The 230,686-nt window shown below is 44.2% G+C and carries 207 protein-coding genes, 14 tRNA genes and 1 other RNA gene (1 of these 222 cut by a window edge); 167 read left to right on the forward strand and 55 right to left on the reverse strand.

Translation table 11 applies throughout. From position 1 onward, the window contains the following. Positions 1–94 precede the first annotated feature (94 nt). Positions 95–1,423, reverse strand: coding sequence for a chromosomal replication initiator protein DnaA (gene dnaA / locus AC4JOV_RS00005; RefSeq protein WP_229937159.1), 1,329 nt, complete (start codon positions 1,421–1,423; stop codon positions 95–97). A 112-nt stretch (positions 1,424–1,535) separates the two neighbouring features. On the opposite strand from dnaA, the gene ruvC reads away from it, so the two are divergent. Then, positions 1,536–2,027 (forward strand): crossover junction endodeoxyribonuclease RuvC, encoded by a 492-nt coding sequence (ruvC, locus tag AC4JOV_RS00010; protein ID WP_229937158.1) that lies wholly within the window; start codon positions 1,536–1,538, stop codon positions 2,025–2,027. A 694-nt stretch (positions 2,028–2,721) separates the two neighbouring features. Here ruvC and AC4JOV_RS00015 read toward each other — a convergent pair. Beyond that, complete coding sequence (locus tag AC4JOV_RS00015; protein WP_229937157.1) at positions 2,722–4,428, reverse strand: L,D-transpeptidase family protein; 1,707 nt, start codon at positions 4,426–4,428, stop codon at positions 2,722–2,724. Then, a complete protein-coding gene (locus tag AC4JOV_RS00020) occupies positions 4,429–5,259 on the reverse strand; it encodes an FAD-dependent thymidylate synthase (protein ID WP_229937156.1) in 831 nt (276 codons plus the stop codon). Positions 5,260–5,320: 61 nt separating this feature from the next. Here AC4JOV_RS00020 and AC4JOV_RS00025 point away from each other — a divergent pair, with 61 nt between their 5' ends. Further along, positions 5,321–6,424 carry a deoxyguanosinetriphosphate triphosphohydrolase gene (locus AC4JOV_RS00025; protein WP_229937155.1) on the forward strand — a complete coding sequence of 368 codons (1,104 nt, stop codon included), beginning with the start codon at positions 5,321–5,323 and terminating at the stop codon, positions 6,422–6,424. A gap of 70 nt (positions 6,425–6,494) precedes the next feature. Next, positions 6,495–8,315, forward strand: coding sequence for a translational GTPase TypA (gene typA / locus AC4JOV_RS00030; RefSeq protein WP_229937154.1), 1,821 nt, complete (start codon positions 6,495–6,497; stop codon positions 8,313–8,315). A 255-nt stretch (positions 8,316–8,570) separates the two neighbouring features. On the opposite strand, the gene AC4JOV_RS00035 is transcribed toward typA, so the two are convergent. Then, positions 8,571–8,882 (reverse strand): hypothetical protein, encoded by a 312-nt coding sequence (locus AC4JOV_RS00035; protein ID WP_229937153.1) that lies wholly within the window; start codon positions 8,880–8,882, stop codon positions 8,571–8,573. After that, positions 8,876–10,099 (reverse strand): BaiN/RdsA family NAD(P)/FAD-dependent oxidoreductase, encoded by a 1,224-nt coding sequence (locus AC4JOV_RS00040; protein ID WP_491522163.1) that lies wholly within the window; start codon positions 10,097–10,099, stop codon positions 8,876–8,878. The genes AC4JOV_RS00035 and AC4JOV_RS00040 overlap by 7 nt, the downstream gene beginning before the upstream one ends. Before the next feature lie 112 nt (positions 10,100–10,211). Between AC4JOV_RS00040 and AC4JOV_RS00045 the strand changes: the two genes are divergently transcribed. Genes AC4JOV_RS00045 through purM form a run of 3 tightly spaced genes read left to right on the forward strand, consistent with a single transcriptional unit; the run spans position 10,212 to position 11,798 of the window. Further along, entirely contained in the window at positions 10,212–10,526 is a 315-nt protein-coding gene (locus AC4JOV_RS00045; protein ID WP_229937151.1) for an MTH1187 family thiamine-binding protein, read from the forward strand. Positions 10,527–10,566: 40 nt separating this feature from the next. Continuing rightward, on the forward strand, positions 10,567–10,800 hold the full coding sequence (locus AC4JOV_RS00050) for a hypothetical protein (RefSeq protein WP_229937150.1): 234 nt from the start codon (positions 10,567–10,569) through the stop codon (positions 10,798–10,800). A gap of 2 nt (positions 10,801–10,802) precedes the next feature. Next, on the forward strand, positions 10,803–11,798 hold the full coding sequence (gene purM, locus AC4JOV_RS00055) for a phosphoribosylformylglycinamidine cyclo-ligase (protein WP_229937149.1): 996 nt from the start codon (positions 10,803–10,805) through the stop codon (positions 11,796–11,798). Positions 11,799–11,846: 48 nt separating this feature from the next. Here purM and AC4JOV_RS00060 read toward each other — a convergent pair whose 3' ends face one another. Continuing rightward, positions 11,847–13,313, reverse strand: coding sequence for an alanine/glycine:cation symporter family protein (locus AC4JOV_RS00060; protein WP_229937148.1), 1,467 nt, complete (start codon positions 13,311–13,313; stop codon positions 11,847–11,849). Between the two features lie 203 nt (positions 13,314–13,516). Here AC4JOV_RS00060 and AC4JOV_RS00065 point away from each other — a divergent pair. The 6 genes from AC4JOV_RS00065 (at position 13,517) to AC4JOV_RS00090 (ending at position 14,616) form a co-directional block, all read left to right on the forward strand. Then, positions 13,517–13,593: transfer RNA gene (locus AC4JOV_RS00065), tRNA-Pro, on the forward strand. Between the two features lie 41 nt (positions 13,594–13,634). Beyond that, positions 13,635–13,710: transfer RNA gene (locus AC4JOV_RS00070), tRNA-His, on the forward strand. Between the two features lie 26 nt (positions 13,711–13,736). Beyond that, a tRNA-Arg gene (locus tag AC4JOV_RS00075) sits at positions 13,737–13,813 on the forward strand. A 47-nt stretch (positions 13,814–13,860) separates the two neighbouring features. Beyond that, positions 13,861–13,937: transfer RNA gene (locus AC4JOV_RS00080), tRNA-Arg, on the forward strand. Between the two features lie 12 nt (positions 13,938–13,949). After that, positions 13,950–14,034: transfer RNA gene (locus tag AC4JOV_RS00085), tRNA-Leu, on the forward strand. A gap of 168 nt (positions 14,035–14,202) precedes the next feature. Further along, positions 14,203–14,616, forward strand: coding sequence for a hypothetical protein (locus AC4JOV_RS00090; RefSeq protein ID WP_229937147.1), 414 nt, complete (start codon positions 14,203–14,205; stop codon positions 14,614–14,616). An 11-nt stretch (positions 14,617–14,627) separates the two neighbouring features. On the opposite strand, the gene AC4JOV_RS00095 is transcribed toward AC4JOV_RS00090, so the two are convergent. The 7 genes from AC4JOV_RS00095 to rsmA all read right to left on the reverse strand — a co-directional run bounded on the left by AC4JOV_RS00095 (position 14,628) and on the right by rsmA (position 21,893). After that, positions 14,628–15,338, reverse strand: coding sequence for an OmpA family protein (locus AC4JOV_RS00095; protein WP_229937146.1), 711 nt, complete (start codon positions 15,336–15,338; stop codon positions 14,628–14,630). Between the two features lie 20 nt (positions 15,339–15,358). After that, the gene (locus tag AC4JOV_RS00100) at positions 15,359–15,637 is read right to left on the reverse strand and encodes a YMGG-like glycine zipper-containing protein (protein ID WP_229937145.1); all 279 of its coding nucleotides are present in this window, start codon (positions 15,635–15,637) and stop codon (positions 15,359–15,361) included. A gap of 128 nt (positions 15,638–15,765) precedes the next feature. After that, positions 15,766–16,959, reverse strand: a complete 1,194-nt coding sequence (locus AC4JOV_RS00105) for a replication-associated recombination protein A (RefSeq protein WP_229938390.1) — start codon at positions 16,957–16,959, stop codon at positions 15,766–15,768. Next, positions 16,959–17,855: a pseudouridine synthase gene (locus AC4JOV_RS00110; RefSeq protein ID WP_229937144.1), complete on the reverse strand. Its 897-nt coding sequence runs from the start codon at positions 17,853–17,855 to the stop codon at positions 16,959–16,961. Before AC4JOV_RS00110 ends, AC4JOV_RS00105 begins: the two co-directional genes overlap by 1 nt. Positions 17,856–17,961: 106 nt before the next feature. After that, entirely contained in the window at positions 17,962–18,930 is a 969-nt protein-coding gene (locus AC4JOV_RS00115; protein ID WP_229937143.1) for a KpsF/GutQ family sugar-phosphate isomerase, read from the reverse strand. Between the two features lie 67 nt (positions 18,931–18,997). Continuing rightward, positions 18,998–21,100, reverse strand: a complete 2,103-nt coding sequence (locus AC4JOV_RS00120; RefSeq protein WP_229937142.1) for a ribonuclease J — start codon at positions 21,098–21,100, stop codon at positions 18,998–19,000. After that, a complete protein-coding gene (gene rsmA, locus AC4JOV_RS00125) occupies positions 21,027–21,893 on the reverse strand; it encodes a 16S rRNA (adenine(1518)-N(6)/adenine(1519)-N(6))-dimethyltransferase RsmA (RefSeq protein WP_229937141.1) in 867 nt (288 codons plus the stop codon). Before rsmA ends, AC4JOV_RS00120 begins: the two co-directional genes overlap by 74 nt. Before the next feature lie 364 nt (positions 21,894–22,257). On the opposite strand from rsmA, the gene hisF reads away from it, so the two are divergent. The 3 genes from hisF to rlmN are packed head-to-tail and all read left to right on the forward strand — an operon-like array spanning position 22,258 to position 24,751. Further along, entirely contained in the window at positions 22,258–23,022 is a 765-nt protein-coding gene (hisF, locus tag AC4JOV_RS00130) for an imidazole glycerol phosphate synthase subunit HisF (RefSeq protein ID WP_229937140.1), read from the forward strand. Continuing rightward, positions 23,022–23,675: a phosphorylase family protein gene (locus AC4JOV_RS00135; protein ID WP_229937139.1), complete on the forward strand. Its 654-nt coding sequence runs from the start codon at positions 23,022–23,024 to the stop codon at positions 23,673–23,675. The genes hisF and AC4JOV_RS00135 overlap by 1 nt, the downstream gene beginning before the upstream one ends. 2 nt (positions 23,676–23,677) lie before the next feature. After that, positions 23,678–24,751: a dual-specificity RNA methyltransferase RlmN gene (gene rlmN / locus AC4JOV_RS00140; protein WP_229937138.1), complete on the forward strand. Its 1,074-nt coding sequence runs from the start codon at positions 23,678–23,680 to the stop codon at positions 24,749–24,751. Positions 24,752–25,455: 704 nt separating this feature from the next. Here rlmN and AC4JOV_RS00145 read toward each other — a convergent pair. Beyond that, positions 25,456–26,388 carry an RluA family pseudouridine synthase gene (locus AC4JOV_RS00145; protein ID WP_229937137.1) on the reverse strand — a complete coding sequence of 311 codons (933 nt, stop codon included), beginning with the start codon at positions 26,386–26,388 and terminating at the stop codon, positions 25,456–25,458. A 71-nt stretch (positions 26,389–26,459) separates the two neighbouring features. Between AC4JOV_RS00145 and purB the strand changes: the two genes are divergently transcribed. Together purB and AC4JOV_RS00155 are read left to right on the forward strand one after the other, a co-directional pair. Beyond that, positions 26,460–27,791, forward strand: coding sequence for an adenylosuccinate lyase (gene purB, locus AC4JOV_RS00150; protein WP_229937136.1), 1,332 nt, complete (start codon positions 26,460–26,462; stop codon positions 27,789–27,791). A 396-nt stretch (positions 27,792–28,187) separates the two neighbouring features. Then, positions 28,188–30,557: a ribonucleoside-diphosphate reductase subunit alpha gene (locus tag AC4JOV_RS00155; protein WP_229937135.1), complete on the forward strand. Its 2,370-nt coding sequence runs from the start codon at positions 28,188–28,190 to the stop codon at positions 30,555–30,557. Positions 30,558–32,479: 1,922 nt separating this feature from the next. On the opposite strand, the gene AC4JOV_RS00160 is transcribed toward AC4JOV_RS00155, so the two are convergent. Together AC4JOV_RS00160 and AC4JOV_RS00165 are read right to left on the reverse strand one after the other, a co-directional pair. Beyond that, the gene (locus AC4JOV_RS00160; protein ID WP_229937134.1) at positions 32,480–33,763 is read right to left on the reverse strand and encodes a citrate synthase; all 1,284 of its coding nucleotides are present in this window, start codon (positions 33,761–33,763) and stop codon (positions 32,480–32,482) included. A 296-nt stretch (positions 33,764–34,059) separates the two neighbouring features. After that, on the reverse strand, positions 34,060–34,581 hold the full coding sequence (locus AC4JOV_RS00165; RefSeq protein WP_229937133.1) for a hypothetical protein: 522 nt from the start codon (positions 34,579–34,581) through the stop codon (positions 34,060–34,062). Between the two features lie 165 nt (positions 34,582–34,746). On the opposite strand from AC4JOV_RS00165, the gene AC4JOV_RS00170 reads away from it, so the two are divergent. The 26 genes from AC4JOV_RS00170 (at position 34,747) to AC4JOV_RS00295 (ending at position 64,075) form a co-directional block, all read left to right on the forward strand. Then, complete coding sequence (locus AC4JOV_RS00170) at positions 34,747–35,766, forward strand: ribonucleotide-diphosphate reductase subunit beta (protein WP_229937132.1); 1,020 nt, start codon at positions 34,747–34,749, stop codon at positions 35,764–35,766. Positions 35,767–35,795: 29 nt separating this feature from the next. Further along, positions 35,796–36,506, forward strand: a complete 711-nt coding sequence (locus tag AC4JOV_RS00175) for a carbon-nitrogen hydrolase family protein (protein WP_229937131.1) — start codon at positions 35,796–35,798, stop codon at positions 36,504–36,506. 650 nt (positions 36,507–37,156) lie between these two features. Further along, complete coding sequence (locus tag AC4JOV_RS00180; protein WP_229937130.1) at positions 37,157–37,792, forward strand: protein-L-isoaspartate(D-aspartate) O-methyltransferase; 636 nt, start codon at positions 37,157–37,159, stop codon at positions 37,790–37,792. Positions 37,793–38,263: 471 nt separating this feature from the next. Further along, entirely contained in the window at positions 38,264–38,932 is a 669-nt protein-coding gene (locus AC4JOV_RS00185; protein ID WP_229937129.1) for a DUF3972 domain-containing protein, read from the forward strand. A 96-nt stretch (positions 38,933–39,028) separates the two neighbouring features. Next, the gene (locus AC4JOV_RS00190; protein WP_229937128.1) at positions 39,029–40,699 is read left to right on the forward strand and encodes a L,D-transpeptidase family protein; all 1,671 of its coding nucleotides are present in this window, start codon (positions 39,029–39,031) and stop codon (positions 40,697–40,699) included. An 8-nt stretch (positions 40,700–40,707) separates the two neighbouring features. After that, positions 40,708–41,301 carry a dephospho-CoA kinase gene (coaE, locus tag AC4JOV_RS00195; RefSeq protein WP_229937127.1) on the forward strand — a complete coding sequence of 198 codons (594 nt, stop codon included), beginning with the start codon at positions 40,708–40,710 and terminating at the stop codon, positions 41,299–41,301. A gap of 887 nt (positions 41,302–42,188) precedes the next feature. After that, a complete protein-coding gene (gene dapF, locus AC4JOV_RS00200; protein WP_229937126.1) occupies positions 42,189–42,938 on the forward strand; it encodes a diaminopimelate epimerase in 750 nt (249 codons plus the stop codon). A 1,178-nt stretch (positions 42,939–44,116) separates the two neighbouring features. Then, positions 44,117–44,192: transfer RNA gene (locus AC4JOV_RS00205), tRNA-Val, on the forward strand. Between the two features lie 135 nt (positions 44,193–44,327). Further along, positions 44,328–44,403, forward strand: a tRNA-Arg gene (locus AC4JOV_RS00210). Between the two features lie 241 nt (positions 44,404–44,644). Next, positions 44,645–45,538, forward strand: a complete 894-nt coding sequence (gene galU / locus AC4JOV_RS00215; RefSeq protein ID WP_229937125.1) for a UTP--glucose-1-phosphate uridylyltransferase GalU — start codon at positions 44,645–44,647, stop codon at positions 45,536–45,538. Then, a complete protein-coding gene (gene wecB / locus AC4JOV_RS00220) occupies positions 45,539–46,735 on the forward strand; it encodes a non-hydrolyzing UDP-N-acetylglucosamine 2-epimerase (RefSeq protein WP_229937124.1) in 1,197 nt (398 codons plus the stop codon). Beyond that, complete coding sequence (gene wecC / locus AC4JOV_RS00225; RefSeq protein WP_491522164.1) at positions 46,735–47,961, forward strand: UDP-N-acetyl-D-mannosamine dehydrogenase; 1,227 nt, start codon at positions 46,735–46,737, stop codon at positions 47,959–47,961. Before wecB ends, wecC begins: the two co-directional genes overlap by 1 nt. 77 nt (positions 47,962–48,038) lie before the next feature. Then, entirely contained in the window at positions 48,039–49,571 is a 1,533-nt protein-coding gene (locus tag AC4JOV_RS00230) for an oligosaccharide flippase family protein (RefSeq protein WP_404820152.1), read from the forward strand. After that, positions 49,568–50,866 carry a Coenzyme F420 hydrogenase/dehydrogenase, beta subunit C-terminal domain gene (locus AC4JOV_RS00235; RefSeq protein WP_229937121.1) on the forward strand — a complete coding sequence of 433 codons (1,299 nt, stop codon included), beginning with the start codon at positions 49,568–49,570 and terminating at the stop codon, positions 50,864–50,866. Before AC4JOV_RS00230 ends, AC4JOV_RS00235 begins: the two co-directional genes overlap by 4 nt. After that, positions 50,863–51,984: a polysaccharide pyruvyl transferase family protein gene (locus AC4JOV_RS00240; RefSeq protein ID WP_229937120.1), complete on the forward strand. Its 1,122-nt coding sequence runs from the start codon at positions 50,863–50,865 to the stop codon at positions 51,982–51,984. Before AC4JOV_RS00235 ends, AC4JOV_RS00240 begins: the two co-directional genes overlap by 4 nt. Beyond that, on the forward strand, positions 51,974–52,963 hold the full coding sequence (locus AC4JOV_RS00245; RefSeq protein WP_229937119.1) for a glycosyltransferase family 2 protein: 990 nt from the start codon (positions 51,974–51,976) through the stop codon (positions 52,961–52,963). Before AC4JOV_RS00240 ends, AC4JOV_RS00245 begins: the two co-directional genes overlap by 11 nt. A 217-nt stretch (positions 52,964–53,180) precedes the next feature. After that, positions 53,181–54,422: a glycosyltransferase family protein gene (locus AC4JOV_RS00250; RefSeq protein WP_229937118.1), complete on the forward strand. Its 1,242-nt coding sequence runs from the start codon at positions 53,181–53,183 to the stop codon at positions 54,420–54,422. Next, positions 54,419–55,588 (forward strand): O-antigen ligase family protein, encoded by a 1,170-nt coding sequence (locus AC4JOV_RS00255; RefSeq protein ID WP_229937117.1) that lies wholly within the window; start codon positions 54,419–54,421, stop codon positions 55,586–55,588. The genes AC4JOV_RS00250 and AC4JOV_RS00255 overlap by 4 nt, the downstream gene beginning before the upstream one ends. Next, entirely contained in the window at positions 55,578–56,657 is a 1,080-nt protein-coding gene (locus tag AC4JOV_RS00260; RefSeq protein WP_229937116.1) for an acyltransferase family protein, read from the forward strand. Before AC4JOV_RS00255 ends, AC4JOV_RS00260 begins: the two co-directional genes overlap by 11 nt. Further along, positions 56,654–57,232, forward strand: coding sequence for an acyltransferase (locus AC4JOV_RS00265; protein WP_229937115.1), 579 nt, complete (start codon positions 56,654–56,656; stop codon positions 57,230–57,232). The genes AC4JOV_RS00260 and AC4JOV_RS00265 overlap by 4 nt, the downstream gene beginning before the upstream one ends. Next, positions 57,222–58,325 carry a glycosyltransferase family 4 protein gene (locus AC4JOV_RS00270; protein ID WP_229937114.1) on the forward strand — a complete coding sequence of 368 codons (1,104 nt, stop codon included), beginning with the start codon at positions 57,222–57,224 and terminating at the stop codon, positions 58,323–58,325. Before AC4JOV_RS00265 ends, AC4JOV_RS00270 begins: the two co-directional genes overlap by 11 nt. After that, entirely contained in the window at positions 58,322–59,662 is a 1,341-nt protein-coding gene (locus AC4JOV_RS00275; protein WP_229937113.1) for a phenylacetate--CoA ligase family protein, read from the forward strand. The genes AC4JOV_RS00270 and AC4JOV_RS00275 overlap by 4 nt, the downstream gene beginning before the upstream one ends. A 2-nt stretch (positions 59,663–59,664) precedes the next feature. After that, the gene (locus AC4JOV_RS00280; protein WP_229937112.1) at positions 59,665–61,806 is read left to right on the forward strand and encodes a bi-domain-containing oxidoreductase; all 2,142 of its coding nucleotides are present in this window, start codon (positions 59,665–59,667) and stop codon (positions 61,804–61,806) included. A 2-nt stretch (positions 61,807–61,808) separates the two neighbouring features. Next, complete coding sequence (locus AC4JOV_RS00285) at positions 61,809–62,975, forward strand: glycoside hydrolase family 88 protein (RefSeq protein ID WP_229937111.1); 1,167 nt, start codon at positions 61,809–61,811, stop codon at positions 62,973–62,975. Further along, a complete protein-coding gene (locus AC4JOV_RS00290; RefSeq protein WP_229937110.1) occupies positions 62,972–63,664 on the forward strand; it encodes a WecB/TagA/CpsF family glycosyltransferase in 693 nt (230 codons plus the stop codon). The genes AC4JOV_RS00285 and AC4JOV_RS00290 overlap by 4 nt, the downstream gene beginning before the upstream one ends. A gap of 69 nt (positions 63,665–63,733) precedes the next feature. After that, a complete protein-coding gene (locus tag AC4JOV_RS00295; RefSeq protein WP_229937109.1) occupies positions 63,734–64,075 on the forward strand; it encodes a VanZ family protein in 342 nt (113 codons plus the stop codon). Between the two features lie 145 nt (positions 64,076–64,220). Here AC4JOV_RS00295 and AC4JOV_RS00300 read toward each other — a convergent pair whose 3' ends face one another. Together AC4JOV_RS00300 and AC4JOV_RS00305 are read right to left on the reverse strand one after the other, a co-directional pair. Next, entirely contained in the window at positions 64,221–65,660 is a 1,440-nt protein-coding gene (locus tag AC4JOV_RS00300; RefSeq protein ID WP_229937108.1) for a nucleotidyltransferase domain-containing protein, read from the reverse strand. 183 nt (positions 65,661–65,843) lie between these two features. Then, positions 65,844–66,209 (reverse strand): four helix bundle protein, encoded by a 366-nt coding sequence (locus AC4JOV_RS00305; protein ID WP_229937107.1) that lies wholly within the window; start codon positions 66,207–66,209, stop codon positions 65,844–65,846. Positions 66,210–66,557: 348 nt separating this feature from the next. Between AC4JOV_RS00305 and AC4JOV_RS00310 the strand changes: the two genes are divergently transcribed. The 9 genes from AC4JOV_RS00310 to infC all read left to right on the forward strand — a co-directional run bounded on the left by AC4JOV_RS00310 (position 66,558) and on the right by infC (position 75,283). Next, positions 66,558–68,063, forward strand: a complete 1,506-nt coding sequence (locus tag AC4JOV_RS00310; protein WP_229937106.1) for a hypothetical protein — start codon at positions 66,558–66,560, stop codon at positions 68,061–68,063. Positions 68,064–68,739: 676 nt separating this feature from the next. Further along, the gene (locus AC4JOV_RS00315) at positions 68,740–68,991 is read left to right on the forward strand and encodes a type II toxin-antitoxin system Phd/YefM family antitoxin (RefSeq protein WP_229937105.1); all 252 of its coding nucleotides are present in this window, start codon (positions 68,740–68,742) and stop codon (positions 68,989–68,991) included. Next, positions 68,988–69,248 (forward strand): Txe/YoeB family addiction module toxin, encoded by a 261-nt coding sequence (locus AC4JOV_RS00320; protein WP_229937104.1) that lies wholly within the window; start codon positions 68,988–68,990, stop codon positions 69,246–69,248. The genes AC4JOV_RS00315 and AC4JOV_RS00320 overlap by 4 nt, the downstream gene beginning before the upstream one ends. Before the next feature lie 974 nt (positions 69,249–70,222). Beyond that, the gene (locus AC4JOV_RS00325) at positions 70,223–70,384 is read left to right on the forward strand and encodes a hypothetical protein (RefSeq protein ID WP_229937103.1); all 162 of its coding nucleotides are present in this window, start codon (positions 70,223–70,225) and stop codon (positions 70,382–70,384) included. A 303-nt stretch (positions 70,385–70,687) separates the two neighbouring features. Then, positions 70,688–70,954, forward strand: a complete 267-nt coding sequence (locus AC4JOV_RS00330; RefSeq protein WP_229937102.1) for a type II toxin-antitoxin system Phd/YefM family antitoxin — start codon at positions 70,688–70,690, stop codon at positions 70,952–70,954. Further along, positions 70,944–71,219, forward strand: coding sequence for a type II toxin-antitoxin system RelE/ParE family toxin (locus AC4JOV_RS00335; RefSeq protein ID WP_229937101.1), 276 nt, complete (start codon positions 70,944–70,946; stop codon positions 71,217–71,219). The genes AC4JOV_RS00330 and AC4JOV_RS00335 overlap by 11 nt, the downstream gene beginning before the upstream one ends. A gap of 558 nt (positions 71,220–71,777) precedes the next feature. After that, positions 71,778–72,848, forward strand: coding sequence for a GGDEF domain-containing protein (locus AC4JOV_RS00340; RefSeq protein WP_229937100.1), 1,071 nt, complete (start codon positions 71,778–71,780; stop codon positions 72,846–72,848). A gap of 75 nt (positions 72,849–72,923) precedes the next feature. Continuing rightward, positions 72,924–74,738 carry a threonine--tRNA ligase gene (thrS, locus tag AC4JOV_RS00345; protein ID WP_229937099.1) on the forward strand — a complete coding sequence of 605 codons (1,815 nt, stop codon included), beginning with the start codon at positions 72,924–72,926 and terminating at the stop codon, positions 74,736–74,738. A gap of 50 nt (positions 74,739–74,788) precedes the next feature. After that, entirely contained in the window at positions 74,789–75,283 is a 495-nt protein-coding gene (infC, locus tag AC4JOV_RS00350) for a translation initiation factor IF-3 (protein ID WP_404820167.1), read from the forward strand. 888 nt (positions 75,284–76,171) lie between these two features. Here the strand turns inward: infC and AC4JOV_RS00355 are convergent. After that, a complete protein-coding gene (locus AC4JOV_RS00355; RefSeq protein WP_229937097.1) occupies positions 76,172–79,102 on the reverse strand; it encodes a MutS-related protein in 2,931 nt (976 codons plus the stop codon). 1,235 nt (positions 79,103–80,337) lie between these two features. Further along, positions 80,338–80,481 (reverse strand): hypothetical protein, encoded by a 144-nt coding sequence (locus tag AC4JOV_RS00360; RefSeq protein WP_229937096.1) that lies wholly within the window; start codon positions 80,479–80,481, stop codon positions 80,338–80,340. 220 nt (positions 80,482–80,701) lie between these two features. Between AC4JOV_RS00360 and rpmI the strand changes: the two genes are divergently transcribed. Together rpmI and rplT are read left to right on the forward strand one after the other, a co-directional pair. Next, positions 80,702–80,893: a 50S ribosomal protein L35 gene (rpmI, locus tag AC4JOV_RS00365; RefSeq protein WP_229937095.1), complete on the forward strand. Its 192-nt coding sequence runs from the start codon at positions 80,702–80,704 to the stop codon at positions 80,891–80,893. A gap of 149 nt (positions 80,894–81,042) precedes the next feature. After that, complete coding sequence (gene rplT / locus AC4JOV_RS00370) at positions 81,043–81,399, forward strand: 50S ribosomal protein L20 (RefSeq protein ID WP_229937094.1); 357 nt, start codon at positions 81,043–81,045, stop codon at positions 81,397–81,399. Positions 81,400–82,201: 802 nt separating this feature from the next. Here rplT and AC4JOV_RS00375 read toward each other — a convergent pair. The 5 genes from AC4JOV_RS00375 to AC4JOV_RS00395 form a co-directional block, all read right to left on the reverse strand. Further along, positions 82,202–82,942, reverse strand: a complete 741-nt coding sequence (locus AC4JOV_RS00375; protein WP_229937093.1) for a ferredoxin-thioredoxin reductase catalytic domain-containing protein — start codon at positions 82,940–82,942, stop codon at positions 82,202–82,204. 9 nt (positions 82,943–82,951) lie between these two features. Then, the gene (locus AC4JOV_RS00380) at positions 82,952–83,431 is read right to left on the reverse strand and encodes a hypothetical protein (RefSeq protein WP_229937092.1); all 480 of its coding nucleotides are present in this window, start codon (positions 83,429–83,431) and stop codon (positions 82,952–82,954) included. A 96-nt stretch (positions 83,432–83,527) separates the two neighbouring features. Next, positions 83,528–83,653, reverse strand: a complete 126-nt coding sequence (locus AC4JOV_RS00385; RefSeq protein WP_256444100.1) for a hypothetical protein — start codon at positions 83,651–83,653, stop codon at positions 83,528–83,530. Positions 83,654–83,671: 18 nt separating this feature from the next. Continuing rightward, positions 83,672–84,109: an HvfX family Cu-binding RiPP maturation protein gene (locus AC4JOV_RS00390; protein WP_229937091.1), complete on the reverse strand. Its 438-nt coding sequence runs from the start codon at positions 84,107–84,109 to the stop codon at positions 83,672–83,674. Positions 84,110–84,153: 44 nt separating this feature from the next. Next, on the reverse strand, positions 84,154–84,348 hold the full coding sequence (locus AC4JOV_RS00395) for a hypothetical protein (RefSeq protein WP_229937090.1): 195 nt from the start codon (positions 84,346–84,348) through the stop codon (positions 84,154–84,156). A 135-nt stretch (positions 84,349–84,483) separates the two neighbouring features. Between AC4JOV_RS00395 and AC4JOV_RS00400 the strand changes: the two genes are divergently transcribed. The 3 genes from AC4JOV_RS00400 (at position 84,484) to AC4JOV_RS00410 (ending at position 87,649) form a co-directional block, all read left to right on the forward strand. Continuing rightward, entirely contained in the window at positions 84,484–84,984 is a 501-nt protein-coding gene (locus tag AC4JOV_RS00400; protein ID WP_229937089.1) for a gluconate 2-dehydrogenase subunit 3 family protein, read from the forward strand. Beyond that, entirely contained in the window at positions 84,981–86,657 is a 1,677-nt protein-coding gene (locus tag AC4JOV_RS00405) for a GMC family oxidoreductase (RefSeq protein ID WP_229937088.1), read from the forward strand. The genes AC4JOV_RS00400 and AC4JOV_RS00405 overlap by 4 nt, the downstream gene beginning before the upstream one ends. Positions 86,658–86,749: 92 nt before the next feature. Further along, entirely contained in the window at positions 86,750–87,649 is a 900-nt protein-coding gene (locus tag AC4JOV_RS00410; protein WP_229937087.1) for a C40 family peptidase, read from the forward strand. Between the two features lie 729 nt (positions 87,650–88,378). Here the strand turns inward: AC4JOV_RS00410 and ilvD are convergent. Beyond that, positions 88,379–90,067: a dihydroxy-acid dehydratase gene (gene ilvD / locus AC4JOV_RS00415; RefSeq protein ID WP_229937086.1), complete on the reverse strand. Its 1,689-nt coding sequence runs from the start codon at positions 90,065–90,067 to the stop codon at positions 88,379–88,381. Positions 90,068–90,244: 177 nt separating this feature from the next. Here ilvD and AC4JOV_RS00420 point away from each other — a divergent pair. The 4 genes from AC4JOV_RS00420 (at position 90,245) to AC4JOV_RS00435 (ending at position 90,809) form a co-directional block, all read left to right on the forward strand. Continuing rightward, positions 90,245–90,319, forward strand: a tRNA-Gly gene (locus AC4JOV_RS00420). Between the two features lie 129 nt (positions 90,320–90,448). Then, a tRNA-Leu gene (locus AC4JOV_RS00425) sits at positions 90,449–90,536 on the forward strand. A 27-nt stretch (positions 90,537–90,563) separates the two neighbouring features. Continuing rightward, positions 90,564–90,637, forward strand: a tRNA-Cys gene (locus tag AC4JOV_RS00430). Between the two features lie 84 nt (positions 90,638–90,721). Next, positions 90,722–90,809: transfer RNA gene (locus tag AC4JOV_RS00435), tRNA-Ser, on the forward strand. Between the two features lie 291 nt (positions 90,810–91,100). Here AC4JOV_RS00435 and AC4JOV_RS00440 read toward each other — a convergent pair. Beyond that, positions 91,101–91,358, reverse strand: coding sequence for a hypothetical protein (locus AC4JOV_RS00440; protein ID WP_229937085.1), 258 nt, complete (start codon positions 91,356–91,358; stop codon positions 91,101–91,103). 201 nt (positions 91,359–91,559) lie between these two features. Here AC4JOV_RS00440 and AC4JOV_RS00445 point away from each other — a divergent pair, with 201 nt between their 5' ends. The 5 genes from AC4JOV_RS00445 to AC4JOV_RS00465 all read left to right on the forward strand — a co-directional run bounded on the left by AC4JOV_RS00445 (position 91,560) and on the right by AC4JOV_RS00465 (position 99,549). Continuing rightward, the gene (locus tag AC4JOV_RS00445) at positions 91,560–92,027 is read left to right on the forward strand and encodes an MOSC domain-containing protein (protein WP_229937084.1); all 468 of its coding nucleotides are present in this window, start codon (positions 91,560–91,562) and stop codon (positions 92,025–92,027) included. 403 nt (positions 92,028–92,430) lie between these two features. Beyond that, complete coding sequence (locus AC4JOV_RS00450) at positions 92,431–97,353, forward strand: DUF7507 domain-containing protein (protein ID WP_229937083.1); 4,923 nt, start codon at positions 92,431–92,433, stop codon at positions 97,351–97,353. 14 nt (positions 97,354–97,367) lie between these two features. Continuing rightward, positions 97,368–98,069, forward strand: a complete 702-nt coding sequence (locus tag AC4JOV_RS00455; protein ID WP_229937082.1) for a porin family protein — start codon at positions 97,368–97,370, stop codon at positions 98,067–98,069. A 95-nt stretch (positions 98,070–98,164) separates the two neighbouring features. Continuing rightward, positions 98,165–98,548: a DoxX family protein gene (locus AC4JOV_RS00460; RefSeq protein ID WP_229937081.1), complete on the forward strand. Its 384-nt coding sequence runs from the start codon at positions 98,165–98,167 to the stop codon at positions 98,546–98,548. 128 nt (positions 98,549–98,676) lie between these two features. After that, entirely contained in the window at positions 98,677–99,549 is an 873-nt protein-coding gene (locus AC4JOV_RS00465; RefSeq protein ID WP_404820166.1) for a bifunctional methionine sulfoxide reductase B/A protein, read from the forward strand. Positions 99,550–99,746: 197 nt separating this feature from the next. On the opposite strand, the gene AC4JOV_RS00470 is transcribed toward AC4JOV_RS00465, so the two are convergent. From AC4JOV_RS00470 to AC4JOV_RS00480, 3 genes are read right to left on the reverse strand one after another with little or no spacing between them, the layout of a single operon-like run. After that, positions 99,747–100,007, reverse strand: a complete 261-nt coding sequence (locus tag AC4JOV_RS00470) for a hypothetical protein (RefSeq protein ID WP_229937080.1) — start codon at positions 100,005–100,007, stop codon at positions 99,747–99,749. Between the two features lie 10 nt (positions 100,008–100,017). Then, complete coding sequence (locus AC4JOV_RS00475) at positions 100,018–100,689, reverse strand: M48 family metallopeptidase (RefSeq protein WP_229937079.1); 672 nt, start codon at positions 100,687–100,689, stop codon at positions 100,018–100,020. A gap of 6 nt (positions 100,690–100,695) precedes the next feature. Continuing rightward, positions 100,696–101,166, reverse strand: coding sequence for a toxin-antitoxin system YwqK family antitoxin (locus AC4JOV_RS00480; protein ID WP_229937078.1), 471 nt, complete (start codon positions 101,164–101,166; stop codon positions 100,696–100,698). A gap of 164 nt (positions 101,167–101,330) precedes the next feature. Between AC4JOV_RS00480 and AC4JOV_RS00485 the strand changes: the two genes are divergently transcribed. From AC4JOV_RS00485 to AC4JOV_RS00500, 4 genes are read left to right on the forward strand one after another with little or no spacing between them, the layout of a single operon-like run. After that, a complete protein-coding gene (locus tag AC4JOV_RS00485; RefSeq protein WP_229937077.1) occupies positions 101,331–104,423 on the forward strand; it encodes an efflux RND transporter permease subunit in 3,093 nt (1,030 codons plus the stop codon). 26 nt (positions 104,424–104,449) lie between these two features. Next, positions 104,450–106,459 carry an AsmA family protein gene (locus AC4JOV_RS00490; RefSeq protein ID WP_229937076.1) on the forward strand — a complete coding sequence of 670 codons (2,010 nt, stop codon included), beginning with the start codon at positions 104,450–104,452 and terminating at the stop codon, positions 106,457–106,459. Positions 106,460–106,508: 49 nt separating this feature from the next. Then, complete coding sequence (locus AC4JOV_RS00495) at positions 106,509–107,633, forward strand: metallophosphoesterase (protein ID WP_229937075.1); 1,125 nt, start codon at positions 106,509–106,511, stop codon at positions 107,631–107,633. Next, complete coding sequence (locus AC4JOV_RS00500; protein ID WP_229937074.1) at positions 107,630–107,905, forward strand: DUF503 family protein; 276 nt, start codon at positions 107,630–107,632, stop codon at positions 107,903–107,905. Before AC4JOV_RS00495 ends, AC4JOV_RS00500 begins: the two co-directional genes overlap by 4 nt. A 379-nt stretch (positions 107,906–108,284) precedes the next feature. Here AC4JOV_RS00500 and AC4JOV_RS00505 read toward each other — a convergent pair whose 3' ends face one another. Then, positions 108,285–109,013: a hypothetical protein gene (locus AC4JOV_RS00505; protein ID WP_229937073.1), complete on the reverse strand. Its 729-nt coding sequence runs from the start codon at positions 109,011–109,013 to the stop codon at positions 108,285–108,287. 211 nt (positions 109,014–109,224) lie between these two features. Between AC4JOV_RS00505 and AC4JOV_RS00510 the strand changes: the two genes are divergently transcribed. The 3 genes from AC4JOV_RS00510 (at position 109,225) to AC4JOV_RS00520 (ending at position 121,196) form a co-directional block, all read left to right on the forward strand. Further along, positions 109,225–110,328, forward strand: a complete 1,104-nt coding sequence (locus AC4JOV_RS00510) for a DUF5011 domain-containing protein (protein WP_229937072.1) — start codon at positions 109,225–109,227, stop codon at positions 110,326–110,328. A 3-nt stretch (positions 110,329–110,331) separates the two neighbouring features. Further along, positions 110,332–120,534 carry a cadherin domain-containing protein gene (locus tag AC4JOV_RS00515; protein ID WP_229937071.1) on the forward strand — a complete coding sequence of 3,401 codons (10,203 nt, stop codon included), beginning with the start codon at positions 110,332–110,334 and terminating at the stop codon, positions 120,532–120,534. Between the two features lie 203 nt (positions 120,535–120,737). Beyond that, positions 120,738–121,196, forward strand: coding sequence for a hypothetical protein (locus AC4JOV_RS00520; protein ID WP_229937070.1), 459 nt, complete (start codon positions 120,738–120,740; stop codon positions 121,194–121,196). 42 nt (positions 121,197–121,238) lie between these two features. Here the strand turns inward: AC4JOV_RS00520 and AC4JOV_RS00525 are convergent, their stop codons facing one another. The 4 genes from AC4JOV_RS00525 to AC4JOV_RS00540 all read right to left on the reverse strand — a co-directional run bounded on the left by AC4JOV_RS00525 (position 121,239) and on the right by AC4JOV_RS00540 (position 125,403). After that, on the reverse strand, positions 121,239–122,786 hold the full coding sequence (locus AC4JOV_RS00525) for a SulP family inorganic anion transporter (RefSeq protein ID WP_229937069.1): 1,548 nt from the start codon (positions 122,784–122,786) through the stop codon (positions 121,239–121,241). Position 122,787: 1 nt separating this feature from the next. Beyond that, a complete protein-coding gene (locus tag AC4JOV_RS00530; RefSeq protein WP_229937068.1) occupies positions 122,788–123,441 on the reverse strand; it encodes a carbonic anhydrase in 654 nt (217 codons plus the stop codon). Between the two features lie 63 nt (positions 123,442–123,504). Beyond that, entirely contained in the window at positions 123,505–123,789 is a 285-nt protein-coding gene (locus AC4JOV_RS00535) for a hypothetical protein (protein WP_229937067.1), read from the reverse strand. A gap of 219 nt (positions 123,790–124,008) precedes the next feature. After that, complete coding sequence (locus AC4JOV_RS00540; protein ID WP_229937066.1) at positions 124,009–125,403, reverse strand: SEL1-like repeat protein; 1,395 nt, start codon at positions 125,401–125,403, stop codon at positions 124,009–124,011. Positions 125,404–125,979: 576 nt separating this feature from the next. Here AC4JOV_RS00540 and AC4JOV_RS00545 point away from each other — a divergent pair. The 4 genes from AC4JOV_RS00545 to AC4JOV_RS00560 all read left to right on the forward strand — a co-directional run bounded on the left by AC4JOV_RS00545 (position 125,980) and on the right by AC4JOV_RS00560 (position 129,449). Beyond that, complete coding sequence (locus AC4JOV_RS00545; protein ID WP_229937065.1) at positions 125,980–126,198, forward strand: hypothetical protein; 219 nt, start codon at positions 125,980–125,982, stop codon at positions 126,196–126,198. Positions 126,199–126,328: 130 nt separating this feature from the next. Then, positions 126,329–126,985 carry a hypothetical protein gene (locus AC4JOV_RS00550; RefSeq protein WP_229937064.1) on the forward strand — a complete coding sequence of 219 codons (657 nt, stop codon included), beginning with the start codon at positions 126,329–126,331 and terminating at the stop codon, positions 126,983–126,985. A 12-nt stretch (positions 126,986–126,997) separates the two neighbouring features. Continuing rightward, positions 126,998–128,191, forward strand: coding sequence for a calcium-binding protein (locus tag AC4JOV_RS00555; protein WP_229937063.1), 1,194 nt, complete (start codon positions 126,998–127,000; stop codon positions 128,189–128,191). A gap of 295 nt (positions 128,192–128,486) precedes the next feature. Then, positions 128,487–129,449, forward strand: coding sequence for an IS30 family transposase (locus tag AC4JOV_RS00560; protein ID WP_229935945.1), 963 nt, complete (start codon positions 128,487–128,489; stop codon positions 129,447–129,449). Between the two features lie 276 nt (positions 129,450–129,725). Here the strand turns inward: AC4JOV_RS00560 and AC4JOV_RS00565 are convergent. The 3 genes from AC4JOV_RS00565 to AC4JOV_RS00575 all read right to left on the reverse strand — a co-directional run bounded on the left by AC4JOV_RS00565 (position 129,726) and on the right by AC4JOV_RS00575 (position 131,367). Next, positions 129,726–129,813 (reverse strand) — tRNA-Ser (locus AC4JOV_RS00565). 147 nt (positions 129,814–129,960) lie between these two features. After that, positions 129,961–130,058, reverse strand: an RNA gene (gene ffs / locus AC4JOV_RS00570) — signal recognition particle sRNA small type. A gap of 223 nt (positions 130,059–130,281) precedes the next feature. Next, positions 130,282–131,367: a P-loop NTPase family protein gene (locus tag AC4JOV_RS00575; protein WP_229937062.1), complete on the reverse strand. Its 1,086-nt coding sequence runs from the start codon at positions 131,365–131,367 to the stop codon at positions 130,282–130,284. A 195-nt stretch (positions 131,368–131,562) separates the two neighbouring features. On the opposite strand from AC4JOV_RS00575, the gene rpsJ reads away from it, so the two are divergent. From rpsJ to AC4JOV_RS00740, 33 genes are all read left to right on the forward strand, one after another. Beyond that, on the forward strand, positions 131,563–131,874 hold the full coding sequence (rpsJ, locus tag AC4JOV_RS00580) for a 30S ribosomal protein S10 (protein ID WP_229937061.1): 312 nt from the start codon (positions 131,563–131,565) through the stop codon (positions 131,872–131,874). 12 nt (positions 131,875–131,886) lie between these two features. Next, entirely contained in the window at positions 131,887–132,468 is a 582-nt protein-coding gene (gene rplC / locus AC4JOV_RS00585; RefSeq protein WP_229937060.1) for a 50S ribosomal protein L3, read from the forward strand. Next, positions 132,468–133,058, forward strand: coding sequence for a 50S ribosomal protein L4 (gene rplD, locus AC4JOV_RS00590; protein WP_229937059.1), 591 nt, complete (start codon positions 132,468–132,470; stop codon positions 133,056–133,058). The genes rplC and rplD overlap by 1 nt, the downstream gene beginning before the upstream one ends. A gap of 1 nt (position 133,059) precedes the next feature. After that, complete coding sequence (locus AC4JOV_RS00595) at positions 133,060–133,341, forward strand: 50S ribosomal protein L23 (protein ID WP_229937058.1); 282 nt, start codon at positions 133,060–133,062, stop codon at positions 133,339–133,341. A 10-nt stretch (positions 133,342–133,351) separates the two neighbouring features. Further along, positions 133,352–134,179, forward strand: a complete 828-nt coding sequence (gene rplB / locus AC4JOV_RS00600) for a 50S ribosomal protein L2 (RefSeq protein ID WP_229937057.1) — start codon at positions 133,352–133,354, stop codon at positions 134,177–134,179. An 11-nt stretch (positions 134,180–134,190) separates the two neighbouring features. Beyond that, positions 134,191–134,469 (forward strand): 30S ribosomal protein S19, encoded by a 279-nt coding sequence (gene rpsS, locus AC4JOV_RS00605; RefSeq protein ID WP_008244855.1) that lies wholly within the window; start codon positions 134,191–134,193, stop codon positions 134,467–134,469. A gap of 1 nt (position 134,470) precedes the next feature. Beyond that, positions 134,471–134,806 (forward strand): 50S ribosomal protein L22, encoded by a 336-nt coding sequence (rplV, locus tag AC4JOV_RS00610; protein WP_229937056.1) that lies wholly within the window; start codon positions 134,471–134,473, stop codon positions 134,804–134,806. 1 nt (position 134,807) lies between these two features. Continuing rightward, a complete protein-coding gene (rpsC, locus tag AC4JOV_RS00615; protein WP_229937055.1) occupies positions 134,808–135,506 on the forward strand; it encodes a 30S ribosomal protein S3 in 699 nt (232 codons plus the stop codon). A 2-nt stretch (positions 135,507–135,508) separates the two neighbouring features. Then, on the forward strand, positions 135,509–135,934 hold the full coding sequence (gene rplP, locus AC4JOV_RS00620) for a 50S ribosomal protein L16 (RefSeq protein ID WP_229937054.1): 426 nt from the start codon (positions 135,509–135,511) through the stop codon (positions 135,932–135,934). Further along, positions 135,921–136,112 carry a 50S ribosomal protein L29 gene (gene rpmC / locus AC4JOV_RS00625; RefSeq protein ID WP_229937053.1) on the forward strand — a complete coding sequence of 64 codons (192 nt, stop codon included), beginning with the start codon at positions 135,921–135,923 and terminating at the stop codon, positions 136,110–136,112. The genes rplP and rpmC overlap by 14 nt, the downstream gene beginning before the upstream one ends. A gap of 9 nt (positions 136,113–136,121) precedes the next feature. Next, on the forward strand, positions 136,122–136,373 hold the full coding sequence (gene rpsQ / locus AC4JOV_RS00630) for a 30S ribosomal protein S17 (RefSeq protein ID WP_229937052.1): 252 nt from the start codon (positions 136,122–136,124) through the stop codon (positions 136,371–136,373). Further along, positions 136,370–136,738 carry a 50S ribosomal protein L14 gene (gene rplN / locus AC4JOV_RS00635; protein WP_229937051.1) on the forward strand — a complete coding sequence of 123 codons (369 nt, stop codon included), beginning with the start codon at positions 136,370–136,372 and terminating at the stop codon, positions 136,736–136,738. The genes rpsQ and rplN overlap by 4 nt, the downstream gene beginning before the upstream one ends. Continuing rightward, positions 136,738–136,971: a 50S ribosomal protein L24 gene (rplX, locus tag AC4JOV_RS00640; RefSeq protein ID WP_229937050.1), complete on the forward strand. Its 234-nt coding sequence runs from the start codon at positions 136,738–136,740 to the stop codon at positions 136,969–136,971. The genes rplN and rplX overlap by 1 nt, the downstream gene beginning before the upstream one ends. A gap of 4 nt (positions 136,972–136,975) precedes the next feature. After that, on the forward strand, positions 136,976–137,521 hold the full coding sequence (gene rplE, locus AC4JOV_RS00645) for a 50S ribosomal protein L5 (protein WP_229937049.1): 546 nt from the start codon (positions 136,976–136,978) through the stop codon (positions 137,519–137,521). Then, positions 137,521–137,706: a type Z 30S ribosomal protein S14 gene (locus tag AC4JOV_RS00650; RefSeq protein ID WP_229937048.1), complete on the forward strand. Its 186-nt coding sequence runs from the start codon at positions 137,521–137,523 to the stop codon at positions 137,704–137,706. Before rplE ends, AC4JOV_RS00650 begins: the two co-directional genes overlap by 1 nt. Before the next feature lie 12 nt (positions 137,707–137,718). Then, positions 137,719–138,114: a 30S ribosomal protein S8 gene (gene rpsH / locus AC4JOV_RS00655; RefSeq protein WP_229937047.1), complete on the forward strand. Its 396-nt coding sequence runs from the start codon at positions 137,719–137,721 to the stop codon at positions 138,112–138,114. A 9-nt stretch (positions 138,115–138,123) separates the two neighbouring features. Then, positions 138,124–138,660: a 50S ribosomal protein L6 gene (rplF, locus tag AC4JOV_RS00660; RefSeq protein WP_229937046.1), complete on the forward strand. Its 537-nt coding sequence runs from the start codon at positions 138,124–138,126 to the stop codon at positions 138,658–138,660. 10 nt (positions 138,661–138,670) lie between these two features. Beyond that, complete coding sequence (gene rplR, locus AC4JOV_RS00665) at positions 138,671–139,027, forward strand: 50S ribosomal protein L18 (RefSeq protein ID WP_229937045.1); 357 nt, start codon at positions 138,671–138,673, stop codon at positions 139,025–139,027. Positions 139,028–139,036: 9 nt separating this feature from the next. Continuing rightward, complete coding sequence (gene rpsE / locus AC4JOV_RS00670; protein WP_229937044.1) at positions 139,037–139,483, forward strand: 30S ribosomal protein S5; 447 nt, start codon at positions 139,037–139,039, stop codon at positions 139,481–139,483. A 10-nt stretch (positions 139,484–139,493) separates the two neighbouring features. Continuing rightward, a complete protein-coding gene (gene rplO / locus AC4JOV_RS00675; protein ID WP_229937043.1) occupies positions 139,494–139,892 on the forward strand; it encodes a 50S ribosomal protein L15 in 399 nt (132 codons plus the stop codon). A gap of 2 nt (positions 139,893–139,894) precedes the next feature. Next, positions 139,895–141,157 (forward strand): preprotein translocase subunit SecY, encoded by a 1,263-nt coding sequence (secY, locus tag AC4JOV_RS00680; protein WP_229937042.1) that lies wholly within the window; start codon positions 139,895–139,897, stop codon positions 141,155–141,157. Beyond that, on the forward strand, positions 141,157–141,912 hold the full coding sequence (gene map, locus AC4JOV_RS00685; RefSeq protein ID WP_229937041.1) for a type I methionyl aminopeptidase: 756 nt from the start codon (positions 141,157–141,159) through the stop codon (positions 141,910–141,912). The genes secY and map overlap by 1 nt, the downstream gene beginning before the upstream one ends. A gap of 39 nt (positions 141,913–141,951) precedes the next feature. After that, entirely contained in the window at positions 141,952–142,170 is a 219-nt protein-coding gene (infA, locus tag AC4JOV_RS00690; RefSeq protein WP_229937040.1) for a translation initiation factor IF-1, read from the forward strand. An 86-nt stretch (positions 142,171–142,256) separates the two neighbouring features. Continuing rightward, positions 142,257–143,777, forward strand: coding sequence for a sensor domain-containing diguanylate cyclase (locus AC4JOV_RS00695; protein ID WP_229937039.1), 1,521 nt, complete (start codon positions 142,257–142,259; stop codon positions 143,775–143,777). Positions 143,778–144,056: 279 nt separating this feature from the next. Further along, a complete protein-coding gene (gene rpmJ, locus AC4JOV_RS00700; protein ID WP_008244830.1) occupies positions 144,057–144,170 on the forward strand; it encodes a 50S ribosomal protein L36 in 114 nt (37 codons plus the stop codon). Between the two features lie 2 nt (positions 144,171–144,172). Beyond that, entirely contained in the window at positions 144,173–144,535 is a 363-nt protein-coding gene (gene rpsM, locus AC4JOV_RS00705; RefSeq protein ID WP_229937038.1) for a 30S ribosomal protein S13, read from the forward strand. A 13-nt stretch (positions 144,536–144,548) separates the two neighbouring features. Next, entirely contained in the window at positions 144,549–144,923 is a 375-nt protein-coding gene (rpsK, locus tag AC4JOV_RS00710) for a 30S ribosomal protein S11 (protein ID WP_229937037.1), read from the forward strand. An 11-nt stretch (positions 144,924–144,934) separates the two neighbouring features. Further along, positions 144,935–145,561 (forward strand): 30S ribosomal protein S4, encoded by a 627-nt coding sequence (rpsD, locus tag AC4JOV_RS00715; protein ID WP_229937036.1) that lies wholly within the window; start codon positions 144,935–144,937, stop codon positions 145,559–145,561. 19 nt (positions 145,562–145,580) lie between these two features. After that, positions 145,581–146,582 (forward strand): DNA-directed RNA polymerase subunit alpha, encoded by a 1,002-nt coding sequence (locus AC4JOV_RS00720; protein ID WP_229937035.1) that lies wholly within the window; start codon positions 145,581–145,583, stop codon positions 146,580–146,582. A 9-nt stretch (positions 146,583–146,591) separates the two neighbouring features. Beyond that, positions 146,592–146,942, forward strand: coding sequence for a 50S ribosomal protein L17 (gene rplQ, locus AC4JOV_RS00725; protein ID WP_229937034.1), 351 nt, complete (start codon positions 146,592–146,594; stop codon positions 146,940–146,942). Positions 146,943–147,136: 194 nt separating this feature from the next. After that, entirely contained in the window at positions 147,137–147,415 is a 279-nt protein-coding gene (locus tag AC4JOV_RS00730) for a NifU family protein (RefSeq protein ID WP_229937033.1), read from the forward strand. A 1-nt stretch (position 147,416) separates the two neighbouring features. Continuing rightward, positions 147,417–147,995 carry a hypothetical protein gene (locus AC4JOV_RS00735; RefSeq protein ID WP_229937032.1) on the forward strand — a complete coding sequence of 193 codons (579 nt, stop codon included), beginning with the start codon at positions 147,417–147,419 and terminating at the stop codon, positions 147,993–147,995. After that, positions 147,995–149,290 (forward strand): UDP-N-acetylmuramoyl-L-alanyl-D-glutamate--2,6-diaminopimelate ligase, encoded by a 1,296-nt coding sequence (locus AC4JOV_RS00740; protein ID WP_229937031.1) that lies wholly within the window; start codon positions 147,995–147,997, stop codon positions 149,288–149,290. Before AC4JOV_RS00735 ends, AC4JOV_RS00740 begins: the two co-directional genes overlap by 1 nt. A gap of 195 nt (positions 149,291–149,485) precedes the next feature. Here AC4JOV_RS00740 and AC4JOV_RS00745 read toward each other — a convergent pair whose 3' ends face one another. Then, positions 149,486–150,007, reverse strand: coding sequence for a nitrous oxide reductase accessory protein NosL (locus AC4JOV_RS00745; protein ID WP_229937030.1), 522 nt, complete (start codon positions 150,005–150,007; stop codon positions 149,486–149,488). A 335-nt stretch (positions 150,008–150,342) separates the two neighbouring features. On the opposite strand from AC4JOV_RS00745, the gene AC4JOV_RS00750 reads away from it, so the two are divergent. From AC4JOV_RS00750 to AC4JOV_RS00760, 3 genes are all read left to right on the forward strand, one after another. Beyond that, complete coding sequence (locus AC4JOV_RS00750) at positions 150,343–150,720, forward strand: (2Fe-2S) ferredoxin domain-containing protein (protein WP_229937029.1); 378 nt, start codon at positions 150,343–150,345, stop codon at positions 150,718–150,720. Between the two features lie 131 nt (positions 150,721–150,851). Continuing rightward, positions 150,852–151,220, forward strand: coding sequence for an aspartate 1-decarboxylase (gene panD / locus AC4JOV_RS00755; RefSeq protein WP_229937028.1), 369 nt, complete (start codon positions 150,852–150,854; stop codon positions 151,218–151,220). Further along, on the forward strand, positions 151,220–151,534 hold the full coding sequence (locus tag AC4JOV_RS00760; protein WP_229937027.1) for a YbaB/EbfC family nucleoid-associated protein: 315 nt from the start codon (positions 151,220–151,222) through the stop codon (positions 151,532–151,534). Before panD ends, AC4JOV_RS00760 begins: the two co-directional genes overlap by 1 nt. A 5-nt stretch (positions 151,535–151,539) precedes the next feature. Here the strand turns inward: AC4JOV_RS00760 and AC4JOV_RS00765 are convergent, their stop codons facing one another. Next, entirely contained in the window at positions 151,540–151,668 is a 129-nt protein-coding gene (locus tag AC4JOV_RS00765) for a hypothetical protein (RefSeq protein ID WP_256444098.1), read from the reverse strand. 92 nt (positions 151,669–151,760) lie between these two features. On the opposite strand from AC4JOV_RS00765, the gene AC4JOV_RS00770 reads away from it, so the two are divergent. The 19 genes from AC4JOV_RS00770 (at position 151,761) to AC4JOV_RS00860 (ending at position 174,832) form a co-directional block, all read left to right on the forward strand. Continuing rightward, positions 151,761–152,294, forward strand: a complete 534-nt coding sequence (locus tag AC4JOV_RS00770) for an ankyrin repeat domain-containing protein (RefSeq protein ID WP_229937026.1) — start codon at positions 151,761–151,763, stop codon at positions 152,292–152,294. A gap of 213 nt (positions 152,295–152,507) precedes the next feature. Further along, the gene (locus AC4JOV_RS00775) at positions 152,508–154,661 is read left to right on the forward strand and encodes a DUF5011 domain-containing protein (RefSeq protein ID WP_229937025.1); all 2,154 of its coding nucleotides are present in this window, start codon (positions 152,508–152,510) and stop codon (positions 154,659–154,661) included. A gap of 26 nt (positions 154,662–154,687) precedes the next feature. After that, positions 154,688–157,210: a beta-helix domain-containing protein gene (locus tag AC4JOV_RS00780; RefSeq protein ID WP_229937024.1), complete on the forward strand. Its 2,523-nt coding sequence runs from the start codon at positions 154,688–154,690 to the stop codon at positions 157,208–157,210. Positions 157,211–157,360: 150 nt separating this feature from the next. Then, positions 157,361–158,125 carry a DUF3450 family protein gene (locus tag AC4JOV_RS00785; RefSeq protein ID WP_229937023.1) on the forward strand — a complete coding sequence of 255 codons (765 nt, stop codon included), beginning with the start codon at positions 157,361–157,363 and terminating at the stop codon, positions 158,123–158,125. Continuing rightward, entirely contained in the window at positions 158,125–159,456 is a 1,332-nt protein-coding gene (locus tag AC4JOV_RS00790) for a MotA/TolQ/ExbB proton channel family protein (RefSeq protein WP_229937022.1), read from the forward strand. Before AC4JOV_RS00785 ends, AC4JOV_RS00790 begins: the two co-directional genes overlap by 1 nt. A 1-nt stretch (position 159,457) precedes the next feature. Next, the gene (locus AC4JOV_RS00795; protein ID WP_229937021.1) at positions 159,458–160,072 is read left to right on the forward strand and encodes a MotA/TolQ/ExbB proton channel family protein; all 615 of its coding nucleotides are present in this window, start codon (positions 159,458–159,460) and stop codon (positions 160,070–160,072) included. Then, positions 160,069–160,473, forward strand: a complete 405-nt coding sequence (locus AC4JOV_RS00800) for an ExbD/TolR family protein (RefSeq protein WP_229937020.1) — start codon at positions 160,069–160,071, stop codon at positions 160,471–160,473. The genes AC4JOV_RS00795 and AC4JOV_RS00800 overlap by 4 nt, the downstream gene beginning before the upstream one ends. Before the next feature lie 6 nt (positions 160,474–160,479). Then, positions 160,480–161,118: an energy transducer TonB gene (locus AC4JOV_RS00805; RefSeq protein ID WP_229937019.1), complete on the forward strand. Its 639-nt coding sequence runs from the start codon at positions 160,480–160,482 to the stop codon at positions 161,116–161,118. Positions 161,119–161,127: 9 nt separating this feature from the next. Continuing rightward, positions 161,128–162,411, forward strand: a complete 1,284-nt coding sequence (locus AC4JOV_RS00810; protein ID WP_229937018.1) for a tetratricopeptide repeat protein — start codon at positions 161,128–161,130, stop codon at positions 162,409–162,411. After that, positions 162,412–165,666: a carboxypeptidase-like regulatory domain-containing protein gene (locus tag AC4JOV_RS00815; protein ID WP_229937017.1), complete on the forward strand. Its 3,255-nt coding sequence runs from the start codon at positions 162,412–162,414 to the stop codon at positions 165,664–165,666. Positions 165,667–165,775: 109 nt separating this feature from the next. Next, positions 165,776–166,945, forward strand: a complete 1,170-nt coding sequence (locus tag AC4JOV_RS00820; RefSeq protein ID WP_229937016.1) for a putative porin — start codon at positions 165,776–165,778, stop codon at positions 166,943–166,945. Positions 166,946–167,099: 154 nt separating this feature from the next. Next, positions 167,100–168,638, forward strand: coding sequence for an inorganic phosphate transporter (locus tag AC4JOV_RS00825; RefSeq protein WP_229937015.1), 1,539 nt, complete (start codon positions 167,100–167,102; stop codon positions 168,636–168,638). A gap of 120 nt (positions 168,639–168,758) precedes the next feature. Next, positions 168,759–169,442: a response regulator transcription factor gene (locus tag AC4JOV_RS00830; RefSeq protein WP_229937014.1), complete on the forward strand. Its 684-nt coding sequence runs from the start codon at positions 168,759–168,761 to the stop codon at positions 169,440–169,442. 97 nt (positions 169,443–169,539) lie between these two features. Next, complete coding sequence (gene pstS, locus AC4JOV_RS00835) at positions 169,540–170,541, forward strand: phosphate ABC transporter substrate-binding protein PstS (protein WP_229937013.1); 1,002 nt, start codon at positions 169,540–169,542, stop codon at positions 170,539–170,541. Between the two features lie 298 nt (positions 170,542–170,839). After that, the gene (gene pstC / locus AC4JOV_RS00840; RefSeq protein WP_229937012.1) at positions 170,840–171,691 is read left to right on the forward strand and encodes a phosphate ABC transporter permease subunit PstC; all 852 of its coding nucleotides are present in this window, start codon (positions 170,840–170,842) and stop codon (positions 171,689–171,691) included. Positions 171,692–171,703: 12 nt separating this feature from the next. Continuing rightward, the gene (pstA, locus tag AC4JOV_RS00845) at positions 171,704–172,513 is read left to right on the forward strand and encodes a phosphate ABC transporter permease PstA (protein WP_229937011.1); all 810 of its coding nucleotides are present in this window, start codon (positions 171,704–171,706) and stop codon (positions 172,511–172,513) included. A gap of 13 nt (positions 172,514–172,526) precedes the next feature. After that, positions 172,527–173,318 (forward strand): phosphate ABC transporter ATP-binding protein PstB, encoded by a 792-nt coding sequence (gene pstB, locus AC4JOV_RS00850; RefSeq protein ID WP_229937010.1) that lies wholly within the window; start codon positions 172,527–172,529, stop codon positions 173,316–173,318. Between the two features lie 71 nt (positions 173,319–173,389). After that, the gene (locus tag AC4JOV_RS00855; protein ID WP_229937009.1) at positions 173,390–174,058 is read left to right on the forward strand and encodes a PhoU domain-containing protein; all 669 of its coding nucleotides are present in this window, start codon (positions 173,390–173,392) and stop codon (positions 174,056–174,058) included. Between the two features lie 90 nt (positions 174,059–174,148). Next, the gene (locus AC4JOV_RS00860) at positions 174,149–174,832 is read left to right on the forward strand and encodes a response regulator transcription factor (protein ID WP_229937008.1); all 684 of its coding nucleotides are present in this window, start codon (positions 174,149–174,151) and stop codon (positions 174,830–174,832) included. A gap of 7 nt (positions 174,833–174,839) precedes the next feature. Here the strand turns inward: AC4JOV_RS00860 and AC4JOV_RS00865 are convergent, their stop codons facing one another. Next, the gene (locus AC4JOV_RS00865; protein WP_229937007.1) at positions 174,840–175,073 is read right to left on the reverse strand and encodes a hypothetical protein; all 234 of its coding nucleotides are present in this window, start codon (positions 175,071–175,073) and stop codon (positions 174,840–174,842) included. A gap of 147 nt (positions 175,074–175,220) precedes the next feature. Here AC4JOV_RS00865 and AC4JOV_RS00870 point away from each other — a divergent pair, with 147 nt between their 5' ends. From AC4JOV_RS00870 to rnhB, 8 genes are all read left to right on the forward strand, one after another. Continuing rightward, positions 175,221–176,945, forward strand: coding sequence for a PhoX family protein (locus AC4JOV_RS00870; RefSeq protein WP_491522165.1), 1,725 nt, complete (start codon positions 175,221–175,223; stop codon positions 176,943–176,945). A 254-nt stretch (positions 176,946–177,199) separates the two neighbouring features. Further along, complete coding sequence (locus AC4JOV_RS00875) at positions 177,200–177,946, forward strand: UDP-2,3-diacylglucosamine diphosphatase (protein ID WP_229937005.1); 747 nt, start codon at positions 177,200–177,202, stop codon at positions 177,944–177,946. Further along, the gene (locus AC4JOV_RS00880; protein WP_491522166.1) at positions 177,930–179,090 is read left to right on the forward strand and encodes a glycosyltransferase family 4 protein; all 1,161 of its coding nucleotides are present in this window, start codon (positions 177,930–177,932) and stop codon (positions 179,088–179,090) included. The genes AC4JOV_RS00875 and AC4JOV_RS00880 overlap by 17 nt, the downstream gene beginning before the upstream one ends. 50 nt (positions 179,091–179,140) lie before the next feature. Beyond that, positions 179,141–179,380 (forward strand): hypothetical protein, encoded by a 240-nt coding sequence (locus AC4JOV_RS00885; RefSeq protein ID WP_229937003.1) that lies wholly within the window; start codon positions 179,141–179,143, stop codon positions 179,378–179,380. Continuing rightward, positions 179,368–181,083 (forward strand): bifunctional ornithine lipid synthase OlsF, encoded by a 1,716-nt coding sequence (olsF, locus tag AC4JOV_RS00890; protein WP_229937002.1) that lies wholly within the window; start codon positions 179,368–179,370, stop codon positions 181,081–181,083. The genes AC4JOV_RS00885 and olsF overlap by 13 nt, the downstream gene beginning before the upstream one ends. Positions 181,084–181,120: 37 nt before the next feature. Further along, on the forward strand, positions 181,121–181,297 hold the full coding sequence (locus tag AC4JOV_RS00895; protein ID WP_229937001.1) for a hypothetical protein: 177 nt from the start codon (positions 181,121–181,123) through the stop codon (positions 181,295–181,297). A gap of 220 nt (positions 181,298–181,517) precedes the next feature. Continuing rightward, on the forward strand, positions 181,518–183,299 hold the full coding sequence (gene recQ, locus AC4JOV_RS00900) for a DNA helicase RecQ (RefSeq protein WP_229937000.1): 1,782 nt from the start codon (positions 181,518–181,520) through the stop codon (positions 183,297–183,299). A 36-nt stretch (positions 183,300–183,335) separates the two neighbouring features. Continuing rightward, positions 183,336–183,905, forward strand: coding sequence for a ribonuclease HII (gene rnhB, locus AC4JOV_RS00905; RefSeq protein ID WP_229936999.1), 570 nt, complete (start codon positions 183,336–183,338; stop codon positions 183,903–183,905). Here the strand turns inward: rnhB and AC4JOV_RS00910 are convergent, their stop codons facing one another. From AC4JOV_RS00910 to AC4JOV_RS00930, 5 genes are all read right to left on the reverse strand, one after another. After that, the gene (locus tag AC4JOV_RS00910; protein WP_229936998.1) at positions 183,906–185,255 is read right to left on the reverse strand and encodes a YdgA family protein; all 1,350 of its coding nucleotides are present in this window, start codon (positions 185,253–185,255) and stop codon (positions 183,906–183,908) included. Positions 185,256–185,260: 5 nt separating this feature from the next. Further along, on the reverse strand, positions 185,261–186,337 hold the full coding sequence (aroC, locus tag AC4JOV_RS00915; protein ID WP_229936997.1) for a chorismate synthase: 1,077 nt from the start codon (positions 186,335–186,337) through the stop codon (positions 185,261–185,263). A gap of 141 nt (positions 186,338–186,478) precedes the next feature. Further along, entirely contained in the window at positions 186,479–187,150 is a 672-nt protein-coding gene (gene rnc / locus AC4JOV_RS00920; protein ID WP_229936996.1) for a ribonuclease III, read from the reverse strand. An 8-nt stretch (positions 187,151–187,158) separates the two neighbouring features. Beyond that, complete coding sequence (rnhA, locus tag AC4JOV_RS00925) at positions 187,159–187,605, reverse strand: ribonuclease HI (RefSeq protein WP_229936995.1); 447 nt, start codon at positions 187,603–187,605, stop codon at positions 187,159–187,161. Then, positions 187,565–188,608 (reverse strand): tetratricopeptide repeat protein, encoded by a 1,044-nt coding sequence (locus AC4JOV_RS00930; protein WP_229936994.1) that lies wholly within the window; start codon positions 188,606–188,608, stop codon positions 187,565–187,567. The genes rnhA and AC4JOV_RS00930 overlap by 41 nt, the downstream gene beginning before the upstream one ends. A gap of 75 nt (positions 188,609–188,683) precedes the next feature. Here AC4JOV_RS00930 and dnaG point away from each other — a divergent pair, with 75 nt between their 5' ends. Further along, positions 188,684–190,345, forward strand: a complete 1,662-nt coding sequence (dnaG, locus tag AC4JOV_RS00935; protein WP_229936993.1) for a DNA primase — start codon at positions 188,684–188,686, stop codon at positions 190,343–190,345. A gap of 12 nt (positions 190,346–190,357) precedes the next feature. Here dnaG and AC4JOV_RS00940 read toward each other — a convergent pair whose 3' ends face one another. From AC4JOV_RS00940 to AC4JOV_RS00950, 3 genes are all read right to left on the reverse strand, one after another. Then, the gene (locus AC4JOV_RS00940) at positions 190,358–190,639 is read right to left on the reverse strand and encodes a hypothetical protein (protein WP_229936992.1); all 282 of its coding nucleotides are present in this window, start codon (positions 190,637–190,639) and stop codon (positions 190,358–190,360) included. 86 nt (positions 190,640–190,725) lie between these two features. Next, positions 190,726–190,800 (reverse strand) — tRNA-Glu (locus tag AC4JOV_RS00945). A gap of 29 nt (positions 190,801–190,829) precedes the next feature. Beyond that, a tRNA-Glu gene (locus tag AC4JOV_RS00950) sits at positions 190,830–190,904 on the reverse strand. Positions 190,905–190,991: 87 nt separating this feature from the next. Between AC4JOV_RS00950 and AC4JOV_RS00955 the strand changes: the two genes are divergently transcribed. From AC4JOV_RS00955 to AC4JOV_RS01010, 12 genes are all read left to right on the forward strand, one after another. Then, a complete protein-coding gene (locus tag AC4JOV_RS00955; RefSeq protein WP_229936991.1) occupies positions 190,992–191,480 on the forward strand; it encodes a hypothetical protein in 489 nt (162 codons plus the stop codon). Positions 191,481–191,486: 6 nt separating this feature from the next. After that, positions 191,487–192,377 carry a deoxyribonuclease IV gene (nfo, locus tag AC4JOV_RS00960; RefSeq protein WP_229936990.1) on the forward strand — a complete coding sequence of 297 codons (891 nt, stop codon included), beginning with the start codon at positions 191,487–191,489 and terminating at the stop codon, positions 192,375–192,377. 78 nt (positions 192,378–192,455) lie between these two features. Continuing rightward, on the forward strand, positions 192,456–193,670 hold the full coding sequence (locus AC4JOV_RS00965; protein WP_229936989.1) for an OmpP1/FadL family transporter: 1,215 nt from the start codon (positions 192,456–192,458) through the stop codon (positions 193,668–193,670). 1 nt (position 193,671) lies between these two features. Continuing rightward, a complete protein-coding gene (locus tag AC4JOV_RS00970; RefSeq protein WP_229936988.1) occupies positions 193,672–195,222 on the forward strand; it encodes a fatty acid--CoA ligase in 1,551 nt (516 codons plus the stop codon). A 2-nt stretch (positions 195,223–195,224) separates the two neighbouring features. Continuing rightward, positions 195,225–196,346 carry an N-acetylglucosamine-6-phosphate deacetylase gene (gene nagA, locus AC4JOV_RS00975; protein ID WP_229936987.1) on the forward strand — a complete coding sequence of 374 codons (1,122 nt, stop codon included), beginning with the start codon at positions 195,225–195,227 and terminating at the stop codon, positions 196,344–196,346. Between the two features lie 4 nt (positions 196,347–196,350). Beyond that, a complete protein-coding gene (locus AC4JOV_RS00980) occupies positions 196,351–196,821 on the forward strand; it encodes a PTS sugar transporter subunit IIA (RefSeq protein WP_229936986.1) in 471 nt (156 codons plus the stop codon). After that, a complete protein-coding gene (locus tag AC4JOV_RS00985) occupies positions 196,821–197,003 on the forward strand; it encodes a hypothetical protein (RefSeq protein ID WP_229936985.1) in 183 nt (60 codons plus the stop codon). The genes AC4JOV_RS00980 and AC4JOV_RS00985 overlap by 1 nt, the downstream gene beginning before the upstream one ends. Next, on the forward strand, positions 197,003–197,362 hold the full coding sequence (locus AC4JOV_RS00990; protein WP_229936984.1) for a methionine-R-sulfoxide reductase: 360 nt from the start codon (positions 197,003–197,005) through the stop codon (positions 197,360–197,362). Before AC4JOV_RS00985 ends, AC4JOV_RS00990 begins: the two co-directional genes overlap by 1 nt. Next, positions 197,325–197,951 carry a DsbA family protein gene (locus AC4JOV_RS00995; RefSeq protein WP_491522167.1) on the forward strand — a complete coding sequence of 209 codons (627 nt, stop codon included), beginning with the start codon at positions 197,325–197,327 and terminating at the stop codon, positions 197,949–197,951. The genes AC4JOV_RS00990 and AC4JOV_RS00995 overlap by 38 nt, the downstream gene beginning before the upstream one ends. A 55-nt stretch (positions 197,952–198,006) precedes the next feature. Next, positions 198,007–198,972: an NAD(P)-binding domain-containing protein gene (locus AC4JOV_RS01000; RefSeq protein WP_229936983.1), complete on the forward strand. Its 966-nt coding sequence runs from the start codon at positions 198,007–198,009 to the stop codon at positions 198,970–198,972. A gap of 308 nt (positions 198,973–199,280) precedes the next feature. Then, on the forward strand, positions 199,281–200,096 hold the full coding sequence (locus AC4JOV_RS01005; RefSeq protein ID WP_229936982.1) for an OmpA family protein: 816 nt from the start codon (positions 199,281–199,283) through the stop codon (positions 200,094–200,096). Between the two features lie 31 nt (positions 200,097–200,127). Continuing rightward, on the forward strand, positions 200,128–205,884 hold the full coding sequence (locus AC4JOV_RS01010) for an Ig-like domain-containing protein (RefSeq protein WP_229936981.1): 5,757 nt from the start codon (positions 200,128–200,130) through the stop codon (positions 205,882–205,884). Positions 205,885–206,131: 247 nt separating this feature from the next. Here the strand turns inward: AC4JOV_RS01010 and AC4JOV_RS01015 are convergent, their stop codons facing one another. From AC4JOV_RS01015 to AC4JOV_RS01035, 5 genes are all read right to left on the reverse strand, one after another. Beyond that, a complete protein-coding gene (locus tag AC4JOV_RS01015) occupies positions 206,132–208,624 on the reverse strand; it encodes an efflux RND transporter permease subunit (RefSeq protein WP_229936980.1) in 2,493 nt (830 codons plus the stop codon). A 51-nt stretch (positions 208,625–208,675) separates the two neighbouring features. Continuing rightward, on the reverse strand, positions 208,676–209,239 hold the full coding sequence (locus tag AC4JOV_RS01020; RefSeq protein WP_229936979.1) for an MlaC/ttg2D family ABC transporter substrate-binding protein: 564 nt from the start codon (positions 209,237–209,239) through the stop codon (positions 208,676–208,678). Positions 209,240–209,259: 20 nt separating this feature from the next. Next, entirely contained in the window at positions 209,260–210,096 is an 837-nt protein-coding gene (locus tag AC4JOV_RS01025) for an MlaA family lipoprotein (RefSeq protein ID WP_229936978.1), read from the reverse strand. A 327-nt stretch (positions 210,097–210,423) separates the two neighbouring features. Next, on the reverse strand, positions 210,424–211,800 hold the full coding sequence (locus AC4JOV_RS01030; RefSeq protein WP_229936977.1) for a PTS transporter subunit EIIC: 1,377 nt from the start codon (positions 211,798–211,800) through the stop codon (positions 210,424–210,426). Next, complete coding sequence (locus AC4JOV_RS01035; RefSeq protein WP_229936976.1) at positions 211,793–213,619, reverse strand: HPr family phosphocarrier protein; 1,827 nt, start codon at positions 213,617–213,619, stop codon at positions 211,793–211,795. Before AC4JOV_RS01035 ends, AC4JOV_RS01030 begins: the two co-directional genes overlap by 8 nt. Positions 213,620–213,799: 180 nt before the next feature. On the opposite strand from AC4JOV_RS01035, the gene AC4JOV_RS01040 reads away from it, so the two are divergent. Beyond that, positions 213,800–215,533 (forward strand): ATP-binding protein, encoded by a 1,734-nt coding sequence (locus AC4JOV_RS01040; RefSeq protein WP_229936975.1) that lies wholly within the window; start codon positions 213,800–213,802, stop codon positions 215,531–215,533. Positions 215,534–215,843: 310 nt separating this feature from the next. On the opposite strand, the gene AC4JOV_RS01045 is transcribed toward AC4JOV_RS01040, so the two are convergent. Continuing rightward, positions 215,844–216,260 carry a rhodanese-like domain-containing protein gene (locus AC4JOV_RS01045; RefSeq protein WP_229936974.1) on the reverse strand — a complete coding sequence of 139 codons (417 nt, stop codon included), beginning with the start codon at positions 216,258–216,260 and terminating at the stop codon, positions 215,844–215,846. A gap of 241 nt (positions 216,261–216,501) precedes the next feature. Between AC4JOV_RS01045 and AC4JOV_RS01050 the strand changes: the two genes are divergently transcribed. The 13 genes from AC4JOV_RS01050 to nuoL all read left to right on the forward strand — a co-directional run. Continuing rightward, positions 216,502–216,891 (forward strand): NAD(P)H-quinone oxidoreductase subunit 3, encoded by a 390-nt coding sequence (locus AC4JOV_RS01050; RefSeq protein WP_229936973.1) that lies wholly within the window; start codon positions 216,502–216,504, stop codon positions 216,889–216,891. Beyond that, positions 216,873–217,391: a NuoB/complex I 20 kDa subunit family protein gene (locus AC4JOV_RS01055; RefSeq protein WP_229936972.1), complete on the forward strand. Its 519-nt coding sequence runs from the start codon at positions 216,873–216,875 to the stop codon at positions 217,389–217,391. Before AC4JOV_RS01050 ends, AC4JOV_RS01055 begins: the two co-directional genes overlap by 19 nt. Beyond that, on the forward strand, positions 217,391–218,173 hold the full coding sequence (locus AC4JOV_RS01060) for an NADH-quinone oxidoreductase subunit C (RefSeq protein WP_229936971.1): 783 nt from the start codon (positions 217,391–217,393) through the stop codon (positions 218,171–218,173). Before AC4JOV_RS01055 ends, AC4JOV_RS01060 begins: the two co-directional genes overlap by 1 nt. Positions 218,174–218,181: 8 nt before the next feature. Beyond that, entirely contained in the window at positions 218,182–219,414 is a 1,233-nt protein-coding gene (gene nuoD, locus AC4JOV_RS01065; RefSeq protein WP_229936970.1) for an NADH dehydrogenase (quinone) subunit D, read from the forward strand. Between the two features lie 90 nt (positions 219,415–219,504). Continuing rightward, on the forward strand, positions 219,505–219,894 hold the full coding sequence (locus AC4JOV_RS01070; RefSeq protein ID WP_229936969.1) for an NADH-ubiquinone oxidoreductase subunit E family protein: 390 nt from the start codon (positions 219,505–219,507) through the stop codon (positions 219,892–219,894). Between the two features lie 2 nt (positions 219,895–219,896). Continuing rightward, on the forward strand, positions 219,897–221,906 hold the full coding sequence (locus tag AC4JOV_RS01075; RefSeq protein ID WP_229936968.1) for an FAD-dependent oxidoreductase: 2,010 nt from the start codon (positions 219,897–219,899) through the stop codon (positions 221,904–221,906). A 1-nt stretch (position 221,907) separates the two neighbouring features. Beyond that, entirely contained in the window at positions 221,908–224,181 is a 2,274-nt protein-coding gene (locus tag AC4JOV_RS01080; RefSeq protein WP_229936967.1) for a 2Fe-2S iron-sulfur cluster-binding protein, read from the forward strand. A gap of 1 nt (position 224,182) precedes the next feature. Beyond that, positions 224,183–226,663: an NADH-quinone oxidoreductase subunit G gene (locus tag AC4JOV_RS01085; RefSeq protein ID WP_229936966.1), complete on the forward strand. Its 2,481-nt coding sequence runs from the start codon at positions 224,183–224,185 to the stop codon at positions 226,661–226,663. Between the two features lie 3 nt (positions 226,664–226,666). Further along, on the forward strand, positions 226,667–227,707 hold the full coding sequence (gene nuoH / locus AC4JOV_RS01090; RefSeq protein ID WP_229936965.1) for an NADH-quinone oxidoreductase subunit NuoH: 1,041 nt from the start codon (positions 226,667–226,669) through the stop codon (positions 227,705–227,707). A 10-nt stretch (positions 227,708–227,717) separates the two neighbouring features. Next, positions 227,718–228,341: an NADH-quinone oxidoreductase subunit NuoI gene (nuoI, locus tag AC4JOV_RS01095; RefSeq protein ID WP_229936964.1), complete on the forward strand. Its 624-nt coding sequence runs from the start codon at positions 227,718–227,720 to the stop codon at positions 228,339–228,341. A gap of 13 nt (positions 228,342–228,354) precedes the next feature. Continuing rightward, on the forward strand, positions 228,355–228,954 hold the full coding sequence (locus AC4JOV_RS01100) for an NADH-quinone oxidoreductase subunit J (RefSeq protein WP_229936963.1): 600 nt from the start codon (positions 228,355–228,357) through the stop codon (positions 228,952–228,954). After that, positions 228,951–229,253 carry an NADH-quinone oxidoreductase subunit NuoK gene (nuoK, locus tag AC4JOV_RS01105; RefSeq protein WP_229936962.1) on the forward strand — a complete coding sequence of 101 codons (303 nt, stop codon included), beginning with the start codon at positions 228,951–228,953 and terminating at the stop codon, positions 229,251–229,253. Before AC4JOV_RS01100 ends, nuoK begins: the two co-directional genes overlap by 4 nt. A 2-nt stretch (positions 229,254–229,255) precedes the next feature. Next, positions 229,256–230,686, forward strand: the 5' portion of a protein-coding gene (gene nuoL / locus AC4JOV_RS01110; protein ID WP_229936961.1) for an NADH-quinone oxidoreductase subunit L. 465 nt of this gene lie beyond the right edge of the window; only the first 1,431 of its 1,896 coding nucleotides appear in the window; it begins with the start codon at positions 229,256–229,258; its stop codon lies beyond the right edge, outside the window.

A 230,686-nucleotide genomic window follows, 5' to 3' on the forward strand; every position in this document is an offset into this window, starting at 1 on the left:
ATGTTGATACTTTTGTAAAGTTTCACATCTATTCACTTTTAAAATTATATCTTTTTTTTATTATAGTAGTATAACGCACTAAATGGGAGGGGTTTTAGATGTTCAGTGCGTTGGTTTTGATTTTGTTTGAGAGTTCTTCTAAAAGGATTTTAAAGTTCTCATCACTCTCTATGATCTCATTGATCTTTTTCATTGCATGAGAAATCGCTGTATGGTCTTTCATCCCAAAATACATGGCGATCTGCGGCATAGAACTCGGTGTAAGTTCTCTGGCAAGATAGATCGCTGTTCTTCGGGCACTGACGACGTTTTTGGTACGTTTTTTTGATTTGATATCGGAAGGTTTCACGTTAAGCTCGGTTGAGACGGTTTTCACGATATCATCGATAGTGATATTCTCTTTCTCTTCTTTCAGCTGGTCTTTGATCGCACTTTGTGCAAAATCCAGGGTGATCTCCTGGTTGAGCATTGAGGAGAGGGCGTTGAGCTTGATGATCGTTCCTTCGATCTCACGTATGTTGTCTCCCATATGGGTTGCAATAAAGTTGATGATCTCATTATCGAGGCTGATCCCGTCGAGTTCACATTTTTTCTGTATGATGGCGATCTTTGTTTCAAGCCCCGGTGGTTGGACATCAGCCATCAACCCCCACTCAAAACGGCTTTTAAGTCTGTCGACCAGCCCTGTGATCTTGTTGGGTTGTCTATCTGATGTGATGACGATCTGTTTGTTGGCACCGTGAAGTTCATTAAAGGTGTGAAAAAACTCATCCTGCGTTTTCTCTTTGTCCGAGATGAACTGTATATCATCGATCAGCAGCGTATCACACTCCCTGAACTTGTCTCTGAACCGGTCCATGGTTTGTGAGCGCAGATGTGTCAAAAAGGAGTTGAGGAACTGTTCTGCCGTGGTGTAGATAACGGTTTTTCCCAGTGAGATATGGTAATTACCGATCGCCTGGAGCAGGTGGGTTTTTCCCAGTCCTACGCCACCGTAGAGGAAAAGCGGGTTGTATTGTCTTCCCGGTTTTTCCGCTACCGATTTTGCCGTAGTATAGGCAAACTGGTTGGAGTCCCCTACGATAAAACTGTCAAATGTGAGAGAGGGGTTGAGATAGGTACTTTTCCCACTGCTTTTTTCGGAAGGTACAGCGGATTTACTGTGCGATGTCGTACTCTTCTGTTTGCCTACCTGTATCTCTACTTTTGGTTTGACTTCATTATAGAGTTCAAAGAGATGTTCCAGTTTGTCTTTATACTTCGTCTTGATCCATTTTGAGATGATCATATTCGGGGCATAAAAGTAGACGATATTACTTCTTGAACGTTTTGTATCATAGACAAGATTTTTGATATAGCGTTCATATTCTGTTTGAGAGATCTCTTTCTTGAGTTCAAGAATGACTTTTTGACCTATGTTCATCTGCTGGAAGTTCCTTATGTGAATAACTTCTCGTATTTTAACCAAACTTGGCTAAAATAGCGTCATTAAACAGTAGTGAATAAAGATTTTCACATTGTGAATAAAGGTGTGAATGAATATACTAGGTATTGACCCCGGAAGCCGTAATTTAGGGTATTGCATACTAAATTGGGATGGAAAAAAGTTTTCACTTCTTGAAGCCGGTTTATTGAAAATAAAGTCCAGTGAACTCCAGGAGCAGATCATCGAGCTGGTAGAGGGGTTTGATGTGATTTTAAAGTCGCATCATATCGACGAAGTGGCGATAGAGGATATCTTCTTTGCCTATAACCCGAAAACAGTCTTGAAGCTGGCACAGTTCAGAGGTGCACTCTCACTGAAGATCCTTCAGGAAGTCGGCTACTTCTATGAGTACACACCCCTGCAGGTGAAAAAGGCGGTGACTGGTAACGGAAAGGCAGCAAAAGAGCAGGTCGCCTTTATGGTGAAAAGATTGTTCGGTATTAAAAAAGAGATCAAACCCCTCGATATCACCGATGCCATGGCCATAGCCTGGACCCACCTCCAACGCGTTAAGATGAGAAGCGTAAGCAAACGACAATAGTTTGTCGTTTGTAGCTTCGGAACCGGAGTGGTCGTAACGAAGTGAAGCCATGCAGGCGGACCCGTTAAGCAAACAACAACTGCTTGTTGTTTGTAGCTTCGGAACCGGAAGCGATGTGCACATAGTGCACCACTGAAGGCAGGGTGGAGCAAAGCGACCCACGCAGGCGGACCCGTTAAAAAAATGACAAACTGTTGTCATTTTTAGACTCGGAACCGTAAGCGACGTGCACTTGTACACCGCTGAAGGCCAGATCGAAATGTGAATGAATCCATGTAAATATATCTACATCATGTTTCTTTACTGAAGGCAGGGGCATGGAAACAAATGTGAATAGTGAAACTCCTCGTTTTGATATCCCAGAAAGTGATCTCTATCATCTACTATCCAAGGAAAAAGCAAGAAAAGAAATCATACATAATGTCGGGTTGCCCTCAACCCGACATTATGTATGATTTCTTCATAAGAAGTGAAGTCGGGATAAGGGTATCCCGACCTACGGATAGAGGCGAGGATAATTTATCGCGTAGGGTGCGTAAACACGCACCAAGAATCCTCTCTATGACTTTTGAAGCGTTTAAAATTGCTATTTGTAATTGATATGGAAGTATGCGTTATGACGGATACCGTCGTAACGAGAAACCCGCACACTCAATGTGAATAGCGGGAAGCGTTTTGAAAAGAGCGTTTAGCTTTAGTTTGAAACCCCACGGGATTGTTTCTTGATCGAGATGACACGTTTTTGAGGAACCGTGAATGTCTCTTTGGATCTGCCGATAATCGATTCACTGATAATCTGATCATAGAGATAGATATCATTTTTGAAGTGTGCCTTTCCATCTTCTTCAAACACAGTGAAGTAGATGATATGCACAGGGATATGTGAAGAGAGCATGATCGTGGTCGGTTCGTTGCTTTCAAGTATTTCGTCAATCTTCTCTTGTGTATAACGTCCTCTTGTATGTGCTAAGAGTGTATTCATCAGTTCAAAAGGTTTTTGTACACGCATACATCCGGAACTGTAGATTTTATAACGTCTTGAAAGCAGGGATTTGTTGTCGGTATCATGGAGATAGACCGAGTATTTGTTCGGGAACATAAACTTGACACGTCCCAGAGCATTGGAAGGACCGGGCTGCTGAACAAAACGGTATGGTACTCTCACGGTACTGTTTTTATACGGTGCGATCATCTCATAGGTCACATCAACCTCTTGACGGCCGCTGTATGCTTTGATGTTGTTGTCAATAAGATAGGAAGGGTTCTCTCTGAGTACAGGGATCAGGTCACGTTTGACGAGATTGTCTGTGATGGTCCAGGTAGGGTTGAGTACCATATACTCTATTTTATCATCAAAAAGCGGTGTCGGGCGGTCGATACGTCCTACCACCGCCCCCATTTTCATCATTAAGCGTTGGTTTTTATAGTAACGTAATTGAAAATCAGGGATATTCACCTCTACATATTCATTTTCAAATGTTTTGGGGTAGAGTTTGGTCTTATCCAGGTTGGTAATAATACTTTGGATATGTGTTTTTACAGGCTGATTGAGATAGTAGGTCATCACCTTATCCACCTCACCGCTTACTTTCAGGTTATAACGTTTTTGATAGGAGATCACTGCTTGTTGGAGTGTTTTGTCAAAGGTTGTGTTTATCGGTGCATTTTTCGGATAATCCCCTGTGATCTGCAGACGTTTTTTGATCTCTTCTATACTTTTGTTTCTGCGGTTTCCCATTTTACGTGGTTCGTTGGTATAAGGGATTTTGGGAAATTTTTCCATGGTGCGGTAGTCTTTGAGTAACCGTACCAATCTCCTGTAACGTCTCTCCATCGGAATCAGTGAGGAGAGATAGCCATAGATATTGCCGCTCTGAACTGCAGCAATCAGTTTGTTTTCCTCAGGGAAGGGTTTGATCTGCATCTCCCATACCGCATGGATGTCATCACTCTCTTTGAGGGCTGCGAGTTTTTTTTGTACCAGGTTCCAGTCTACGTCACCCTGTACGATGAAACGGACAAGCCGGACAAAGGAGTTGGTCAACATGAGATCCAGTCGTGCATAGACTTGTGCTTTTTGGGCAGGGGAAACGGTATTGTTATCAAGCATATAGTAGAGTCTGGCAATGGAGGGCTGATCAAAGGGTTTATCTTTATAGTTGAACAACGGGTTTTTAAGTGCCCGGATCAGTGCGTTTCTCTTTTTTTCATTTTTATCTCCAAGCCATAACGGTTGATTTCCGGAACGCGCATAAAGCGCTTCAATGATCTCTTTATTTTGACCTTTGATATGCGTCTGTATTGTTGTTTTCAAGTGTGATTGGATCTCACCAAGACTTATCTGCCCATAAGCCAATGTATGGATGAAGAGTCCAACCCATAGTAGTTTTTTCAGTTTCACCTAACTCTCTTTATATTTTTTATCAATCAATTTAAGATATTTTCTGGGAGTCACTTCTTTCATCGCCTGAGCCAGCCATTGTATCTGGAACCATGCAGCACCGCTGTCACGCAGGTCAAAATAGTTTTTGAGACTTCGGATGTTAAAAGTAACGACCATATCTACCTTCCAGTTATCTGAGACGATATGTTTGAAGGCATCTCCTACATTTCTTTTCTTTTTTCCACACTCGAGTGCAGTGTAGAGTGCTTCTGCATCCCCTTTATGGGTTTCGATAAACGGGAGTGAAGATTTCGCCACGGCATTCTGGATAAATGCTTCATCTCTTTGGTGTTGAAAGTTGAGCTTCTCATAGATCGCACGTATCTCTATTTTCAAGTAGGCTTCATCGCTGATCACAAAGAGCTTGAGTGCAAGCAGTTTTTCAAAGAAGAATGCAAATCCCTCTTCTGCCTGCAGTGAGGCTACGTAAGCATTGATCACAGAGGACATTGTATAGCGTGTACTCCGTACCGATATCGCCTGGAGTCTGTGTCTGGCATGTTCCTGAAGTACACCTCTGCTGGTTCCCTGTACCAGGAAACTGAGTGTTGCATGTTCGATGATAGAGTGATGATGGTGTACCCATGCGAGATTGCTTAGAAGATCAGAGTTCTCGATCTCGTTTATCGCTTCGGTATCAAGATGCTGCATTGCGTTTTTCACACATTCGTTTTCAGAGTTCTCAAAACTGTCATAGCAGGTACGTGCAGCGATCTCTGCAACTCCCAGGCCTGACTCTTGTAGTAGTGTGACGGTAGGCTTCTCATACTCTATCTGATACATCTGCATAGCAATACCCTATTATTGATTTTTGGCTACAATTATATCTAATTTATTTTAGGAGAGTAGCGTGCATCCTAGTCAGCGTTTTTACAGCTTTGAAGAAGATTTTAGAGATCCCTACTCGAGGGATCGGGACAGAGTGATACATTGTAGCTCTTTCAGGCGCCTGGAGTATAAAACACAGGTTTTTTTGAACCATGAGGGGGACTATTTTCGAACCCGCTTGACCCATTCTCTTGAAGTGAGCCAGATCGCACGTACGCTCTCCCGTATGCTTGGTTTGAATGAAACACTGGCTGAAGTGATCGCACTTTCCCATGACTTGGGGCATACCCCCTTCGGGCATGTGGGGGGTGATGAGCTGGACAGGCTGCTGAAGGCTGACGGCAGACCTCTGGGGTTTGAACACAACTTTCAATCCTTCAGGGTGTTGACAAAACTGGAAAAACGCTACAAAGATTTTGACGGGCTCAATCTTACCTTTGCGACACTCGAAGGGGTACTGAAACACTCCTACCCCTATAAAAAACCGTTTCTGGAGGGGCTGGACAGGCGGTTTGATCTGGACAAACACCCTTCACTTGAAGCGATGGTTGTCGATCATGCCGATGAGATCGCTTATACCTCACATGACATTGATGACGGAGTGAAATACGGATTGATCAGTTTTGAGGATCTTTTGGACAATAGACTCTGCCAAAGCGTCGATCAAATGGTACAGAAGGAGGGGGTAGAGAGGGGTGAAAAACTCTACCGCAACCGTTTTGTCGCAGGTCTGATCAAGATACTGGTAGAAGACTTCATCGAAAACTCCAAAGAGGGGGTGAACAGATATCGGGCGGAGACTCCGCTTTCTGCTGCATTGGATGCTTCGCTTCCGCTTCCTGTCGGTTTTTCCAAAGAGGTTGGAAGAGGGCTTAAAGAACTGAAAAAAGTGATGTATCAGAAACTTTACCGGCATGAGAAGATCATAGGCAAAATGTATGCAGGGAAGCAGTGTATCCAGGCACTCTACAGGGCATTTACAGAAGATGAAGGCTTGCTTCCTCCGCATCATAGAGAACTTCTGGAAGTCCGTCTGAAACAGCGGGTTGTAGCAGACTATATCGCCTCTATGACGGACAGATCTGCGATGAAGCGCTATCATGATCTGTACGGTTTGACACTATAAAGTATGTGACTGTAATAATTTTTAGATATAATTCGCGAAAAATATAGGCTTTTTGCCTTCAGGAAAATCCATGCAAAAAATTAAAAACATCGCCGTGATCGCTCACGTTGACCACGGTAAGACAACACTTGTAGACCAGCTACTGCAGCAGTCAGGTACCTTTGCAGCGCACCAAGAGGTGCAAGAGCGTGCAATGGACAGCAACGATATCGAAAAAGAGAGAGGGATCACGATCCTTTCTAAAAACACTGCGATCACATACGGTGATCACAAGATCAACATCATTGACACTCCGGGCCACGCCGACTTCGGTGGTGAGGTAGAGCGTGTATTGAAGATGGTAGACGGTGTTTTGATGCTCGTTGATGCACAGGAAGGTGCCATGCCACAGACGAAATTCGTACTTAAAAAAGCGATCGAAATCGGTCTGATCCCGGTTGTGGTGATCAATAAGATCGATAAAGACGGTGCGGACGCTGAGCGTGTACTTGATGAGATGTTCGACCTTCTTGTGGCACTCGATGCGAACGAAGAGCAGCTTGAGTTCCCTGTACTCTACGCAGCGGCAAGAGACGGGTATGCTAAGTGGGAACTTGAAGATGAGAACAAGGATATGACACCGCTTTTTGAAGCGATCCTGGAGAAAGTACCTTATCCGACAGGTTCTGCGGACAATGATCTTCAGGCACAGGTCTTTACCCTTGCAAGTGACAACTTTGTAGGACGTATCGGTATCTCCCGTATCTTCAACGGTAGATTGAAGAAGGGTGACGAGTGTGTACTTGTAAAAGCAAGTGGCGAAAAATCAAAAAGCCGTATCTCTAAACTGATCGGTTTCAAAGGTCTTGAGCAGATCGAGATTACTGAGGCTGAAGCAGGTGACATCGTAGCGGTTGCAGGATTCTCTGATATCGATGTAGGGGACAGCCTTTGTGATACTCAGAACCCTGTGGCACTTGACCCGCTTCACATCGAAGAGCCTACGCTTTCAGTTGTGATGTCTGTCAATGACGGTCCTCTTGCAGGTCAGGAAGGGAAACACGTGACTTCTAACAAGATCAGAGAGAGACTTGAAAAAGAGATGGAGACGAACATCGCAATGCGTATGGAGCCGATGGGTGAAGCATCATTCAAGGTTTCAGGTCGTGGTGAACTTCAGATCGGTGTACTTGCTGAAAATATGAGAAGAGAAGGGTTTGAGTTCCTTCTCGCGCGTCCGGAAGTTGTGGTTAAAGAAGAGAACGGTGTGAAGATGGAACCGTTTGAACACCTTGTAGTGGATGTACCTGAAGAGTTCCAGGGTGCGGCGATCGAGAAACTGGGTAAGAGAAAAGCAGAGATGACCTCTATGACTCCAATGCCTGACGGTACAGTAAGAATCGAGTTTGAGATCCCTGCACGTGGGCTTATCGGGTTCCGTTCGGAGTTCCTGACTGAGACAAAAGGTGAGGGGATCATGAACCACTCATTCATCGAGTACAGACCGTACAGCGGTGTGGTACAAAGCCGTACTCCGGGTGCACTTGTTTCCATGGATGACGGTGAAGCGGTAGCATTCTCTATCTTTAACCTTCAGGCAAGAGGAATCATGTTCATCAAGCCTCAGGACAAGGTATACAACGGTATGGTTATCGGTGAGAGTGCAAGACCGGGAGACCTTGAAGTGAACCCGCTTAAAGGAAAGCAGCTTACCAACATGAGAACCAGTGGTGCAGATGATGCGATCAAACTCGTGACACCAAGAGCAATCTCATTGGAGACTGCAATGGAGTGGATCGAAGATGATGAACTTATCGAGGTAACACCGGAGAATGTACGTATCCGTAAGAGATATCTTGATCCGACTATGAGAAAGAGAGTTCAGAGAGATAAAAAGAACGCAGGAAAATAATCCTTCTCTTTTATCATTTGTTAGGACGCTTAGAGAGCAAAGCTCCCTAAGCTGCGCTAACGCTGAGTTTGCTTCAGCAGCAGGCTCACGAAACTAGTTTCGTTTCATAACATCTTTGATTAAATGGACGTGTTCCATTCTCACTTACTTCACTAACACCCCTTCAGCCCTTGTGCTTGCACTCTCTGTGAGAAATCTAAAACAAAATAGAAGATTATTTATTATCAAATTTAATTGTTTTTCTTTACAATTGTTTTAGCCATGGTATCCAGAAAAAGTAAATATCATTGCCATTGGTCCTGCAAAAATGACAACTATAAATAAAATAAAGAGGATTATAGAAGCGATGAGTCTAAGAAGTAGATTTGAAGTATTTTTTATGATGCCATTCCATGAGATAAAAGCAAAAATGGTAATTAACCAAATGATGGATAGAGCTATTTTGTCACTAAAAATTCTCAAATTTTCAATTAAGACAATAATTAACAAAGGGGGAATACCATAAAACAATAACATTTTTTTTAGTGGTATTTGTCCATAATAAAGGGCTTTTATAAAATTTAACATTTTAAATTTTCCCCAACTCTCATCCCGCTCACCCATGCAAAGTGGAAGTTAAATCCACCTCTGTCCCCGTCCACATCGAGTATCTCTCCGGCGAAGTAGAGGTTGGGTATCAGTTTTGACTCCATCGTTATTGGGTCTACCTCTCGTGTATCTATGCCGCCTGTAGCCACTTCCGCACCTTTGAAGCCTTTGGTATCGCTGATGGAGAGTTTGAGGTTTTTGATGGCATAGACGAGTTTTCCTATCTCTTTGCGGTTCAGTTCACTCTCGACTTTGGCTTTGCATCTGGACTGTTCGAGGATGATGTGAATAAGTTTTTTGTTCATGACGCCTTGCAGCCAGAGGGTAATCGGCTTTTGGCTTTCAGGGTTGATCCTCTCCAGAAGCAACTTCGTGAGCTTCTCTTTTGTGAGCTCAGGCATCAGATCTAGGCTCAGTTCACAGTAGGCATACTCTGCCAGTCTCAGGCTCACTTCACGGCTGATATCGAGGATTGCCAGTCCGCTGATACCGTAGTTGGCAAAGAGAAGGTCACCTTTTTTCTCGGTGATATATTCACCGTTGGCATAGAGTTTGGCCACTCCGGCCACTTTGACACCGGAGGCCTGTTTGACCCACTTCTGATCGCTGACCAGCTGGGTAAGGGCAGGGTGGCTTGGGATCAGGGTATGTCTCATCGACTCGGCAAACTTTAGCCCGCTCTCATTCCCTCCAAGCTGCGGTGCGGCCGGAGAGCCTGAAGCAAGCAGGAGTTTTTCACACTGCATGGTACCCTGGCTGGTTTCCAGCAGAAAGTGGTTCTTCTCTTTGTCGATTTTGAGTACTTCACACGCGGTGATGATCTCCACCCCCAAACGATTTGCTTCATATTCGAGGATTTCCGTGACGCTACCGGCCTGCATGCTCATCGGGAACATTTTCCCCTCTTTGCCTTCTATGATCGGCAGCCCTACAGAGTCAAAAAAGTTTTTCACACGCTCAACGCCATACCCTTGAAGTACTTTTTCTATAAATTCAGGGTTTTGGGAGTGAAAGCGGGCAGGGGTGATGGATGCATTGGTGATATTACACTTTCCGTTACCGCTCACCAGTATTTTTTTACCGGGTTTGCTGTTTTGTTCCAGCAGCGTGACTTTTGTACCGTTTCTTGCCGCTGTAATGGCTGCAGAGAGTCCCGCAGCGCCTGCTCCGACTATTATCATGGGTTTAATCTTCATAAGGTATTATAGCTATTCAAAAGTAAACTCTCACCAAAGGTGTAGCTTTAGTGAGATGAATTGTACAGGAGCTTTGCTTCTGTACAAGAAGAAATAAATAGAAGGATAGAGCATGTCAGCATTAGTAGAATTCAGTATGTTTCCCACGGAGCAGACACAGAGTAAGAGTGCCTTTGTAGCAAGGGTACTGGATATCGTAGACAGGAGCGGACTGGAGTATCAGCTTACCCCTATGGGGACGATCATAGAGGGTGAGACGGTAGAAGAGGTCCTGGCCGTGATCAATAAAGCTTATGAAGAGCTGCAAATCGATTGTGAGCGAGTCTACAGCTCCATCAAGATAGATTACCGTAAGGGCCCGGTAGGAAGACTCAACAAAAAGGTCGGTTCGGTCGAAGCAAAACTGGGACGTAAACTCAACAGCTAAAACTCGATATAATACGCCAAAACAACAAGAGGATAGATTCATGTGTGCAGAGAAGATGCAACGTCTTATTCAGGCGATCATTCTTGGTATGGTCATGGGAATGGCAGCGATGGGGATTGCCGGTGAGCAGGGAATGCTTCAGCTGGCATTTGTGGTACAGCTTGCGATGATGATCATGTTGATCATCGCCGGGTTAACCGGATGGTGCCCGGGTCTTATGATACTGAAAAAGATCTTTCCTCCGTGTAAAGAGAAAGAGAACGTAGAAGGGTAATCATGGCAAATATTTCATATAAAGATGCCGGTGTTGATATCGATGCCGGAAACGAGTTTGTAGAAGCGATAAAATCGGATGTAAAATCAACGTTTGATAGTAATGTGATCGGTGGGATCGGATCATTTGCAGGAGCATATGCGCTGCCTGCAGGATATAAAGAGCCGGTACTGCTCTCTGCGACAGATGGTGTAGGAACAAAACTTAAGATTGCTATTGAAAGCGGTAAGCTCGATACGGTAGGGATCGACCTTGTCGCGATGTGTGTGAATGACCTGATCTGTAACAACGGTGTACCGATGTTCTTCCTTGACTACTATGCGACAGGAAAGCTTCTTCCTGAAAATGCCAAAGATGTGGTCGCGGGTATCGCTGAAGGGTGTAGACGTGCTGAGTGTGCACTTGTCGGCGGAGAGACGGCTGAGATGCCGGGTATGTACTCTGAAGACGATTTTGACTTGGCTGGATTTGCCGTAGGTATCGCAGAGCGGAGTGAGATGGATACGGTAGCCAATGTCAAAGCCGGACAGACACTGATCGCACTTCCAAGCTCAGGTGTACACTCAAACGGTTACTCACTGGTGAGAAAATTGATGTTTGATAAACTCGGTATGAGTTTGGATACAGAATTTGAAGGAAAACCGCTTCTAGAGACACTCCTTGAGCCGACACGTATCTATGTGAAAGAGTACAAGGCCAACAAACAACATGTGAAGGCACTTGCACACATCACGGGCGGGGGTATCGTAGAGAACCTTCCTAGAGTACTTCCTGAGGGGATTAAAGCGGTTGTGAAAAAAGAGGATATCAGAGTCCTTCCTATCTTTAAGTTCATCGGACAACATGTAGATGAAGAGGAGATGTTCAGAGCCTTCAATATGGGTGTAGGTATGGTCTGGTGTGTCGAACCTGAAGATGTAGATGCTGTACTTGCAAATACAGACGGTTATGTGATCGGTCACCTGGAAGAGGGTGAGCGTAAAGTAGAGATGGTATAAATCATCTCTCTTTTTGACATGTACTGTGAAAAGTTCATGTCACCTTTTTTATTCGGGTTCGCAAACCCCTTTTTCTATACACTCTCTATCAAGTTCCCCACTTTTCCATTTTGAAAGATATTCTTTGAGGTTACGGTGTACATCACCTTGCAGTATATAGAGCCCCAGAAGATTGGGCAGGGCCATGCCGAGTATAAGTAGATCGGAGAACTCCAGCAGGGTTGATGCACTGGTAATGGATGCAACGACAGTAAATAGAACAAAAATAATTTTATAGACCAATGTATACTTCTCTCCGAAGAGATACGTCCAGGAACGTTCACCATAGTAAGACCAAGAGATCATTGTTGAAAAGGCAAAAAGTACGATAGAAAAAGAGAGGATGACAGGGAACCATGAAATGACCGTTCCATAGGCAGCGGCGGTTAGTGCCGCACCCTGTTTTGATGCGACCAGATTTGCAAACTCCCCGCTTGGATCATAAACACCTGTTGTGACAATGACGAGTGCAGTCATAGAGCAGATAACGATCGTATCGATAAAAGGCTCATAGAGAGCCACCATCCCTTGCCTTACAGGGTATTTTACCGAGGCCGTGGAGTGTACGATAGCGGCAGAACCTATTCCTGCTTCACTTGAGAAGGCGGCACGCTTAAAGCCTTGTACAAGCACACCTATAAGGCCTCCTGCTACTGCAGTCGGTGCAAAAGCCTCATGGATGATCGTTGAAATGGCTTCCGGTACGGCCGAAGCATTGGTAAGAAGTATCCATAAAGAGGCAAGCAGGTAAACAAATACCATTAAAGGGACGATCTTCTCTGCTGTGCTGGCAATACGTTTTATCCCGCCGATAATGACAAAACCTACTATAGAGGCCATAATCAGACCGAATGCGATAGGATAACTCTCAAAGAATGGTATACGTTCAGTCAGTGCACCTAATGCCTGGGAGGTTTGAAAAGCATTTCCAGCACCCAAACTCCCTCCAATCGCAAGAAAGGCAAAGAGTACAGCAAGGACTTTCCCCAACCTTGTATACCCTTTTGTTTCAAGTCCTTTTGAGAGGTATTGCATAGCACCACCCATAATACGCCCATCAGGTCTTTTTTCACGATAGATTTGAGCCAATGTGACTTCAGTGAACTTAAGGGTCATTCCAAAGAATCCGGCCAAAATCATCCAAAAAGTTGCTCCTGGCCCTCCGACTGCAATCGCGATCGCCACACCGGCAATATTTCCCAATCCAACGGTAGCAGAGAGTGCAGTAGTGAGAGATTGAAATGGAGTTATCTCTCCTACATCATCGGCTGTTTTGTATTGCCCCGTAATAATCTTATAGGAGTGGGAGAACATACGTACATTGATAAATCCAAAACGAAAAGTAAGGACAACACCTCCAATGATAAGCCATGCAACAATAAAGGGCATACTTGCACCCTCGATTGTGCCAAAAAATACATCATAGAAAAATATTGAGCCTAAAAATTCGTTAATGGAGGTGAAAATTTCATTCATACGTTATTGCCTTATATGTCAGGATATTCTTTTATTGTATAGGATACTGTTTGTAATATGGCTTAGTAAAAACCCCCGTTTTAGGGGGATTATAAGAAAAAATCAATAATTTTTCAAAAAAATTCAAAATACTCTTGACAAAGCAAAATCTTTAGACTATAATTGCGGTCCTTATTCAGAGAGATTGAATGAATAAGACGGAACGGAGTGTAGCGCAGTCTGGTAGCGCACCTGGTTTGGGACCAGGGGGTCGAAGGTTCGAGTCCTTTCACTCCGACCATTTGTTCTTTAAGATAGTAATAGTAAAATCATCAAGTTATGGTGGATGTAGTTCAGTTGGTAGAGCACCAGTTTGTGGCACTGGGTGTCGCGGGTTCGAGCCCCGTCATCCACCCCATGTTGATAGTAGAACCACCTCATGAAGCGCTAGTGGCTCAATTGGATAGAGCATCAGACTTCGGATCTGAGGGTTAGGGGTTCGAGTCCTCTCTGGCGTACCACTTTGGACGATGATAGTGACTCTATTGTGATGATTTTATTATTATGTGCGTTCGTAGCTCAGCTGGATAGAGCACTCGCCTTCTAAGCGAGCGGTCTCAGGTTCGAATCCTGACGGACGTACCACTTTATATTTATGCGGATGTGGTGAAATTGGTAGACACGCCAGACTTAGGATCTGGTGCCTAACGGTGTGAAGGTTCGAGTCCTTTCATCCGCACCATTACTTTTTACTTTCTTCAAATTTTCAAACAAAATCATTTAATTTATAAAAGAACTTAAGTATTTTTTATCATATAGATAAAAACAGATAAAACATCTCTTCTTATTTTTCCCAAATTGTTGTATAATAATTAAAAACGTGTTGCCTATCAGAGCGAAGGATAGAATTATGGATAAAAATTTACTGATATTCATTGCTGTGGGTATTGTATTTATGTATGTTGTATCAAACTTTGTGACTGAGCTTCAAAAAGAGGATGAACAGCTTCAGAGCAGTACCTTTCATCAAAAGCATAGTATCGATAAATTTATCAAGAAAGACAGTATAGGACAGACTATTCTGGATGTAGAGGGTGAACCGTTAGAACTACAGGTTTCTGCATGGAATCATTCTGCACTGAGAAGCGAATTGGTAGAGTATTTCCCGGACTTTGATACAATGAAACTTTTTGCAAAAGACAGAGTGAGGGGAGAGGAGCTCAAAACAAAGCTCATTAAATACATCGATACGATAGAAAAAAGATTTTTTGCCGGTGAGATAGATGCCGAAAAGGCGAAAAAGGAATTAGCAACCCTTAAGTAGGAAAAACCTACTTAGTAGCAAGGGTTGCTCATATTGTTTCTATCTGCATAAAGATAGACTTCAACACGTCTGTTTAGTGCTCTGTTTGCAGCACTGTTATTTGCTACAAGTGCCTTGTCAAATGAACACCCTTTGATTTTCGGGTAACCATTGACAGCAAGGATATTGGCTACACTTGTTGCCCGTTTTTCCGAGAGGCGTTGGTTATACTCATAACTTCCGCGGTTATCTGTAAATCCTGCAACACCTACTACTGTCTGAGGATATCTTTCTAAGAGCTGTGCTATTTTTTGCACTTTGTATCTTGCATTCGGCTGCAGTTTAGCGGAATCTGTGGCAAACATCATTTTATCTCTGAACATGATATGTACATAGGTAGAGGTTTTAGATACGATGATGTCTCTGTTTGGATCCAGTTTTGCGAGTGGATCGTTCTCTACACCTGTACCGAGTGCACGTGCTACCTCATTGGCCTGCTGATCCATACTGTATCCTATCGCACCGCCTGCAAGGGCTCCTAGTGCTGCACCAATGGCTGCCCTCTGGCCTTTGTTGTGCCCTTTGGTATTGTATCCTATGAGAGCGCCTGTCGCTGCACCTGCGAGTGCTCCGGTTTTTGTACGGTCATAACTATTGTCTTGTACCAGTCCGGGTTCTTTATAACATCCCGTCAGTAAAAATGCTGCCAATGCAGAAGCGAGTAAAGGTTTCGCTAGTTTCATAATTTTCTCCTTATCTTGTTTTATTGCCATCCGCCGTCATTGACCGGCTCTGGATTTTGTTCATCTACGGCATTACCTATCGCACCGCCTGCCAATGCACCTGCTGCAGCACCCAGAACGGCATTTCTGCCTTTATGACGGCCTGATGCATTGTATCCTATGACCGCACCTGCCACGGCACCTGTAGCTACCCCTGTCTGTGTTGCATTTCTTGGCGTAGCTTCCGTACCGGTACACCCACTCATCATCCATACTGTTGCGATGGAGAAGAGAGCGGTTTTTGTGATGTTCCTCTTCATGATTGATTTACTCCAATTCTTTTTTGAACAATTATAGCATAAGAGTGTGATGCAATTGTGTTATCCAATCTTTAAAATTGGATATTTGGAGTAATGATTGAAGCTTATGATTTTTTCTATTTATGCATTTAGCTCTTATTGGGAAGAGGAGTTACAATTTTTTGATGCCACTCAAAAAGTGTCTTTTCGAAGCCTATCTGTTGGGTATGGTAGAAGGATTTCGGACGGATAAGATACTTTTGATCCACCCATCCTCCGTAACTATGGGGATAGAGATAGCTCTTTGCATGGGTTTTGATATGGTCAGGGATAGGATCTATATCTCCCTCTTTCACCGCCTGTTGTGCTCGGTTGATCGCTTCATAGGCACTGTTCGATTTAGGTGAAGAGGCAAGATAGATCGCCAGTTGACCCAGGCTGATACGTGCTTCGGGGTATCCTATGTGTTTTACGATATTGAGGGTAGAGCTTGCCAGGTTGAGTGCATGGGGATTGGCATTGCCGATATCTTCAGAAGCAAGTATCGCAAGGCGTCTGGCGATAAATTCCGCAGGTTCTCCTCCTTCAATGAGTCGTGCGAGGTAGTAGAGTGCCGCATCGATATCGGATCCCCTGATACTTTTGATCATTGCCGAGGTTAACTCATAGTGGCTTTCACTCTCGCTGCTTCCTCCCTGCATGGCATGAGGACGGATCTGTTTGAGTATATCCAGTGTGACCTTCCCGCCGATCTGTGCACTCTCGAGAAGATTCAGTGCGGCTCTCAAGTCTCCGCTGGATGAAAAGACAGTGTACTCGAGTGCATCCGCATCTATAGAGATATTCTCTTTTTGGATCACTTGCTGGAGGTAGGCTTTCATGTCGGATGCATCAATCGCACTCAGTTCAAAAAGATGCGAACGTGAACGCATCGCTGCGGTGAGTGAATAGTAAGGGTTCTCCGTAGATGCACCGATGATCAGTGCTGCCTGAGACTCCATAAAGGGCAGAAGTACCTCTTGCTGGTTCTTGCTCAGTCTATGTACCTCGTCGATAAATATCAGAGGTTTCTGCAGGGCATTGGCATAGTTTTTAAAGATTTTTCGAAGCTCTTCGATCTTTAGGGTTGTGGCATTCAGCTCATAGAAAGGTCTGTCCAGTGTAGAGGCGATCACCCTTGCCAATGTGGTTTTCCCGCATCCCGGAGGTCCATAGAGAAAAATATGCGGGAGCGCATCTTTTTCGATCATTCTGCGCAGTATGGCATCGCTGCCGAGCAGAGACTCCTGTCCGATGATCTCATCCAACGTTTTGGGACGGTAGTGCAGTGCCAGATTCAACATCATTTAAAGCGTTTAAATGCCTCTTTGATCTCTTTTTTGAACTCTGACAGGGGATCATCCTCATCCGGACGTTTTTGACTCTTTTTAGCCTGCTGCTCTGCATTGCGTTCGTTCTTCTCGGCAATTATCGCATTTTTCTTTTTACGTTTCATAAACTGGTGAAGGTCATCATACTCTTTGCGCGAGAAGTATCGTGTTTTGTTCTCCGGAAGATTGTTAAGCTCCACCCCTCCGTATCCGACGCGTTTGAGATCCAGTATCTTTGCATCAAAGTGTCCGAAAAAACGTCTCAGTTCACGGTTTTTACCCTCTGTGATCGTCACACGCAGTTTGGTAAAGTTCTTCCCTTGGCTGCGTACTTCATAGTAGGCAAAAGGTGCAAACTCCATAGAGGTGATCTTACTCTTTTCATGGGCACCGGCACGTGCATCATCAAGGACCAGCCCCTCCTGCATCGCCTGCATCATCTCTTCCGTGATCGGTTTGTCTATCTTGATGTTGTAGGTACGGTCCAGAGGACTCTCCATCAAAGCCTGTGCCACTTCCGGAGCGTCGGTAAGCAGCAAAAGCCCCTCAGAGGCATAGTCCAGCCTTCCCACAGGAATGAAGTGTCTGAATTTGCCCGGAAGTTTATGGTAGATCGTTGTTCTTCCTCTATCATCTTTTTTGGTGACCAGTACGCCTTTTGGCTTGTTATAGATAACCATCGTCACGTCACCTGTCTGTCGTTCCTTGATCAGTTTTCCCTTGATGTAGATTCTGTCATTCTCTTTGACCTCATAAGCGAACTCTTTGATGACTTTTTTATCTAAAGTGACTTCGCCTGCTTCGATCAGCCTGTCGGCCTCTCTTCTTGAGTATTTGGTGTTGTGTGATATATATTTGTTCAGTCTCATAATGTATTTCCTTAGAACGTATAGAGCGCTTTGCTTTCTATACGATGCTGATACTTAGGCCTCTTCAGCAACTGAGTGATACGACTATGCGTATGGATCACTCTTCTCATTTGCTTTTGATTCCCGCATTGACAAGATCATGGATGTGCAGTACACCGATGATCTTCTGTGCATTATCCGTGATCGGAAGCAGCTGGATACGTTTGGTCTCGATGATCTCAAGTGCATCGCTTGCAAGTAGTTCCGTATCCTGGTAGCTTGTCGGATGCAGTGTTGCATAGGTGATGGCAGGATAGTTCAGATCAAAGTCTTTTTTCATCAAAGCACGTCTCAGGTCCCCGTCGCTCAAGAGGGCTTTAAATACACCCTCCTTATCGACGATCAGCACGGTTCCCATTTTCCCTTCGCTCATCGCCACCACTGCCTCTTTGAGTGAGGTATCTTCATGAATGACCGGCAGATTTTCTGTACGCATCAGATCTTTGATCTTCACAAAGAGTCTTTTCCCCAGGCTTCCACCGGGGTGAAAAGAGGCAAAATCTTCATGTCTGAAGCCTCTTTTGCTCATAAGTGCTACGGCCAGTGCATCACCGATGGCCATGGTGAGGGTAGTGGAGGTGGTTGGTGCCACACCTAAAGGACAGGCCTCTTTTTCTACCGAGATATCCAAAAATACATCGCTGTAACGTCCCAAAGAGGAGTCAGGATTGCCGGTAAGTCCGATCAGAGGGATATCAAAACGCTTGATATGCGGAAGTATCTTTGTAAGTTCTTCACTCTCACCGCTGTTACTGATCGCAAGCAGAGCGTCTCCCTGGCTGATCATCCCAAGATCACCGTGAAGTGCTTCTGTAGGGTGGAGAAAGAAGCTGGAAGTCCCGGTACTGGCAAACGTGGCAGCCATCTTTGCACCTACCAGTCCTGATTTACCTACACCGGTGATAATGAGTTTACCTTTGGTGTTATAGATCAGCTCTACGGCGTCTAAAAAGTGATGATCCAGACGCTGGGATGCCTTGATCAGTGCATCTGCTTCGATATGAAAAGTTTCTTGTGCGATTTTGATAAGATCCATACTACTACTTTTGAAGATTTTGATAAATGATTATAGCATATTTAGACCTCCCGAAGAGGTCTTTGTTTTATACGATGAAGATCGTTGGAATGATGAGCGGATAACGTTTTTTCGTGCGGATCACGTGTTTTCTGATCACATTTCTGATGTTGTTCTCCACATCTTTGTGGTTCTTGAGTGATTCAGGTTTGAGATTGACGAGTACCGTTTCGATAAGGTTTTCGATCTCTTTTTGGAACTTTCTATCTTCTTTATCCGGTACCAAACCATGTGTCGTAATCACCGGTTTTCCGACGACCTTTTGAGTTTGCTGGGAGATCTGTGCTGCGATATTGATGATACCGTCTTCAGCCAGTTTTTGTCTATCCAGTACAACATCATCTTCGATCTGCATATTGTTTTGGTTATCGATATAGGTTTTACCGCTTTTGACCGTTTTTACCTTTTTGAGGTATTTCGGTGTGATCTCTACCTGGTCACCATCGCTCATAAGAAGGATATTTCTCTCATCTACGCCACATGCCACTGCTGTCTTGGCATGTTTTGCGATATGGTTGTACTCACCGTGTACCGGAAGGAAGAACTTCGGTTGAACCAGTCTGAGCATCAGTTTCTGTTCTTCCTGTGAAGCGTGACCGGAAACGTGAATATCTCCAAACTCTTTATAGCGTACGGTACAACCCGCTTTCATCAGCTTGTTCATCAGGCTTGATACCGAAGCTTCGTTACCAGGGATCGCTGAAGCCGAGATGATCACAGTGTCACTCGGTTTGAGCTTGATATGGCGGTGTTCATCTGTTGCCATACGGTTGAGTGCCGCCATCGTCTCTCCCTGTGAACCGGTAGTGACGATAAGGATCTCATCATCAGGGTACTTCGGTACTTCGTGTACTTCGATAAAATGTTTGTCGTCGATATCCACATATCCCAGGGCACGGTTCGTCTCTACGTTGCGTTCCATTGATCTTCCGATCACACAGATCTTTCTTCCATACTCTACACCGCGCTGCATCGCCTGGTAGATACGGTGCACATTGGAGGAGAAGGTAGACATGATCACTCTTCCTTTTGCCAGATCGAAGAGGGTATCAAAAGTTTTTCCTACGACAGTTTCACTCTTGGTAAATCCAGGATTATGTGAGTTGGTAGAGTCTGAAAAGAGACAGAGCACTCCTTTTTGTCCATAGTAGGCAAAACGCTGCAGGTCGGTGGTGAATCCATCTACCGGTGTATGGTCGATCTTGAAGTCAGCCGTGTGTACCAGGATACCTGCCGGTGTTTCGATCGCAAGTGAACATGCATCGATGATAGAGTGTGTCACGTGCATCCACTCAACTTTCATATCCCCGATCTCATACTGTTTTCGCTTGGTGATAAATCTGAAATAGGATGTATCGGCTTTCAGTCCATGTTCATTGAACTTGTTTTCGATCATTGCCAGTGCCAGCGGTGTCGCATAGATAGGGAACTTCAACTCTTTGAAAAGGTAGGGTACTGCACCGATATGGTCTTCGTGACCATGTGTGATAATGATCCCTTTGATCTTGTCCTTGATCGCATGCAGGTAGCTGAAATCAGGTACCAGGATATCTACACCATGCATACTCTCGTCAGGGAAGCTCATACCTACATCGATGATAATCGCAGTGGTTTCAGTCTCAAGGACCGCCATGTTCCCACCGATCTCACCGAGACCTCCAAGCGGGGTAAATCTTACTTTGCTTTTATTGCCGAGATCCATTCTTTTCCATGGCTGCATTCTCTGTTGTTGCAGTTTCATGTTTTCATCGATGGATGCACGCATCTCAGGACTGACGGTAGTCGTGTTTCTTCTTTTACCTCTGCTCTTTGCACTGCTTTGGCGGTTTTTGCTAGGTCTGGTCTTGTTCTGTCCCTCTTTTTTCGGCGCATTGTTTTGTTGCGGTCTATTGGCCCCGGGCTTTCTATTGGGGTTGTTTCTCTGTTGCGGTTTTCTATTTTGGTTTTTGTTTGAAGGCTGATCAGCTTTGTTGCCATCGACCTCTTTAGGCGCCTCTTTTCTGTTTGGATGAGGCTTCTGTTGGGTTTTTTGTTGCGGCTTTTGCTGTCTGTGCGGGTTAGGTCTTCTGTTTCTCTGTGTTGGCTGACCTTGCTTTTGACCTTCGTTGTTTTGGTTCTCGTTCTCGTTCATCTAAATTATCCTTCATTGCATTATATAAGTGATGATAGATAGATGTCTCAACTTCATGAGGCCGTAGATTGGAGTCTAGTTCCTGTTGACTAAAAGCTTCTGCTACTAATGCCTTGGGAAAACGGGCCATAAGGTTTTTTGAAAGTTTTTTACGGGGTTGTGCAAAGGCTACCCGTAAAAAACTTTCAAATTTTTCATCATTCATGGTTTCGTTTTTTTCTATTAAAAGTACTGCCGAGGTTACTTTCGGCGGAGGAATGAATGCTTCGGGCTCAACCTCGAAACATACGCTTGCTTTCCCCACACTGTCGGCCAGCACAGAGAGTGCAGAAAATGCTTTCTCTCCGGCATTTGCTGCAAACTTGTCTGCTACCTCTTTTTGAACCATAACCAAAATAGATCGGCAATGTTCATCTTTCAGTGCTTTTAATATGATATTAGTGGCAATATAGTAAGGCAGGTTTGCTACAAGATGATAAGGCTCATCCAGAAGCTTCCCCGACTCCCAACGCTCAAGCACATCACCGCAGCGAAGTTCAAAGTGGCTGTCGTGAGTAGCCTCTTTGAATTCATTGCTTAGATGCTCGCATAATCTTTTATCAACCTCAAATGCTGTGACATTGCGAACTTTTACAAGTTCTTTGGTTAAATCACCTAACCCAGGCCCGATTTCTGCGACTTTCAGGTCGTCATGGGGCATCGATTGGATGATTTTGTGAATGTAGGTATTGTTCTTTAGAAAGTTTTGTCCAAACTTCTTATCTGCAAAACTAGCTAAATCTTCATGAATCATACTATAATCTACCTTTATATTTCCCTATTACTCTTTGAGAACTTTATCTCTTTTTGATAAAAGGTGAGAAAGGAATTCCCACTTTGAGATAATTTTTGTATAATTCTACCATAATAAAGGACGATATGATGGATCATTTCATCATTTATGGAAGAAAGTCCATCAGTTCCGAGAGGAAACGTGCCAACCAGGCACCTTTTAGTTTTGAGTAAAAAAGGAAAAATGAGTGGATTATTTTGCAAAACGTATTATTATTATTATGATAGAACGCCTGATGAACAAAGTCCATCAGACTACGTTGACACTATGTCCACTTCAGCAGTGGGCTCATGCGACTAGTCGCATTTAATTTAAAGGATATTTAGTGGATTATTTTGCAAAACGTATTATTCCCTGTCTTGATGTGGACGGTGGTCGTGTCGTAAAGGGTGTGAACTTTGTAGGTCTGCGTGATGCAGGTGACCCTGTTGAAGTGGCAAGACGATACAACCAGGAGGGTGCAGACGAGATCACCTTTTTGGATATCGGTGCAAGTCATGAAGGCCGGGATACGATCGTAGATGTAGTGAAAAAAGTTGCTCAGGAGGTTTTTATCCCGTTGACAGTCGGAGGAGGGATCCGGGAACTTCAGGATATCTATAACCTTTTGAATGTGGGATGTGACAAAGTGAGTGTCAACTCTGCAGCGATCAAGCGTCCTGCTTTTATCGAAGAGGGTGCCAAGCGTTTTGGTGCCCAGTGTATCGTCGTGGCGATCGATGCCAAACAGGTCGCTAAAGACAAATGGCATATCTTTACGCACGGCGGACGTAATGATACAGGTATTGATGCACTCGAATGGGCGAAAGAGGCCTATAACAGGGGTGCAGGTGAGTTGCTGGTCACTTCGATGGATGCGGATGGTACCAAAGCAGGATTTGACAACAACCTCAATGCAAGGATATCCGATGCAGTGAATATCCCTGTGATCGCTTCAGGCGGGGCAGGGACGATGAAGCACATAGAAGAGGCTTTCACGATCGGCCATGCAGATGCAGCATTGGCTGCTTCGATCTTCCACTTCAGGGAGATCGATATCATGGATCTCAAACGCTATCTTAAATCACACAATATTCCGGTGAGACTCTAGTGATCGTCTGTGCCGGAAAGATAGAGACCTTTAATTTCGCTACCCCGGTAGGGATAGGGCTGACGGATGTCTCTATCAACCTTACAAAGCTCTGTATGGAGAAGAAGCCGGAGTTTCTGCTCTTCGTAGGAAGTGCAGGGAGTTACGGTGAAAAGCAGATCTTCGAGATCATCGAGTCAAAAACAGCGTGCAATATTGAAAACAGTTTTTTGGAAGGTCACTCCTATACCCCTATCGACAACGTCATTACAGCGGCTGATCCTTCACAGGTAAATCTCCCCAACATCCCTGATGTTTCACGTGAAACACGTCAAGCAGACGACAACAGTTTGTCGTCTGTAGGGTTGAAACCGGAACGGTGGAGCAACGCGACCCGTGGAGGCAGGGAAACATTAGTGAACTGTTCTAACTATGTGACATCAAACAGCCACTATGCAAAACAGTATCTGAAAAAAAATATCCATCTGGAAAATATGGAGTTCTATGCCGTCCTGAAGGTGGCAGAAAAATTCGGTATTCCAGCAGGCGGGGTCTTTATCGTGACCAATTTCTGTGATGAGAATGCACATGAAGATTTTAAAAAGAACCATAAAATAGCGATGCAGAAACTTGCTGCCTATATGAATGAAAAGAATAGAGAGTTGAGAATATAACCATGCAAGAAAAAAAGATCATTCAGGACTATACCAAAGAGGAGATGGCTGAATTTATCAAGCCGGCATTTCGTGTCAAACAGATCTACTCCTGGATCTACCATAAGTATGTCGACTCCTTTGAGCAGATGAAGAATCTTCCAAAAGAGATGAGAGAGAAGCTGGAAGAGGAGTATACGCTTACCCCCCTTAAGACGGTAATGGTACAAAACTCCAAAGACGGAAGCCGTAAATATCTCTTTGAACTCCATGACGGACATACGGTTGAAGCAGTACTTCTTCTGATGAGAGAAAAGGAGTATCATGAAGACGGGACAGTGAAGCATCAGGAGCGCTATACCGTCTGTATCTCATCCCAGGTAGGGTGTAAGGTAGGGTGTGCCTTCTGTTTGACTGCCAAAGGCGGTTTTATGCGTGATCTGACACCCGGAGAGATTGTCGAGCAGGTGAGACTGATCAAAAAAGATAATGACATCGATGCCAACCGTCGTGTCAACCTTGTCTATATGGGAATGGGGGAACCGCTTGACAACCTTCCGGCCGTTGCCAAGGCTGTCAAGATATTTGCCGATCCGGAGGGTATGGCAATCGCCCCTCACAGACAGACGATCTCCACATCAGGGCTCAGCTCAAAGATAGAAAAGCTTGGGAAGATGGACCTCGGTATCAACCTCGCGATCTCCCTGCATGCGGTAGATGATGCCTTGCGTCAACAGTTGATGCCGATTAACAAGGCTTACAATATCAAGTCTATTATCGATGCGGTCAAGAACTTCCCTGTCAATGCAAGAAAGAGGGTGATGTTCGAGTATCTTGTGATAAAGGATGTCAACGATGACATTGACTCAGCGAAGAAACTTATCAACCTGCTAGAGGGGATCAAGGCCAAAGTGAATCTGATCTACTTTAACCCGTATGGCGGTACGGAGTTTAAGAGACCCGAGGAGAAAGATATGATCGCTTTTCAGGAGTATCTGACTAAACGCGGACTGCTCTGTACGATCAGAGAGTCCAAAGGACTGGATATCTCCGCTGCCTGTGGTCAGCTGAGAGAACAAGAGTCAGAAAACAGATAGGGGAGGAGAGAAGATGGGCGTTTTGGATCTGGCATTATTGGGATTGATTATTGCCGTGGCTGCGGTAGGTGTAGGCTGGTTTGTTTATGAATCACGAAATGATAAGAAATAAGTAGCAGGGAGCAGCTTTACTGCTAGTGAGGAGTGAGGAGTGAGTCATTTGTTATTCGTGTACTCAAGGGCATTTCCTGCGGGCATTCGTGATTCGTGTAGGTCGGGGTGTCCCCACCCCGACATCAATGGTGATCTCTTATTCTCAGCTTGTATTGTGAAATAGATTGTGGATTCCCGACTGGAGTAGGGAATGACATGAGAGAGAAGTAGTACGGTGGATTTTGTCATCCTCGCGAAGGCGGGGATCTATAGGTTTGGATTCAAATTCAAGTTTACTATGTGAAAAAGAGCTTGTAGATTCCGGATCGGAGTCCTGAATGACAAATTTCCGATTTCCCATCCGTTCCGGGCGGACACGACGATCCGCCCCTACCGGGTCACCAATCATCTTTTATTTCCTATTTGGTGCGTGATTACGCACCCTACGCGATAGAGGAATGACAAAAAACACTTGACACACGCTCATGACTCTGTCACGATACTTATCACTTATCACTTATCACTTATCACTTATCACTTATCACTTATCACTTATCACTTATCACTTATCACTTATCACTTATCACTTATCACTTATCACTTATCACTTATCACTTTCTGTTAAACCGTCTCTCTTCTTTCGGATAGATACAGTGTTTCATCGCTTCAAAATCCACTCTGCTCTCGATATAAAATCTTGAGCCGTACTCAAATGTCAAGCTCTGTGCATGCAGAAGCAGTCTCGGTGCACCATGTTCTATGAGTCGTTCTTCAGGCGTCTGGATAAGGTCAAGATAGTTACTGGTCGCTTCAAAAGTGGCACCGTAGATCGGATCACCCAGGATCGGATGTTTCACGTGAAACAAATGGACACGTATCTGGTGGGTTCTTCCCGTATGGGGGTAGCAGGCTACGAGTGTGGCATCAAGCTTTTCATCATATTTGAGAGGCACAAAATCGGTATGCGATGCTTTGCCTTCTTCCTCATCGATAAAGACTTTGTGTTTTGTAATACAGTAGTCATCGTTGATCTTGATCGGGGCCGTGACACTGAAGGGCTCCGTCAGTTTCCCGTCGGCCCAGGCAAGATAGGATTTCTTGATCGTTTTAAGTTCGAATGAACTCTTTAAAAAGTTCTCCGCCTTTTTATGTTTGCTGGCAAGAAGCAGTCCCGAAGTCTCCATGTCGATACGGTGTGTAGCGTTGGCTTTGTCCCCGGCGATATTTCTGATCTCATCGAGCATAGAGTAGGGGGTAACCATGGCATTGGGGTGAACGAGTACACCAGAGGGTTTTTCAAAGACCATAAAATCTTTGTTTGCAAAAATCGGTTTTTTACCCTTGGGTTTAGGCCGGAAGAAGACCATCTCTATCTCTCCGCTGATCATATTCCCAGGACGGTACATGGACTCACCGTTGATCAGGATACGTCCTTTGGAGATATGTCTCTGTGCTTCACCCTGCGTATAGCCCAGGGTACGCATCACATAGACAAAGGCTTTGATCGGTTCGTTGATATGGAATGTTTCTTTTACAAATGGCATGGATAGGTTTACCTCGATATAACTGCAATTTTGATAGAATAATACCAAAATTTTAGAGCAGGATATTTGTAATGGTAGAAAGATATGCAAGACCGGAAATGTCAGAGAAGTGGACACAGCATGCAAGATATGCAGCGTGGCTTGAGGTAGAAAAAGCAGCTGTAAAAGCTTGGAACAGACTTGGATTGATCCCTGATGAAGATTGTGAAAAGATCGTAAAGAATGCTACGTTTTCAGTAGAAAGAATCGAAGAGATCGAAGCAGTGACAAAACATGACCTGATCGCATTCAACACAAGTGTCTCAGAATCACTCGGTGAAGAGTCAAGATGGTTCCACTACGGTATGACCTCTTCAGATGCAGTCGATACCGGTGTGGCTCTTCAGATGAAAGACTCTTTGGAGATCATCATCGAAGATGTGAAGATGCTCATGGAGTCCATCAAGAAAAGAGCGATGGAACATAAAATGACTTTGATGGTAGGAAGATCTCACGGTATCCATGGTGAGCCTATTACGTTTGGTCTGACTCTGGCTGTCTGGTATGATGAAGTGGCACGTCACCTGAAGAACCTTGAAGAGACGATGGAAGTGATCTCAGTAGGGCAGATCTCGGGAGCGATGGGTAACTTTGCTCACGCACCGCTTGAACTGGAAGAGTATGCCATGGCTGAACTTGGATTGAAGCCCGAGCCTTGTTCAAACCAGGTAGTTCAGAGAGACAGATATGCAAGACTTGCTACGGCTTTGGCACTGCTTGCTTCTTCGGTTGAAAAGTTCGCAGTTCAGGTAAGACACCTGCAGAGAACAGAAGTGTATGAAGCAGAGGAGTATTTTGCAAAAGGTCAGAAGGGATCTTCTGCGATGCCGCATAAACGTAATCCGATCCTCACAGAGAATATCACGGGTCTGGCTAGAATGATCAGAGCCTATGCGGCACCTGCTATGGAGAACGTGGCACTCTGGCATGAGAGAGATATCTCTCACTCATCAACAGAGAGATTCTGGCTGCCTGACGCATTTATCACGACAGATTTTATGCTTCACAGAATGAACAATGTGATCGCAAACTTGACAGTCATGCCTGAGAATATGATGAAGAACCTGAACCTTACAGGTGGATTGGTATTCTCTCAAAGAGTACTGCTTGAGCTTCCAAAAGCAGGTGTGAGCAGAGAAGATGCCTACAGGATCGTACAGAGAAATGCAATGAAAGTATGGGAAGAGATCCAGCATGGTAAACCGACAACCAATGAAAACGGTGAGTCACTCTACCTTGGTCACCTCCTGGCAGATGAGGAGCTTAGAAGCAAACTGAGCGAAGCGCAGATCAGAGAGTGTTTCAACTACGATTACTATACGAAAAACGTGGATGCGATCTTCAACAGAGTATTTAACAAGTAGTTAAGCTGTAGAGTATCTCTCTTCCACTATTTCAACGCTGAACTATAGGTACAGCGTTGAATCTTTTTTATCTTATCGTTTCTCCTGAATGACATCACAAAATCTTTGAAAGTGTCACCCCTTTGCCTCTTTAATTTTAAACATTTTTCGTCAATACATATCCTAAGTCCCGTCTTCAGGGGAACTCCAAATGTATCATGAAATCTTATAAAAAAAATGCCCAAAAATGATACATATTTTCATACTTCTTCAAGCACAAATTGAGTAAAATCGAATTTTATATTACTACACGACAGAGAGCTTTTTTTTAGAAGAAATATGAGCAGATCAAGCATTTTCAATTGCTCTGTCGTACTACGGTCATAGTAAACAAAGTTTAATTTTTCAGGAGTCAAAATGGTCAGAGTTGTAAAGCGAAACGGAAGAGTAGAAACACTGGATGTATCTAAGATCCAGAAGTATACATCTGCAGCGATCGAAGGACTGGACGGTGTAAGCCAAAGTGAGCTGGAGGTTGATGCCAAGTTACAGTTTCGTGATATGATCCATACAGAAGAGATCCAGAAGACACTGATCAAAACAGCGGTTGACAAGATTGACATTGACAGACCGAACTGGACCTTTGTCGCATCGAGACTGTTCCTTTATGATATCTACCACAAGGCGACAGGATTTACAGGGTATAACCATCTTCGCGAATATTTTGAACGCGGAGAGAAAGAGGGTCGTATCGTACTGGGATTGAAAGAGAAGTACGACCTTGATGACCTTAACGACTATATCAAACCTGAGCGTGACCTGCAGTTTACCTATCTTGGGATCAGAACACTCTATGACAGATACCTGATCAAAAACAGAGAAGGGAGTCCTATCGAGCTTCCGCAACAGCTCTTTATGGGTGTTGCGATGTTCCTGGCTCAAAATGAATTTGACTGCCAGACATGGGCGAAAAAGTTCTATGATATCATGAGTAAATTTGAAGTGATGGCTGCGACTCCGACACTCTCAAATGCACGTACACCGAGACACCAGCTCAGCTCATGTTATATCGGATCGACGCCGGATAACATTGAGGGGATCTTTGACGGATACAAAGAGATGGCACTCTTGTCAAAATTCGGCGGCGGTATCGGTTGGGACTGGTCACTGGTTCGCGGTATGGGATCGTATATCGACGGACACAAACATGCAGCGGGCGGTATCGTGCCGTTCCTGAAGATTGCCAACGATGTAGCGATCGCAGTGGATCAGCTGGGTACACGTAAAGGTGCCATCGCAGTCTATGTAGAGCCTTGGCATGTGGATATCAAGGACTTCATTGATCTGAAGAAAAACTCCGGAGAGGAGCGCCGTAGGGCACATGACCTCTTCCCTGCGGTATGGCTCAATGACCTCTTTATGCAGCGTGTTGCAGAGGATGCAATGTGGACACTCTTTGATCCGTATGAGGTACCGGAGTTGACAGAGCTTTACGGAGAGGCGTTTGAAGCACGTTATGTCGAACTGGAGAACTCCGATGACAAGATCACCAGAGAAGTGATCTCGGCAAAAGGGCTCTGGAAAGAGATACTCAGAAGTTACTTTGAGACAGGTAACCCGTTCCTGACCTTTAAAGATGCGGCCAACAGGGCAAACCCGAACAGACATGACGGTGTCATCCGAAGTTCAAACCTCTGTACAGAGATCTTCCAGAATACGGCACCTAACCACTATAGGATCAGGTTGACGTTTGATGACGGCAGTGTTGAGACCTACGAAGAGCATGAGATGTTGACAGTTGACAACGGTATGACCAAACCTGCGAAGAAAGTGACGGCAATGGACAGTCTGAACGGAAAGCAGGTATGGATCACAGATAAAGAGAAGATCGATGGAGATACGGCAGTCTGTAATCTTGCATCCGTCAACCTTGGACGTGTCAATACACCTGAAGATATCGCAAGGGTTGTACCGACAGCGATGCGTATGCTTGACAATGTCATCGACCTGAACTTCTATCCGCTTGCAAAAGTGAAGAAGACGAACAACAAGACAAGAGCCGTAGGGCTTGGTGTGATGGGTGAAGCACAGATGCTTGCTGAGAGCGGAGTGCACTGGGGAAGTTCTGAACACTTTGAGAGGATCGATGAGATCATGGAAGCTGTCTCTTACCATGCGATCCGTACTTCATCAGACCTTGCACTGGAGAAAGGAAAGTATCCGCTCTACGAAGGTTCAGACTGGTCCAAGGGGATACTCCCGATTGACAAGGCCAATGAAGAGGCATGTAAACTGGTAGACAGAGGCGGGCTCTTCGGGTACAGCTTTGACTGGCAGGCATTGAAAGAGAAGGTCAAAACCGACGGTATGAGAAACGGTTACCTGATGGCTGTCGCACCGACCAGCTCTATCTCTATCCTGACAGGTACGACACAGGCGATCGAGCCGGTCTATAAACGTAAATGGTTTGAAGAGAACCTCTCAGGACTTATTCCGGTAGTCGTACCGAACCTTTCACCGGAGACATGGGAGTACTACACGCCTGCCTATGACCTGGATCAGAGAGTACTCATCAGAGCTGCAGCGATCCGTCAAAAGTGGATCGACCAGGGACAGTCGCTCAACATCTTTATTACGCTTGACAAAGCAAGCGGTAAATATCTCAATGATATCTATATGGATGCATGGAAGTTCGGCCTGAAGTCGACGTACTATCTGAGATCTCAGTCGCCTGAGTCTTCTAATGATGTTGAAGATAGATCTATGGAATGTGTAGGTTGTCAATAATGAGAGCTGTTAAGCAAAAGCAAACTGCTTTGCTTTTGTAAGCTCGGAACCGAAGCGGTGGAGCAAAGCGATCCGCGAAGGCTTGAACTATTTTAGTCTATCTTTGGATGAGTTGGTTCAGTCACTTACTATACGTAAGCTCTTTCTCAACAACATCCAAATCTACAGCAACCTCAAAGGCTATTTGCTTGTAAAAAAGGTTGACATTAAGTTACAAAATTCTTTCATCGAACGGCTTCGCGCCGATCGCTCACTTCTGGTACTTGCCCTGACCGGAGGGAGGAAATGCCCTTGGGGTGAAATACCGATACCCCTGTCGCTAAAGCGTAAGTGGGGTGTACTCGAAGTAAGCTCCCTCTCTCTACTCACACCGTGCGAGAAAATCTACAGCAAACTAAGAGACTATTTCTTTTTTCATTTATAACAATACTTATTATATTTCTTTTATTCCTTTTCTTTTTTTTCGTGCGCAACAGAAGGAGAGTGTAGGTCGGGGTGTTCTCACCCCGACATCAAGTGTAATTTATCCATAAGAGGTGAAGTCGGGATACCGGTGTAGTGAAATGAGGTTAAATTTTCGCGTAGGGTGCGTAATCACGCACCAACAATTATACAGATAAATAAACGCTTCTTAGCTTTCGACTCTGCTCAGGGTGAAGAGAGGAAAAATTAAAAGTTTATTGTTCACTCCTAATGCCTAGTTCCTCACTCCTAACTAGCAGCACTCGACACCTTCTTATAACTCTGTCATGATGCTCACTGCTCCTCATTGTTTATTCATATCTTTTCTTTTTTTGTCACTGAGCACTGGGCGTACAGATGCGAAGGTGAGAGTCGTAAAAAAATGACAAACTGTTGTCATTTTTAGACTCGGAACCGGAAGAGTTGTGCAGAATGTACCTCTGAAGGAAGATCTACAACACACCGAGAGCATCGTCCGTACGCTTGTGAAGTGAAAACCGTTAAGAAAACAACAACTGCTTGTTGTTTATAGGTTTGAAACCGAAATGGTCGTAACGCAGTGTAGCCATGTAGGCAAACTTTTTGCTTCGTTTTTTCTCCTAGTGAAGCGTAGCGGTGACGAAGTCATCACTCTCTTTGAGAAAAAAATGAAGAGAGAAACACCACTTAACATTGTCAAATAAGAAGACTGTGCAAAAATAGTTATCGGATTGTAGATTCCCGATGCCCGTAGGAAATACTCTTGGGGTGCGGAGTCGGGAATGACAGGAAAAAACGATTACTTTTATTGCAGACCATCTTACTTGCCATCCCCGGGCGGACACAACGATCCGCCCCTACAAATGAATCATGACTTAACAATCACGAAAAACACTTGACACGCTCTGATGACTCTGTCATGCTGCTCCCTGCTCCCTGCTCCCTGCTCCCTGCTCCCTGCTCCCTGCTCCCTGCTCCCTGCTCCCTGCTCCTTGCTCCTTGCTCCTTGCTCCTTGCTCCTCACTGTTTATTCATTCCTTTTCTTTTTTTTCGTGCGCAAAAAAAGAAAACGAACCCAAAAGAATGAGAAGCGTTAAGTAAACGTGAATTTCTTCATGTTTATAGTTTGGAACACAAAGGGCTATCGCTAAAATATTGTTCCTCTCTATATTGAAAATCTCCAGTGGTAAAAGATATTTTTTGTTCTCGAAGTCTTGATTGGGAATGCCTCTTGAGTGAAGCAAGAAAAACGAAGCGAAAAGAAAAGCACAAAATTTTGATGCTTAAAATAGATATTTATTCGTCTAGCGATACTTTCAATGAAAAATTTATCCACCTTTTATGTGAAAAACCACAGAAACCCTCATAAACCTATCTAAAATCCAAAATAAGCGGTTTTGATACCTTTTTTAACCTTTGGTATTAAAAAATAAAAAAAGAGGCTTATTTTTAGACTGTTTTGATGCACAAATGATGGGATTTTAGTCACCGGTATAGAGCTGTCTCGGTCGGGCGATCTTTGAAGCTCTGTCTTTTTTGAACTCGATCCACTGTGTGATCCATCCGACGGTTCTTCCTATCACAAAGATAGGGGTGAACATCGATTTCGGGATCTTCAGTGCGGTGAGGATGATCCCGCTGTAAAAATCGATATTGGGGTAGAGGTTCCTTGAGATGAAGTATTCGTCGTTCAGTGCGATCTCTTCGATCCTGCTTGCGACTGCCATCAGTTCAGAGTCAAGGTCAAGTTCCTCTTTTAGCTGGTCCTGGAGTTTTTTAAGGATCTTTGCCCTCGGGTCGAAATTTTTGTAGACCCTGTGTCCAAAGCCCATCAGCCTGAAGTCATCGTTGGGATCTTTGACTCTTTTGATAAAGTCATCCACCCTGTCGACACTGCCGATATACTCAAGCTGTGCGATCACCGATTCGTTGGCACCGCCGTGTGCCCGTCCCCAGAGTGCGGAGATACCCGCAGAGATCGCCACGTAAGGGTGTGCCCCGGTAGAGGCGACGCCTCTGACAACGGTAGTGGAGGCATTTTGCTCATGGTCGGCATGAAGGGTGAAGATCGTATCGAGGGCTTTGATCTCTATCTCTTTGATCTTCTCTTCGCCATAAGGTCCGATACGCATCTTCCCTCCGGGATAGGCACGCAGCATTGTCAGAAAGTTTTCCGTGAAACCCAGTGCGATATCGGGCTGGATGAAAGGGATACCCAAAGAGTGCCTGTAGGCAAAGGCTGCAATGGTCGGGATCTTGGAGATGATACGGTGCGCCATCTCCAGGTACTCCTCCTCTCTGTTCATCTCGATATGATCATTATAAAAAGTGGAGAGTGCCGTTACTGCTGCGGAGAGGGTAGCCATAGGGTGGGCATTGTCAGGAAAGGCATCATAGAGTTGGCACAAGCCTGTATGCAGATAGGCACGGTGTCTGATCTCAAGATCAAAATCTCTAAGCTCCCTGTCTTTGGGGAGTCTGCTATTAAGAAGGAGATAGCATGTTTCCATATAACTGTGTTCCAGGGCAAGTTTTTCGATGGGGATGCCTCGGTAGCGCAACTCACCCTTCGCTCCGTCGATAAAGGTGATCTTTGATTCACAGCTGGCCGTGGAGGTATATCCCGGATCGAAGGTAAACATGCCGGTATCCCTGAAAAAAGTGCGCAGGTCGACTACCGACGGACCGCGCGTACTTTGGAGGATATCATACGTATAGGAGTCTCCTGTGATGTTATTGGTTAGTGTCATTGTCTGCTTTCCCATCTGCTGCTCCTGTGAGATAAACTATAGTGTGAGTATAGATCGTATCTGTAGAGTCTCTGTGTAGTCGAAAAGAGAGATTTATCACAGAGGGGGTGAATAGTGTAAAGAGGAAAAATATTGGACTACACAATCGTTACACATAAGTAGAGTATACTTCGAAGCAGAAGGGTAGAGTTATTCCGGATCTATTCTCCCCTGCCGGAGACTTCTGCACCTTTCTGACAGCTTCTCATGCCAACTATGCATATTCCCCTTATGCGTCCTCCTTAAACTAGATACGTATTTGAGAAGCTGTCTTATTTATCACCCCAGCCATGCATTTTTTTCGAGATGATGACATCATACGCTTCAAAGAGATCATCGATGGTATTCGTAGCCACATAGTAGTTCTCCTCCAGCAGTTTTTCCCACTGATGACGTTCCTGAGTATCTCCATGTGGTACAAAGAGCAGGATATTCCCCGAGTTTCTGATGATCTCATGGGATTTACGGAGGAAATCGCCTCTCTGCGCTTCGGGAAGGTCGATCGTGACAAAGAGGAACTCATAGCTTTTACCCTGTATCAGGTATTTGGGCCTCTTCAAAGAGAAATCTATGATCCTTATCCCCTCTTTGCCTTCAAATCTCTTCTGCACTCTTTCATAAAATGTTTTCTCCGTGGCATTGATCTGATAGTGATACGATTTCGCATGACAAAAGTCATAGATGGTCTCTGAAAGTTCCAGGTTCTCATCACTAAAATGTACGATGGAGGTAGAGGGGTAGGGGCCCACGATCTCCAACAGTTTTTGCAGTTTGTCCAGTTCTATATGCTTCATGGCAACAAGTCTATTCAATTTACGATAAAACGGGCCTAAAATAAGAACAATAAGAGGAAGAATAGCGATGAAACAGGCGGGATTTTCACACCTTTTCAGACTAAGCAAATTTGAGGTTAAAAGAGTATATTATTTTAAAAAGTAATGGCAATAAAAGGTAGTGAAATGATTCGAAAAAAGATCTATAACCCTGAATCAAAAGAGAAGACAAGCGAGCGTCGTATATTTGGTGGAAACCCGACAGGAATCTTTGAACTGAACGATCTTAAATACCAGTGGGCATACAATCTCTGGGAGATGATGCTCAACAATACCTGGTTCCCCAAAGAGGTGGATATGACCAAAGATGTGAGTGACTATAAGAACCTTACATCCGATGAGAAATCGGCCTATGACAAGGTACTGGCACAGCTGATCTTTATGGACTCTTTGCAGACCAACAATATCATTGACAATATCAACCCTTTTATCACGGCACCGGAGGTGAACCTGATCCTGGTCAGACAGGCCTTTGAAGAGGCTCTGCATTCCCAAAGTTATGCGGTCATGGTAGACTCTATCTCTACCAATACCGATGAGATCTATGAGCTTTGGCGTAAGGATATGATGCTTAAGACCAAAAACGATGCGATTGCACAGGTCTATGAAGAGCTTGCTCAGAACCCGACCGACCGCAATATCGTCAAAGCGATGTTCGCCAACCAGATCCTGGAGGGTATCTACTTCTACAGCGGTTTCACCTACCTCTATACCCTTGCGCGCTCGGACAAGATGCTGGGGACTGCACAGATGATCCGCTTTATCCAGAGAGATGAGGTCACGCACCTGCTGCTCTTCCAAAACATGATCAACTCTACCAAAAGAGACAGACCGGAGCTCTTTACGCCTGATCTTATCGATGAGGTCTATGAGATGTTCCGTTCAGCGGTGAAGCTTGAGTCCGAGTGGGGTGCCTATATTACCCAGGGGCAGATCCTCGGGCTTACCGATGATATCATCGCACAGTATATTCAGTATCTTGCTGACCAGAGACTGCATGCTGTGGGACTTGAGAAGCTCTACAATGTCGAGCATCCGATCAAATGGGTGGATAACTTCTCCAAGTTCAACGACCAGAAAACCAATTTCTTTGAAGGGAATGTGACCAACTACTCAAAAGGAAGTCTGGACTTTGACGACTTTTAGGAAAGGGCTGCATGCGTAGGAGGCAGAAGATGGAAGTTGTCACACTGCAGCTTCCGACCCATCAGCGGTATCAGGAGAATCTGGAGGCATTGATCTCTCTGGTAGAGTTCCATAAGGAGAAGGATCTGATCCTCGCTCCGGAGGTCTGCCTGACAGGGTTTGACTATGCCCATATGGATACGGTGGCCAAGTTTTCCATCCTGGCTCTGAAAAGTCTCAAAAAGCTTGTCGGCGAACAGACCGTGGTATTGACACTGATCCTCAAAGAGAAGGAGCAGTTTGTCAACCAGGCCGTTGTGATCCACAGGCATAAAGTGATCCACAAACAGAACAAGGCCAAGCTCTTTACCCTCGGGGAGGAGCAGAAGCACTTCAAAGCAGGGCTTCCCCGTTCCGTCAAGCCCTTTGAGATAGAGGGTGTGAAGTATGCCGTCCTGATATGCTTCGAGCTTCGCTTCAAGGAGCTCTGGAAGCGCGTAGAAGGGGTGGATGTGATTCTTATCCCGGCACGGTGGGGACTACCGCGCAAAGCACATCTTGAGGCCCTCTCCCGTGCGTTGGCCGTGATGAACCAGTGCTATGTCATCGTCAGCAACAGCAGCGATGCCGATATGGCAAAATCCTCCAGCATCATTTCCCCGGACGGCAGCGTGATACAAGACGACACTGCTCTTGCCATCTCTGGAGAGATAGACTTCCAGGAGATCAAAAAGATGAGACGCTATATTGATATGCAATAGTTACATTAACGCAACCAGTTGCGTGAGCTTCCTGCTGAAGGAAACAGAGCGTTAGCGTTAGTATATGAGGCTTTGCCTTATATTCGGTCAATCAAATAAGAAAAAAGATGAGACGCTATATCAATATGCAACAGGAAATAGGTAGCAGGTAGTAGGGAGCAGGGAGAAATTAGAAATTTGTGTACCCCAGGGGTATTTCCTTCGGGCATTTGTGATTCGCGTAGGTCGGGGTGTCCTCACCCCGACATTAATAGTGATCTCTCCATAAGGGGTGAATGTCGGGATAAGGGTATCCCGACCTACAGATACTTCTATATGCTTTCTTAACATCGAGTACGTCATTCGTCATCCCATTCAATAAAAGATGCATTCACTGCATCCTACAATAACTCCTAATTCCTCACTCCTAATTCCTAGCTCCTCATTAGCAGCATAACTGCTCAGCACTTGACACACGCTAACGACTCTGTCATGCTGCTACCTGTGCCTACACGGCTTCGCTTCGCTACGACCGTTCTGGTTCCGTCGCTACAAACGTGAAACAGTTCACGTTTGCTTCACGCTTCTCATCTGCTACCTGCTCACTGCGCTCTAATACGATTTTGGATAAAATGCGATTAAAATAATCTAATCCCGATGGGTATCAAGTGATGACAATAGAGAGAAATCTGCATAAACTTGTAGATGAGATAGAAAAAAAATTCCCCCTGGAACCGCATGTCAGAGAGGCACTTTTATCGGTAGAGAGAGAAGCCTTTGTCCCAAACGGTTTCAAACAGCTGGCTTATACCCTGGATGCTCTGCCGATGGCAGCATCCCAGTGGATATCTTCACCCCTGACTGTTGCCAAGATGACACAGCACCTGGAGCTTAAGGGTGTGGATTCGGTACTTGAGATCGGCTGCGGATCGGGCTACCAGGCTGCGGTCCTCAGCAAGATCTGCCGCAGGGTCTTTACCATAGAGCGTATCGATGAGCTCCTCAAAGAGGCGAAAAAACGCTTCTCTGCTTTGGAGATGCACAATATCTTTACCCGTTTTGATGACGGACAGAGAGGCTGGAAACAGTATGCCCCTTTCGAGCGTATCCTCTTCTCTGCTACGGCGAAGGAGATCCCCGAAGTGCTTTTCGATCAGCTTGCCGAAGGAGGGATCCTCCTTGCACCGGTAGAAGAGGCTGAGAACTACCACATCATCACCCGCTACTACAAAAAAAACGGACGCATCACCTCCGAGACCATCGAGCAGTCACTCTTTGTACCGATACTGGACGGTACACAGAAGTAGAGAACAGGGAGCAAGTAGCAGTGAGAAATTAGAAATTTGTGTACCCCAGGGGTATTTCCTTCGGGCATTTGTGATTCGCGTAGGTCGGGGTGTCCTCACCCCGACATTAATGGTGATCTCTCCATAAGGGGTGAATGTCGGGATAAGGGTATCCCGACCTACAGATACTTCTATATGCTTTCTTAACATCGAGTACGTCATTCGTCATCCTATTCAATAAAAGATGCATTCACTGCATCCTACAATAACTCCTAATTCCTAATTCCTCACTCCTAATTCCTAGCTCCTCATTAGCAGCACAACTGCTCAGCACTTGACACACACTCATGACTCTGTCATGATACTCAACGCTCAACGCTCAACGCTCAACGCTCAACGCTCAACGCTGCCCGTTTACGCCTTTCATTAAACTTATGCTATGATTGACAAAACTGTAAAATCAAGGGTAACTTGCCCTAACGAGGAGAGTGGATGGAAACGTTGATGAAGCCTGCAGAGTATGCCAAGGAGCTGGGTATCTCCAGACAAGCGGTCTATGCGAAGATCAAAAAGGGGATATTGACAGCCAAAGAGGTGGAAGGTAAACTTTACATCGTGGTTGACAGTGAAACCACCCCGCAGTCCGCTCCAAAAACCTCAGCTTCTCCAAACCCCCAACGCAAACCTTCACCTGCTGCTTCTACCAGGCCTGCAGAGGTGCCTCCGGAGTACCAGAAGCTCCTGGCAGCCAAGGATGAGACGATCTCCGTGCTCAAAGAGACGGTAGAGGACCTCAAAGAGAGCAACAGGCAGATCTCCACCACGCTCAAAGGGGAGATAGATCTTCTCAAATCGGCCTTTTCAGAGATGCGCTCTTTGTATGTGCACCGTATCGAGCAGATGAAAGCAGCGGAGCCTGTTTCTGCAGCCGAGGATATCCTGGAGGCTGATGTGAAACAGCAGGATCAGGCCGAAACGCTGCAGGAGTGGATCGGGACCAAACGTTTTTTAAGACAGCAGGATATCATCAAAGAGAAACAGAAAGAGAAGATCCTCAAAAAGCTCAAAAAGGCCTACAAGAAGGGAGATGAGCGTCTCTGTAAGATCGATGGAAAGCTGAAGGTCGATGCGACGAAGAGTTATGAGGATATTCTCAGCTAGCGCTTTTCTCTTTTTTATAGAATTTTTTTATTTATTCTTATGCTGGGATGTGTTACGCTGATACAAACGCAACTTCGGAAATAGCAAAGGGGAAAGATGAAAACGATACGACCCAACCGTCTCTTGGCACTACGCATGACTCTTACTATACTGCTTAGTACGCTCTTTTCTACAACAGCGACTGCCTCCACGGTCAGCTATCAGGAGTCCGTATCGGAGGTGATGCTCGATACGTTTGCGTCCCGCCAGAGTGAACGCTTCCTGCAGGAGCTCTATACCCAGCTCTACTTTGTACCGGTATGGACGACAGAAGATACGCTCTCTTCACTCTCCAGATCCCTTTTTGAAAAGATCAGAAGTGACCGGACCCTTGACCCCTCCAGTGTACTTAGAGAGGAGAGCCTTGGTGCAGAAGAGGAGGCGGAGGCACTTTATAGGGGCGGTGCCACCCTGAAAGAAAAGGTGGCGCTTGAGTTCAGGATCTCCCGTCTCTACAGACGTTATGCGGAGTATGCGCTCTACGGGAGCATTAACTGGGGTGCTTTTCAGGCACAGCTCTACAATCTCAAATCAGAGGGTATCAGTGCAGGCTGGGTTCCCTATAAGCCTCAGACAGACCCGGTCACACTCCTGCAGGAGGCGATACTAGAGGGGAGTCTGGAGAGTGCCTTTGAGGGTGCCGAACCCAAAAGCTATCACTACAGTGCATTGAAGCAGAAACTGATAGAGCACCTGGAGCTCCGGGAAGCGGGGGAGTGGGAACCGATCCCCTACAGGGAGGTGATCAAAAGGGGCAAGAGTGATGAGAGCGTACCTCTGATCCGGGAGCGGCTGCAGCTGCTTGGAGACTACACGGGGTGTGAAGAGGAGAGTGCGCTCTATGATGCGTGCCTGGAAGCCTCGGTCATCGCCTTCCAGGAGCGTCACGGCCTGGAGAATGACGGGGTGGTAGGGAAGCAGACGATAGCGGCTCTCAATATCCCACTGCAGGAGCGTATCGACACGATCCGTCTCAACCTTGACCGTATCAAATGGCTGATCCCCCGCTGTACGACCCGCCATATCATTATCAATATCCCGGCATTCAAGCTCTCTATCGAGGATAGCGGTGTATTGGACCGCCAGATGAAGGTGGTCATCGGTAAACGCAGGAATCCCACACCGGTCTTTTCGGACACGGTAGAGACGGTCGTGCTCAACCCCAACTGGAATGTCCCGAAGAGTATTATCCAGAAGGAGATGATCCCAAAACTGCTGAGAAATCCCGGTGCGATGCAAAGAGAGGGGATCCATATCTATACCGGGTGGGGCAGGGATGCCAAAAGGATAAGCGGAGGTTCGGTGAACTGGGCCAACTACCGCTATACGAAGAACCTGCCGTTCCGTTTTGTACAGCCGCCGGGCTATGACAATGCACTGGGAAAGGTGAAGTTCCTCTTCCCCAACCGTTTTACGGTCTATATGCACGATACCCCTGCCAAGTCACTCTTCACCAGGACTTCACGGGCTTTCAGCCACGGGTGTATCCGTCTGGAGCAGCCCATGGAGATGCTGAGGTTCTTTTCGGAGCTCAATGCCAATATCGACTACGAGAAGGCATTGAAAAAGCTGGAGGGCAACCGTAACGAACATATCCCGCTGCAACTGCAGGTCCCTGTAGATATCGTCTATCTGACAGCATTTGTTGATTATAATGGCACACTTCAGTTCAGGCCGGATATCTACAGGTATGACCGGATGCAGCTGTCAACACTGAGAGCGTGGTAAGGAGCGTCATGGCATTTGAGTATGCGATCGTATTGACAGGCGGGATCTCTACGGGCAAGAGTACGGTAGCGAAGATATTTGCCGAGCAGGGGTTTGAGATCATCGATGCGGATGAGGTCGCCCACCGGGTGTTGGATGCACAGCATCTAAAGATCGCAGAGCTCTTCGGAGACCAATTTGTCAAAGAGGGGAAGGTCGACAGGAAAGCACTGGGTGCTGTCGTCTTCGCCGATAAAGAGAAGCGGAAAGCGCTGGAGGCACTGCTGCACCCTCTGATCTATGATGAGATAGAGGCCGAAGCGGCCAGACTGGATGCGCTGAAGATACCCTATCTTGTCGATATCCCCCTCTTTTTTGAGACGGGCGGCCGCTACCCGATCAAACGTTCGCTGGTGGTCTATACGACAAAAGAGCAGCAACTCAAGCGGCTCATGCAGAGAGATGGGTATAATACGCAAAATGCACAGCAGCGTATCGACGCACAGCTGCCGATCGACGAGAAACGTGACCGGGCAACCTATGTGATCGACAATACCGGTGACCTGGCACACCTCAAAGCGGAGTGTGACCGGGTTATCGGGGAGCTGAAAAGCGAGGATTGACGATAGGTAATTTGTGATTCTTAATCCGTGAAAGGTGATACGTAATTCGTAATTTTGTAGGGGCGGATCGTCGTGTCCGCCCGGAACAGATGGGGCATTCGTAATCCGTGATTTCGTAGGGTGGGCTTGCCAGCCCACGCTGTACGTTTTCCTCCGTTCGCCCTGAGCGTGTCGAAGGGAGATGTGGATTTCATCGCGTAGGGTGCGTAATCACGCACCAAAATAGGTAGTGACGGAGAATAGAAACGGTTGTTTTACCAAAGAGCTTTTTTCCCGTCATCCTCGGGCTTGCACCCCTGGGGTATTTCCTTTGGGCATCCGGGGATCCATAGCTTTGGATATGGTTACCGGTAATCCCCGTTCGTCCTGAGCTTGTCGAAGGGTGCAGAGTTGGAGTGCATGGTTCGACAGGCTCACCATGAACGGAAATTTGTTATCTTGTAGGGGAGGACCGTTGTGTCCGCCCGAGGATATCTTTTAAATAAAAACCTGTCACCTGAACGACCTTGTAAGCAGGAAGTGTTGCAGAAGTGCAAAAAACTTCCGTCGCGTTTCGAGAGGGTGACGCTTTTTTGCTTCGTTTTTTATCCTAGTGAAGCGTAGCGGTGATGAAGTCATCACTCTCTTTGAGAAAAAAATGAAGAGAGAAACACTACTTAAATTTGCAAACGAAAAAAGTATGTAAAATAATTATTAGATTGGGGATCCTTTGGCAATAATAATTAATAGTGAAAAAAAGGAGATATAGTGATAAAACATTCATGATTTTCAGTTAAAATTAGAGCAAATAATGAAAATCAAGAGTGTTTTATTCTTGCCGAGAGGCAAAGCTTTAGTGAGAGGAATTTTTTCTGACGCTTTGCTTTAGAAAAAAGGAGATATTAAATATGAAAGTAACGAAATATTCAGGCAACGGCAATGACTTTGTCATATTTATCGCCCAGGAGAGAGCCGACAGAAGCGAACTGGCTCGAAAACTCTGCCACAGACAAAACGGTGTAGGGGCTGACGGGCTGGTGGTGGTCCTGCCGCATCCCGAGTATGATTTTGAGTGGGAGTTTTACAACGCGGACGGAAGTGAGGCCGATATGTGCGGCAATGCTTCACGCTGTGTGGCACACTTTGCCCATGAGAAGGGGATCAGCAAAGACGGCAAAGCGGAGTTTCTGACGGGGGCAGGGGTGATCCGTGCGACGATCAACGGCTTTTATGTGGTGAGTGATATGGTGGAACCGAAGATCATCAATACCCATATAGAGGAAGACGGCGAGACCTGGTGGCTGATCGACTCGGGTGTGCCTCACCTGGTAGCGATCAGAGAGGATATCGAAACTTTCGATATCGAGCAGATGAGACGCCTCCGCCACAACTACAATGCCAATGTGAATATCTGTAAGTATGAGAACAACACACTCTATGTACGCACCTATGAGCGCGGGGTAGAGGATGAGACCCTGGCATGCGGTACAGGGATGGTCGCCTGCTATATCCGCAACCACAAAGAGGGCAATCTTGAAGGGCAGGTAAGAGTCCAGCCCAAAAGTGGGGATGAGCTCTATGTCAGTTACGAGGACGGGATCTACCGTTTCGGCGGGAAGGTGACCAAAACCTTCGAAGCCGAGGTTTTTGATATCTAGCCATCTCCGTTCATGGTGAACGGAGAAAAGTAAAAAATTACCGGTGATTTTATCGCGTAGGGTGGGCTTGCCAGCCCACCGGAACCCAGGGAATGGTTATGACAATCACAGGTTGGTCTTGGTGAATGGATTTGGTTACAGCGTGGGTTGGCAAACCCACCCTACAAAAACGCCCCTTCGTTATCCATAGATTCAATACATAGCATCACCTAACCCTCACTATACTCCATGCTTAACTTACCTCAAGCGAATGGGGTTTGTCACTACTTTTTTTAGAAAAAAGTAGGCAAAAAATCGTCACCCCTCTCGAAACGCGACGGAAGTTTTTGCACTTCTGCAAAACCTCCTGCTTACAAGGTCGTTCGGGGTGACAAATTTTTATTAAATAGATTTGACAAGAGTTTGTCATTTTTAGACTCGGAACCGGAAGAGCTGTACAGAATGTACCTCTGAAGGGAGATCTATAACGCCGGAAGCACCGTCCGCACACTTGCGAAGTGAAAACCGTTAAGAAAACAACAACTGCTTGTTGTTTATAGGTTTGAAACTGAAATGGTCGTAACGTAGTGTAGCCATGTAGGCAAACTTTTTTGCACCCCAAGGGCACTTCCTCCCTTTGGTCAGGGCGCTTCGTTTTTTCTCCTAGTGAAGCGTAGCGGTGACGAAGTCATCCTGATACCGGATCGTAGTCCGGCATGATGATTCGCTTATATCCCCGGGCGGAGACAAGGTATCGTCCCTACAAAATTGTATCCCGTTTATTAAGATCATTTTGGTCACTGAGCACTTTGTGTGCAGGTGTGAAGGCGTGCAATATTGCGAAGCAACACGCCGGAAGCACCGTCCGCACACTTGCGAAGTGACGATTTTTTGCTTCGTTTTTTCTAAAAAAATGAAGGTAAAGAAGTAAAATGAAACCCTACGGGCATCCGGGGATCCACAGGCCGGGATAACCGGACTAACCTTGCTACAGCGTGGGCTGGCAAGCTCACCCTACAAAATCATTCTTCAATTCTAATTCTTTTGGATCCCTGTCCAAAAGTTGCATTCTTTAAGTTTCCCCTCGCTATAATTCGATTCTTTTAGAAAACGTTAGCGTTTTGAGCCCGCTGCTGAAGCGAACTTAGTGTTAGCGTAGGTAAAAATGAGCTTTGCTTATTTTCCGTTCTTTTAATAGTGATCGCGTAGCTCAGTTGGTAGAGCACTACCTTGACATGGTAGTGGTCGTTGGTTCAAGTCCAATCGTGATCACCACTTTTCCAAATTAAAAATCCAAAAGTAAAACGATACACGTAACATGTAATAAGTAACAAGTAAAATGTAAAACGAATGCCCGGAGGAAATGCCCCTGGGGTACACTAATCTCATTTTCGATAAAATACGCCTCATGTCCTCATCGCTTAACTGGATAAAGCAGGGCCCTCCTAAGGCCTAGCTCGAGGTTCGAGTCCTCGTGGGGACACCACTTCACAATTAATAATTAACAAGTAAAAAGTAAAATGTAACATGTAAAACGAATGCCCGGAGGAAATGCCCCCTGGGGTACACGTTTCACGAATCACGTTTCACCAATTTCTACTTCCTCATTCCTAACTAGTAGCACCGCTGCACCTGCTCCGTTATCACTTTATTACCATCATTTATTTACCTTTATAAATACTTTTGTTATAATCCTGCTCTGTAAAAAGAGGGGAATTAAATAATCTATGAATAGCATTATCAAAAGCAATACTATTATCAACAAATGTCTATTTCCGGCAGCAGGCTACGGAACACGTTTTCTGCCTGCTACGAAAGCAACGCCAAAAGAGATGCTTCCCGTGCTTACCAAACCGCTGATACAGTACGGTGTAGAGGAGGCAGTGGAAGCGGGTATCCATACGATGGCGATCGTTACGGGAAGAGGAAAACGTGCCATAGAGGACCATTTTGATATCTCCTATGAACTGGAGCACCAGATCAAGGGTGGTTCCAAAGAACACCTGCTCGATGAGATCCGTGCACTGATCACTGAATGTACTTTCTCTTACACCAGACAGGTTGAGATGAAAGGTCTGGGACATGCTATCCTCACCGGAGAAACTCTGATAGGTGATGAACCGTTTGCCGTTATCCTTGCCGATGATCTTTGTACCAACTCCTCCGTCATCCTCGACTCCGCTCGGGGATCCATAAACACCAAAGGTGTTCTCAGTCAGATGATAGAGGTCTATGAGAAATACCAATGCTCTATCGTGGCCATAGAAGAGGTGCCGATGGAGCAGACTCATAAATACGGTGTCATCGCCGGACACCTGGTAGACGGGACCGATGATACCTACAGGGTCACCGATATGGTAGAGAAACCTGACCCGAAAGATGCCCCTACAAACATGGCGATTATAGGAAGATATATTCTTACCCCAGATATCTTTGATATCATCAGAGAGACCGAACCCGGTAAAAATGGTGAGGTACAGATCACCGATGCCCTTCTTACTCAGGCCAAAAACGGAAAAGTCATTGCCTACAAGTTCAAAGGACAACGTTTTGACTGCGGTTCCGTGGATGGGTTTGTAGAGGCTACGAACTATTTTTATCAAAAAACAGAGGAAGTTTAAATGACGAGTTGTAAAAAGATTCTTATAGTCTTTGGAACCAGACCGGAAGCGATCAAGATGGCACCGCTTGTGAAAGCGTTTCAAAGTTATCCCGAAACATTTGAAACCAGAGTCTGTGTCACCGCGCAGCATAGAGAGATGCTGGACCAGGTTTTGGAGCTTTTCGAGATCACACCGGAGTATGATCTGGATATCATGAAACCGGGTCAGGATCTCTATGATGTGACCTCCAATGTACTTTTGGGGATGAAGTCGGTGCTCTCTGATTTCAAACCTGATCTTGTTCTGGTGCATGGAGATACGACGACCACGAGTGCAGCCAGCCTGGCGGCTTTTTATCAGCAGATAAAAGTAGGGCATGTGGAAGCGGGCCTGCGCACTGGCGATATCTACTCTCCATGGCCGGAAGAGGCCAACAGACAGATCACGGGGATATTGGCAAATTATCATTTTGCCCCTACGGAAACCTCGAGAGAGAATCTTCTCAGGGAAAACAAAGAGGGAAAAAACATCGTCGTCACGGGAAATACCGTGATTGATGCACTCTTTTTGGCGCTTGAGAAGATAAAGAACAACACTGACTTGGAATCCGAGATCATAAGCAGTATCAACAAAATGCTGCCATCCACATTCCAATTACCTAGCAATGACTCAACGCTCAACGCTGAACGCTCAACGCTACAAAATCAGAAAATGATTTTGGTAACAGGTCACCGTAGGGAAAACCACGGGCAGGGTTTCATCAACATCTGTACAGCACTCAAAGAGATCGCACTGGAAAACCCGGATATCGCTATCGTCTATCCGGTCCATCTCAATCCCAATGTCCAAAAACCGGTCAAAGAGCTCTTAAGCGGGATTGACAATGTCCATCTGATCGAACCGATGCAGTATGAGCAGTTTATCTATATGATGGACAAGTCCTACTTTATCATCACCGATAGCGGGGGTGTACAGGAAGAGGCACCGTCACTTGGAAAACCGGTACTGGTCATGAGAGATACCACAGAACGTCCGGAAGCTTTGGAGGCTGGTACGGTCAAGCTGGTAGGTACGGACAGTGAGCTGATCAAGACTGAAGCGCAGAAGTTGATCGATGACCAGGAGGCATACAGTGGTATGTCCCAGGCAAGCAACCCGTATGGGGACGGACATGCGTGTGAAAAAATTGTTGAATTTATCAAAGGGAGTTATTGATGCATACGGATAAAAAGATTTGTGTAGTTGGTTTGGGGTATATCGGACTGCCAACGGCGGCACTGTTGGCAAATAGAAGCTATTATGTACATGGTGTGGATGTGGTACAGAGTACGGTTGATACGATCAACCGTGGGGAGATCCACATTGTTGAACCTGAGCTTGATACTTTTGTGAAAGCAGCAGTCAACAGTGGTAAACTCAAGGCTGATTTGAAACCGACAGAGGCAGATATCTTCATCATCGCTGTACCGACACCGTTCCATGACGGGTATGTCCCAAATATCGACTATGTCGTTTCTGCAACCAAATCGATTGCTCCGTATGTGAAAGAGGGAAACATTGTGATCCTGGAGTCCACCTCTCCGGTCGGTACGACAGACAAAGTAGCTGAAGTCCTTGCAGAAAACGGGATAGATACAAATAAGGTGCATGTCGCTCACTGCCCTGAGCGTGTCCTTCCGGGTCACATCATGCGTAAATTGGTAGAGAATGACCGTATTGTGGGAGGGATTACCCCGGAAGCGACCGAGGCAACGGCAGAATTTTATAAAACTTTTGTTGATGGTGAAGTGTTGGAAACGAATGCCAAAACAGCTGAGATGGCCAAACTGACAGAAAACAGTTTTAGAGATACCAATATCGCTTTTGCCAATGAGCTCTCCATCCTTTGTGACAAGTTCGATATCGATGTATGGGAGCTCATCGCTCTTGCCAACAGACACCCAAGAGTCAATATCCTGCAGCCGGGTGCAGGTGTAGGCGGGCACTGCATCGCGGTCGATCCATGGTTTATCGTCCATGCTGGAGGTGAAGATGCCAAGATGATCCGAACAGCTAGAGAGGTTAACACTTACAAAACAGAGTGGGCGATAGAGAAGATTAAAAATGCAGCGTTAGCATTTGAAAATGAACATGGACGCAAAGCCAAGATTGCTTGTATGGGGCTGGCATTTAAACCAGATATCGATGATCTTAGAGAATCACCGGCACTCTACATTGCTAAACGCCTTACGGCTGAATTGGAAAACGTTATCTGTGTTGAACCGAACATTCCATTGGATTATTTCACCAATCACGAATCACAAGTCACTAATCACCTAAAACTTGTAGAGTATCAAGAAGCGGTAGAAAAAGCAGATGTTGTTACTTTCCTTGTTGCTCATAAAGAGTTTAAAAACTTGGAAATTGAAACTGATCTCGATTTTTGTGGGGTTTTAAATTGATTGCTGTATCAGTATTTATTGCATATCAAAATAAATTCTTTAATGAAAGACAATGTTTTAACTAAGAAAAATTACTAATGACCCAAAACTACAAACGAATTGCCAAAAACACACTGTTTCTATACTTTCGTATGATAATTATCATGGCAGTTAGTTTTTATACTGTGAGAGTTGTTTTGGACATACTTGGTGTGACCGATTTTGGTCTTTATAACCTTGTGGCCAGTTTTGTGATGATCATGGCGGTTTTAAATAGTACTTTGACAGGTGGTACTCAGAGATTTTTGACCTTTGAGATAGGTAAAGATGATTTTGTGAGACTGAAGCAGACTTTTTCAACTGCTTTAGTGATACATATTGCTTTAGCTTTTTTCATTCTATTTTTAGGTGAAACTATTGGCCTTTGGCTTTTGTATGAAAAGATGAATATCCCAGTAGAGAGATTTGATGCTGCGTTTTGGGTTTATCAGTTTGCCATAGCTTCAACGATGGTTACGGTGATGCAGGTGCCTTACAACGCTCTCATCATAGCGCATGAGAGGATGCATATATTTGCTTATGTGAGTATAGTTGAGGCTATTTTAAAACTTCTTGTGGTCTATCTGCTTTTGGTTATATCTTTTGACAAGTTGATAGTTTATGGAATCTTGATGTTTTTGGTCTCTTTGTCCATTGCTACATTTTACAGAGTTTATGTGATGAGAAACTATGAAGAGTCCCACTTTTCACTTTCTTTTGACAAGGAGATCGTAAAGTCAATGCTCCAATTTTCAGGTTGGAATCTGTTTGGAACATTAGGTGCAATGTTGTCGAACCACGGTATATCTTTACTTCTAAATTTATACTTTGGACCTGTGGCAAATGCTGCACACGCGATCTCGATGCAAGTTAGTGGCGGTCTGAATCAATTTGTAAATAGTTTCCAAACAGCTATGACACCACAGATAACTAAGCTATACGCAGCAAATAGAATAGATGAACTAAATAACTTTTTATATCAGAATACTAAATATGCATTTCTATTACTTTGGATCGTGGTATTGCCGATTATCTTAAAGTTAGACTATGTTTTATCGGTCTGGTTGACACAAATACCTCAAAATACAATGATCTTTACAAAACTACTTATGATATATGGTTTGATGTATTCTTTTATACGTCCAATGGTGATGGCGATACAAGCTACCGGAAAAGTGAAAGGTATTCAAATGAGTGCAGGGATATTATTAATTTTAGTTTTGCCGATTTCATGGGTTTTATTAGAAAATAATTTTCCTATCTATTCCCCATTTGTTGTAATGTTGTGCATGTGGATTTTTCATATTTTATTGGAAATATTTTTCTTAAAGAGATTAATAAATTTTTCAACGATAAGTTTTTTACGAATATCCGTTGCTCCTCTTGTGATCATTATAAGCATCTCTTTACTATTATTAAATTATTTATCCCATTTGATAGATAATAATATCTATCAAATGTTGCTCTTTTTTGTAGTGTCAATGTTTGTGAATTTTGTTTTAATCTATTTTATAGGTATAGATCTAAATACAAGAAAAAAAGTCAAACAGGTACTAGTAAATCGCTATAAAAACCTCAAAGGAAATAGATGAGTTTCAATATTATCCAAACAACTGTACTAAAAGATCAATGTATCGGTTGTGGAACTTGTGATGCTGTTTGCCCTGTAGATGTTTTAAAAATGGATTTTAATTCAATTGGTATGTATGAACCTATTGAATCAGAAGGTTGTTTAGATAAATGTACACTTTGTATGGATGCTTGTCCTTTTGTTGAAGAGAATAAAGATGAAAAAGAGTTAGCAAAAAATATCTATGAAAATGAAGATAATATACTTTTTCATAAAGATCTGGGTTATTTTGTAAATACCTATGAAGTACATAAAAAAGATACTACTGAAAGGTTGAAATCAGCGTCAGGCGGAGCAGGGCATTCTCTGTTAAAAAATTTACTTGAACAGCAAGCCGTTGATACGATATTAACAATTGAATCAAATAATGATCCAGATAAGCTTTTTAAATTTTCTCATTTTAAAGAGATTAAAGAGTTGGAAAAAATAAGAGGGTCGGTATATTATCCTACAGAGATGTCTGAAGTACTAGACTATGTTATCAAAAATGATGGGAAATATGCCATTACCACACTTCCCTGTTTTGCAAAAGCCATCAGGCTTGCACAAGAGAAAAACAGTAAATTAAGAAAAAGAATTAAGTTTGTCATAGGTCTTGTTTGCGGGCAGATGAAGACAAAAGAGTTTACACATGCTTTGGCAAAAAATGCCATCGGAACAGATAGACTAAAAACTGTAAACTTTAGAGTAAAGCAAGAAAACAAATCAGCAATGAATTTCGGTTTTGAGTTTACAAGTATAGATCAAAAAAAAGTGAATAGACTTTCAAATGCGGATATGCCCTCTAAATTATGGGGGAGTAGGGCCTTTACCCCAAATGCTTGTAATAGCTGTACAGATGTCTTTGCGCATTGTGCTGATATTGTTTTGATGGATGCTTGGCTGCCTAATTATATGAAAGATTATAAAGGGCATTCATTGGTTGTAGCCCGTACAAATGAGACATCAAAAATATTGAAAAATGCTTCGGATATCGATGTAAAAGAAATAGCGTACGAAAAAGTATTTTTATCCCAAAAACCTGTAGTCGATAATAAAAATGCCATTTATTATGGTAGTAAAAATATCTTCACTCAGCTTACAAATAAACAAAAGCTAAAAATTCAAAAACTATCAAATATAAACTATGAAAAAAATAAGCCTGAAATCGATTTGCTTTTTAATAAAATAAGACAAATACAGAAAATATATTTTTTAGTCAGGTTGCCTAAAAGAGTAGTTTTAAAAATTTTTAGAATACTAAAAGGAAGTAGATGAAAATAGGAATCTTAACTCTCCCGATATCCGAAAACTACGGTGGTATTTTACAGGCCGTGGCTTTGTATAGGCTTTTGCATGCGCAAGGGCATGATGTGGTTTTGATCTATAAAAGACCGTATGGACTCTGGTGGAAAAAACTGGCTATTGAGATACTCAAAAAAATCCCTTTTCATGATTATAGGAATATTAAAACCAATTATAAGGCAACTAAAGCAGTATTAAAAAGAAAAGCTTTTCATAGACCTTTTATCGAAAATGAGATATTTAAAATCAGTAAAGATTTGTATACTAAAAAAGAGTTGGAAAATTTTGCGAGCAAAGAAAAATTTGATGCTGTGGTAGTTGGAAGCGACCAGGTTTGGAGAAAAAAGTATATTAATGATGCTTATTATAAAAGCTATTTTTTAGACTTTGTAAATAGTAGAAAAAGCAAAAAGATAGCTTATGCCGCATCGTTTGGGAAAGATCGCTGGGAAGGCGAGGGCGATAGTGAAGAGATCGCAAAACTTCTTCAAGATTTTACAGCTGTATCTACAAGGGAAGCTTCAAGTGTAGAGATATGCAAAAGCAGTTTTGGCTATGCTGATGCAGTACATGTACTTGACCCTACACTCTTAATGAGTAAAGGATTTTATACAGATGAGATGATCGTAAAATACGATACTTCAAATATACCAAAAGGTAGGCTGGTTACTTATGTATTGGATGAAGCTAATGAAAAAAAAGAGATCATAGAGTTTGTACAAAAAAATACCAAGTTAGAAAGTATACACCATCTCAAAGGATTTAATAGTTCACAAATAACTTATTCAGTACCACAGTGGATTGCATCTTTTGACAATGCTGATTTTGTAGTGACCGACTCTTTTCATGGAATGGTTTTTTCGATCATCTTTGAAAAAGAGTTTGTAGTAATCGGAAATCATAATAGAGGTTTAGATAGATTTACTTCTTTACTTTCTTTGCTTGGGCTTGAGGATAGACTTGTATTTGATGTAAAAGATTTAGAGGGTAAAGAGCTGGAAAGTATTGACTATAGTAGAGTTAATAAGATTTTAGAAGAAGAAAAGAGGAAATCTTTAGAGTTTTTGATGGGAGCGCTGGATGACAAATGAAAATAAACCGTTTTTTAGTGTAGTCATACCGCTTTATAATAAGGAAAATTATGTCAAAGAGACTATACGGTCTGTTGTGGAACAGTCATTTCGAGGTTTTGAAATCGTTGTTGTAGATGATGGCTCGACCGATAATAGCGTGGATGTCGTGCAAACGATCGATGATCCTCGTATCCGGATAATACGGCAAAAAAACGCTGGGGTATCGGTAGCGAGGAACAGAGGCATAAAAGAAGCAAAAGCAGACTACATCGCATTTTTGGATGCGGATGATATTTGGTTACCTAAGTTTTTGCAGACAATTTATGAACTAATACAAAAGCATCCTGAAGCCGGGCTTTATGCGACGGCACGTAAACTAAGAAAAGCAAACAGTGAAGAGATTGGCATTAACCTAAAATCTTTGCCTTCAAAAGAGTATCAAGGAATTGTGCCGGATTATTTCAAATCTATGACACTTGGGGATAATCTTGTATGGACATCTGCTACATGTATTCCTAAAAAAGTATTTATAGAAAATGACATCTGGTTCCCTGTCGGAGAAAAATACGGAGAAGATACACATGTTTGGATAAGAGTTGCTATGCAGTTTGATATAGCTTATGATAGTAAAGTTTGTTCTGTTTACAAAATAGAAACTGAGAATAATACAGTAGAGATTGCCAGAAAAGAAAAAGAGTTACCTAGAAGTATTTTGATATTGGATAATTATAGAAATATAATTAAAAATAATGAAAAATTGAAATATTATGATATGTATATTGAAAAACGAAGAGCATTAATTATAAGACGGAATATATTAAATGGTGAGAAAGTTTATGCATTAAATCAAATTTTTAAACATAAAATATCACCAATAAATAAATTAAAACTTTTAACACTCATAGTAATACCTAAATTTTGTTTTGATTGCTTAAGAAAAATTAAAAGAAGGTCAAAGATAGTTGGTTTAGGTTTAAAAATTAAGGGTAATAAATAGTGAACAACAATAACAGATATAAAATAATTACGTTGATCCTTCTTCTTACATTTATTTCCTTTAGTGCAGGAATAATCATTTATATAATAGTTGGTTTTATATATAATATAACATTAAAATTTATTATAAAAATGATAATGGGTGCCGTGCTTATTTATGCGATAACCCTGTTGTGGAATAGAGGATTTTTGATAGAGCTGAAAGGATTGGTGAGAAAGTGAAGCAGAGAAAAAAAATACTTATAAATGCCTATCATTTTTATCCGGAGATTACACCACGCGCATTTCGGGCATTTGAATTGGTAAAAGAGCTTGCGAGGCAAGGCCATGAGGTAAAAGTGCTGTTGCCGAAAAGTGATTTTGACTATAGCGAGGTATGTCAAAAGTATCATTTTGCAGTGGGTTTTGTAGATTATAAAAAATCTGCTGTCGATAATGTGACCAATATTCCTGCTGCTAAAGAGCTTTCATGGTTCAAAAAAATATTTCGTAATATTTTGAGAAGACTCATGTATTGTTTGTTCCCATCCGGTCGTGATAAAATGTTTTATTTTTATGCCGTCTATAAAAAGTTCAAAAAAGAGCAAGAAGCATATGATATGGTTCTATCTATTGCCTTTCCTTTTGATACACATATAGGAGCAGCGATGGCATTTGGTGTAAATAAACAATTGGCATCTGCCGTCAAGGTCGCAGACTATGGTGATCCGCTCTATAAAAATCCTGCCTTGCCTGCTTGCCCGTTGTATTATTGGATTGATAGGTTTATCGCATCGAGGTTCAACTATATCACGATACCGATCGAAAAAGCTTTGCCGGTTTACATGACATTCAAAGCCAAAGAACAGATTAAAATCATTCCTCAGGGGTTTGATTTTAGTGAGATAATAAGAGCCGACTATCAGAAGAATGCTGTTCCTACCTTTGCTTATGCAGGGATGTTTTACGAAGACATCCGAAATCCTACCGTTTTGTTGGGAAATCTTTATAAACTCCATCAAAAAAACGTAGATTTCAAATTTGTAATCTATACGAAAACTGGCAATCCAAACAATATGAAACTTTTAAATAGCTATATTTCTTTACTGGGGGATAATCTTGTCATTCATAACATGGTCCCTCGGGAACAAGCGATCTATGAATTGAGTAAAATGGACTTTTTGATCAATCTGGAAAATCTGTCAGAGTCTCAAGCTCCTAGTAAGTTGATAGATTACGGATTGACTGGCCGGCCTGTATACAGTTTCGATCAGTTGCATTTTTCAATGGATGAATTTATGAAATTTATGGAAGGTGATTACAGTCAGACTACCGTTGTTGATCTTGAGCAGTTTGATATACGGAATGTGGCTAGACAGTTTTTATGCCTCGAGAATAAAGATAAAATAGTTAAAGGGAAGCAATCTAATTCTACTTTATTTGAATCTGTTGCTCCGATTAAAAGGGATAAAAATAGATGAAAAAAATATTGGATTTTTTGTTTGTCTCTTTATTGTTCACTTACCCGTTGATTGTTTTACTGCCAAGAGAATTCAATATTGTGGGAGGAATATGGGGTGGAGCGAGTTTAGTGTTTGTTGTATTAGCAATTTTTTTACATCGCAGACTGATAACGAACAAATATGTATTTATCGCTTCCATAATTTCTATGTTTATTCTGCTTTCTATTCTTTTAAGTGAAGAGATAAATTTTTTGAAATTTCAATATGGATTAAAAGTAGTGTTACCTTTGTTTCTTGCATCTTATTTTTATGTGTATCCATTAAATGAAACAAAATTATTGCGAATATATTATTTTGTATATTTTTATATTCTCTTTTTATTTTTATTTTTTATTTATCGTTATTCATTGATAAATTTCAATCCTTTATTGATCACTGCTTTTCGAGATATGGTATGGTACGAAAAATCACATATAATTGCGCAAACTTTTATTATTTTTGCTATCATTTTTTTGTTCTTATCTTATCGACTAAAGAAAAATGTGACATTAGCGTATATGTTTTTTATTCCTGTTTTGCTAACAGGAGTTCGTAGTGTTATGCTTGGGGGGATATTATTCTTAATGGTGTTTTTATTGCATTTTTGGAAAAAACATTTTTTATGGCTTGTGATTTCTGTGCTAGTGATGGGAATATCATTGATTATTATTCAGCCGGATATTACCAAGCTTTTACCATTGATACTCTCTGAAAGAGATGCCAATCTTGGTACACAAAATATGAATATCACTACAATGAGTAGTGGTAGAGATATAATTATTTCCTATTATATAGATCATTTAGATTACGAACGACTGTTTGTCGGCTCCGGAATGCAATATCTAGAAAGTGATGCATCTTTTACATTTGGATTGCACAATGATATTTTGGAGTTCTTTTTTTCATTTGGGATTTTTGGCTTAGGAGCTTTTTTGATTGGTTTCTATTATTGGATTCTATATGATGCTTATAAGAAAACGAGTGGAATTAATCGTGTATTTATTAAAGCAATAGGATTGCTTATTATTTCTATTAGCAGTTTTGCATTCTTTTTTTCAAACCAAGTTATCATTTATATGTTTATTTTAATATATATAATTACATATTATCAAGTACCAAAAGGTAATTTGACTCATGCAAATTGATCGTTTATTGTCTGATAAAATAAAAGGTATTTCTTTTGTTTTAATCATTATGGTGATTTATATACATTCATATAATATTTTGACGGCGGAAGGTCGGAGCATTTTCTCAGTAACAAATAATAGTGCCAATACAGCTATTTTTTTACAAAATTTATTTTCACAAGGAGTGTTTCGATCTGCCGTCCCGATGTTTTTCACTATATCCGGTTTTTTATTTTTTATAAACTACAGATCAATTAACGATTATTATAAAAAAATAAGGAATAGATTTAATACCATTTTGATCCCTTTTGTTTTTTGGGGTGGATTAGTTGTTGTGCTTTATTATATAGCTCAAGCTTTTCTATTTTCAGATGTCCAGTTTACCTCTGTACCCATCAGAGATTTGGGAATTTATGGTCTATTGGAAGCTTTTTTCTTAAAACCTTATAATTATCCGTTATGGTTTTTACGTGATTTGATACTTGTGATACTGTGTACGCCTATTATCTATGTGAGCGTGAAAAAATTGACAACTATCTGGTTTGTCTTAACTATTTCATTATGGTTATTAGATATCGGTGCAGGAGCAAAATTATTTTTTTATAAATCGGAAGTGATTCTCTTTTTTTCTATTGGAGCTTATTTTGCTCTTTGTGGTAAAAAATATTTAGATTACAAAATGGACCGAAACACTTTATTATATTTAATTACAATCTATATCTCAGTTTTATTAGTAAAAACATATTTGATAACTTTTTTAAATACTGATTTTACATTTTTGTTTGGATTGATGCAAAAAATTATTATCGTTTTAGGTGTTTTAGTACTATGGAATCTTTCTGATTACACAAGAGTATCCAAAATTGTTTTAGTCAATTACACTTTTTTATTTTACGTGTTTCATGAGCCTTTATTGATGTTTATCAAAAAAGTATGTTTTTATTTTTTTGGCACAAGTGGTATTTCGAGTATAGTTATTTATATCATATCGCCATTGGTAGTAGTGACATGTTTGTATGTATTGGGCTATTTTATGAAAAGTCATTTTCCTAAATTTACATTTACAGTAACAGGAGGTAGGATTTGAAAATATTTGCGATTCTCTATAATAGATATATCTATCGATATTACAAAAGAAGAAAACTAAAAAAATCAGGTAATAATTTCAGACTTGGGTATTTATCTGAACTATTAAATCCACAGTATTTTTCTATTGGCGATAATTTTTTTACTGGACCTTACTGTTATTTTGTTACCAATAAAAACAATCCAGTTCAAATTGGCAACCATGTAATGTTTGGTCCTTCCTGCAAGATTATAGGGGGGGATCATGATGTTCATTACAATAAAAATTATATGTATTTTAATCGAGAGATAGATCATATGCATTCCAAAATCGTTATCGAAGATGGGGCATGGATAGGTATAGGTACGACATTATTGAGTGGGGCATATATTGGGGAGGGTGCTGTGATAGGAGCGATGTCATTGATTCGTTCTGAAGTGCCGCCATATTGCATTGCTGTTGGTATCCCTGCTAAAAAGTTTAGACGTCGTTTTGATACCCCTGAAGATCTTATTGTCATGCTAAAAAATGTCGAATCGTCGTATTCGTTCGATGACATAAACGCTATTTACAAAAGGTATAAACTTGACTACTAAAATATCAATTGCATTTGTCGGACCATTGCCGCCACCGCTTGGTGGTGTCGCTGTAATGAATGAATCTTTTCAGGATATTATGAAAGATACATTTGATATAGTTTCGTATAATACCTCTAGTGGTGCCGAAAGAGAGGACCTATACAGTAACCGATTTGTAAAAAAGGCAGCTCCTCAGTTAATTAGGCTCAAAGCATTTATGGATTTTGTAAGACAGAATTCATTTACGACTGCCAATTTGTTTGTGACAACGGGGCTAGGTTTTATACGTGAGGCATTTTTCATTATAGTTTTGAAGATGTTGGGTAAAAAGCTTATCATTCATTTCCATTCCAAGAAAAAGGGAGAGTTCTTCCTGGGCCCCTTACGAATTCGTATTTTGGCCTTTTTTGTAAATAAAGCCGATCATATTGTAATGCTTTCTGATGATCATTGTAAATATTTTGAAAAATATTTTGATAAACGTAAGATATCTGTAATAGAAAATTTTGTTGATTATGCCAATTATGATTGTAATATCAACGAAAAAGTCGGCGAGTTTTTGTATGTCGGTCGTTTGTCAGAAAAAAAAGGTTTTTTTGATTTGCTTGAAAGTATCACTCTGCTTAAAAAAGAAGGTGTTCAGGTTCTCGTCAATGTAGTAGGAGCACCTGAGAATGATGAGGTAGATGAAAGAATCAAAGAGTATGTCAAGGCTCATCAAATAGACACTTTTCTACGATTTTACGGTTTAAAGTTTGATGAAGAAAAGTATAAACTATTTAAACAATGCCGTTTTTTTCTTTTCCCCTCTCAGTTTGAAAATTCACCGGTTGTTCTTAAGGAGGCAATTGCGGCGAAAATGGCGATTCTGTCCAGTGACATTGATGCAAATAGAAATGTGATGAAAGTGGTTGATCATGCCATGTTTTATCCTGCTGGAGATGAAAAAAGTCTGGCCGAGTCTATTAAGTCTTTATTGGCGAATGATGCACTAGCAGAAGAAATGATGAAGAGTGCTGAAAAAGTAAAGATTTATGATAAGTCAATTGCGAGAGAGAAACTATTGAATGTGATACATACTCTTGAGGCTGGAGCAAAGAAAAAGATATGAAAGAATTTATACTAAATCAGATAATACGGCTTCCTTTGTGGGTAAACCAGTTGTTTATGCGGCTAAACAGGTCTAGTAAATGGATATACGATAAAAAATATTGGGAATATCGGAAGTTTTTTAAGAAAAATTTTGACCATTATGATAATACTCATGACCTGATACGCATAGTTAACCATGCTATTGCCCATGTGCCGTATTATAAAGAACGTTATACTCCGATTGGAAGTATTGAAGAGTTCCATAAGTTTGGATTTATCGATAAAGATATCATAGCGCAAAATCTGGATGACTTTTTGGCTGATGATATTGACAGGTCACAATATATTTTGGGCACGACCGGCGGGACAGGTGGTAATCCATTAAAAATGTATATTCCGAAAAATCGGCATATTGTTGAACTGGGTACCATGCATACTTTATGGGAGTCGGTAGGTTTTGAACATAATGTTCGTGCGGTCATACGAAATAAAAAACTGCCTGAGGATGTTGATTATATTATTAATCCTATTACAAAAGAGATCATATTTGACGGTTTTCGACTCAATGATAAGTATTTTCAAACTATTTATGATGTGATCGTTAAATTTAAAACGAGATATATTCATGCATATCCGTCGAATGCATATGAGTTTTCAAAATTTGCAGTTGAAAAAGGCTTGGATCTCTCTTTTGTCAAGTCCTTTTTATCCGGCTCGGAAAATGTCTATGCGTATCAAAAAGAGTTTATCCGACAAAAAGCAGGTGTAGGTTTTTATAATTGGTACGGACATAGTGAAAAACTTGTATTGGGGGGGTATTGTGAGCATTCTGATATTTATCATATAGAGCCGACATATGGATATTTTGAGCTGATTGATGAAAATGGAAAACCAATTACAACTCCCGGACAAATCGGCGAGATAGTTGGGACTACTTTGCATAATTATGGAATGCCGATGATTCGGTATAGAACTGACGACTATGCCGAGTATGTAGGTGATTATTGTGAACACTGTGGCAGGCGTGTTCCTCTGATAAAAAATATTCAGGGGCGTTGGAATGGCTCAAAGATCTATGGAGCAGATGGAAGTGTGACAACGACGACTGCTTTGAATTTTCATGATGACCTTTATATGTACTTAGCTGGGCTGCAGTACGTACAAAAGAAGAAGGGAGAGTTGGATATCCTCGTTATCAAAGGAGAGGGTTTTATGCAAGAGCATGATAAACGGTTGAAAGAGTATTATCGGTCTAAATTTTCAGATGATACAGTCATAAAAATAAAATATGTCAATCAGCTATTACGCAAGCCTAATGGCAAGTTTGTTGAATTGATTAGTGAAGTAAAGGAATAACAATGAAACAAGTAATACAAAATTTTAAAAGTGGTGAACTTTATGTCGGAGATGTCCCGGTACCATCATTACAAGATAAGTTTGTTCTTGTAGAGAACAAGTTTTCTCTTATCAGCGCAGGAACAGAACGTGGCACTGTAGGAATGGGGAAGGCATCACTGTTGGGAAAAGCTAAAAAACGACCAGATCTCGTAAAGCAAGTATTGGCCAGTGTAAAAAAAGAGGGGATTAAGGCAACATTTGACAAAGTTAAAACAAAGCTGGATTCTCTTGCGGCGCTGGGGTATAGTTCAGCTGGTACTGTAATGGCAAGTTTGGATAGCAATGGTGAGTTTCAGCCAGGTGACAGAGTAGCTTGTGCCGGACAAAACTATGCTTCACATTCAGAGGTTGTTAGTGTTCCCCAAAATCTTGTCATGAAAATACCTGATAATGTTTCTTTTGAAGAGGCAAGTTTCACTACATTGGGTGGCATAGCCATGCAAGGTGTTCGTCAAGCAGAAGTACAGCTTGGGGACAATATCTGCGTCATCGGTTTAGGCCTTTTGGGTCAATTAACTTGTCAACTACTCAAGGCAAATGGTTGTAACGTATTTGGTATCGATGTTTCACAAGGGATGGTTGATCTTGCAAATGAAACAAATGTTGCAAAAGCTTTAAATAGAAATGATACGTCATTAACTTCTGCTATTGAAAACTTCACAAAAGGTCATGGTTTTGATAAAGTCATTATCACAGCTGCTGCACCAACAAATGATCCAATAGTATTGGCAACAGAAACTCTAAGAAAAAAGGGACAAATAATCATAGTAGGTGCTGTACCTATGGATATCCCAAGAGAACCTGACTTTTATAGAAAAGAATTGGAATTAAAGATTTCAACTTCTTATGGTCCTGGGCGTTATGATGTAAGTTATGAAGAAGAGGGACACGATTATCCTTATGGGTATGTACGTTGGACAGAAAAACGTAACATGGAAGCTTTTTTAATACTTATCTCAAGTGGCGCAATAGATGTAAAGCCTTTGATTACACATATCTTTGAGATTGAAAAAGCTGAAGAAGCATATGATATTGTATTAGGAAAAGTAAAAGAGAAGTTTATCGGTATATTATTGGAGTATCCAGAAAATGAGACAAAAAGGAATACTCTAATAAAGAGTAATGAGATTAATAAAACGCAAAAAATCAATGTGGGCTTTATCGGGGCCGGTAGTTTTGCACAAGGCTATCTCATCCCAGCATGTGCAGAAAAGGCTTCTCTTGATGTAGTTGTGACAAGTACAGGTATCAACGCCAAAAGTGTGGCAGATAAATTTGGTTTTAATGCTTCGTCAACAGATGCAAACGATATTTTAGACAATAGTGAAATAAATACGGTTTTTATCGCTACCAGACATGATACTCATGCTAAATATGTCATTGATGCACTACATAAGAAGAAAAATGTTTTTGTTGAAAAGCCTCTTGCAATGAGCTATGAGGAACTCGAACAAGTGAAAGAAGCTTATGAGGAGAGTGGTCAATCTTTAATGATCGGATTTAACAGAAGGTTCGCCCCAGTAACAGTTAAACTAAAAAAAGAATTTGAAAATATTGGTGAACCTTTAGTGATGAATTTTAGAGTTAATGCAGGCTTTATTCCCAAAGATCATTGGACACAGACTGAAGCTGGTGGAGGTAGAATTGTTGGGGAAATATGCCACTTTATTGACTTGATGCAATTTTTTACAGGGGCTAAACCAGTAAAGGTATTTGCTGAATGTATTTCAACGAATAACTCTCAAATTAAAAGTGATGATAATATTGTTATTATCGTAAAGTTTTCAGATGGCTCTGTAGGAAATTTGACTTATGTAGCAAATGCTGATAAATCGCTGGCAAAAGAGCATTTAGAGATATTTGGAGGAGGAAAAGCTGGAGTGATTCAAGACTTTAGATCCGGAGTTATCTATAAAAATAATGGAGAAGAAAAATTAAAACTGTCTGGTAAAGGACAAAAGCAGGGAGTACAAGAATTTATCCGATCATTAAACGAAGGAACCCAATCTCTAATAAGTTTTGAGTCTCTTTACTTAACAACCTTAACAACATTTAAGATCCAAGATAGTTTGATTACTGGACAATTTCAAGCGGTTGAATAAAGATGATAAAAGATACTTTTAGACAGAGTTTTGAAAAACTGAAACATTACTGTGAAGATGAAGGCTTCAAAGGGTGGGACCCCTACGATGGCCTGAATAGCAAAGTTTTTAAAGCTTTGCAACTGGATAAAGTACAGTTTTTTAGACTTGCGTGGATACAGCTTTTTAAAAGAAATCCGATCAATCTAAGAGGTTTTCTTCTTGTACCAAAAGAGTATAATCCAAAAGGGTTAGGACTCTTTTTGACCGGGTACTGTAATCTCTATCAAATTGAGAAAAAAGATGAATATCTGCAAAATATAAAATTCTTAGCAGATAAATTGCTTGAATTGCAGTCAGAAGGCTATAGTGGAAGTTGCTGGGGGTATAACTTCGATTGGCAATCTAGAGCTTTTTTCCTACCTAAAGAAACACCTACCGTTGTAGCAACTTCATTTATATCCTATGCGCTTTTAGATGCCTATGATATCACAAAAGACGAACGATATTTACAAACAGCGATAAACAGTACAAACTTTATACTCAACGATTTAAATAGAACCGAAAAAAAAGAGGGATTTATATTTTCTTATTCCCCTTATGACAATACACGGGTCTATAATGCTTCGCTGTTAGGTAGTAGATTGTTGTCAAGAGTTTACAGCTATACGAAAGATGACACTTTGATCAACGCGGCTAGAGAGTCTGTAGTCGCTTGTGCTAATGCTCAAAGAGAAGATGGAGCCTGGATATATGGTGAACTTGAAATTCAGGGATGGGTTGACAGCTTTCATACGGGGTATAACCTGGAGTGTATCTATGAGTATCAAAAGTATTCAGGAGATACTAGTTTCAATACGATAATTGAAAAAGGTTTGGACTACTATCTAAACAATTTCTTTTTAGAAGATGGTACACCAAAATACTATGACAGTAAAACTTACCCTATAGATATTCATGCTCCGGCACAGTTGATAGCTACTCTTTATAGGTTGGATGTATTGCACGAGAACAAAGAGCTTGTTGATCGTGTCCTTGAGTGGACTATCGATCATATGCAAGATCAAAAAGAGGGATATTTTTATTACCAGCTCAAGCAGACTAAATCCTCCAAAATCCCCTATATGCGATGGGCCCAGGCATGGATGTTTTATGCATTTAGTTTTTACTTTCTGGGGAATGAATCATGAATTACAAAACAATTAACCACTACAAAATCCACGCCTTCAGAGACAGGGATCAATTTCTCGACCAGATCAGTAATGAGTACAAGATTCTGGTCGCGATGAATGCCGAAAAGATCCTCAAAAATGATGAACGCCTTCGAACGCTTGTCAATGCCAATATCGGCTACCCCGATGGGATTGGAGCAGTTATGGCGCTGAGACAGAAGGGACTAGAAGCTGTCAAGATCCCTGGTGCGGAGTTCTGGCTCGATATCGTCGGGCGTTTTCAAAACAAAAAGAGCTTTTACCTGATCGGATCGGCACAGGAGGTGATCGAGGAGACGGTTGCCAAACTCTATAGCGATTTTCCGGGTATCGATATCAAAGGTTACCGTGATGGCTACCTGAAACAGGAAGATATCGAAGCACTGAAAAATGATCTTGTACAGAACAAACCCGACGTTGTATTTGTCGCGCAGGGGAGCCCCAGACAGGAGTTTCTGATGGAGGAGCTGATGGCTGTACACCCGGCACTCTATATGGGGCTTGGCGGGAGTTTCGACGTCTATTGCGGCCTTAAGAAACGTGCTCCGAAAATTTTTATCAACCTTGGTTTAGAGTGGTTCTACCGCCTGCTCAAAGAGCCTACACGGATCGGACGGCAGATGGTACTGGTAAAATTTTTGGCTTTGTTGATGGTTGGGAAATTATAGTTTACTTGAATGTCAAATGAACATCCTTGATTCTTCATAGTGAATTGTAAAAAGTAGAAAACAGATACAATGAAACATCTTTACCAAATATCATTTTTTACCACACTCCTGGTCATAGAGTACCTTGCTACCACAACAAGAGAGATCGAGGTTGTGGCCCATAGCTGGGACAAACTCAACCATCTTGCTGCTTTTTCGGTGCTTTATTTATTGTTCTCTGCTGCATTTGGGCACCTGAAGATGTTGACCAGGGTTATGCTTCTGATGGTTTTTGCGCTGCAGATCGAATTGGTTCAGCACTTCATTCCCGGTAGGGATTTTTCGCTCTTGGATATCGTCGCTGATGGAATTGGGATCGCTTGTGGATGGATACTTCTCACTGGTGGTAGGATAGTAGTGATTCGTAACTAGTGGATTCCGGATGCTCGTAGGAAATGCCCTTAGGGTACGAGTCCGGAATGACGTGAGAGTCATTACTTTTTATGACTCTGTATCTCCGGGCAATAAGAATTAACAATTAATAGTCAAGTTTTGAACTTTACATTTTGATATGGCTTCATTTATCTTTAAGCAAAAAAGAGAAAAGCTTGGAGAAGTATTTCGCTGCTAAACGAAAAGGCCGGAAGAGATAATAGATAAAATATAAAGACTTCGGCAGATTGATAAGCTCCACATCCGAAGATTTCAGCGGGAAAAGTGCCTTCGTTATGAAAAGAGATTTGCTGAGGATACCATCCTGCAGTTCCAGATGGAAGCGGAAGTGACGAAGGTTTTTTTGCAGTTCGCTGTCGGTTGTCTGCTTATTTGCATTGAGCAGAAAGAAAACCTCTCTTTCTAATGATAAAATCTTCTTGTTTGTACTGAGACTATTGATGTACTTTTGAGACAATGGTGTGCTAAAAAGGTGTGAAGTGAGTAGCAGGCCAAGCTCGAGCATCGTAGTGCCGTTGGCCTGTTCTGCCATCTGATATACTTTGTCCCAATTGATATCGGGGGAGACCCTGACAAGCTTATCAATATCAACGATCCATTCTATACGTTCCCAGGTGTGTTTGGACCCATGCATACAGAGATAAAGAAGCAGGGCTTCTACCTCAAAGGCTTTGATCTCGTGATGGTTGATAGAAACTTTTGACGGCCTATCCCATAGATCTATCTTTTGCATTTTCTTCGAAAATGATTTTCGAAAAACCGTCCAGTGGATCTCTATAAGAATATTTTGTTTGTCATTGAAGAATTGACAATCGCTGTTGACATCCAGAAAAGCATTGTTGGAAAAATACTTTTTGTCTACCCGTGCTTCATAGCGATCATCTGACAATATCTCTGCTATGTGTACAATGTCTTTTCGATGGACAAAAATATCCAGATCCCCGAACTGCCGCATCGTGATATCTCCGTAGGCCTGCTGCGCCAGGGCAGGGCCTTTGAAGGCGAGGGCTTCGATGTTGTTTGCTTCGAGCAGTTTCATGATGCGGAGGAGTTCGGCGGTCATCAGCATATTTTTCTGGGCGATGCCCATGTATTGCTGCTTGAAAGCAGACAATATGTCGTGATACGTGATACGTGATACGTGCACCCCAAGGGTATTTCCTGCCGGGGCATTTGTGATTGGTGAGGAGTGGGTGTTGTCACTTTGTGGCTGTGGATCCCCGGGTCGAGCCCGAGGATGACGAGAGGGGTGGGAATCGTTTTGCGATTGTTTATTATCCGTTTTACTGTTTACGTCTGACGTATCACGGAGGAGACCTTCTTCGGAAAGTCTCTTCAGGGTTTTATAGACCAGAGGAATAATGCCGTGCTGTGAAGCAGCGGTGATTAGTAATTCGTAATTCGTAATTCGTGATAGGTACGAAGAGATAAAGTCGGTATCCTTTTGTGTCGGTTCTGCCTGGCAGCAGGCGATGAGGAATTGGAGATCATCGGAGAGATGATCGGTGATTCGTAATTTGTAATTCGTGATTTGTGCTTTTGACGTGTTGAGTTCTTTTGACATAAGGTGATTATAGCGTGAAATTGGTGATTGGTGAAATGTGCACCCCAAGGGCATTTCCTGACGGGGCATTGGTGAAATGTGAAACGTGAAATGTGACTGGTGAAACGTGATTCGTGAAACGTGAAATGTGACTGGCGAAACGTATTACTTATCACGTATTACTTTTTACGTATCACGAATTACTTACCCCTTATTCTTGACGTATTTGATCAATCCATTGAGCATTTTTTGAATGTTCTGAATTTCCTGAAAGAGTATCGTATCATTCTTGGCATACTGGATCTCAATAGCAATGATTAATTGAGTTTCTACCTCTGCTAGGGAACCAAGTGCAATATGAAGAAATTGAATAAACTCTTTGTCGCTGTTTCTCCCGGCTCCCTCAGCTATATTTGAAGGTATAGAAACAGCTGCACGTCTTATTTGATTTGTGAGACCATAGACTTCATCTTTAGGAAATTTTTGTGTCAGTTCATAAATTTTTTTTACAAGTTGAATGCTCTGCTTCCAAACATCAAGATCTTTATGAGTCCTTACTTTGTCTTTCATTGTGACTACTCCCCTTTTTACAGATCACATGGTTTATGATTATAGCGTGAAATTGGTGATACGTGAAACGTGACTGGTGAAATGTGACTGGGAACTCGTGATACGTGATATGTGAAAGGTGAAACGAAATCCTGCGGGGTTGCATCGTGATTCGTGAAACGTATTACTTATCACTTATCACGTATTACTTTTTACTTATCACGTATCACGTATTACATATTACTTTTTACTTATCACGTATCACTTATTACTTATCACGTATCACTTATTACTTATCACGTATCCCGTATCACTTAGTATGGTACAATAGATCTTTAAAATCTACATTTATCATGAAGGGGAAGAATCATGAGTATCAAAAGAGCAGCAGTATGTATGGTGTGCGGTGTCGCGGTGGTCGGATGGGCGGAGCCTTTGCCGGTGAGTCTGGATCAGAACAGGTTGCGTCTGACCTATGAGTCGGTAGAGTTGCCGCAGGATGAGTCGATGGGGCTTGTCGGGCTGAACTACCAGATAGCGCTTGGCAGTTACGGGTATGGCGGACTTGGTGTTTACGGTGCGGCTGCCGGAGAGCGCGGAGGCTTTTTCGTCGGAGGTTTCGAGGGCGGGATGCGTTATCCGTTTTTGTCCGGATGGGAAGTGGAAGGCGGACTCTTCGTCGGTGGCGGTGGCGGTGGTGCTGCGCCTCAGGGCGGAGGGCTGATGCTTCGTCCCCATCTCGGGTTCTCCTACGGCAGCGATGCCTTCCGTGCAGGGCTTCAGCTCTCCCGTGTAGAATTTCCGAACGGAGATATCAGCAGTACCCAGGTTGCCGGGGTGATCGATATCCCGTTCGAATCCTTCCGGCTTGACGGTGACTACAGCGGCGAGCTGCAGAACCTTGGAGAGGAGGTCGGTGCGGTGTTGCACCGGTCACTGGAGGGAAGGGAAGCGAGACTGGGCATCGTCCTGCAGCACTACGCACCCATAGGAGATGTCCATACAACCGGTGGGGAAGAACAGAAATCCTTTGAGACGGTAGGGGTGCAGTATACGCAGGCATTGGGTGAACACCTCTCCTGGCACCTCTCCACATCAGGTGCGGCAGGCGGTGAGAGTGACGGTTATGCGGAGCTCTATGCGGGGCTGGGGTATCGTTACCCTGTCGCGGATACGCCGTTGTCTTTTTTTGCGGAAGGCTCTTTAGGTATGGCCGGCGGAGGCAGAGTGGATACCGGCGGCGGTGCTATGATGAGGGCGAGTGCAGGAGTCGGCTGGGTGTTGACTCCCGGATGGTCACTCAATGCAGAAGGGGGCGTGGTCAGCTCCTTTGACGGGGATTTTGAAGCAAAGCGTTTTGGCCTCTCGATGGAGCGCCGTTTCGGACGTATCGTCCCCTCGGAGGGACCGGGCGGGTTCATCGGAGAGATCACCCGCAGTGACTGGGCGTTCAGTGCGCGCTATGAATACTACAGGGATGCGGCACGTAAAAACCATGATGAGGGCTCGGTAGGGTTGACGGGACTGCAGGCGCAGCGTCTCTATGACTGGGGGTATCTCTATGCCAAGGCGATGGGAGCGATCACCGGAGATGCGGGCGGTTATGTCAGCGGGAGCCTGGGAGCGGGAGTAGCGTATCCGCTCACAGATATGGTTAAGTGCTATGCACAAGTCGGTCTAGGAGCTGCCGGAGGCGGCGGTATCGATGTAAGCGGCGGCGGGATCGCCGAAGGTGAGGCGGGAGTAAGCTTCGATATCACACCCAATACAGAGATAACGATCGCCGCAGGTATGATCCACAGTTTTGACGGAGAGCTCTCGAGCCCTACGCTAAGTATAGGGATCGGGTATCGGTTCGGTACGCTCGGGTATTGAGTAGGGAGAGATTAGCGTTTAGTGCTTAGAGTTTAGTGAGGAATGAGGAATTAGGAGTGAGGAGTGAAACGTGATTGGTGAAACGTGATTCGTGAAATGTTGCAGCCCAAGGCATTTCCTCCGGGCATTCGTATGACTTATTACTTTTCCCCGATTGTCTGCCCGTAATGAGGGGTATGGTTCGTCAGGCTCACCACGAACGGATACGAATAGTGAAGAGTGAGGAATGAGAGTTCAGCGAGAGGGCGGTCAGATAATTGACAAAAAGGCTAGAGTGTGTTAGAATGACAATATATTGTCAAAAGCTGAGAAGCGTTAAGCAAAGGCAAACTGCTTTCTCACAGAGAGTGCAAGCACAAGGCCTTTGTAGCTTCGAAACCAGAACGGTCGGAACGAAGTGTAGCCGCGGAGGCAAAAGCGTTAAGCGAACGACAATAGTTTCTCACAGAGAGTGCAGGCACAAGGCTTTTGTAAGCCCGGAACCATGAAAACCGTTAAGTAAACGATAACAGTTTATCGTTTATAGGTTTGAAACCGAAATGGTCGTAGTGCAACGAAGCCGTGTAGGCATATGCGCCACTGAAGGCTAAGCCGGAACGCAGTATAGCGATCAACTACGTTCATGGCTATGGAACCGTAAATTATATTTGAAGAATGAAAATAATTGGAGGAAAAAATGCAAGCTGTTTTTTATTCACAGGCAAGAAATAACCTAAGGGATATTATCAATAAAGTATGTGATGATTTTGATGAGTATATCATTACTACAAAAGATAATAAATCTGCTGTCATACTTTCGTATGAAGAGTACAGTGCAATGAAAGAGACGATGTATCTTCTTGCATCAAAAAATAACAGAGAGAGATTGAATGATGCGGTAGAGCAGATAGAGAATGCAGCATTCATAAAAAAAGATATCGAACTATGATCATCGGATTTGCTGATAGGGGATGGGAAGATTATCAGTATTGGGTCCATAATGACAAAAAAATCGTAAAAAGAATCAACCTTTTATTGCAGGATATCAAAAGAAATCCGGATGATTCAAATGGATTGGGTAGACCGGAGAGACTGAAAGAGAATTTTCAGGGATATTTTTCTCGAAGAATCACCTCTGAGCATAGACTTGTTTATAAAATCATTGAAGATATCATCGTTGTGGCACAGTGTAGATATCATTATTAAGTAGCGTTCAGGGAGGAGGCGCAGCCAGAGCTGCGAGTGAATAGTGAATAATGAGGAACAGGAGCAGCATTGCTGCTAGGTAGGAATGAGGAGTGAGGAGTTGTTGTATGTATTGCATGGCAATACTTTGATCTATGGGATGACAGGGAATCGCTTTGCGATTCTGTGGATCCCCCGATGCCCGTAGGGTTTCGTTTCACTTCTCTGCCTTCCGTGGTACATTCTGTACATCACTTCAGGTTCCGAAGCTACAAAGGCAAAGCAGTTTGCCTCTGCTTCACGCTTCTCATCCTTGGGGTGCGGGTCGAGGATGACGGGAGGGAAGAAATAATCAATAAAACCTGTCACCATAACCATTAATCACACGAAGTGTGCCTTGTTGTGGTGAACGACCTTGTAAGCGAAGCGATTCGAGAACCACAACGATTTTTTGCTTCGTTTTTTATAAAAAAATGAAGGGAGAAGCACCGCCTCAATAGTATAAAAAAGGGAAATTTATACGTTAAAGTAACAGCCGTTTGTACTTTTCTCTCTTAGTGAAGCGTAGTGGTGACGAAGTCATCACTCTCTTTGAGAAAAAAATGGAGAGAGACACCCCTTTAACATTGGAAGACAAGCAAAGTATGAATAAATAGTTATCAGGTTATGATCCCCCGGATGCCCGTAGGAAATGCTCTTGGGGTGCGAGTCCGGAATGACGAGGGTTTCGTAGGGTGGGTTTGCCAACCCACGCTGTGCGAAAGATCGGTTCGGTGTATGGATCCCCGGCAACAAGAATTAGAAATGGGAGAATTTTGTAGGGACGGATCATTGCGCCCGCCCGTAATGAGGGGCATGGTTCGACAGGCTCACCACGAACGGATACAAATAGCTGTGACCAAGATTGATTCGGTTACCATGGTAAAGCCATAAACTTCATTTAATAGAGAATAAAATATGATAGCAGAGAGTAAAACAAAGGGGAAGAATTTCTTATGAGAAGTAATGATATCAAACCGGTAGAGGAAATAGAAGAAGCGACTGCATGTGAATGCGGTATGGTCGAGCCCGAACGTAAAGTGTACCATACACCGGAGCTGGTAGAACTTGGCGAGAAGATGCCAGGGGCAGATAGCCTGCCAGAGGATGAGTGCTAAGCCGCAGTGAGTCTATCGTAATCAAAGTTGTGGATCCCCGGGCGATAATTCATAGAGAATAGTGATTCGTGATTAGTGAAATGTGATTGGTAATTCGTGAAATGTGAAACGTGTACTCCAAGGCATTTCCTCCGGGCATTCGTATTACTTATCACTTTTTCGCCCTGAGCTTGTCGAAGGGGGCACAACGTTGGAGGGACGCATGGTTCGACAGGCTCACCATGAATGTATATCAAAGTTAATCATTTTATAGGATTCTTTTTTTGGTATAATACTCTTAAAAGTACTTTTAAGGATACTATTGTGACAATTTCAGCCAATGAAGTGAAAAAAAGAGGGGTATCACTGTTTGATAATCTTCTGAAGAGATTTGATGAACTCATTATCAATGTTCGAGGCAAAGACAAATACGTAGTTCTTGACATAGAAAGATATAAGGAGTTTAGAGCCAACGAGCTGGATCTGGCCTACATGCAGACGATGAAGGATATAGAGAAAGGCAACTATAAAGCACAGAGTGCCGCAGAGCATATAGCCGAGTTGGAAACAGACCTTAAAGATGAACTATAAGATCATCATTAGTGATGCCTATAAAAAACGTGTCACAAAATTTCTTAAAAAACATCCCGATATGTTCAAAAGATATGCCAAGGCCATGAGTATATTGGAAGTGGACCCTTTCCATCCCTCTCTCAGGCTGCATAAACTCAAAGGAAATCTGAATGAGTACTACTCTGTATCGATCAATATGGAATATAGAGTGGTCATTGATTTCTTGATTGTTGATCAGGAGATCATTCCTATTGATATCGGCAGTCATGACGATGTATATTGAGCAGCTTAGCTGCTAGTTAGGAATTAGGAATTATTGAATGATGCATGAAATGCATCTTTTGTTTGATTGAAGAACAGGGAAATTGGAAATTCGTCATTCCGGACTCCGTATTCAAGCAATAATCAATAAAACCTGTCATCCCGAACGACCTTGTGAGCAGGAAGTTTTGCAGAAGTGCAAAAAACTTCCGTCGCGTTTCGAGATGAGAATCGTTACATAAAAGCAAACTGCTTTGCTTTTATAGATTCGGAACCGAAATGGTCGTAACGCAGTGCAGCCATGTAGGCAAGCTTTTTGCACCCAAAGGGTACTTCCTCCCTCTGGTCAGGGCGCTTACTTTTATAAAAAATGAAGAGAGAAACACAATTTAATTTTGCAAACCAAGAAAAGTATGGAAAAATAGTTATCGGCTTGTGGATTCCCGATGCCCGTAGGAAATGCCCTTGGGGTGCGAGTTGAGGATACCAGGGGTGGGGAATCAACCAAATCCAAGATCAGATATCGAGTTATGCTATAATAAAATTTATATTATAAAATATTCCGATATCAGGAGTGAGTGTGATCACAAAAAATATCTATTATCAAGTAGAGAAGAAATATGCCGGTACCAGGCTGGCGGTCATAGGGATACTGACTTTCTTGAGTTTCCTTCTTTTTGGACAGAGCGGAAGCGAAGTCGTCAAAGAGATGTTTATGATCAGTATGATACTGGCCGGTCTCTTTTTGTTCTCTATGTTGCACTATGCCTTTCTGGTACGTTATCCTCAGCGCGCTATCGGGATACGTAAGAGTGTAGTGGTACTGCTGGATCTGACAGTGCTGACACTGCTGGTGATGATGTTTGAGCAGTACGGGATCTACTTTCTTCCTTTTTATGTCTGGCTGGTGATGCTGTCGGGTTCCAGCTTCGGGATAGGGTACTTCTATACCAGTATCATCGGTGCGGCGCTTTCGTGGGTGACACTGCTGCTCTACTCCAACTACTGGAGCGGGCACTATGATATCCTGATCGCCTTTGCGATGACCACCTTCCTTGTCCCGCTCTTCTACCTCAAGTATATCGTGAGGATGCATGCGAAGAACGAGGAGCTTACCGAAGTACTGAGCTCCACGGCCAAGGATGCCAGACATGATGAACTGACCGGGGTAGCCAACAGAAAGGTCTACAAAGAGGAGATCAGGGCTGCGATCAAGAGCAGAGAGTTCTTTGCGCTGATGTTCATCGATCTCAACAAGTTCAAAGTGATCAACGATACACACGGCCACCACATCGGTGATGAGGTGCTCAAAGAGGTAGTGAGAAGATTGACAAACTATCTGGGGGAACAGGACTTCCTGGCAAGACTGGGGGGAGATGAGTTTGTGATCCTTACACGCAGAAAAAAGGTCTTCCTTCCCAAGTTTGTAGAGAAGATGGAGCGGGAAGTGATCGGAAAATTCGAGGTCGAGGGGGTGACGGTGCCGATCGAGCTGAGTATCGGTATCAGTACCTTCCCTGATGATCACCGCTCGGAGATGATGCTGAGCAAGTTTGCCGATGAGGCGATGTATATCGCCAAGAAAGACCCCGACAGGTTCCATATGTTCTATGAAGAGCTCACCGAAGAGCAAAAAAATATCTCAAACTAAAAGCTTCAGAGGCTTTGAGAGTTTTTTAGCTATAATTAGCCCATTTTAACGTAATTACGTATTTAAGGGTATATTTTGAGCGAAAATATTATCGGATATCTGGATAACGACAATAACATTATCGATACACAGAGCGCAGTAGAGACGGCAGGGTTGACACCTATCGAGTATGACAACAGCGAGAAAGCACTGGAGATCATCCGCCACTCCACAGCACACCTGATGGCACAGGCGATCACTGAACTCTATCCTAACTCACAGTTCTTTGTTGGACCGGTAGTGGATGAGGGATTCTACTATGACTTCAGAGTAGATGAGAAGATCGGTGAAGAGGATCTCAAAGCGATCGAAAAGAAGATGAAAGAGCTTATCAAGAAAAAGTACAAGATCGAAAAGTACGAGATGAGCAAAGATGAAGCGATGAAAAAGTTCTCGCATGATGATCTCAAGCAGGCCGTCATGAGCAAGATCCCTGACGAGACGCTTTCGATCTACAAGCAGGGAGAGTTCGAAGATCTTTGCCGCGGACCTCACGTACCGGCATTGAGATTTCTGAACAACTTCAAGCTGACACGTGTGGCAGGTGCCTACCTCGGCGGTGACGAGAGTGCAGAGATGCTGACACGTATCTACGGGGTGGCTTTTGCGGACAAGGAGTCTCTCAAAGCACATATGACGATGCTCGAAGAGGCGAAGAAGCGTGACCACCGTAAGATCGGTACAGAGATGGAGCTCTTCATGTTCAACGAATCGGCAGGATCGGGACTGCCGTTCTGGATGCCGAAGGGAGCAAAACTCCGTGCGAAACTCGAGGAGATCCTTCATAAAGCACACCGTGTAAGAGGGTATGAGCCTGTACGCGGACCGGAGATCCTGAAGTCGGATATGTGGAGAACCTCAGGGCACTATGCCTGTTACGGTGAAAATATGTATCTTACAGAGATCGACGAGCAGGAGTACGGTATCAAGCCGATGAACTGTATCGGGCATATCCAGATCTTTAAACAGACACAAAAGAGTTACCGTGAATTACCGCTTCGTTACTATGAATACGGTGTGGTACACAGACATGAGAAGTCAGGGGTACTGCACGGACTGCTTCGTGTAAGAGAGTTCACCCAGGATGATGCACATATCTTCTGTACACCTGAGCAGATCGCGGGAGAAGTGATCGAGGTCGTGGAGTTTGTAGACAGCGTGATGCAGCTTTTCGGATTTGAGTATACGATGGAAGTCGCGACGAAACCGGAGAAAGCGATCGGTGAAGATGCCGTATGGGAGCTTGCAACACAAGGGCTTAAAGATGCACTTGAAGAGAACAACCTGCCTTACACGATCGATGAGGGTGGCGGTGCTTTCTACGGACCGAAGATCGACGTGAAGATCACAGATGCACTCGGACGTAAATGGCAGTGTGGTACGATCCAGGTAGACTTCAACCTTCCTCAGAGATTTGAGGTGGAGTATGTGGCTGAAGACAATACGCGTAAACAGCCGGTCATGCTTCACAGAGCGATCCTCGGGTCGTTTGAGCGTTTCATCGCGATCCTGACTGAGCACTTTGCCGGAGAGTTCCCATTCTACCTTGCACCTACTCAGGTGATCTTTGTACCGATCGCAGAAGATCACGTGGCGTATGCAAATGCGCTTAAGAAACAGATGAGACTTGAGGGGATGGATGCAGAGGTGTATGACAAGAACGACTCACTCAACAAACGTATCCGTACGGCTGAAAAGCAGAGAGTACCGTATGTTGTGATCATCGGTGATGAAGAAGTTGCCAATAAATCGGTAGCAATCCGTAACAGAAGAACCAGAGAACAGTATAATCTTACACAAGATGAATTTATGGTAGAATTAACACAAGAATTGCAAAAAGGTAAAATTTGAGTAGACAAAACGACAGAAATAGGGGTAGAAAAAAGGGTGATGATGTCATCATGAATGACGCCATCAGAGCAGCGGAGTTGAGAGTTGTAGGTGATGACGGAGAGCAGTTTGGCATCATCTCCAAAGACGAAGCCCTTAAAATAGCTGAAGGTAAGGGACTTGACCTTGTACTGATGTCACCGAATGCGAAACCCCCTGTCGCAAAAATCATGGACTACGGCAAGCACAAATACGAGCTTGAGAAGAAGAAAAAAGAGGCACGTAAAAACCAGAAGAAGATCGAAGTCAAAGAGGTGAAGTTCTCTTGTAAGATCGCTGAAAATGATATCAACTTCAAGGTGAAACATGCCAGAGAGTTCCTGGAGAAAGGGAAGCATGTGAAGCTCAGAGTTTTCCTTAAAGGACGTGAGATGGCTCACCCTGAGTGGGGTATAGAGGTACTTAAACGTGTCTGGCCGATGATTGAAGATATCGGTGTACTTGAAAAAGATGCACACCAGGAAGGTCGCTATATCAATATGTACGTGACTCCTCAGAAGAAGTAGTCACTTCTTCTTACTTTCCGTTTTCCCGGGTATTTTCCTGGGATCTACAATATAATAATTTTTTCACACTTTTCTTAGTTTTCAACTTTAAGTTGTGTTTCTCTCTTCATTTTTTTAAAAAAACGAAGCAAAAAAGCGTCACTTCGCAAGCATACGGACGATGCTCTCGGTGTGTTGCTTCGCAATATTGCACACCTTCGCATCTGTACGCCCAGTGCTCAGTGACAAAGAAGAAAAAGAATGGATAATAATGAGGAACAAGGAAGTAGGGGCTCTATCGCGTAGGGTGCCGTAACCACGCACCAACAATCATGCATATCAATCTGTAGATTCCCGGGTGCCCGTGAGGGTTGCTTTCGTTCCCACGATTTTCGTGGGAATGCATATAAGAGTGTAGTGATGCAGTAAACTTTAGTCTATCGTATCGGCGTATGGGTTACCACGTGCAACGTGGGAACCAAATAAATTTTTTTGTTTTATAACATTGAGTAGGTGTTTCCTCTGTATTTTTATACCCTTGGGAAGCTTTATTAGTGCCTACTTTTTTAATAAAGTAGAGATAGATACTTGGGAGTTACAACTAGTGTTGTATGTTACTTTTTAGAAAAGTAACCAAAAGCGTCAGCCCTTTCGAAGCGCGACGGAAGTTTTTTGCACTTCTGCAAAACTTCCTGCTCACAAGGTCGTTCGGGCTGACAGTCTTTTATTTAAAATATATAAGATAGATTAAAACAGGAATGACACTCTTTTCGTCATCCTCGGGCTCTGACCCGGGGATCCACAAGCCGGACAATAGGTAAAAAGTAATACGTAATACATTTCACATTTTACGTATCACATTTCACGAATCACGAACTCCTCATTTCTAACTCGCAGCTCCACTGCTCACTACTCCCGAACTTCATAATGGAGTTTCAACCCCTCATCTGTCATCACAAACCCCGAGATCATGATCTTCCCTTCGTGGACCATCTGGTGGTGTTTTTTGCAGAGGGGAATGAGGTTGTACTTGTGGTTTTTGTGGAAGTGGTCGATATGGCCTGTCTCGTTGGCCTCTTTCTGTTCGGCGATGTGGTGTACGTCATCCACCGGGGCATCACACAGGGCACACTTTCCGAGATAGAGCTCTTTGTTGTATTTGCTGCGTTTCTGGCGGCTCAGGCGTTTGACATCGCTTTGTGCATGGTTCAGGTTCTCTCTGATCTCCTGTGCAGTTTTGAGAAACTCCTTGTCCATATGGAGTGATTTGGCAAACTCCAGTCCGTAGAGACTGTCCCCCATACCCAGCTGCAGGACACGGTTATAGATCAGTCTGTCGCTCTCATCATCATACTGGATACCCAGATGCAGAAAGATCAGATGTTTGAGCCCCTGGAGGTTTGAAATCTCTCCCAGCTGGTGCAGGTGGGTGGCAAAGATGAAGGTGGACTTCAGTGAGATCAGCTTGAGGATGGAGGCAGAGACGATCGCCAGGGCCGACTCGGTCTCTGTCCCCTGACTGATCTCATCACCGAGGATCAGTGAACGGGCATTGGCACGGTTAAAGATATTTTTGAGCTCCATCATCTCCACACTGAAGGTTGACAACCCCTTATAGAGGTTGTCTTTGGAGACAATGCGTGTAAAGAGCTTGTCATAGAGCCCGAAACGAAGCTCCACAGCCGGTACGTAGAAGCCGGCTTGTGCCAGTATCACACTGATCCCGATACTCTTCATCAGCGAGGATTTCCCTGATGAGTTGATCCCGTAGAGCAGGATACCCAGTACATCCTCGCTGTTGCTGGCGTTGAGCGTGATATGGTTGTGCCCCGTACCGTTGTTGGCACCCAGGAAGAGATCATTGGGCACATAGATCCCCCGTTCGTCATTGGCCTCGATGATCGGGTGTCGCAGACCGATCGCTTCATAGAAGTTCCCCTCTTCGATGAGCGGGCGGGTAAGGTTCATACTTTTGGCACACTTGGCATTGGAGATGGCCACATCGATATTGGCAATAAAGGCGATAAGCCTCTCAAGCAGGAGTGAAAAACGGTTCTCCAGGAGGTCCAGGCTCTCAACATAGCGCTGCTTGACCAGGGAGACCAGCTGTACCTGTGCCGTCTCGTAGTTGCGGGTGATATCCGCAAAGAGCGGGGATTGTACCTTGACGGCATTTTTGAGATGCTTATAGGAGAAGTCCTTGAAGAAGTGGTGTTCGTTGTCAATCGTGACAAATGACTCCTTGAGCGGCTTCTCGATCATCATAAAACGGTTTTTGGTGAGATTGAGGAAGTATCCTTCGCTCTCCAGGTAGCTGACGGTAGTGTACTTGGTCGTCCCGCTGAAAAGCTTCTCTTTTTCAAAGAGTGACTCCACATGTGATGCCACCAGCTCCATCTTGTCAATCTCCTGCTGCTGATTCTTGACAATGGTGTCAATGGCCGGGTAGACACCCTTTTTGAAGATATTGTCATTGATCTGTTCGATCCTGAACTTCGCACAGACATCCAGTTCAAAGGTCTCTTCAAGTACAGTGGACATCTCACGGACTTCATCATAGAGCTTTTCATCGATCTCCAGGCCGCTCCCTTGGCCATCTTCGATCAGTTTCAGGATAGACTCCAGGGACATGGAGATATAGGTGAGCTCCACCGGGTGCAGTTTACGCAGTTTGATACGGCGTGTGATACGCTCAAGGTCATAGATCTGTTTGAGGTGGGTCTCAAAACGGTCGATACTAGGCAGAAGCTGTTCGGTCAGGTTATAGCGCTCCTCAAGCAGCGCTTTGTCGCAGATCGGATTGAGCAGGCGCTCTTTGAGGAGACGCTTTCCGAATGCCGTAGAGGTTTTGTCGATCAGATCCAAGAGGGTCACATCGCTTGGGTCGCGTGAGATGACCGAGAGCTGCTCCATCGCGTTGTTCCCGATATACATATAGCGGTTGGAGCCGAGGAACTGGGGTTTGTTCATCTTTTCGATAATGCTCTCATCATGCTCGATAATGAAGTCGATCAGTATCGCCAGTGCCTCAGTGGTGTAGGGGTGACGCTCCAGGTCGAGGTACTCGATGGCACTCAGAAAAGAGTTGATCTCAAAGACCCGTGTAAAGAGTTCGTTTTGGAAGGAGACCTTGAAGCGTTTGGTGTTGAGGGTATGGTGCAGAGAACCCAGCTCCAGGTAGTGTATCAGCCACTCTCTGTCGATCTCTTTGCTCTCCAGCGTGATGATCACCTCGGAGGTGGTATAGGTCTGAAGCAGGTTGAAGGCTTCATCTAGGGCATAGGTCTTGTCGTCGCGTGTGGAGTGTATCTCGTTGGTGATGGTCTTCCCGGTACTCACATCGATCGCGGCATAGCCTACCGAGTAGATCCCTGCATTCTCATCGATCAGTAGAGAGACGATGTTGTTCTCAGTCGGTTCTGAGAGATACTCGAAGTTGGTACCCGGGGAGATGATGTTGGAGACGTAGCGCTTGACATTGGGCATCTCGCCTTTTTGTTTGACGACAATGATCGTGTACTTTTTGGTAGCGATGAGACGTGAGAGGTAACGGTCCAGTGAAACCGCAGGTACGCCTGCAAGCAGGGGATTGCTGACCGAGTTCTCCAAGATCGCTTTGCTTTTTCTGGTCAGCTGGATATTGAGCAGTTCTGCGATCTCTTTGGCCTTGCCGACTTTCAGTTCGTCATTGTTGACCTCGTAGACCTCAAAGAAGGTACCGATCTCCATCAGAATCAGCGCATCTTTGCCGTACTTCTCTTCAAAGTGCAGCTGCAGGTCAAAATAGACCTCGGTAAGGAGTTTTTTCTTGTTGGAGAGTATCTCGGTGACTTGATCCACGTGCGTTCAACCTGCCTTTTTTTGTTGGGATTGATTTTACCACAAGTGAGGTTATATGAGGGAGGAACTAGGAGTGAGGAAGTAGGAATTATTGTGTGATGCATGGGATGAGACCGGTTAAGCAAATGACAATAGTTTGTCGTTTGTAGGGTCGGAACCGGAGGCGATGTGCACTAGTGCACCGCCGAAGGATGAACCACAACTGTTGGATGGGATGGAGATTCGTAATTTGTGATACGTGAAATGTGAAACGTGTACCCCAAGGTATTTCCTCCGGGCATTTGTGTTATGTGCTACGTATTACGATTTACGTTTACTTTTTACTTTTTCCCGATTGACCGGCATTTGGACTCTCTGGTATGAGTCCGAAGATATCTTTTAAATAAAAAACTGTCACCCCGAACGACCTTGTAAGCAGGAAGTTTTTTGCAGAAGTGCAAAAAACTTCCGTCGCGTTTCGAGAGGGGGTGACGCTTTTGGTTCCTTTTCTAAAAAGGGACATACAACACTCGTTGTAACTCCTTCTATATATAGGAAGTAAATGCACAAGTTGATTCGGTTACCATGGTTTGTGGATCCCCGGGTGCCCATAGGAAATGCCCTTGGGGTGCCAGGCCCGGTGATGACGAAAAACTGTCATTCACGACTCTGATCCGGAATCCAAAACTTAATAACTATTTTTGCATAGTCTTCTTATTTTACACGGTTAAGTGGTGTTTCTCTCTTCATTTTTTTCTCAAAGAGAGTGATGACTGCGTCACCGCTACGCTTCACTAGGAGAAAAAACGAAGCGCCCTGATCGAAGGGAGGAAGTGCCCTTGGGGTGCAAAAAAGCGTCACTTCGCAAGCGTACGGACGATGCTCTCGGTGTGTTATAGATCTTCCTTCGGCGGTGCAGAAGCACATCGCCTTTGGTTCCGAGTCTAAAAATGACAAACTATTGTCATTTTTTACGACTCTCACCTTCGCATCTGTACGCCCAGTGCTCAGTGACAAAAAAGCCGTTTTTCTTTGAATATGTTTTTCTGGTTACCACGGTAATCGTGGCAGTGAGGATCGATAGAAGGAAAGTGTAGGTCGGGGTGTTGGATCTACCTTCGGCGGTGCAGAAGCACATTTTTTTGCCTTCGCGGCTCACTGCATTCGACACGCTCGGTTCCACCCCTATAAACGTGAGGTTCACTCACGTTTATTTAACGGGTCTCATGGTTCCGAAGCTACAAACGTGAAGCAGTTCACGTTTTTTTGACGCTTCTCATCCCGACATCAATGGCGATCTTTCCATAAGGGGTGAATGTCGGGATAAGGGTATCCCGACCTACGGATACCGGAGAGGTGAAATGATGGTGATCTTTCGCGTAGGGTGCGTAATCACGCACCAACAAGCATATGCAAATACACTAATAAGAAAGGGGTTTATAAAATTTTTAGAAAAACTCGGTATAATACCGTCCCATTTTCTATGGTTTAGCAATGTATAAAAAGATGCGACTAGTCGCATGAGCTCTCTGCTGAGGAGAACTCAGCGTTAGCGTAGCTTGTTGGGCTTTGCCCAAAAGCGTTCTAAATTAATGAAAAAATTCAATAGGGAGTAAGCATATGCCTAAAATGAAGAGCGTAAAAGGCGCTGTAAAGCGTTTCAAGGTGAAAAAGAGCGGTAAAATCAAAAGAGGAACTGCTTATAGAAGCCACATCCTTACTAAGGTTGACGGTAAACACCACAGACAGATGAGAAGTGATAAGCACGTTGATTCTGCTGATGCTAAAAAAATCAAAGCGATGATCAACTAAGGTTGATCCAAAAAGTAGTATTCCCTCACTCGTATGAGGCAAGTTCAAACAGTTAAGTTTGACACCTACTATAACGAACTTCAGCAGTTGGCTCATGCGGCTGGCGGCGTTAAAAGAGGTTTAGTACAAGTTCAAGGTAAAGGAAAACCATGAGAGTAAAAAACGGTTTTGTAAGACACAGACGTCATAAAAAACTACTAAAACAAGCTAGAGGATTCTACAGCGGTAGAAGAAAGCACTTTAGAAAAGCTAAAGAGCAACTTGAAAGATCTTTGGTATATGCTTACAGAGATAGAAGACAGAAAAAAAGAGACTTCAGAAGACTCTGGATCGTTCGTATCAATGCAGCTGCTAGACTAAACGACATGAACTACTCAAGATTCATGCACGGTCTTAAGCTTGCAAACATCGAGCTTGACAGAAAGATCCTTGCTGATATGGCAATGAACGCACCGGAATCTTTTGCTAAAGTAGCAGAAGCTTCAAAAGCGGCACTTGCTAAGTAAGTTCTATCTTTTGAGAGGCTTCGGCCTCTCACCCCTTTTATAACACTTTCCCAAATAATCATTTCACCATTTTAAAGATTAATATATGATGTGCTTTAATGCGCACTTAGCCCTGAGTAATTCGTAATTTGTGATTTACGTAGGTCGGGGTGTTGGATCTACCTTCGGCGGTGCAAAAGCACATTTTTTTGCCTTCGCGGCTCACTGCATTCGACACGCTCGGTTCCACCCCTATAAACGTGAGGTTCACTCACGTTTATTTAACGGGTCTCATGGTTCCGAAGCGTTAAGGAAACGTGAACTGCTTTACGTTTATAGCTTGGAATACAAACGGCTGTTACTATAACGTATGAATTTCCTTGTTTATACTATTGAGGCGGTGGTTCTCTCTTCATTTTTTTAGAAAAAACGAAGCAAAAAAGCGTTGTGGCTCTCGAATCGCTTCGCTTACAAGGTCGTTCACCACAACAAGGCACACTTCGTGTGATTAATGGTTGCTTTTTCTTACTTTCCCAGGGTATCCTCACCCCGATATCAATGCTGATCTCTCCATAATGGGTGAATGTCGGGATAGGGGGTATCCCGACCTACGGATAGTGCTGTGTTAAAATGAGGTTAAATGGATCGCGTAGGGTGCGTAATCACGCACCAACAATCATGCACTCCAACTTGTGGATCCCAGGGTTGAGCCCGAGGATGACGTGAAAAACATTTGACACATTCTCATGACTCTGTCATGATGCTACCTGCTACCTGCTACCTGCTACCTGCTACCTGCTACCTGCTACCTGCTCACTTGAGCCTATTCCCCTCTTTGCGTTTCACCGTTGTAGGCGATGATGCCGGGTCTCAGGTTACAGACATGTTCGAATCCCAGTGACTTCATCGCATGTTGTACTTGAAAGCTTCTGCTGCCTGTGTGACAGTAGACGATGACCGGTTTCTGTTTTTTATCGGCATGCTCTTCTATCTTTGCGTAGAACTGTGAGGTAGGGACAAGCGTGTCCGTTCCCACGATATGTCCCATCTGGTACTCCATATACTCACGTACATCCATCAGGGTAAAATCAACCATCCTCAATGCTCTGGCTTCAAGGAGTGCTTCAAGCTCATCCCCGTCAAGCTGTTCCTCGTTGAGGAGTGCTACAGCCTGTCCTCTGGTAAGACCCTGTGAATGGGTATGGGCCACCTCTTCGGCAGTATCTTTTTCCTGTTGTGCTGCGGCATACTCAGGGGTACAGAAGATACCGCAGTGACAGAGCCCATCTTCGGGAATCTCTTTTTCAAGGGCAGGCTTACACGGACAGATACGGTTATCCGCTGCCTTTTGCTCCTCTTTGGTCTCTCCGATCACCATAAAACAGGGGCAGAAACGTTTGCCGTAGATGAGCCTGTTTCTGGCAAGCCCCATGGCTACTCCCTCATTAACCTCTTCATTGGGGTTTTGTACAAATCCGAATTGAGTGTTGACCTTTTCGACAAATTGCCAGGTTTTTTCAAGCTCTGCTTGAAACTCGTCGGAGTTGATATCGATCTGTTGCATAGTTTTCCTTTATGGTGTAGTTTCGTTGCCGTCCAACTCTTTGGATAAGCTATCCAGTTCATCGGCAAACTCTTGCATCTTTGCGCCCCACTTTTCCAGAAAGTGTTCGCTTTTATGCAGGTCTATATGTATCTCACTCTCATTGGCTTCGATACCGGCACCTTTGCCTTTATCAAACTCTTCTTCAAATCGTTTTACCTCGCGTGTAACCTGTCGGCCTATCTGCTCAAAAAAGCCCTTGGTCTTGTTCGTATCGATAGTGATCACCCCATCCTTTTTAGAGATACCCATACGAAGCAGGGTAGAGTCAGTCTCACGCATTTTCTGCGCTTTTGCCTCAGCCTCCTCTTTGGCCTTGAGTTCGGCAAGCAGCTCTTCTCTGGCCTCTTGGGCGATGCGGGCATCCCGTTCAGCCTGGGACTCACATCCGTTAAATGCCAGGATCAAAATGATGGATAAAAATAGCGCTTTAATCGTTGCCTCCTTCAAGTGAAATAGACTATGCGTAATTGTAGTGAAAGATATTTAATGAAGGGTAAAAACCCTGAGCGTATTTGGGAGAGACCTCTTTTTTCTGTAGCTCTATCAGCCGGTTATTTTTGGTTGATCCATCGTTGGTACTACTTTTGTATCTTTGTCGGATTTCCCGGCAGAGAGTGTGAAGGTTAAAGCAAGCACCAACGCAGTGACCCATAGGATAATGTATTTCATACTCTCTTACCTCTTTTCTTATTTGTCTTTACCGAAAAGGAGGTGGTCCAGACTGAATTTTCCGGCGCCAAAGGAAGCAAAAATAGCCAGGAACAACATATAGTAAAGCGGAATCTCAAATCCGTTATCTCCGGCTGTGAATCCATGCGGAAGATGCACTGTGACGATAGCCACGATCATGACGACGATCAACGGCAGAGAGATCAGTCGTGTAAAGAGTCCCAGTGTGAGCAGGATAACACCCAGCAGTTCAGTAGTCGCGGCCATATAGGCATTGAGTGTGGGCAGGGGGATACCCAGTGTCCCGAACCATATTGCAATCGCATCGATATCTGCCCATTTCCGCATGGCAGGACCATAGAAACCATAGGCCAATATCAGTCTGGCAACCAGCAGTGCAAGATCCTGCCCCTTACTCAGTATATCTTTTGTCTTAGGATAGATATGTATTATCATGATATCCTCTTTTCTTCTCTCGTTGATTGGATAGCGCTGCAGTTTTATTCGCTACCGCACTTTCCTTCCTCTTTCGTTACAGTTTTCTTTGCGCTGTCACATTTGCCTTCACCGCATTTCGTTTTGACCTCTTTTGCACTGTCACATTTGCCTGTTGCTGTATCTTTTCCGTCAGTACATCCTGAGAATGCAAGCATTGCAAGCCCTACCATTGAAGTAACCACTATTTTTTTAAACATCTTGCCTCCTTTTTATGATTTTAGAGATTCCAAGTATAATATGATAATTGTGTACTCTCTGTGTAGAGTGGATTCCACCGGAAGTACACAGAAACACCTTAAGATGGTATAGATAGATTACGATAGAGAGAAAGAATGAACCGAAGAGACTTTTTGGCAACCAGTGCTGTGATAGGGCTCTCTGCCTCTATAGATGCGCAGGAGATGATTGCGGAGAGAAAAGCGCTGGGAGAGGTAGAAGCGACGATCGCAGCAGTGCAGCAGCATATGTTCCCGGAAGGAAGCAGACTACCCTCGGCCAAAGCGATGGATACGATCACCTTTCTTCGGGAGACGGTCACGCATAGCAGCTATGACAGGGATATCAGGCGTTTTGTGATAGAGGGAGCCCGGGAGCTTGAGACGCGCACAGAGGGAAAGTTTTTGATGATGAAGCATGATGAGAAAGAGCGTGCATTGCGGAGCTATGAAGAGACACGTTACGGAAGCAACTGGCTTGCACGTATCATGACCCTGACGATGGAGGCGATCTTCTCTGATCCGATCTACGGTTCCAATATCGGTCAGGAGGGATGGAAGGCCGTAGAGAGTTTCGGGGGAGTACCGCGACCGAAGCGAAGGTATATCGAGGGATGAGCAGTTTTGATGTGGTGATCGTAGGGTCCGGTGCCAGCGGCGGTGCAGTAGCTTATACGCTGTGCCGTGCCGGTTATAAGGTGGCGATGCTTGAAAAAGGGAGCCTGATAGGGCGAGAAGAGTTTAGTAAAGATGAACTGGCCTATTGCCGGAGGGATATTATCACTCCCAGCCTGTTTGACGAGTACCATATGATAGAGGAGAAGGTAGACGGGGAATGGGTTGCGACACCTACCTATGAGTCGGGATGGAGCTTTTGGAACGGTAATATCGTCGGGGGCTCCTCCAACCTGATGAGCGGGATGTTCCACCGTATGCATCCCGATGACTTCAGACTGAAGAGTAAGTATGGTGAGATCGAAGGTGCCAATGTCGTCGACTGGCCCATCTCCTATAGCGACCTTGAACCCTACTACACGATGGCCGAAGAGGTGATCGGGATATCGGGAGCCTATCAAAAACACCCCTTTGAGCCTTGGAGGAGTACTCCGGACTTTCCGCAGCCTCCGACCAGAGAGAACGAAGTTGTCAAGCTCTTTGACAAAAGTTGTCATGCCCTTGGGATCACACCGCTTGTGACGCCTCGTGCGGTGCTATCAAAGGATAAGGATCACCGCAGTGCCTGCTACTACTCCAACTTCTGCGGAAGCTACGGATGCGGTTCGGGAGCAAAGGGGAGTTCAAGAGAGGCACTGCTGTTCCCCGCACTGGCTACCGGTAACCTGACACTGATGAGCCATACCTATGTGAAGTCCCTGGAGAGTACGAAGGAAGAGGTGACAGCAGCTGTCATTGTAGACACAGTGACAGGGAAAGAGCGCAGGATCACTGCCGATATCTTTGTCCTGGCGGCACAGGCACACGAGAGTGCCCGTTTGCTCCTGAACTCCAGGAACCGCCATCATCCCGACGGTCTCTCCAACAGCTCCGGAGAACTTGGGAAAAACCTGATCTTTTCTGCAGGAGGTTCGGGGCAGGGGGAGCTGCATAAAGAGAGTCTCAAGGAGATCAGCTTTGAAGCATTGATGGAGAGAGGACTCTTTGTCAACCGGTCTATCCTGGATTGGTACGCTATCGATCACTGGTGGGACGGCAGGTTCAAGGGAGGTTCGGTCGAGTTTATGTTCGAACATCAGAACATCATCTCCCGGGCCCGCAAGAACAACGAAGAGGAGGGGAGGCTGGTATGGGGTCAAGCTTTGGGGGAGAGAGTCGTCAAGCGTTTGACAGAGAGCAAGAGTATCCGCTTTGAGATCTTTAACGACTGGCTGCCCAATGATGACTGTTTTGTAACGATAGATGAAAACCACAAAGACAAATACGGTATGCCCGTAGGCAAACTGCGTATCGTCAACCATCCCCATGACCTGAAAGTGGGCAACTATATCGCCCAAAAGTGTGAAGCGGTACTCGAAGAGATGGGTGCCGAAAACATCTACAGCTCTATCTCCGGCGCACCCCCGCAAAACCTGATAGCGGGCGGCTGCCGCTTTGGTAATGATCCGAAAACGTCCGTGCTGAACAGCCACTGTCAATCCCATGATATCCCCAACCTTTATGTGGCAGATGCCAGTTTTATGCCGACAGGAGGCTCTGTGGCCTATACTTGGACGATCTACGCCAATGCCTTCAGAGTTGCTGACCGAATCGTAAAACATTTAAGTAAAACGTAAAGTTGGGTTTATTTTTGATTAATCATAGATAGGTATTATACATATGTAAAATATGGGGCGGGAAGAAAATCATCAATTTGAAAGGTATACTCTTGAAAAAACTACATACATTGTTGATTTCACTTGCGGTGGCTTCTATAGCTACATCTTATGCATCGGCTGCAACGCATAAGGTTAAAAAGGGTGAGACGCTATACGCGATCGCCAAAGCAAATAACACTTCGATCACGCAACTCTGCAAACTCAATGGGCTTAAAAAAGATGGTACGCTGAAGGTAGGGAAAGTTTTAACGGTTCCCGGTACAAAAAAGGCTCTGAAGACCGTAAGCTATAAAGTCAAGAGCGGAGATGCACTCTCTATAATCGCCAGAAAATATAAGACAAATATCTCAACGCTTAAATCGCTGAATGGTCTGAAGGGGAATACGCTGAGAGCCGGGCAGACGATCAAGGTGCCTGCGGCGAAGAGCGTGAAGGTTGCAAAAAAGACAACAAAAACAAGTGACAGAAAACTGGCGCAGACACTTGCAAGTCTGCCAAAGTCTTCTTATATGGAAAAAGAGCCCACGAAAAAAGATGTCTTTAACCTGGGAGATCTATTCTTTGGTGATGAGAATAATGACGAGATCGTAGAGGTTGCCAAGACAAAACTGGGTAACCGGTACGTGTGGGGTGCAACGGGAACAAAAGGGACATTTGACTGTTCGGGATTTACAAAATATTGCTATAAAAAGAACGGTATTGATATCCCAAGAACCTCTATCATGCAGTCCAAGTATGGTAAGTTTATCAAAAGATCCGAACTCCAAAAAGGCGACCTGATCTTCTTTGATACCTCAAAAAGACGTAAAGGGTATGTCAACCACGTAGGTATCTACCTGGGAGATAACAAGTTTATCCACGCCTCTTCAGCAAAGAAAAAAGTGGTGATCACAAGTCTGGGTAAAGCATTTTACTCACAACGCTATATGGGTGCAAGAAGACCTGAATAATCTCTCGTAAGAAGCCTCTCCGGCTTCTTCTTTCATTTCCTAGATACTTTTCTCTTACTTTTATTCCCTTTTATCTATCAAAATTTACTTCTAGTAGTTCATAGGCGCAACGTTCGCGTATGAATTGTACTTGTCATTCCCGACTTGAAGCATAAGGATGAGAAGCATTAAGCAAAGTCAAACTGCTTTGCTTTTGTAAGCTCGGAACCGGAAGCGATGTATACTTGTATAACGCTGTAGGCTAAGTCGTAACGAAGTGAAGCCACGTAAGCAGTTTATAGCTTGGAATACAAACGGCTGTTACTATAACGTATGAATTTCCTTGTTTATACTATTGAGGCGGTGGTTCTCTCTTCATTTTTTTAGAAAAAACGAAGCAAAAAAGCGTTGTGGCTCTCGAATCGCTTCGCTTACAAGGTCGTTCACCACAACAAGGCACACTTCGTGTGATTAATGATTTCCTTTATTCCCACGGTGTCCGTGGGAATGACTATATCGATTTTGTTATAAAGCATAAAGATTGGTTGAGAACGTTTGGCGGTGCCAAACTTATGGATAGCACTGTAGTGAAATGAGTTTAAATGTATCGCGTAGGGTGCGTAACCACGCACCAACAATTATGCACTCCAACTTTGAGAAAAAAGTAGAACATAGTGATTTCTTGTCCGGGGAGATGAGGAAAGAGAGCTGTCAAGGGGATCCCCTGACAGTCAAAGAGGCTGGAAAAGTTTACTCTGCCTCTAGCACCGCACCGGAACTTGCATTGGTAACAAGTGCGCGGTACTGTTTGAGCCATTTGCTGCTAAGCGGTTTGACGATCGGTTTGAAGTTGTCTCTTCTTTCTGCGATCTCTTCGAAGGTGAGTTTTGCTTCAAGGATATAGTTGTCCACGTCGATAAAGATCTCATCCCCGTCTTCCAGCAGGCCGATAAGTCCGCCTTCTGCCGCTTCCGGGCTCACGTGACCGATACTTGCTCCTCTTGTTGCACCTGAGAATCTACCGTCAGTAATGAGGGCAACCTTGTCACCCAGTCCCATACCCATGATAAGGCTTGTAGGGCTGAGCATCTCCTGCATACCAGGTCCACCTCTAGGTCCCTCGTAACGGATGACTACGACATTCCCTGCTTTTACTTTACCGTTGATGATCCCTTTGATCGCCTCATCTTGAGAGTTGAAACATACGGCTGTACCTGTGAAGACTCTCTCTCCGGTAATCCCTGCAGTTTTTATCACGGCACCTTGTTCTGCCAGGTTTCCGTACAGGATAGCAAGACCGCCAACCTCTGAATAAGGGTTGTCGATCGTATGGATAATCTCAGTGTCGAGGATCTCTGCATCCTGGATCTTCTCATAGAGTGTCTCTCCTCCGATACAAAGATTATCCAGAAGGATATCCTCCCCACGTTTTTTCATCTCATGCATCACCGCATTCACACCACCGGCCTTGTTGATATCTTCCATATGCACTGTTGAGAGTGACGGAGAGATCTTGGCGATATGAGAAACCTTTTTGGAGATGAGGTTGATATCTTCCAGGTTGAAGTCTACTTCTGCCTCTTTTGCGATTGCCAGCATATGAAGCACGGTGTTAGAGCTTCCACCCATTGCCATATCCACGGCAAAGGCATTGCGTACGGCTTTCTCATTCAGGATATTTCTGACCTTGTACTTTTCACGCTGAGCCTGTTCCATCTTTGCGATCTCACAGATGCGGCGGGCAGCTTTTTTGTAAAGCTCTGTTCTTTCAGGTGTGAGTGCGAGGATCGTACCGTTACCAGGGAGAGCGATACCCATTGCTTCCATAAGTGTGTTCATAGAGTTTGCCGTAAACATTCCTGAACAGCTTCCTCCGCTCGGGCAGGCATTACATTCGATATCGTAAAGCTCGTCGTCAGAGATCTCTCCGGTCTCATGTTTCCCTACCGCTTCAAATGCAGTAGCCAAGTCGATCGGTTTTCCGTCTTTGGTATGACCTTTCTGCATCGGTCCCCCGGAGACAAAAACAGTCGGTACATTGACACGAAGCGCACCCATGATCATCCCCGGTACGATCTTGTCACAGTTAGGGATCGCGATCATCGCATCAAGTTTATGTGCGTTCATTACCGTCTCAACTGAGTTAGCGATAATCTCACGGCTTGGAAGAGAGTAGAGCATTCCGTCATGGCCCATCGCGATACCGTCATCTACACCGATCGTGTTAAACTCAAAGGGTACACACCCGTTCGCACGGATCTCCTCTTTGATCACTTCAGCTACTTTGTTAAGGAAAAAGTGTCCCGGGATGATCTCGATAAAAGAGTTGGCTACACCGATGAACGGCTTGTCAAAGTCCTCGTCTTTTACCCCTGTTGCACGAAGCAAACTTCTGTGCGGAGCTCTGCTAAACCCCTGTTTTATTTCGTCACTTCTCATGGAAAAGCCTTTATCTATAGTTTTAGGCGATTATAGCACTTTGCATCTCAAAAAATGCAAAAACTCATAGTAAAGATGTTTTTTTCAAAAAATTGTCTGTTTTTGCTTTACATTAAAAGAGTTTTTAGCTATAATTGCACTCCAATTTTGGGAAATTCTCGAGATTTGGTCTGGAGTGCGGGCGTAGCTCAGGGGTAGAGCATAACCTTGCCAAGGTTAGGGTCGACGGTTCGAATCCGTTCGCCCGCTCCATTAATAGAGGTCTTCTTGAAAATGAACAAAGTCCATTTTCAATTCATCTCACTAAAGCTTCACCGATTGGTTCAGAAGTTGAGAGAAAGACTTGAATAAAATTTGCAATTAAAACTGGTGTTCGATTGGGCCCGGGTGGTGAAATTGGTAGACACAGGGGACTTAAAATCCCCCGGTCATTGCGACCGTGCCGGTTCGAGTCCGGCCCCGGGCACCACTAAAACATTGTTAAGATAAGAAAAATGGCGCCATCGCCAAGTGGTAAGGCCGGAGCCTGCAAAGCTTCTATCCCCAGTTCGAATCTGGGTGGCGCCTCCATTTTTCATCTAATTTTGATGAAAAAAACTTTATTAAACTAAATTTTATCTTTTTGAGATAAAATTCTGTTCTTCTTATATTTGTCGGGAGATGTCAGAGTGGTCGAATGTGCCGGTCTTGAAAACCGGTGAGGGTAACACCTCCGGGGGTTCGAATCCCCCTCTCCCGGCCATAACTTTTAATCAATTCTTTTTAAATACCGATATAACATAACTTTAAAGCCTTTTATCTGATTAATATTTCAGACTTATTGCAACCTATTTCCAGCACTATATACTATTTAGCATTTGATAGAATTTATATTTTTTAACCTATATCTAAAGATCAAACATACCATTTGGCTCTCTAGAAATATCTTTATGGGTAGAGTAAGTGAAGGAGGAGAGAGGCTGCTAAGGGGGCTGGCAACCTCTACAAAAAAAGGAGAAACTATTTTTTGGAAATGGATGAGAGGGGGGACTCCTTAGTGACGTCCACCGCTTTTGATTCTCATCCCTGTACCGCCCATGCTTCCCATGTTTGGATTTGTACCTTTGAATGCATTTTTTCTTTCATATGCCTCTTGTTTTTGATGTTGATACTGATGTTTTGCCTGTGCTTCTTGTTTCTCTTGGTATTGATATGAGTATTTATACATCGCTTCATTGTTATTCTCATCTGCAGATGCTGATGAAACAATGCCTACGCTTGCCAAAATGATACTAAGTGCGATCTTTTTCATTTTTATCCTTCTATTGATTTAATGGTAGAAGAAGTATAAAAAATAAGTGTGAAAAAAGTATGAATAGCAGATCGTCATATTTGATATTTTTTATCTATCACTTTTCAGATGACAATAAGTCAATAGCGTTAGAATGATCAGTGAGAGAAGAAAAAAGAGATGAGATCGACACCTCTTTCATTTTACTTTAGGACGATATACATGATGAGACTACATGCAATTATCATAGGGGAGAAGGCCAGAGAACCATTATACTATGTTGAGAGTGTATATGCCGCAGAAGGAAAAGGCCTGGAGGGGGACCGCTACTTTTATGGAAAGGGTACCTTCAACAAACCGCAGCTGGATCAGTCTGTCAGGGAGGTGAGTATCCTGCCGTATGAGAGTTTGGCTGAATGTAACAGACGTCTGGATAGTGATTTGGACTTTAGCGATCTGCGCAGGAACCTGGTGATCAGGGACTTTAATGCAGAGCAGATAGGGGATCGTGTCTTCAGGATAGGGAGTGCAAAGTTCCGCATCGTACGCAGTTGTCCGCCATGCCGTTATCTCTCTAGACTTCTGGATAGAGATATCATGAAGGGATTGAAGTATATCGGAGGTTACCGTGCCATTATCGTGAAAAGCGGTATGATACAATGTGGGGATGAAATTATCATGGAAGAATAAATCACCGTAGCTTGAAATTATAAGGTGCATGGTATCTATTGAACGGATGCCAGATGGAAACTCCGATCTTAATTTCTAGGTGTATATTCAGGCATGTAGCTCTCTTTCTTTGATCAGATTTATGATATGAAATCTACTTTGCTTATTTTTAGTCTATCTCATTATATAACCAAATTTATAAGGCTTACTTATGTTTTATAATGTAAACTTAAATTCTAAAGATTAGAAAAAATAATAACAAGAAACTAATTTTATTTTTGATATACTTAAAATAGGTGCCATTGATAAGAGAAAAACTAAGGGGATGGATACCGGTCAATGGAATATAAGCGGTGCTTGAGGACTACTATTGAAAGTATGTGCATAAGGCCAGTCGAGTGAAATTCTAGAAAAAGGGGTAAGCATGAAGTTAATGCAAAGACTTTTAGCTATTGGCCTGCTATCCGTTGCACCTATCACGGCAGCAACGATCAGTGGACAGGTATTCTGTGATCAAAATGCAGATGGTTTCAAGGATGACAATGAAACGTGTACCCAGGAATCAGTCTGGATCAAGATGATCGAGGATGAGAAGTGGGTCACTGTACAGGGACCGCTTTATAATGAAGATATTAATCTCTCCGGTAAATATGAGTTTTCTACAGGCAGGACAGGGATTGATGTAAGGGTTATCATCGATAATAACTCAAATTCGCAGGATACCTCTGCAACACCTCCGCCAAATATGGTATTTACAATAGATCCTGACAGTCCTTTTACCGAACCTTTCAGTGCAGATGGAGAGGCAACCTATAGCATCATTAGCGGGGATGAAGAGTTCACTGATCAGGACTACGGTATGTTCTTCGGTGGGGATTGTGTCTGTGATGATGCAGATGGAAATGTCACGAAAAAAACCATAAGTATTGATGGAAATATCAGTGACTGGAGCAGTGTATATGCTGATCCGGATAACAATATCTGTGACTATGGCTGTTCCCAGGACAAAGATGCTCCGGTACAATCAACAGGGAGAAACCTGGTACAGTTTACCTGGACGGGAGATGATCTCTATGCGTATGGTTATACCTATAGGGTAGGATCGACCAGCAATACGCAGACATTCCTATACTATGCCGACAGAGACGGCGATGGCTTGATGGGTGATGGTATGGATGTCAATGGCACATGGATGCCGGACTTCGCTATCGAAGCAGGGTGGCAAGGGAATACCGGTACGGTTTCTTTGACCTTCTATCCGTATATCCCGGCAGATGAGGTAAATTTCGATCCTATGGTCTGGACGCAGGAAGAAATCGACAGTGGGAAACTGGCACCTGGCGGACAGGTACCGGATTCGACATGGGTAGGATCCGGTGACGGGTATACACTCAACGGAAGCCTGGATACGACCAATTCGGTAGATATTACCGGTGCTGACGGTAGTGCCGTAGGGGTCACTGTGGCTTCAGGCGGTATCGATGATGCGGGTGTCAAAATGGAGTGGCGTCTGAGATGGGCCTTCCTCAACCTGGAACCGTTCCAGCGTATTACCTACCATGTGAGTGCGATGAACGCTTCTGTAACATCGACGAACCCTCCGGGTCAGATCGATGAGAACATGGCAGGGTGTTACGGGGAGGCAGTACTGGAGTATTGCGGCGTGACACTGGTACCGGATCGCAATATTACACTCTCTGCGACGCAAGCGGCTACGATACCGTATGTATATTTCGAGCATAACCTGACCAATACAGGAAATGCAGCTGATACCATGACCTTGAATCTGATCCAGACCGACGGTAACTTCTCGGTTGCGTATATCGAATACTATAATGATGTCGATGGAAACGGTATCTTCAGCCCCGGGGATATCAATCTGACAGCAGACGGCAATGTAACCCTAGCACAGGGCGAATCGATCAATCTCCTTGTCAAAATAGGTCTACCGGGCGGATTGAATGATAACTATGCGATAGGTGAGATCAACGCCTCTACAACAAGTTGTGAGATCAACCATAGTGCGGTTGTATACGATTCGATCACGGTAAATCCTTTAAGCTTTGATCTTGAGGTTGTCAAAAAGGTCAGTGACGATAATGCAACATGGGTAGATACTATCGGATTATTGGAGGGAGTACCAGCTGCTTACCAGATCACAGTTACCAACAACGGACCGGTAGATGATGCAACCGGTGTTACGCTCAACGACCTGCTCCCTACGGATGTAACCTATGTGAGTCACGTGGCAAGCGTAGGGACATATAATCCGGGAGCCGGGCAGTGGAGTATCGGGGATTTGGCAAACGGAGATTCTGCGACATTGACGATTTATATCACCACTAACTATGTGACGGCTTCAAAGACGGTCCAAAATATCGCGTGTACGACCGATACCAATGATACGGACAGCAATGATTGTGATGATGCGAACATTACGCTTACGCATACTCCTTTAAGTGATCTTCAGGTGACAAAGACGGTGAACAATCCTATGCCGTATGAAACAGAGGATATCAACTATACGATTACGGTGACGAACTTTGGTCCGGATACGGCAGTAGATGTTGTTGTAAACGATCTTTTGCCGGTGCCGGATTATGTAACTTACGCGGGTGACTATAACGCTTCTGTAGGGACATTAAGCCCAGATGGTACGGTATGGACGATAGGGGATATGGCGTTTGGTGCAGTAGAGACGCTTGTGGTTCACTTTACCGTGGACAGCGGAGCGGCAGCACACAACCCTCATGACAACCTGGCATGTGCGGTCACTACTACAATTGACACAAACCTGAGCAATAATTGCGGAACGGCTAGATTTATAGCCAGCAATGAAGTGGATGTGGCTGTGGACAAAACGGTTGATATCTCTTATCCTAGAGTAGGTGACACGATCACCTATACGGTCACTGCAACCAACAACGGTCCGATCGCAGTAACGAATCTTGTCATCGAAGAAGAGGATCTGACGTGGCTCAATGTAACTGGACATACGGCATCACTTGGTACGTATGTCGCACCGAACTGGACGATACCTGAATTGAATGTGACGCAGACTGCAACATTGACGATCACGGGAACAGTCAACAGCAGCGGTACATTTACAAACACAGCCCAGATTAGCAGCCTGGATCAGAATGATACCAACGGAACGAATGACAGCGGCAGTGCTACGATCGGTACCCCTTCGATCGCGATCGAAAAATCGACCAATGGAGAGGATGCCGATGCGGCACCTGGCCCATATATCCCGCTAGGTGCACCTGTCTCATGGGAGTATGTGGTGACAAATACAGGATATGGAGAGCTGAGTAGTATAGTGGTAACAGATGATCAGGGTGTTGCTGTAGATTGTAACGGTACTACCATACTTGCACAGGGTGAAACAATGATCTGTTCTGCAAGCGGTACCGCTGTTGAAGGGCAGTATACAAACCTGGGTAGTGTGATTGCAACGATAACTACTACAGGTCTAGAGGTAAATGCCAGTGATCCAAGTCACTATTTCGGGGATGCACCGGTGATCGATATCGAAAAATCGACTAATGGAGTGGATGCCGATGCAGCACCTGGTCCATTTATTGCGGTAGGAGCCGCGGTAACCTGGACCTATGTGGTGACAAATGGAGGGAATGTGGCCCTTGAAACGGTTGCCGTCATAGACTCTGAAGTGGGAGCGGTCACGTGTCCGAAAACAACTCTGGCTATCGGTGAGAGTATGACATGTACTGCAAACGGCACGGCTGTTGCAGGGCAGTACAGTAACACCGGTAGTGTAACGGCGAATTCAGTAAATACAGGTCAACAGGTAAGTGATAGTGACTTAAGCCACTACTATGGAGCGGCACCGGCGATCGGTATTGAAAAATCGACCAATGGAGTGGATGCAGATACTGTAACAGGTCCATTTATTTTGGTAGGTAATTCTGTCACATGGACCTATGTGGTGAGCAATTTAGGGAATGTGGCTCTTGATACGATTGCAGTAACAGATTCAGAAATAGGAGTGATCAATTGTCCTCAAACCACTTTGGCTGTCGGTGCAAACATGACGTGTACGGCAAGCGGTACAGCCGTTCTGGGTCAGTATAGCAACTTAGGTACCGTAACAGCAGTTGCCGGGGTAACAGGTCAGCAGGTAGGAGATGAGGATCCAAGCCACTACTATGGAGCGGCACCGGCGATCGATATTGAAAAATCGACCAATGGAGAGGATGCCGATGCAGCACCTGGACCATACATCCCGGTAGGTGATCCGGTCACATGGGAGTATGTGGTGACAAATTCAGGTAATGAGGCCCTTAATTCGATTGTCGTAACCGATGATCGGGGTGTTACAGTGGATTGTAATGGTACTACTACACTTGCAGCGGGTGAGAGTATGACATGTACGGCAAGCGGCACGGCTGTTGCAGGGCAGTACAATAATACGGGTAGCGTAACGGCAACTTCGCTCAATACAGGCATACAGTTGAGTGCAAATGATCCAAGCCACTACTATGGAGCGGCACCGGCGATCGATATCGAAAAATCGACCAATGGTATGGATGCAGATACCTCAGGTACAGGTCCGACTCTTATTGTCGGTGATCCCGTGAACTGGACCTACCTGGTGACAAATACAGGAAATGTGCCTCTTAATGCTATTGTTGTAACAGATGATCAAGGCGTTACAGTCTCTTGTCCTGAGTCAACACTTGCAGCGGGTGCGAGTATGACGTGTACGGCAAGCGGTACGGTCACAGAGGGAGAATATGAGAATAATGGATCAGTGAGCGGTTGGTTGTATCCAAATGAAATAGAGGTGACCGATAGCGACCTGAGCCACTATACAGGTATTGTAGGCGTGGATATCGGAGATTTTGTCTGGTATGATGATGATAACAATGGTATTCAAGATAAGGGGGAAGATCCGGTAGAGGGCTTCACCGTAGAGCTTTTGGACGAGAACGGTATAGCGATGACAGATATCAACGGTATCGGTTCGGTAGAGACAGATGAAAACGGGAAATATAGTTTCTTTGTAAGACCTGGTACCTATATCCTCAGATTCTCTCCTGCAAATCTGCCGGAAAACTATATCTTTACGCAGAGATATGCAGGTGGCGATGAGAGCATAGATTCGGATGCTGACGCTGCGACCGGAGAGTCGGATCCTGTCACAGTCAGCACCGTAGCCAACTATGATGTGGATGCAGGGATTTATTGTACCTGCTATGATATGGAAAAGAGCGACAGCGGTTCGGCATTGGGTACGATCTCGGCGTCACTGATGATGTTGATGACCCTGATGGTTGGACTTTACTTCGTCCGTAGAGAAGAACTAAATCAAAATAGAAGATAAAGGAGGAAGAGATAATGAAAACGATCATTAGAACAGCGGCATTAAGTACTCTTTTGTCCATAAGCACACTCTCTGCAGGAGGCAAACTTGTTGAGCCTGCGGTAGCTCCGGTTGCAGCTTTAGCTGAACCGGTGGATACGAATCCCTTTTATATCGGTATCGGATTGCTTTGGTCCAATGTCAGTAGAGACTGTATCTGTACTGACCTGCAAGGTGAACCGAGGTATGAAGTACGCGTGGAAGACTCCAAGTGGGGTGGCATAGCAAGGCTGGGATATGACTTTAACCAGTATGTAGGAGTGGAAGGACGTTTTCTGACAGGCAGTATCGGGGATGGTCTTTTTGATACTACCCACTACGGGATCTATCTGAAGCCAAAAACCCCTGTGAGCGAAAGAGTCAATATCTATGCGCTTTTAGGGTATGGACATACGGAAGTTGAGACAGACTGCGGGACGGTACAGGATACTTTCAAGCATAATGGATTCAGCTATGGTATAGGGTTGGAGTTTGATCTCTCCTCCAAGGATGACGATTATGAATCCTATACCGATAACGGAAACGCCATCCTGGAATTTGACAGACCGTTTGATGGTCATGGTGACCAGGAAGTCGGATGGGGACTCTGGGTAGATTACCAGAGACTTCTTCATAATGAGGGACCGGACAATATCACCTCTGACATTGTCAGCTTCGGTATTACCTACGACTTCTAATCGATACCGGAAACCCCTTCGGGTTTTCCGGTTCTCTTCTTTTCTTCAATAATTCACAGTAAACTTACACAATATATAATCTACAGGAGACAAATATGGCTGATAATATCGCAAAACTGATACTCAGGGTAATGGTCGGAGGGATGATGCTGTTTCACGGTATCCACAAAGCATTGAACGGGATAGGGTTTATCAAAGGAATGCTGAGTTCCCAGGGACTCCCGGAGATGCTGGCTTACGGTGTCTATGTGGGTGAGATACTTGCACCGATCTTCCTGATCATCGGCTGGAAGAGCAGAGTATGGGCGGCTATTATCGCTTTCAATATGATCACTGTACTCTACCTTGCACACGGGGGTGATCTTTTGAGTCTGGGCGCACACGGGGCCTGGGCAGTTGAACTGCCGATGTTCTATCTCTTGAGCGCCGTTACGATCCTGCTGATGGGTTCAGGAAAGTATGCCGTAATGAGGGACTAGTACATTGCCATTGCACATTGGCGGAGTATGATAGTTGCAGCCCAAATGAAAGGTACATAATGAAACGTATTTTAGCTGTATGGTTGATCGTTGTTGCTGTGGGTATGGCTGCAGAGATACCCGCCTCCATGAAACCCTGGAAGAGCAATGTGGAGAGACTCAGTGAGTTTGAGAAGCATGTGCTGATCAACAAGGGTACAGAGAGAGCATTTTCCGGGGAGTATGTCTATACCAAAGAGGATGGTCTCTATCGCTGTAAAGTCTGTAATGCCCCGCTTTACAGATCCTCGGACAAATTTGACTCCCACTGCGGCTGGCCGAGTTTTGATGATGCGATACCCGGAGCGATCAGAGAGATACCAGATAAGGACGGGATACGTACGGAGATCGTCTGTGCCAACTGCGGCGCGCATCTGGGACACGTTTTCAGAGGGGAGGGGTATACGAAGAAAAATACCCGCCACTGCGTCAACTCTGTCTCCTTGACGTTTGACAAAAAGAAAAATAGCAATAGTGAGGAGGCCAAAGCCTACTTTGCCGGAGGGTGCTTCTGGGGCGTGGAGTACTATATGGAGCAGATCAAAGGGGTGAGAGAAGTGCGTTCCGGATTTATGGGCGGAAGTCTCAAAGATCCTGGATATTATGATGTCGTACGCGGGAATACGGGGCACCTGGAGACAGTTGAGGTGATCTATGACCCTGCCCAGGTCTCTTTTGAAACCCTGGCAAAAACCTTTTTTGAGATACATGACCCTACACAAGCGGATGGGCAGGGGCCCGATATCGGAACGCAATACCTCTCTGCCGTTTTTGTCAACAGTGACAAAGAGCGCCAAACAGTCAACAGGCTGATAGGGCTGCTTGAGAAAAAAGGGTACAAGATCGCAACGAAGGTACGCGATGCTTCACCGTTTTATGAAGCCGAAACGTATCACCAGGACTATTATAAACGCAAGGGGAGCAGTCCCTATTGTCACCGGCGTGTCAAGCGTTTTGACTAGGCAGAGAGCAGCTCTGCTGCTAGTGAGGAATTCGGTGTTAGGAGTTTTGGTAGGCTTTTCTTTGAAAAGTGTTTAGCAATTCACAAATCACAAAAAACACTTGACACACTCTCCTGACTCTGTCATGATGCTCCTTGCTCCTTGCTCCTTGCTCCTTGCTCCTTGCTCCTTGCTCCTTGCTCCTTGCTCCTTGCTCCCTATTTTATCCCGCATCCCTGTTCGATGGAGAATGTATTGGTGTAGCCGCAGCTGTTGCACTCAAAGGTGATCATCTTCGGTCCGCAGCATCCGCTGGAGCGCTGGTCGGTGATCTCGATCGTATTTTGCTTACAGGAGGGACAAAACCCCCTTTTGATCGCATCAAGCTGTGCTTTCTTCTCTTTGAGATAGTAGATGTAGCCCATGACCGATCCGATAAGTACGATAAGCATAAAAAGTACGACATAGAGGGTATCCATCCCTGATCCTTTATCTATAGGTTTTGAGTGTGGCGATATACGTTTTGTACTCCGGAAGGTGTTTTTCTACCAGCTCCCAAAACGGTTTTTGATGATGTTTGTGTGCGATATGCGCCAGTTCGTGAACGATGATGTATTCTATCACATTTTGGGGGAGTTTCATCATCATGGTATTGAAGGATAAGGCATTTTTAGCCGAACAGCTTCCCCATTGGCGTTTGGTTTTTCTAAAGCTGATCTTTGTAGGGAAAAGTTGCATCCTCCCTGCCCATTTCTCTACAAGCGGAGGGACAACCCTTTGTGCCTCCGCCTTATAGAAGCGGTTGATATGCGCTTCAAACAGCCCTTCGTCATACGCATGGTACTTTAGGGTGAAAGACTCCTCTTCAAAAAGGAGCGTCGTCCTTTTTTTCCCGTGCGGTAGAAGCTGCAGGGGATAGGCGTCTCCAAGGTAGTAGAGCTCGCTCTCTTCTGAGAAGTCTACCCCTCTGCCTTTCTGGGATGCTATCTTCTCCCGTGCACGGTTGATCCATGCGGATTTTTTCAGCAGGATCTGTTCTATCCGGCGTTGTGATACTTTGGGGGATTTAATGATGAGATTCCCTGCATCGTCAAATTTGAGGTAGATATGTTTCAACCTTGGATTGATGATGTGGGTATAGTGAGGCAAGAGAGGAAGCATCTGCGTCTATCGGGTCATTTTCCCGTGGCTAAATACCTTTTTTTCAAACACTGATCCATCTCTGTTATATTTGGTTGCGGGCCCATGCTTGACACCCTTGACATAGGTAATGGTCATCATCGGTAAAGCATTTTCGTAATAGACCGTTGCGATACCGTCGATACGTCCCTTGATATAGGGTTTGACCAGACGTACACGTCCCTCATCATCATAGATGGTCTCCTTCCCGTGCTTGACGCCATTCTGGATCTCTACCTTTGATGTAAGTGTCCCCTTGTAACCATACAGTTTACGCAGACCGTTCATGCCGCTCTTGTCATACATAAGAAACTCAGAGCGAAGCATGCCGCCGGTGTAGTACTCTTTTTTGACATCTACAACACGCTTTTTCGGATTAAGGCTATGTGAGGTTGTACTGTTACATCCGTTAAAGAGAAAAAGAAGTAGAAATGGGAGTAAAAACGAGAACTTTTTCATGTGATTCACCTTGACTATATGATATATATCTGATTGTAGTATACAATAAATCATTTTGGGTTTACTTTGATGTTACAAATCCTGTGATACTATCGAAGAAATGATTGACAAGAAGCCGTCAGGGCGGGTATAATGCACCAATTTTTAGCGCAAAAGGATCAGAGATGATGAAGATGATAGAGTACTTTTTACATAATAAACGGCTCAATTATGTGCTGCTCTTTTTTCTTCTCTTTTTGGGGATGAATGCCTACCAGAATATCCCCAAAGAGCTTTTCCCCGATATCGCACTGGATAAGATCTCTATCAGCGGTGCTTACAGCGGGGCAAGTGCAGAAAACCTCGACAAGATGGCGGTACGCGATATCGAAGATGAATTGGGCAATATCCATGGGGTAGAGAGTATCGAAACAGTGATACGTCCGGGGAATTTCTCGATCACCATCAACCTGGAAAACGGTGCGGACAAGAGTGATGCACTGGACAAAGCCAAAGATGCGATCGCCAGAAGCAGGCAGTATCTCCCTTCGGATATGGTGGAGCCTACCGCTCAGATACTTAATCATAACAGACCGTTAATGAGCCTGTCTCTCTCCAGTGAGAAGCTAAGCAAAGGCGAGCTGATCGAACGTGCCAAGGAGATCAAATCCAAAATCGCCAGGTTGCAGTATATCAGCGAAGTGAGTATCTACGGGGATGCGGACCAGGAGATCTCTATCCGTCTGGAGAAAGAGCAGGTACGCGCGTATGGTCTTGATCCCTCAGCGGTGATCTCGGCAGTCTCCAACCTCTCCTATATCTATCCGATCGGGGATATCAAAGAGAGCGGGAACTATATCTTCCTCTCTACCGTGCACGGGAAAGAGGGGCAGCAAGCGTGGGAATCGACCCTGATCAAGGTTGGGGAGCATCAGGTGAGACTGGGGGATATCGCCCAGATAGAGATCAACTATCCGCAAGATCAGACACTCTCTACCTTTAACGGCCGCCGCAATATGACACTGGTGATCTCCAAGGGGCCTGAAGGGAATGCCATAGAGCTCTCCGAGACACTGAGAAATTTTGCCGAAGAGAAACTCTCCAAGGAGTATCCGGAGATCTATTTTGATTTCTACCAGGACACCTCCAAACCGGTCAAAGACAGGCTCAATGTCGTGATCTCAAACCTGCTCTTCGGACTGATCCTGGTTTTTGCTTCGATGGCACTGCTGATCAATGCCCGTATCGCAACGGTAGTGGCGATGGGTATCCCTATCTCTTTTGCCGTGGGGCTGATCTTCATCTATTTTATGGGCTACTCGATCAACATCGTCTCGCTGCTCGGCGGACTGATCGTTATCGGTATCGTGGTCGATGATGCGATCGTTGTGGGCGAGAATATCCAGCGCTATATCAACCAGGGAGTAGAGAAGAGAGAGGCAGTCATACGCGGGGTCAAGGAGATGCTTCTACCTGTCTCTCTGGCAACCTTGACAACCATCGCAGCCTTTTTACCGCTCTTTATGATGACAGGAGAGATCAAGAACTTTATCATTCTGATCCCGATCGCGGTGATCATGATCCTGATCGGTTCTTTGATCGAGAGTTTTCTCTTTCTGCCGCTGCATGCAGAGGAGATCCTGAAAAAGCAGAAAAACATGATCGACTGGACGAAGTTTCAGGATCTCTATGAGGCTTTTCTCCATAAAGTGATCCACTTCAGGTATACATTCCTCTTTACATTTGTGGTGTTGATCCCTATTTTGACTGTATTGACAATCAAGATGCTCAACTTCCAGTTCTTCCCGAGCTTTGACGGGAACTATCTCTATATCTCGGGAAAGGCCAATATCGATACCCCTATCGAGCAGACCCAGAAGATCACCGAGGAGATAGAAAAGTTTGTGATCGCGCATAAAGAGGAGTATGCGCTCAAGGCTACCTCTACTGTCACAGGAAGCAGGGTAGCACTCTCCGGGGAGAGTGAGCAGGGGGATAATCTGCTCTATATCACACTGGAGCTTTATGATATGAAGCCGCAGAACTTCATCGATGCACTGGTTAACCCGATCCTGACATTTGAGTTCAATTTCAATGATCCTGAGCGTATCAGAGAACACCATACCTATGAGATCGCACAGATGCTGAAAGAAGAGATCAAACCGCTCCAGGAGAAGTACGGGCTGGAAGAGCTTGGCGTCAAGGAGCAGAAACCGGGGCTGATCAAAAGTGATATCAAGATCAATCTCAGCAGTAAAGAGAGCCAGAAGATCACCGAGGCGATCATGAAGATCGAAGAGAAACTGGTGGGTGTCCCGCATGTGAAGGATGTGACGGACAATGCACAGCTGGGGAAAAAAGAGTATAAGCTGCGCATCAACAGCTACGGTGAGCAGCTTGGACTGAGTGAAAGCATGGTAGCAAAGACCCTGGCGGGTTACTTCCTGGACAGCCGTAAAGCGATGACCTTCGGGGAGTCGGGGGTGATGGAGATACGTACACGTGCTTTGGATAAAGATTCTGAAGAGACGTTGATGAATTTCATGATCCCTACGCCGGAGGGGGCGTTTGTCAAGTTGACAGAGATCGCTGAGATAGAGAAGGTCAGAGCCTATGAGAAGATCGAAAAGTACAACGGCAATATCGTCAAGTCGGTCTTTGCCAATGTGAACAAGAAAAAGACCACTCCGTTGGATGTACTCAAAGAGATAGAACCTCTGCTTGAGGAGATCAAAGCTGAGGGAGTCACGGTGACCCTTCAGGGGGAAAGCGAGAAGAACGAGCAGTTGAAGAACGATATGCAGCGGGCTGTCGTGATCGCACTCTTTTTGATCCTGATCACCTTGCTCTTTATCTTCCCTCGTATCCGCTATGCACTGATGGTGATGTCAGTGATCCCTTTCTCACTTCTGGGAGCGCTCGTGGGGCATCTTCTTTTGGGGATCAACCTCTCCATGCCTTCCGTGATCGGTATGTTGGGGCTTGCCGGGGTTGTTATCAATGACGGGATCATTATGCTTGACTTCCTCCATGGCACACACAATGCCGAAACCTTCTATGAGCGGGCAAAGCTGAGACTCAGACCGATTCTGATCACCTCTATCACTACGTTCCTGGGGCTCTTTACACTGATCTTCTATGCCACGGGTCAGGCGGTGATCCTTCAGCCGATCGCGATCTCTCTTGGATTCGGATTGCTCTGGGGTACGGTACTCAACCTTATCTATCTTCCGGCCCTCTATGCGGTAGTAAACAAGATCAAACCGGCAAGAGAGTAATATAGAAGAAAAGAAAGGGTGTAATGATGAATAAGATTGTGATAGTGATAGTGTTGGTTGCAGCACTGTTGGGCGGTGTCTCTTTTTTGGCGTTTACTCCAAGCGGGAATGCCCTTTTTTTGCCCTATATCAATAATCAACTGAAAGAGAACGTCGAGGGAGCAAAAGTAGAACTCGTAAAGCTCTCTTTGAAACCGGGATTTGTGACGGCGGTGGCGAAAGTCAATGACTCTGTTGATGTGGTAGCCGAAGGGCCACTTGATCTGCTGGAACAAAGTTTTGATCTGACCTATACATTGGATGCGAAAAAGATAGAGACCGAAGCGTTTAGGATCGATAAACCGCTGCATATCCGGGGGAAAGCCGTGGGAAGAGTGGAGGAGATGCATATCACCGGAAAAGGTGAAGCCTTTGCCTCGGCTATCGACTATGATCTAAACCTTCTTGAGAACCAGCCGCAGAACATCACGTTCTACCTTCAGGATGCGAGCATCGCTGAGATACTGGCCGTTGCAGGGGAGAAACCCTATGCTAAAGGGCGGATGAGCATTGATATAAATATGCCGACACTGGATCCCAATCATCCTCAGGGAGAAGCGCATCTGAAGATCAAAGATGCAGTGATCGATGCTGCAACGCTCAAAAAAGAACATCATATCTCTTTGCCTTCAGATCAGTCACTTAATGCCGATATCACCGCTAGAGCCAAAGGGGAGACGCTGTTGGCAGAGGGGAATATCATCACCTCACTGGCGCGTCTTGTTTTTAGTGAGACAAACTATCACCTGAAAGATCAGAAGCTGGATACACACTATCTTCTGGATATCCCTGATATGAGCCGACTCAAAGAGGTAGCAGGTGCTCCGCTGGAAGGGAAACTCAAGATGGACGGGAAACTCTCTCTTCAAGGGGAGGAGGTCACCGCTACGGGGATGACACATTCACTTGGAGGAGAGAGCAGTTTCGCATATGAGAATGATACACTGAGCGCTACACTGAAAGAGGTAGAGACTGAAAAGCTGTTGAGGATGGTGGGAGAACCTCGGTATGCCAGAGGGAAACTCTCCGGCACGCTGAACCTGGATAGTGTTCAGGATCTCTCCGGTGCCTTCGATCTTAAAAGTAGCGGAAGGGCAGACAGTACGGTTGTCAAAAAAACGCTGGATCTGAATCTTGGAAAGCAGTTCAACTACACTATCACCGCAAGCGGGAAAATCAAAGAGCAAAAGGTCTATGCAGAGACAAATATGGATACAACGATGGCAAAGCTCACGATGCCTGATATCGTCTATGATCTTACACCGGGAACTCTACACTCCTCCTACCATATCTATATCCCTGATCTAAGAAAGCTTCAGCCTTTGACTGAGAAGCAGTACAGGGGAGATATGGACTTTAGAGGGAAGATCAGCAAAGAGAAAGATCTGATCATTACAGGAGAGGGGAAAGAGTTTGACGGAAGTGTGGAGTATCGGCTTGTCAATGAGCAGATCAAAGCGGATGTGCACGGTGCAACCGTCTCCAAAGTAATGTATATGCTGGGGTATCCGCAGGTACTGGAGGCATTGAGCGAAGCGAAAGTGGATTATAACTTTGTGACACAAAGAGGGAGGGTGGATGCAAAGCTTGACAGTGCACGTTTTCTCTCCAATCAGCTTACCATACTGCTAAAGCAATTACTTCAAATAGATTTGACAAGAGAACGCTACAACCAGGCGACCTTTGTATCGACCATGTCACCTACACGATTCAACTTTGATTTCATTGCGGAAAACCCTATCAGTCACTTCAAGATCCTCAACGGTGTGTTGGAAAAAAGAAGTGAACGGCTCAATGCTTCTGTAGATATGAGATATAAAGAGAAATCATTAAAAGCGAAGATTACAGGGACATTGAAGCGGCCTAAAGTGGCACTGGATACTTCGTCACTGATCAAATCAAAGATTGATACGAAAGTAGATACTCTGATGGATAGCAAGCTGAAAGATAGCGGAGGAGACCAGATCAAAGGGCTCTTAAAAGGATTTTTAAAGTAAACGAGGGGAGTCTATTGCACCGAAGTAGACTCTTGGCTATAATCATAGTATGAATGTACTACTTTTTGTGATAGCTTTTTTGGGGGTATTTGCCCTCATCACTCTCTATATAAGTCGGCGCCTGATCACACATCTCCATTTGGGTGACCGTCTCAAGCACTCTCTGCGTTTTTTTCTGCTTCTCAACTACCTGGGGATTATCGGGTATATGCTGGGACGCTACTTCAGCGATACGCCTAACTGGCTCTACTTTTTGCTCTCTTTGCCTATCGGTATCCTTTTTCTGCTCTTCTGTACCGCAGTGATCTATGATATCTTCAGGGTGGGGATGCTGGGGATACCGATGGAGCCTCAACGGAGGGATTTTTTTAAAAAAGGTTTGGATATCGGTGCCTTGGGAGTCGCCTTCGGTGTGAGTGGAAAAGCAACATACAATGCCCGTATCGTAGAGCTTGAAGAGATCACTGTCAAGATCCGAAACCTTGCAAAGCCCTATGCGGTGGTGCAGCTGAGTGATATCCATATCGGCGGGCTGATCAACGAGACCTTTATGCAGCGCGTTGTCAGCCGTGTCAATGGACTGGATCCTGACCTGGTTGTCATTACCGGTGACCTGGTGGATGTGAAATTATCCCAGGCGCAAAAAGCACTGGAGACGTTAAAAGGGCTGCACTCAACCTACGGTACCTACTTTATCGTGGGTAACCATGAGTATTTCCATGGTATCGAAGAGATCATTGCACATGTCAAAAGTTTGGGCATTAGGGTGCTGGAGAATGAAAACCTCTATATCGGCAGAGAGGGGGAGGGGTTCACTCTGGCGGGAGTCTATGATCTATTCGGGTACCGGATAGAACACCATCAACCGGATCTACGGCTTGCCCTTCGCGGGAGGGATCAGGATTCACCTACGGTACTGCTTGCCCATCAACCGCGTTTTGTCGAAGAGGCAGACGGAGAAGTCGATCTGATACTCAGCGGACATACGCATGGGGGACAGCTCTACCCATTCAAGGCATTGGTAAAACTCCAGCAGCCTTATGTAAGCGGCCTGCACAGGCATAGTGACAAGACACAGGTCTATGTCAATAAAGGGACAGGATTTTGGGGACCTCCGATGCGGCTGGGTGCCAGCAGTGAGATCACACATATCAGACTGGAAGGAACTGCATGATACTCTGTAACTGTCACCTCCATATGGAACTGCCTGAAGTCCATTCGCTCAAAGGGCGCAGATCGGTACTCAACAGCCTCAAAGAGAAGCTGAAAAAGTTTAATGTGTCACTGCTGGATATCAGCGGTGAGTATGCGAAAGAGGCAGATATCGCCTTTGTATTCCTCTCCCATAATGCACGTAGCGCAGCACAGTACCGTGAAGAAGTCGAGTCGATGCTTGAGCGTAACTTCTCGGAGTACTTTTATGAACTGGAGTATGAGGAGATATAGTGATAGGGAGCAGGTAGCAAGGAGCAAGGAGCAGGGAGGAATTAGAAGTTCGTAATTCATGACGGAGCATTCTTGAAATAAGGATAGTTTTCGCGTAGGGTGCGTAATCACGCACCAACATTCATGCACTCCAACCTGTGGATCCCCGCCTCCTCGAGGATGACAAAAAAATATCATTCCTGTCCCCTCACGTCATTCCCGACTCCGATCGGGAATCCACAACTTTTGCTCCCATTGCAGGCTTGGATTTGAGTCCATACCTGTGGATCCCCGCCTTCGCGAGGATGACGGGAAAACACTTGACACACTCTCATGACTCTGTCATGATGCTTATCACTTATCACTTATCACTTATCACTTATCACTTATCACTTATCACTCAATTCCCTGAGAAGCTTTTCATCATCTCCTGCATCTGCTGCATCTGTTCAGGTGTCATCTGCGGCATTTCTCCAGCGCTGTCACCTCCTGGCCCCTGCATTTTCTCCTGCATCATCTGATCCATCGTTTTGAGAGGAAAGTCGGGAAGCTTGAACTCTTTATCGGAGATGCTTACATTGAATTTGACACTGGTTGCTACCGTAGTATATTTGGTTCCCATGATATTGGCTTCCTGCTTGAGAAGTATCCCTTTATGGAGCCATATCTTGCTCTGCATCAACTCCCATACTTCGCACTTGTAGCCCAGTACCTTCTCTTCCCCGATCTTTTTGCCTCCCATCTGCTTCATCATCTCTTTTCCTTTCTGGATACTGTTGTACTCAGAGTTTTTAAGCATCTCAGGCGAGTAGGTGATGATCACTCTCTCGTCAAAGTCAACTGTATACAACTTTCCGTTGTCTATTTTTGTCAACTCCTGTTGTCTCTCCTCTCTTCCCATGACTGTTGTGATCTCCTCTTCCTTGTGAAGTTCTACATTACCCCACTCTTTGAAGAGCATTTTCCCTGTACCTGTGGTCTTGCTTGTGACTCCCATCATATTCATACTGCCGCTGGTAGTATATTCGATGATCCCTGATTTGATCTCGTACCGCTTCGTCTCGGCATTAAGCGTAGTCATTGTAGTAACAACGATCAGAACTGCTGTCCATAACTTAAAAATTTTCATTGTATCTTCTCCTCTTTTTCCGATTATAACCAAAACTCTATTTGTATTCTCTACGGTAATCTTATTTTGTTTTAACCAACCTATACTATAATGGTTCTCTTGAGACGATACTTCTGTAAGGGGAAGAGGGGGATCAAAAGCTGTTTACCGCTTTTTCATATATCTCCATAGTCTTATTTTATTATTTTTTAATGTATCAAAAGGATAAGCAATGTTAAGTGGGAAGAGAGCATTCAAGATAATGCTAGCGGGGTTTGCTGTTGTTCTTTTTGCTGCCTGTGGCAGTGAGCATACGGAGCAGGATGTCATCATAGGTGAGGAACAAAACGGTAGTGCCACACAAGACACGACCCCTCCGGTGATTACCCTTAACGGTGAGGCAAATATAATGCTCAACCAGGGGGAAGCGTATATCGAACCGGGAGCTACGGCCTCCGATAAGAGAGATGGCAATGTCAGCGTTGAGACAAGCGGGACTGTCGATACGAGTAAAGCAGGGACATATACAATCACCTATACTGCCATAGACAGTGCGGGTAATAAAGCTCAAGAGACACGAACAGTCAGTGTAACCATAAGCACACTCCAGTTGCAAAGCCTGAACTTAGAGATCAATGTCTCCACGCTTAACCTGGGAGAGCAGGCTTCACTCAACGTAACAGGAAACTACAAAGATAACACATCAAAAGATCTGACAGAACAGGTAGCATGGGTCATCTCACCGAGTGGAAGTGTGGAGATCAACGGTACGACACTAACTGCTCTCAAAGATACCAATGTTACCCTGCAAGCCAAGGTAGGTACGATCGTCTCCAATACGTTGAAGCTGGATATCTACTGGGAAGTGAACGGTTACAGACTGCCGCCCGAACCGGACAAAGTGCTCAATGACTCCACACTGCTGGGGATAGACTCAAACAACAATGATGTTAGGGATGATGTGGAGCGGTGGATCTATAAAACTTATAAAGATAAACACCCCATTTATATTGATATTGCGATACAGGAAGCACGAGAAGATAAGCTTATATTGAAGCATCCTGAGAAAGCTAAAGAGATACATGATGAAGTAAACAAAGCTGTAGTTTGTCAAGGGTATTACAAATATGAAGCAAAGTATTACGGTGATCCTATTTTGATTCAGGAAGATGCTGTTGATGAATATTTTAGAAGTAAAATTTATTTTAATACCAAGGAGCGTAAGGAGGCGTATGAACAATATGATAGTTTATTAAGTGGAGATAGTTATACGCTTGTAGAAGGGAAAGAACAAAAAGCTATGTGTGATTTTAATACATCAAAATATGAGGAATAAGATATGAAAAAGATACTTTCTTTATTCCTTACATGGCTAATTCCACTTACAAGTTTTGCTTTTGCAGAGTTGATTATTGATGAGTGTAAGACAGATGTTTATTTTGGAAATGGAATTTTGACAAAAGAAAAAACAGCTTCTGATAATGCACGTTTATTGAGGGAGTCTATAAAGCAAAAATTCGGTATTGACTACTACATCAAACACATCGGAAAAGTCGATTACGCCTATAACAGTACGGATGGAGGGATTATTGACGTACTTGAATCTTTGGTACAAAAGATTGATGGAACCAATATAGAGAAAATTAATAAATATGCTGAAGTGGCTACTTTATTGGCGGGCCTTATGACGCAAAAAGCACATGATGCAGACTTAAAATTGCAAGTTGAGAAATATAAAGACAGTATCAAAGAAGGGCACAAAGTTCTTCTAGTTGCACATTCGCAAGGAAACCTTTTTGGATATGAAGCATATAAGAAGCTTCCGGAATGGATGCATAATTATTGGGAAGCCGTGAGTGTGGCATCCCCAATGAATAGTGATATAAAAACAGGGACACCTCGCGTAAACTGGGATAATGATTTAGTTGCATATCTTGCTTTTATTAATGTAGGCTGGGTAGAAAACCCTGTGCGTAAAATAGGATGGAACCCATTGAGTCCAGAAATAGGGTTAAGTTATCGTGAAAGCAGACCTGATGATAACTATTGTTTTAAATCACAAGTAGGAGGGAAATCACCTCAAGGTGACTGGGAGTCTTCTGAGGATTATTTGAGTTATGAAAGCATGGCAGGAGTCTTGGGTGGCCTAGATGATAAAGTGCATGCATTTACATTTTATATGGGAGAACCTTTAGCGGTTAGAAACTACTTTGATAATACTGAAATGACTACAAATAAGGCCCGTTTAGAAATAATGTCAAGTATAGAAACCCAACTAGAAAAATTAAAAAATGTTCCCAGCCAATGGGAACCTAAAAACCTTGGATGTGTGTGTAAAAACAAATACGCAGAGATGATTCATAAATTTGATCCAGCCCTTATGAATATACGCATGGAAGGTGAGAAAGTAAAAGATTTCGCTGAAGGTGGTGAGGGGAAAATCTATCAAACTGACAATAAATATGTGCGTGCTGCATGTGGTGGGATAAAGATAGAAGAAGTGGACGAAGATGAAACCTGCTATATCCTCACTAATAATGAATCCAGTGAAATAGGAGAGATAAAAGGCCTAAAAGCACAAGATCAAGATGTTACTCTCCAAAATGGAGCTATAGAAGTAACATTAAGCTGGACTCAGGAATGTGACATTGATATGGACTTAGGATTTAGAGGACGTAATGCAATACAAGATATTAAGGATGTAGAAAACTATGGTACAGAACATGCCTATGTTGCTAGTGAAGAATATATCTTTCCAAATACATTTTATTATGCTTCTGCCACCGGACAAAAAAAAGCGAATAGTAATCTGCAAGAAAGTGACTTGGAAGATAATCCAATCAATATCTATGCTATGGTCAAAACACCAAGTGAACCTAAGTTCAAACATTATGAAGCAAAGAACTTTGCCCAATTAAATATGGGGCAATTTGCCATCATAGAAGTTAACGGTAATCTTGAATTAAAAACTGAATATTCTGAACATAAAGATGGAGGCGGCGGTGCCGGTGGTGGAGGCGGCGGAGGCGGCGGAGGCGGCGGTCCAGATGATGACGATGAAGATAATGAACCTCGAACTTATTATGAGTGTAAAGATGGCACAAGGTTGCATGGCAATATTAGATGGGCAGGTAGATTAAACTGTGGATGTGTGCCGTGTGAGTACATTATCCATGGCATGGAAAACAGAGTAGAGTACGGTCCTATAGGAGATGCAGAAGTAGAGATAGTAAGTGCAGAAACATACGGAAGCCACACACCTACAGTGGTTTATAGAGGAAAAACCACCAATACCAATGATCTTTTTGTGTCAGGTCATATAGAGTTCACCCAGGAAGATTACGACAGGTTTGAGGATGATGTTTACTACGTGATCAGTGCAGTAGGAGGAGAAGACCTGGACAGGAATGATGACTTGGTAAAGGATGATATTACGACAAAAAATAACGGAACGATTCATGCGATCATTAAAGGGAGTGACCTGAAAAGTGTTGCATTTAGTGTGAATGTGTTCACTGAAGCGATCTATCAAGTAAGTGGAGAACTGCTTGGAGAGAAGTACAATGCAGGGCTTTTGGATACTAAACTTAATGATGCTGCGCAAAAACTTTTTCGAGAAAAAACATTTGTTTACAGCGGAGAGCTGGATATTAACTACCACGATGTACTGTTTTGGGCGCCAGCTGTTGATAAAGTAAAGCTCATGAAAGATTACGATACTTTCGTAGAACCGATTGTCCTAAAGACATATAGCGATGAAGAGCGTGTCAAAGAGAGTTACCGTTTGATCTATGAAGAGATAAACAGTAGTGCTCCCCAAGTTAAGCCGCTTGCACTGGAAGTACCGCATACTGTGACTAATGGCACTACAGTAGGCAAAGTAGCGATTAGTAGTCAAGGTATTTCAGGTATTGATCGTATAGAACTGGAAGGAGATGCCAATACTACATTTGGCATTACTAAAGAAGGCTTGGTCAAAGTGGTTAATTCCGAAGCTCTCATTCTTGGTGCTATCTATAAAATGAATATGATTCCAGTAGGAAACCAGGGAGGAAGAGGCATCGGTATGGAGTTGATCATAAGAATTATTGAAGGTATTCCATTGGCTGATGCAAATGCTTCAGTACCTGTTCTGGAGAGTTTGAAAACCTATGATGTTGTTGAGAATAGTTTCCCTGGTACATTGGCAGCTAAAGCAAATTTTGTAGACAGCGGTTCAGTTATCGTAGAGTATCGTATCGGTGGCGAACATAACAGCTCTTTTGAGATAAATGAGAGGGGGAATATCGTTGTTTCCGAAGGTGCCGATTTGGATTTTGAGAAATCCGACACTTACCGTATCAAGGTTTCAGCGATTAATGAGGCAGGCAATGAGAGCTTTCCTGTAGCATTTGAGATCAAGGTTATTAATGAAGCCGATACTCCTCTATACGACCTCGTTCATATCGTCAACCTGAGAGAGAATGTACCCGTAGGTACCGCTATAGGTACCATAAGACAAGACAGGGAAGGACGAAGCCCGGTTACCGGTTTTGATATACTCAATCCAAATGTACCGTTTGCAATAGAGCTTAACGGTACAATTAAAACTACAGGTTATATTGATTATGAACAAAAAGATGTCTATGATTTGATTGCCATGGCAAAAACTGACAGCGGCAACAGTAATAAGATTGATTTACAAATAATGATTGATAACGTAGAACCCGAAACCGGACAACCTTCTCTTGAACCATTTAGCATTCATATTGATGAAAATGCAAGTGAAGGAACCCAAATAGGTACAATTACAGTTAACGAGGGAGAAAGCCCTGTTAAGTTAATAGAGCTAAAAGGTACCGGAAACAGTAACTTTACGGTAGAAGCTAACGGTACAATTTATATCGCTCCTAATGCCACACTAGATTATGAAATAAAAAACAGATACGACCTACAGGCTATTGCGTACAATGAAAGAGGAAGCAGCGCACTGGTTTCAGTAGTTATTTCCCTCAACGATATAGCTGATGAACCGCCTATACTCAAAGAGTTTGTGAAGAGTATAACTGAAAATTCACCTGAAGGTACGTTGGTAGGGCAGATATCACTTGAGAGCAGTGGAGAAGGGGATATTTACAACTACACACTTGAAGGTACTGGAAACGAATTATTTGATATTGATGAAAATGGAACAATTACAGTTTCTTCATTAGCAAATATAGACTACGAAACAAAAAATGCTTATAAATTATTGGCAACGGCATACAGCCAAATTGGAGAGAGTCCAAAAGCAAATGTAACAATTTTTGTAAAAAATATTGCAGAACATATTCCTGTGCTCAAACCATTTGTTACAACTATAGAGGAGAATGCTACTATTGGTACAGTAATAGGTACCGTAGAAGAAGATATAGGAGGAGACAGCCCTATCATAAGTTATCAACTTAGTGATACGGCACACTTCACAATAGATACGAATGGCATGATAAGAGTCAATAGTGCACTGGATTATGAAGTTGAAACAAGTTATACATTGTCTGTGATAGCTACAAATACCGTAGGTGACAGTGCTCCGAAAAATGTTACGATTTTAGTGAACAATGTCATTGATGATGAGCCTGTACTCAAAGATGCAGTATTTACATTGCGTGAAAATACTCCTTTAGGAACTACGCTTGGCAGTGTTGAGGTAGCAAGTATAGGAACTTCAGCAATCAGTGACATCAACCTTACCGGTGTGGGAGCGGAGAAGTTCAGTATTGATAGTGCAGGTGTGATAAAGGTAGCTGGTGAGATTGATTATGAGAGTAAAAAAGTCTATCATCTTCAAGCAGTCGCTTCCAATGCAAAAGCAGACAGTCCGGCATCAAATGTTGATATTGAGATAGAAAATGTTCCTGAGCATGTTCCAGTACTTTATGCATTCAGAGGCTTTGTCGAAGATAATGCAACTGTCGGAACAGTGATAGGTAGCGTAGCATTCGCCTCTAGAGGTGACAGCCTTGTGAGCGGTTTTACATTGAACGGAACAGGGAAAGAGAACTTCACTATTGATGACAATGGAACGATTCGCGTTTCAGCCACTGCATCCCTTGATGAAACGATACAAAAAACGTATACATTGCAAGTTGTGGCAAGGAATGTTAGTGGAAGCAGTGATCCTGTACAAGTAGTGATCGTACTCACCTATGATAAAACGAGCCCATACCGTCCAAGTAATCTGAAAATACTCGATATCGGACACAACAATATTACTCTGGGTTGGGTAGATAATGCCGATAACGAAAGAGGCTTCACTCTCTATCAAGATGGTCAAAAAATCGCTACTTTGGAACTAGATAAGACAACATATAGGGTGACGGGACTTACTGAAGATACCGCTTATCTCTTTACGCTTAAATCCTTTAACGACAGGGGTGAAAGTAACGGCATTAGTATAGAAGGTATTACCGATATTGACCGGACAGAGTACTTCAAAGCTATACTTGGACAAAAGTGTGGGATCAGTGAAAGTACTTTTGATAACTACTTCAACCCTGACACAGGGTACTACAACAGTTCAATCTCTTGTCGTGCAAGAGGGTTGACGGATGAGGATCTTCTGAACTTCAAAGCACTGAAGAGTGTACGGTACGGGCTCTACCTGGATAGAAACAAGCTGACCAATCTGGATGGGCTGAGTAACCTGAAGAGTGTTGGAGGTGATCTCTATCTGTATGAAAACCAGCTTGTTAATGTAGATGGTTTAAGCCGGCTTACAACGGTAGGACATGAGCTGAGACTGAATGGAAACCAGTTGACCAATGTCAATGGTTTGAGTGCATTGACAACTGTAGGGCATCACTTCTATCTCAATAATAACCTCTTAAGCAATGTGAATGGGTTGAGTTCACTGAAGAGTGTTGGAGGGTATCTCTATCTGCATGATAACCAGTTGACGAACGTGGACGGTTTGAATGCACTTACAACAGTAGGAAGCAACTTCTATCTACATAGAAACCAGTTGACCAATATAAACGGTTTGAGTGCATTGGGTAGAGTAGGAGGAAACTTCAACCTTGAAAACAACCAGTTGAGCAATTTGAATAGCTTAACACAGCTGACCGATCTTGGGGGTTATCTGGCACTGAGAGGAAATATCGACTTGACGGATATATCTGGTGCAGAGAATATCGTCGGTAAGTACGGAAAAGTGCTCTATATCAACCCGGATCAATACAGTGTCAAAGCAGACGGTAACTCAAGTCTGTGTAGTGCGACATGGGATCTGAGAAGTCCTGATGGGAATATCCCTGATGATATGAGCCAGGTATGTGAAGGGCAGGAGGAGTATGTATCTGAGCCGAGAGAGCAGTTAAGAGATATACTTGAGGCAAAATGTAATATCGATACTTCATATTTCTATAGCTACTTCAATAGCGATACAGGACACTACAACAGTTCGATCTCTTGTCGTGCAAGAGGCTTGACGGATGAGGATCTGTTGAAGTTCAAAGCACTGAAGAGTGTACGGTACGGGCTCTACCTGGATAGAAACAACCTGACCAATCTGGATGGGCTGAGTAACCTGAAGAGTGTTGGAGGAGATTTCTATCTGTATGAAAATCAGCTTGTTAATGTAGATGGTTTAAGCCGGCTTACAACGGTAGGACATGAGCTGAGACTGAATGGAAACCAGTTGACCAATGTCAATGGTTTGAGTGCATTGACAACTGTAGGGCATCACTTCTATCTCAATAATAACCTCTTAAGCAATGTGAATGGGTTGAGTTCACTGAAGAGTGTTGGAGGGTATCTCTATCTGCATGATAACCAGTTGACGAACGTGGACGGTTTGAATGCACTTACAACAGTAGGAAGCAACTTCTATCTACATAGAAACCAGTTGACCAATATAAACGGTTTGAGTGCATTGGGTAGAGTAGGAGGAAACTTCAACCTTGAAAACAACCAGTTGAGCAATTTGAATAGCTTAACACAGCTGACCGATCTTGGGGGTTATCTGGCACTGAGAGGAAATATCGACTTGACGGATATATCTGGTGCAGAGAATATCGTCGGTAAGTACGGAAAAGTGCTCTATATCAACCCGGATCAATACAGTGTCAAAGCAGACGGTAACTCAAGTCTGTGTAGTGCGACATGGGATCTGAGAAGTCCTGATGGGAATATCCCTGATGATATGAGCCAGGTATGTGAAGGGCAGGAGGAGTATGTATCTGAGCCGAGAGAGCAGTTAAGAGATATACTTGAGGCAAAATGTAATATCGATACTTCATATTTCTATAGCTACTTCAATAGCGATACAGGACACTACAACAGTTCGATCTCTTGTCGTGCAAGAGGCTTGACGGATGAGGATCTGTTGAAGTTCAAAGCACTGAAGAGTGTACGGTACGGGCTCTACCTGGATAGAAACAACCTGACCAATCTGGATGGGCTGAGTAACCTGAAGAGTGTTGGAGGAGATTTCTATCTGTATGAAAATCAGCTGACTAATGCAGATGGGCTAAGCCGTCTTGTTACAGTTGGAGGCGTTTTCAGACTGGATGGGAATCAACTGACGAATGTGAATGGACTGACTGCACTGAAGAGTGTAGGAGGGTATCTCTATCTGCAAACAAACCGGTTGACTGATATCAATGGTCTTGCAAGTCTGACAAGTGTAGGAAACAATCTCAATGTAGAGGGCAACCAGTTGACCAATCTGGATGGCTTTACTAATCTTACGACTCTTGGCGGATACCTCGCACTGCGGAATAATCCAAATATGACCGATATCTCAGGTGTCAAAAATATACAAAGCAGTAATGGAAAATTGCTTTATATCAATCCTGAACAATATACTGTAAAAGCACCTGCTGACTCTAACTTCTGTAGTACTGTATGGGACCTTAGAGATCCTGTGGGGAATATTGCAGATGATATGACTTTGGTGTGTGATATGAATAGTACAGAATTGACAGACGAAGATCGTTTGCGTAATGTGTTGGGTGAAAAGTGTAATATTGATTCTTCGACATTCTACAGCTACTTCAACAGCGACACAGGGCACTACAACAGTTCGATCTCTTGTCGTGCAAGAGGCTTGACGGATGAGGATCTGCTGAACTTCAAAGCACTGAAGAGCGTGAGATACGGGCTCTACCTGGATAGAAACAAGCTGACCAATCTTGATGGGCTGAGTAACCTGAAGAGTGTTGGAGGAGATTTCTATCTATATGAAAATCAGCTTGCTAATGTAGATGGATTGAGTAAGCTTACAACTGTAGGGTATGACCTGCGGCTGGATGGCAATAAGTTGACCAATGTCAATGGTTTGAGTGCATTGATAACTGTAGGGAGTCACTTCTATCTCAATAACAATAGCTTGATCAATGTGAATGGGTTGAGTTCACTGAAGAGTGTTGGCGGATATCTCTATCTGCAAACAAACCAGTTGACCAGTATAAATGGTCTTGCAAGTCTGACAAGTGTAGGAAGTAATCTCAATGTGGAGGGCAACCAGTTGACCAATCTGGATGGCTTTACTAATCTTACGACTCTTGGCGGATACCTCGCACTGCGGAACAACCCAAATCTGACTGATATTTCCGGCGTTGGCAATATCAAAGGGAAAGATGGTCAGATACTTTATATCAATCAAAATCAGTATACACAGAAAGCAGATGATAACGGAAGCCTCTGTCGTGCGACCTGGGATTTGAAAGATCCTAGTGGTAACATTGTGGATGATATGACACAGGTTTGTGAAACGGTTGACCCATATGCCCCAAGCGATATAGATAATCTAAGAGAAGTATTGAGTTTGTGTAATATCGATTCATCAACATTCTACAGTTACTTCAACCCAGACACCGGGCACTACAACAGTTCGATCTCTTGTCGTGCAAGAGGCTTGACGGATGAGGATCTTCTGAACTTCAAAGCACTGAAGAGCGTGCGGTACGGGCTCTACCTGGATAGAAACAACCTGACCAATCTGGACGGGTTGAGTAACCTGAAGAGTGTTGGAGATGATCTTTATCTGTATGAGAATAAGCTTACCAATGTAGACGGGTTAAGCCAGCTTACCACAGTAGGTGATCAGCTGAGACTGAATGGAAACCAGTTGACCGACGTCAATGGGCTGAGTACTTTACATAGCGTAGGACATTACTTCTACCTGCAGGATAATCAACTGACAAATGTAGATGGACTGAGTGCTCTTACATATATAGGAAACAACTTTAATCTAGAGAGAAACCAGTTGGTCAACTTGGACGGGTTAACCAATCTGACAACACTTGGTGGATACCTTGCGTTACGGGATAATCCGAATTTGACTGATATTTCAGGTGTGAGCAATATTGCAGGTAGTAATGGACAGGTACTTTATATCTCTCCAGGTCAGTATGCAGTCAAAGCAAACCAAGAACTGAAGTTCTGTAGTGTCACCTGGAATTTACATGACAGTACCGGTGATATAGCAGATGATATGAGTTTGGTTTGCGGAGAAGGTGCAGCGCTTACCGATGTACAAAAGCTAAGAGCTTTGATGGATAAGAAGTGTTCTGTATCATACTCACAGTTTGCCAATAATTTTGAAGAGAGTACAGGGGTTTATAGTACCAGTATAGATTGTGCTTACCATGGGTTGACAGATGAAGACCTTATGAAATTCAGTATTGTCAACGAAATACAAGGAAGCCTGTCGGTGAATGATAACAATCTGACAAATCTTAATGGGTTAATTAACCTTACTGCTATTGGTGGGTACTTCTATCTACATAATAACTTTATCAATGATATATCCGGATTAAGCAGTCTTACATCTGTTGGCGGCACCTTGGATATCTCTCGTAACAATGTGGCAGATATCGATGGGCTCTTTAGTTTAATAAATATTGACGGCAGTGTGAAGATATACCATAATAATAGCTTGGTTGATATCTCTGGTATTTCTAACATTGTTGGCTTTGATGGCCAAAAGATCTATATAGATCAAACGGATTATTCGGTAAAAGCAGCAGATGGCGCCCCTTTATGTAGATCGATCTGGGATATCTACGGTACTCAAAATAATCTACCTGACGATATGTCAAAACTGTGTGAAGGATATAATTATACGCCTACAGAAGCAGATAAATTGAGGGATTTGTTAGGAAAACGATGTGAGATAGACTCTATAACATTCTATAACAATTTTGCCGATGATTCCGGTATTTACAATGGTAATATAAGTTGTCAAAATATTCAGACTGAAGAGATGTCAGACTTCTCTGCACTAATGGAGGTAGATGGAAGCTTTGCGATAGAAGAAAGTAACATGACAAATCTTGATGGACTGATCCGGTTGAAGCACGTGACAGGAACATTGAGTATCGTGAATAACAGTGACTTGGCTGATATCTCGGGTATATCAAATGTACAAGGGAGTGCGAACCAAAAGTTACAGATTGACGATAGTGATCAGTACAGTGTAAAAGCAGATCCATCAAAAGCATTCTGTAGTACTGTCTGGGATATTTATAGCGGTACAACAAATATCACTAACGATATGAGCAGGGTATGTGCCCAATAAAAATCGGTTGTTGAGAGGTAAAGAAGGTGGTAAGCTACCTTCTTTATCCGGAATATAACATAACTTATACTTCACGACTTCAATTAATTTTCAATTAAAGGTTGACGGAATATAATAGAAGTATCTACAACAGTAGAAACAGCGAAGATAGGATGAGTCTCACTGTCAAGAGAGGGGGCTTTGAGTGTATAAAAGGAGAGAAAATGAGGATATGGTCTTTCATCGCTTTGGGTACGGCATTGTTTGTATCGTTACATCTTACAGGTTGTGCACCTGTACCGGTGCAGCCACCGCCGCCAAAACCAAAACCGGTTGTAAACTATTATCATCAGGGGTATGATGACGGCTGTTGGACGAAGAGACATCCGGGAGTCAAAAAGAATCAGCATCTTTACAATAAATACTATAGCTACAGAAATGGCTGGAACAAAGGATACAACAGCTGTAAACCTTTGGTTAAACCAAAGCCGAAACCGGTTGTAAACTACTATCATAAGGGATATGATGACGGCTGCTGGACGAAGAGACATCCCGGAGTCAGAAAGAACCAGATGCTTTACAATAAATACCCTAGCTACAGAAATGGTTGGCATAAAGGATACAACAGCTGTAAACCTCTGGTTAAACCATTACCAAAACCTAAGCCTCTGCCTAAAATATAGTTAAGTTGAAGATTGGCAGTGTTACGGCAAAAAGCCGTAACGCTACTCTTTGGGGTAGTGGAACTTTACCGTCTCTACCTGTATATTTTTATACTTTGCCTGTACGATATAGTCTTTGATCAGCTCTACGACATCATGTGCCACCGACTTGGAATTTGAAAAATCCAAAACGACTCTCGAGTTCTCAGAGATGGAGTCAAGTACTTTGAGTACGCTCGCTTTGTTGAAAAATGATACTTCTTCTGCAAATACGATGTGGTGTGTCGCCAGTCCGTTCTCATCTGTTATACTGTCTTTGAGATGGTAGGTGTTACGATAACTGTGGTGCAGTGTAAAGAAGATGCTCATGAGAAGTCCGAGCATTACTCCTGTCAACAGATCGCTCACCAGCATCGCTATGATCGTCACACTGAACGGTATGAACTGCTCCCATCCTCTATGGTACATCCATGCGAACATACTTGGCTTTGCCAGCTTGTATCCCACTACGATCAGGATCGCCGCCAGTGAAGCGAGAGGGATCAGGTTCAAGAGAGGAATGATCGTCACGACACTGATCAGCAGGAAAAATCCGTGAAGAATGGCTGAAAGCTTTGTCTTGGCACCGAACGTGATATTGGCAGAGCTGCGTACCACCACCTGCGTGATAGGAAGTCCTCCTATCATTCCTGAAATGATATTTCCAAGGCCCTGTGCTTTGAGCTCCCTGTTGGTAGGAGTGACCTTTTTTTCCGGATCAAGTTTGTCTGTCGCTTCCACGCTCAAAAGGGTTTCTATACTTGCCACGATCGCCATGACCAGCGCGATCTTGATCACGGCAACCATTCCGATCCCTGAAAGATCTGCCGTGGTAAACTCATTTTTAAGTTCGCTCAGCGTTGTGATCTCGGGTAGGGCAACCAGCTGATCTTTGGGGATGGCAATACCATACTGCCCCAGTATCACGGTAAAGAGGATACCAACGAGCACTACGACGATAGGTCCCTGGATGATCTCAAAGAGTCTGCTTCTTTTCGTCAGATACTTGTCCCAGACGATCAGAATCGCCAGTGAAACCACCGAGATGATAATCGCCGTAAGGGAGAAGAGGCCCAATGCGCGTTCGATCGCGGTAAAGGAATTTTCACCGTTCACCTGCCAGAAAGCCTCTTCACCCAGATAGCCCGACTGGTACCCGAAGATAAAAGGTATCTGTTTGAGAATGATCAAAAAGCCTATCCCCGTAAGCATACCGGTGATGACGGAGGTCGGGAAGAAGTAGGCGATGAAACCGGCTTTCATGTAGCCGAAGATGATCTGAAACACTCCTGCAAGCACTACTGCAGCAAGAAAAAGTTCCCATGAACCCAGTGTCGCGATCGCATCAAATACGATCACCGCAAGACCCGCAGCCGGACCGCTTACTCCCAGTCTGGAACCGCTTGCCGCACCGACGACGATACCGCCGATAATCCCGGCAATAACTCCGGCAAAAAGCGGTGCACCCGAAGCCAGTGCAATGCCAAGACAGAGAGGCAGTGCGACGAAAAAGACGACGATACTGGCAGGAAGATCGCTCTTTATCTCCTTAAATGTAATACCAAGACCCATCTTAGTGCTCCTCCTCTTTCAGTTCTTCTATAGGAGAGAAGGTAGAAAGATCGGGGTCATAGTACTCTATCGTACCTCTTTCCATATCATATAGCCATCCGTGAATATGCAGTTCTCCTGCCTCTACTTTCTCTTTGACATAGGGATAGGTCAGGAGATTTTCTATCTGAAAGACAACATTGAGTTTTTCGCTCAGACGGCATAAGTCACTTCGGGTGGCATCCTTGCCAAGCGCCAAAAGAGCGTTGGTTTTCGCTTTATGGCCCAAAGAGAGCCATTTTTTTGTGTGGATAAACGGTTTGTCCTCTATATCGCTATAGAGTGATGCGATGGCCCCGCAGTGGGTATGTCCGCATATGATGATCTCTGAAACGTTCAGTGCGGATACGGCATACTCGATGCCTGCGGCAGTAGAGTGATAATCCTCATCGGGTTTGTAGGGTGCTACGAAGTTCCCGACGTTTCTGATGACAAACAGGTCACCGGGAGGCGTATCGGTAATAAGGTTCGGTACCACACGCGAATCTGCACATCCTATAAAGAGTGCTTTGGGGTGTTGTCCTTTTGTTGCCAGATCAAGCAACGCTTTTTCATGTGTTTTAAAATAACTTTTTTGAAATACTTCATTTCCCTGAAGCAGTCTGCTTTTTTGCATAATAATCCCTTTGTAATAAAAGTTTTTGTGTTTGTTTAAATTTGAATTGTGTTTTTGTTGTGATTATGAAAAAAGTGTTTTTGGGGGTTTTAAGAGAGAAAAAGTGGTGTTGGGAAAGTATGTTTCTTCTTCATTTTCGACTTCATCTGTCAGAATAGCGTCTGATGGATGAAAGAATCTGTGATAATGTTTGTCATCTTCCAGGTCAGCAGGAGTAGGGGATGTCTCCTCATAATCAAGGGTAAATACTTTGGATGTTTCTTCTGTCGTATCTGCCATCGATCCAGCTGTGCTAAATGTAGACAATGTCAATAGTAGTGTTAAAATAAAGATTCCTATGACTTTCATGGCCGCAATTATCTTCTGTAAGGGTAAATGGAATGTAAACAATAGGTTATGAAAAAGATAAAATAAATTTATCTATATTGTTTGGATGTCAAGTGGAACGGTCAAATGAGTCGGGTGATGCGTAGATCTTTACGGGTACTCTATAAGTGGGATGGCAACCCATTAAAGGGGAAAAGTAAAAGAGAGGGGAGCGCAGCAGAGTTTAGCTATCAACTCCCTTTACTGTTTATAACAGATCCAGGGGCTCTCTTTACAAAGCATATCGAGACTCTTCTGGGCAGATAGATCTCCTGCTTCTGCTGCCATCACCCAATACTTATAGGCTTTTAACTTATTCTGTTTGACGCCTCTGCCGTTGTAATATAAAACACCGGCACTGAATTGAGACGGGGTGTATCCCCGTTCCGCTGCCTGGTGGATCAGTTCCGCCGCTTTTTTATAGTTACGGGTGACACCTTGACCCTCTCCATACATAAGTCCGAGATTGTGTTGGGCCTGTACATCTTTCTGATCCGCCGCTTTACGATACCAATATGCAGCTTTTTTATAGTCCTGCTTGACACCTTTTCCAAGATAATACATGATCCCTAGATTGGTTTGAGCCTGTGCGAGTCCCTGTTCCGCTGACCTGGTATAACTCTCCACTGCTTTTGTGTAATTCCGTTTTATCCCTTTACCGGTACAGTACATCGTTCCAAGACGATTTAAGCCTCTGGGACATCCCTGTACGGCCGCTTTTTGATACCAGCGGACTGCTTTTTTGTAACTCTGTTTTACCCCCAGGCCCTTCTCGTATAGAAGACCAAGACTCGATTGCGCCTGTGCGAGTCCCTGTTTAGCTGCATTCGTATACCACTTTGCTGCTTTTTTATAGTCCTGTTCTACCCCGTTTCCGTGTTGATACATCATTCCGAGATTCATCTGTGCGGATACAACTCCCTGTTCAGCAGCCATGGTATAAAGTTCAGCTGCTTTTTTATGATCCGTTTTTACCCCTTCTCCCAGTTCATACATACTCCCAAGGTTATATTGTGAAGTAGCATCTCTCTTTTTTGCGCCTTTCTCATAAAGTTTTCTTGCTTTTTGAAAATCTCTCTTTGTGCCTTGTCCGTAACGATACATATCAGCAAGATTATTCTGTGCACGGATAGAGGCTTCCGGATGGCTACTGCCCTGAGCAATCGCTTTTTTATAAAAGTGTATGGCTTTTCTATAGTCTCGTTGTACGCCTATCCCGTTTTGATAGATCTCCCCGAGATATACCAGTGAGACAACATCTCCCTGTTCAGCAGAAACCTTAAAATACTGTATGGCCTTGTCGTAGTCTCCTCTTTCAAAATACAATAGACCCAAAAATGACTGTGCATCTATATCTCCGGGAGATGATGAACGTTGCGAAAGCAGTAAGTCCTTCCCTTTCTCAATGCCGATTCCTTTTAAATAGAGTTTGCCAAGAAGCAGGGAGGCCCTTGGATTTCCCTTTTCCATCGCTTTTTCAAGTATGATAAGCGCTTTGTCGTAATCTTTTGCCTTGATGGCATTTTGCGCATCCTCCATATCTCCAGCTGTAGCTATAATTGAAAGTGCGGAAAGTGTAAGTAGCAGTTTTTTCATATTTCCCCTCACATAAAATAAGCGCGTAAAAGAATTACTCACTTTGATGATAAAAAACTTTAATCATTACAGAAAATCGTTAACATTCCATATCTGTATAGCACCGCTGTCTGATCCTATCGATCTAAAGCGTATGTGCTTCTATCTCTTGTGACAAACGTATCGTTTGCCGTTAAAATAGTACAAATTTTACACCACTCATGATGAACGTTTTTTCGTTTGATTAATTCTCACTTCTATAATAGAAGGATTCTATCTAAGGATATATTAGGTAGTACTGAAGAATCAAAAGAGTTAAGCAGGTTATCTTGATCAAATAGAGCTAATGCCAATTTTTATCCAAGGTGTAGTTTTTAAAAATACTATAAATAATCGGCTACTGTCTTCACATTAAGAATAATTATGTTAACTTTCCGATGACTACCGGACCAATAACGCAGTGAAAGCCAAACTATCCGGTGAGAGCAGGATGGAAACTGATGGATCCCATCTGTAGATAGCTAAGTTGCAGGCCACCATAGTCATTGGATTTTTCATTCATATGTTTGAATGAAAAAATGAAGAGAAGAGATGTATATGAAGCATATTGAAACTCATAAAAGAGAGAATCATATTTTTTATGAATCACATATGCTATTTTCTTCACAAGCTGTAAATCATCCATCTCAATCTACTATTTTTGGACGTTTGGGTATGTTTACAAAAGAGCAACCTAACAGCTCTTCTGCAGGCGTTTCCGATATTTTGACTTTTAGCTTTTCTAAATTTCCAGGGATAACTCATGAGCTATTATGAGTATAAATCTCTCAACCATCCGTGAAAATAAGCAAGAAGCGTATAGCGTGTTATCTAAGAAGAACATATTTATAGTAGACTATGTCAGAGAAATGTAATGAGAATTAAAAGAGATAAAGGAAGGGGTATTATGGGTTGGAAATTTTATATGAAGCCATTTGGAAAGCAGCAGTTATTTTCTTTTTTTCTTGTCTGTCTTTTCCTGTTTACTGTGGAAGGCAACGCGCAAGAGAGTCTGAAGGCACATCAGTCCAGAGCAGATATTGTAGAAGAGTGGGATGAATTTATCCAAAAAAATGTCACTATCCCGGATAACAAACTTTCCAGTATCGTGATCTATAGACCTTCTGAATTAAAGGGCAGAGCAATTAATGTCTATATTGACGGAGAATATCAAGCCTCATTGTTACCTGGAGCATATACACAGGCTATCGTATGTCCGGGTAACCATCATGTCGTTACAGCCTATACAAATCCTGCAACTCGCTACAGGGAAAAGAAAAGCCAGGGTAAAAAGATGGGCTTGAAAGCATCTATCATCTCTTTTTACCGTGTGGCAAAGCATGCGTCCAACAGATTGGCGCTGGTACCTTTGAGCAAAGAGGAGGTTTCTTCTATATTCAGTGACAGGTCACACAGGCAGCACCATACGATTTCACGTTTGAATAGAAAAGCATGTTTCCAACCTGCTCTGCCGGCTAAAGAGAAAAAAAGCAGTGTGGATTTGAAAAAACAAAATGCAGATACGTATCCACAACTTGGTACGCATCAAATTGAAGTTAAATAAAAGGAAGAGACCATGGGAAGAGAAGTGATTATACATATCAACAACTCAGAGAAAACCATTGAAGTGCATCATGTAAAAACGCATGCGGCACATCCTTCTTTGGCCGGTAATGCAGTGCATATCAAGGCACATTCCAATGTGAAATATCTGTTAAGTGAAAAAGGAAGCGGTTATGCTCCGGAGAATATCATCGTCAAACGGGTTGGCAAAGATCTTCATATTGCTTTTGAAGGAAACGGTATTGATGATCCGGATCTCATTATAGAAGGGTATTATGATCAAAGTGAGGTATCCGTCGTAGGACAGGCGGAAAACGGGCTCTACTATCTATATATTCCTGAAAGTGCGGAACTCTCCGATGCGCTGAGTGGTTTAGAGAACGGAAGGTCATCCGGTCAGGCATTGGGAGGAGAGGGATTTTCCAGTCCACTTGCTGAGGAAGGCGGGATCAGTACACTTACTTTAGTCGGTGCCATTCTGGGTGTAGGTGCAGTTGCCGGATTGGCCGGAGGTGGGGGCGGTGGCAGTGGTTCTGATGCTACTGTGCCTGATCCCTCTGAACCTGAACCGTCTGATGATGGTTCGATCAGCAGAGAAGATTTCGAAAGCGAGTATGATGGAGCTATCCAGGAAGGAGGTCCGTTGGGTGATACCTTATTGGGGACCAATGACCCTGACCGTCTCTATGGATTCGGAGGAGAGGATCTGCTTACAGGATTGGATGGAGATGACCTGCTTGATGGTGGGGAAGGTGATGATGACCTATATGGTGGTGCCGGCAGAGACCTGCTTATAGGGGGCAGTGGTGCCGATTTTATCTACGGAGGTACGGGAGATGATATCATCTTTTATGATCTTCTGGATACGGTTGATGGCGGGGCAGGATATGATACACTTTACCTTGAGGGTGGGGGCGTAGAGCTTGACCTGGCGGACAATAACTTCACCATAGGTGACATAGAGCATATAGACATTACGGGTAGCGGAGACAATAAACTTGTTGTGAGCTATCAGGATATCCTTGATCTGAGTAATGAAAGCGATACTCTCTTTGTGACCGGTAACAGCGGGGATACCGTCCATCTTTATGGAGAAGAGGTGTTTGTCGCTTCAGTGACAGTGGACGGTGTGACCTATGATACCTATGATCTCGGCGGGACAGGGGCTGCCGATATCTGGGTAGAGCAGGGGTTGACGGTGATCTAAAGGTCGCTTTTCCTTCTCTATTTATTTCCTCACACCTCTAAGGAAGAAATTATCATTGATGTCGGGGTGAGGGCACCCCGACCTACACGCATCTTCTATTTCACTCAAACAATCCTCTGCTTGCACGGTCTAACTCCGGGAGCCGTAGGTTTGGCATCGCCAAACGTTCTCAATTAATCTTTATGCTTCTTTCCCGAATTTAAATCCAAAGTGCAATTTTTTGTAATTTTGAGATTTGAAGAGGTTAGATGCTAAAATCAAACTTCCAAATCCGACCAAAGATAAAGGAAGTAAAATGTCGTATAAACATCTAACCCTGAAGGAAAGATACCTGATTAATGCTTATAGAAATACAAAGACACAAAAAGAGATTGCTAAAATTGTTGGAGTACATCCCTCAACCATATCAAGAGAGTTAAAAAGAGGTAGAGGGAAAATAGGGAAAGAGTACTGGGTGATAGCTTCACATAACAGAGCAACAGAAGTACAGATAGAGAAGTCAAAAAAAGCGAATCTAAAGCTAACAAAAGAGACAAAAGAACTGATCAAAAAATACCTCAAAAAAGAGTTCTCCCCAGAGCAGATTGCAGCCACATTGGAGATGAAGCATAGTATCTCTGTCAGCTATGTAACTATCTACACATATATTCATGTAGATAAGCTAGGTAATGGTACACTGCATACCCACCTGAGACAACAAGGCAGAAGACGGAAGAAGTATGGACAATCACGGAAGAACCGTATCAAAGAGAGGGTTTCCATAGAAGAGAGACCCTCCCTTGTTGATGATAAAGTAAGGGTAGGAGACTTTGAAGCAGATACCATTATAGGTAAAGGAAGACAAGGAGCTATTGTCACTATTGTAGATAGAAAATCAATGTATCTAAAACTCTCTTTGCCCGTAAACAAAAGGTCACATGTTGTGGCTAATGAGATGGTTCGATTACTTGCTCCTTTCAAGAAAAAGGTGCATACGATCACTACGGATAATGGATTGGAGTTTGCCGGGCATAGAACCATCTCTAAAAAACTAAAGTGTGACTACTACTTCTGTCATCCTTACAGTTCTTGGGAGAGAGGATTGAATGAAAATATCAATGGATTGATCAGGCAATATATCCCTAAAGGTAGCAGCTTTGAACATCTGACCCAAAAAGAGATCAGAAGAATTGAAAATAGACTCAATCATAGACCTAGAAAATCTCTAGGTTGGAGAACTCCTTATGAGGTATTTCATGAAAATTTGAAAGTTTCATAGGAGGTTTTAGATAGAATTTTTAGAGGCGAAATTGCACTATGAATTTAAATGTGGGTTTTAAATCGTGACTTCATTTCTCTACTATCTATGAACTCGTTCCCAAGCTCCAGCTTGCGGAATGGATAAGCGTATTCAAGTGTAGGGAATATGTTTCGTGGAAATACTGACAATGTTGAGGTTCAATCTTCCCAAGGTTGAGAATGAGAATATCTCAAGCCCTATAAGTCTATCTAGTATATAAAGTGTATTGGATATGGAGGATTTATAGTGAATGCATGGCAGACAGGAAGGGATTCGAACCCTCGATAGCGTTAACTATACACGCGTTCCAGGCGTGCGCCTTCAACCGCTCGGCCACCTGTCTATTGATAGGACGCTTTTTGAACAAAGTCCAACAAAGCTACGCTAACGCTGAGTTCACTTCAGCAGTGGGCTCATACGACTAGTCGCATTATTCGTCTTAAGTAAAAAACAATAATTATCAATTGTTGATTCTATAATTGTATAAGACCTCCCCCCAGATACCTGCGGCACACAGCAAAGGAAGGTGGGCTGCTATGTTCCCATCCTGACCCGCTATCTCCCAGTACCGTTGCACAGGTCTGAAAAGAGGCACGCGAATTATAGCAGAGAAATGCTTATGGGTCAAGGGAATGATTTTATTATAGATAGCAGGGAGTAGGGAGCAGGTTAGGTAAGCTTTTCTTTGAAAAGCCTTTGTTTTAAGGTTGCAGTAAAGCAACCTGTGCAAAATTCACCTATCACCTATCACCTATCACCTATCACCTATCACCTATCACCTATCACCTATCACCTATCACCTATCACCTATCTATTCATCTTCCTCCTCATCAAATAACACCGTCCACTCGTAGAATGGCAGGGCTTCGAAGTGAAGCTTTTCGATGTCGTATTCGTAACTGTTGGCTACGGTGACGATGGTGATCTTCTTGACCTTGTATTGTTTATAGAGTGAGAACTTGGTTTGGGATTTTGCCCAGAGGCTCTCTTCGCTTTCAAAAGGGGCGGGGATGATGAGTTCACCCTCATGTGTGATATAGCCATGTATCCCCAGGGTATCGAAGGTGATACCGTGTTTGAGAAGGGCAAGCGCGATCATCGTATCAAACTGTGTGATAAAGGGCTGACCGGTGGTAAGATACTTGGCAAAGGCAAAGTCAAAAAGGATCATCTTCTTACCGCCTTTTTGGTAGCGGTCATCGATAAAGAGTATGATCTTCTCTTCCATGAAGGCTTTTATGGTCTTATAGAGCCAGTCTTTGGAGACCTTGAAGCGCTCTTTGGCAAAGGTGTAGATCTGGTGTGTAGTGAGATGTTTCGTATGGTGTTGAGCGAGAATCAGTAGGAGTTTTTGTTCATTGGCGTTAAAGTGGCTCTGCCAGAAACTCTTCATCGGCAGAAGTGTGGAGCGGTAGGATTTGGCCAGGGCAGGGAGTGTACCTGACTTGAGAAAGTGGTTGAAGGCATTGGTCGCGGAGACGGAGCTTTCAAAAGCCAGAAACTCTTCATAGTCCAGAGGGAAAAGCTCCACAGGGGTAAGTGCCGGGTCATTCAGAGGCGTACGAGAGATCACGATAAGCCGGTCAACGTTGAGGAAGTGTTCAAAGTACCCTTGCTCGTACCCATCCAGTATAAGCAGGGTGATGCCGTTATCATCTATATAGCGTTGCAGGCTCACTGCATCGAATGTGTTAAAGATGAGATTGGGATCCTGCAGATCAATATAAAGCCGCTCCTCTTCATCGATCTCCTCTATCTGAGCTAAAACCAAGGATGTCTTGCCTGCACCGCGTACACCAAAAAGGTTGATATCCTCATGGTCGGGAAGTTGCAGTTTTCTTGGCGTATATTTTTCGCTGGTGTAGTGTTGTGCATGAAAATATTCTATCAGTTCCATGGGATAGAGCTCCTATGTTTCCTTCTAAAAAGGAAATAGATTTCCAAATTGTACCGATTTTTGGCTGAAAAGTATTGAGGCTCTTAGAAAATTTGGGTATAATTCGCGTTCCTAATATATGTTAGGGGGCAAAACTGTCCTGTGTTTAGGCACCCGGCAATCGCTTGGCTAACGAGTTCTTTATAAGGTAAAAAAATGGAAAAAATCAGATTGAAGCTGAAAGCTTATGATCACAGAGTACTGGATAGATCTGTTGCTGCTATCGTAGATGCAGTTAAACGTACAGGTGCTGAGATTAGAGGGCCGATCCCAATGCCAACTAAACTTAAGCGTTACACTGTTCTTAAATCACCACACGTAAACAAAGATTCACGTGAGCAATTTGAGATCAGAATTCACGGAAGAATGATTGATATCGTTTCAGCGACTTCAGAGACTGTAGATTCACTAATGAAATTGGATCTTGCACCTGAAATCGAAGTTGAAATCAGATCAATGGACAAGTAAGAGGAGTAGAACATGGAATTTATCGTTGAAAAAATTGGTATGAGCAGAACTGTTGATGTACCAAGTGTTCCTGTAACACTTCTTAAGGTTGTTGATACAAAAGTATGTGAAGTAAGAGAAGACGGAAAAGCACTTGTAGCGTATAACTCTAGCAAAAAGCTTAACAAAAGCATCGAAGGTCAGCAGGCTAAGTACGGTGTGAGCAAAGAGTTTAACAAATTCATGACGATCTCTGTAGCTGAAGGTACAGAGGCAGGTGATCTTAACGCAGCAGCACTTGCTGAAGCGGCAGTTGTTAAAACATCACTTACGACAAAAGGTCGTGGTTTCCAGGGTGGTATGAAACGTCACGGGTTTGCTGGTGGACCAGCGTCACACGGACACAGATTCGGTAGAAGAGTCGGTTCAATCGGTATGTGTGAATGGCCAGGTCGTGTACAACCGGGACAAAAGATGCCAGGTCAGTACGGAAACACAAAAACAACAGTAAAAAATGACGTGATCTCATTTGATGCAGAGAACGGCGTTTTAGTATTGAAAGGTTCAATTCCAGGAGCTAACGGTTCTCGCGGATTGGTAAGGATAGTGAAATAATGAGTACAACAGTAATTAAAACAAGTGATTTACCACAGGCGTTTTTGGAAGTGCACCCGCACAACCTTTACCTTTACTGTAAAGCATATGCTTCTGGTCTTAGAGCAAACACTGCACAAACTAAGAACAGATCTGCTGTAAGCGGTGGTGGGAAAAAGCCATTTGCACAAAAAGGTGGCGGTAGAGCAAGACAAGGTTCAATCAGAGCTCCTCACTTCAGAGGTGGTGGTGTTGTATTTGGTCCAAGTACTGACAGAAACTACGACCAAAAAGTGAACAAAAAGCAGAAGAAACTTGCTTTGATGCATGCGATCGCTGAAATGGCTGCAAATGAAAAACTTTTTGTAGTTGACTCAGTAAACATCGAATCCGGTAAGACTAAAGATGCAGTAGCATTTGTAGACGGTCTTGGACAAAGAGATGTATTGGTAGTAAAAGAGATGATCGATGACAAGACTTTCTTGGCATTCAGAAATCTTCAAAATGCTTACCTGATCGAAGCAAACGAGCTTAACGCTTACCTTGCTGCAGCATACCACTCTATGGTAATCGAAAAAGCTGTATTTGATAAATTGACAAAAGAGGCTTAAGATGGCAGATATTACAGATATTAAAGCAATCATGTATACAGAGAAGACTTTGGGTCTTCAAGAAGACGGTGTCATCGTAGTACAAACAAGTCCTAGAATGACTAAAAACGGTCTTAAAGAAGTATTTAGAGAGTTCTTCGGGATCAACCCACTTAGAGTTAACTCTATGAGAGTAAACGGAAAAGTGAAGAGATTTAGAGGTGTTGAAGGAAAAAGAGCTGACCTTAAAAAGTTCTACGTGAAGCTTCCTGAAGATGCACAAATTGAAAGCCTAGCGGTATAAGGAGTAGAAGATGGCAATGAAATCATATAGACCAATAACTCCAGCTAGAAGATGGATGACAAACCTTGACAGCGGTGACATCACTGCAAAAGCAAGCGTAAGAAGTCTACTTAAGAAACTTCCTGCTCACGCTGGTAGAAACCATAACGGTAGAATCACTTCAAGACATAAAGAAGCTGGTGCGAAAAAACTTTACAGAATCATCGACTTTAAAAGAAACAAATTCGGTGTTGAAGGTACAGTAGCAACTGTTGAGTACGATCCGTACAGAAACTGTAGAATCTGTCTTGTTAAGTATGTAGACGGTGACAGAAGATATGTTCTTCAGCCAAAAGGTCTTAACGTTGGTGATAAGATCATGTCAGCAGAAGCTGGACTTGATATCAAGACTGGTAACGCGATGAAGCTTAAAGCGATCCCGGTTGGTACATTGGTACACAACATCGAGCTTAACCCTGCTCAAGGTGGTATCCTTGCAAGAAGTGCAGGTGCATACGCGCAGATCATGGGTAGAGACGGTAAATACGTTTCACTAAGACTTCCATCTGGTGAGATGAGATATGTTCTTGGTGAGTGTATGGCTACAATCGGTACGATCGGTAACGAAGAGATCGCTAACGAAGTAGTTGGTAAAGCTGGTAGAAGCAGACACAGAGGTATCAGACCACAAACTAGAGGTTCTGCAATGAACCCAATTGATCACCCACACGGTGGTGGTGAAGGTAAAACAAACTCTGGTCGTCACCCGGTATCTCCTTGGGGTATGCCAACGAAGGGTTACAAGACTCGTAAGAAAAAAGCTAGTGATAAACTTATCATCAGCAAAAGAAAGAAATAAGGGGCTAAGAGATGGCAAGATCGACAAAAAAAGGTCCATTTATCGATGGTCACCTAATGAAAAAAGTGCTTAAAGCAAAAGAGGAAGGTTCAAACAAACCTATCAAAACTTGGTCAAGAAGATCAGTGATCTTCCCAGAGTTCATCGGACTCACGATCAACGTTCACAACGGTAGACAGTTTGTACCTGTATTCGTTACTGAAAACCATGTTGGTTATAAACTAGGTGAATTTGCACCGACTAGAACATTCAAGGGCCACAAAGGTTCTGTACAGAAGAAGGTAGGTTAAGATGAGTAAAGCACTATTAAAATTCGTAAGAGTTTCACCTACAAAAGCAAGACTTATTGCTAGAGAAGTACAAGGTATGAACGCAGAATTGGCGCTTGCAGCACTAGAGTTTATGCCAAACAAGGCAGCAGGAATCATCTCTAAAGTGATCGCTTCAGCGGTTGCAAACGGTGAGTTTGAGCCGGAAGAAGTAGTGATCACTTCTTGTAGAGTAGATAAAGCAGCTGTGATGAAAAGATGGAGACCTAGAGCTAGAGGTACTGCAACAAGAATCATCAAGCCAACATCACACATTCTTGTAGAAGTTGGTCCAGCAACTAACGGAAAGGAAGCATAAGATGGGTCAAAAAGTTAATCCTATAGGTCTTAGACTTGGAATCAACAGAAACTGGGAGTCAAGATGGTTCCCGGCAAAAGGAAGAGCAACTGACTTCATCGCTGAAGATCATAAGATCAGAAAATTCCTAAAGAAAGAGCTTTTCTATGCGGGTGTTTCTAACATCATTATCGAAAGAACAGCGAAAAAGCTTAGAATTAACATCATTACTGCACGTCCAGGTATCATCATCGGTAAAAAAGGTGCAGATATCGAGAAGCTAAAAGCGACATTGACAAACATGCTTAAAAAAGATGTTGCGATCAACATCAAAGAAGAGAAGCGTCCACAAGCTTCAGCACAACTTGCTGCTGAAAACGTAGCGACTCAACTTGAAAGACGTGTTGCATTTAGACGTGCAATGAAAAAAGTAATCCAAGGTGCACTTAAGTCAGGTGCAAAAGGGATCAAAATCTCTGTATCTGGTAGACTTGGTGGTGCTGAAATGGCAAGAACTGAGTGGTACCTAGAGGGTAGAGTGCCTCTACATACATTGAGAGCGAAAATCGATTACGGTTTTGCTGAAGCACACACTACATACGGAATCATCGGTATCAAAGTTTGGATCTTCAAAGGTGAAGTACTTCAAAAAGGTATCCAAGCTGAGCCAGCAGAAGAGAAAAAAGGTGGTAGAAGACCATCTAGAAAAAGAGGTGAATAATCATGTTGATGCCTAAAAGAACCAAATGGAGAAAGCAGCAAAAAGGTAGAAACCGCGGTAAGTCTTTCAAAGGTAACAAGATCGAGTTCGGTGACATCGCTATCAAAGCAGTAGAAGCTGGTAGAATCAACTCTAGACATATCGAAGCTGCTCGTATTACGATGACTAGACATATCAAGAGAACTGGTAAAACTTGGATTAGAGTTTTCCCTGACAAGCCTTTGACAAAAAGACCACTAGAAGTGAGAATGGGTAAAGGTAAAGGTCCAGTTGAAGAGTGGGTAATGAACATTAAGCCAGGTAGAATTATCTTTGAAATGGCTGGTGTTGAAGAAACACTTGCAAGAGAAGCATTGACACTTGCAATCCATAAATTGCCGTTCAAGTGTAAAATTGTCGCTTTAAAGGATACAAATGAACTATACTGATTTGAAAGATAAAAGCGAAGCAGAGCTTTTAGAGATGATCAAAGAGAAAAAGCTTGAGCTTTTCACTCTTAAAGCAAAGCAAAGAACAATGCAACTTACTAACACAAGTGAGTTGAGAGTAGCGAAAAAAGATATCGCAAGAATCCAGACAGCATTGACTGCTGCGAGAGCGAAGTAAGGATCAGATATGCCAAAAAGACAAATAACAGGTACTGTGATCAAAAAGGCTGGAGATAAGACTGCCACTCTACTTGTAGAGAGAAAAGTTCTCCACCCAAGATATCACAAGACAGTAAAAAGATTTAAAAAATATCTTGTACATGATGAAAACAATGATGTCAATGTTGGTGACACAATTACAGCAATTGAGTGTAGACCGCTTTCTAAAACAAAGTCATTCAGACTTCTTGAAATTGTTAAGAGAAGGGAAGTAGTATGATCCAGAGTTTTACAAGATTGAACGTAGCAGATAACTCTGGTGCGAAAGAGATTATGTGTATCAAGGTACTTGGCGGATCTAAAAGAAGATATGCATCAGTAGGTGATGTTATCGTTGCTTCTGTAAAGAAAGCACTTCCAACAGGTAAAGTGAAAAAAGGTAAAGTTGTTAAAGCTGTGATCGTTAGAACACACAAAGAGATCCAAAGAGAGAACGGATCACTTATCAGATTTGACGACAATGCGGCAGTAATTATTGATGATAAAAAATCACCAATCGGTACGCGTATCTTCGGACCTGTAGCAAGAGAAACAAGATATGCAGGATTTATGAAGATCGTATCACTAGCACCGGAGGTATGGTAATGGCAACTAAATTGAAAATCAAAAAAGGTGACCAGGTAATGGTAATCGCTGGTGATGACAAAGGTAAAACAGGAGAAGTTCTTCGTGTTATGCCAAAGAAAGAAGCAGTGATCGTTGCTGGTTGTAAAATGGCTAAAAAAGCTGTGAAACCTAGTGAGCAGAACAAAGAGGGTGGATTTGAAACAAAAGAGACGCCAATCCACATCTCAAACGTAAAAAAAGTAGAGGCATAATCCTATGAGTAGAATGAAGCAAAAGTACAATGACATCGTACCTGCACTACGTGAAGAGTGTGGGATCCAAAATGCGATGCAGACTCCGAAGCTTGAGAAGATCGTAATCTCTGTCGGTGCCGGTGAAGAGGGTAAAGACTCTAAACTGATCGAAAACATGAGAGAGACGATCTCACTAATCGCTGGTCAAAAAGCGGTAATCGTAAATGCAAAAAAATCAGTTGCTGGTTTTAAAGCAAGAGAGGGTTCACCATCTGGTATCAGAGTAACTCTAAGAGGCGAGAACATGTACAACTTCTTTGATAAGTTGGTTTCAATCGCACTTCCAAGAGTAAAAGACTTCAGAGGTACACCAAGAAAAGGTTTTGATGGTAGAGGTAACTACAACTTCGGTCTTCAAGAACAGTTGATGTTCCCGGAAGTTGTTTTTGACAACATCATTAAAACACACGGTATGAACATTACTATCGTGACTAGCACTGAAGATGATAAAGAAGCATTCACGCTTTTAGAAAAGCTTGGTATGCCTTTCGCTAAAGGGAGAAACTAATGGCTAAAAAATCTATGATTGCAAAACAGAAGAGAAAAGCAAAGTTCTCATCACAGGCATATACAAGATGTAACATCTGTGGTAGACCACACTCAGTATACAGAGATTTCGGTATCTGTCGTGTGTGTTTAAGAAAAATGGGTAACGAGGGATTGATCCCTGGTCTACGTAAAGCTAGCTGGTAAGGAGATAGAAAGATGATGACAGATATTATGGCAGATTCTCTGACTCGTATCAGAAATGCTGCACAAAGAAGACTAGATGTAACAACCCTTCTTCACTCAAATATGATTGAAGCTACTGTAGCGATCTTGGTTGACAAAGGTTACCTTGAGAGCTTTACAGTAAAAGAAGACGGTAACAAAAAGACAATCGATGTTGTGTTGAAATATGACGACAATGAAAAAAGCGTTATCAACGAAGTAAAAAAGATTTCTAAGCCTGGACGTCGTATCCACAAAGGTAAAGAAGAGATCAAAACATTTAAAAACGGTTACGGAACTTTGGTTGTATCAACAAGCCAAGGTGTACTTGCAAACGATGAAGCGTACAAACGTGGTATCGGCGGCGAAGTAATCTGTAGTATTTGGTAAGGAGTAGAGATGTCAAGAGTAGGAAAAAAACCAGTAACGGTTCCAAGCGGTATCGATGTATCACTTGACGGTACTTGTCTAGTAGCGAAAAAAGGCAATCTCGAAAAGAGACTTGAGACTTACGGAAGAGTTAACGTGAATATCGAGGGTGCTGATGTAGTATTCGACAGATCTGGTGAAGATAAACAATCTTCAGCATACTGGGGTACTTACAGATCACTTTTCAATAACATTGTTATCGGACTTGATCAAGGATATACTAAGCAACTTGAGATCAACGGTGTTGGTTACAGAGCTTCTGTTGCAGGTAAAGTATTGAACCTTCAACTAGGTCACTCTCACCCGATCGACTTCCCAATTCCGGAAGGACTTGAGATCACTGTTGAGAAGAACATTATTACTGTAAAAGGTACTGATAAGCAAGCTGTAGGTCAAGCAGCAGCTGAGATCAGAGAGTTCAGACCACCAGAACCGTACAAAGGTAAAGGTGTGAAGTATACTGATGAGCATATCATCAGAAAAGCCGGTAAAGCAGCTGGTAAGTAAGGAGCGGTAGATGTTAAAAAGTATTCAAAAAAGAAAAAATAGACTACGTGCTCAGAGAAAAGCAAGAGTAAGAGGTAAGATCTACGGAACAGCAGAGCTTCCAAGACTTACAATCTTCAAGTCAAACAAACACTTCTATGCACAAGCGATCGATGATAACGCTGGTGCAACATTGGCTGCAGTTGATGGCAAGAAGATGGGTCTTAAAGCAAACAGAGAAGATGTGAAGCAAGTGGCAGCTGAAATGGCTAAAGGACTTGCAGCAAAAAACATCGACAGTGTTGTGTTTGACAGAAATGGTTACCTCTACCACGGTGTTGTTGCGTCATTCGCTGATGCACTCAGAGAAGCCGGAATTAAGTTTTAAGGATAAGCGATGCAACAAGAAACTGTAGAAAAAGAATTTGAAGAAGTAATCGTTAACATCGGACGTGTTGTTAAGGTTGTTAAGGGTGGTAGAAGATTTAGATTTACTGCTCTTGTAGTAATCGGTGACAAAAACGGTACAGTAGGATACGGATTCGGTAAAGCGAAAGAAGTTCCTGATGCGATCAAAAAAGCTGTTGACGATGCACACAAAAACCTTGTAAAAGTAAACATCAAGGGAACTACAATTGCTCACGATATCGAGCACAAGTTCAATGCAAGTAAAATCTTGCTTAAGCCAGCTAGCGAAGGTACGGGTGTTATCGCCGGTGGTGCTGCTAGACCGGTACTTGAACTTGCAGGATATAAAGATATCTTGACTAAATCTATCGGGTCTAACAACCCTAACAACTTGGTAAGAGCGACAGTAGAAGCACTTACTAGAATCAAAGCGTAAGGGGTAAAGTATGGGTCTACATAATTTACAACCGGCACCAGGTTCTACACGTAACAGAAAAAGAATCGGACGTGGTCAGGGTTCTGGTACAGGTAAAACAGCAGGTAAAGGTAACAAAGGTCAAAAAGCAAGATCTGGTTACAATGAGAAGAGAAACTTCGAGGGTGGTCAAATGCCACTTGCGAAGAGACTTCCTAAAGTTGGATTCTCTTCAAGAGTGGTAAAACCACATGTGATCAACGTGACTAAGAACACGAAGGTTGCAGAGCTTGAAGAGATCACAATCGAAAGTATCAAAACAGTTTACAGACTTCCAAAGTCAGTAACTAGAGTAAAGCTGATCGGTACAGGTGCGAAAGATCTCGCAGCTAAGATCAAAGATGACGCTGTAACTACAAGCGGAAAATAATCATGGGTAACGCTTTAACTCAAAAAATCCTAATTACATTAGGATTCCTTTTTGCGTACAGAGTTTTAGCCTATGTTCCTACACCGGGAGTTGACCTTGGCGTAATCAAAGAGTTCTTTGATGCCAACGCCAACACCGGCTTCGGAATGTTAAGTATGTTCTCCGGTGGTGCGGTTGAACGTTTAAGTATAATCTCCTTGGGTATCATGCCCTACATTACAGCTTCAATTGTAATGGAACTTCTCGCAGCTACTTTCCCGGCACTTGGACAGATGAAAAAAGAGCGTGACGGTATGCAAAAATATATGCAGATCATTCGTTATTTCACTATCTTTATTACAGTAGTTCAAGCAATCGGTGTATCTATGGGACTTCAGAGTATGACAGGTCGTGCAGGACAAAGTGCTGTAATGATCGATCCTATTATGTTTACGGTGATTACTACATTCTCAATGTTGGCAGGGACTATGCTTTTGATGTGGTTTGGTGAACAGATCACGCAAAAAGGTATCGGTAACGGTATTTCATTGATCATCTTTGCAGGTATTGTTTCAGGATTGCCGTCAGGTATTTCCAACACAGTAAGAGCAGTAAATGCAGGTGAGATGAACTTCCTTATGGTACTTGCAATTCTTGCAATTATGGTGATCACTGTGCTTGCGATCATCTATGTAGAACTTGGAGAGAGAAGAGTACCGATCTCTTACTCTAGAAAAACCATTATGCAAAACCAGTCAAAAAGAGTGATGAACTACATTCCGGTTAAAGTGAATCTTTCAGGGGTTATTCCTCCGATCTTTGCTTCTGCCGTGTTAATGTTCCCTCTTACCATGTTGCAGTCAAGCACTTCAGAGATCGCAACCACGGTTGCTGATGCATTGGCACCGGGTGGTATTATCTTTAACATCGCAACATTTATTCTTGTGATGTTCTTTGCATTTTTCTATGCATCGATTGCATTCAGTGCGAAAGATATCGCTGATAACCTCAAAAGACAGGGTGGATTTATCCCTGGTGTAAGACCGGGTGAACACACGAAAGAGTTCTTGAATGAGGTAGCAAGCAGATTGACCGGATCGGGAGCTGTCTATCTTGCGATCATTTCAACGGTACCATTTGCTATCGTATCAGGTCTTGGTGCCAGCTTCTACTTTGGTGGGGTTGCTGTACTGATCATCGTACAGGTTGCACTTGACACGATGAGAAAGATCGAAGCACAAAGAACAATGAACCAATATGATACATTGGGTAATGTAGGTTTATAATGGCTATTACACTAAGAAAATCAGACGAGATCGCCAAGCTTAGAAAAGCTGGCGAGATCGTTGGAAAAACACTTCAATATCTCCAAGAAAATATCACACCCGGCATGACACTCAAGCAGATTGATTTGATGGGTGAAAAGTTTATCCGTGACCATGGAGCAGTGCCTTCATTTAAAGGCTTGTACGGATTTACCGGTTCTGTATGTACTTCTGTGAATGAAGTATGTATCCACGGTATACCTGATGATACTGTCATCAAAGAGGGTGATATCCTGGGATTGGATATCGGTACAAAGCTTGACGGTTATTACGGTGATGCTGCAATCACTATGCCGGTCGGCAAGATCAGTGCTGAAGACGAAGCGCTTATCGCTTGTTCAAAAGATGCACTTTATCATGCAATTGGCTGTATCAAAGAGGGAATGCGCTTTAAAGAGTTGTCAAAAATTCTTGAAGATTTTATCCTCGAGCGCGGATATGTTCCTCTCCGAGACTACTGTGGTCATGGTATCGGGACTCAGGCGCATTCTGAACCTAATATCCCTAACTATCTGGAAGGTAAGCCTAACCAGGGACCAAAGATCAAAAACGGTATGGTGTTCTGTATCGAACCGATGGTATGTCATAAGTCCGGTACACCTGTCGTTTTGGATGATGATTGGGCAGTTGTGAGCGAAGACGGGCTACATACCAGTCACTACGAGCACCAAGTTGCAGTTGTTGATGGTAAAGCGGTGATACTTACAGAGGCGTAAGTTTCAATAGTATAGTTGAATAGATTGTAAAGGAATACAATGGCTAAAGATGACGTAATTGAGATTGACGGTAAAGTAGTTGAGGCGCTGCCAAATGCAACTTTCAAGGTAGAACTTGACAATGGTCATGTTATCCTTTGTCACATTGCAGGAAAAATGAGAATGCACTATATCAAAATTCTTCCTGGTGATAAAGTAAAAGTGGAGCTTACTCCATACAGCCTTGACAAAGGCCGTATCACATTCAGATACAAATAAATTGTCTCTGACTTCCGGCGTGTAACCGGAAGTCAATCTTGCGATACCTTCTCCAGTTTTAATCCTCTTCATTATATAATAGTTATATGTATCATCAAACCCCCAAGTTTAAAACCCTATTGGTATCATTTATCGCATTTATCTGTTTTGAGGCAATCGCAACTTCTGTGATCTGGAAGATGTATCATGAGAAAAGCGCTTTGATCTATGAAAGAAAGATCAATGTACTTCATGATGTTTTTATCAGTACACGCCAAACGTATGCCAAAGTCAGTAAACTGCTCTATGATCAGATCATTAATACACCTGAAGTCATTGCGCTCTTCAAGTATGCAAGCAGCAAAGATCCCTCTATCCAAGAAAAAGTGAGAGAAAAACTTTATGCAAAACTGCTGCCTGCCTATGAGAGTCTTCAGTCGATCAATCTGAAACAACTGCACTTTCATCTGCCTGATCTGCACAGTTTTCTCCGTTTTCATAAAGTCGAGAAATACGGAGACAGTCTTGAGGGGATACGTTACTCCATTATGCTGGCCAATAGAGATAAGGTCTATGTCGAAGGGTTTGAAGAGGGGCGTATCTATAACGGTTTTCGCTATGTCTATCCCCTGTTTGATGAAGAAAAGAACTATCTGGGTACCGTGGAAACCTCACTTTCCTTTGATGCATTGAGAAGTGATATTGAGCATACGCTTCAGACGGAGGTGGACTTTGTGATCAATCGTGACATTGTAGAGCGTAAAGTATGGAAAAAAGAGCAGAGTAACTATACCGTGAGTGAGATCAGTGACAGGTATCTTCATGAAAAATCGATGAGGGATAAAAGATCAAAATTTTATGAAATCAATCTTGCGATCAGGGATGAAGCTTCGAAAAGAATGTTACAGAATAAAAGTTTTGCACTCTGTAAAAACGGATATATCATTGTATTTCTTCCCGTCTCAAACATTGCCGGAGAGGAGGGGGCGGCATATATTATCAACTACCTGGAGTCCAAAGTGATCTGTACATTACGTGAGGAGGCATATATTATATGGATCATCAGTTCACTCGGCGTATTGAGTATCGTAACGCTTCTCTATCTGCTTTTACAAAAGATGAGAAGAATCAATGAGATGGCAAACCATGACATACTCACCGGTCTCTACAATCGAAACAGATTAACAGAGGTAATTTACTATGAAACAGAACGGGCAAACCGTACAGGAAGAGGCTATGCACTCTTCTATCTGGATATAGATAATTTTAAACGGATCAATGACAGTTATGGACATGAAACGGGGGATAATGTACTGAAAAAACTTGCAGCCGTTTTGGAGAAAAATACCAGAAAAATGGACATAGTGGGAAGATGGGGTGGAGAAGAGTTTTTGATCCTGCTGCCGGAGACAACTGAAGAGAATGCAGAGAAGCTCGCAGAAAAGCTGCGCAGAGAGATAGAAGCCACAGATTTTGGGATACCGGAAGTAGTGACATGCAGTTTCGGTGTGACAAATTATCTACACCCGGAAAAGATAGATCTTGTGATCGCAAGAGCAGATAGAAACCTCTATCGTGCCAAGCTGGAAGGGAAAAACAGGGTAATTGGTGACTTTGATAAGAGATAACAGGGTGCATTTATGATACCCGTTCAATGTATAAGAAAAAATTAATATCAATTTGGGTATAATCCTCCTCCCTATAACCATTAGGCAGATAGGTAACTGCGTGAAGAATTTTTGATTAATTCGCACCGCTTACTCAAGAATTGGATTATGAACTTCAATAATCCACGCAATATAAAGGGTGCAGACAAGCATCCAGGTGCAAAAACGACAACGCAAGAGGGCTTCAGAGTGAAGTGCTCAAGATAAAGCGTCGTACTTATATAAAAACAGGAGTAACCAATGAAGGTTAGACCATCGGTTAAGAAAATGTGCGATGACTGTAAAGTTATTAAGCGCAAGGGTATTGTACGCGTGATTTGTAAAAATCCAAAACATAAACAGAGACAAGGATAAACATGGCACGTATTGCAGGTGTTGATTTACCACAAAAGAAAAGAATGGAGTATGCACTTACTTACATTTACGGTATCGGTCTTACAACTTCAAGAAAAATCCTTGATGCTACAGAGATCGACTATAACACTAGAGTTCATGAACTGACAGATGCACAAGCTGCAGTAATCCGTAACTACATTCAAGAAAACTTGATGGTAGAAGGGGATCTTAGAAAGAAAGTAACTCTGGATATCAAAGCATTGATGGACCTTGGAAACTACAGAGGTCTTAGACACAGAAGAGGACTACCTGTTCGTGGTCAAAAAACAAAGACAAATGCGCGTACTAGAAAAGGTAAGCGTAAAACTGTCGGTGCAGCGTAAGGAGTAGCGAAGTATGGCTAAGAAAAAAGCAAAAAAGAATATTGCTAAAGGTGTAGTATACGTAGCGGCTACATTTAACAATACAGTAATCACAGTAACTGATGAGATGGGTAACGTAATCTCTTGGAGTTCTGCAGGAGCACTAGGGTTTAAAGGTTCTAAAAAGTCTACTCCATTTGCTGCGACTGAAGCAGTTGCGGATGCAATGAGCAAAGCGATGGAAAACGGTATCAAAGAAGTAGGAATCAAAGTTCAGGGTCCTGGTTCTGGTAGAGATACAGCAGTTAAAGCGATCGGTGCAACAGAAGGTATTCGTGTAACTTCATTGAAAGATATTACACCACTACCACACAACGGGTGTAGACCACCTAAGAAACGTAGAGTATAAGAGGTATAGAGATGGCTAGATATAGAGGTCCGGTAGAAAGATTAGAGAGAAGACTTGGTGTTGATCTTGGTTTGAAAGGTGAAAGAAGACTTGCTGGTAAGTCTGCACTTGAAAAAAGACCATATGCACCGGGACAACATGGACAGAGAAGAACAAAGATCAGTGAATACGGTCTTCAACTTCAAGAGAAGCAAAAAGCGAAGTTCATGTATGGAACAAGCGAAAAGCAGTTTAGAGCGCTTTACAAAGAGGCAAACAGAAAAGAAGGGAACACAGGTAACGTTCTTGTTCAACTTCTTGAGCAGAGACTTGACAACGTAGTTTACAGAATGGGTTTTGCTACAACTAGAGCATCAGCTAGACAATTTGTAAACCATGGTCATGTACTTGTTGACGGGAAAAGAGTTGATATCCCATCATTCAGAGTAAAAGCTGGCCAAAAGATCGAGATTAGAGAAAAAAGCAAGAACAATGTTCAAATCCTTAGAGCTATCGAACTAACTAACCAAACTGGTATGGTTGAGTGGGTAGACGTAGATAAAGAGAAACTTTTCGGTATCTTTACAAGAGTACCAGAAAGAGAAGAGATCTCAATTCCAGTTGAAGAGCGTTTAATCGTCGAGCTATATTCTAAATAATCTGAGTAAAGGCTAGCTAATGAGAAAAATTAAAGTTGCACCATTTATGCCAACAGAGGTAGAGGTCAATGAGATCAGTGAGAACAGAGCAGAGATCACTGCTTACCCTTTTGAGAGCGGATACGCAGTAACACTTGCGCACCCTCTTAGAAGACTGATCCTTGGTTCATCTATCGGATATGCACCTATTTCTGTAAAGATCGAAGGTGCTGCGCACGAGTTTGACAATATTAGAGGTATGCACGAAGATGTAGCGGTCTTTATTATCAATCTTAAAAATATCCGTTTCAAGATCAAAGATGAGAGTGACAGGGTAGAAGTGAACTACTCTTTTGCAGGACACAAAGAAGTGACTGCACAAGATCTGAACAATGACCTGGTAGAGGTTGTAAACGGCGACCTCCCACTTGCAACACTTAATGAGGATGCTGAGCTTAACTTTACAGTTGTAATCTCAAAAGGTATAGGATATGTACCGAGTGAAGATCTTAGAGACGAAGTAGCAGACGATGCAATCGCGTTGGATGCATTCTTTACACCGGTGAGAAAAGCGAACTATTCGATCGAGCCTGTACTTGTAGAGGATAACCCGAGTTTTGAGAAAATCACATTTGATATTGTGACAGATGCACAGATCGGTCCGGTTGAAGCATTTACCAATGCCCTTGAAGTGATGAACAAGCAACTATCAATCTTTAATGGTGTACTTGATGTGGATATCTCAACAGCTCCTATCAAAAAGAGCAGTGATGAGAGTGAATTGAAGCCTTTCCTTCAGACAGTTGATTCATTGGGTCTAAGTGCAAGATCATTCAACTCGCTTGACAGAGCAGGTATCAAATACCTTGGTGAACTTGTATTGATGAGTGAAAACGAGATCAAAAACATCAAAAACCTTGGTAAAAAATCTCTTGATGAGATCAATGAGTGTCTGGTAGAACATGGATTTGGTGAAGATTATGATCTTTCAGATGTTACAAGAGCACATCTTGTTAAAAAACTAGAACAATTAAAACAGTAAAGGATTCCCATGAGACATAAGCATGGTTACCGTAGACTAAGCAGAACATCTGCACACAGAGCGGCACTTCTTAAGAATCTTTCTATTGCTTTGACAAAAGAAGGTCGTATCGAAACGACACTTCCAAAAGCAAAAGAGCTTAGAAGATACTATGAAAAGTTGATCACAAAAGCTTCTGCTGGTGATTTCAACGCACACAGAGCAGTTTTTGCAATGCTTCAAGATAAAGAAGCAACTAATAAAATTGTAACGGAGATTGCTCCAGAGTACAAAGAGAGAAACGGTGGTTACACTCGTATCATCAAAACTCGTACAAGAAGAGGTGATGCAGCACCTATGGCGATTATCGAACTCGTATAATCGTTTCACTGCGCTATAACATTTCAAGGCTTAGCCTTGAGTGTTACCATTCTTATATTTTCCCAAAAATTATAAAAACTATAACAAACTTATTGACTTATTCAAACTTTTAGTGTATAACACTCAAGGTAAACACAATGGTTAATCATTTTGTTATAATATGTGCAAGATTATATTAGAGTAAAGGAAAGAAATTGATCCCTTTTACGGATGAAGAGTTAGAACCGGCAGTAATGAATGTGATTGAGAAAGTCAGACCTTCAATTCAGATGGATGGCGGAGATATCAAATTGATCGCGATTAAAGACGGAAAGGTATATGTACAACTTCAGGGTGCATGTGTCGGATGCGCAAGCAGCGGCACAACACTGAAATTCGGTGTTGAAAAGCAGATGAAAACATTGATCCATCCGGAGATGACTGTTATTAATGTACCTATCGGCTATGAAGATAAATTGGAGCAATTGACATAAAATGGCTAAAGTGAACAAAAATCTATTATTGCAGCGTGCTGAGGGGGAATTCCTGAGCGGGGAATTCAGCAGTGCACTAAGGGATTATGGTCTTTTATTGAAAGACTATCCGACACTTGATGAGGCCAAAGTCGGTGTTTACCTCAGTGATCTCGGTATAGAGAGCAGCGAGGAGGCACAGGCACTGTTTGATTATTACCAGGCGATCAAAGATGAGAAAGAGAATGCTGTTGAGATCATAGACAGCCTGATACGTTCACTGGATGACTCCAAAGATGTATTGAAAGAGTTACTCGTTGATCCTCTGCAGGAACAGATAGAGTATAGTGACGGGATACGCTATAGTGATTTCCTGGAACTGGTAGAGCAGAGAGGTTCATTTAAAAAAACATTTGAAGATATTATGTTCTCCACCAAAGTGATCATCTCCAATAAAGATGAGTTTATAGACTTTGTAAAAAAATTGACGGCTGAAGGGTTTGATGAGATGGCACTCTCTTATCTGGATGCATCAAGCAGTCTCTTTGGAAATGATCAGGAGATTCTGACACTTTATACATTGATAGCAGGTCAAAAATAGTGAAAATAGCATGTGATTTGAAGGGGTATACCTTTTTAAGCGATGACACCAAAGCGTTGGACGCCAGTACACTTTTTTTATGTACATCCCAAAACAGTCCCTACTATGAGGCGCTGGAGCCCAAACCGGAGTCTATCAGTGTTGAAGAGTTGATCAAGCTATGGGAACTGGAAAAACTGAGTGTAGTCGGTGTCACCGGTACCAACGGAAAGACAACAACTACCGCTGCCATCTACTCATTTCTGCTGGACCTTGGTGAACAACCTGCGCTTCAGGGTACGCGCGGGCTTTTTGCCGGGGATAGACGTATCGAAGAGAAGAGTATGACGACCCCTTCTATCCTCGAAACCCTCCATAACATGAAACAGGTACTTGACCTTGGGTGCAACTACTTTATTATGGAGGTCAGCTCTCATGCGATCCATCAAAAACGGATCGAAGGGATCACCTTTGCACTCAAAGTACATACCAATGTGACAAGTGATCATCTGGACTATCACGGAACGGTAGAAGAGTATCGACGTGTCAAGAGCCTCTTCTTTGCAGACGAGACGCCAAAGCTGCTCAATAAAGATGATATCAACGCTATCAGCTACAACCCGGTGAACGCACAGAGTTATGGTGTGGATGAACCGGCTACTTTCAAAGTACAGGCATTCTCATTGCTTCATGGTATTACGGCAGGCATCAAGTATATGAGGGAAGAAGCAACCTTTCACTCTCCGATGGTGGGGCTCTTTAACCTCTCCAATCTTATGGCCGCTGTAGGTGCGGTAGAGATGTTGACACACAAACCTATCCAAGAGGTATGTGATGTGGTTCAACACTTTGCAGGCGTAGCAGGACGTATGGAGGTGGTAAGCCGTGATCCGTTGGTGATCGTAGACTTTGCACATACAGATGACGGGATGTACCAGGTACTTGACTCTATCAAAGACAGAGATATCTCTGTTGTATTTGGAGCAGGGGGAAACCGTGATAAAGGGAAACGTCCCCGTATGGGTGCCGTGGCAGGGAAATTTGCCAAAAAGATCTACGTGACCAGTGATAACCCGCGTGATGAAGTACCGGAGCAGATACTCGAAGATATCCTGGTGGGATTATACGGAAAAGACAAGGTTGTCGCGACCCCGGATAGACGCCTGGCGATCAAAATGGCACTGGATGAACTGGAAGGGGATGAAGTGCTCTTGATACTCGGCAAAGGGGATGAAGAGTATCAGGAGATCAAAGGGGTAAAACACCCTTTTGATGACAGGGAAGTAGTGCGTGAACTTTTAGGGAGTAAGGAGTAAGGAGCAGGGAGCGGGTTTGGTAGGCTTTTCTCTGAAAAGCTTCTATCCTTTAATGTAGGGCCAAGACCTAATAGTGGAACCTTTTACTATCTGTGCCTTCACGGCTACACTTTGTTCCGACCGTTCCGGTTCCGTCGCTAAGATCGTGAAACTATTCACGATCTTTATACGCTCCTCATCTGCTACCTGCCAACGTTATTCCCCATTTTCGGTAAAGTCCTGCATCGAGATGGTGTAGGCGTCATAGAAGTTCATCACATGACCGCCGTACTTTTGTACAAATGCATCGGCATCTTTCCGTTTGGCAAAAGCATATTTGCTGAAACGGGTCATCGTCCCCTCTTTCATGCTCCCTACAACATAGTAAGCACTCTGTGCAGAGATAAACTTCAATGTAGTGACATCTATGACCTTGACATCATAGAGGTCAATCGTGTTCATCTCATTGTCATGGACAAAACAGTGCAGTGAGCAGTACTGTCTTGTCTGCCTCTCTTTGGTTGTAGCGGCATGGTTGGTTTTATAAAACGTTGGAAGATGCATACCGCAAACGATACAATGCGCTTTATGTTTTCCTTTTTGCAGCAGGGTAGCCTGAGATGAAGGTACACTCTGAAAACGTGTATAGGTATTCGGGGGTACAGGTTCAGACTTGGTGCTACATCCGATGATAAGCAAAGTGCCCAAAAACGTTAAAACAGCATAGATGGTTTTCACAGCAACCCTTTATTTCTCATGGTGAGTTTTTTATGACACAATTGTGAATAAGAGTGACAAGTATAACTTAAAAGCTATGAATGTTCATTGTAATATGTATGGTATAAGCAGGTATAGAATTTGCAAATGAAGGGGGAAGGAGCTAGTATATAGTAAGTTGAAAATAAAATGCTTCAAGAGGGTGATCACTTCGATTCCGCCAATTTGCGTAAAAGCATATTATTGAAACACGGTACTGAAAATCTAGATGCGTTATTTTGCTTATTGTATAACCTAATCTTAAATTAAGTAAATAGGAGTAAAATACTCTTAAATAAAACCATAAAGGATTCATAATGATGCAAGGTATACCACAACCGGCGTTTTATATATTTAAGTGCCAGCAGTCGGCACCTCCGGGGATGCCAAAACCAAGCTGTGTAAAACAGAATGATCCTGAATCACAGCAGCTTTTCCAGCATCTTGCTCAGACTTTGATGCAAAAAGGGATTATCGCAACCGTACAACCGATCCAGACAGGTTGTCTAAACCGTTGTCAACAGGGTCCTGTAATGCTAGTAGAACCTGGACATACGATGTATGTAGGGTTGACAAAAGAGAAGATCGATAGAATCATTGACGAGCATATCATCGGCGGAAATGTAGTCTCTGAATATGTGATCGATGAAGCGATGTGGGGAGAACCGATCCCTCCGGCATCTGTCGCTAGATAACTCTTTTAAATTTGTTTCGCGGACATCCGGTCTGCGATACCTCATTATTTCCTCTCAATTTTCAGTATAATAGAAAGCGATGAAGTATTTTGGTATAATCCCAACAATTTTAATAGTAAATAGGAAAGTGCATGAACATTACAATGTTTTACAGTAAGATTCACAGAGCAACGGTAACGGATGCGAATCTGAACTATGTAGGTTCTATTACGATCGACCGTGATCTTTTGGATGCGGCAAATATGCGTGTCGGTCAGAAGGTCGATATCGTAAATAATAACAACGGAGAGCGTTTCTCTACCTATATCATCCCCGGAGAGAGAGGGAAAAGAGATATCTGTCTGAACGGTGCAGCCGCAAGAAAAGTACAAAAGGGTGATAAGATTATCATTATCGCTTATGCATCGATGAGTGAAGAAGAAGCAGATACATTTAAACCAAAGATTGTAATTTTGGAAGATGATAACAGTATCGCTCAAGAGTTTGAAGGACTTGAATAATGTTTGAGGGTTTAAACTTGGGTGATATGGGCAAAATGATGGAGCAGATCCAGGAAAAAGCCAAAGAGATGCAGGAGCAGGCAAAAAACGTAGAGTTTACTGCAAAAGCAGGTGGAGGCATGATCACGGTGACTGCCAACGGTGCAGGGGAAATCGTAGATATTACGGTTGATGATTCACTCCTGGAAGATAAAGAGTCTTTGCAGATATTGTTGATCTCGGCTATGAATGATGTCAATAAGATGGTAGAAGATAACAAAAAGTCCCAGGCAATGGGAATGATGGGTGGAATGAACCCTTTTGGTTCAAAATAGGTTGGTTAGGATTTTTCCGAATCGATAAGATAGTTGAACTCTTTAGATGATCTAAGGGCAATGATCTTTCTGGATACCGGTGAGTTTTTCCCTTCCGATTTAATCACTTTTTTAAGTGTTTTACTTATTTTCATCTCTTCTCCTTTTGTATTGGATATTGTTAGTTGAGACTCTGCAATGGTATATAAATATAGTTACCAAATGGTAACAGACAAGGATAGACGGTATGAATGAAGTAACGCAAGCCATAGAGAATGACTCGGTTGCAAAGCTGAAATCACTGATAAAAAACGGGATAGATATCACTAAACCTATCATCATCGGTGAAGAGTATGAGCTGGAGGATTATGATGAGATCAGCCCGCTTTTCTATGCGATAAGAAAGTACGCCTCGCTGGAGTTGATCGAACTGTTGCTTGAAAACGGTGCAGACCTTTTTGAGAAGGACAGTGACGGGATCTCTGCACTTGACGTTGCGATCAAGTTTAAACGTATGGATGTGATCCAGTTCTGTATCGATAAAGGATTTGATCTCAATGAGACGACACGGAAAAGCGGTATCACCCCGGCAATGCTGGCAGCCTGTTTTTCCGATATTGATATGATGAAGCTGCTGATTGACAATGGAGCGGATGTCAATGCATCGGACAGAGCGGGCATGGCTCCCAAAGATTACGCCAAGAAGCTGGGGCAGAAAAAGATGGTGGAGTTTCTCTCTGAACAGGGAGCAAAGTTCAACGTCTATCCTGAAGAGGAGTAATTCTCCTCTCCACTTTTATATATCTTTCCCCCTAAAAACCCCTCTTTTTATTTATGCCTATCTTGTTTGATAGCTTACTTTTCTTTTTCACTTTTACGACTATTCACAACTTTCCCCTCTATGTTATCAAATGGTAACCAAATGCCTTATTTTTGTTACCAAACTGTTATTAATTTCATCTAAGATACCGCATAAAATATTTAAGGAATGTCAATGAAATACACAAAGATAGCTCTATCCGTGTGTTCGGTATCAACAGCTTTTCTTCTCTCTGCATGCGGAGGAAGTAGTAGTGGTACATCAGGTGATGCTACCGCTACATTTGTCGATTCACCGGTAGAAAACCTAAGATTCTCTTGTAATACATCCGGAATCAGTGGTGTCACTGATGCGAATGGTAAATTCAGTTGTAACTATGGGGACAATGTATCTTTCCAGTTAGGTGCAATGACAATCGGACCGGTTGATTTTGTAGAAGATATGGTCATCACACCCTATAAGCTTTACCCAACTAATGCTACCGCAGCAGTAAGATTGGCACAGTTGATACAGAGCTTGGATGATGACGGCGATATCAGTGAGAGAATTACCATCGTAGAATCCTATGCAGATGCAATCACAGAAGCGTTGGATCCAACACTGTACAGCTTTGAGGCTGAAGCACAAGCACTACTTGATACTGTGGATGTGACATTGGTTGATTCCAAAACAGCGAAAGCACACCTCTCCGCACAAGATACATCATCCCCGGTAGTCACACTGCAGGGTGATGCACAGGTAACTCTCCGGACCGGAGATACCTATATGGATGCCGGAGCAACTGCTTACGATGCGTTCGATGGTAGTATGGACCCTGTAAAATCAGGATCTGTGAATACATCCGTAGCAGGCACTTATACTATCACATATACCGCAACAGACCAAGCAGGTAATACAGGGAGCATAAGCAGAACCGTCATTGTTGTTGCGGATACTGTTGCCCCGGTTGTAACACTTCAAGGTGATGCTACAGTAACGATCAAAGTAGGAGAGAGTTATACCGATGCAGGTGCTACAGCGACAGATGATCTTGATGGTGTGTTAACTCCTGTACAGTCTGGAAGTGTAGATACATCAACAGCAGGTACCTATACGGTCACATGGACGGCAACAGACACTGCAGGCAACATCGGAAGTGCAAGCAGAACGGTTATCGTAGTTGAAGATGTGGTTGAAGATACAACGCCACCGGTTGTCACACTGAACGGGGATGCATCGGTGACGATCACCGTAGGTAGCAGCTACAGCGATGCCGGTGCGACAGCGACAGACAATGTGGACGGAGCACTCACCCCGGTAGAGTCAGGAAGCGTAGATACTTCAACCCCTGGGACCTATACGGTCACATGGACAGCAACTGACAACGCAGGAAATGTAGGAAGTGCAAGCAGAACGGTGGTTGTAGAAGCTGCACAGTGTCAAAATGTGAACCCGATCACGGGTCAATGTGAAGATGTGGTTGAAGATACCACAGCACCGGTTGTCACACTGAACGGGGATGCATCGGTGACGATCACCGTAGGTGACAGCTACAGCGATGCCGGTGCGACAGCGACAGACAATGTGGATGGAGCACTTACCCCTGTAAAGTCAGGAAGCGTGAACACGTCAACTGCCGGTACCTATACGGTCACATGGACGGCAACAGATACGGCAGGTAACGTCGGAAGCGTAAGCAGAACGGTGATCGTTGAAGAAGCACAATCACAGTGTCAAAATGTGAACCCGATCACGGGTCAATGTGAAGATGTGGTTGAAGATACAACGCCACCGGTTGTCACACTGAACGGTGATGCATCGGTGACGATCACCGTAGGTGACAGCTACAGCGATGCCGGTGCTTCAGCGACAGACAATGTCGATGGAGCACTCACCCCGGTAGAGTCAGGAAGCGTAGATACTTCAACCCCTGGGACCTATACGATCACATGGACGGCAACTGACAACGCAGGAAATGTAGGAAGTGCAAGCAGAACGGTGGTTGTAGAAGCTGCACAGTGTCAAAATGTGAACCCGATCACGGGTCAATGTGAAGATGTGGTTGAAGATACCACAGCACCGGTTGTCACACTGAACGGTGATGCATCGGTGACGATCACCGTAGGTGACAGCTACAGCGATGCCGGTGCTTCAGCGACAGACAATGTCGATGGAACACTTACCCCGGTAGAGTCAGGAAGCGTAGATACTTCAACCCCTGGGACCTATACGGTCACATGGACGGCAACTGACAACGCAGGAAATGTAGGAAGTGCAAGCAGAACGGTGGTTGTAGAAGCTGCACAGTGTCAAAATGTGAACCCGATCACGGGTCAATGTGAAGATTGATTTTTCAATAAATAAGAGGAGATAAAATGTTTTTTAAGCCAAAGTCATTAGCAGGTTCAATTGCAGCGGTATGTGCATTAAGTGGTTCACTTTATGCAGCAGACTATACAAATACAAGTTTCTATGTTGCCTATGATAGTGCAGATACAACACAATATGCATTGGTCATGCCGTCCGTAGCGAAAGTATATACCCATAAGGCAGGGCAGATTCAACCTGCTGATCTTACGCAAATCGATGGTCAGTTCAGTAGTTTCCCTGCATATAACAATGGAGAGCTTTGTTTCCCTGCACTTAAAGATGGTGCCACTGGTGAAGGTGGTGCATCGAAAATGGCAGGAAACTGTTATGATGTAAACTTCTACTATACGCAAAAAGAGATTATTCCTGAAGGTGCAGCATTTATGCTTTACTATGATGTAGCTGATAGGGTTTATGAAGGATTAGCGGGTAATCCGGGTTCTTTTGAGATCGTAAAAGATGGTGAAACGATCAATAATGCCAACAGTATCACTGGTGATGACTATACAAATTATAGTTTTGACCATGCTACGGGTGCTGTGACCTTGGGTGGAAACACTGCAACACTTCCACAACAAACACTGCCAAGCAGTATCACAGGCGATATGACACTGACAAAAGACAAACTATGGTTGATCGACGGTCTTGTTGTCGTAGAGAGCGGAGCGACATTGACAATCGAGCCGGGAACTACACTCGCAGGATTTGACGGTACAGCTGAACAGACATCATATATGATCGTCGATGCAGGCGGGAAGATCATCGCTGACGGTACAGAAGCAGAGCCTATTACCTTTACGTCAACAAAAGTAGCGATTGACGGTGAAGCACCGGCAGTAGGGCAATGGGGTGGTCTGACCATCATCGGTAATGCAGCGAACGCTCAGGTAAAACCATATGAGGTAGATCCTTCATTTATCGCAGGGGATACAGATCTTGCAGATAACTCAGGTATCCTTAGACATGTGAAGATTCTTAACTCCGGTATCACAATGGATGTAGATAAAGAGATCAACGGTCTTTCGATGGTAGGTGTAGGTTCGGGTACTGTGGTTGAGAACATCAGGGTTGATCTTTCAGATGATGACGGTATCGAGATCTGGGGTGGTACGGTGAATGTATCAAACGTTACGATCACAGGATGTACAGATGACTACTTCGATATCGATGACGGGTATGCAGGTACAGTCAAAAATCTTAACATCACCACAACAACAGGTAATGCAGCGATCGAGATGTCAGGAACAACACATGCGACATTTGACGGATTCAACATTGTTCAGAACGGTTCAGCAAAAGAGGGTGGTATCTACTTCAAGAAAGACGGTATCGGCGGACACTTCCTTAACGGTACGATCACTGACAATGTAGATGATGCCTATGGTGCGATCTACTCTATGAGTGCAGATGGTGTATCTGATACAGTTGATGCAGCGAATATCTCATTTGAGAATGTCGCGATCGATGGTTCATCAACCGGTGCAAGGTTTACCGGTACTTCGGCTGCGACGCTTGAGAATATCTATAGTAATGGTAATCTAAAACCACAGGAACCACTGCCAAGCAGTATCGCAAGTGATATGACACTGACAAAAGACAAACTATGGTTGATCGACGGTCTTGTTGTCGTAGAGAGCGGAGCGACATTGACAATCGAGCCGGGAACTACACTCGCAGGATTTGACGGTACAGCTGAACAGACATCATATATGATCGTCGATGCAGGCGGGAAGATCATCGCTGACGGTACAGAAGCAGAGCCTATTACCTTTACGTCAACAAAAGTAGCGATTGACGGTGAAGCACCGGCAGTAGGGCAATGGGGTGGTCTGACCATCATCGGTAATGCAGCGAACGCTCAGGTAAAACCATATGAGGTAGATCCTTCATTTATCGCAGGGGATACAGATCTTGCAGATAACTCAGGTATCCTTAGACATGTGAAGATTCTTAACTCCGGTATCACAATGGATGTAGATAAAGAGATCAACGGTCTTTCGATGGTAGGTGTAGGTTCGGGTACTGTGGTTGAGAACATCACAGTTGACCTATCAGATGATGACGGTATTGAGATCTGGGGTGGTACGGTGAATGTATCAAACGTCACGATCACAGGATGTACAGATGACTACTTCGATATCGATGACGGTTATGCAGGTACAGTAAAAAATCTTAACATCACCACAACAACAGGTAATGCAGCGATCGAGATGTCAGGAACAACACATGCGACATTTGACGGATTCAACATTGTTCAAAACGGTTCAGCAAAAGAGGGTGGTATCTACTTCAAGAAAGACGGTATCGGCGGACACTTCCTTAACGGTACGATCACAGATAACGTAGATGATGCCTATGGTGCGATCTACTCTATGAGTGCAGATGGTGTATCTGATACAGTTGATGCAGCGAATATCTCATTTGAGAATGTCGCGATCGATGGTTCATCAACCGGTGCAAGGTTTACCGGTACTTCGGCTGCGACACTTGAGAACGAATTTAATGCAGGTGCCGGGAACAGTTACTAATTCTTATTTAAGGGACAGGCATCCGCTTGTCTCTTATCACTCTTCTTCTTTTTTCTCCCTTTTCCCTGTCATACTTTTGTAACAAATTTGTTACCACTTTGTTACTATCCTAAGTTACCATTCGCCAAATTCTACCTCTTGGAGTAAATTATGGCAATGCCCAAAAGCATAGTATCGGCAGCGTTATGCGCTAGTTTTTTCTGTTCTCCTCAGCTTACAGCAGAAGATGAGATGGTCAAGTCTATCATGGAACTGAGATCGGATGTGGAGACTCTCTATAGCCGGATAGACAATAACAAGGATGCATATAAGTCTCAAATGAAATCTTATGCCCTTCAGATCTCTGATAACGAGGCACAGATCAACAGACAGGAAACCGCACTCAAGCTGACCAAACAAAATATCGAAAAGACAGAAGAGAAACTTGAGGCTACGGGAAGCACAACGGTTGATCTTAAACCTATCGTTTATGATGCACTGGCAGCATTGGAAAAAGAGATCAAGGCAGGTATCCCCTTCAAAGTGGATGAGCGTATCACTGCACTGCACCAGATTAAAAGTGATCTCGACAATAAAAACATCTCACAGGAAAAAGCCTTGGCACTTACCTGGGCAAGCTATGATGATGCACTGCGTTTGACCAAAGAGATCGGACAGTTCAAGCAGGAGATCACCCTGGACGGTAAAGCAACGATGGCAAAGATCGCGAAAGTGGGTTCAGTGATGATGTTCTTTGCGACACCTGACGAGAGGGTAGGGTATGTCAAGCAAAGCGGTAAGCAGTATGACTATGTTGTGACAACTGATAGTGTTGAGCGTGACCAGATCATCGATCTTTTTGATGCCCTGCAGAAGCAGATCCGTACAGGATACTTCACGCTTCCAAATGCGCTGCTGACAAGAGGAGTGAACTAATGAAAAGAATGATCATGAAACAATTTTTAACGATTTTCACACTTATTGCATTTACTGCAGTAACACAGGCAGGTGAGCTTGAGAGAGCCTACCAAAAAGAGTATGCATTTCTTAAAGCACAAAAAGCAGAACTGGAAAAGAGACTTGAATCGGATCAATTGCAACAGGAAAAAGATCTTCAACTCTCCAAGGAGAAGGTCGAAGCACTTCAGTCAACACTTTTGGAGATCTCCAAAGAGGCAAAAGTAAGCAGTGAAAAACTTGAAAAACTCACGAAAGCACTTGCAGATAAAGAGGATAACGGCGGCCTTGTAGGCAATGTTGTCAATCAGGCGCGTTTGACACTCGAACCTTATGGTGTAAAGCTTGCCGATGATAACAAAACCACTGACGTGCAGAAGATAGGGCAGGCACTCTCTGTCTCTACAACACTTTACCGTGAACTCTCTTCTTTGAGAAATGAAAAAGGTGCGTTTTATCTTCCGGACGGGAAAAAAGTCAAAGGGGATATCGTCAGAGTAGGTAATATCGCAGCCTACGGTATCGCACAAGAAGCAGCGGGGGCATTGGCACCGGCAGGCAATGGATCATACAAACTGTGGAACGCGGTTGGTTCATCGGACGATGCTAAAGCACTGTATGCGAAAAACCCGGGTAATGCAATTGATATCTTTGTCTATGAGAACCTTGACAAAGAGGTTGACTACGTCAAAGAGAAGAGCTTTACTGATACCCTGGAGGATGGCGGGGTGATCGGATATATCATCTTTTCCCTTGGTGTTTTCGGTCTGGTTCTTTTGGGACTGAGAGTCATCAACCTGATGAGAGCAAGTACCAATGTCAATGATATCACTCAGGTGGTGATAGAAAAAGTAGAGAGCGGTAAAAAGCATGAAGCACTTGATGCCATCAAGGGATATGAGGGATCCACTGCCAGAGTGATCAAATCTGCACTGAGAAATATCGATAAAGACAGGGAACATGTCGAAGATGTCATTATGGAAAATATCCTTAATGAAAGTACACAGATTGACAGATTCGGCAGTTTTGTACTGGTGATCGCAGCGGTTGCACCGTTGATGGGGCTACTGGGTACGGTAACAGGGATGATCGAAACCTTCGATGTGATCACAGAGTTTGGTACAGGTGATCCGAAACTTCTCTCAGGCGGTATCTCAGCGGCACTTGTTACGACAATGCAGGGGCTTATCGTAGCGATCCCGCTTCTGTTGATCGGAAACCTGCTCTCCGGCTGGGCACAGAGTATCAAGGATTCTATGGAGCAGAATGCATTGCACATCGTAAACCTTTATGAGAAACATAGAGGTTAAGATGTTTTCGCCATTTGAGTTTGTCGGCAGATTTGTCGAGCTTATGAATGCCGGAGGGGTAGTGATGTGGGTACTTTTCCTGCTCAACTTCTTTCTCTGGTATGGCTTGGGATATCGCTATTTTATCCTTAAAAGAGGGACCAAAGGAAATATTCGCCGTTTGATCAACAAGCATGAAAAAAGAGGTGAAAAGCAGGTGATGAGAGGGTTGCTTGACTATGCCGTTTCTGATGCACTTCAAGCCGCAGAGGAAGCCAAAGCGATCGGTGCGAATGTAAGAAAGCATATCAACGGCGTACTGCTTCCCTACTACAGTGATGTCAACAGCTACAGGATTATGATCAAGACGATTGTGGTTCTCGCTCCGCTGGTCGGTCTTTTGGGGACAGTTGTAGGGATGATCGAGACGTTTGATGCGCTTCAGAACAGTTCGATGTTCTCTCAGGGGGCAAGTATCTCCGGGGGTATCTCCAAAGCGCTTTTTACCACTGAGCTTGGGCTGGTAGTAGCCGTACCGGGATTGATCCTTGGGCGTGTACTGGACAGACAGGCAGACCGTTATGAACTTGAATTCGAACAGATCACAGATATTATATCCACGAAGGATGCGCAATGAGAATTAGACCTAAAAAACAAGAAGTAGACAGTGTAGATGTATCCCCGTTGATCGATATGGTTTTTATCCTGTTGATCTTTTTCATGGTGACGACTACATTTGTCAAAGATATGAAACTGGACCTGAACCGTCCTTCGGCGGCAAGTGCAAGCAAGGCAGACTCCAAGGTAGTACGTGTCTATATTGACAACACCTCCCAGGTCTATATTGACAACCAGCCGGTACAGTTATGGGCGATCCAGAGCAAGCTGAGAGATCTTTTGAGAACGGCGACGGAGAAGTCTGTACTGGTGATCTCGGATGATACGATCCCGGTAGAGACATTGATCGATGTCGTGGATGAGTGTCGTATGTCAGGTGCAAAAGACGTAGCTGTCTCTACCTCCAAAGAGATGGGATAATCTAGAATGGCAAGAGAGAAATTTAATAAAGAGCGTGCCAAATCATCTGCATTGTGGGCGATGGGGATCGGTTCACTGCTGATGGTGGTGCTTGTTGTCTCTTTTAATGCAAAAGTCGAAAAGAGAGAGAAAAAAGTCAAAGACCCGATGCGTTATGTCAAGACAGCGAAACAGCCGCCTAAAGTAGAAAAGCCGAAACCGAAACCGAAGCCAAAACCAAAAGCACAACCCAAAGCACCGCTTCCTGATCTCGGTGCGATGTTGGGCGGTTTGGCAATGAATATCCCTGAATTTGCTACAGGGGATATCGTCGGTGACGGGCGAAATCTTTTGGGAGATGTCGCAGCGGATGCCGCGATGAGCGAGGGTACCGTTGATAGTAAGCCTAGAGTGATCTCCCGCGCTCCGTTGGAGTATCCGCCTGCAGCAGCGAAAAAACGTATCAAAGGGTATGTGATCGTGAACCTGCTGATCGGAAAAGACGGAAGTGTGGAACTGGCAAAAGTGATCGCGTCAAGTCCGGCAGGAGTGTTTGATCAGGCCGCACTGAGAGGTGTAAGAAGCTGGCGTTTTGCACCTGCAAAGTATAAAGGAAATCCTGTAAAAGTATGGGCGAAGCAGAAAGTTCGCTTCGATTTAAATTAAGGTAAAAAGATGTTGAAAAAATTAGTGACACTAACCGTCGTTTTTTTCTCTGTAGTGATGCTTCAGGCAAAAGAGACTGAAGAGCAGACGATCAACCATATGGAGATCGCTACTATCATGTACTATGACGGTAAATATGATAAGGCGCTTGAAGCGCTCCAGAGCGCCAAAGATTCCCATAGGGAGATCGCCTGGGATAAGTATCACAATATGAGAGGATTGATCTTCCTGAAAAATGAGAAGTACCAAGCATCAATCAGTGCATTTAAAGAAGCGATCCTGGCAACCCGAAAGAAGGTCTATACCCCACCGGTAGAAGAGATGCCACAAAGAGAGTATCTCTTTAAGCTGTTTTCCAATACGGAAAAGCCGGAACAGCCTGTAGCGCAAACACCGGTTTTTGATCCGGAGAAGTTGAGAAAAGATCAAATAGAGGAGATATACCTCTATCTCTCCCAAGCCTATTATAAGGCTGAGCAGTATCTCGATGCAGTACATGCCCTGGATGCTGCTGGAGTCAAGGGACGTGCAAGTGCATCGCTCTTTACTTTGCGGGCAGAGTGTTACTGGAAAGCCGGTCAGAAAGGTTCATCCATCGATGCGCTCAGTCGCGGAAGCAAACTTTTTCCTAAAGATGCAACACTCTTGAAACAGAAGTTCTATTATTTTGCGGAACTGAAGCTTTACCAGGCATCTATCGAGGCTGCCAAGGCATACATGAAAAAGGTACCGGCAAATGCACAAGAGTATATCTCTTTGGCGCAGATGCTTCAAAGCGGGGGTGAATCTGAACAGGCTATCAAGGTTCTGGAAGAAGCGAAGTTGGAGTTCCCCTCTTCGGCAAAAGTACATATCCTGCTTGGACATTACTATAACCAAAAAGAGATGCCCCATATCACGGCAGACCTTTTTGAAGAGGGTTCTTTCTATGATGCCAAATATCTCAAAGAAGCGGCAGAGATGTATAGAAGAAACGGCGCACTTGCCCATGCACTTTACCTGAACTCGATGATGAAAGACAAAGAGGAGAAGACCAAACAGAAAGTAGCGATCTATATCGGTAAAGGTGAGTTTGAGAAGATCATCGGACTCAAAGACGCATTGGATAGATACGGCCTTTTGCAAAATGACACCATGCGTTATGCATTGGCATACTCGTACTATATGGTCAAAGAGTATGAAGAAGCAGAAGCGCAGCTTAAGAAGATCGAAGATGATGAGCTTTTCTCTAAAGCAACGGTCATCCGTAAAAATATTGAAAAATGTAGAAACAACAGCCTGGAGTGTCTATAGATGAAGAAGTTATTGCATATATTACTGTTAGTGATTGTACCGTTAGCAGCTATCGCCAGTGAAGGAGAGAAGGGTACACTTTCAGTATTGCTTTTTAGTGACGGGAAGCCGTTGGTTAAAAATGAAGTCAAAATAGACGGTAAACGCGCTTACAAAACGGACAGAGACGGTGCGTTAAAAGTATCACTGCCTGCAGGAAGACACCGGCTTGAGATATTCGGGAAAAGTGCAAGCGGACAAAACCTGGGGTATTTTAAAAAACCGATTCAAATCAAGAAGGGTAGAAATACCGAAGTGATTGCAACACTCTCAAAAAAGGGTGCAGACAGTATCGATATCGATACTCCTGTAGCCGTGGCTGCATCAGAAAAAAGAGAAGAGAAGGCTGCTACCGGAGAAGGGAAACTTACGGGTAGGATACTCTCTTCAGAAGGGAATACACCCATAGCAGGGGCGAGAATCTTTGTACGCGGTACCTCTGTAGATGTCCGAAGTGATGAGAAGGGGCGTTTCTCCGCTGTGGTACCTTCAGGGAAAACGCTCAGTATCTCAGTGGTCCACTCAGCGTATAGTGCCCAGACCATCGGCGGGATCGTAGTGAAAAAGGACGGGGTGCTTTCCAGAACGGTGAAGTTGACACCGGCGAGTATGGAGCTTGAAGAGTTTGTCGTACTGGCACCTAAAATCGAAGGAAGTCTTGCCGATGTGATGCAGGAGGAGAAAAAAAGCAGTGCCGTAACCAATATACTCGGTTCTGAAGAGATGTCCAAAAAGGGTGACAGTGATGCAGCAAGTGCCCTGAAAAGAGTTACCGGTGTTACGCTTGTAGACGGGAAAAGTATCTACGTACGCGGCTTGGGTGACAGATACTCGAATATCGAGATGAACTCAATGCCTCTTCCTTCACCGGATCCTACCAAAAGGGTTGTCCCTTTGGATATCTTTCCATCAGGTGTTATCAGTTCGATGAAGGTTCAAAAGAGCGGTACTGCAGATATCCCTGCAAGTTTCGGTGGTGGATATGTGGATATCAGAACCAAAGACCATGCCAGTGATGACTATATTAAAATCTCTATGGGGCTGAAAGCAAACAGTTATACCGGGGATAAGGTAATCGGTTACCAGGGAAGTGACAGTGACTGGAGAGGATTTGATGACGGGTATAGAGAGATCAGCCAAGAGCTACTGGATCTAACGGATGTCGTTATCGGAGAAAGCCCTACCTCATTCACAACCAGATACTTTCTAAAAGAAGATCTTTCAAGATTTATCCAAGCGTATGTAGGGGATAGAAAATATAACCTTACCAATGACGCTTTACCTATAGGCGGAAGCATCGGGATGGAAGTGTCTCAGAATTATGATATTGATGATGAGAATAAGATCACGGTTTTCGGTAACTATGGTTACTCTCAGGAGCATCAGTATCGAGAAGAGCAGCTCTATAAGTATGACATCGATCAGACCGTACCGGAAAACCCGGAAGCAGCGCCGGAGGATCGTATCTATAGCACACTGAATGATATACCTACCAATAATGGAGTCGCTCTCAGATCAACTTCTGAATACTCTCAATCAGGCATCTTCAATCTCGGTTACACGTTTGCCGATGTATTCAATATCAAATATACCAAACTGTATACCCACACCGGACTGAAAGGGACAAAACTAAGCGTGGGAGAGTTTGGATCAAACCCGGGTGAGATCTTCAGCTACTATGACCTGGAGTGGGAAGAGAGAACGCTGCAGGCAGACCAGATCAACGGTGATTTTGATTATGAACTCTTTGATAAAAAGAATGCATTTAGTTTTGGGTTGGAAAAAGCGAAAGCAGAATTAAATCAACCCAATAACTTCAGATATATCTATGTAGATGATGACGGTTTGGACAGCGGTGAAGATGCCTATCTTCTAAAGACATCCAACCAGTTTGCAAAAAGGCTGGTTTCAGAGGATAAAGTAGATGCGTTTTATCTGAAAAACAAACTTTTTATCGATCTCTTCAGTGAAGAAGACTACATCGATATCGGTTACTCAGGCAGTAACAAAAAAAGAAAATCAAAGATGAACTCACTGGGTATCAAGATCAATGGGGATGAGACAGAGTTTACCGATGATATTGATACGATCTATGATGAGGATGTCCGCCCTGATATCTGGTTTGATGACAGACGCTTTACGCTCGAAAACTATACACAGGCAAAGAACTACTTTGATGCCAACGTGGATGAGTCAAGTTTGTATCTCAGTACATTTTTGAAGCCAACCACAGATATAGACGTGTTGGTCGGTGTACGCCGGGTGAATGTAGAACAGACTACCACTTTATACTATTTATACAGCAGAAGAGAACACCCCGGTGAAGAGTATGATTCGAGTAAAAGCAATACCTATCAAAAGTATGACCACACACTTGAATTGGATAATCAACTCTTCCCGAGTGCTTCTGTAAAATACAAGTTCAATGAAGAGAACACCGTAGATGCTGCATATTCGAAAACCTATATCCTGCCGGATCTCAGAGAGGCATCGAGCGGGATCTACTCACACCCTTATGAGATCGCGGATATCAAGGGTAATCCGGATTTGAAACATACGATCATCAACAGTTATGATCTGAAATACAGCCATTACTTTTCTGATACTGAGAGCATCAAACTTGGTCTGTTCTATAAAACACTGGATGATCCTATCGAAGATACACAGGAGAGTTCATCGTCACGCGCGATATACTCTTTCCAAAACGCGAAGCATGCTACGATCAAAGGTATCGAGATCGATGGAAGAAAAGGACTGGGCTTTTTACATACACGCTTGGATGATGTGTATCTCTCCGGTAACTTTACTTATGCTGACTCGGAAGTGACTCTGAGTGATGAGCAGAAAGAGGAGTTGAGCACAGATGGCAGACAACTGCAAGGTCTTTCCAAAACAGTGCTTAACTTAGCACTCTCTTATGAACTGAGTCAAAGAAGTCTTACTTTGGCATATAACAAAATGGGGGAGAGGATCAGAAAAGTCGGTCTCAAAGATACTGCTGAGGGTATCTTGGCATATCCTGACTATATGGAAGACCCTGCTGCACTACTAGACTTCATATGGATAGAAAACTTCACTAACGGTCTAACGCTTAAACTGAAGCTTGGGAATCTATTGGATGAGGAGACGGTATGGTATCAGCAGGATGAAGCGCATGCGACTAAAAAATTCAAAAAAGGGAGAGAGTTGAAGCTCTCAGTATCGTACAAATATTAGGGCTTGAACGATGCATTTTGGTGTGCTGAAGTCTTTCACTATACATTGGTAACAGTTTTGTAATACTTTTTTTTTATACTTCCGTCAATTAAACATAAGGAAGTTTCAGATGAAAAAGATCGTGCTATCAATAGCAGCATTAGCGACAGTAGCAATGGCTGAGGCGGACATTAGTCACCCGGTTGAACGAATAGAAGAAGCGAAAGAGATTACTCCGGTAACTGAAAAAAGCATCTTCGATAGAATCCATTTTAAAGGTGATTTAAGAGTAAGATATGAGAGCAAAGAGACTGACTATTATGATGGCAGTGAAAGTAACAAGTATCTTGGTCGATATCGTTTAAGACTAGGCTCACATATTGATATTACTGATAATCTTCAATTTGAAGTTGGTATGAGAAGTGGTTTTGGTAACCCCACTTCAGGTAACCAAACCTTTGTCGAGTCGAATAAGGATACGGAAGGACTGGCAGACTACTTTTTCCAGTCGCTTAGATTCAATATTTTAGCTATTGATTATACATCCGGTAACTCTATCTGGAAAATAGGTAGATCACCCTATATGATGTATAGACCTATCAAATCACAGCTTGTCTGGGATAACGATCTTTCAATGAACGGGTTGAACTATCAGTACCAGGACGATACAAAGATCATCACTGCAGGTATCAACCAACCGAGTTATGCGGAAGATGTGACTGCTGCGGACGATGTGAACCTCTTTTTGGCCCAATATGTGCAAAAAACAAAGTTAGAGAACGCAACACTTAATGTGGGTGCCGGTATCTATTATTATGATGGCTTAAAGGGCAATACGCCTCTTTACGGTAAAGATATGGGTAACACTGTCGTGGACGGTGTGTATACAAATGATTATCATATCGTAGAAGGATTTGCAGAACTCAAGTTCAAAGATGTGCTTGGCAAACCATTCGCAATAGCTGCCGGGGTAGCATACAACACAGCTGCAGATGACAATAACTTTGGATATGATCTGGCATTTCAACTCGGTAAGGCTAAAGAAGTTGGTGACTGGCAGGTAAAATACTCTTATACTGATATACAGGAAGATGCGGTATTCGGTGCACACTCTGACTCAGATAACTTCGGTGGTGGTACTGCAGCCAAAGGTCATGCTATCAGAACAAAATATAAATTTGGTAAAAACACATATCTTGCCGGTACTTACTTCATCAATACACTCTATGGAAGTAAAGTCGGTGATCCTGCGGATGCAGACTATGAGCGTGTACAGCTGGATGCTATCATTGAATTCTAGTATCATATGATGATATACCCCTTCTAAAGGTGGGCATTTTGTCCACCTTTTTTTATTTTATTTCTTACTTATCAGAAATTGACGAAAATGGTAACAAGTTTTAGTATATTTTATTTATACTTTTAGTATTAAGAGTTTAGGAACAATAACAATTATGAACAATACAATCAAAGCACTGATTGGTGCAGGTTTTGCGGTTACTGTGGCATGGTATGCCAACAGTATTATCGGACAGGCATCTCACGGCGGTTTTCTGGTACTGGCTGCACTTTTCGGTGCCTATATGGCGATGAATATCGGTGCCAATGATGTGGCCAACAATGTCGGGCCGGCTGTAGGTGCAGGCGCACTGACGATCGGTGGTGCAGTGATCGTTGCTTCGGTTTTTGAAGCATTGGGGGCACTCGTTGCCGGAGGTGACGTGGTCGGTACGATCAAAAAGGGGATCATCTCGCCGAATGCATTTGGAGATGATCCGATGGTCTTTGTCTATGCGATGAGTGCGGCACTTTTGTCTGCAGCGCTCTGGCTCAACCTCGCTACCTGGATGAAAGCTCCGGTCTCTACCACACACTCAATCGTGGGTGGTGTCATGGGCGCAGGGATCGCAGCGGGCGGTTTTGCGATCGTCTCCTGGGGAACGATGGGGAAGATCGCTGCCTCATGGGTGATCTCCCCGGTACTTGGAGGTGTGATCGCTGCCCTGTTCCTCTATATCATCAAGTCACAGATTATCTATAAAGTAGATAGACTGGGCGCAGCGAAGAAAGTTGTCCCTGCATTGGTAGCGATCATGTCAGCGGCATTTATCACTTATCTGACAATTAAAGGGCTGAAACATGTGTGGGGTACGGTCACAGAGATATTGAGTTTTCTGCCTCAGGAGAAAAAACCGACTTTTTCGGTTGCCCTGATGTTTGGTCTGATCGGCGGGGTCGTTACCTTTTTTATGGTCAAGCCGAGGGTAGCAAAAAAAGTGGTCGGTATGGATAACTCCAGAGAGGCGATCAATGTACTCTTTACCATTCCTCTGATTTTTGCTGCAGCGCTACTCAGTTTTGCCCACGGTGCGAACGACGTTGCCAATGCCGTAGGACCGTTGGCAGCCGTGAATGATGCATTGACAAGTCTGAAGGTCTCTGAAAAAGCATCCATTCCTCTCTGGGTCATGGTGACAGGCGGTATCGGTATCTCTATCGGTTTGGCACTCTTTGGTCCGAGACTGATCCGTACAGTAGGTTCGGAGATCACTGAGCTTGACCAGATGAGAGCTTTCTCCATCATGATGGCAGCGGCGATTACCGTGGTGATCGCATCTCAGCTCGGTCTTCCGGTCTCTTCAACACATATTGCCGTGGGTGCAGTGTTCGGTGTCGGATTCCTAAGGGAGTGGCTTGACAGTAAGAGTATGGGAGAAAAACAGCAGAAACTTCAGAATGAGACGGCTAAGCAGCATGAGATCAAAGCGAGCCTTGATGCATGTACCGATGATGACTATAAGAAAAAAGTGGAACTTATGGAAGCGCATAAAGCACAGAAGAAAAAGGTCAAAGCGATCAAACGCGCATTGAGAGAAAACTATGTGAAGCGCGGACTAGTGAAGAAGATCATCGCAGCGTGGGTCATTACCGTACCTGCCGCAGCGATCGTCTCAGCGATTACCTTTTACGTGATAAAAGGTTTGGCAGCCTAAGCTCTCTTTTTTAAGGCACTTTTCTCAGGAAAGTGCTTTCTCTCCCGATAAACTTTTTAACCCCTCTCCTTTACTCCCTCTTGTAATCAAAATGTAATCACTAGATACTATGATTCGACTATGGAAAGAAAGAATGCAGAAATTGTAATTATAGAGGATGAAGAGGATATTCTGGAACTTTTGGAATATCGTCTCGGTAAAGAGGGGTATGATGTCACGGGGTTTCTCTCTACTGATAATGTAGAACGGTTTATAGAGGAGGAGTCTCCGGCACTTCTGATCGTTGACCGTAATCTTCCGGGGATTGAGGGGAGTGAGTTTGTCGCATATATGCGGGAGATAGGCTATGATACCCCTGTGATCTTTCTGACTGCCAAAGATAAAGACAGTGAGCTTGAAGAGGGGTTTAAGAGGGGAGGGGATGACTATATCACCAAACCCTTTAACACCAATGAGCTTCTGCTTAGGGTTGAAGCACTTTTAAGACGAAGCGGTGTAAAACAGAGTGAAAAACTACGGTATAGAGATCTGATTCTCGATAATCAGGCCAGAGAGCTTTATGTGGATCAGCATAAGGTTGATCTGACCAACCTGGAGTATAAACTGCTTTACACCTTTGTCAAAAATCCGCATCAGACACTGCAAAGAGAGTTTCTTCGTGATGAGGTATGGGGAGATGACAGTGAACATTTTCATGATAAGACGATCAATGTCGCTATCAACCGCCTGAAAAAGAAGATAGATCCCGAAGGCGTGAAAGAGTATTTCATCCCTATCTGGGGCGTAGGGTATAAACTCGGATAGCGTATCGTCTCCTTCTCCGTGTCGTAACAATTTTGTAATCAATTTACTTTATACTTCTGCCACAACGCAAAACAGATAACTCTATGAAGGAAAGATCATGACATTGAAGAAAATGTTTACAGCGGCGCTTATCGCTACGCTGACAGCAGGCACTGCATATGCAGAGGAACTTAAAGGAAGAGGGGCATCATTCCCTGCACCGCTTTATAAAGTATGGACATCAGAGTACTATAAAGCAACAGGCGTCAAGGTAAACTATACCCCTACCGGTTCAGGTGACGGGGTAAAATCCATCAAGAAAAGAATGGTGGACTTTGCCGGTTCAGATAAACCCCTTAAGCAAAAAGAGCTCAAAAAAAGCAAACTTCATATGTTCCCTACAGTCGTCGGTTCTGTGGTACTTGCCTACAACCTTGAGGGGGTAAAAGACGGTGAACTTAAGCTGAGCCGTAACGCAGTGGCGGGTATCTTTAACGGTTCGATCACGCACTGGGACGATAAAGCGATTGCTGAGGATAATGCAGGATTGTCACTTCCTCATGAGCCTATCACGGTAGCGGTGAGAGCGGATAAATCAGGTACGACATTTAACTTTACCTACTTTTTGAACCAGATCGATGAGAAGATCAACGTGAGCAAAAAGCCGACATGGAAAGCGGCTAAAGTGATCGCAGGCAAGTCCAACTCAGGTGTCTCTGCAAATATCCAACAGATCAAAAACTCGATCGGTTATATCGAGTATTCGTATAAAACCAAGCTGGGATTGACAGCAGCACAGATCGAGAACAAAGAAGGTAAATTCATCAACCCGACACTCGAATCATTCCAGGAGGCTGCCAAATATGCGACATGGACACCTGAAAATGACTTCTACGCAGTGATCGGTGATCCGGCAGGTGCTACTTCATACCCTATCGTTGCAGCGACTTTCCTTCTTCTCCCCGAAGAGAAACAGGCAATGAACAAAAACGTCACCAAGTTTATGGAGTGGGCATATACGAATGGAGATGCCGCAGCAACCGAGCTTGGATATGTACCGCTTCCAAAAGAGACCAAAGATCAGATCAGAAGATACTGGGAAGCTAAAAAGATCAAGTAAGTATTTTAAACAGCTTTAGTTGAAGCCCGTTGAGCGCCCCAAGGGCACTTCCTTCGGGCGCACTCTGCTGACAAGCAACTAAATTGCAGTGCATGCAAGGCACTAAATGCCGAGTCGTAAGAGGACTCAGCGTCAGCAATCTCTTGAAAATAAAATTGCCTGGATGACAAATTTTTTTCAAGAGACAGATAGGGGGCTTTGCTTTCAGACGGTACGCTCCGTCTGAAACAGACCTGTAATATATTTGTAACCATTTGCGGATATACTCCGCACCCAATAAATACGAAGGTTGTGATACATGGGTGGTAAACTCTTTAAAAATTTTTCATTTTTATCTGCTACTCTCTCTTTTTTTATTCTTGTCGGTATCTTTGCCGTACTCTTCAGCTATGCACAAGAGGCATTGCATGAATTCGGTATAGATTTCCTCTATGGTGAGACATGGGAAGTCGATGAGGATGATGAGGGAGGTATCTTTGGGGGAGGGATACCGATCGTCGGTACATTGCTTAGTACATTGATCGCTATGGTCATTGCGATACCGCTTGCGATGGGGATTGCTATCTTCCTGACTGAGATCGCACATGATAAGCTGGTCAAACCGGTCTCTATCGCCATTGAACTGCTTGCGGCCATCCCGAGTATTATCTACGGAATGTGGGGACTCTTTTACTTTGCGCCGATTGTACAGTCTACGATGGGCGGTAACGGAGTAGGGCTGCTGACTGCGGGGATTGTTTTGGCGATTATGATCATCCCGTTTATGGCTGCGATCACCAGGGATGCGATGAATACGGTACCCCCTGTACTCAAAGAGTCGGCCTATGCGATGGGAGCAACGACGTTTGAGGTGGTGAAGGATGTAGTGATGCCCTATGCCAAAGGCGGGATCATCGGTTCGATCATACTTGCACTCGGACGTGCATTGGGTGAGACGATGGCAGTCGCTTTCCTGATCGGTTCGGTGATGAGTATCCCGAGCCGTATTACAGACCCTACAACATCGATCCCGGTACTGCTTGCAAACAACTTTGCTGAAGCACAGGACCTTGAGATCAGTGCAATGTACTATCTGGCACTGATCCTGTTTGTCGTCAGTTTTGCCCTGATATCACTGGCGAAGTTTTACTTTTTTAGAAAAACGGTTTAAGGAGGGAAAAGTATGAACAGACTCTTATTGAACAAAGTGATCCTGATGCTCTCCACACTCTCGGCTGTGATAGGGCTTGGATTTCTCCTGTGGATACTGGTTACCCTGAGCTATAAGGGGATTATGAGCCTTCACTGGAGTACGTTTACCAATGATCTCGTAGAAGGGGGTATCCGTAACCTTTTGGTAGGGCAGTTTACCATGGCATTGATGGCAAGTTTGATCGCTGTACCGCTTGGGATGCTTGCAGGAATCTATCTGAGAGAGTACAGTAACAACGGGAAAATGGCTGCAGTGATGAGAAACCTGAGTGATGTGATGATGTCAGCGCCTTCGATCGTTATCGGTGTATTTGTCTTTGCACTCTTTGTAGATCCGTTTGGCGGGTATAACGGTTGGGCAGGTATCGTGGCACTGGCGATCATGATGATCCCGATCATCATCTCCACTACGGACAATATGCTCTCTCTTGTTCCCAAAGAGCTGAGAGAGGCGGGGATGGCTCTTGGCGGGAGTAAACATAAGATCATCCTTCAGATTATTGTCAAAGCGGCAAAAGTAGGGATTACGACAGGTATTCTGCTCTCTTTTGCGCGTATTATCGGGGAGACGGCACCGTTGCTCTTCACTTCGGCAAACAACCAGTTCTTCACGATGGATCTGACCGAACAGTTCCCGTCACTGACCGTAAGTATCTACAACCTGGCAACCTACCCCGATGAAGCAAGCAGGGAACTTGCATGGGCTGCGTCATTTGTCCTGACAATGGTGGTACTATTGATCAACCTTGCAGGTCGTTTTATCACAAGAAGTAAGAAATAAGGAAAATTTAGAGATGAGAACAAACAGTATGATCATGGAAGTCAAAGATTTCTCTTTTACCTATGCGGGTGCATCGGCACCATCACTGAAAAAGATCAATCTGCCTATCGAAAAAAACAAGATCACGGCACTGATCGGTCCAAGCGGATGCGGGAAGTCCACACTGCTTCGCTCTATGAACCGTATACACGACCTCTACCCGGGCAACAGGTACGAAGGGGAGATCAATCTTTATGACCATCGTAAAGAGGTGGAGAATATTCTGAATATCAAAAAAGAGAACGATTTTATCAGGTTGCGCCAGGATGTGGGAATGATCTTTCAGAAGCCGACACCGTTTCCGATGAGTATCTATGATAATGTTGCCTATGGACTGAAGCTGGCAGGGGTTAAAGACAAAAGTGAGATCGAAGGACGTGTAGAAAAGGCATTGCAGGATGCAGCGATCTGGGATGAGACAAAAGAGCGTCTGAAAGAGAGTGCAATGGGTCTCAGCGGAGGACAGCAGCAGAGGCTCTGCATCGCAAGGGCAGTCGCACTGAAACCGGATGTTCTGCTTTTTGATGAGCCGACATCGGCACTTGACCCTATCTCGACCGGGGCGATAGAGGAGCTCATCGCTGAGCTTAAGGAGGATGTCTCCATCGTCATCGTAACCCACAATATGCAGCAGGCAAGCCGTCTGAGTGACTATACGGCATTTATGTACCTTGGAGATCTGATCGAGTATGATGAGACAGATAAGATATTTTTGAATCCTTCCGTAAAGTTGACTGAAGACTACATTACCGGAAGATTTGGCTAAATCTGCTCTATCCGACTATGAGGTCTTAGAGAGAAGATGAGAAGTGAGAAGTAAGTGAATAAGGAGTTTAGATGATGTTACCAGGTTATAATGAAGCGAGACATGAGGTAAGAGGCGCTATGCTGGAGGTGATGAGAGAGCTTTCCGAGGCCAATAGCCGCGCACTCGAAGCGATAGAATCAGGAGATCTGGAGGCGCTGGGAGAGGCAAGAAAACCGATTATAGATATCGTTGAGCGTACAGAGAAGATAGACAATGATATTGTGCTTATCTTTGCGAAGTATACACCGGAAGCCAAAGATCTGAGAGAGCTGGTCTCAGATCTCAAAATGACCTCTTCGATCAACAGGATCAGAGCCAATATCAATAATTATATTAAAAATATGCAGTCAATGCTTGCCGAAAATGATGCGGAGATGAGTGCGCTGATCAAAGAGTCTTTGAGTATCAACAGATGTACGGTGAATGCGTTTGATTTTGCGCTGGAGATGCTACAGTGTTTTGACGACAATGAGAAGGTGCAGGAGCTTGCAACACGTATTGAGGTGGAGTACTCCAAAACAGATGACATCTACTCTATACTTGAAAAGAGTATTATGCAGAAGATGGGCAGTTCCCATACGGTCACAGAAGAGTATTTCAACCTCCTCAAGTACATACGGAAAAACCTTAAGATCATAGACAGACTGGAGAGTATCTGCGGACGTATCATGTTTGCACGCATGGGCGGGAAGCTCTAAGGCTTCTCCTCCCCTTTGATGCTGTCTGGCATTATCTTTGTTCTAAAATCGTCAATCCTCCTTTTAGAGACTCTGCTATATAATGGGTGTATGGAAAAAAATATTGAGATTGTGATCATAGAAGATGAAGAGGATATTTTGGAACTGATAGAGTACCATCTCCAAAAAGAGGGGTATGAAACGGCAGGGTTTCTCTCTACTGAACATGTCGAGCAGTTTTTAGAGGAAGAGAGACCATCCTTAATGATCGTGGACAGAAACCTTCCCGGTGTAGAAGGGAGTGAGTTTGTCTCGTATATCAGAGAGATGGGCTATGATATCCCTGTGATCTTCCTTACCGCTAAAGATCAGGAGAGCCAGCTTGAAGAGGGGTATGAAAGCGGTGGTGATGACTATATGACCAAGCCCTTCAGCACAAAAGAGCTGTTGCTGCGGGTGAAAGCACTTTTGAAACGTTCCGGGGCACTGGCACCACAGGATAAAATAAAATATAAAGATATGGTACTTGATGCAGCCAAGAAGGTTGCCTACATAAACGGTGAGTCTGTCTCCCTGACACTGCGAGAGTTTAATCTGCTGCTTACTTTTGTCCGAAATGTTGATAAACCTTTGACGCGGGACTATCTGCGTGAAGAGGCATGGGGCAGTGAGGGAGATGAGGTTAATGACAATGCGGTCAATGTCGCGATCAACCGTCTGAAAAAGAAGATCGATCCCACAGGGGAAAAGGGTTACTTTACTCCTGTATGGGGCGTCGGATATAAGTTCGTTTAGAGAGTGCTTAGGCACTGACCCTTGTCAGGTTGATATACCAGTCTTCATTGAGCTCGCTTTTTTGGATATCCGTTAAGACTACTTCAAGCAGAGTCTTTCCGATCATCTCTGTACCGTAGATCTTTTCATCGGGGATCTCCAGCGCTTCGGTACAGTACTCCTCTTGTGCATAGATATCATGTGCCAGTTCTCCCAAATCCCATCCATCGTCAAATTTTTTGATCATAAATACGCTTTCCATGGTAAACTCCTTCTCTTATAGTGATAGAAATCGTAATATGATTTGGTATCATATCAATTACATTTTTATAACATTTATGTTGCCTTTTCAAGAGATAATTAAGCGCGTTTTCGGAGTGATACAGTGAAGCAGTTTTATAGTTTTTTAGTGATATATTTTTTGGGTATTCAGGGGCTGTATGGACAAGAGAGAGTGGAGGTCAGTTTCAAGCCTGTAACCTTTCCAAAGGCAGAGAAAGAGAAGTATGTGCTTAAATCTACGGATGAAGTGCTTATCAATGGAAAGAAGCAGAAGATAGGGTTCACCCCCTTGATGTCCACAGGTGAGAGGGACAATCACGAAATCTATGGGCTCCTGAAAGATATGGAGGATACTCCATTGACGCTGCGCGATGGCAGCCCCTATATCTGTAACGGTACCTCTAACCCTTTCGGATCAGGGGCAGGACTGGATCATGTCTCCCTGCTTCAAAAAAACGGTAAGCTCTATATGGTGTCGCAGTTTGAGTGTCAGGTGGGTGCCTACTATGTGAATGAGCTGCAACAGGATGCCGATGGTCAACTGAGCCCCAAACCGGGTACCCTGAGATATATCTCCCAAAAAGAGGAGTTTGGAGGCTATGTACACTGTGCCGGGATGAAAACGCCCTGGGAGAGTCACCTGGGAAGTGAGGAGTACCCTGCTGATGCGAAGTTACGGAAAGAAGACGGTTCACTCGACCCTTATTATGACTATATCGCAGATTACTGGGGAGGTGATCTGACAAAAGCAAACCCCTACTACTATGGATGGGTCCCCGAACTCTCCATTGATGCTCAGGGAGAGGTGTCGTATACCAAGCACTACGCTATGGGAAGATTCTCCCATGAGCTGGCCTATGTGATGCCGGATAGAAAAACGGTCTATATGTCAGATGACGGTACCAATGTCGGCTTTTTCATGTATGTGGCCAAAAGGGCGGAAGATCTGAGCGAAGGGACGCTCTATGCAGCGAGATGGGAACAGCTAAGCGATCAGGAGGGTGGAAGCGCAACACTCTCCTGGATCAAACTGGGTTCTGCAAAAGAGAGCGAGATCAGAGAGATGCTGGACCCTGATCATAATGTGACCACCAACGACGGCCTGAGCTTTAAAGATATCTTTGAAGAGGGGATGGAAGAGGGGCAATGTAAACCGGGGTATACCTCGATCAATACAGAGACCGGTTTTGAGTGTCTCAGGGTAAAAAAAGGGATGCAGAAAGCTGCAGCATTCCTTGAGACTAGGCGTTATGCTGCCATGATGGGTGCGACCACGGAGTTTCGTAAAGGGGAGGGGATCACTTTTGACGGACTCAGCCGTACACTCTATTTCTCTATCAGTGAGATAGGAAGAGGGATGGAGGATCATGCCAAAAAAGGGAATAAAAACAGCCAATACGACCAGGGTGGATATAACCATATCAAACTGCCTTACAACCGTTGCGGAGGTGTCTATGCCTTAGCAGTGGATGATACCTACAGGGCGGTATCGATGAAAGCGGAGCTGACAGGGACTCCGATCAAAGATGGCTTTGTCCATCGCTGTGCACTTGATGGTATCGCCAATCCTGACAATCTTACCTTTCTGCCCAATTCACATATCCTGGTGATCGGGGAGGACAGCGCATATCATGAAAACAATATGGTCTGGGCGTATCATACCGACAGGAAACTGCTCCAACCCATTATCCTCTTGCCAAAAGGGGCAGAAGCCACATCGCCATTTTGGCATCATGATATCAACGGCTACGGATACCTGGTACTTGTCACACAGCATCCTCATCCCCAAAGCCAAAACAGAGGAGAGTCCAGTGTAGGCGTACTGGGGGCATTTAGGGGATTAAAAGAGTAGATCCCTTTACTGTACTGTAATCATTTTGTTATGAGATTACACTATCATACGTTTTAGAAGACCTAGTGTTTCCATTTCATCTGTCTCTCATCATGTTTTGTCCTAACCACCTGACACTGACAGTCTCCTATCCAACCCTCCGGATAAATTTCTAAAATTTTCGTATAGGTCTTCTGCTACCGATGCTTTGGTTACAGTGCGTCAAAAATTAAAGATGTTACCAAATCGTGATACTCTTCAGATAAGATCATCGCATGAAATATCGATCAATTTTTATCTCCGACATACACCTGGGTACCAAGTTTTCCCAAGCAGATGCTTTTTTGGATTTTATGAAGTCCAATGAGTCTGACAATCTCTATATGGTAGGCGATATCATCGACGGTTGGGCATTGAGACGGAAATTCCGTTGGCGACAGGCACACTCGGATGTCGTACAGAAGGTACTCAGAAAGGCCAGAAAAGGTACCAATGTCTATCTTATCACGGGGAACCATGATGAGTTCCTGCGTCCTTTTCTCCCTCTGATGCTGGGGGATAATATGGAAGTTGACGATGCCTTTGACTATGTGGGGATCGATGGGAAGAGATACTTTGTCACCCATGGGGATATCTTTGATTCGATCACATTGACGAAAAAGTGGTTGGCCGTCTTGGGGGATTATGGCTATGAAGTGTTGCTCAATCTCAATCATATCCTGCACTTTTTCAGACAGAAACTTGGGATCAAGCGTTACTGGTCACTCTCCAAATATGTCAAAGACAATGTGAAAAAATCGGTGAGTTTTATCACGGATTTTGAGCAGATCCTTGCACAGCATGCGAAACATAAAGGGTATGACGGCGTTATCTGCGGACATATCCATAAAGCCGAAATGAAGATGATAGAGGGGATAGCGTATAAAAACTCGGGAGACTGGGTGGAGTCGTGTACCGCTCTCGTGGAGACACTAGAAGGAGAGTGGAAAGTGATCCACTGGCATGATGATGACAAACATTAGGGTTCTCCTCTTTACCGATACACTCTGCGATGTGAACGGCGTTTCCCGTTTTATACAGGATATTGTGAAGATTGCTTCCCAAAAAGGAGTGGAGCTTTATGTCGTGACTTCAACGCTGAAAAGATGCCCTGATCTTCCCAATGTTCATATCATTAAACCAATACTTCGAATGAAGATGCCTTTTTACCCGGATCTTGACCTCGTCTTCCCTTCCTATAAAAAATTAAAGTCTATCACGGATGAGATCGATCCGGATGTCGTGCATATCTCAACCCCCGGTTTTGTAGGAGTGATGGGGCGGAGGATTGCAAAGAAAAGATCGATACCTATGCTGGGTACATATCATACCGACTTCCCCGCATTTGCCTATAAGAACATACCCTACACGATAGTAAAACATATCGGCAACAGAGTGATGCAGTGCTTTTATCGTGATTTCAAAGCACTTTTTGTCCGAAGCGAAGCCTATCAGCAGATTGTCAAAGAAGATGTAAGGTTTAATGCTGAAAATATCCATCTATTAAAAGCGGGGATCGATACACGGAAGTTCAATATCGGTTATAAGGATAGAAGTATATGGCAGCAGTACGGTATCCCTGAGCATTCGGTCAAGGCACTCTATGTAGGCAGGTTTACCAAAGAGAAGAACTTCCCGTTGCTCTTGGAGTTATGGAAAACGTACTATAGAGAAAGCGGAAATAAAAATATCTATCTGATCACCGTAGGTGGAGACCTTGATGAATCCCTGTTTGAAAGATACCATATCAAATCACTGGGAATCAAAAGAGGGGAAGCGCTTTCGAAGATCTATGCCAGCAGTGATCTTTTTCTGTTCCCTTCAACAACAGATACATTGGGACAGGTAGTCATGGAAGCGATGTCATCAGGGTTACCGGTCATCGTCAGTGATAAGGGTGGACCCAAAACAGTGATAGGCAGGGAGCAGGAAGCCGGCTATGCGGTAGATGTGAAAGATCAGGCAAAGTGGCTCGAAAAGATCAATCTGCTGATCGAAGAGAGAAAGCTCAGAGAGAATCTTGGTGAAAAGGGGCATGAGATCATCGCCCGGATGGATATTGAACAAAGTTTTGATGCCTTCTGGGAAGTCCATAGAGAATGTAATCAGAATGTAACCGTTTTGTAATGCTTGTGTAATCAAGAATTTCTATGATTTCATTATAAACAGGAGTCAACATGACACATATGAAATATGATACAACCTTGGATATGATTTCCCAGGATAAGATAGATAAGCTGATCAAAAAGGTCAGCAAGTCACTGTTTCTTGATGATGAAGTTGCAAGTGCTCTGATCTATAAAGAGTGGGAAACAGTAGAGTTGCTGTTTGCAAAATACAAAAAAGTAAAGACGGTACATAAACATCTGCTTGCAGAGATCGAAGGTCATTACAGGGGGTCACTATGCAGCAACTAAGTGTTGAGAGCTATATGGTACATCACTATCCTAAGATCGAGCAGTTTCCCGGTGCAGTCAAGAAACTTCTTTTTTCCGGTATAAAGAAACTGTTTCATGAAAACCAGATCAATGCGTTTTTGGTAGATAATAGACAGAAGGATGCATTGAGCTTTATAGAAGCGATCATTGACTACTTCGATGTAACCATCGGTCTGAAAAAAGATGAGATGGCACGCATTCCCTCTTACGGTCGGACGGTGATCATCGCCAATCACCCTTTGGGAGCACTGGATGCCCTGGCTCTGATACACCTTCTCAAAGATGTACGTAAAGATATCAAAATCGTGGCCAACTCATTTTTGGGACAGTTTGAAAATCTGAAAGATATTCTCATTCCTGTAGACAACATCAGCGGTAAGATGGACAGGGAAGTGCTGAGAGGGATCTACCAGGCATTGGAAGAAGAGAAGGCGGTGATCATCTTCCCTTCAGGTGAGGTCAGCAGGGCAAGGCCGAACGGCGTCAAAGATACCAAATGGAAAAACGGCTTCTTGAAGATCGCAACGAAGATGAAAGCGCCTATCCTGCCTATCCATATCAAAGCGAAAAACTCAAAGAGCTTTTATCTGCTTTCGATGTTTAACAAGTCGCTGGCTACAGCGACCCTGCCGCATGAGATGTTCAAAGGACAAGGAAAAGAGATCGATTTTACGATCGGCAGATCCATCCCGTATGAGTCTTACAATATGGCGCTTCCTACCAGCGAAAAGGTGAAGTTGTTACGCAAGCACTTTTACCGGATCGCAAAGCGTAGAAAAGAGCTTTTTAAAACCGAAAATCCTATCTCAATGGCTGAAACCCCGAGCGAGATTAAAAAAGCGCTCAAAGAGGGAACACTGCTTGGACAGACTTTGGATGGGAAAAGTATTATCCTCTATGAGTCATTTCAGGAAAACTGTGTGATCAAAGAGATAGGAAGACTGAGAGAGATCAGTTTCCGTTTTGTCGGTGAGGGGAGCGGCAAAAAACGGGATATCGACGGATTTGATTTTTACTATAAACATCTGATCATCTGGGATGATGAACAGTTGGAGATAGCCGGGGCCTACCGTTTGGGGCTGAGCGGTGAGATCGTGGAGGATTTTGATATGGACGGTCTCTACTCCTCCTCACTCTTTACATACCATGAAGGGTTTGAACCACAACTCGCCAGCGGGATAGAACTGGGTCGAAGTTTTGTTCAGCCGAAATACTGGAACTCAAGAGCGTTGGATTATCTCTGGCAGGGGCTTGGTGCATTTGTCAAAGGCCGTCCGGATATCCGTTACCTTTTCGGTGCGGTAAGTATGAGTGACAGCTTTAATGAAAAGGCCAAAGCATTGATGATCTACTTCTACTCCCACTACTTTGCCAGTGATGAGGTTTTGGTCACGCATAAAAATCCCTATTTTCTCTCTTCCGAGATGAAAGCCTACTGCGAATCCATCTTTGCCGGAGACGACTATAGGGCCGATCAGAGAGTTCTCAAAGAGGAGCTCGGATATATGGGATATATGATCCCTACACTCTATAAACAGTATGCCGAGGTATGTGAAGAGGGGGGTGTCAAGTTCCTTGACTTTGGATATGACAAGGATTTCAACAACTGTATAGACGGGTTTATCGTTGTCGATCTTCATCAAATGAAAGAGAGCAAAAGAAAGAGATATATCGGGGAGTAGGTAGCAGGTAGCAGGTAGCAAATTTAGTACAGGTTGGGTGAAACCGACCTTAAAAGATGAAAGCTTTTCAAAGAAAAGCATACCAAACCTGCTCCTTGCTCCCTACTCTCTGCTACCTGCTACCTGCTACCTGCTACCTGCTACCTATGCCTACACGGCTTGGCTTCGCTACGACTTCGAGCTTACAAAAGCAAAGCAGCTTGCTTTTGCTTAACAGCTCTCACAGTTCCGTCGCTAAGATTTCCTCTGTGGCTTCACTTTGTTACGACCACGTCGGTTTCAAACCTATAAACGATAAACTGTTATCGTTTATATACGGTTTTCACTATTCACGATCTTTATACGCTCCTCATCTGCTACCTGCTGAACACTAAAAGTATGTCAATATGACATCCTTTTAGCTCTTTTTGTGGAGATAACGCTACACTTCTGGTATGAGTAAATTACAGATATTGGAAGACTATTTCGGCCATAGCGGTTTTAGGCCTCTGCAGGAAGAGGTGGTAGATGCGATCCTTGCACAACAGGACGTTTTGATGATCCTTCCTACAGGCGGAGGAAAGTCGCTCTGCTATCAGCTGCCTACACTCCTGATGGACGGGGTGACCGTAGTGGTCTCTCCTCTGCTGGCACTGATGCATGACCAGGTGACGGCCCTGAAAGCCAATGGCATCAGTGCTGCAATGCTCAGCTCCATGCAGACACAAGAAGAGTCCCACCAGATAGAGTCAGAACTGAAAGCAGGCAGGATCAAACTCCTCTATGTGGCACCGGAACGCCTGCTCAATCCCTATTTTTTAGGTTTTTTGGAACAGCTCTCTATCAACTTCTTTGTGATTGACGAGGCGCACTGCGTGAGTGAATGGGGACATGAGTTCCGTGAGCACTATCGCGGACTCTCCTTGCTAAAAGAGCGTTTTCCCCAGACGCCTATCGCCGCATTCACTGCTACCGCGACAAAAGTCGTTGAAGAGGATATCGCTGCCAATCTACGGCTGCATGCACCTAAAAGAGTGAGGGGCTCACTCTTCAGAAGCAACCTTACGGTACAGGCACAGCACCGCATCAAGGATGGGCGTGATCAACTCCTGGAGTTTCTTAAATCCCATCAGAACAGCGCAGGCATCATCTATACACTTTCCAGAAAACAGACAGAATCGGTTGCCCATTTTCTTCAAACCAAGGGGATAGAGGCGCATGCCTATCATGCGGGGCTTAGTACCGAGGAGAAGAACCGTACCTATAAAGCATTTGTGGAGGACAAGGTCCAGATCGTGGTTGCCACGATCGCTTTCGGTATGGGGATTGACAAGAGCAATATCCGTTTTGTGGTACATCTCAGTCTGCCAAAGACACTGGAGAACTACTATCAGGAGATAGGGCGTGCCGGGCGTGACGGTCTGGATTCTGAGACACTGCTGCTTTTTTCGGCCCAGGATATCGTTCAGCAAAAATCCTTTATCGAAGCATTGCCCGATACCCCATACAAACAGCATGCCTTTGATAAGCTCGATGCCATGGTCCGTTTTGCGAACTCCGAGAGTTGCAGACACCAGAGTATTGCGGCTTACTTTGACGACAGGATAGAGGCATGCGGTGAGAAGTGTGACAACTGTACCGCAACAGAGATCCAGAGAGTTGATATCACCGAAGCTTCACGCAAACTTCTCTCATCGATCTATCGTACCGGACAAAACTTCGGTTTACACTATATCATCGATGTACTCCGCGGAAGCAGAGAGCAGAGAGTGTTACAAAATGCGCATGACAAGATCACCGTTTACGGTATCGGAGAGGAGTTCAGTCGAAACCAGTGGTTGACAATAGGTGACAAGCTTCTGGAACTGGGTGCCGTGGAACTGGGTGAGTTTAAAGTATACCGGTTGACACCATTTGGTGTAGAGGTACTCAAAGGCGCGCACACGATAGAGATCAAGAAAGAGCGTCTGAGTATGCAGAAGGCAGCACCGAAACGCAGGGTGACTTTCTTTGATGATTATGATGCGGAGCTCTTTGACAAATTGCGTGATCTTCGGGCAGAGATCGCTGAAGTGAACGGTATCCCGCCTTATATCGTCTTTTCGGATAAAACGCTCAAAGATCTGAGTGCCAAGAAACCTGTGAGCAAAGAAGAGATGCTCGAGGTACACGGTATCGGTGAAGTGAAGTATGAGCGTTACGGTGAGGCGTTTCTTACGCTTTTACAGGAGCAGTAGGCTCCCTTTCAATAGACCAAAGGTATAATGTCGGCTATGGAAGACAGAAGAATGATGCCCCTGTGCGGGATAGATGAAGCCGGAAGAGGACCGATAGCGGGCTCACTGGTTATGGCAGGTGTGGTGTTGACCGGAAGCGTGGAGGGGTTAATGGACTCCAAAAAGCTTACGGAGAAGAGACGGGAAGCACTTTTTGATAAGATCAGGGAAAACAGCCGTCATCATATCGTCATATTTTCGGCCAAGCAAGTGGATGAAATGGGGATCTCCAAGTGTCTGCACCAGGGACTGAAATCGATCCAAACACATCTCTCTGAATGTGATTACCTCTTTGACGGGAACAGTACTTTTGGTGTGGATAACATCACGACGATGGTGAAGGCAGATGACAAAGTGGCAGAGGTGAGCGCTGCAAGTATCCTGGCCAAAGTAACAAGAGATAGAGAGATGCTGGAGTTTGCTGAAAAATATCCCGAATATGGATTTGAGAAGCACAAGGGATACGGTACCAAAGCCCATATAGAAGCGCTGGCAAAGTATGATCGATGTGAAGTACACCGCAGTACGTTTCGGATCAAAGCATTGGATGAACCAACGCTTTTTTGATCACTGCATCGCTACACCATTGACGGTAAGTACGCCGTTCTCCAGTCTGATCTGATAAATCTTATGCCCGTTTTCCTCTTTGGGCTGGAACATCATCATCGCGATGAGTGCCTGCGGCTGTTGAGAGAGAAACGTATGTACTGTCTCGGAGAGTGAGAGAGTAAGATCGGCTTTGATCGCTGATATTCCTACCATAGGGTTCGCCTGCAATACAGATAGATCGAGGTTTTTATCGATGTCAACCTTGGCATTGAGAGCAAAGCCATCCATCTCTTTGCGCTGGGTATAAAGTCTCTCTACGGAGAGGTTCGGTAGCTCTATCGAGACGCCTTTGGAGATGATCTCCTGGACGATCTTGTCGATCTTCTCTTCCTCTGCAGGGTCTGTCTGCTGAAGGGCTTCAAAAGCGTTGATATCAAGGTTGGAAATCTTTATATTCAGTGCCAGATCAGTGACCTTGTTGGTTCTATTCTCTTCTATTGTCTCAATGGTCTCTATTTTTGTGCTTAATTCACTTTCGGCAAGGTTTTTGCTGATGACGGTGGTTGTGTTTGCCTCAATATGATCGATCGTTATGCTCCTCATACCCTGCATCATCGTCTCATTAAAAGAGAGCTTTTCTACACTGTAGCCCGCTGTGACATCATAACGTGTCGATCCGGTGAGTCTATAGCTGCTTTTGATGCCAGTGAGTTCTATAGAGAGTACCTCTTCGGCTTTGATCAGGAAGCTTTCAAGTCTCTGATCAACTGAGGAGACTTGCTGACCGTCTATCTTTCCCTCAAAATGCATCGCTCTCATCTGCATTGTCACCTCTTCTCCCGGTTCGCCGAAGGTCTCATCAATGTCTTTCAGATACCCTTTGAATCCATCGAGCATCTTATTGATATCCATATGCAGTAAAAAGGTTTTTGCCTGAAGGAGTCTATTGATCTTGGCAAGTCTATTTTTCTCTTCATCGGTCAATTCGCCTTGGGTGAATGTATCCGGCAGTGTTGTAGGATAAAGGTCAAAAGAGATAGCGGAGTAGGCATCTTGGAGATAAGCAAGGTCGACACCGACCTTCATCCCTTTGAGTGAGGCACTCTCCTCCTCGGTCAGTACAGCACCCTGTGCATTGAGATAGTCGGTGATCTTTTCGGTATCGTCAAAAACGATCTCAAAGTGTTCCTTGCTTTCCGAAACCTCTCTATCTTCGATCATAAACCCTTGAGACTCCAGTGTTTGCAGTTCTCTGTTGACCTCTGCTTTAAGCTCCTGTGTCAGTTGGGAAGCACCGAAGAAAACATAATAGACCACTACAGCAACCAGTGTAATGATCACGCCAAGTCCGATATGCTTCAGTCTCATGCTCTCTATCCTTTGTAGATCTCTTTGAGATGATCCATCTTTTTACCCATATTGAGCAGTGCCATATCGGCCAGGGTGAGCGCCATCATCGCTTCACATACCACAGCACCTCTGATCGCTACACATGGATCATGGCGTCCTTTCAGGTTGCATTTGACCTCTTCATTGTGTGTCGTGATCGTATCTTGTTCCCGGAAGATGGAGGGTGTCGGTTTGAAATGCGTTTTAACGATGATGGTATCCCCGTTGCTGATACCCCCGAGCATTCCTCCAGAGTGATTGCTTCTAAAACCTTGGAGTGTGATCTCATCGTTGTTCTCGCTGCCTTTGAGGTGAGAAGAGGCTACCCCGTCTCCGATCTCCACAGCTTTGGCCGCATTGATCCCCATCATTGCCTCAGCGAGGATGGCGTCGAGTTTGTAGTAGAGCGGCTCACCCAGTCCGACAGGTACTCCCGTTGCAGTTGTGAGTACGACACCCCCCACGGAATCATGTGCCTCTTTGGCCTTAAGGATTGCAGCTTCCTGCGCTGCCTCTCTGTTCGGGTCAAGTGCATACATTTTTGAACTCTTTGCATGTTCAAAGTCCTGAAGCTCCCCTTTGATACCGTCTACTTCACACAGACCGCTTTGGATCTCTACCCCGAGTTCACGTAACATAAGCTTGGCGATCGCACCGCCTGCTACTCTGGCTGCCGTTTCACGCGCGGAGCTTCTTCCTCCGCCGCGGTAGTCGCGCAGACCGTACTTATGAAAATAGGTGAAGTCCGCATGTCCCGGACGGAAGAGATCCTTGACGTTATCATAATCTTTTGATTTTTGGTTGGTATTGAAGATGATCATCGCGATCGGTGTACCGGTACTCACACCTTCAAAAACGCCGGAGAGTATCTCTACCTTGTCATCCTCTTTCCGTCCGGTCTCCAGCTTGCTTTTTCCCGGTTTTCTTCTGTCGAGTTCAGACTGGATAAATGCCTCATCGATCGTGAGACCTGCGGGTACACCGTCAAGGATACAGCCGAGGGCTTTTCCGTGTGACTCACCAAAGGTCGTCAGTGTCAACTTTTTTCCAAAGGTATTCATTTTTTCAGTTCCTTCACTTTTATGCTGATTTGAAAAGAAGCCAAGCTCCTTTTCATACGTTGTCCTCAGCGGACAGCTCTTGCACGATGCGACGTGCATGGTCACAATTTGCCTGCAAAGACAAACTGCTGTTTTTAAGGGTTATTTTTTCAGTTCTTTCAATGCGATCTGTGCGGCTTTCTGCTGGGCATCTTTCTTGCTTCTTCCTTTTGCCTTCGCGATCGTTTTACCATCGAGTGTCACAGCGATCACGAACTCTTTTTTATGGTCAGGACCGGAAGCGTCAAGCAGCTCATAGGTCGGAGTGACACCGTGTGTCGCCTGGGTAAGTTCCTGCAACGCTGTTTTAAAGTCTTTTGAAAGAGAATCAAGATCGATCTTTGGATGGCACGCTTCTATCAGTGCCACAGAGATCTCTCTGGCTTTCTCCAGGCCGGCTTCAAGATAGATCGCTCCGATGACTGCCTCAAAGGCATTGGAGAGCAGTGAAGGCTTATCTCTTCCGTTATTGTTCTCTTCGGCTGCCGAGATGTAGATATACTCTCCCAGCTTGATCGATCTGGCAATTAACGTAAAACCCCGTTCATTGACCAAAGAGGCTCTGATCTTTGAGAGTACACCCTCATCAGAGTTTTTAAATTTTCTGAAAAGATACTCTCCGACGATCAGGTCGAGAACAGCATCTCCCAGGAACTCGAGCCGCTCATTATTGTAAGGCTTTTTATAACTTTTGTGCGTTAAAGCCTCAATAATCAATTGCTTGTTTTCAAATGTATAGTTCAGCCTATTTTCCAGTTGACTGTAATGGCTCATAAGATCTCCTATTTTAGTGATTGTTGTATACGTTCTGCTTCACCCCGTGCAAGGTCATCACAACGTTCATTTTCCGGGTGTCCGTCATGACCCCGTATCCAGGTTCCGTGTACGTGATGCGGTCCTGCAGCCTCGAGATAGGCTTCCCACAAATCGACATTCTTTACCTTTTTAAATCCTCTTGCTTTCCATCCTGCCAGCCACTCATTGATCGCTTTTACCACATAGGAGCTGTCAGAGACCACCTCTACTCTGCAGGGTTCTTTCAACAGTTTAAGTCCTTCAATGACAGCACGCAGCTCCATCCTGTTGTTGGTAGTGTGGTCTTCTCCACCTGCATACTCTTTGCGTTTGCCTTTATACTCAAGTATGCCTCCATATCCACCGGGACCGGGATTTCCCAGGCTTGAACCATCAGAATAGAGAGTAATCTGTTTTCGGGTCTGATTTTGCAATGTGTTCCTCAACTTCTACTGTGTGTAGTGCCATACAGTTCGGACAACGTTTAAATGATATAGGAAAACTCTGTTTGCATTTACTACATAGGTAGGTAAAATGCAGGTCTCCCTCGTTAAAACCGTTTTGTTTGGCGGTGGCCAGCATATCCAGCGCGAATATCCCGCTTTCCGTCTCCGGCTCCAGTGTATACCCTTTGGCATAGTAGAGTGTTTTTAGTTGTCTATTTTGTGCAATTATATCCAAACTCAGTTGTGACTGGGGTAAGAACCAAAGGATGTCAATAAGCTCTTCGATACGTGATCTCTCTATCGCCTGCCATGCCGCCTGGGTATCGAGACGGAACAATACTCCGATAATCTCCCGATAGAGTTTAGGCTCATTTTTCAGAAGCGCTAAAAGCTCTACCACTTTTTGCTCTTTTGAGAGCGTTTTGTCTGCAATGAGCTGTGAGAAGGTAAGAAAGGTACGGAGCGGCTTTGTCTCTTCTCCCAGAAGTTCCAGCGGTTCGAGTATCTCGGCGGCCTTTGTGTACTCCTGCATCTTTTCAAGGACGACCTCCAGCATATAAAGCGCCTCTACCGTACGCGGTTTTTTACGTAGAATCTCTTCAAAAATCATCTTGGCACGTTCTAAAAAACCGGCATGAAAGTAGGTCTTGCCCAGCTTCCCCATCAGTTCGAGTTTTGAACCCTCTTCTTCTCTATTTTTGATAAGGTAGAGATAGATATTGATCGCTTTATGGTACTCCCCTGTATTATCAAATGCCTGTGCGAGCAGTGCAAGAGGTTTGAGCATGTGGGCATCAAAGGGCATAGAGGCTGTATCAAGCAGACACTCCGTGGTATCAAATTTTTCTAAAAATTTCAAGAGATTTCCCTGCTCTTTCTGCTGTTTATAGAGTCCCCATGCATAGGTGACCACTGAGATGATCAGTGCAATCACAATGATCAAGAGTATACTGAAAAGAGGGTCATTGTATGCCGGTAAAATATTTTCCAAAGTGGTCCTTCTTTTTCTCTTGTATGAAATAATAAAAATTGTTCTAGATTATAGCAAATTAGATATAATGCCACTATGATTGATAATGCCTCCATAGAGTCCCTCAAAAACAGTATCGATATTGTAGATGTCATCGGAAACTACCTGGAACTGAAAAAAGCCGGTGCCAACTATAAAGCAAATTGCCCTTTCCACGGAGAGAAGACCCCTTCTTTCGTGGTAAGTCCCACCAAACAGATCTACCACTGTTTCGGGTGTGGAGCAGGGGGAGACAGCATCAAATTCGTGATGGAGATGGAGAAACTGAGTTATCCCGAAGCGATCGAAAAATTGGCTTCAATGTACAACTTCTCCCTGCGTTATACCAAGGGAAGTTCGGACTATAGCGATGCGAAGCGCGTACTGGAAAATATACAGACCTGGTATGTCAAAAATCTCGATCAAAATCATACCGCACAGAGGTACCTTGTAGAGAGAGGTATCAGTGCCTCGTCTATAGAGAAGTTCGGTATCGGTTATGTTCCTTCGGGTATGCAGGTGATGCAGTTCCTGGATAGAACGATGCTTCCCAAACCTCAGGCTGCAGAAGCGGGGGTGATCGCACAGGGTGAGAGGGGGGAGTACTATGCCAGGCTGGTGGAACGGATCACTTTTCCGATCTATTCCCCTGCGGGATCTATCGTAGGATTCGGCGGACGAACCATCACCAACCACCCGGCAAAATATATCAACTCTCCCCAAACCAAACTCTTCAACAAATCCAGACTGCTTTACGGCTATAACCTGGCAAAAGAGAGTATCTACAGCAAAAAGCAGATTATCGTCTGTGAAGGGTACCTGGATGTCGTGATGTTCCATCAGGCAGGTTTTGGCAGTGCAGTGGCTACCCTCGGTACGGCATTGACCACCGAGCACCTTCCTCTGCTCAGAAAGGGTGAGCCTAAAGTGATACTGGCCTATGACGGTGACAATGCAGGGGTGGCAGCCGCACTCAAAGCCTCTATCATGCTTTCCCAGGCGGGCTTTGACGGAGGTGTAGTGCTCTTCCCTGACGGTCAGGATCCCGCAGATCTGATCGCGAAAGGGCAGAGTGAAAGTGTCGCCAAACTTCTGCGGGAATCCAAACCGTTGATCCCCTTTGTGATCGAAAAAACGATAGAGTCTTATGATCTTTCAAATCCGCGTGCGAAAGAGGCGGCTTTTGGACAGACCAAGCAGTTCTTGGACGGACTCAGTCCGATCATCAAAGATGCCTATATCCCACTTGCTGCAACACAGCTGGGGATCTCTGCCGCACTCTTTGGACAACAGACCCAAGCTTCCAGAGCCAAAGAGAGCTTTACGCAGCAAAAAGATGATATTGCCCAGTTGGGTATCCTGAAAACCGTGCTTGAGAAACCGGATCTCATTGGGTCTGTACTCGATGTCATAGATATAGAGATGTTCGGGTATTATGCCCCTCTATTCAGTGCCATACTCAATGGAGCCAAGGAAGACCCGAGACTGATGAGGATACTCATCGATGAGAGTATCCAGGTAATGAGCGAAGAGGAGCTTGAACAGTTCTTACGCACTTTTCTGATACGTCACTATGATAGAGAGCTGAAACGTATCGTTGCAGATCAACATATCCCTTTTGCCAAAAAGAGTTTTCTCATACGCAAGATCAAAACAGATATTATCCCCCGGCTAAAGCGTGGAGAACTTGTCGCGTATGATAAAGATCTCTTCTCCTAGCAGCACAATAGACTATTTTATTTTACTGATATAGGCATCCGAAAAAACCTTTCGGTATGCAGGAAGCAGTTTTTTAAGATGTCCTTTGTTCTCAGTCGGCAGGGTATAGACGTAGATGAATCCATCTGTTTTATCGGTAAGTACGGTTTTTTTGAGTGCAGGGGTGAAGCGATCGATCGTATCCGAAAGCTGTAGTTCGCTTTTGAGGTTAAAAACGCCAAGCCTTACGGTAAACGTAGATGATGAGAAGAGGAAAGTGGAAAACAGAAACGGTATGAAGATAATTCGCAACATAAAAACTCTTATAATAATTTGATTTAGAGTTGAAATTATAGTGTAAAAAAAAGTATTTGTAAACGATTTGATTTAAATGAAGTAGTTGGTGACCCCTAGGAGACTCGAACTCCTGTAACATGGATGAAAACCATGGATCCTAACCGCTAGACGAAGGGGCCAACACTATTAAAGTTTAAACAAGTTAAAATGGTGACCCCTAGGAGACTCGAACTCCTGTAACATGGATGAAAACCATGGATCCTAACCGCTAGACGAAGGGGCCACAACAACTTGTGGACGGCATTATATAAACTTAAAGCTTAATATTATCTTAAAAAAACTATGATTCTTAAAAAAAACAGGAAATAAAATGAAAAAATATCGATTTTTATGGGTAATGATGACACTCGTGTGGATAGAGGGGTGTGTACAGAGTGTCTATACCAAACAGGATTCGGCACTGATCGTCTTTAAGACACCGACATTCAGATATGCGGATATGGGGTTTATCTATCAGGGGAAAGAAGAGCTCAAGGTTGAGATATACAGCAGCGGCAGAGCACTTACATCGTTGCATATATCCCGCGGAGAGGTCTGCATGAGCAGGTTTGAGTGTATGTCGGCAGCCAAGTTCAATGCCCGGATCCTAAGCCGTCACTATCCTGATACATTGTTGGGTAATGTATTTGGCGGTAAGCCGATTTTTGGCAAAGAGGGGATAGAGCTAAGTCGTAACGGCTTTACACAAAAGCTTTTCAAAAGCGGCAAATACGATATCGAGTACACTGTTTTAAACCGCGAGATTGTATTCCGTGATACAATAAACGATATTTTAATCAGAGTAAAACAACAAGGATAGACAAGCGTGAAAAAATTTGTAGGTGCACACGTAAGTGCAAGCGGCGGTGTAGAGAATGCTCCGCTTAATGCCATGAAGATCGGAGCAAAAGCCTTTGCCCTTTTTACCAAAAACCAGAGACAGTGGAAAGCGAAGCCGCTGGAGACCAAGACGATCGATGCGTTTCAGAAGAACCTGGAGGCTTCGGGTATCCTGCCGAAACATGTTTTGCCGCATGACTCCTACCTGATCAACCTGGGGCATCCCGAAGTAGAAAAACTGGAAAAATCACGCGATGCCTTTATCGATGAGTTGGAGCGTTGCCGGATCCTTGGACTGGACAGGCTGAACTTTCACCCCGGGTCACACCTGGTGAAGATCCCGAAAAGAGACTCCCTGTATGAAGAGAAACTGCTCGAAGCAGAACTGGGTTGCCTGGATGTCATTGCAGAGTCCCTGAACAGGGCAATAGAGGCTACAAAAGATTCTGAGGTCAAATTGGTGATCGAAAATACTGCCGGTCAGGGGAGTAACCTGGGGTACAGGTTCGAACATCTCGCACATATTATCGATAGAGTAGAAGATAAAACGCGTGTGGGTGTCTGCCTGGATACCTGTCACACCTTTACTGCAGGCTATGATCTGCGTACGCGTGAAGCATATGATCAGACGATGGGGGAGTTTGACCGTATCGTAGGTGCAAACTATCTGATGGGAATGCACCTCAATGACTCGAAACCGCCGCTTGGATCACGTGTAGACAGACACCACTCTTTGGGACAGGGGGAGATCGGCTGGGATGCCTTCAGATTTATCATGAATGACAGCCGCATGGATGATATCCCGTTGATACTGGAGACGATCGACGAGTCGATCTGGGCAGAGGAGATAGAAGCACTTTACCGTCTGGTAGAGTAGCCTCTATGGAGTTGTGTAAGTTTTTCGGTAAAGTTTACACAAATTCATAAAAGGGTGAATATATCACAAGGAGGGAAAATGAAAATGGTAAAAGGTTTGGCACTCAGTGCCGCAGCGAGTTCATTGGTTTTGGCCGGCGGGTATAAGATCCCTGAACAGTCTATCAACTCCATGGCACTTGGAGCAGCCTATGTGGCACATACGATGGGGGCCGACAGTGCCTACTACAACCCTGCGAATATGAGTTTCATGGAGGATAAAAGCTATCTGGAAGGGGGTGTAACTCTGGCACATCTTCCTTCCAATACATACAGTTTGGTAGAACCTTACTCCGGGGAGTCGGAAGTCGAGGACCTGCCTATCCCTTATCTCCATTATGTGGGCAAGCCGATGGGTGATTTCAGATGGGGTGTGAGCCTTACCGTGCCGGGCGGCTTGACCAAGCGATGGAAAGAACAGCCCCAGAAGTCTTTTGCCGAGGAGTTCACACTGAAAGTGATCGAGCTTAACCCAAGCCTCTCTTACAAAGTTGCTGACAATTTCAGTATAGGCGGCGGGCTCAGAGTGATCTACAGTGAAGGTGTGGTCAAGAGCAGCGGCGAGGTATCAAGGGATATGGAAGGCGATACGGTTGAATTCGGGTATAACCTTGCCATGAGCTATAAACCGACTTCGGATGTTACTCTGGCAGCGACCTACCGGTCGAATGTCGATCTGGAAGAGGAGGGAAGTGCCAAACTCTATTCGGGTGATACCCTTGCGTATGATGGTCCGGCAAGCGTAGCTGTCCCTCTGCCTGCGGCACTCAACCTGGCGATATCGAAGAGCTGGGAAGAGAGATTTACCCTGGAGTTTGTCTATGAACGCACCTTCTGGTCAGAGTATGAAAATCTTGACTTTGAATACGGAGGAGCTGATTTGGGAGGGTTAACCCCTTATTTTGACAGGCCGATACCTAAAAACTGGAAAGATACCGATACATTCAGGCTCGGGGCAACGGTGAAGATGGATAACAAGATTACGGCGATGTTCGGATTTGCGATAGATGAGACGCCTGTACCGCTTGAGACACTCGGGTTTGAACTCCCTGACAGTGATGCAAAGATCTTCTCTATGGGGTTTAGATATCAGCAGAGTGAACAGCTCTCCTGGGGTGCATCATTCCTTTACGATTCAAAAGAGTCGATCTCTGTGCCGGCGGGTATCAATGATAACCCGGTTCTTGCCTATGGCGGAAGCTTTCACGAAGGCGGTGCCTTCCTGACTACTGTAGGTATCGCATACGAGTACTAAGATGGGATACAGTTTTAACAATTTCTACGAACTGATTGTGAACCATGGAGCAAAGTACAAACGCAAAACAGCTCTTTTTGTCGATGATGAGAAGATCACCTATGCAGATATTTTGCACAGGGCAGATACTTTGGCGGCATTTTTGGCATCCCGGGGGGTAAAAAAGGGTGACAAGGTTGCGCTCTTTCTGAGAAACTCTCCCGAGTTTGTCTATACGATCTTTGCCGTCTCCAAGCTTGGAGCAGTCGTTGTCCCGGTCAATACCTTTTTGAAAGAGGAGGAGCTCTCCTATATCCTGGAAGATAGCGGCAGCAGTGTATTGGTCACTTCGATGATCCATGAAAAGGTTGTCGGGGCAAGCAGTGCAGAAGCGCTGTGTAACTTTATTGTATGGGAGGGGGATACCTTTGAGTACAGGGAAGGGAAACACCACGGTTTTGAGGAAGCTTTGAGCTATCCTCAAGGTATCCATGCAGATACCCGTGGACTTAAGGAGACTGCAGTCATCTTCTATACCTCGGGAACCACAGGTAAACCCAAAGGTGCGATGCTCTCACATCAAAACATCTTCTCCAACGCTATCAGCGGGATCCGGCATATCAATGTAAACCCAAAAGACAGAGGGATCGTATTTCTGCCGATGTTCCACTCTTTGACCTTCTCCATCGGGATTATCCTGCCTTTGTATGCAGGTGCCAGTATTGTGATCATCAAGTCCCTGAAGCCGTTTTCAAATATCTTCAAACAGACATTGATGAAGCGGGTTACCCTCTTCTTCGGGATCCCTGATGTCTATAATGCACTCGCCAAAGCGAAGCTTCCCTGGTACTTTATGTGGTTTAACAACCTGCGTGCCTTTATTTCGGGTGCAGCTGCACTGCAGCCTAAAACACTCGATGCGATGGCAGAAAAGTTCAAGCGTGCAAAGCTTCTGGAAGGGTATGGTCTCAGTGAGGCAAGTCCGGCAGTCTGTATAAACAGGCTTGAGAAACAAAAAGCTGGTTCGGTCGGAACCGCACTGGCAGGGTATGAGATGAAAGTAGTGGATGAGAATCTTGTGGAACTGCCGAAGGGTACGATAGGGGATATTATCGTCAAAGGTGACAATGTCATGCAAGGATACCTGAACCGCCCGGAAGCAACTGCAGAGACGATAATCAACGGATGGCTGCTTACAGGAGATATGGGATATATCGATGAGGAAGGGTATCTTTTCATCGTGGACAGAAAAAAAGATCTGATCATCTCCAAGGGGATCAATATCTATCCAAGAGAGATCGAAGAGGTGATCGACAGCTTTGAGGGGGTCAGTGCCTCTGCTGTGATCGGTATCGCTGATGAGAAGAGCGGAGAGATACCTGTAGCCTATATCGAACTTGAAGAGGGTGTTGAGAGTATCGATGAAGCTGCCCTGAAAAAATACCTGCGGGAACATCTGGCAAACTTCAAGGTACCAAAGCAAATCTATATTATCGAAGCGCTTCCCAAGAATGCCACAGGCAAGGTACTGAAGCGTGCTCTCAAAGATAAATTGAAAGAAGAAGCGTTATAGAGATGAAAGCGATCATTAATGCCCGTTTGATACTTGATGACAGCATTGTCGAGAAGAAGGTGCTGCTCTTTGACAGAAAGATCATCGGCATCACGGACCATCTGCCTGAAGGTGCAGAAGTGATAGATGTCAAAGGTGCCTATGTAAGTGCAGGGTTTATTGATCTGCATATTCACGGGGCAGGCGGAGCGGATGTGATGGACGGTACTCCCGAAGCACTCGAGACGATCTCTACGACACTGCTTCAGACCGGTACCACCTCCTTTTTGCCTACGACAATGACGATGTCAACCGAAGCGATTGACACCGCTTTACACAATCTCAAATCGTGTCAAGAGAGCGTAAGCGGTGCGCAGATACTCGGGGTTCACCTGGAAGGGCCCTTTATCAATGCCTCAAGGCATGGTGCACAGGATGAATCCTATATCCAAAAGCCGAACCTTGATCTGATAGGTGAGCATATGGAGGTGATCAGGATGATCACTCTGGCACCTGAAGTAGAGGGGGCTGAAGCGTTTATACGGTATCTCACAGAGGTGTATCCGCATATCATCCTCAGTGTGGGACACTCCGATGCAAGCTATGAGCAGTGTAAAGAGAGCTTCGGATGGGGAGTCTCCCATGCCACGCATCTCTTTAATGCCATGAACGGATACCATCACCGGGAACCGGGGATCATTGGGGCAGTATTTGAGAGTGATGTGACCTGTGATATCATCCCCGACCTGGTCCATACCCATCCGAGCACTTTGGAGTTGACCTACCGAGTCAAGCAGGAGAAACTGATCCTGATCACCGATGCGATGAGAGCAGGGTGTATGAAGAACGGTCTTTATGATCTTGGCGGGCATCAAGTTGTCGTGAAAGAGGGAAAAGCGGAGCTTGAAGATGGTACACTGGCCGGATCGGTACTGCGTCTTAACGACGGGTTGCGCAAAATGATGGCACACACTTCGATGTCGCTTGTCGACGTAGTCAACAGTGTGACAAAGATCCCTGCACGCAAGCTGGGTGTTACGAAAGGTGAATTGCGTCCAGGGTATGATGCGGATATAGTCATATTTGATGAAGATTTCAGTATCATAGCAACAGTAGTAGCCGGAGAGCTAAAGTATACGAGGTAATGTAATGTTTGGATTTTTAAAACGTAAACAGAGAGAGATTTTTGCACCCGTTGACGGGCAGGTGGTCGCACTTGATCAGGTGGATGATGAGGTCTTTTCCCAAGGTCTGGCAGGTGACGGTGTCGCGATCAAACCGGTCTCCGATACTTTTTGCGCACCGATCTCGGGCAGAGTGACTAAAATCTTCGGAACCAACCATGCCTACAGTATCAAGAGCGATAAAGATCTTGAGGTGATGGTACATATCGGTCTGGACACTGTCAATTTGAAAGGCGAGGGATTTGAACGCCTTGTCGAAGAGGGTGATCGTGTGGAAGCGGGAGATCCTGTCATCAAGACGGACCTTGCTTATCTCAGCAAACATGCCAAAGATACGATAACCCCTATTCTTATCACGGATGAGAGTGATGTCAAAAGTATCGAGAAAAAACTGAAGATCGTTAAATGCGGCGATCTAATCATGGAGGTGAACTAATGCCAGAAGGTGATAATCTTTACTACTATCTTGCCTATGCGATCATTGTGATCATTTTTATCGTTGTCCTGAAGACACCCAAAAAAGAGAAGGGAAATGCGTCTAAAAAAGGACCTGTTTCCACCTCTAAGAAGTTTAATAAAAACCTGGAAGAACAACAAAACAGCACAAAGGATATCTAATGGCCTACAAAGAACTAAATCCTGAAGAGGAGTATGTGATCCTACATAAGGGGACAGAGAGACCCTTTACCGGAAAATATTTTGACAATAAAGCAGAGGGGCTCTACAGGTGTAAACAGTGCGGTACACCGCTTTTCAAGTCTGATGCAAAGTTTGACAGCGGAACCGGGTGGCCGAGTTTTGATGATGCGATTGAAGGTGCCGTTAAGGAAGTCCCGGACGCGGACGGCAGACGGGTAGAGATCGTCTGTGCCAAGTGCGGCGGGCACCTTGGACATGTCTTCAGAGGGGAAGGATTTACTTCCAAACAGACAAGACACTGTGTCAACTCGATCTCACTGGACTTTGAAGCTGAATAACACGATCCACTATATCTTTGTCGTAGACCCGATGTGCTCCTGGTGCTGGGGATTTCACCCGGTGATAGAGGAGATGAGAGGGAGATATCGCGGGAGATATGACTTCTCCTTGGCCGTTGGAGGACTGCGCACCAAAGGGGCGATGCAGTGGGATGCGCCCACAAAAGCCAAGCTCAAGGCGACCTGGCAACAGGTTGCCGATGCTACCGGACAAGACTTCACAGACAATCTATTTCAACGTAATGATTTTGAGTATGATACCTACCCTGCATGCAAAGCAGTCGTGACGGTACGTGAACTCTGGGGAGATGATGCATCGTTTGCATACCTTGGTAGGATACAAAGGGCTTTTTATCTCGATGGAGCGGATATTACAAGGCTGCAGACGTTGAAATCATATCTTGATCCTGACAGAGAGGAGGAGTTTTCCACCTTTTATAGGAGCGAGCGGGCAGAGGTATTGATGCGTCATGACTTTTCCAAAGCACGCTCTATGGGGGCCAATGCTTTCCCTTCGGTAGTGAAGATTGATAAAGATGGTCACATGGTATGTAAAAAAGGGTATCAACGTATGGAGGATATACTTTAAAATAGTACTTTCTGATATAATGAGTATTCATACCATTTTAAAGGAGGAAGATAGAATGGGAAAGCATTATGATCTGATCGTCGTCGGGGGTGGACCCGGTGGTATCGCTTCAGCAGTGGAAGCCTCTATATTCGGACTTCAAAAGATACTCTTTATCGAAAAAGGGGATAATCACTCTCAAACTATCAGACAGTACTACAAAGACGCGAAAAGAGTGGACAAAGACTGGCAGGGACAAACCGTCGATATGGAAGGAAACGTTGAGTTCTTTGACGGTACCAAGGAGAGTACCCTGGAGTACTTTGAACTGCTGCTTGATGATGAGAAGATCGATACGCTCTTTGAGTGTGAGGTTGACAGGGTCATAAAAGAAGAGGATCTCTTTTCAGTGGTGACGCCAAAAGGCGACTTCACTGCTCCCAATGTCATTGTCTCTATCGGTCGTATGGGTAAACCCAACAAACCTTCCTATAAGATCCCGGCCTCTATCAAAAAAGTGGTCAACTTCAATCCTTATGAGTGCCGCGGTAATGAGAAGATACTGGTAGTCGGCGGCGGTGATTCAGCGGTAGAGTATGCCTGTCAGCTGAGCACGATCAACAACGTGACACTCTCCTATCGGAGGGAGAGCTTTGCAAGGATCAATGATATCAACCGGGAGATGGTCGAACGTTATGACCAGGAAGAGCGCCTGCGTGTCCGTTACGGTATCGATATAGACTCCATTGAAAATGCGGAGGGGAAGGTCAAGGTTAACTACAACAACGGCTTTCATACCATCTATGATAGGGTGATCTATGCGCTGGGAGGTACCACACCGGTTGATTTCTTCAGAAAGAGCAATATGGTGCTCGATGAACATGACCTGCCTGTGATCAATGAGAAGTATGAGACCAGTGTCAAGGGACTCTACACTGCAGGGGATATCGTCTATAAAAGCGGCGGTTCTATCGCAATGGCGATCAACCATGCCTACCATATCCTGAAGGATATTACCGGAGAGGATGGAGGCATGGGATAACGTTTGTATCTATCCTTTGCGTTAGATATATCTCTTGAGAAAAAGGAGGGGATGCTCTCCTTTATCCCAAAATGCTTCACTCTTCGGAAGCAGTGGATGCCTAGCTACTCTTCTTTCCCTCCCTGCCTATAAAGCAGCAGAAAAAATCACAAAAGTCATTGCATCTCGCTAGAGGAAGATCACTGATAAAATCCTTTGAATTGTTAGCGTATGAAAGTACGCAAATAACGGAAGGTTTAAGATGGATATAAGGTATTGTTATGTATCTTCGGATAAGGGAAGGGACATAATAAATATTAGGAAATACAATGAAATTTATACAGTCTTTGACCATAGTGTTGCTGACGGTAGGATGTGCTGTGACAGGCAGTATATCGGGGGAACTTCTACATGGACCTGTTGTAGAACATTCAGACACTGCTTCCAAAAAAGTATCGGTGGTTTTTTATCGGGAAAATAGCAATGATACAAAAAACGTACCGACGGTATTTGTTGATGATCAGGTTGTCGCTTCATTTTTACCGGGAGAATACAGACAGATAAAGATATCTCACAATAGCGTGAAACTCCGTGTGGCAACAAGAGGAGAGGTTGTATCCAAGGGAGCATCACAAGTACTTCATCTACCTAAAAATTCCATCACCTACGTAGAGATCCTGAAAACAAATAACACGCTTTTTTCTTCGAAAATTGTCACTGAAGATCAAGGGAAAAAAGCGCTTCAGAAGCTGGATCGAACGAGTAACATCATCAATCGTTATGTAAATAGATCCACGTTGCGTACAGACCTTCTATTTGGATTTAACAGTGCCAAATTGCGCGCTTCGGCCTATCCGGAACTGGATAAACTGGTGCACAAGATCAAAACGCATACCAACCAAACCGACAGTATCAAAATCGCAGGGCATACCGACAGGATAGGAGACGCAGGGTTCAACAAAAAACTCTCTGTAAAACGTGCGAAAGCAGTGGCTAACTATTTTGCTAAAAAAGGGATGAATCAATCCATAGAGATAAAAGGTTATGGTTCGGAAAGACCGGTAACAACAAATTGTAAAGGGGAGCTTTCTCCTAGACTTATCCAATGTCTGCAGCCTGATCGCAGAGTAGAGATTGAGTATTAAAGACCATAGAGAATAGTTCCAGGAGAAAAATATGCAAAAGTTAGTTCAATTGATCGTAAAAGATTCCGGTGATCAGGTGTATGTCGTCAAAACGGGGACAGGCAAGCCATTGATAATCAAAGCACAATCAGGTGCAGAGTATGAGATAAGAGAGGTTGCCACCAATGTTGCCCCTCAACAGATACTGCTAAAGCGCAAGGGAAAAGATCTCTTGATAAAGATCGACAGTGAGAATGAAAAGGATGGAAAAGAACTTACTGAAGATATCGATATTGTGATTGAAGACTATTACGATGGGGCAACGGGCAAACTGATCGGTCTCTCGGAAGACGGACTCTACTACGATATTGTACCGCAGGAAGCAGATAGCGATTTCTTTGCCTCAAATCTGGATGATGGGGATATCTCTTACCAAAGTTTGGGATATTACGGTGAGGATTCGGAAAATGAGTGGTACCCTTATGTTCTGGGGGCGCTTGCGTTGGGCGGTTTGGCACTTGCATTCAGGGGTGATGATAAAAAACCTCATGCTCCTGATGCTCCCGATGCTCCTGACATGACGGATCAGACGGATACAGGTATCAGCGATACGGATGACAACACGGCTGACAACACGCCTGACTTTGAGATCACACCGCCCGCAGACGGAGAGACTCCCAATCTTTATATAGACGGGGAGCTTGTGCCTTCTACATTCGATCCTGTAAACAACATCATTACACCGACAGATCCTATCCCTGACGGGCCACATACGGTTACGGTTACCCTTACCGATTCCCATGGTGAATCTCCGCAATCCCCCGGATTGGATATCATTATCGATACGGTGCCGCCTGCATTGACAGCAGAAGTTGATCCTGCTTCGGACAGCGGTGTTGTGGGTGACGGGATCACCAATGATACTACGCCGACGATCAGCGGAACAGGAGAAGAGGGTGCTGCCATCAGTGTTGTGATCAACGGTGAAACGTTGACGACGACAGTTGATCCTGACGGCAATTGGTCAGTGACCCCAACCGTTCCAATGAGTGACGGAACCTATACCGCAGTGGTGAGCGAAACGGATATTGCAGGAAATACAACGATATCGGATGTACCTGTGACGATCGACACCACGATAGAGGTATCGATTACCGGTATCGAGGATGACACGGGAGTCAGCAACAGTGACTTTATCACCAATGATACGAACATCTTTATCCACGGTACGGTGGACCTGGATGACGGCAATACGTTAAGTGTCACGTTTGACGGTACAACCTACACAGAAGGTACGGATCCTGAACTGAGTGTAGACGGAAGCGGGAACTGGACACTGGATGTGACAGGCACGACACTGGCTGATGACACCTACCCGATAGTGGCAACCGTGACCGATATTGCGGGGAATACGGCAAGCGCAACAGAAGATGTGGTGATCGACACCACCGCAGATAACGACGGAGACCTCAATACGGTATCCATTACGGGTATAGAGGATGACACGGGAGTCAGCAACAGTGACTTTATCACGAATGATACGAACATCTTTATCCACGGTACGGTAGACCTGGATGACGGCAATACGTTAAGTGTCACGTTTGACGGTACAACCTACACAGAAGGTACGGATCCTGAACTGAGCGTAGACGGAAGCGGGAACTGGACACTGGATGTGACAGGCACGACACTGGCTGATGACACCTACCCGATAGTGGCAACCGTTACCGATATTGCGGGGAATACGGCAAGCGCAACAGAAGATGTGGTGATCGACACGGCTGTGAACAGTGTTACGATAGTGAGTATTGACGAAGATACAGATACAGCAGGTGATTTCATCACTACCGATGGTAACGGCCTTGCTGTACATGCTACGCTCTCCTCTAATTTGGCCGCGGATGAACGACTCTGGTACAGCAATGACAACGGTGTAACCTGGAGCGATATCAGCAGTTCAGTAAGCGGAACGGATATCACCTATCAGGATGATGACCTGACAAGTACGACAACGGTGATCATGAGGGTGGAAGATACGGCAGGAAACAGTGCAGAAGACAGCCAGGTCATTACCATCAATACGCTTCCCGGAGTCCCCACTACCACGGTGGATATCGTCAGCATCGACTTTGACAGCGGTATCAATGGTGACTTTATTACGAATGACAATGACGGGTTGACGATAGGTGCTACACTCTCCGATCCGCTGGTCGCAGGCGAGTCACTCTGGTACAGAACAGATAGCGGTACCTGGATAGATATCACCGGTGATATCGGCGTGGACGGCGTCACCGTCAGCCACGTGGATAGTTCTTTGACGACTACCGATGTCGTGCAGATGAAAGTAGTGAATGGTACCGGTGATGGTCCGGTAGCTTCCCAGCTGGTCACGATCGACACAACTGCTCCACTGGCTCCTACCGTTGTCCTGACCGAAGATGTAAACAATGACGGCTATATCAACAGCAGTGAACTCAGCGGCGATGTGGATGTACGAATCACCCTCCCTTCCGGGACAGTGGAAGGAGATACCGTCAACGTGACCGACGGTACAGCCTCTCAGACATTTGTACTGACCGGTACTGATATCACCAATGGTTATATCGATACGTCGTTCGCCTCTCCTGGAGAGGGCAATACGATCACTGTGACTGCAACCGTGACCGATATCGCAGGCAATGAGGGGCCGGAGGGAAGCGACAGTGCCCAGATAGAGACGGTAGTGCCTGTAGTTGTAAATGCAACAGCCAATGTATCTGAAGAAGGTTTGCCCGGTGCCGCGTCGGATATGATCGGTACTCCTGAAGATACGACGAATGCAGCGACGGTGACAGGTGTGATCTCTATGAGTGATACATCCGGTATCACTTCTGTGGCTGTAAGCGGACCGGCCGGTTTGACTTCCGGCGGAGTCTCTGTCACATGGAACGGCAGTTTTGTCGGAGATACCTATACGCTTACCGGTATGGCAGGGACAACAGCCGTGGCTACATTGACGCTGGATACCGCGGGTGCTTATACCTTTACCCTGCTGGAGCCGTTGGATCACCCGGTTGCAGATGCAGAGGATATATTGGCGCTCGGTTTCAGCGTGACAGCGACAGATATCTACGGTAATACAAGTACTCCGGGCACCTTGACGATCAATGTGGAAGATGATTCGCCTTTGGCAGCAGACTCCGCGACATTTGTTATGGAGACGCAGCCGGATACGGCTGAAGGTTCATTGGTCGTCAGTTACGGTGCTGACGGCGGTTATGTGTCGGAGATCTCTTTTGATGGGAATACCTATACCTATGATCCGGTCAGTGACGCTGTCACTCCAAGCGGGAGCTCCGCATTGGTGGAGAGCTGGAGTTTCAATGCCGAGAATGACGAGTTGACGATCAACACAACCCAAGGCGAAACGTTTGTGGTAGATATGCATAGCGGCGAATACAGCTATGCGGCCCTGGGAACGGATGAACAGGTAGGTCCGGAAGTCAATGTCAATCCTTCTGCAAGCCTGCTGGGGATCGCCAATGCAGAGGCACTTGGATTGATCGATATCGGTACGAACCAGATGTTTACCGCTACGGATGCCAACAATGATATCGAAGAGGTGGTAGTGCGGGCTGACAGTCTTCTCAGTCTTGGGCTCCTCAATTATTACAACCTTGTCTGGTCCGAGGAAATGGCAGCAGAGTTTGGCCTCAATGTCGTAGAGACGAATGATATACTCAACCTCTTTCTGGTCACTACGCAGAGCTACTCACAGCTGACGATCACATCCCTAGACGGTGGCCCGATCGATAACCTCCAACTCAATGAGTTTTTGGCGACTGTATATGTGGATCAGACGGGACTTGATCTTCTCTCGCTCGGTCTTCTGCCGGAGTTGTCTATCACGGCGACCGATTCACTCGGAAATTCAGATACCGATACCGAACAGGATGTGCTCGGTCTCAGCCTGCTTGCCCCTTCAGGCAGCTCGGCCAATATTATCGAAGGAACCAGTGGTACAAACAGCCTCAATGGAAGCACAGAGGATGACCGTATCTATGGCTATGGCGGCAATGATACCCTCAATGGGGGTGAAGGCAATGACCTGTTGCGCGGGGGTGCAGGAGATGATATCCTGATAGGTGCTGACGGAAATGATATCCTGATAGGCGGCAAAGGCAATGATACACTAAGCGGCGGCAGCGGAAACGATACCTTTATATGGGAGGAAGGTGACGCAGGCAGTGCAGGATCCCCGGCTGAGGATATCATCACCGATTTCAACAAAGAACCTGTAAACGGGGGCGGTGATATCATCAAGCTCGGCGGCCTGCTGCAAGGTGAACTTGCAAGGGGAAATACGGTCGGTAACTTGACCGACTATCTGCATTTTGAACTCTCCGGAGGAGATACTGTGCTATATATCAGTACTACAGGCGGATTCTCCGGCGGATTCATTTCAGGTGCTGTAGATCAGCAGATTACATTGACCGGTGTAGATCTGATAGGAGACTTTACCACCGACGAAGAGGTGATCGCACAGCTGCTTGCAAACGGTAATCTGATCGTTGATCAGGAGACCACAGCTACGGACCAACTCAATGGGCTTACCACGTTTGACGCGGTGATCACTGACAATGACGGGGATACGGCTTCTACTTCCGTTACTTTCGATACACGTGATCCTGCAGCTCCGATTCCCGGCAATGTCGCGCCGGTGGTCCAGGATGATGCAACAGCCCTTCTTGGCCTGGTAGGACTCAATCTGCTTGATATTATCGGTTTAAGTTCCCAGGCATTTGCTGCAGCCGATGCAAACGGCAATCTCCGTTCGGTAGTCGTAGAGTATGTGGGGCTTATAGATGTTTCCCTTGAGGATCCGGTATTTATCGCTTCTGAAAAACTGGCAGAGGAGTTGGGACTCTCGTTTGAAGTGGTGAGTACGACAGGTTTACTGGGGCTTGTCGCTCCGACCTCTACCATTACGATCACTGCACTTGATGGCGGCGATATCGACAATCAGGCAGTCAATGAACTGCTTGCTACGGTCCGTCTGGAATCAAGTACCAATCTGCTTGGGCTTGTACCTACTCTGGATGTCACTGTACTGGGATCTTTCGATATTACTGCAACAGACAGCGAGGGACTCACCGCTACAGAGAGTGTAGCGACCCTGGCAAATGCCAATGTGCTTGAAGGTCTTTTGGGGAATGAAGGCAATCCTGATATTATAGAAGGAACCTCCGGGGATGACACCCTGAACAGCAGTACTTCCGGAGGTTCGGATGAGCGTCTTTATGGACATGAAGGCGACGACACTATCAATGGTGGAGACGGAAACGACCTGATCCGAGGGGGTGCAGGTGATGATACCCTCAATGGCGGTGATGGCAATGATATCTTGATAGACGGTAACGGTGCAGATACCTTCAGTGGCGGGGAAGGCGATGATTGGATCGTTATATCCGACACTGAGTCATTTGTCTCCATCGACGGAGGCACAGGTGTAGATACGCTTTATCTCTCGGGCAGCAGTATGACACTTGATCTCTCGGGGATCAGCGGTACTACGCTCACAAGTATTGAGAAGATCGATCTCTCAGGTACCGGAAACAATGCCCTGATAGTAGAGTATAGTGACCTGCTTGATCTCAGCGAAAGCAGTGAGATTCTCTATGTCACAGGCGATAGTGGTGATACGGTTACACTCTCCGAAGAGACATGGAGAGGGACAGATACCGTTGACGGAATCATCTATGAGACCTACGATATAGGCGGAACCGGAGATGCGGATATCTGGGTGCAGCAGGGTGTTACGGTGCTGTAGTATTAGTTATAAAGAGGAGGGGAAACCCTCTCTTGGTGCAATTTTATGTAGGGTAGGGGAATGATCTTCTTCCTTCAAGACTCCTGAGATAATGAAAAGAGGTAGATGATCCCCTCTTCGATACCCACTCTTGATAGAGAGATCATCCCATCCTACACTATGAGATATGTTCTCCTTCTCTCCAATCTTCCATGAGCCAAAAGAACGGTCATGTTTACTACTCTCATCTTTTTATTTCTAAAGCCTCTCAGGAAGGGGACGAGGAAGTTTTCTTTTTGAATGGTTTGAACAAGAGCAATAGTTTTGGCAAAAGTACCAGATCTGATATAAGCGCAGCGATCATGACTACCATAGTGAGCAGCCCAAAGTAGATGGTTGGGATCAAGTTTGAAAGCGTCAAAATGGAAAATCCTATCACGATAACAAGCGTTGTGAAGTACATGGCATTTCCAATACTGTTGTTTGTTCTGTGCATACTAAAGTAGTAACGATTGTCTTTTGCAAACTCTACTTGAAATCGATGAATATAGTGTATCGTATCATCTATGCCTATACCCATGGCAATCGCTGCAATCGTAATCGTCATAATATCAAGCGGAATATCTAACCATCCCATAAATCCGAAGACCATACCTATAGGAACAATATTGACAATTAACGCAATAAATGTCAGCTTTAGAGATCTGAAAAGTACCAAGAACATGAAGAAGACAATGAGCAGTACAAGACCGAGCATTTTGATCTGTGAATCGAACAGAGACTGCAGCATATTGTTGTAAAGTACCATAAGGTTTGACAGCTGTACCGTTGCGATATTCGGGTCTATAATGTGCATGAGGTCATTTTTTATTTTTTTCAGCAATGCATCTCTTCTTAACGTGTCATTTGAGTCGATAATTCGTGTAGTAAACCTTAGCTGGTTGTGTTCAATATTCACATAGGGTAAAAGTATAATATCCCTATATTTCTTGGGAAGTTCTTTGTAGAGAAGGGCAAGGTCTATACTGTCTAGGCTTTTATCTCCATTAAGTCTCTTTCCTGTCTCAAGAAGTGTGGCAAAAGATTGTACATCACCAATCTGTTTCAACTGTGTTAAATAGTCATGAACTCTCTTTATGATAGTGATCTTCTCATCAGTAAACCAGTATTGTTCTTCATCCTCTATCGTATTGAATTCATCTTCAAATGAGTCTTCATCTTCTTCTGTTTCTGCAACAGGTACTGAGAGAGGTTTTTTATCGGAAAAAGTGAGTATCACATCCAAAGGTGTTGTGCCTCCAAGCTCCTGGTCTATGGTTTTCATCCCTTTATAGATCTCTGTATCTTTTTTGAAATAGTCAATAAAGCTGTTTTCTACAACAAGCCGTGATGCTCCAGTGATACTAAATATGACAGAAAGAAAGGTGATGATCAAAATGGCTTTTTTATCGTGTAGTACAATTTTGGCTGTCAGAGAAGGTATAAAAGCGATTGACTTTTTTTTCTTTAGAGGAGGTGTTTTTGTGAGCAGCATAAGTAGTGCAGGAAAAACAATGAACGAAATAAGAAATGACATTGCAATCCCGGCACTCATCATCCAACCGAGGTTGATCACGGGATGGATATGGGAGAAAAGAAGTGAAGTGAATCCTGCTATGGTTGTGATGATGGCAAAGAACGTGGGTGTCGCTTTTGAAAGCATCGTGAGTAAAATGAGTCTTTTGTATGAAGCGTGCGGGTAGTAGGTCAAAAGTTCTTCACGTCTCACAATAAGGTGTAAAACGATTGAAATGGTGATAATAAGCTGTAAGGCAATAAAGTTTGAGGAGATGACGGTGATCTCCCAGCCAAAATATCCCAGACTGCTGGTGATGGCAATCACTGATAACGTACAAATAAGGATAGGAATCATCACCCATCTCGGTTTTTTAAATACAATACCCAAAACAAGAATAATGAGGAGTATCAGTATGCTTCCATAGGTGAGAAGGTCATTTTTAACAAAGGTGACAATATCGTTAGAGATCATCTGAACGCCACCTAAAAAAAAGACAGCATCATCTTGATATTTTGAGATAAGAGAGCGAATCTCTTTGATATTCTTATTTTCAAGAATCCGTTGTGCATCCCTGTATTCTTTAAATACCCTATTGACATCGTCAAGAGCCTGTTTTTCTTCTTTTGTTAATGCGGAGATCTTTTGCCTGTCAAGCAGTTGATTTCTCTTTTCTAAAAGCCTGTAATACTCTGGATCCTGATGGAGATGGATAATGATAGAGGATATGGTAAAATCTTTATTGACAAGACTGTTTTTATACAGAGGACTCGTTAGGAACTCTTGTTTTGCCAGAGAGAGATTGATATCAGGGCTTTTGAGTGTTCTTGTTTCATTGATCAGTTCACCCATGTCTCTTATGGGCGAAAAAAACAACGGTACATTGATAATCGAATCTATAGATTCAACACCTGGTAATTTTTCCAGATCACTACTGATGCGGGTTAATATATCAAGGCTCTTTTCAGAGAGCAGATCATCTTTAGGCTTGTAGGCAAGTACCAGAATATCGTTGCTGTGAAATCGTTTTGCTACAGTTCTTGAAAATGCGAGATCTTTGTCATCTTTCAGGAGAAGCGTTTCTGAAGAGGCATCGATCTCCAGCTTCATCGCATTAACACCGAAAATCAGTATACTACTGATCACTGCAAGCAAAATAGATAAAGGGTATTTCAGTATCAGGTTTTGATAAATTTTATATAACATAGGTCAATTTCGTAGTTGTCGTAATGAGGAGGTTGTTTGCTTTCGCGTCACTTAAAGTGAAGCTAAAAGCTCTTTGATCGACTTTGTGCGTAAAAACTCAGAAAATTGTTTTCTATAGGTTTGAATAATACTCACTCCCGCTAAATCTACATCATAAATATACCACTGGTTCGTCTGTTTTTTCTTATAGAACAGATAAACGACCTTATAGGTATCATCAAGACCTATGACTTGAGTTTCCAAAGTAATTCTGTTGGATTTCACTTTTTTAAGCGTTTTGATAATCACTTTTTGATTGTTATAGAGTCTTAATTTGTCTAGATAGGAGTATTTTATTTTTTGTTCAAAAGCCTTCTGAAAGCGTACTTTTTCATTTTTTGTAAGTGAGTTCCATCTCTTCCCAAGGCTAATTTTGGCCATGGTAGGGTAGGCAAAGACATCATCGATCACCCGAATACTTTTTTCTTCTTTCCTGGATTGCGATAATGTTTTATCTTTTAGTATATGTAAAACCTCTCTTATTTTGCTATCCATCACTTTTTGGATCTGTTGCTCTTCTATGGCGTAGATAGACACCACTGAGAGAAGCCAAAGTAAAATTACTTTTTTAAACATATGCATTTTCCTTTTTTGATCTATTCTGCAATATCAGAATTTCGTTTTTGTTCATAGGTATCTCTAAAGAATGGATAGAGATCGATCGCATCTTTTTTGAAACTTTCATATTCTCCCGGATGCAGAGAAGTTTTGTTGATAAAGTCAACACTATAAATGCCGGCTGTCTGATCTCTATTATTTGGTATTCTATATTTTTCCAAATCTTTCACATAGACAAGAGGTGAGATATATGCATCTGCCGTTAGTCCCAGCAGGTCCCGTACATTTGATGGTCCGACGAATGGTAAAACGATATGGAACCCAGAACCCATACCGTAGTGACCGAGGGTTTGTCCAAAATCTTCATTATGGGCCGGTGTATTCATATACGTTGTAGCAGGATCCATAAGCCCACCTATCCCTATGGTGGAATTCACAATAAATCTTTTTAATTCATCCGCACTGTTTTCGAATTTGAGTTGGAGCAGGTTGTTTGCAAAACGAACAGGAAACTGTATGTTATCAATCGCATTGGATAGGCCTATGCGCGCAGGTTGAGGGACTATAAAGGCATAAGCATCAGCGACAGGTTCTATGAGATAGATCATGACTTTATCATTAAAAGAGGTCATTACTCTATTGTATCCGCTCAATGGATCAATCGCATTGCTCGTCTCCTCTTCTGAAAACTCCTCTTCAAACCCTTCTGTTTGGACTTCAGATAGCTGGTTGTCAAGGTTGTCACTTTGCAGGGTATCTGGCGTAGACACTTCTCTTTTGAGTTGCTGATGGTTTGTGTCCGGAGTCACTTCTTTGGTGGCACACCCCTGAAATGCTAAAAGTACAACCATAAGGAAAAAATGTAAAAATTTCATCTAAGATCTCCTTGGCACGATTTGCTTGGTAAAACTCAGATATCATGTATATTGTGTAGATATCTGTTAGACTTCTCCTGAAATTATACTATATATAGCACAATAAGAAATGAATAATGGAAGTATGATGGATAAAAGAGCTGTAAATAGTTGTAAAACAGGTGGCGTTAGGGCGCTGTGAATACTATCGGGTTGTTTTCTATCTTTTATGAGTAGTATTGATTTAGCTTTGATGCGATGTACATGTCGCTAGGGAACATTCATCCTATACTTTTGGTTCTGTTTATAGCTTTCGCTTGCGTTCCGTTAGTGAAGGGGGAGAGAAGGTTATCCCCTTATTCTCTCTTTGATCTTTTCGGCCACCTTTTCGGACCTGCTCCCGAGCACGATCTGTATCGTCTGTTTGTCAGGGCGTATCACCCCTTTGGCACCCAGTGCAGTGAAATCTTCATCTTTCAGGCTGCTGCTGTCACCTACACGCATGCGAAGCCTTGTGATGCAGGCATCGGTATCGAGGATGTTTTCTGCTCCCCCAAGCGCTGTGATAAAGGCTTCTGCTTCATCATCGTTTGCTGCACTCTTTTCATCCTGTGCCTCTTCAAAGATCTGAAGCTTGAGCAGCTTGATGGTATAGTAGCCGGTGACAAAGTAGATCACTGCAAAGACCCCGCCAAGCGGTAGGATGAGCAGCGGATTAGTTGCCAGCTTGTAGTTGATCAGGTAGTCGATGAATCCTGCGGAGAAACCGAACCCTGCATGGATATCGAGCAGCTGTGCTGCTGCCAGCGCCAGTCCCGTAAGAAGTGCATGCAGCAGGAAAAGCAGCGGTGCGACAAATAAAAAGAGGAACTCCAAAGGCTCGGTGATCCCTGTAAGGAATGAGGTGAACGCAACTCCTGCCAGGATCGCTCCTGCTCTCTTGCGGTAGGAGTTTGGTGTATTGAGGTAGATCGCCAGTGCCATGGCAGGAAGGCCGAACATCATCACCACATAGAAGCCTGCCATATAGATACCGGCACTCTTGTCTCCCGCAAAAAAGCGGTGAAGGTCACCGTTGGCTACTGTCTCTACCCCGTCTTTGAGATAGGTATACTCACCCAGCTGGAACCAGAAGACCGAGTTGAGGATATGGTGGAGTCCAAGCGGGATGAGCGCACGGTTGAGTGTACCGTAGATAAAGGTCCCGGTCTCTTTGAGGCCGATGATAAGGTTGGAAAAACTGTCGATCGCTCCCTGGGCATAGTGCCAGAAATAGCCTGCCAGTACACCCACACCGATCGCCGCGATCGCAGTGATGATCGGCACAAAACGTTTGCCTCCGAAAAAACCGAGAAACTCGGGAAGCCTGATCGCATGGTAGCGGTTGTAGAGGGCCCCTGCGATCACACCGATGATGATCCCGACAAATACCCCCATATTGACACTCTCATCGATACTGACATAGACTGCTTTGGCGATAAGTACACCGATCGCCCCTGAGAGTGCAGCCGCTCCGTCGTTGTTCTTTGCCAGTCCGTAGGCGATACCCACACCGAACAGGAGGTCAAGGTGTGAAAAGATCGCTTCACCTGCACTTTTCATAATCTGTGCAACCTCTCCTTCAAAGATATCCCCGAACCCCAGACGTAAAAGGAGTGCAGCTACAGGCAGTACTGCGATAGGGGTCATCAGGGCTTTACCGATCTTTTGGAGTAGACTAAACATTTCTCACCTTATCCTTGATCTGTCCGATACGTTTGGCTGAGAGAGAAAGTGTCCGGATACCGGTTTCAAGAAGCTCGGGGATCACCCTTGTATCTCCTGCCAACTCGCCGCAGATACTGACAGGTTTGGTGGACTTTTGCATGATGCGTTTGATCACTTCAAAGAGTATAGGTGAATGGGGGTCGATCTTGAGGGTAGGGTGGGTACGCTCAACAGCAAAGAGATACTGTGCCAGGTCATTGGTCCCGATAGAGTAGAAGTCTACAAGTGTATTGAACTCCTGGAGTGCGAAGAGTACAGAGGGAACCTCTATCATCATCCCGAAACGTATATTGTCAATAGGGATATCTTTTTCAAGCGCGATATTGAGGGCAAAACTTTTGGCCTCCTTGAACTCTTCAGGAGTGCTGATCATCGGGAACATCACCTTGATAGGTCTGTTATCGGCAGCCGTGAAGATCGCTTCAAGCTGTTCTTCAAGCAGTTTAGGATCGGTTTTGAGCAGTCTGATGCCGCGGATACCCAAAAAAGGATTCTCCTCTTTTGGTATATCGATATAGGGAAGTGCTTTGTCCCCACCCACGTCAAGTGTACGCACCGTGACATCGTCGAATAGTTCAAAGATCGTACGGTATGCTTTGACCTGGTCCCTGATGATAGGCTTATGCTCCTTGAAGAGAAACTCGGAACGTAAGAGCCCGATGCCCTCTGCTCCCTCTTCTTTGGCCTCCCTGGCTGAGTCAAGGTCGGAGACATTGGCAAAGATATTGATCTTTTCTCCTTGTGTCGTGACGGCAGGTTCAAAACGCTTTTGATGTATTTCAACGTGTAGCTTTTCATCTTCATTTTGACGTTTGAAGGCCTGGAGAAGATCTTCCGGCGAGGGGTTAAGCACGATGACGCCGCTATAGGCATCCAGGATCACCTTCCCCTCCTTCTCATTTAACGGTGTATCCAGTAAAAGTGAGGGGATCCCTGCTGCACGCAGTAGAATGGCAGTATGTGAAGTTAAAGAGCTGTTTGACAGGGCAACGCCGAGTACCGTACTGTGTTCCAGGATTTTGATCTGACTTGGAAGCAGGTCGTCTGCTGTCAAAATAAACGGTGTTTTAGGCAGAGAGACCTCATAGCTGTACCCCATATGTTTTTTGACCCGGTAGAGCAGGTCGTCAAGATCTGCGATTTTTGTCGCATGTCGACCATTTTTAAGCGCTTCCTTCTCGGTATCAATACGTGAGATGAACGCTTCAAGTGTCTCAATCTCCTCAGCAAGGGAGAGAAGCAGCTCTTTTTGTGCCGGATAGATATGCGCATCCGCATCTTTTTGGGAATTGGCATAAAGTTTTTCGAGCTCCTCTGTACTCTCTTTTACAGCCTCGTTAAAAGAGGTCGGTGAAGTATATTGTATCTCTTGAAGAGTGAAGTGATGCAGGTTTCCCACCGCGATACCATCGCTGATGATCTCACCGGAGAGTGTGGGGCTCTGATAAAAAGTATGCTGTTTCTCTACCTGCTTGTGCGTGCTCTCTGAGTTCATCAGTAAGGCAAAGGTTTGATTGAGCAGTGCAAGTGCCTTTTTGGCATCCTTTCCGTGTGTAATGAGTGTGAAAGTGTCATGGGTATCAAGGTTCAGTGAGAGGATCGCATTGACCGCTTTGGCATTGACTTTTTTATCAGAGAATTCGATATGAATGTCACAGCTGAACTGTTTGGCTTCCGTGGCAAACTTGGCTGCAGGTCTGAGGTGAAACCCATGGTTTGAAGTAACGGTAAGGGTGGAGGTGTGCGGTTTATAAAAAAGTGTTTTTAACGGTTTCATAAGATACTTTAGAAATAGATTTTTTAAAGTATACCAAAATCTGGATAGATGCTCCAGGGCGCTGTCTTGATCTTTTTTGATTCTTTTGTGTCTCTTCTCTCAAAGGGCTTTTCTCAACGAAAAATCGAAAATATCTGCTATACTCTAAGAGATAACTATAGTAAATAATGAGGAACAGGATTGAAATATCTAATAGAATTTATTGAAGCCAGGGATGTATCCAAGACATCCATATTTGAACACTTGAAGTGTACGGAAGAAGAGGCACAATTGATACAATATATCTGTGCAAGGTATGTGAAAGGGTTAGAGGAAGTACCGGTCATTGAGATGCTTCAGGATAATTTTTCAACCGAGGAGTATGCCTATCTGAAGAAGTTGAAACTGGTGAAAAATTTACTCGATCTGGGATGGATCATTCAGATGAGCTTTGGGCAGATCAAAGCACATGACGCTTCCACACTTGAGCTTCTCAGCACTTCCGTGACACCGAGTATCTCGCTTCTAAGACTTCTGGAAGAGGGTTCACTGGAGATCTATCTTCCTGATATCAAGCCGTATACCGATCACCTTGAGTATCTGCAGGATCAGTTTGATATGGTGACACTCTTGCATAAGATCGCTACCTACAAGCAGGGCTTTGCGGATAATTCACTCAGTATCGGCCGGCTTAAAAATAAACTGAATCTGCTCACTACCCGTATCCAGGAGCGTGTGAAGCTGACGGAGACACCGATCGTGGTGGAGGAGTTTTTCAAAGAGAAGGATCTCGATGAAAAAGAACAGCGCATTTTTCTGGCACTGCTCAAAGAGGAGTACAGCGGCGGGGAAGGGGTTTTCAGAGATATGAACACACTCATTGAGCTGATCAGTTTTGATGAATACGAGAAGATCAAAAACCGTTCACTCCTCGAAGACGGTGCAAAACTGATCACTGAAGATATCATTGATTATGAAGAGATACTCAATATGTTCGGAGGGGTGAGCCGTTCATTCTATCTGCAGGAGGAGGTGATGCAGCGTATCATCCATCCAAGCAAGAAGAAGAAAGTCACCAAACTGAAACTCGATGCACTGGTCCAGGAACAGGAGCTCTTCGAGTATCTGAAACCGACCACGACACTGGATGATGTGGTCCTGCACCCTAAGACAAGAGAGACACTGAATAACCTGATCAAACAGGTAGATAAAGAAGTCTTCAAAAAGCTCAAAGAGTGGGGGATCAAAGATAAGCGAAAAGGGATCGATGCCCGTATCATCTTTTACGGGAGTGCGGGAACCGGTAAGACCATGACGGCCATGAGCCTGGCAAAGACGCTTAAACGTCCGATCCTCTCCTTTGACTGTTCCAAGATTCTCTCGATGTATGTCGGGGAGAGCGAAAAAAATGTAAGACGCATCTTTGACGAGTTCAAGGATCTGAGTCACAAGGCAAAAGTAGAACCGATCCTGCTGCTGAACGAGGCCGACCAGTTCCTGAGCAGCAGAAGTGAGGGAACGGGAAGCAGTGCGGACAAGATGCATAACCAGATGCAAAATATCTTCCTGGAACAGATCGAACGCTTTGAAGGTATTTTGATCGCTACGACAAACCTGCTTGGGAATATCGACAAAGCCTTCTCCAGACGTTTTAACTATAAGATCGAGTTTAAAAAACCGGGCAAAAAACAGCGTCTGAGACTCTGGCAGTTCATGCTTCCAGAGAATGCGGACTATACGGAAGAGTTTGATGTACAAGCCCTCTCCAGGTATGAGCTGACAGGCGGGCAGATCAACCTGATCATCAAAAACACCGCCTACAAGGTAGCGGTAAGAGAGGAGAGCATCTTCGGCAATGAAGATTTTCTCGAAGAGATCGAAAAAGAGCTCGGCAGCAGCTTCGAGGGAATCAAAAGTATGGGCTTCAAGGTCTAAAAGTACCGGTACTATCCGCTCCCTTTTCCGGTATAGCGTGTAGGTCGGGGTGTCCTCACCCCGACATCAATGATGATTTTTCCATAGAACTGGATGTCGGGATAAGGGTATCCCGACCTACAAAAAAGCGTCTGTCAGATACGCATCTGGAATGATTTATTTTGTTATGAACTATAAAGATCGGTTGAGAACGTTTGGCGGTGCTAAATCTACGAATATTCGATAGAACGTGCAGGTTGGTCTGTCCTCACACCGACATTATTGATGGTTTCGTGCAGGGTGCGTAACCATGCACCTTCACAGCAGTTTTTTACTGCCTGGTGACCTCCGCTCCGGCACTTTTCAGTGCCAGAATTCCGCCTTTGACATTGATCGGGGTAAACCCGTGCTTCTCCAGGATACGTGAGGCAGCAACACTCCGGTTCCCGCTTTGGCAGTAGACAAGGATCTTTGTCTCTTTTCTGCCTGTCAATTTATCGGTATGGGTATCGAGCTGCTGGAGGGGGATCAATGTAGCGCCTCTGAGATGCTCCTCTTTGTACTCGGAGACCGTTCTGACATCCAGCAGTGTGATATTGTCATCTCTTTCGATCATCGTGACGGCGCTTTGGGCATCGATTGAAGGAAAGTTGGCAAGTATCCATCCTTTTGTGTAGGCGAACCAGAATAGCAGGCCGGCCAGTGCTGTCCAGTAGAGCGTATTCGTCAGTTTTTTATAGTTTTTCATTGGGTTATCCATTTTTGTTATTCTATAACACATTCTTTTTTTGACATCCAAAATGCATTAGATTATATATTTTACTTATGAGATATTTTTGTTTCACTTAGTTACAGCACAAAATGCATATCATTTTTACACAATCACTACACAAATGGGTTTAATTAACTTTTCGCTATATTAATCCAATATTCTGAGAATTCTCTGCCTTGTTTTATAGGAAGGGGATGATTAAAGTAAGGGATTAATAATGACTCACGTAATTACAGAACACCCGTATTTTGGTGTATTTATTCTGTTTGCACTTACAGCGGTTGCTTTTCCGGCAACTCTTTTTGCAGCGCGTTTTGTAAGTAGAAAACTTGCAAAACTTGACACGGAAAAGCTTAAGCTTACGATCTACGAATGTGGACCGGAGGTAACGAAGCAGCCAAACACGATCTCGGCACAGTTCTATCTGATAGCACTTCTGTTCATCTTGTTTGATGTGGAGATTATCTTTATGTTCCCATGGGCGATTGACTTTAAACTGCTTGGATGGTTTGGATTCGCTGAGATGATTCTATTTATCCTGTTGCTTGCAATCGGATTTATTTACGCATGGAAGAAAGGAGCACTTGAATGGCACAGCATCAAGTAAATTATGCCTCATCAGCAGGCTTGCCGATAGCATTGACTACGGTAGATCATTTAGTAAACTGGGGGCGTTCAAACTCGCTTTGGCCGTTAACATACGGATTGGCATGTTGTGCGATCGAGATGATGGCATCAGGTGCATCACGTTATGACTTTGACCGTATGGGTACGATCTTTAGAGCCTCTCCAAGACAATCGGACGTGATGATCCTTGCGGGAACACTCTCCAAAAAACACGCAGAGTTTGCCAGAAGACTTTATGACCAGATGACAGAGCCCAAATGGGTCATCTCTATGGGTTCATGTGCCAATACAGGGGGTATGTTCAACACCTATGCAACAGTGCAAGGGGTAGACCGTATCGTACCTGTTGATATCTATCTTCCCGGATGTGCGCCAAGACCTGAAACACTGCAATATGCACTGATGATGCTTCAAAAGAAGATCAGAAGAGAGTCAGCGAACATGAATAAGAATCAAAAACAAAACTTGAGGTTAGTGTAATGAGAAAATATACGCCAAAAGACAATGTACAGAAAAAGTCGTACTATACGGACAGATTTTGGGTAGCTCCACGCGTACCAAGAGAAGAAGTAGAGAAAGGCTCTCACTTTGAAGCAGTGGTAGATACACTGGGCAAGCAGGTAAAAGAGTCCTATGTAGAAGTAGGTCAGCTGGTTGTACATATCGATGCGACAGAGAACGTTGCAGTGATCAAGACACTGAGAGACAAGTGTGGATATAAGCAGTGTTCAGAGCAGTCTGCAGTAGATTATCTCGCTCAAGACGGTGAGTTTGAACTTTTTTATCAGTTGCTAAACCTTGATGAAGCAAAGAGAGTAAGAGTGGTTTGCCGTATCAAACAAGGTGAAGCGATCGAGAGTATCGTACCGCTCTTCAAATCGGCAAACTTTGCAGAGCGTGAGATGTTCGATATGTTCGGTATCAAAGTGAACAACCACCCATACCTTAAGCGTATCATTATGCCTGATGACTGGGAAGGACACCCGCTCCTTAAGACCTATCCGCTTCACGGTGATGAGTTTGCATCATGGTACGAAGTAGATAAGATCTTCGGTAAAGAGTACAGAGATATCATCGGACCTGAAAACAGAGATCAGTCGAAGATCGAAAGATATGATACAAAGCGTTTCTCACGTGTAGGATATGAAGTACCGTTCGGTGCGGATATCAGTGAGGGTGAAAAAGAACAGGCGATCGAGTACAGTGAAACGATCCTTGTGGATTACAACAAGTCATCTAAGCAATTAGATGAAAGAAAATAGGAGGGATGATGAGCCAACAACCGAATAAATTAACCCCATTTTTTGAAAACCTCAATTTTGAGCGTGATGACAACACGATGGTGATCAACTTTGGTCCTCAGCACCCTTCTGCACACGGACAGTTGAGACTTATCCTGGAGCTTGACGGTGAGCAGGTAGTCAAAGCACACCCTGATATCGGTTACCTTCACAGAGGGATCGAGAAGATGGCTGAGAACATGACCTACAATGAGTTCCTGCCGACAACAGATAGACTTGACTATATCGCTTCAACTTCAAACAACTATGCGTATGCATTGGCTGTCGAGAAGCTACTGGGTATCGAGGCTCCTAGACGTGCACAGGTGATCAGAACAATGCTTCTTGAGCTTAACCGTGTGATCTCTCACCTCTTCTTCCTTGCAACACATGCACTGGATGTCGGTGCGATGTCGGTATTCCTTTATGCATTCCGTGAGCGTGAATATGCGATGGACCTTATGGAGGACTACTGTGGTGCAAGACTTACCCATGCAGCCGTACGTATCGGTGGTGTACCTCTAGACCTTCCTGCGGGTTGGTTGGAGAACCTTGCGGCATTCTGTGACAAGGTAGATCATGAGGTAGCAAATACCTATGAAAAACTTCTTACAGAGAACCGTATCTGGAAAATGCGTCTTGAGGATGTAGGTGTGATCTCTGCTGAGGAGGCACTCTCTTGGGGATGTACAGGTCCTATGCTTAGAGGATCAGGTGTGAAGTATGATATCAGAAAAGAAGAGCCGTATGAGCTTTACAGCGAGCTTGACTTTGATATCCCTGTAGCAGAAACATGTGATTCATACGGACGTTACCGTCTTTATATGGAAGAGATGAGACAATCAACGCGTATCCTCAGACAACTGATCCCGATGTATAAAAAGAGTGAGCCTCAATTGATGGCACATGCGCCGCAGTATATCTCTGCACCAAAAGAAGAGATCATGACGCAAAACTATGCATTGATGCAGCACTTTGTACTGGTTACTCAGGGGATGAGACCGCCAAAAGGTGAGGTATATGTACCGACTGAGTCTCCAAAAGGTGAGCTTGGATTTTATATCAAATCCGAGGGTGAACCGTATGCGTACAGATTAAAGTGTAGAGCGCCGAGTTTCTTCCATACCGGATTACTTCAAGAGATCCTTGTAGGAACATACATTGCGGATGTCGTTACGATCATTGGTACAACCAACATTGTATTCGGTGAAGTAGATAGATGAGAAGCGTTGAAAAAAGTGAACTGCTTCAGTTTTTTCGCTTCGGAACCGGAGCGGTCGGAGCACAGCATAGCCGCGTAGGCAGGAGGTAATATGAGAAGATATGATTTAAGACACTTAAAAGATGACTTTTATGAAAGAATGATCGAATTGATGGATACGGGACTGAACATAGATGAAGTCGGTATCTTTCTATTTGAAGTAGGTGATTTCAGTTCGATCCAAAAGTCTGCAGACATCGTAAGAGAGCAGGGACATGATCTTATGAACTCTTTGAAGTTCAATGAAGTAGACTGGACGATCGTAGTGAAAAAAGTCAGTGAAGAGACAAGAAGAGCACGTGTGGAGGCAGCAGAAGCTGCAAAAGCTGAAGCGGAAGCTGCTGCAAAAGCAGAGGCAGAGGCTCAGGCACAGAGAGAAGCTGAAAAAGCAGCAAAAGCGGCAGCTGAAGCTGAGGCTGCAAAAGAAGAGAAGGCTGAGTAGTTATGTCAAACGTTGTATTCTCAACTTGGAGGGACGAGTTTATCGATAACCGCGGTAAACCCCTTGAAGAGTGGAGTGAAACAGGGTTTAAACTACCTGAAACTTACCATGGAGACACGGGTTCAAAAGCATTTATCGGATGGGATGGGGTAGCCATCTTCACTGAAGATATCGATGCAGTTGAACTGGCAAGTCAGTACGCAGCACAGTACCAGGAGTACTCTGAGGCGTGCGGACGTTGTGCTCCGGGCCGTTGGGGTGGTAGGATCCTGTATGACCTACTCGACAAGATCGCGCGTGGCGAAGGTACGCACGATGACGTAGCCCATCTTAAAGAAGTTTCTCAGACCATGATGGTTACCTCAAAATGTGAGATCGGAAAGACTGTACCTAAGCCTATACTTGATCTGATGGAACACTACAATGAGCAGTTTGACAGATGTATCGATGCTCAGGTACCATCAAAACATTATGGCGGAGATACATCCTATATCGCCAAGGTGACGGCACCATGTACAGATATGTGTCCGGCACATGTGGATATCCCGGCATATATCGAAGGTGTACGTGATATGATCTTCACTGAGTCACTTCAGGCGACAAGACAGACGATGCCTCTTGCACATACCTGTGGGCGTGTTTGTCCTCATCCGTGTGAAGATGCATGTAGAAGAGCAAACCTTGATGAACCGATCTCGATCATGGAGCTTAAGCGTATCGGTGCAGACTATGAGACGGACCATGAAGTGCCTTGGTTGCATCCGCAAGAGCCGAAGCCACCTAGAAATGACGGTAAAAAAGTAGCGATCATCGGTGCAGGGCCGGCAGGTCTGACCGCAGCATACTACCTGGCACTTGAGGGTATCCATGTACATATCTTTGAAGAGCTGCCGGTAAACGGTGGTGAGGTTGCCGTAGGTGTACCTGAGTACCGTATGCCGGTCGACAAATACAATAAAGATATCGACTTTGTACTTCAGATGCCGACCGTGAGTATCACAAACAATCACAGAGTGGACGCAGATCGTCTGAAAGAGATCGATGCAGAGTATGATGCGACACTTCTGGCGTTCGGTGCAAGACTTTCAAAGAAAGTCCGTGCAGAGAATGAAAACCCGAAAATGGGCGGATACTGGGGTGCGATCGCGATGCTTGACAAAGTAAACCTTTGGAGCAAATACGGTATCGGAAGTCCGGCAAGTAATGAGCTGAAAGATAAGACGGTTGTCTGTGTCGGTGGTGGATTTACCTCGATGGACGTTGTACGATGTTCCGTACGTGAAGGTGCAAAGAAGGTGATCATGCTCTACCGTCGTGATGAGAAAACGATCATCCGTAACACGACCTATGAAGAGTATCATGAAGCGGTTGAAGAGGGTGTTGAGTTCATCTTCTACTCTGCGATCGAAGAGATCTATGATGACGGTGAAAAGATCACTGGACTTAAAGTCAATAGGTTCGAGCTTGTTCCTGATCCGAACGGCGGGCGTGCACAGCTTGTCAAGATCGAAGATGGAGACTTTGAGATCGAGTGTGACTACCTGATCCCGGCTGTTTCCCAGTCTCTTGATCTTCAGATCCTTCCGGAAGAGTGGAACATCGAGATGACATCATGGAGCTCTATCCTTACTAACGGAAAAGACTTTATGACTTCACGTCCGGGACTATTTGCTGCAGGTGACTGTGAGTATGGTCCGATGACGATCGTCAACGCGGTAGGACAGGCGAGACGTGCTGCATCAGTGATCAGCCGTTATATCTATGAGGATAAGTGTACATTGACTGATGAAGAGATCATGGAAGATCACCTTAACAGATTAAGGGTATACGATAAGAATGAGAAGATCACGGGTTGGATGCCAGGGCTTCCAAGAGCGGTAAGTGAAAAACTCAGTGTAGAAGAGCGTGTCGACAACAACAAAGAGGTGAACCTTGGGTTTACCGGCGAAGAAGCGATAGCAGAAGCGGAACGTTGTATGCGTTGTTATTATATTTCAATGGTGGCGGTGTAATATGAGTCTACATAATTCATTAGGTCTCGGAAAAGAGATCACAGTCACTATCGATGGGAAAGAGTGTAAAAGTACTTTTGGGAAAACGATCCTTGAGATCGCCAGAGAGAACGGTATCTATATCCCTACAATGTGTTATCTGACCAAAACGCAGCCGATTGCTTCATGCCGTATGTGTATCGTGGACGTTGAAGGTGTCGACGGTGCGATTCTCTCCTGTCAGGAGAAAGCAACGGACGGTGCAGTGGTAACAACTCAGACCTCGGATCTTTATAAAGAGCGTCAGAACATTATGAAGCTTTATAACGTCAACCACCCGCTTGAGTGTGGCGTATGTGATCAGAGTGGAGAGTGTGACCTGCAAAACAAGACACTGGAGTTTAACGTAGGCGATCAGAACTTTACGGCACGTGATCAGCACAGACCGGTAGAGAACTGGGGACATGTCTCTTATGATCCGGCACTCTGTATCATGTGTGAGAAGTGTGTAAGGGTCTCTACTGAGATCACAGGAGACGAGGCACTTCAGCTGAAGTTCGGTGGATACTCATCAAGCATTGTCAATGTGAAAAAAGAGAAGAACTATGCAAGTCTCGGTGAAGCTGCAGCGGTATGTCCTGTAGGTGCACTGGTAGATACGGAGTTCAAATACCGTACCAATGCATGGGAGCTTACAAAAATCCCATCATCCTGTTCTCACTGTGGCGGTGGATGCCAGATGGAGTATGAGGTTAAAAATGAGAAGATCTACCGTGTGAGCAACCATGCGGAGTTCTCTACACTCTGTGGTGCAGGCCGTTACGGGTTTGATTATGCGAATGAAGGGGTATTGAAAGACAAAGAAGCATTTGAAAATGCCGTGGATGCGGTTGAAAATGCACATAGTATCGTCTTTGCCCCTCAGATCAGCAATGAAGAGGCATTGATCCTTCAAAAGATCAAAGAGAAGCAGGGAACCAAACTTGTCTGTCATGAAGCAAAAGCGTATCAGAAGTTCATGCGTGCCTACGGTTCCATTACAGGTAAAAACCTCTATAGCGGTACGTTGGAGCGTATCACTGAGTCAAGAGCTGTAATCGTATTTGGAACCCGTATCAATGATGATACACCGAATGTGAAATACCATATCAATATGGCGAGCAAATGGCACAGAGCAAGAGTTGCCTACCTTCACCCGATGCGTGATGAGGAGATGAAAAACATCGTCACTCAGTTTATGCACTATGCACCGGGAAGTGAAGAAGCGGTAGCTGCACAGCTTGTTCTGGCATTGATCGGTGAGAATGAAGAGATACCTGACAAGGTGATATCAGCACTGGAGTCAATGGATCCTGAATCACTTGCGACCCAAAGCGGTATGCGTAGTGAAGAGATCAGAGTCCTTCAAAAGTCTTTGATCAAGAAACACGGATTCTCACTTGTCGTGGGAAGTGATCTCTATGCACACCCAAGAGCAGAAAATATCGCAAAACTGCTTGCACTGCTCGAAAGATATGCAGGTTTCAATGTGGTATGTGTGCCGCCTGCCGGGAATGCAATGGGTGTATCACTTATCTGTGAGCTTGATGATGAAGTTGAAGGCATGAGTGTCGGATACAATGTAAAAGGTGACTTTACACTTTCTGCATTGGGTGATGGTGACCTTGATATGCCGGCGATGAATCAGCAGGAAGGTACACTGGTAAGTAATGACAAGCGTCTGGTACCGATGCATGTTGCCACGTCATACGGCGGGTATGTACTTAACGATATAGCCAATGCACTGGGACTGGAAGCTGAGTATACGATCGAGTATACTGCTGCTCTCCCTGAAGAAGTTGGATTCAAGCAGGAAGCATTTGATGATCTGCCGGATTACTTTGATATCACAGGTGAAGAGCATAGAGGTTATTTACTGGATACTGTAAATGTGTCACTTGATCCAACGATCGAAGCGGTTGAAGATCCGAGAAGTATGGGTGCCGTGGTTTATCAATGCAATCCTGCCGAACAGTTCTCGCCGTTCACGGCAAAATGTGAACCGATCGCAAGTGAGGCACAGCTGCTCGGTTCAGCTGCATTTGCAGAAGAAGCAGGACTCAGTGATGGACAGGATGTAACATTTGAGATTGATGGTGTAGTGTTCAATCGTGTGTTTAAGATTGATACATCTATGAGTGGAAATATCGCACTTAACCCAAGCTATGATATGGGATTAAGTGCGGCTTTGATATCCTCTTATAGATTTAAAAGCGTCGATTTTTCAGCCAGTAAAAATGAAGAGGTAGGAAGCTAAGATGAGTGAAGTAAAAACAGTGGAAAACATGGTGAGTATCAAGATTGATGGTGAGGAGTATCAGGCTGTAGAGGGTGAGTATATCCTTAATGCGGCGCGCGCCAATGATGTCTTTATACCGGCAATTTGTTATTTGACAAGATGTTCGCCTACTTTGGCATGTCGTATCTGTCTTGTAGAAGCAGACGGTAAGCAGGTCTATGCTTGTAATGCGAAAGTAAAAGAGGGGATGGAGATCACGGTAAGTACTCCCAATATCCTTGAAGAGCGTAGAGCGATCATGGAAGTCTATGATGTCAACCACCCGCTACAGTGTGGTGTGTGTGACAAGAGTGGGGAGTGTGAACTTCAGAATTATACACTTGAACTGAATGTTGATTCTCAAAGTTATGCGATCCCTGATACCAAGAGAGAGACGCAGAACTGGAGTTCAGTACTCCACTACGATCCGGGCCTCTGTATCGTATGTGAGCGTTGTACAACCGTCTGTAAAGATATGATCGGTGATGCAGCGATCTCTACAACCAAAAGAGGTGGAGAGGCGATCGATAAAGAGTATAAAGACTCTATGCCGAAAGATGCTTACTCTATGTGGAACAAGCTTCAGAAGTCGTTGATCGCTCCGAGTAACGGAACGGATCAGACAAACTGTTCAGACTGTGGTGAATGTATCGCGGTATGTCCGGTAGGTGCATTGGTAAGTAGAGATTTCGTCTACCAGTCAAATGCATGGGATCTTAAACGTATTCCTGCAGTTTCAGCGCACTCAAGTGACGGTTTTGCGATCTACTATGAGACAAAGCCAAGATCGATCGAAGATAGAAGCGAGAAGATCTTCCGTGTAACGAATGAGTGGAACTATGTATCACTGGACGGTTCAGCACGTTTTGCCTATGACTTTGAAAACGAGGATGCAACAAAAGATGAAACAGCATTCAATGCGGCAATCGAGGCATTCAAAAAAGCTGAAACGATCAGATTTAACTCAGTGATCACAAATGAAGAAGCAAAAATGCTTCAAACGCTCAAAGAGAAGATGGGTGTCAAACTTTACAACCCTGAAGTGAGAGCATTCCAGAAATTCCTGAACCACTACCAGGCAGCCAGCGGTAGAACACTTTGGTCAACTGACACCGATGCGATCATGAAAAATGCAGACTTTGTGATCTCGGTAGGTGCGGCACTAAGAAATGACAGCCCGGGGTTGAAGTATGCCTACAATAACGTACAGAAGATGAACAAGGGTGCCGGACTTTACTTCCACCCGGTAGGTGACACGCTGATCCCTTCATTTGGTAAAACGGTTGAGTGTTTCAACCATAAACCGGGGCTCGAAGAGGCAGCACTCTATCTTGTACTTGATCTTTTTGCCGATGCGGATAAGCTTCCTGAAGAGGTAAAAGCATATATCGCTTCATTTAAAACTTCAGAGACAAAGACGATCAAAGAGAAAGTCGACAAGACTGTTAAAGAGATGGTCAAAAATGAAGAGACGGGAGAAGAGGAAGAGGTCACCAAGAAGGTAAAAGAGACAGTAGAGAAAGAGATTACTGTTGAGAAGAACGGCCTGATCGATCTACTTGGCGGAAACTCTGAAAAATTTCCGGATGCATTTGAGAAGATGATGAAGAAGAAAGAGTCATTCTCAATGATGGTAGGTGAAGACCTCTACTTCCATGAGAAAGCGGAAAATATCGCTAAGTTGATTGCTTTGATCGAAGCGACAACAAGTATTGATGTAGTGATGACTCCACCAAAATCAAATGCACTCGGTGTTGCGTTGATCTGTGATCTTGATGACGAAGCGGCCGGATATACGATCGGGTACAACGAAAACGGTGACTTTAGACTCTCTGCACTGGGTAACGGTGACCTTGATATGCCGGCAATGAACCAGCAAGAGGGAACGTTCACCAACATGTCAAAAAGAGTGGTTCCTACGAACGCAGCACTTGCCTATGGCGGATATGAGTTGAACGACCTGATGAAGGTGCTTGTAGGTGCACCGGAGTTGACGATCGACTGGACACCGATGCTTCCTGAAGATAAAGGATACCAGGCTGTTGCATTTGACGACCTTCCAAACGGATATTTCAACGATGGCAGCGAGAACCGCGGTTATCTTCTTGAAATCACATCGACTGAAGTGGCACTTCCGGAAGTTGCGAAGTTTGACGAATCTGCAGCACTGGAAGGTGAAATCGCCTATAGATGTAACCCGGCAAGACAGTTTAACGACTTCACAGATAAGTCACATGAGATCTTCGAAGCATTCGGTCTCTATGCAAGTACGGCAAAAGCAGAAGAGCTGGGTGAAAAGGTTGAAGTTGTATTTGATAACGGCAGTATCGTGATGGATGTGATCGCAGATGCGAAGATCGAGGGTGATATTGTCAAAGTATCAGACTTTAGGGCTGCAGCAGGTGTATATGATCTCTTCGGTGGATCAAGATACAAAAATGTAACAATTAAGAAGGTGTAAAAGATGGAAACAACAACACTTATAGAACAACTACCGGAGGTAACGGCTGCAGGTGTCGCGATCAAAGCGATCCTGATCCTTGCGATTATCTCTGCAGTAGCAGGTTTCGGTACATTCCTAGAAAGAAAGGTTCTTGCATTTATGCAGCGCCGTCTTGGACCGATGCACGTAGGTCCATATGGATTGCTTCAGATTGCGGCAGATGGTATCAAACTCTTTACCAAAGAGGATATCGTACCACAGCATGCAAACGCATTTATCTTTAAAGTAGCACCTGTGATTACTGCAGCTACGGCATTTATCGCGCTTGCAGGTGTACCGGTGTTCCCGGACTTTACCATTCCTGAGTTTATACCGGTACTTGGCGGTACGTTTGTTCCATCGATCGCATCGGATGTGAATGTCGGAATTCTTTTTGTGATCGGTATGATGGCAGCAGGTCTTTACGGACCACTGCTTGCAGGTATGGCCCAGGCAAACAAATGGGGTATTATCGGTGCCGCAAGAACAGCGATCCAGTTCCTCTCCTATGAGGTGGTAACAGGACTTTCTCTTCTTGCTCCGATCATGCTTGTGGGATCACTCTCTTTGGTTGATTTCAATGAAGCGCAATCAGGCGGGTTTACCTCATGGTTCATCTGGCAGCAGCCGGTAGCATTTGTTCTTTTCCTGATCGCGGGATTTGCTGAGACAAACAGAACACCGTTTGACCTTCTTGAGCACGAAGCAGAAGTCATCTCTGGGTATGCAACAGAGTATTCGGGGATGAGATGGGGTATGTTCTTTATCGGTGAGTATGCGAACATGATCACGATCTCTATTCTCGCAGCGGTGGTTTTCCTCGGGGGATACAATGACCTTGGATTTATTGCGGGTTGGATCATAATCCTCTTCAAAGTGGCATTCTTCTTCTTCTTGATGCTATGGGTAAGAGCAGCTTGGCCGCACGTTAGACCGGATCAGTTGATGTGGCTGTGTTGGAAAGTCTTGATGCCGATTGCAGTGATCAACGTTGTAATCACCGGTATTGTGATGATGGTATAAGGGAGTAGTTATGGGTTTAGAACAATTTAAAAATAGAAATGTAGGGATGCAAGAGTATAAAGTACTTGACCTGCAGGAGTCTCCAAAGACTCCAATGGCAAAGTTTGCTCAGGTGGTAAAAAGAACCTTCAAGGGTGAGCTTTTTGTCGGTCTTTGGGTCACAGTGAGAGAGATGGGAAATGCACTCTTCAGGGGGCAGATGCATACGGTGAAATATCCGCTGGAGAAACTCCCGATCTCACCAAGATACAGAGCGATTCATGAGATGCTTAGACTGCTTGAGAGTGGGCACTACAGATGTATCGGTTGTGGACTGTGTGAGAAGATCTGTATCTCTAACTGTATCACGATGGATACGAGATATGATGAGAATCAGCGTAAAGAGGTAAGTGAGTATACGATCAACTTCGGTCGCTGTATCTTCTGTGGGTATTGTGCAGAAGTATGTCCGGAACTTGCGATCGTACACGGTCCGAGATATGAGACCGCTTCAGAGCAGAGAGCAAGTTTCTCACTCTTTGAAGATATGCTTACACCGATCGACAAGCTTAGCTTGCAGCAAGAGTATGATGGATTTGGTGCGGTATCTCCAAATGCTGACGAAAACATCAAAAAAACGCCACTAGCGTACTAAGGAGGAGGTTGTCATGGAAAACTTTTTGGCATCACTGTTTACAGTTCAGGGGTTTGCATTTTACCTCTTTTCAATTTTGACGGTAATCCTCTTCTGGATTACGGTAATGAGTAATAACGTACTCTATGCGATGACGGCTTTGGCATCAGGTATGGTACTTATTTCAGGTTTCTTTTTCATCTTGGGAGCGGACTTCCTAGGTGTAGTTCAACTGATCGTCTATGTAGGTGCGGTAATGGCACTCTACTCATTTGCGATGATGTTCTTTGATGCAACAAGAGAGGTCAAAGAGAAGAACACAAACGGTGGAGTGGTATTTGTACTGGGAGGACTCAGTGCATTGGTACTCGTATTGATGTTTGCTGCTCCGATTCACTCTGAGAGTATTCAGGCACTCTATCCGATGCATGAGGGTGTAGGGAATGCTCAAGATGTAGGTATCGTACTCTTTACAAAATACCTTATCCCGTTTGAGGTTGCAGCGGTTATGCTACTCGTTGCAATGATCGCAGGTATTATCCTTGCAGGTAAGAAGATGGATCAATCTCTTACTGAGATAATGGATGAGGATGCGGGAGAAGATGAAATTTTGACACAAAAGGATGAGAAATGATAGGTTTATCACACTACCTGATCGTATCAGCACTTCTATTTTCTATAGGGTTGATTGGCGTACTTAGAAGAAGAAACCTATTGATGCTCTTCTTCGCAACGGAGGTTATGCTCAATGCAGTGAATATTGCATTTGCAGCTATTTCACACTATTACAACGATCTTACAGGTCAAATGTTTGCGTTCTTTGTGATCGCGATCGCAGCTTCAGAAGTTGCCGTTGGACTTGGTATCTTGATCGTACTGTATAAAAAACACGGAAGTCTTGATCTTGACGATCTTGCGACGATGAAGGGATAATGATGGAAAAATTAGTATATATCGCACTCTTTGCACCGCTAGTCTCTTCGCTCTTTGCAGCGATGTTCGCGATGACACCAAGAAAGACTTTTGTTGGTATTATTGCGTCGCTTCTGCTCTTTACAGGATTTGTCGCATCGGCAACACTGGCTGTGAATATCTTCACTACAGGTGAAGCTGTCTCAGTGACAATGATGCAATGGATCGGGATGGGAGACCTTTACATTCCGTTCGGTTTTGTAGCGGACCAGGTTTCTGTGACGATGATGACGATGGTGTCACTGATCTCTACGATCGTTCATGTCTATTCGATCGGGTATATGGATCATGACAAATCATTTAACAGATTCTTCTCTTACCTCTCGGCATTCGTATTCTCGATGATGGTACTTGTCATGAGTGACAACTTTGCAGGTCTCTTTATCGGTTGGGAAGGTGTTGGTGTCTGTTCATGGCTGCTTATCGGTTTCTGGTACCATAAGCCGGACCAGTCAAGAGAAGACAATCCTTCTATCTCTCCATCATGGGCAGCGAACGAAGCGTTCATTATGAACCGTATTGCCGACCTTGGTATGCTTGTCGGTCTATTTATCCTTTACTGGAATGTAGGTTCACTTCAGTACGACAGAGTATTTGCAGCAATCCCAAATCTTGATCAGTGGATCCTGAACGGTGCGGCAATTGCACTCTTTATCGGTGCAATGGGTAAATCAGCACAGTTCCCTCTTCATACTTGGCTTACAGATGCGATGGAAGGTCCTACGCCTGTATCTGCATTGATCCACGCTGCTACGATGGTAACAGCCGGTGTATTCTTGGTGATCAGAGCGAACCCGCTCTTCTCAGTGACTCCTGAAGTAAGTTACTTTATCGCAGCGCTTGGTACATTTGTAGCCTTCTTTGCTGCTTCTATGGCGCTGGTAAACAGAGACCTTAAGAGAATCATTGCCTTCTCAACACTCTCTCAGCTTGGTTATATGTTTGCTGCTGCCGGACTCGGTGCCTACTGGATCGCACTTTTCCACCTTGTGGCACACGCATTCTTTAAAGCACTTCTTTTCCTTGGTGCCGGTAACGTAATGCACGCAATGCATGATGAGCTGGATATCTTTAAAATGGGTGGATTGAAGAAAGTAATGAGACCTACCTATATCTATATGGGTCTTGCTTCTTTGACACTGGCAGGTATCTTCCCGCTTGCAGGATTCTTCTCAAAAGATGCGATCATTGAGACAGCGTTCAATGAAGGAACATACATTCTCTGGATCATGCTTGTAATTACTGCAGGTATGACTGCATTCTACAGCTTCAGACAGGTATTCCTTACATTCCACGGAACAGAGAGATATGATCACCACGAGATCCATCCGCACGAGATGTACAAATTCGTACTGATCGCGATGTCTCCACTTGCGATCCTTGCAGTGATCGCC

The sequence above is a fragment of the Sulfurovum sp. MH2-6 genome, assembly GCF_058374785.1.

Bases quoted from the DNA above. Each gene is read 5' to 3' on its own strand.
- dnaA (WP_229937159.1), bottom strand. From the start codon at position 1,423: ATGAACATAGGTCAAAAAGTCATTCTTGAACTCAAGAAAGAGATCTCT.
- ruvC (WP_229937158.1), top strand. From the start codon at position 1,536: ATGAATATACTAGGTATTGACCCCGGAAGCCGTAATTTAGGGTATTGC.
- AC4JOV_RS00020 (WP_229937156.1), bottom strand. From the start codon at position 5,259: ATGCAGATGTATCAGATAGAGTATGAGAAGCCTACCGTCACACTACTA.
- typA (WP_229937154.1), top strand. From the start codon at position 6,495: ATGCAAAAAATTAAAAACATCGCCGTGATCGCTCACGTTGACCACGGT.
- AC4JOV_RS00035 (WP_229937153.1), bottom strand. From the start codon at position 8,882: ATGTTAAATTTTATAAAAGCCCTTTATTATGGACAAATACCACTAAAA.
- AC4JOV_RS00040 (WP_491522163.1), bottom strand. From the start codon at position 10,099: ATGAAGATTAAACCCATGATAATAGTCGGAGCAGGCGCTGCGGGACTC.
- AC4JOV_RS00045 (WP_229937151.1), top strand. From the start codon at position 10,212: ATGTCAGCATTAGTAGAATTCAGTATGTTTCCCACGGAGCAGACACAG.
- AC4JOV_RS00050 (WP_229937150.1), top strand. From the start codon at position 10,567: ATGTGTGCAGAGAAGATGCAACGTCTTATTCAGGCGATCATTCTTGGT.
- purM (WP_229937149.1), top strand. From the start codon at position 10,803: ATGGCAAATATTTCATATAAAGATGCCGGTGTTGATATCGATGCCGGA.
- AC4JOV_RS00060 (WP_229937148.1), bottom strand. From the start codon at position 13,313: ATGAATGAAATTTTCACCTCCATTAACGAATTTTTAGGCTCAATATTT.
- AC4JOV_RS00090 (WP_229937147.1), top strand. From the start codon at position 14,203: ATGGATAAAAATTTACTGATATTCATTGCTGTGGGTATTGTATTTATG.
- AC4JOV_RS00095 (WP_229937146.1), bottom strand. From the start codon at position 15,338: ATGAAACTAGCGAAACCTTTACTCGCTTCTGCATTGGCAGCATTTTTA.
- AC4JOV_RS00100 (WP_229937145.1), bottom strand. From the start codon at position 15,637: ATGAAGAGGAACATCACAAAAACCGCTCTCTTCTCCATCGCAACAGTA.
- AC4JOV_RS00105 (WP_229938390.1), bottom strand. From the start codon at position 16,959: ATGTTGAATCTGGCACTGCACTACCGTCCCAAAACGTTGGATGAGATC.
- AC4JOV_RS00110 (WP_229937144.1), bottom strand. From the start codon at position 17,855: ATGAGACTGAACAAATATATATCACACAACACCAAATACTCAAGAAGA.
- AC4JOV_RS00115 (WP_229937143.1), bottom strand. From the start codon at position 18,930: ATGGATCTTATCAAAATCGCACAAGAAACTTTTCATATCGAAGCAGAT.
- AC4JOV_RS00120 (WP_229937142.1), bottom strand. From the start codon at position 21,100: ATGAACGAGAACGAGAACCAAAACAACGAAGGTCAAAAGCAAGGTCAG.
- rsmA (WP_229937141.1), bottom strand. From the start codon at position 21,893: ATGATTCATGAAGATTTAGCTAGTTTTGCAGATAAGAAGTTTGGACAA.
- rlmN (WP_229937138.1), top strand. From the start codon at position 23,678: ATGCAAGAAAAAAAGATCATTCAGGACTATACCAAAGAGGAGATGGCT.
- AC4JOV_RS00145 (WP_229937137.1), bottom strand. From the start codon at position 26,388: ATGCCATTTGTAAAAGAAACATTCCATATCAACGAACCGATCAAAGCC.
- purB (WP_229937136.1), top strand. From the start codon at position 26,460: ATGGTAGAAAGATATGCAAGACCGGAAATGTCAGAGAAGTGGACACAG.
- AC4JOV_RS00155 (WP_229937135.1), top strand. From the start codon at position 28,188: ATGGTCAGAGTTGTAAAGCGAAACGGAAGAGTAGAAACACTGGATGTA.
- AC4JOV_RS00160 (WP_229937134.1), bottom strand. From the start codon at position 33,763: ATGGGAAAGCAGACAATGACACTAACCAATAACATCACAGGAGACTCC.
- AC4JOV_RS00165 (WP_229937133.1), bottom strand. From the start codon at position 34,581: ATGAAGCATATAGAACTGGACAAACTGCAAAAACTGTTGGAGATCGTG.
- AC4JOV_RS00170 (WP_229937132.1), top strand. From the start codon at position 34,747: ATGATTCGAAAAAAGATCTATAACCCTGAATCAAAAGAGAAGACAAGC.
- AC4JOV_RS00175 (WP_229937131.1), top strand. From the start codon at position 35,796: ATGGAAGTTGTCACACTGCAGCTTCCGACCCATCAGCGGTATCAGGAG.
- AC4JOV_RS00180 (WP_229937130.1), top strand. From the start codon at position 37,157: ATGACAATAGAGAGAAATCTGCATAAACTTGTAGATGAGATAGAAAAA.
- AC4JOV_RS00185 (WP_229937129.1), top strand. From the start codon at position 38,264: ATGGAAACGTTGATGAAGCCTGCAGAGTATGCCAAGGAGCTGGGTATC.
- AC4JOV_RS00190 (WP_229937128.1), top strand. From the start codon at position 39,029: ATGAAAACGATACGACCCAACCGTCTCTTGGCACTACGCATGACTCTT.
- coaE (WP_229937127.1), top strand. From the start codon at position 40,708: ATGGCATTTGAGTATGCGATCGTATTGACAGGCGGGATCTCTACGGGC.
- dapF (WP_229937126.1), top strand. From the start codon at position 42,189: ATGAAAGTAACGAAATATTCAGGCAACGGCAATGACTTTGTCATATTT.
- galU (WP_229937125.1), top strand. From the start codon at position 44,645: ATGAATAGCATTATCAAAAGCAATACTATTATCAACAAATGTCTATTT.
- wecB (WP_229937124.1), top strand. From the start codon at position 45,539: ATGACGAGTTGTAAAAAGATTCTTATAGTCTTTGGAACCAGACCGGAA.
- wecC (WP_491522164.1), top strand. From the start codon at position 46,735: ATGCATACGGATAAAAAGATTTGTGTAGTTGGTTTGGGGTATATCGGA.
- AC4JOV_RS00230 (WP_404820152.1), top strand. From the start codon at position 48,039: ATGACCCAAAACTACAAACGAATTGCCAAAAACACACTGTTTCTATAC.
- AC4JOV_RS00235 (WP_229937121.1), top strand. From the start codon at position 49,568: ATGAGTTTCAATATTATCCAAACAACTGTACTAAAAGATCAATGTATC.
- AC4JOV_RS00240 (WP_229937120.1), top strand. From the start codon at position 50,863: ATGAAAATAGGAATCTTAACTCTCCCGATATCCGAAAACTACGGTGGT.
- AC4JOV_RS00245 (WP_229937119.1), top strand. From the start codon at position 51,974: ATGACAAATGAAAATAAACCGTTTTTTAGTGTAGTCATACCGCTTTAT.
- AC4JOV_RS00255 (WP_229937117.1), top strand. From the start codon at position 54,419: ATGAAAAAAATATTGGATTTTTTGTTTGTCTCTTTATTGTTCACTTAC.
- AC4JOV_RS00260 (WP_229937116.1), top strand. From the start codon at position 55,578: ATGCAAATTGATCGTTTATTGTCTGATAAAATAAAAGGTATTTCTTTT.
- AC4JOV_RS00275 (WP_229937113.1), top strand. From the start codon at position 58,322: ATGAAAGAATTTATACTAAATCAGATAATACGGCTTCCTTTGTGGGTA.
- AC4JOV_RS00280 (WP_229937112.1), top strand. From the start codon at position 59,665: ATGAAACAAGTAATACAAAATTTTAAAAGTGGTGAACTTTATGTCGGA.
- AC4JOV_RS00285 (WP_229937111.1), top strand. From the start codon at position 61,809: ATGATAAAAGATACTTTTAGACAGAGTTTTGAAAAACTGAAACATTAC.
- AC4JOV_RS00290 (WP_229937110.1), top strand. From the start codon at position 62,972: ATGAATTACAAAACAATTAACCACTACAAAATCCACGCCTTCAGAGAC.
- AC4JOV_RS00295 (WP_229937109.1), top strand. From the start codon at position 63,734: ATGAAACATCTTTACCAAATATCATTTTTTACCACACTCCTGGTCATA.
- AC4JOV_RS00300 (WP_229937108.1), bottom strand. From the start codon at position 65,660: ATGTCAAAAGAACTCAACACGTCAAAAGCACAAATCACGAATTACAAA.
- AC4JOV_RS00305 (WP_229937107.1), bottom strand. From the start codon at position 66,209: ATGAAAGACAAAGTAAGGACTCATAAAGATCTTGATGTTTGGAAGCAG.
- AC4JOV_RS00310 (WP_229937106.1), top strand. From the start codon at position 66,558: ATGAGTATCAAAAGAGCAGCAGTATGTATGGTGTGCGGTGTCGCGGTG.
- AC4JOV_RS00315 (WP_229937105.1), top strand. From the start codon at position 68,740: ATGCAAGCTGTTTTTTATTCACAGGCAAGAAATAACCTAAGGGATATT.
- AC4JOV_RS00320 (WP_229937104.1), top strand. From the start codon at position 68,988: ATGATCATCGGATTTGCTGATAGGGGATGGGAAGATTATCAGTATTGG.
- AC4JOV_RS00325 (WP_229937103.1), top strand. From the start codon at position 70,223: ATGAGAAGTAATGATATCAAACCGGTAGAGGAAATAGAAGAAGCGACT.
- AC4JOV_RS00335 (WP_229937101.1), top strand. From the start codon at position 70,944: ATGAACTATAAGATCATCATTAGTGATGCCTATAAAAAACGTGTCACA.
- infC (WP_404820167.1), top strand. From the start codon at position 74,789: ATGAATGACGCCATCAGAGCAGCGGAGTTGAGAGTTGTAGGTGATGAC.
- rpmI (WP_229937095.1), top strand. From the start codon at position 80,702: ATGCCTAAAATGAAGAGCGTAAAAGGCGCTGTAAAGCGTTTCAAGGTG.
- rplT (WP_229937094.1), top strand. From the start codon at position 81,043: ATGAGAGTAAAAAACGGTTTTGTAAGACACAGACGTCATAAAAAACTA.
- AC4JOV_RS00375 (WP_229937093.1), bottom strand. From the start codon at position 82,942: ATGCAACAGATCGATATCAACTCCGACGAGTTTCAAGCAGAGCTTGAA.
- AC4JOV_RS00385 (WP_256444100.1), bottom strand. From the start codon at position 83,653: ATGAAATACATTATCCTATGGGTCACTGCGTTGGTGCTTGCTTTAACC.
- AC4JOV_RS00390 (WP_229937091.1), bottom strand. From the start codon at position 84,109: ATGATAATACATATCTATCCTAAGACAAAAGATATACTGAGTAAGGGG.
- AC4JOV_RS00395 (WP_229937090.1), bottom strand. From the start codon at position 84,348: ATGTTTAAAAAAATAGTGGTTACTTCAATGGTAGGGCTTGCAATGCTT.
- AC4JOV_RS00400 (WP_229937089.1), top strand. From the start codon at position 84,484: ATGAACCGAAGAGACTTTTTGGCAACCAGTGCTGTGATAGGGCTCTCT.
- AC4JOV_RS00405 (WP_229937088.1), top strand. From the start codon at position 84,981: ATGAGCAGTTTTGATGTGGTGATCGTAGGGTCCGGTGCCAGCGGCGGT.
- ilvD (WP_229937086.1), bottom strand. From the start codon at position 90,067: ATGAGAAGTGACGAAATAAAACAGGGGTTTAGCAGAGCTCCGCACAGA.
- AC4JOV_RS00440 (WP_229937085.1), bottom strand. From the start codon at position 91,358: ATGAAAAAGATCGCACTTAGTATCATTTTGGCAAGCGTAGGCATTGTT.
- AC4JOV_RS00445 (WP_229937084.1), top strand. From the start codon at position 91,560: ATGATGAGACTACATGCAATTATCATAGGGGAGAAGGCCAGAGAACCA.
- AC4JOV_RS00450 (WP_229937083.1), top strand. From the start codon at position 92,431: ATGAAGTTAATGCAAAGACTTTTAGCTATTGGCCTGCTATCCGTTGCA.
- AC4JOV_RS00455 (WP_229937082.1), top strand. From the start codon at position 97,368: ATGAAAACGATCATTAGAACAGCGGCATTAAGTACTCTTTTGTCCATA.
- AC4JOV_RS00460 (WP_229937081.1), top strand. From the start codon at position 98,165: ATGGCTGATAATATCGCAAAACTGATACTCAGGGTAATGGTCGGAGGG.
- AC4JOV_RS00465 (WP_404820166.1), top strand. From the start codon at position 98,677: ATGAAACCCTGGAAGAGCAATGTGGAGAGACTCAGTGAGTTTGAGAAG.
- AC4JOV_RS00470 (WP_229937080.1), bottom strand. From the start codon at position 100,007: ATGGATACCCTCTATGTCGTACTTTTTATGCTTATCGTACTTATCGGA.
- AC4JOV_RS00475 (WP_229937079.1), bottom strand. From the start codon at position 100,689: ATGCTTCCTCTCTTGCCTCACTATACCCACATCATCAATCCAAGGTTG.
- AC4JOV_RS00480 (WP_229937078.1), bottom strand. From the start codon at position 101,166: ATGAAAAAGTTCTCGTTTTTACTCCCATTTCTACTTCTTTTTCTCTTT.
- AC4JOV_RS00485 (WP_229937077.1), top strand. From the start codon at position 101,331: ATGATGAAGATGATAGAGTACTTTTTACATAATAAACGGCTCAATTAT.
- AC4JOV_RS00490 (WP_229937076.1), top strand. From the start codon at position 104,450: ATGAATAAGATTGTGATAGTGATAGTGTTGGTTGCAGCACTGTTGGGC.
- AC4JOV_RS00495 (WP_229937075.1), top strand. From the start codon at position 106,509: ATGAATGTACTACTTTTTGTGATAGCTTTTTTGGGGGTATTTGCCCTC.
- AC4JOV_RS00500 (WP_229937074.1), top strand. From the start codon at position 107,630: ATGATACTCTGTAACTGTCACCTCCATATGGAACTGCCTGAAGTCCAT.
- AC4JOV_RS00505 (WP_229937073.1), bottom strand. From the start codon at position 109,013: ATGAAAATTTTTAAGTTATGGACAGCAGTTCTGATCGTTGTTACTACA.
- AC4JOV_RS00510 (WP_229937072.1), top strand. From the start codon at position 109,225: ATGTTAAGTGGGAAGAGAGCATTCAAGATAATGCTAGCGGGGTTTGCT.
- AC4JOV_RS00515 (WP_229937071.1), top strand. From the start codon at position 110,332: ATGAAAAAGATACTTTCTTTATTCCTTACATGGCTAATTCCACTTACA.
- AC4JOV_RS00520 (WP_229937070.1), top strand. From the start codon at position 120,738: ATGAGGATATGGTCTTTCATCGCTTTGGGTACGGCATTGTTTGTATCG.
- AC4JOV_RS00525 (WP_229937069.1), bottom strand. From the start codon at position 122,786: ATGGGTCTTGGTATTACATTTAAGGAGATAAAGAGCGATCTTCCTGCC.
- AC4JOV_RS00530 (WP_229937068.1), bottom strand. From the start codon at position 123,441: ATGCAAAAAAGCAGACTGCTTCAGGGAAATGAAGTATTTCAAAAAAGT.
- AC4JOV_RS00535 (WP_229937067.1), bottom strand. From the start codon at position 123,789: ATGAAAGTCATAGGAATCTTTATTTTAACACTACTATTGACATTGTCT.
- AC4JOV_RS00540 (WP_229937066.1), bottom strand. From the start codon at position 125,403: ATGAAAAAACTGCTACTTACACTTTCCGCACTTTCAATTATAGCTACA.
- AC4JOV_RS00545 (WP_229937065.1), top strand. From the start codon at position 125,980: ATGAAGCATATTGAAACTCATAAAAGAGAGAATCATATTTTTTATGAA.
- AC4JOV_RS00550 (WP_229937064.1), top strand. From the start codon at position 126,329: ATGGGTTGGAAATTTTATATGAAGCCATTTGGAAAGCAGCAGTTATTT.
- AC4JOV_RS00555 (WP_229937063.1), top strand. From the start codon at position 126,998: ATGGGAAGAGAAGTGATTATACATATCAACAACTCAGAGAAAACCATT.
- AC4JOV_RS00560 (WP_229935945.1), top strand. From the start codon at position 128,487: ATGTCGTATAAACATCTAACCCTGAAGGAAAGATACCTGATTAATGCT.
- AC4JOV_RS00575 (WP_229937062.1), bottom strand. From the start codon at position 131,367: ATGGAACTGATAGAATATTTTCATGCACAACACTACACCAGCGAAAAA.
- rpsJ (WP_229937061.1), top strand. From the start codon at position 131,563: ATGGAAAAAATCAGATTGAAGCTGAAAGCTTATGATCACAGAGTACTG.
- rplC (WP_229937060.1), top strand. From the start codon at position 131,887: ATGGAATTTATCGTTGAAAAAATTGGTATGAGCAGAACTGTTGATGTA.
- rplD (WP_229937059.1), top strand. From the start codon at position 132,468: ATGAGTACAACAGTAATTAAAACAAGTGATTTACCACAGGCGTTTTTG.
- AC4JOV_RS00595 (WP_229937058.1), top strand. From the start codon at position 133,060: ATGGCAGATATTACAGATATTAAAGCAATCATGTATACAGAGAAGACT.
- rplB (WP_229937057.1), top strand. From the start codon at position 133,352: ATGGCAATGAAATCATATAGACCAATAACTCCAGCTAGAAGATGGATG.
- rpsS (WP_008244855.1), top strand. From the start codon at position 134,191: ATGGCAAGATCGACAAAAAAAGGTCCATTTATCGATGGTCACCTAATG.
- rplV (WP_229937056.1), top strand. From the start codon at position 134,471: ATGAGTAAAGCACTATTAAAATTCGTAAGAGTTTCACCTACAAAAGCA.
- rpsC (WP_229937055.1), top strand. From the start codon at position 134,808: ATGGGTCAAAAAGTTAATCCTATAGGTCTTAGACTTGGAATCAACAGA.
- rplP (WP_229937054.1), top strand. From the start codon at position 135,509: ATGTTGATGCCTAAAAGAACCAAATGGAGAAAGCAGCAAAAAGGTAGA.
- rpmC (WP_229937053.1), top strand. From the start codon at position 135,921: ATGAACTATACTGATTTGAAAGATAAAAGCGAAGCAGAGCTTTTAGAG.
- rpsQ (WP_229937052.1), top strand. From the start codon at position 136,122: ATGCCAAAAAGACAAATAACAGGTACTGTGATCAAAAAGGCTGGAGAT.
- rplN (WP_229937051.1), top strand. From the start codon at position 136,370: ATGATCCAGAGTTTTACAAGATTGAACGTAGCAGATAACTCTGGTGCG.
- rplX (WP_229937050.1), top strand. From the start codon at position 136,738: ATGGCAACTAAATTGAAAATCAAAAAAGGTGACCAGGTAATGGTAATC.
- rplE (WP_229937049.1), top strand. From the start codon at position 136,976: ATGAGTAGAATGAAGCAAAAGTACAATGACATCGTACCTGCACTACGT.
- AC4JOV_RS00650 (WP_229937048.1), top strand. From the start codon at position 137,521: ATGGCTAAAAAATCTATGATTGCAAAACAGAAGAGAAAAGCAAAGTTC.
- rpsH (WP_229937047.1), top strand. From the start codon at position 137,719: ATGATGACAGATATTATGGCAGATTCTCTGACTCGTATCAGAAATGCT.
- rplF (WP_229937046.1), top strand. From the start codon at position 138,124: ATGTCAAGAGTAGGAAAAAAACCAGTAACGGTTCCAAGCGGTATCGAT.
- rplR (WP_229937045.1), top strand. From the start codon at position 138,671: ATGTTAAAAAGTATTCAAAAAAGAAAAAATAGACTACGTGCTCAGAGA.
- rpsE (WP_229937044.1), top strand. From the start codon at position 139,037: ATGCAACAAGAAACTGTAGAAAAAGAATTTGAAGAAGTAATCGTTAAC.
- rplO (WP_229937043.1), top strand. From the start codon at position 139,494: ATGGGTCTACATAATTTACAACCGGCACCAGGTTCTACACGTAACAGA.
- secY (WP_229937042.1), top strand. From the start codon at position 139,895: ATGGGTAACGCTTTAACTCAAAAAATCCTAATTACATTAGGATTCCTT.
- map (WP_229937041.1), top strand. From the start codon at position 141,157: ATGGCTATTACACTAAGAAAATCAGACGAGATCGCCAAGCTTAGAAAA.
- infA (WP_229937040.1), top strand. From the start codon at position 141,952: ATGGCTAAAGATGACGTAATTGAGATTGACGGTAAAGTAGTTGAGGCG.
- AC4JOV_RS00695 (WP_229937039.1), top strand. From the start codon at position 142,257: ATGTATCATCAAACCCCCAAGTTTAAAACCCTATTGGTATCATTTATC.
- rpmJ (WP_008244830.1), top strand. From the start codon at position 144,057: ATGAAGGTTAGACCATCGGTTAAGAAAATGTGCGATGACTGTAAAGTT.
- rpsM (WP_229937038.1), top strand. From the start codon at position 144,173: ATGGCACGTATTGCAGGTGTTGATTTACCACAAAAGAAAAGAATGGAG.
- rpsK (WP_229937037.1), top strand. From the start codon at position 144,549: ATGGCTAAGAAAAAAGCAAAAAAGAATATTGCTAAAGGTGTAGTATAC.
- rpsD (WP_229937036.1), top strand. From the start codon at position 144,935: ATGGCTAGATATAGAGGTCCGGTAGAAAGATTAGAGAGAAGACTTGGT.
- AC4JOV_RS00720 (WP_229937035.1), top strand. From the start codon at position 145,581: ATGAGAAAAATTAAAGTTGCACCATTTATGCCAACAGAGGTAGAGGTC.
- rplQ (WP_229937034.1), top strand. From the start codon at position 146,592: ATGAGACATAAGCATGGTTACCGTAGACTAAGCAGAACATCTGCACAC.
- AC4JOV_RS00735 (WP_229937032.1), top strand. From the start codon at position 147,417: ATGGCTAAAGTGAACAAAAATCTATTATTGCAGCGTGCTGAGGGGGAA.
- AC4JOV_RS00750 (WP_229937029.1), top strand. From the start codon at position 150,343: ATGATGCAAGGTATACCACAACCGGCGTTTTATATATTTAAGTGCCAG.
- panD (WP_229937028.1), top strand. From the start codon at position 150,852: ATGAACATTACAATGTTTTACAGTAAGATTCACAGAGCAACGGTAACG.
- AC4JOV_RS00760 (WP_229937027.1), top strand. From the start codon at position 151,220: ATGTTTGAGGGTTTAAACTTGGGTGATATGGGCAAAATGATGGAGCAG.
- AC4JOV_RS00765 (WP_256444098.1), bottom strand. From the start codon at position 151,668: ATGAAAATAAGTAAAACACTTAAAAAAGTGATTAAATCGGAAGGGAAA.
- AC4JOV_RS00770 (WP_229937026.1), top strand. From the start codon at position 151,761: ATGAATGAAGTAACGCAAGCCATAGAGAATGACTCGGTTGCAAAGCTG.
- AC4JOV_RS00775 (WP_229937025.1), top strand. From the start codon at position 152,508: ATGAAATACACAAAGATAGCTCTATCCGTGTGTTCGGTATCAACAGCT.
- AC4JOV_RS00780 (WP_229937024.1), top strand. From the start codon at position 154,688: ATGTTTTTTAAGCCAAAGTCATTAGCAGGTTCAATTGCAGCGGTATGT.
- AC4JOV_RS00785 (WP_229937023.1), top strand. From the start codon at position 157,361: ATGGCAATGCCCAAAAGCATAGTATCGGCAGCGTTATGCGCTAGTTTT.
- AC4JOV_RS00790 (WP_229937022.1), top strand. From the start codon at position 158,125: ATGAAAAGAATGATCATGAAACAATTTTTAACGATTTTCACACTTATT.
- AC4JOV_RS00795 (WP_229937021.1), top strand. From the start codon at position 159,458: ATGTTTTCGCCATTTGAGTTTGTCGGCAGATTTGTCGAGCTTATGAAT.
- AC4JOV_RS00800 (WP_229937020.1), top strand. From the start codon at position 160,069: ATGAGAATTAGACCTAAAAAACAAGAAGTAGACAGTGTAGATGTATCC.
- AC4JOV_RS00805 (WP_229937019.1), top strand. From the start codon at position 160,480: ATGGCAAGAGAGAAATTTAATAAAGAGCGTGCCAAATCATCTGCATTG.
- AC4JOV_RS00810 (WP_229937018.1), top strand. From the start codon at position 161,128: ATGTTGAAAAAATTAGTGACACTAACCGTCGTTTTTTTCTCTGTAGTG.
- AC4JOV_RS00815 (WP_229937017.1), top strand. From the start codon at position 162,412: ATGAAGAAGTTATTGCATATATTACTGTTAGTGATTGTACCGTTAGCA.
- AC4JOV_RS00820 (WP_229937016.1), top strand. From the start codon at position 165,776: ATGAAAAAGATCGTGCTATCAATAGCAGCATTAGCGACAGTAGCAATG.
- AC4JOV_RS00825 (WP_229937015.1), top strand. From the start codon at position 167,100: ATGAACAATACAATCAAAGCACTGATTGGTGCAGGTTTTGCGGTTACT.
- AC4JOV_RS00830 (WP_229937014.1), top strand. From the start codon at position 168,759: ATGGAAAGAAAGAATGCAGAAATTGTAATTATAGAGGATGAAGAGGAT.
- pstS (WP_229937013.1), top strand. From the start codon at position 169,540: ATGACATTGAAGAAAATGTTTACAGCGGCGCTTATCGCTACGCTGACA.
- pstC (WP_229937012.1), top strand. From the start codon at position 170,840: ATGGGTGGTAAACTCTTTAAAAATTTTTCATTTTTATCTGCTACTCTC.
- pstA (WP_229937011.1), top strand. From the start codon at position 171,704: ATGAACAGACTCTTATTGAACAAAGTGATCCTGATGCTCTCCACACTC.
- pstB (WP_229937010.1), top strand. From the start codon at position 172,527: ATGAGAACAAACAGTATGATCATGGAAGTCAAAGATTTCTCTTTTACC.
- AC4JOV_RS00855 (WP_229937009.1), top strand. From the start codon at position 173,390: ATGATGTTACCAGGTTATAATGAAGCGAGACATGAGGTAAGAGGCGCT.
- AC4JOV_RS00860 (WP_229937008.1), top strand. From the start codon at position 174,149: ATGGAAAAAAATATTGAGATTGTGATCATAGAAGATGAAGAGGATATT.
- AC4JOV_RS00865 (WP_229937007.1), bottom strand. From the start codon at position 175,073: ATGGAAAGCGTATTTATGATCAAAAAATTTGACGATGGATGGGATTTG.
- AC4JOV_RS00875 (WP_229937005.1), top strand. From the start codon at position 177,200: ATGAAATATCGATCAATTTTTATCTCCGACATACACCTGGGTACCAAG.
- AC4JOV_RS00880 (WP_491522166.1), top strand. From the start codon at position 177,930: ATGATGACAAACATTAGGGTTCTCCTCTTTACCGATACACTCTGCGAT.
- AC4JOV_RS00885 (WP_229937003.1), top strand. From the start codon at position 179,141: ATGACACATATGAAATATGATACAACCTTGGATATGATTTCCCAGGAT.
- olsF (WP_229937002.1), top strand. From the start codon at position 179,368: ATGCAGCAACTAAGTGTTGAGAGCTATATGGTACATCACTATCCTAAG.
- recQ (WP_229937000.1), top strand. From the start codon at position 181,518: ATGAGTAAATTACAGATATTGGAAGACTATTTCGGCCATAGCGGTTTT.
- rnhB (WP_229936999.1), top strand. From the start codon at position 183,336: ATGGAAGACAGAAGAATGATGCCCCTGTGCGGGATAGATGAAGCCGGA.
- AC4JOV_RS00910 (WP_229936998.1), bottom strand. From the start codon at position 185,255: ATGAGACTGAAGCATATCGGACTTGGCGTGATCATTACACTGGTTGCT.
- aroC (WP_229936997.1), bottom strand. From the start codon at position 186,337: ATGAATACCTTTGGAAAAAAGTTGACACTGACGACCTTTGGTGAGTCA.
- rnc (WP_229936996.1), bottom strand. From the start codon at position 187,150: ATGAGCCATTACAGTCAACTGGAAAATAGGCTGAACTATACATTTGAA.
- dnaG (WP_229936993.1), top strand. From the start codon at position 188,684: ATGATTGATAATGCCTCCATAGAGTCCCTCAAAAACAGTATCGATATT.
- AC4JOV_RS00940 (WP_229936992.1), bottom strand. From the start codon at position 190,639: ATGTTGCGAATTATCTTCATACCGTTTCTGTTTTCCACTTTCCTCTTC.
- AC4JOV_RS00955 (WP_229936991.1), top strand. From the start codon at position 190,992: ATGAAAAAATATCGATTTTTATGGGTAATGATGACACTCGTGTGGATA.
- AC4JOV_RS00965 (WP_229936989.1), top strand. From the start codon at position 192,456: ATGAAAATGGTAAAAGGTTTGGCACTCAGTGCCGCAGCGAGTTCATTG.
- AC4JOV_RS00970 (WP_229936988.1), top strand. From the start codon at position 193,672: ATGGGATACAGTTTTAACAATTTCTACGAACTGATTGTGAACCATGGA.
- nagA (WP_229936987.1), top strand. From the start codon at position 195,225: ATGAAAGCGATCATTAATGCCCGTTTGATACTTGATGACAGCATTGTC.
- AC4JOV_RS00980 (WP_229936986.1), top strand. From the start codon at position 196,351: ATGTTTGGATTTTTAAAACGTAAACAGAGAGAGATTTTTGCACCCGTT.
- AC4JOV_RS00985 (WP_229936985.1), top strand. From the start codon at position 196,821: ATGCCAGAAGGTGATAATCTTTACTACTATCTTGCCTATGCGATCATT.
- AC4JOV_RS00990 (WP_229936984.1), top strand. From the start codon at position 197,003: ATGGCCTACAAAGAACTAAATCCTGAAGAGGAGTATGTGATCCTACAT.
- AC4JOV_RS01000 (WP_229936983.1), top strand. From the start codon at position 198,007: ATGGGAAAGCATTATGATCTGATCGTCGTCGGGGGTGGACCCGGTGGT.
- AC4JOV_RS01005 (WP_229936982.1), top strand. From the start codon at position 199,281: ATGAAATTTATACAGTCTTTGACCATAGTGTTGCTGACGGTAGGATGT.
- AC4JOV_RS01010 (WP_229936981.1), top strand. From the start codon at position 200,128: ATGCAAAAGTTAGTTCAATTGATCGTAAAAGATTCCGGTGATCAGGTG.
- AC4JOV_RS01015 (WP_229936980.1), bottom strand. From the start codon at position 208,624: ATGTTATATAAAATTTATCAAAACCTGATACTGAAATACCCTTTATCT.
- AC4JOV_RS01020 (WP_229936979.1), bottom strand. From the start codon at position 209,239: ATGTTTAAAAAAGTAATTTTACTTTGGCTTCTCTCAGTGGTGTCTATC.
- AC4JOV_RS01025 (WP_229936978.1), bottom strand. From the start codon at position 210,096: ATGAAATTTTTACATTTTTTCCTTATGGTTGTACTTTTAGCATTTCAG.
- AC4JOV_RS01030 (WP_229936977.1), bottom strand. From the start codon at position 211,800: ATGTTTAGTCTACTCCAAAAGATCGGTAAAGCCCTGATGACCCCTATC.
- AC4JOV_RS01035 (WP_229936976.1), bottom strand. From the start codon at position 213,619: ATGAAACCGTTAAAAACACTTTTTTATAAACCGCACACCTCCACCCTT.
- AC4JOV_RS01045 (WP_229936974.1), bottom strand. From the start codon at position 216,260: ATGAAAAACTATAAAAAACTGACGAATACGCTCTACTGGACAGCACTG.
- AC4JOV_RS01050 (WP_229936973.1), top strand. From the start codon at position 216,502: ATGACTCACGTAATTACAGAACACCCGTATTTTGGTGTATTTATTCTG.
- AC4JOV_RS01055 (WP_229936972.1), top strand. From the start codon at position 216,873: ATGGCACAGCATCAAGTAAATTATGCCTCATCAGCAGGCTTGCCGATA.
- AC4JOV_RS01060 (WP_229936971.1), top strand. From the start codon at position 217,391: ATGAGAAAATATACGCCAAAAGACAATGTACAGAAAAAGTCGTACTAT.
- nuoD (WP_229936970.1), top strand. From the start codon at position 218,182: ATGAGCCAACAACCGAATAAATTAACCCCATTTTTTGAAAACCTCAAT.
- AC4JOV_RS01070 (WP_229936969.1), top strand. From the start codon at position 219,505: ATGAGAAGATATGATTTAAGACACTTAAAAGATGACTTTTATGAAAGA.
- AC4JOV_RS01075 (WP_229936968.1), top strand. From the start codon at position 219,897: ATGTCAAACGTTGTATTCTCAACTTGGAGGGACGAGTTTATCGATAAC.
- AC4JOV_RS01080 (WP_229936967.1), top strand. From the start codon at position 221,908: ATGAGTCTACATAATTCATTAGGTCTCGGAAAAGAGATCACAGTCACT.
- AC4JOV_RS01085 (WP_229936966.1), top strand. From the start codon at position 224,183: ATGAGTGAAGTAAAAACAGTGGAAAACATGGTGAGTATCAAGATTGAT.
- nuoH (WP_229936965.1), top strand. From the start codon at position 226,667: ATGGAAACAACAACACTTATAGAACAACTACCGGAGGTAACGGCTGCA.
- nuoI (WP_229936964.1), top strand. From the start codon at position 227,718: ATGGGTTTAGAACAATTTAAAAATAGAAATGTAGGGATGCAAGAGTAT.
- AC4JOV_RS01100 (WP_229936963.1), top strand. From the start codon at position 228,355: ATGGAAAACTTTTTGGCATCACTGTTTACAGTTCAGGGGTTTGCATTT.
- nuoK (WP_229936962.1), top strand. From the start codon at position 228,951: ATGATAGGTTTATCACACTACCTGATCGTATCAGCACTTCTATTTTCT.